This window comes from Massilia timonae CCUG 45783 (assembly GCF_000315425.1).
GTDB lineage: Bacteria > Pseudomonadota > Gammaproteobacteria > Burkholderiales > Burkholderiaceae_D > Telluria > Telluria timonae.
The window spans coordinates 60,695-283,830 of the sequence record NZ_JH992924.1 but is presented as its reverse complement, the minus strand read 5'-3'; the positions used below and the strand labels follow the sequence as shown (position 1 = coordinate 283,830).

At 65.3% G+C, this 223,136-nt stretch carries 212 protein-coding genes, 1 pseudogene and 1 riboswitch (1 of these 214 cut by a window edge); of the genes and pseudogenes, 87 read left to right on the top strand and 126 right to left on the bottom strand.

Features of this window, described 5'->3' with window-relative positions:
• The 6 genes from HMPREF9710_RS16430 to pstS all read right to left on the bottom strand — a co-directional run.
• Window positions 1-91, bottom strand: the 5' portion of a protein-coding gene (locus HMPREF9710_RS16430; RefSeq protein WP_005668167.1) for an endonuclease/exonuclease/phosphatase family protein. Its footprint begins 767 nt before the window's first position; only the first 91 of its 858 coding nucleotides appear in the window; the start codon lies at window positions 89-91; its stop codon lies beyond the left edge, outside the window.
• A 74-nt stretch (window positions 92-165) separates the two neighbouring features.
• Window positions 166-2,886: a bifunctional diguanylate cyclase/phosphodiesterase gene (locus HMPREF9710_RS16425; RefSeq protein ID WP_005668166.1), complete on the bottom strand. Its 2,721-nt coding sequence runs from the start codon at window positions 2,884-2,886 to the stop codon at window positions 166-168.
• Between the two features lie 99 nt (window positions 2,887-2,985).
• Window positions 2,986-4,071, bottom strand: coding sequence for a T6SS immunity protein Tli4 family protein (locus HMPREF9710_RS16420; protein ID WP_005668165.1), 1,086 nt, complete (start codon window positions 4,069-4,071; stop codon window positions 2,986-2,988).
• Window positions 4,068-5,678 carry an esterase/lipase family protein gene (locus HMPREF9710_RS16415; protein WP_229409845.1) on the bottom strand — a complete coding sequence of 537 codons (1,611 nt, stop codon included), beginning with the start codon at window positions 5,676-5,678 and terminating at the stop codon, window positions 4,068-4,070. Before HMPREF9710_RS16415 ends, HMPREF9710_RS16420 begins: the two co-directional genes overlap by 4 nt.
• A 199-nt stretch (window positions 5,679-5,877) precedes the next feature.
• Complete coding sequence (locus tag HMPREF9710_RS16410) at window positions 5,878-6,540, bottom strand: winged helix-turn-helix transcriptional regulator (RefSeq protein WP_005668163.1); 663 nt, start codon at window positions 6,538-6,540, stop codon at window positions 5,878-5,880.
• 105 nt (window positions 6,541-6,645) lie between these two features.
• Window positions 6,646-7,674: a phosphate ABC transporter substrate-binding protein PstS gene (gene pstS, locus HMPREF9710_RS16405; protein WP_005668162.1), complete on the bottom strand. Its 1,029-nt coding sequence runs from the start codon at window positions 7,672-7,674 to the stop codon at window positions 6,646-6,648.
• A 169-nt stretch (window positions 7,675-7,843) separates the two neighbouring features.
• On the opposite strand from pstS, the gene HMPREF9710_RS16400 reads away from it, so the two are divergent.
• Entirely contained in the window at window positions 7,844-8,257 is a 414-nt protein-coding gene (locus HMPREF9710_RS16400; protein ID WP_005668161.1) for a hypothetical protein, read from the top strand.
• Entirely contained in the window at window positions 8,257-10,029 is a 1,773-nt protein-coding gene (ggt, locus tag HMPREF9710_RS16395; protein ID WP_005668160.1) for a gamma-glutamyltransferase, read from the top strand. The genes HMPREF9710_RS16400 and ggt overlap by 1 nt, the downstream gene beginning before the upstream one ends.
• 150 nt (window positions 10,030-10,179) lie before the next feature.
• On the opposite strand, the gene HMPREF9710_RS16390 is transcribed toward ggt, so the two are convergent.
• The 5 genes from HMPREF9710_RS16390 to HMPREF9710_RS16370 all read right to left on the bottom strand — a co-directional run bounded on the left by HMPREF9710_RS16390 (window position 10,180) and on the right by HMPREF9710_RS16370 (window position 17,227).
• Window positions 10,180-12,681: a PAS domain-containing hybrid sensor histidine kinase/response regulator family protein gene (locus HMPREF9710_RS16390; RefSeq protein ID WP_040777243.1), complete on the bottom strand. Its 2,502-nt coding sequence runs from the start codon at window positions 12,679-12,681 to the stop codon at window positions 10,180-10,182.
• Between the two features lie 160 nt (window positions 12,682-12,841).
• Window positions 12,842-14,458: a methyl-accepting chemotaxis protein gene (locus tag HMPREF9710_RS28770; RefSeq protein ID WP_005668156.1), complete on the bottom strand. Its 1,617-nt coding sequence runs from the start codon at window positions 14,456-14,458 to the stop codon at window positions 12,842-12,844.
• A gap of 209 nt (window positions 14,459-14,667) precedes the next feature.
• On the bottom strand, window positions 14,668-16,077 hold the full coding sequence (locus tag HMPREF9710_RS16380; RefSeq protein WP_005668154.1) for a hypothetical protein: 1,410 nt from the start codon (window positions 16,075-16,077) through the stop codon (window positions 14,668-14,670).
• A complete protein-coding gene (locus HMPREF9710_RS16375; RefSeq protein ID WP_005668151.1) occupies window positions 16,074-16,823 on the bottom strand; it encodes an ABC transporter ATP-binding protein in 750 nt (249 codons plus the stop codon). The genes HMPREF9710_RS16380 and HMPREF9710_RS16375 overlap by 4 nt, the downstream gene beginning before the upstream one ends.
• A complete protein-coding gene (locus tag HMPREF9710_RS16370) occupies window positions 16,820-17,227 on the bottom strand; it encodes a GntR family transcriptional regulator (RefSeq protein ID WP_005668149.1) in 408 nt (135 codons plus the stop codon). The genes HMPREF9710_RS16375 and HMPREF9710_RS16370 overlap by 4 nt, the downstream gene beginning before the upstream one ends.
• A 150-nt stretch (window positions 17,228-17,377) precedes the next feature.
• Between HMPREF9710_RS16370 and HMPREF9710_RS16365 the strand changes: the two genes are divergently transcribed.
• Window positions 17,378-19,540, top strand: a complete 2,163-nt coding sequence (locus HMPREF9710_RS16365) for a TonB-dependent receptor plug domain-containing protein (RefSeq protein ID WP_005668147.1) — start codon at window positions 17,378-17,380, stop codon at window positions 19,538-19,540.
• Window positions 19,541-19,555: 15 nt separating this feature from the next.
• The gene (locus HMPREF9710_RS16360; protein ID WP_005668145.1) at window positions 19,556-19,855 is read left to right on the top strand and encodes a hypothetical protein; all 300 of its coding nucleotides are present in this window, start codon (window positions 19,556-19,558) and stop codon (window positions 19,853-19,855) included.
• Window positions 19,856-19,903: 48 nt separating this feature from the next.
• Here HMPREF9710_RS16360 and HMPREF9710_RS16355 read toward each other — a convergent pair whose 3' ends face one another.
• From HMPREF9710_RS16355 to HMPREF9710_RS16340, 4 genes are all read right to left on the bottom strand, one after another.
• Window positions 19,904-20,488, bottom strand: coding sequence for a TerD family protein (locus HMPREF9710_RS16355; RefSeq protein WP_005668143.1), 585 nt, complete (start codon window positions 20,486-20,488; stop codon window positions 19,904-19,906).
• 12 nt (window positions 20,489-20,500) lie between these two features.
• The gene (locus HMPREF9710_RS16350; RefSeq protein WP_005668141.1) at window positions 20,501-21,196 is read right to left on the bottom strand and encodes a TIGR00266 family protein; all 696 of its coding nucleotides are present in this window, start codon (window positions 21,194-21,196) and stop codon (window positions 20,501-20,503) included.
• Between the two features lie 48 nt (window positions 21,197-21,244).
• Window positions 21,245-21,820, bottom strand: coding sequence for a TerD family protein (locus HMPREF9710_RS16345; RefSeq protein ID WP_005668140.1), 576 nt, complete (start codon window positions 21,818-21,820; stop codon window positions 21,245-21,247).
• A gap of 108 nt (window positions 21,821-21,928) precedes the next feature.
• Window positions 21,929-22,978 carry a DUF475 domain-containing protein gene (locus HMPREF9710_RS16340; protein ID WP_005668139.1) on the bottom strand — a complete coding sequence of 350 codons (1,050 nt, stop codon included), beginning with the start codon at window positions 22,976-22,978 and terminating at the stop codon, window positions 21,929-21,931.
• Window positions 22,979-23,097: 119 nt separating this feature from the next.
• Here HMPREF9710_RS16340 and nhaR point away from each other — a divergent pair, with 119 nt between their 5' ends.
• From nhaR to HMPREF9710_RS16315, 5 genes are all read left to right on the top strand, one after another.
• A complete protein-coding gene (nhaR, locus tag HMPREF9710_RS16335; RefSeq protein WP_005668138.1) occupies window positions 23,098-24,006 on the top strand; it encodes a transcriptional activator NhaR in 909 nt (302 codons plus the stop codon).
• Between the two features lie 58 nt (window positions 24,007-24,064).
• Window positions 24,065-25,417, top strand: coding sequence for a hemolysin family protein (locus HMPREF9710_RS16330; RefSeq protein WP_005668137.1), 1,353 nt, complete (start codon window positions 24,065-24,067; stop codon window positions 25,415-25,417).
• 108 nt (window positions 25,418-25,525) lie between these two features.
• Window positions 25,526-26,329 carry an alpha/beta fold hydrolase gene (locus HMPREF9710_RS16325; protein ID WP_005668136.1) on the top strand — a complete coding sequence of 268 codons (804 nt, stop codon included), beginning with the start codon at window positions 25,526-25,528 and terminating at the stop codon, window positions 26,327-26,329.
• A 6-nt stretch (window positions 26,330-26,335) separates the two neighbouring features.
• Complete coding sequence (locus HMPREF9710_RS16320) at window positions 26,336-27,892, top strand: hybrid sensor histidine kinase/response regulator (protein WP_005668134.1); 1,557 nt, start codon at window positions 26,336-26,338, stop codon at window positions 27,890-27,892.
• 26 nt (window positions 27,893-27,918) lie between these two features.
• Window positions 27,919-28,278: a hypothetical protein gene (locus HMPREF9710_RS16315; RefSeq protein WP_005668133.1), complete on the top strand. Its 360-nt coding sequence runs from the start codon at window positions 27,919-27,921 to the stop codon at window positions 28,276-28,278.
• Between the two features lie 52 nt (window positions 28,279-28,330).
• Here HMPREF9710_RS16315 and HMPREF9710_RS16310 read toward each other — a convergent pair whose 3' ends face one another.
• The 7 genes from HMPREF9710_RS16310 to HMPREF9710_RS16280 form a co-directional block, all read right to left on the bottom strand.
• The gene (locus tag HMPREF9710_RS16310) at window positions 28,331-29,014 is read right to left on the bottom strand and encodes a PEP-CTERM sorting domain-containing protein (protein WP_005668132.1); all 684 of its coding nucleotides are present in this window, start codon (window positions 29,012-29,014) and stop codon (window positions 28,331-28,333) included.
• A 127-nt stretch (window positions 29,015-29,141) separates the two neighbouring features.
• Window positions 29,142-30,218, bottom strand: a complete 1,077-nt coding sequence (locus tag HMPREF9710_RS16305) for an AI-2E family transporter (RefSeq protein WP_005668131.1) — start codon at window positions 30,216-30,218, stop codon at window positions 29,142-29,144.
• A gap of 30 nt (window positions 30,219-30,248) precedes the next feature.
• Window positions 30,249-30,839 (bottom strand): SCO family protein, encoded by a 591-nt coding sequence (locus HMPREF9710_RS16300; RefSeq protein WP_005668130.1) that lies wholly within the window; start codon window positions 30,837-30,839, stop codon window positions 30,249-30,251.
• Between the two features lies 1 nt (window position 30,840).
• Window positions 30,841-31,734: a heme o synthase gene (cyoE, locus tag HMPREF9710_RS16295; protein WP_005668129.1), complete on the bottom strand. Its 894-nt coding sequence runs from the start codon at window positions 31,732-31,734 to the stop codon at window positions 30,841-30,843.
• Complete coding sequence (locus HMPREF9710_RS16290; protein WP_005668127.1) at window positions 31,735-32,913, bottom strand: COX15/CtaA family protein; 1,179 nt, start codon at window positions 32,911-32,913, stop codon at window positions 31,735-31,737.
• A 42-nt stretch (window positions 32,914-32,955) separates the two neighbouring features.
• A complete protein-coding gene (locus HMPREF9710_RS16285) occupies window positions 32,956-33,573 on the bottom strand; it encodes a redox-active disulfide-containing membrane protein (protein ID WP_051205127.1) in 618 nt (205 codons plus the stop codon).
• A complete protein-coding gene (locus HMPREF9710_RS16280; protein WP_005668125.1) occupies window positions 33,551-34,294 on the bottom strand; it encodes an SURF1 family protein in 744 nt (247 codons plus the stop codon). Before HMPREF9710_RS16280 ends, HMPREF9710_RS16285 begins: the two co-directional genes overlap by 23 nt.
• Before the next feature lie 33 nt (window positions 34,295-34,327).
• On the opposite strand from HMPREF9710_RS16280, the gene HMPREF9710_RS16275 reads away from it, so the two are divergent.
• Window positions 34,328-34,528 (top strand): twin transmembrane helix small protein, encoded by a 201-nt coding sequence (locus HMPREF9710_RS16275; protein ID WP_005668124.1) that lies wholly within the window; start codon window positions 34,328-34,330, stop codon window positions 34,526-34,528.
• Between the two features lie 42 nt (window positions 34,529-34,570).
• Here HMPREF9710_RS16275 and HMPREF9710_RS16270 read toward each other — a convergent pair whose 3' ends face one another.
• The 6 genes from HMPREF9710_RS16270 to HMPREF9710_RS16245 form a co-directional block, all read right to left on the bottom strand.
• Complete coding sequence (locus tag HMPREF9710_RS16270) at window positions 34,571-35,443, bottom strand: cytochrome c oxidase subunit 3 (protein WP_005668122.1); 873 nt, start codon at window positions 35,441-35,443, stop codon at window positions 34,571-34,573.
• A gap of 34 nt (window positions 35,444-35,477) precedes the next feature.
• A complete protein-coding gene (locus HMPREF9710_RS16265) occupies window positions 35,478-35,687 on the bottom strand; it encodes a DUF2970 domain-containing protein (protein ID WP_005668121.1) in 210 nt (69 codons plus the stop codon).
• Window positions 35,680-36,255, bottom strand: coding sequence for a cytochrome c oxidase assembly protein (locus tag HMPREF9710_RS16260; protein WP_005668119.1), 576 nt, complete (start codon window positions 36,253-36,255; stop codon window positions 35,680-35,682). The genes HMPREF9710_RS16265 and HMPREF9710_RS16260 overlap by 8 nt, the downstream gene beginning before the upstream one ends.
• A 118-nt stretch (window positions 36,256-36,373) precedes the next feature.
• A complete protein-coding gene (gene ctaD / locus HMPREF9710_RS16255; RefSeq protein ID WP_005668117.1) occupies window positions 36,374-37,987 on the bottom strand; it encodes a cytochrome c oxidase subunit I in 1,614 nt (537 codons plus the stop codon).
• A gap of 15 nt (window positions 37,988-38,002) precedes the next feature.
• Window positions 38,003-39,199 (bottom strand): cytochrome c oxidase subunit II, encoded by a 1,197-nt coding sequence (gene coxB, locus HMPREF9710_RS16250; RefSeq protein WP_005668116.1) that lies wholly within the window; start codon window positions 39,197-39,199, stop codon window positions 38,003-38,005.
• Between the two features lie 349 nt (window positions 39,200-39,548).
• Complete coding sequence (locus tag HMPREF9710_RS16245; protein ID WP_005668114.1) at window positions 39,549-40,466, bottom strand: methyltransferase domain-containing protein; 918 nt, start codon at window positions 40,464-40,466, stop codon at window positions 39,549-39,551.
• Window positions 40,467-40,526: 60 nt separating this feature from the next.
• Here HMPREF9710_RS16245 and HMPREF9710_RS16240 point away from each other — a divergent pair, with 60 nt between their 5' ends.
• Window positions 40,527-41,246: a ComF family protein gene (locus HMPREF9710_RS16240; protein WP_005668112.1), complete on the top strand. Its 720-nt coding sequence runs from the start codon at window positions 40,527-40,529 to the stop codon at window positions 41,244-41,246.
• A 22-nt stretch (window positions 41,247-41,268) separates the two neighbouring features.
• Entirely contained in the window at window positions 41,269-41,739 is a 471-nt protein-coding gene (trmL, locus tag HMPREF9710_RS16235; protein ID WP_005668110.1) for a tRNA (uridine(34)/cytosine(34)/5-carboxymethylaminomethyluridine(34)-2'-O)-methyltransferase TrmL, read from the top strand.
• Window position 41,740: 1 nt separating this feature from the next.
• Here trmL and HMPREF9710_RS16230 read toward each other — a convergent pair whose 3' ends face one another.
• From HMPREF9710_RS16230 to HMPREF9710_RS16220, 3 genes are all read right to left on the bottom strand, one after another.
• On the bottom strand, window positions 41,741-42,214 hold the full coding sequence (locus tag HMPREF9710_RS16230) for a GNAT family N-acetyltransferase (protein ID WP_005668107.1): 474 nt from the start codon (window positions 42,212-42,214) through the stop codon (window positions 41,741-41,743).
• A gap of 105 nt (window positions 42,215-42,319) precedes the next feature.
• Window positions 42,320-42,817, bottom strand: a complete 498-nt coding sequence (locus tag HMPREF9710_RS16225) for a cupin domain-containing protein (protein ID WP_005668106.1) — start codon at window positions 42,815-42,817, stop codon at window positions 42,320-42,322.
• A 69-nt stretch (window positions 42,818-42,886) separates the two neighbouring features.
• Complete coding sequence (locus tag HMPREF9710_RS16220; RefSeq protein ID WP_005668104.1) at window positions 42,887-44,059, bottom strand: SGNH/GDSL hydrolase family protein; 1,173 nt, start codon at window positions 44,057-44,059, stop codon at window positions 42,887-42,889.
• Window positions 44,060-44,187: 128 nt separating this feature from the next.
• Here HMPREF9710_RS16220 and HMPREF9710_RS16215 point away from each other — a divergent pair, with 128 nt between their 5' ends.
• From HMPREF9710_RS16215 to HMPREF9710_RS16210, 3 genes are all read left to right on the top strand, one after another.
• The gene (locus tag HMPREF9710_RS16215; RefSeq protein WP_005668102.1) at window positions 44,188-45,114 is read left to right on the top strand and encodes an FAD-binding oxidoreductase; all 927 of its coding nucleotides are present in this window, start codon (window positions 44,188-44,190) and stop codon (window positions 45,112-45,114) included.
• Between the two features lie 72 nt (window positions 45,115-45,186).
• The gene (locus HMPREF9710_RS28410; RefSeq protein ID WP_371855234.1) at window positions 45,187-45,582 is read left to right on the top strand and encodes an FAD-binding oxidoreductase; all 396 of its coding nucleotides are present in this window, start codon (window positions 45,187-45,189) and stop codon (window positions 45,580-45,582) included.
• A gap of 28 nt (window positions 45,583-45,610) precedes the next feature.
• The gene (locus tag HMPREF9710_RS16210; RefSeq protein ID WP_005668099.1) at window positions 45,611-45,976 is read left to right on the top strand and encodes a hypothetical protein; all 366 of its coding nucleotides are present in this window, start codon (window positions 45,611-45,613) and stop codon (window positions 45,974-45,976) included.
• 8 nt (window positions 45,977-45,984) lie between these two features.
• Here HMPREF9710_RS16210 and HMPREF9710_RS16205 read toward each other — a convergent pair whose 3' ends face one another.
• Together HMPREF9710_RS16205 and HMPREF9710_RS16200 are read right to left on the bottom strand one after the other, a co-directional pair.
• Window positions 45,985-46,458 carry an adenylyltransferase/cytidyltransferase family protein gene (locus HMPREF9710_RS16205; protein WP_005668097.1) on the bottom strand — a complete coding sequence of 158 codons (474 nt, stop codon included), beginning with the start codon at window positions 46,456-46,458 and terminating at the stop codon, window positions 45,985-45,987.
• A 21-nt stretch (window positions 46,459-46,479) separates the two neighbouring features.
• Window positions 46,480-47,664, bottom strand: a complete 1,185-nt coding sequence (locus tag HMPREF9710_RS16200; protein WP_005668095.1) for a PilT/PilU family type 4a pilus ATPase — start codon at window positions 47,662-47,664, stop codon at window positions 46,480-46,482.
• Between the two features lie 328 nt (window positions 47,665-47,992).
• On the opposite strand from HMPREF9710_RS16200, the gene HMPREF9710_RS16195 reads away from it, so the two are divergent.
• Window positions 47,993-48,934 carry a LysR substrate-binding domain-containing protein gene (locus HMPREF9710_RS16195; protein WP_005668093.1) on the top strand — a complete coding sequence of 314 codons (942 nt, stop codon included), beginning with the start codon at window positions 47,993-47,995 and terminating at the stop codon, window positions 48,932-48,934.
• Here the strand turns inward: HMPREF9710_RS16195 and HMPREF9710_RS16190 are convergent.
• The 3 genes from HMPREF9710_RS16190 to HMPREF9710_RS16180 all read right to left on the bottom strand — a co-directional run bounded on the left by HMPREF9710_RS16190 (window position 48,912) and on the right by HMPREF9710_RS16180 (window position 52,909).
• Entirely contained in the window at window positions 48,912-50,582 is a 1,671-nt protein-coding gene (locus HMPREF9710_RS16190) for a mechanosensitive ion channel family protein (RefSeq protein ID WP_005668091.1), read from the bottom strand. The genes HMPREF9710_RS16195 and HMPREF9710_RS16190 overlap by 23 nt on opposite strands.
• Before the next feature lie 223 nt (window positions 50,583-50,805).
• Window positions 50,806-51,378: a PEP-CTERM sorting domain-containing protein gene (locus tag HMPREF9710_RS16185; RefSeq protein WP_005668089.1), complete on the bottom strand. Its 573-nt coding sequence runs from the start codon at window positions 51,376-51,378 to the stop codon at window positions 50,806-50,808.
• 28 nt (window positions 51,379-51,406) lie between these two features.
• Window positions 51,407-52,909 (bottom strand): PhoX family protein, encoded by a 1,503-nt coding sequence (locus tag HMPREF9710_RS16180; protein WP_005668086.1) that lies wholly within the window; start codon window positions 52,907-52,909, stop codon window positions 51,407-51,409.
• 309 nt (window positions 52,910-53,218) lie between these two features.
• Here HMPREF9710_RS16180 and ubiA point away from each other — a divergent pair, with 309 nt between their 5' ends.
• The 6 genes and pseudogenes from ubiA (at window position 53,219) to HMPREF9710_RS16150 (ending at window position 58,789) form a co-directional block, all read left to right on the top strand.
• Window positions 53,219-54,073: a 4-hydroxybenzoate octaprenyltransferase gene (gene ubiA / locus HMPREF9710_RS16175; protein WP_005668084.1), complete on the top strand. Its 855-nt coding sequence runs from the start codon at window positions 53,219-53,221 to the stop codon at window positions 54,071-54,073.
• A gap of 44 nt (window positions 54,074-54,117) precedes the next feature.
• Window positions 54,118-54,438, top strand: coding sequence for an ElaB/YgaM/YqjD family protein (locus HMPREF9710_RS16170; RefSeq protein WP_005668083.1), 321 nt, complete (start codon window positions 54,118-54,120; stop codon window positions 54,436-54,438).
• A 1-nt stretch (window position 54,439) separates the two neighbouring features.
• Window positions 54,440-54,820 carry a phage holin family protein gene (locus HMPREF9710_RS16165; protein WP_005668082.1) on the top strand — a complete coding sequence of 127 codons (381 nt, stop codon included), beginning with the start codon at window positions 54,440-54,442 and terminating at the stop codon, window positions 54,818-54,820.
• A complete protein-coding gene (locus HMPREF9710_RS16160; RefSeq protein ID WP_005668080.1) occupies window positions 54,807-55,106 on the top strand; it encodes a hypothetical protein in 300 nt (99 codons plus the stop codon). The genes HMPREF9710_RS16165 and HMPREF9710_RS16160 overlap by 14 nt, the downstream gene beginning before the upstream one ends.
• A 68-nt stretch (window positions 55,107-55,174) precedes the next feature.
• Window positions 55,175-57,427, top strand: coding sequence for an alpha-glucosidase (locus HMPREF9710_RS16155; RefSeq protein WP_005668078.1), 2,253 nt, complete (start codon window positions 55,175-55,177; stop codon window positions 57,425-57,427).
• Between the two features lie 330 nt (window positions 57,428-57,757).
• Window positions 57,758-58,789 (top strand): annotated as a pseudogene (locus tag HMPREF9710_RS16150) (IS5 family transposase).
• Window positions 58,790-59,210: 421 nt separating this feature from the next.
• On the opposite strand, the gene HMPREF9710_RS16145 reads toward HMPREF9710_RS16150, so the two are convergent.
• A protein-coding gene (locus tag HMPREF9710_RS16145) for an IS3 family transposase (RefSeq protein WP_229409843.1) occupies window positions 59,211-60,298 on the bottom strand; the annotation gives its coding sequence in 2 pieces (ribosomal slippage) (window positions 59,211-60,046 and window positions 60,046-60,298; 1,089 coding nt in all).
• Between the two features lie 213 nt (window positions 60,299-60,511).
• Here HMPREF9710_RS16145 and HMPREF9710_RS16135 point away from each other — a divergent pair.
• The 8 genes from HMPREF9710_RS16135 (at window position 60,512) to tnpC (ending at window position 69,075) form a co-directional block, all read left to right on the top strand.
• Window positions 60,512-60,754 carry a hypothetical protein gene (locus HMPREF9710_RS16135; protein ID WP_005668069.1) on the top strand — a complete coding sequence of 81 codons (243 nt, stop codon included), beginning with the start codon at window positions 60,512-60,514 and terminating at the stop codon, window positions 60,752-60,754.
• Window positions 60,755-61,548: 794 nt separating this feature from the next.
• Entirely contained in the window at window positions 61,549-62,883 is a 1,335-nt protein-coding gene (locus HMPREF9710_RS16130) for an IS4 family transposase (RefSeq protein ID WP_040775238.1), read from the top strand.
• 67 nt (window positions 62,884-62,950) lie between these two features.
• Window positions 62,951-64,105, top strand: a complete 1,155-nt coding sequence (locus tag HMPREF9710_RS16125; RefSeq protein WP_051205125.1) for an HlyD family secretion protein — start codon at window positions 62,951-62,953, stop codon at window positions 64,103-64,105.
• Between the two features lie 79 nt (window positions 64,106-64,184).
• Window positions 64,185-66,329, top strand: a complete 2,145-nt coding sequence (locus tag HMPREF9710_RS16120) for a peptidase domain-containing ABC transporter (RefSeq protein ID WP_040776932.1) — start codon at window positions 64,185-64,187, stop codon at window positions 66,327-66,329.
• A gap of 171 nt (window positions 66,330-66,500) precedes the next feature.
• Entirely contained in the window at window positions 66,501-66,722 is a 222-nt protein-coding gene (locus HMPREF9710_RS28925) for an IS5 family transposase (protein ID WP_005668064.1), read from the top strand.
• A 140-nt stretch (window positions 66,723-66,862) separates the two neighbouring features.
• A complete protein-coding gene (tnpA, locus tag HMPREF9710_RS16110) occupies window positions 66,863-67,159 on the top strand; it encodes an IS66 family insertion sequence element accessory protein TnpA (protein WP_005664128.1) in 297 nt (98 codons plus the stop codon).
• On the top strand, window positions 67,156-67,497 hold the full coding sequence (gene tnpB / locus HMPREF9710_RS16105; RefSeq protein WP_005664131.1) for an IS66 family insertion sequence element accessory protein TnpB: 342 nt from the start codon (window positions 67,156-67,158) through the stop codon (window positions 67,495-67,497). The genes tnpA and tnpB overlap by 4 nt, the downstream gene beginning before the upstream one ends.
• Before the next feature lie 57 nt (window positions 67,498-67,554).
• Window positions 67,555-69,075 carry an IS66 family transposase gene (gene tnpC / locus HMPREF9710_RS16100; RefSeq protein WP_005664133.1) on the top strand — a complete coding sequence of 507 codons (1,521 nt, stop codon included), beginning with the start codon at window positions 67,555-67,557 and terminating at the stop codon, window positions 69,073-69,075.
• Between the two features lie 265 nt (window positions 69,076-69,340).
• On the opposite strand, the gene HMPREF9710_RS16095 is transcribed toward tnpC, so the two are convergent.
• Together HMPREF9710_RS16095 and HMPREF9710_RS28835 are read right to left on the bottom strand one after the other, a co-directional pair.
• Window positions 69,341-70,636, bottom strand: coding sequence for an McrC family protein (locus tag HMPREF9710_RS16095; protein ID WP_005668062.1), 1,296 nt, complete (start codon window positions 70,634-70,636; stop codon window positions 69,341-69,343).
• Complete coding sequence (locus HMPREF9710_RS28835) at window positions 70,629-72,563, bottom strand: McrB family protein (protein ID WP_005668061.1); 1,935 nt, start codon at window positions 72,561-72,563, stop codon at window positions 70,629-70,631. The genes HMPREF9710_RS16095 and HMPREF9710_RS28835 overlap by 8 nt, the downstream gene beginning before the upstream one ends.
• Before the next feature lie 170 nt (window positions 72,564-72,733).
• On the opposite strand from HMPREF9710_RS28835, the gene HMPREF9710_RS27215 reads away from it, so the two are divergent.
• Window positions 72,734-72,874: a TRIC cation channel family protein gene (locus HMPREF9710_RS27215; protein ID WP_081589945.1), complete on the top strand. Its 141-nt coding sequence runs from the start codon at window positions 72,734-72,736 to the stop codon at window positions 72,872-72,874.
• A gap of 305 nt (window positions 72,875-73,179) precedes the next feature.
• Here the strand turns inward: HMPREF9710_RS27215 and HMPREF9710_RS16085 are convergent, their stop codons facing one another.
• The 3 genes from HMPREF9710_RS16085 to HMPREF9710_RS16070 form a co-directional block, all read right to left on the bottom strand.
• A complete protein-coding gene (locus HMPREF9710_RS16085; RefSeq protein WP_040776925.1) occupies window positions 73,180-74,139 on the bottom strand; it encodes a hypothetical protein in 960 nt (319 codons plus the stop codon).
• A 104-nt stretch (window positions 74,140-74,243) separates the two neighbouring features.
• Window positions 74,244-75,709 (bottom strand): IS3 family transposase gene (locus HMPREF9710_RS16080; protein ID WP_371855218.1). Its coding sequence is split into 2 segments (ribosomal slippage): window positions 74,244-75,313 and window positions 75,313-75,709, totalling 1,467 coding nucleotides; the frame shifts between segments, so codons are not numbered across the junction.
• Window positions 75,710-75,758: 49 nt separating this feature from the next.
• Entirely contained in the window at window positions 75,759-76,274 is a 516-nt protein-coding gene (locus tag HMPREF9710_RS16070) for a hypothetical protein (protein WP_157225631.1), read from the bottom strand.
• A 141-nt stretch (window positions 76,275-76,415) separates the two neighbouring features.
• Between HMPREF9710_RS16070 and HMPREF9710_RS27975 the strand changes: the two genes are divergently transcribed.
• The 6 genes from HMPREF9710_RS27975 (at window position 76,416) to HMPREF9710_RS16045 (ending at window position 81,735) form a co-directional block, all read left to right on the top strand.
• On the top strand, window positions 76,416-76,772 hold the full coding sequence (locus HMPREF9710_RS27975) for a hypothetical protein (RefSeq protein ID WP_005668056.1): 357 nt from the start codon (window positions 76,416-76,418) through the stop codon (window positions 76,770-76,772).
• Between the two features lie 110 nt (window positions 76,773-76,882).
• On the top strand, window positions 76,883-77,227 hold the full coding sequence (locus HMPREF9710_RS16065; protein ID WP_005668055.1) for a hypothetical protein: 345 nt from the start codon (window positions 76,883-76,885) through the stop codon (window positions 77,225-77,227).
• Between the two features lie 526 nt (window positions 77,228-77,753).
• Window positions 77,754-78,449 carry a DUF4238 domain-containing protein gene (locus HMPREF9710_RS16060; protein WP_157225630.1) on the top strand — a complete coding sequence of 232 codons (696 nt, stop codon included), beginning with the start codon at window positions 77,754-77,756 and terminating at the stop codon, window positions 78,447-78,449.
• A gap of 67 nt (window positions 78,450-78,516) precedes the next feature.
• Entirely contained in the window at window positions 78,517-79,596 is a 1,080-nt protein-coding gene (gene istA / locus HMPREF9710_RS16055; protein ID WP_005663623.1) for an IS21 family transposase, read from the top strand.
• Window positions 79,593-80,378: an IS21-like element helper ATPase IstB gene (istB, locus tag HMPREF9710_RS16050; protein WP_005663619.1), complete on the top strand. Its 786-nt coding sequence runs from the start codon at window positions 79,593-79,595 to the stop codon at window positions 80,376-80,378. Before istA ends, istB begins: the two co-directional genes overlap by 4 nt.
• Window positions 80,379-81,267: 889 nt before the next feature.
• Window positions 81,268-81,735 carry a hypothetical protein gene (locus tag HMPREF9710_RS16045; protein WP_040776918.1) on the top strand — a complete coding sequence of 156 codons (468 nt, stop codon included), beginning with the start codon at window positions 81,268-81,270 and terminating at the stop codon, window positions 81,733-81,735.
• A gap of 499 nt (window positions 81,736-82,234) precedes the next feature.
• Here HMPREF9710_RS16045 and proC read toward each other — a convergent pair whose 3' ends face one another.
• Entirely contained in the window at window positions 82,235-83,047 is an 813-nt protein-coding gene (gene proC / locus HMPREF9710_RS16040) for a pyrroline-5-carboxylate reductase (RefSeq protein ID WP_005668054.1), read from the bottom strand.
• An 11-nt stretch (window positions 83,048-83,058) separates the two neighbouring features.
• The gene (locus HMPREF9710_RS16035; protein ID WP_040776914.1) at window positions 83,059-83,760 is read right to left on the bottom strand and encodes a YggS family pyridoxal phosphate-dependent enzyme; all 702 of its coding nucleotides are present in this window, start codon (window positions 83,758-83,760) and stop codon (window positions 83,059-83,061) included.
• A gap of 74 nt (window positions 83,761-83,834) precedes the next feature.
• On the opposite strand from HMPREF9710_RS16035, the gene HMPREF9710_RS16030 reads away from it, so the two are divergent.
• Together HMPREF9710_RS16030 and HMPREF9710_RS16025 are read left to right on the top strand one after the other, a co-directional pair.
• Complete coding sequence (locus tag HMPREF9710_RS16030; RefSeq protein ID WP_005668052.1) at window positions 83,835-84,878, top strand: type IV pilus twitching motility protein PilT; 1,044 nt, start codon at window positions 83,835-83,837, stop codon at window positions 84,876-84,878.
• Window positions 84,879-84,889: 11 nt separating this feature from the next.
• Window positions 84,890-86,026, top strand: a complete 1,137-nt coding sequence (locus HMPREF9710_RS16025; protein WP_005668051.1) for a PilT/PilU family type 4a pilus ATPase — start codon at window positions 84,890-84,892, stop codon at window positions 86,024-86,026.
• Between the two features lie 194 nt (window positions 86,027-86,220).
• On the opposite strand, the gene HMPREF9710_RS16020 is transcribed toward HMPREF9710_RS16025, so the two are convergent.
• Complete coding sequence (locus HMPREF9710_RS16020; RefSeq protein WP_005668049.1) at window positions 86,221-88,389, bottom strand: TonB-dependent receptor plug domain-containing protein; 2,169 nt, start codon at window positions 88,387-88,389, stop codon at window positions 86,221-86,223.
• 114 nt (window positions 88,390-88,503) lie between these two features.
• On the bottom strand, window positions 88,504-90,759 hold the full coding sequence (locus HMPREF9710_RS16015) for a TonB-dependent receptor domain-containing protein (RefSeq protein WP_005668048.1): 2,256 nt from the start codon (window positions 90,757-90,759) through the stop codon (window positions 88,504-88,506).
• 188 nt (window positions 90,760-90,947) lie between these two features.
• Between HMPREF9710_RS16015 and HMPREF9710_RS16010 the strand changes: the two genes are divergently transcribed.
• Complete coding sequence (locus HMPREF9710_RS16010; protein ID WP_005668047.1) at window positions 90,948-91,430, top strand: glutathione peroxidase; 483 nt, start codon at window positions 90,948-90,950, stop codon at window positions 91,428-91,430.
• 28 nt (window positions 91,431-91,458) lie between these two features.
• On the opposite strand, the gene HMPREF9710_RS16005 is transcribed toward HMPREF9710_RS16010, so the two are convergent.
• From HMPREF9710_RS16005 to HMPREF9710_RS15980, 6 genes are all read right to left on the bottom strand, one after another.
• Window positions 91,459-92,379 (bottom strand): DUF2145 domain-containing protein, encoded by a 921-nt coding sequence (locus HMPREF9710_RS16005; RefSeq protein WP_005668046.1) that lies wholly within the window; start codon window positions 92,377-92,379, stop codon window positions 91,459-91,461.
• The gene (locus tag HMPREF9710_RS16000) at window positions 92,379-92,840 is read right to left on the bottom strand and encodes a hypothetical protein (protein ID WP_051205124.1); all 462 of its coding nucleotides are present in this window, start codon (window positions 92,838-92,840) and stop codon (window positions 92,379-92,381) included. Before HMPREF9710_RS16000 ends, HMPREF9710_RS16005 begins: the two co-directional genes overlap by 1 nt.
• Window positions 92,841-92,944: 104 nt before the next feature.
• The gene (locus HMPREF9710_RS15995; protein ID WP_005668043.1) at window positions 92,945-93,259 is read right to left on the bottom strand and encodes a hypothetical protein; all 315 of its coding nucleotides are present in this window, start codon (window positions 93,257-93,259) and stop codon (window positions 92,945-92,947) included.
• Window positions 93,260-93,355: 96 nt separating this feature from the next.
• Window positions 93,356-94,582: a glycolate oxidase subunit GlcF gene (glcF, locus tag HMPREF9710_RS15990; protein WP_005668041.1), complete on the bottom strand. Its 1,227-nt coding sequence runs from the start codon at window positions 94,580-94,582 to the stop codon at window positions 93,356-93,358.
• Between the two features lie 3 nt (window positions 94,583-94,585).
• Window positions 94,586-95,659 carry a glycolate oxidase subunit GlcE gene (glcE, locus tag HMPREF9710_RS15985; RefSeq protein WP_005668039.1) on the bottom strand — a complete coding sequence of 358 codons (1,074 nt, stop codon included), beginning with the start codon at window positions 95,657-95,659 and terminating at the stop codon, window positions 94,586-94,588.
• A gap of 12 nt (window positions 95,660-95,671) precedes the next feature.
• Entirely contained in the window at window positions 95,672-97,177 is a 1,506-nt protein-coding gene (locus tag HMPREF9710_RS15980; protein ID WP_005668038.1) for an FAD-linked oxidase C-terminal domain-containing protein, read from the bottom strand.
• Window positions 97,178-97,258: 81 nt separating this feature from the next.
• On the opposite strand from HMPREF9710_RS15980, the gene HMPREF9710_RS15975 reads away from it, so the two are divergent.
• Both HMPREF9710_RS15975 and HMPREF9710_RS15970 read left to right on the top strand, forming a co-directional pair.
• Window positions 97,259-97,813, top strand: coding sequence for a cob(I)yrinic acid a,c-diamide adenosyltransferase (locus tag HMPREF9710_RS15975; RefSeq protein ID WP_005668037.1), 555 nt, complete (start codon window positions 97,259-97,261; stop codon window positions 97,811-97,813).
• Between the two features lie 3 nt (window positions 97,814-97,816).
• A complete protein-coding gene (locus HMPREF9710_RS15970; RefSeq protein WP_229409837.1) occupies window positions 97,817-98,533 on the top strand; it encodes a 2OG-Fe(II) oxygenase in 717 nt (238 codons plus the stop codon).
• Here the strand turns inward: HMPREF9710_RS15970 and HMPREF9710_RS15965 are convergent.
• The gene (locus tag HMPREF9710_RS15965; protein ID WP_005668034.1) at window positions 98,478-99,467 is read right to left on the bottom strand and encodes a LysR family transcriptional regulator; all 990 of its coding nucleotides are present in this window, start codon (window positions 99,465-99,467) and stop codon (window positions 98,478-98,480) included. The genes HMPREF9710_RS15970 and HMPREF9710_RS15965 overlap by 56 nt on opposite strands.
• Before the next feature lie 94 nt (window positions 99,468-99,561).
• Here HMPREF9710_RS15965 and HMPREF9710_RS15960 point away from each other — a divergent pair, with 94 nt between their 5' ends.
• Window positions 99,562-100,452, top strand: coding sequence for a DMT family transporter (locus tag HMPREF9710_RS15960; RefSeq protein ID WP_005668032.1), 891 nt, complete (start codon window positions 99,562-99,564; stop codon window positions 100,450-100,452).
• 54 nt (window positions 100,453-100,506) lie between these two features.
• Here HMPREF9710_RS15960 and dxs read toward each other — a convergent pair whose 3' ends face one another.
• Genes dxs through HMPREF9710_RS15945 form a run of 3 tightly spaced genes read right to left on the bottom strand, consistent with a single transcriptional unit; the run spans window position 100,507 to window position 103,532 of the window.
• A complete protein-coding gene (gene dxs / locus HMPREF9710_RS15955; protein WP_005668030.1) occupies window positions 100,507-102,381 on the bottom strand; it encodes a 1-deoxy-D-xylulose-5-phosphate synthase in 1,875 nt (624 codons plus the stop codon).
• A complete protein-coding gene (locus HMPREF9710_RS15950) occupies window positions 102,382-103,281 on the bottom strand; it encodes a polyprenyl synthetase family protein (RefSeq protein ID WP_005668028.1) in 900 nt (299 codons plus the stop codon).
• Window positions 103,278-103,532, bottom strand: coding sequence for an exodeoxyribonuclease VII small subunit (locus HMPREF9710_RS15945; protein ID WP_040777212.1), 255 nt, complete (start codon window positions 103,530-103,532; stop codon window positions 103,278-103,280). The genes HMPREF9710_RS15950 and HMPREF9710_RS15945 overlap by 4 nt, the downstream gene beginning before the upstream one ends.
• A gap of 367 nt (window positions 103,533-103,899) precedes the next feature.
• On the opposite strand from HMPREF9710_RS15945, the gene HMPREF9710_RS15940 reads away from it, so the two are divergent.
• The 3 genes from HMPREF9710_RS15940 to HMPREF9710_RS15930 all read left to right on the top strand — a co-directional run bounded on the left by HMPREF9710_RS15940 (window position 103,900) and on the right by HMPREF9710_RS15930 (window position 106,875).
• The gene (locus HMPREF9710_RS15940; RefSeq protein WP_005668024.1) at window positions 103,900-105,000 is read left to right on the top strand and encodes an aromatic ring-hydroxylating oxygenase subunit alpha; all 1,101 of its coding nucleotides are present in this window, start codon (window positions 103,900-103,902) and stop codon (window positions 104,998-105,000) included.
• An 83-nt stretch (window positions 105,001-105,083) separates the two neighbouring features.
• Window positions 105,084-106,004: a DMT family transporter gene (locus HMPREF9710_RS28995; protein ID WP_005668022.1), complete on the top strand. Its 921-nt coding sequence runs from the start codon at window positions 105,084-105,086 to the stop codon at window positions 106,002-106,004.
• Window positions 106,005-106,020: 16 nt separating this feature from the next.
• A complete protein-coding gene (locus tag HMPREF9710_RS15930) occupies window positions 106,021-106,875 on the top strand; it encodes a sulfurtransferase (RefSeq protein WP_005668020.1) in 855 nt (284 codons plus the stop codon).
• Window positions 106,876-106,909: 34 nt separating this feature from the next.
• Here the strand turns inward: HMPREF9710_RS15930 and HMPREF9710_RS15925 are convergent, their stop codons facing one another.
• Together HMPREF9710_RS15925 and HMPREF9710_RS15920 are read right to left on the bottom strand one after the other, a co-directional pair.
• Complete coding sequence (locus HMPREF9710_RS15925) at window positions 106,910-107,644, bottom strand: ZIP family metal transporter (protein WP_005668018.1); 735 nt, start codon at window positions 107,642-107,644, stop codon at window positions 106,910-106,912.
• A 163-nt stretch (window positions 107,645-107,807) separates the two neighbouring features.
• A complete protein-coding gene (locus HMPREF9710_RS15920; RefSeq protein ID WP_005668017.1) occupies window positions 107,808-108,692 on the bottom strand; it encodes a dienelactone hydrolase family protein in 885 nt (294 codons plus the stop codon).
• 138 nt (window positions 108,693-108,830) lie between these two features.
• Between HMPREF9710_RS15920 and HMPREF9710_RS15915 the strand changes: the two genes are divergently transcribed.
• Window positions 108,831-109,844: a serine hydrolase domain-containing protein gene (locus HMPREF9710_RS15915; RefSeq protein WP_005668015.1), complete on the top strand. Its 1,014-nt coding sequence runs from the start codon at window positions 108,831-108,833 to the stop codon at window positions 109,842-109,844.
• A 12-nt stretch (window positions 109,845-109,856) separates the two neighbouring features.
• Here the strand turns inward: HMPREF9710_RS15915 and HMPREF9710_RS15910 are convergent, their stop codons facing one another.
• Together HMPREF9710_RS15910 and polA are read right to left on the bottom strand one after the other, a co-directional pair.
• The gene (locus tag HMPREF9710_RS15910; RefSeq protein WP_005668013.1) at window positions 109,857-110,147 is read right to left on the bottom strand and encodes a glutathione S-transferase N-terminal domain-containing protein; all 291 of its coding nucleotides are present in this window, start codon (window positions 110,145-110,147) and stop codon (window positions 109,857-109,859) included.
• A gap of 56 nt (window positions 110,148-110,203) precedes the next feature.
• Window positions 110,204-112,975 (bottom strand): DNA polymerase I, encoded by a 2,772-nt coding sequence (gene polA, locus HMPREF9710_RS15905; protein WP_040776911.1) that lies wholly within the window; start codon window positions 112,973-112,975, stop codon window positions 110,204-110,206.
• A 200-nt stretch (window positions 112,976-113,175) separates the two neighbouring features.
• Between polA and HMPREF9710_RS15900 the strand changes: the two genes are divergently transcribed.
• From HMPREF9710_RS15900 to HMPREF9710_RS15890, 3 genes are all read left to right on the top strand, one after another.
• Entirely contained in the window at window positions 113,176-113,679 is a 504-nt protein-coding gene (locus HMPREF9710_RS15900) for a hypothetical protein (RefSeq protein ID WP_005668010.1), read from the top strand.
• 61 nt (window positions 113,680-113,740) lie between these two features.
• Window positions 113,741-114,709, top strand: coding sequence for a homoserine kinase (locus HMPREF9710_RS15895; RefSeq protein ID WP_005668007.1), 969 nt, complete (start codon window positions 113,741-113,743; stop codon window positions 114,707-114,709).
• Window positions 114,710-115,489, top strand: a complete 780-nt coding sequence (locus HMPREF9710_RS15890) for a BPSS1780 family membrane protein (RefSeq protein ID WP_005668006.1) — start codon at window positions 114,710-114,712, stop codon at window positions 115,487-115,489.
• 38 nt (window positions 115,490-115,527) lie between these two features.
• Here the strand turns inward: HMPREF9710_RS15890 and HMPREF9710_RS15885 are convergent, their stop codons facing one another.
• The 8 genes from HMPREF9710_RS15885 to HMPREF9710_RS15850 form a co-directional block, all read right to left on the bottom strand.
• Complete coding sequence (locus HMPREF9710_RS15885) at window positions 115,528-117,843, bottom strand: UvrD-helicase domain-containing protein (protein ID WP_005668004.1); 2,316 nt, start codon at window positions 117,841-117,843, stop codon at window positions 115,528-115,530.
• 83 nt (window positions 117,844-117,926) lie between these two features.
• Window positions 117,927-118,214: an MSMEG_0570 family nitrogen starvation response protein gene (locus HMPREF9710_RS15880; protein ID WP_005668003.1), complete on the bottom strand. Its 288-nt coding sequence runs from the start codon at window positions 118,212-118,214 to the stop codon at window positions 117,927-117,929.
• Window positions 118,207-119,196 (bottom strand): sll0787 family AIR synthase-like protein, encoded by a 990-nt coding sequence (locus HMPREF9710_RS15875; RefSeq protein WP_005668001.1) that lies wholly within the window; start codon window positions 119,194-119,196, stop codon window positions 118,207-118,209. Before HMPREF9710_RS15875 ends, HMPREF9710_RS15880 begins: the two co-directional genes overlap by 8 nt.
• Entirely contained in the window at window positions 119,193-120,296 is a 1,104-nt protein-coding gene (locus HMPREF9710_RS15870) for an MSMEG_0568 family radical SAM protein (RefSeq protein ID WP_005667999.1), read from the bottom strand. Before HMPREF9710_RS15870 ends, HMPREF9710_RS15875 begins: the two co-directional genes overlap by 4 nt.
• Entirely contained in the window at window positions 120,293-121,285 is a 993-nt protein-coding gene (locus HMPREF9710_RS15865; RefSeq protein ID WP_005667997.1) for a Nit6803 family nitrilase, read from the bottom strand. Before HMPREF9710_RS15865 ends, HMPREF9710_RS15870 begins: the two co-directional genes overlap by 4 nt.
• A gap of 22 nt (window positions 121,286-121,307) precedes the next feature.
• Window positions 121,308-121,790: an MSMEG_0572/Sll0783 family nitrogen starvation response protein gene (locus tag HMPREF9710_RS15860; protein WP_005667995.1), complete on the bottom strand. Its 483-nt coding sequence runs from the start codon at window positions 121,788-121,790 to the stop codon at window positions 121,308-121,310.
• 283 nt (window positions 121,791-122,073) lie between these two features.
• Complete coding sequence (locus HMPREF9710_RS15855; RefSeq protein ID WP_005667993.1) at window positions 122,074-123,354, bottom strand: MSMEG_0569 family flavin-dependent oxidoreductase; 1,281 nt, start codon at window positions 123,352-123,354, stop codon at window positions 122,074-122,076.
• Window positions 123,351-123,926: an MSMEG_0567/Sll0786 family nitrogen starvation N-acetyltransferase gene (locus tag HMPREF9710_RS15850; protein ID WP_005667991.1), complete on the bottom strand. Its 576-nt coding sequence runs from the start codon at window positions 123,924-123,926 to the stop codon at window positions 123,351-123,353. Before HMPREF9710_RS15850 ends, HMPREF9710_RS15855 begins: the two co-directional genes overlap by 4 nt.
• A gap of 316 nt (window positions 123,927-124,242) precedes the next feature.
• Between HMPREF9710_RS15850 and HMPREF9710_RS15845 the strand changes: the two genes are divergently transcribed.
• On the top strand, window positions 124,243-125,655 hold the full coding sequence (locus HMPREF9710_RS15845) for an aminotransferase-like domain-containing protein (RefSeq protein ID WP_005667989.1): 1,413 nt from the start codon (window positions 124,243-124,245) through the stop codon (window positions 125,653-125,655).
• Window positions 125,656-125,676: 21 nt separating this feature from the next.
• On the opposite strand, the gene HMPREF9710_RS15840 is transcribed toward HMPREF9710_RS15845, so the two are convergent.
• Both HMPREF9710_RS15840 and HMPREF9710_RS15835 read right to left on the bottom strand, forming a co-directional pair.
• Window positions 125,677-126,036, bottom strand: coding sequence for a hypothetical protein (locus HMPREF9710_RS15840; RefSeq protein WP_157225627.1), 360 nt, complete (start codon window positions 126,034-126,036; stop codon window positions 125,677-125,679).
• A gap of 150 nt (window positions 126,037-126,186) precedes the next feature.
• Window positions 126,187-126,588, bottom strand: a complete 402-nt coding sequence (locus HMPREF9710_RS15835; RefSeq protein ID WP_005667986.1) for a GFA family protein — start codon at window positions 126,586-126,588, stop codon at window positions 126,187-126,189.
• Window positions 126,589-126,803: 215 nt separating this feature from the next.
• Here HMPREF9710_RS15835 and HMPREF9710_RS15830 point away from each other — a divergent pair, with 215 nt between their 5' ends.
• A complete protein-coding gene (locus HMPREF9710_RS15830; protein ID WP_005667984.1) occupies window positions 126,804-127,349 on the top strand; it encodes an SRPBCC family protein in 546 nt (181 codons plus the stop codon).
• Window positions 127,350-127,396: 47 nt separating this feature from the next.
• Here HMPREF9710_RS15830 and hpaR read toward each other — a convergent pair whose 3' ends face one another.
• Window positions 127,397-127,885, bottom strand: a complete 489-nt coding sequence (gene hpaR / locus HMPREF9710_RS15825; RefSeq protein ID WP_005667982.1) for a homoprotocatechuate degradation operon regulator HpaR — start codon at window positions 127,883-127,885, stop codon at window positions 127,397-127,399.
• Between the two features lie 146 nt (window positions 127,886-128,031).
• On the opposite strand from hpaR, the gene HMPREF9710_RS15820 reads away from it, so the two are divergent.
• Together HMPREF9710_RS15820 and scpC are read left to right on the top strand one after the other, a co-directional pair.
• A complete protein-coding gene (locus tag HMPREF9710_RS15820) occupies window positions 128,032-128,973 on the top strand; it encodes a bestrophin family protein (protein WP_005667980.1) in 942 nt (313 codons plus the stop codon).
• 52 nt (window positions 128,974-129,025) lie between these two features.
• Window positions 129,026-130,543, top strand: a complete 1,518-nt coding sequence (scpC, locus tag HMPREF9710_RS15815; protein ID WP_005667977.1) for a succinyl-CoA:acetate CoA-transferase ScpC — start codon at window positions 129,026-129,028, stop codon at window positions 130,541-130,543.
• Here scpC and HMPREF9710_RS15810 read toward each other — a convergent pair.
• From HMPREF9710_RS15810 to HMPREF9710_RS15800, 3 genes are all read right to left on the bottom strand, one after another.
• Window positions 130,540-131,379 (bottom strand): hypothetical protein, encoded by an 840-nt coding sequence (locus HMPREF9710_RS15810; RefSeq protein WP_005667975.1) that lies wholly within the window; start codon window positions 131,377-131,379, stop codon window positions 130,540-130,542. The two genes, scpC and HMPREF9710_RS15810, sit on opposite strands and share 4 nt — an antisense overlap.
• A 211-nt stretch (window positions 131,380-131,590) precedes the next feature.
• Window positions 131,591-132,697 carry an S-(hydroxymethyl)glutathione dehydrogenase/class III alcohol dehydrogenase gene (locus tag HMPREF9710_RS15805; RefSeq protein WP_040777195.1) on the bottom strand — a complete coding sequence of 369 codons (1,107 nt, stop codon included), beginning with the start codon at window positions 132,695-132,697 and terminating at the stop codon, window positions 131,591-131,593.
• Between the two features lie 79 nt (window positions 132,698-132,776).
• Window positions 132,777-133,424 carry an ANTAR domain-containing response regulator gene (locus HMPREF9710_RS15800; protein ID WP_005667971.1) on the bottom strand — a complete coding sequence of 216 codons (648 nt, stop codon included), beginning with the start codon at window positions 133,422-133,424 and terminating at the stop codon, window positions 132,777-132,779.
• A 191-nt stretch (window positions 133,425-133,615) separates the two neighbouring features.
• On the opposite strand from HMPREF9710_RS15800, the gene HMPREF9710_RS26655 reads away from it, so the two are divergent.
• Window positions 133,616-134,230, top strand: coding sequence for a hypothetical protein (locus tag HMPREF9710_RS26655; protein WP_005667970.1), 615 nt, complete (start codon window positions 133,616-133,618; stop codon window positions 134,228-134,230).
• On the opposite strand, the gene HMPREF9710_RS15790 is transcribed toward HMPREF9710_RS26655, so the two are convergent.
• On the bottom strand, window positions 134,193-134,729 hold the full coding sequence (locus tag HMPREF9710_RS15790) for a GNAT family N-acetyltransferase (RefSeq protein ID WP_005667969.1): 537 nt from the start codon (window positions 134,727-134,729) through the stop codon (window positions 134,193-134,195). The genes HMPREF9710_RS26655 and HMPREF9710_RS15790 overlap by 38 nt on opposite strands.
• Window positions 134,730-134,846: 117 nt before the next feature.
• Here HMPREF9710_RS15790 and HMPREF9710_RS15785 point away from each other — a divergent pair, with 117 nt between their 5' ends.
• Complete coding sequence (locus HMPREF9710_RS15785) at window positions 134,847-135,200, top strand: nuclear transport factor 2 family protein (RefSeq protein ID WP_005667968.1); 354 nt, start codon at window positions 134,847-134,849, stop codon at window positions 135,198-135,200.
• Between the two features lie 7 nt (window positions 135,201-135,207).
• On the opposite strand, the gene HMPREF9710_RS15780 is transcribed toward HMPREF9710_RS15785, so the two are convergent.
• From HMPREF9710_RS15780 to HMPREF9710_RS15750, 7 genes are all read right to left on the bottom strand, one after another.
• Entirely contained in the window at window positions 135,208-135,921 is a 714-nt protein-coding gene (locus HMPREF9710_RS15780) for an ion channel (protein WP_005667967.1), read from the bottom strand.
• A gap of 38 nt (window positions 135,922-135,959) precedes the next feature.
• Complete coding sequence (gene thiE / locus HMPREF9710_RS15775) at window positions 135,960-136,574, bottom strand: thiamine phosphate synthase (RefSeq protein ID WP_005667965.1); 615 nt, start codon at window positions 136,572-136,574, stop codon at window positions 135,960-135,962.
• Window positions 136,575-136,586: 12 nt separating this feature from the next.
• Window positions 136,587-137,333 (bottom strand): bifunctional hydroxymethylpyrimidine kinase/phosphomethylpyrimidine kinase, encoded by a 747-nt coding sequence (gene thiD / locus HMPREF9710_RS15770; protein WP_005667964.1) that lies wholly within the window; start codon window positions 137,331-137,333, stop codon window positions 136,587-136,589.
• The gene (locus tag HMPREF9710_RS15765; protein ID WP_005667963.1) at window positions 137,330-138,133 is read right to left on the bottom strand and encodes a thiazole synthase; all 804 of its coding nucleotides are present in this window, start codon (window positions 138,131-138,133) and stop codon (window positions 137,330-137,332) included. Before HMPREF9710_RS15765 ends, thiD begins: the two co-directional genes overlap by 4 nt.
• 13 nt (window positions 138,134-138,146) lie before the next feature.
• The gene (gene thiS / locus HMPREF9710_RS15760) at window positions 138,147-138,350 is read right to left on the bottom strand and encodes a sulfur carrier protein ThiS (protein ID WP_005667962.1); all 204 of its coding nucleotides are present in this window, start codon (window positions 138,348-138,350) and stop codon (window positions 138,147-138,149) included.
• Window positions 138,351-140,276: a phosphomethylpyrimidine synthase ThiC gene (gene thiC / locus HMPREF9710_RS15755; RefSeq protein WP_005667961.1), complete on the bottom strand. Its 1,926-nt coding sequence runs from the start codon at window positions 140,274-140,276 to the stop codon at window positions 138,351-138,353.
• A gap of 74 nt (window positions 140,277-140,350) precedes the next feature.
• Window positions 140,351-140,457: riboswitch (TPP riboswitch) on the bottom strand.
• An 81-nt stretch (window positions 140,458-140,538) separates the two neighbouring features.
• Window positions 140,539-140,832, bottom strand: coding sequence for a hypothetical protein (locus HMPREF9710_RS15750; protein WP_005667960.1), 294 nt, complete (start codon window positions 140,830-140,832; stop codon window positions 140,539-140,541).
• Between the two features lie 704 nt (window positions 140,833-141,536).
• Between HMPREF9710_RS15750 and HMPREF9710_RS15745 the strand changes: the two genes are divergently transcribed.
• Window positions 141,537-144,335, top strand: a complete 2,799-nt coding sequence (locus HMPREF9710_RS15745) for a valine--tRNA ligase (protein WP_005667959.1) — start codon at window positions 141,537-141,539, stop codon at window positions 144,333-144,335.
• Window positions 144,336-144,401: 66 nt separating this feature from the next.
• Here the strand turns inward: HMPREF9710_RS15745 and HMPREF9710_RS15740 are convergent, their stop codons facing one another.
• Entirely contained in the window at window positions 144,402-145,781 is a 1,380-nt protein-coding gene (locus HMPREF9710_RS15740; RefSeq protein ID WP_157225626.1) for a cytochrome P450, read from the bottom strand.
• Between the two features lie 196 nt (window positions 145,782-145,977).
• Entirely contained in the window at window positions 145,978-147,003 is a 1,026-nt protein-coding gene (locus HMPREF9710_RS15735) for an MBL fold metallo-hydrolase (protein WP_005667955.1), read from the bottom strand.
• 129 nt (window positions 147,004-147,132) lie between these two features.
• Here HMPREF9710_RS15735 and HMPREF9710_RS15730 point away from each other — a divergent pair, with 129 nt between their 5' ends.
• Window positions 147,133-147,744, top strand: coding sequence for a TetR/AcrR family transcriptional regulator (locus HMPREF9710_RS15730; RefSeq protein WP_005667954.1), 612 nt, complete (start codon window positions 147,133-147,135; stop codon window positions 147,742-147,744).
• Here the strand turns inward: HMPREF9710_RS15730 and HMPREF9710_RS28605 are convergent.
• Window positions 147,741-148,133: a sensor histidine kinase gene (locus tag HMPREF9710_RS28605; RefSeq protein WP_005667952.1), complete on the bottom strand. Its 393-nt coding sequence runs from the start codon at window positions 148,131-148,133 to the stop codon at window positions 147,741-147,743. The genes HMPREF9710_RS15730 and HMPREF9710_RS28605 overlap by 4 nt on opposite strands.
• A 110-nt stretch (window positions 148,134-148,243) precedes the next feature.
• On the opposite strand from HMPREF9710_RS28605, the gene HMPREF9710_RS28600 reads away from it, so the two are divergent.
• The gene (locus HMPREF9710_RS28600; protein ID WP_229409834.1) at window positions 148,244-148,747 is read left to right on the top strand and encodes a hypothetical protein; all 504 of its coding nucleotides are present in this window, start codon (window positions 148,244-148,246) and stop codon (window positions 148,745-148,747) included.
• Window positions 148,748-148,939: 192 nt separating this feature from the next.
• On the opposite strand, the gene HMPREF9710_RS15720 is transcribed toward HMPREF9710_RS28600, so the two are convergent.
• The gene (locus HMPREF9710_RS15720) at window positions 148,940-150,274 is read right to left on the bottom strand and encodes a sigma-54-dependent transcriptional regulator (RefSeq protein WP_005667951.1); all 1,335 of its coding nucleotides are present in this window, start codon (window positions 150,272-150,274) and stop codon (window positions 148,940-148,942) included.
• Window positions 150,275-150,454: 180 nt separating this feature from the next.
• Here HMPREF9710_RS15720 and HMPREF9710_RS15715 point away from each other — a divergent pair, with 180 nt between their 5' ends.
• From HMPREF9710_RS15715 to HMPREF9710_RS15705, 3 genes are read left to right on the top strand one after another with little or no spacing between them, the layout of a single operon-like run.
• Complete coding sequence (locus HMPREF9710_RS15715) at window positions 150,455-151,738, top strand: efflux RND transporter periplasmic adaptor subunit (RefSeq protein WP_005667950.1); 1,284 nt, start codon at window positions 150,455-150,457, stop codon at window positions 151,736-151,738.
• A 38-nt stretch (window positions 151,739-151,776) separates the two neighbouring features.
• The gene (locus HMPREF9710_RS15710) at window positions 151,777-152,457 is read left to right on the top strand and encodes an ABC transporter ATP-binding protein (protein WP_005667949.1); all 681 of its coding nucleotides are present in this window, start codon (window positions 151,777-151,779) and stop codon (window positions 152,455-152,457) included.
• 10 nt (window positions 152,458-152,467) lie between these two features.
• Window positions 152,468-154,876, top strand: coding sequence for an ABC transporter permease (locus HMPREF9710_RS15705; protein ID WP_005667947.1), 2,409 nt, complete (start codon window positions 152,468-152,470; stop codon window positions 154,874-154,876).
• 4 nt (window positions 154,877-154,880) lie between these two features.
• On the opposite strand, the gene HMPREF9710_RS15700 is transcribed toward HMPREF9710_RS15705, so the two are convergent.
• Window positions 154,881-156,362: an alanine/glycine:cation symporter family protein gene (locus tag HMPREF9710_RS15700; protein WP_005667946.1), complete on the bottom strand. Its 1,482-nt coding sequence runs from the start codon at window positions 156,360-156,362 to the stop codon at window positions 154,881-154,883.
• A 167-nt stretch (window positions 156,363-156,529) separates the two neighbouring features.
• Here HMPREF9710_RS15700 and HMPREF9710_RS15695 point away from each other — a divergent pair, with 167 nt between their 5' ends.
• The 4 genes from HMPREF9710_RS15695 (at window position 156,530) to HMPREF9710_RS15680 (ending at window position 158,291) form a co-directional block, all read left to right on the top strand.
• Window positions 156,530-156,727 (top strand): hypothetical protein, encoded by a 198-nt coding sequence (locus tag HMPREF9710_RS15695; protein WP_005667945.1) that lies wholly within the window; start codon window positions 156,530-156,532, stop codon window positions 156,725-156,727.
• A 91-nt stretch (window positions 156,728-156,818) separates the two neighbouring features.
• Window positions 156,819-157,271, top strand: a complete 453-nt coding sequence (locus tag HMPREF9710_RS15690) for a DUF2147 domain-containing protein (RefSeq protein WP_005667943.1) — start codon at window positions 156,819-156,821, stop codon at window positions 157,269-157,271.
• Between the two features lie 39 nt (window positions 157,272-157,310).
• Entirely contained in the window at window positions 157,311-157,652 is a 342-nt protein-coding gene (locus HMPREF9710_RS15685) for an SMR family transporter (RefSeq protein ID WP_005667942.1), read from the top strand.
• Window positions 157,653-157,823: 171 nt separating this feature from the next.
• A complete protein-coding gene (locus tag HMPREF9710_RS15680; protein ID WP_005667941.1) occupies window positions 157,824-158,291 on the top strand; it encodes a hypothetical protein in 468 nt (155 codons plus the stop codon).
• A 7-nt stretch (window positions 158,292-158,298) separates the two neighbouring features.
• On the opposite strand, the gene HMPREF9710_RS15675 is transcribed toward HMPREF9710_RS15680, so the two are convergent.
• The 3 genes from HMPREF9710_RS15675 to HMPREF9710_RS15665 are packed head-to-tail and all read right to left on the bottom strand — an operon-like array spanning window position 158,299 to window position 161,827.
• Entirely contained in the window at window positions 158,299-158,904 is a 606-nt protein-coding gene (locus tag HMPREF9710_RS15675; RefSeq protein ID WP_005667940.1) for a response regulator transcription factor, read from the bottom strand.
• On the bottom strand, window positions 158,901-159,998 hold the full coding sequence (locus tag HMPREF9710_RS15670; protein WP_005667939.1) for a sensor histidine kinase: 1,098 nt from the start codon (window positions 159,996-159,998) through the stop codon (window positions 158,901-158,903). Before HMPREF9710_RS15670 ends, HMPREF9710_RS15675 begins: the two co-directional genes overlap by 4 nt.
• A 17-nt stretch (window positions 159,999-160,015) precedes the next feature.
• Window positions 160,016-161,827 carry a CIA30 family protein gene (locus HMPREF9710_RS15665; RefSeq protein WP_005667938.1) on the bottom strand — a complete coding sequence of 604 codons (1,812 nt, stop codon included), beginning with the start codon at window positions 161,825-161,827 and terminating at the stop codon, window positions 160,016-160,018.
• A gap of 485 nt (window positions 161,828-162,312) precedes the next feature.
• On the opposite strand from HMPREF9710_RS15665, the gene HMPREF9710_RS15660 reads away from it, so the two are divergent.
• Window positions 162,313-162,711: a hypothetical protein gene (locus HMPREF9710_RS15660; protein ID WP_005667937.1), complete on the top strand. Its 399-nt coding sequence runs from the start codon at window positions 162,313-162,315 to the stop codon at window positions 162,709-162,711.
• Window positions 162,712-162,720: 9 nt separating this feature from the next.
• On the opposite strand, the gene ruvB is transcribed toward HMPREF9710_RS15660, so the two are convergent.
• The 10 genes from ruvB to tyrS all read right to left on the bottom strand — a co-directional run bounded on the left by ruvB (window position 162,721) and on the right by tyrS (window position 171,393).
• The gene (gene ruvB / locus HMPREF9710_RS15655; protein ID WP_005667936.1) at window positions 162,721-163,788 is read right to left on the bottom strand and encodes a Holliday junction branch migration DNA helicase RuvB; all 1,068 of its coding nucleotides are present in this window, start codon (window positions 163,786-163,788) and stop codon (window positions 162,721-162,723) included.
• 15 nt (window positions 163,789-163,803) lie between these two features.
• The gene (gene ruvA, locus HMPREF9710_RS15650; RefSeq protein ID WP_005667935.1) at window positions 163,804-164,382 is read right to left on the bottom strand and encodes a Holliday junction branch migration protein RuvA; all 579 of its coding nucleotides are present in this window, start codon (window positions 164,380-164,382) and stop codon (window positions 163,804-163,806) included.
• Between the two features lie 15 nt (window positions 164,383-164,397).
• On the bottom strand, window positions 164,398-164,937 hold the full coding sequence (gene ruvC / locus HMPREF9710_RS15645) for a crossover junction endodeoxyribonuclease RuvC (protein WP_005667934.1): 540 nt from the start codon (window positions 164,935-164,937) through the stop codon (window positions 164,398-164,400).
• A 118-nt stretch (window positions 164,938-165,055) separates the two neighbouring features.
• A complete protein-coding gene (gene purH / locus HMPREF9710_RS15640; RefSeq protein WP_005667932.1) occupies window positions 165,056-166,642 on the bottom strand; it encodes a bifunctional phosphoribosylaminoimidazolecarboxamide formyltransferase/IMP cyclohydrolase in 1,587 nt (528 codons plus the stop codon).
• A 95-nt stretch (window positions 166,643-166,737) separates the two neighbouring features.
• The gene (locus tag HMPREF9710_RS15635) at window positions 166,738-166,971 is read right to left on the bottom strand and encodes a helix-turn-helix domain-containing protein (RefSeq protein ID WP_005667930.1); all 234 of its coding nucleotides are present in this window, start codon (window positions 166,969-166,971) and stop codon (window positions 166,738-166,740) included.
• A gap of 94 nt (window positions 166,972-167,065) precedes the next feature.
• Window positions 167,066-168,091: a tRNA dihydrouridine synthase DusB gene (gene dusB / locus HMPREF9710_RS15630; RefSeq protein ID WP_081589940.1), complete on the bottom strand. Its 1,026-nt coding sequence runs from the start codon at window positions 168,089-168,091 to the stop codon at window positions 167,066-167,068.
• Between the two features lie 149 nt (window positions 168,092-168,240).
• A complete protein-coding gene (locus HMPREF9710_RS15625) occupies window positions 168,241-168,927 on the bottom strand; it encodes a histidine phosphatase family protein (protein ID WP_005667926.1) in 687 nt (228 codons plus the stop codon).
• A 38-nt stretch (window positions 168,928-168,965) separates the two neighbouring features.
• A complete protein-coding gene (locus HMPREF9710_RS15620; RefSeq protein ID WP_005667924.1) occupies window positions 168,966-169,631 on the bottom strand; it encodes a YbhB/YbcL family Raf kinase inhibitor-like protein in 666 nt (221 codons plus the stop codon).
• A gap of 47 nt (window positions 169,632-169,678) precedes the next feature.
• Window positions 169,679-170,137, bottom strand: a complete 459-nt coding sequence (gene dtd / locus HMPREF9710_RS15615; RefSeq protein ID WP_005667923.1) for a D-aminoacyl-tRNA deacylase — start codon at window positions 170,135-170,137, stop codon at window positions 169,679-169,681.
• Window positions 170,134-171,393, bottom strand: a complete 1,260-nt coding sequence (gene tyrS, locus HMPREF9710_RS15610; RefSeq protein WP_005667921.1) for a tyrosine--tRNA ligase — start codon at window positions 171,391-171,393, stop codon at window positions 170,134-170,136. The genes dtd and tyrS overlap by 4 nt, the downstream gene beginning before the upstream one ends.
• A 148-nt stretch (window positions 171,394-171,541) precedes the next feature.
• Between tyrS and HMPREF9710_RS15605 the strand changes: the two genes are divergently transcribed.
• Both HMPREF9710_RS15605 and HMPREF9710_RS15600 read left to right on the top strand, forming a co-directional pair.
• The gene (locus HMPREF9710_RS15605; protein ID WP_005667918.1) at window positions 171,542-172,906 is read left to right on the top strand and encodes a M23 family metallopeptidase; all 1,365 of its coding nucleotides are present in this window, start codon (window positions 171,542-171,544) and stop codon (window positions 172,904-172,906) included.
• A gap of 106 nt (window positions 172,907-173,012) precedes the next feature.
• On the top strand, window positions 173,013-174,110 hold the full coding sequence (locus tag HMPREF9710_RS15600; RefSeq protein ID WP_005667916.1) for an anhydro-N-acetylmuramic acid kinase: 1,098 nt from the start codon (window positions 173,013-173,015) through the stop codon (window positions 174,108-174,110).
• A gap of 3 nt (window positions 174,111-174,113) precedes the next feature.
• On the opposite strand, the gene HMPREF9710_RS15595 is transcribed toward HMPREF9710_RS15600, so the two are convergent.
• From HMPREF9710_RS15595 to rplM, 7 genes are all read right to left on the bottom strand, one after another.
• Window positions 174,114-174,380, bottom strand: coding sequence for a hypothetical protein (locus HMPREF9710_RS15595; protein ID WP_005667915.1), 267 nt, complete (start codon window positions 174,378-174,380; stop codon window positions 174,114-174,116).
• Window positions 174,381-174,415: 35 nt separating this feature from the next.
• Window positions 174,416-174,643: a hypothetical protein gene (locus tag HMPREF9710_RS15590; RefSeq protein ID WP_005667913.1), complete on the bottom strand. Its 228-nt coding sequence runs from the start codon at window positions 174,641-174,643 to the stop codon at window positions 174,416-174,418.
• Window positions 174,644-174,770: 127 nt separating this feature from the next.
• Window positions 174,771-175,139, bottom strand: coding sequence for an iron-sulfur cluster insertion protein ErpA (gene erpA / locus HMPREF9710_RS15585; protein WP_005667912.1), 369 nt, complete (start codon window positions 175,137-175,139; stop codon window positions 174,771-174,773).
• 53 nt (window positions 175,140-175,192) lie between these two features.
• Window positions 175,193-175,594 carry a bactofilin family protein gene (locus tag HMPREF9710_RS15580; RefSeq protein ID WP_005667909.1) on the bottom strand — a complete coding sequence of 134 codons (402 nt, stop codon included), beginning with the start codon at window positions 175,592-175,594 and terminating at the stop codon, window positions 175,193-175,195.
• A 126-nt stretch (window positions 175,595-175,720) separates the two neighbouring features.
• Window positions 175,721-176,758, bottom strand: a complete 1,038-nt coding sequence (gene argC / locus HMPREF9710_RS15575) for an N-acetyl-gamma-glutamyl-phosphate reductase (protein WP_005667907.1) — start codon at window positions 176,756-176,758, stop codon at window positions 175,721-175,723.
• A gap of 318 nt (window positions 176,759-177,076) precedes the next feature.
• Window positions 177,077-177,469, bottom strand: coding sequence for a 30S ribosomal protein S9 (gene rpsI / locus HMPREF9710_RS15570; protein WP_005667904.1), 393 nt, complete (start codon window positions 177,467-177,469; stop codon window positions 177,077-177,079).
• A 9-nt stretch (window positions 177,470-177,478) separates the two neighbouring features.
• Window positions 177,479-177,907, bottom strand: a complete 429-nt coding sequence (gene rplM / locus HMPREF9710_RS15565; RefSeq protein ID WP_005667902.1) for a 50S ribosomal protein L13 — start codon at window positions 177,905-177,907, stop codon at window positions 177,479-177,481.
• 270 nt (window positions 177,908-178,177) lie between these two features.
• Here rplM and HMPREF9710_RS15560 point away from each other — a divergent pair, with 270 nt between their 5' ends.
• The 4 genes from HMPREF9710_RS15560 to HMPREF9710_RS15545 all read left to right on the top strand — a co-directional run bounded on the left by HMPREF9710_RS15560 (window position 178,178) and on the right by HMPREF9710_RS15545 (window position 182,078).
• Window positions 178,178-179,629: an alpha/beta fold hydrolase gene (locus tag HMPREF9710_RS15560; protein ID WP_005667900.1), complete on the top strand. Its 1,452-nt coding sequence runs from the start codon at window positions 178,178-178,180 to the stop codon at window positions 179,627-179,629.
• Between the two features lie 13 nt (window positions 179,630-179,642).
• Window positions 179,643-180,374, top strand: a complete 732-nt coding sequence (locus HMPREF9710_RS15555) for an ABC transporter ATP-binding protein (RefSeq protein WP_005667898.1) — start codon at window positions 179,643-179,645, stop codon at window positions 180,372-180,374.
• Window positions 180,371-181,555: an ABC transporter permease gene (locus HMPREF9710_RS15550; RefSeq protein ID WP_005667896.1), complete on the top strand. Its 1,185-nt coding sequence runs from the start codon at window positions 180,371-180,373 to the stop codon at window positions 181,553-181,555. The genes HMPREF9710_RS15555 and HMPREF9710_RS15550 overlap by 4 nt, the downstream gene beginning before the upstream one ends.
• Before the next feature lie 100 nt (window positions 181,556-181,655).
• Window positions 181,656-182,078, top strand: coding sequence for an OsmC family protein (locus HMPREF9710_RS15545; RefSeq protein WP_005667895.1), 423 nt, complete (start codon window positions 181,656-181,658; stop codon window positions 182,076-182,078).
• A 51-nt stretch (window positions 182,079-182,129) separates the two neighbouring features.
• Here the strand turns inward: HMPREF9710_RS15545 and coq7 are convergent, their stop codons facing one another.
• Both coq7 and HMPREF9710_RS15535 read right to left on the bottom strand, forming a co-directional pair.
• The gene (coq7, locus tag HMPREF9710_RS15540; protein WP_040777181.1) at window positions 182,130-182,774 is read right to left on the bottom strand and encodes a 2-polyprenyl-3-methyl-6-methoxy-1,4-benzoquinone monooxygenase; all 645 of its coding nucleotides are present in this window, start codon (window positions 182,772-182,774) and stop codon (window positions 182,130-182,132) included.
• A 34-nt stretch (window positions 182,775-182,808) separates the two neighbouring features.
• Window positions 182,809-183,285, bottom strand: a complete 477-nt coding sequence (locus HMPREF9710_RS15535) for a hypothetical protein (RefSeq protein WP_005667891.1) — start codon at window positions 183,283-183,285, stop codon at window positions 182,809-182,811.
• 233 nt (window positions 183,286-183,518) lie between these two features.
• Between HMPREF9710_RS15535 and HMPREF9710_RS15530 the strand changes: the two genes are divergently transcribed.
• Genes HMPREF9710_RS15530 through HMPREF9710_RS15520 form a run of 3 tightly spaced genes read left to right on the top strand, consistent with a single transcriptional unit; the run spans window position 183,519 to window position 188,251 of the window.
• Window positions 183,519-184,412, top strand: a complete 894-nt coding sequence (locus HMPREF9710_RS15530) for an ABC transporter ATP-binding protein (protein ID WP_005667889.1) — start codon at window positions 183,519-183,521, stop codon at window positions 184,410-184,412.
• A gap of 2 nt (window positions 184,413-184,414) precedes the next feature.
• Window positions 184,415-188,002, top strand: a complete 3,588-nt coding sequence (locus HMPREF9710_RS15525; protein ID WP_005667887.1) for an ABC transporter permease/M1 family aminopeptidase — start codon at window positions 184,415-184,417, stop codon at window positions 188,000-188,002.
• Between the two features lie 42 nt (window positions 188,003-188,044).
• Window positions 188,045-188,251 (top strand): addiction module protein, encoded by a 207-nt coding sequence (locus HMPREF9710_RS15520; protein ID WP_005667885.1) that lies wholly within the window; start codon window positions 188,045-188,047, stop codon window positions 188,249-188,251.
• Between the two features lie 94 nt (window positions 188,252-188,345).
• Here HMPREF9710_RS15520 and HMPREF9710_RS15515 read toward each other — a convergent pair whose 3' ends face one another.
• From HMPREF9710_RS15515 to HMPREF9710_RS15500, 4 genes are all read right to left on the bottom strand, one after another.
• Window positions 188,346-191,006: a DNA topoisomerase III gene (locus HMPREF9710_RS15515; RefSeq protein WP_005667883.1), complete on the bottom strand. Its 2,661-nt coding sequence runs from the start codon at window positions 191,004-191,006 to the stop codon at window positions 188,346-188,348.
• 277 nt (window positions 191,007-191,283) lie between these two features.
• Window positions 191,284-191,742 (bottom strand): Smg family protein, encoded by a 459-nt coding sequence (locus HMPREF9710_RS15510; RefSeq protein WP_005667881.1) that lies wholly within the window; start codon window positions 191,740-191,742, stop codon window positions 191,284-191,286.
• Between the two features lie 213 nt (window positions 191,743-191,955).
• On the bottom strand, window positions 191,956-193,101 hold the full coding sequence (gene dprA, locus HMPREF9710_RS15505; protein ID WP_005667879.1) for a DNA-processing protein DprA: 1,146 nt from the start codon (window positions 193,099-193,101) through the stop codon (window positions 191,956-191,958).
• 7 nt (window positions 193,102-193,108) lie between these two features.
• On the bottom strand, window positions 193,109-194,227 hold the full coding sequence (locus tag HMPREF9710_RS15500; protein WP_005667877.1) for a LysM peptidoglycan-binding domain-containing protein: 1,119 nt from the start codon (window positions 194,225-194,227) through the stop codon (window positions 193,109-193,111).
• Window positions 194,228-194,534: 307 nt separating this feature from the next.
• Here HMPREF9710_RS15500 and def point away from each other — a divergent pair, with 307 nt between their 5' ends.
• Window positions 194,535-195,074, top strand: a complete 540-nt coding sequence (gene def, locus HMPREF9710_RS15495) for a peptide deformylase (RefSeq protein WP_005667874.1) — start codon at window positions 194,535-194,537, stop codon at window positions 195,072-195,074.
• Window positions 195,075-195,087: 13 nt separating this feature from the next.
• Window positions 195,088-196,035 carry a methionyl-tRNA formyltransferase gene (fmt, locus tag HMPREF9710_RS15490; RefSeq protein WP_005667872.1) on the top strand — a complete coding sequence of 316 codons (948 nt, stop codon included), beginning with the start codon at window positions 195,088-195,090 and terminating at the stop codon, window positions 196,033-196,035.
• Window positions 196,036-196,159: 124 nt separating this feature from the next.
• Here the strand turns inward: fmt and HMPREF9710_RS15485 are convergent, their stop codons facing one another.
• A complete protein-coding gene (locus HMPREF9710_RS15485) occupies window positions 196,160-196,387 on the bottom strand; it encodes a BrnA antitoxin family protein (RefSeq protein WP_040776893.1) in 228 nt (75 codons plus the stop codon).
• Window positions 196,388-196,624: 237 nt separating this feature from the next.
• On the opposite strand from HMPREF9710_RS15485, the gene metH reads away from it, so the two are divergent.
• Complete coding sequence (gene metH / locus HMPREF9710_RS15480) at window positions 196,625-200,392, top strand: methionine synthase (RefSeq protein ID WP_005667868.1); 3,768 nt, start codon at window positions 196,625-196,627, stop codon at window positions 200,390-200,392.
• Window positions 200,393-200,449: 57 nt separating this feature from the next.
• On the opposite strand, the gene HMPREF9710_RS15475 is transcribed toward metH, so the two are convergent.
• The 8 genes from HMPREF9710_RS15475 to rsmB form a co-directional block, all read right to left on the bottom strand.
• Complete coding sequence (locus tag HMPREF9710_RS15475; protein ID WP_005667866.1) at window positions 200,450-201,727, bottom strand: EAL and HDOD domain-containing protein; 1,278 nt, start codon at window positions 201,725-201,727, stop codon at window positions 200,450-200,452.
• A gap of 129 nt (window positions 201,728-201,856) precedes the next feature.
• On the bottom strand, window positions 201,857-202,621 hold the full coding sequence (locus HMPREF9710_RS15470; RefSeq protein WP_005667864.1) for a class II glutamine amidotransferase: 765 nt from the start codon (window positions 202,619-202,621) through the stop codon (window positions 201,857-201,859).
• Between the two features lie 108 nt (window positions 202,622-202,729).
• Complete coding sequence (locus HMPREF9710_RS15465) at window positions 202,730-202,987, bottom strand: BTH_I0359 family protein (RefSeq protein WP_005667861.1); 258 nt, start codon at window positions 202,985-202,987, stop codon at window positions 202,730-202,732.
• A gap of 117 nt (window positions 202,988-203,104) precedes the next feature.
• Window positions 203,105-203,518 carry a P-loop NTPase family protein gene (locus HMPREF9710_RS15460; RefSeq protein ID WP_005667860.1) on the bottom strand — a complete coding sequence of 138 codons (414 nt, stop codon included), beginning with the start codon at window positions 203,516-203,518 and terminating at the stop codon, window positions 203,105-203,107.
• The gene (locus tag HMPREF9710_RS15455) at window positions 203,515-204,270 is read right to left on the bottom strand and encodes a response regulator (RefSeq protein ID WP_005667858.1); all 756 of its coding nucleotides are present in this window, start codon (window positions 204,268-204,270) and stop codon (window positions 203,515-203,517) included. Before HMPREF9710_RS15455 ends, HMPREF9710_RS15460 begins: the two co-directional genes overlap by 4 nt.
• Window positions 204,271-204,428: 158 nt before the next feature.
• Window positions 204,429-206,708 carry a sensor histidine kinase gene (locus HMPREF9710_RS15450; RefSeq protein WP_005667856.1) on the bottom strand — a complete coding sequence of 760 codons (2,280 nt, stop codon included), beginning with the start codon at window positions 206,706-206,708 and terminating at the stop codon, window positions 204,429-204,431.
• Window positions 206,698-207,273 (bottom strand): DUF4390 domain-containing protein, encoded by a 576-nt coding sequence (locus tag HMPREF9710_RS15445; RefSeq protein WP_005667854.1) that lies wholly within the window; start codon window positions 207,271-207,273, stop codon window positions 206,698-206,700. Before HMPREF9710_RS15445 ends, HMPREF9710_RS15450 begins: the two co-directional genes overlap by 11 nt.
• 43 nt (window positions 207,274-207,316) lie before the next feature.
• The gene (gene rsmB / locus HMPREF9710_RS15440; protein WP_157225625.1) at window positions 207,317-208,945 is read right to left on the bottom strand and encodes a 16S rRNA (cytosine(967)-C(5))-methyltransferase RsmB; all 1,629 of its coding nucleotides are present in this window, start codon (window positions 208,943-208,945) and stop codon (window positions 207,317-207,319) included.
• A gap of 205 nt (window positions 208,946-209,150) precedes the next feature.
• Between rsmB and argS the strand changes: the two genes are divergently transcribed.
• From argS to HMPREF9710_RS15405, 7 genes are all read left to right on the top strand, one after another.
• A complete protein-coding gene (gene argS, locus HMPREF9710_RS15435; protein ID WP_005667850.1) occupies window positions 209,151-210,863 on the top strand; it encodes an arginine--tRNA ligase in 1,713 nt (570 codons plus the stop codon).
• 190 nt (window positions 210,864-211,053) lie between these two features.
• Entirely contained in the window at window positions 211,054-211,719 is a 666-nt protein-coding gene (locus HMPREF9710_RS15430) for an SPOR domain-containing protein (RefSeq protein WP_005667848.1), read from the top strand.
• Window positions 211,720-211,723: 4 nt separating this feature from the next.
• Complete coding sequence (locus HMPREF9710_RS15425; protein ID WP_005667846.1) at window positions 211,724-212,509, top strand: SDR family oxidoreductase; 786 nt, start codon at window positions 211,724-211,726, stop codon at window positions 212,507-212,509.
• Window positions 212,506-213,270: a biotin--[acetyl-CoA-carboxylase] ligase gene (locus HMPREF9710_RS15420; RefSeq protein ID WP_005667842.1), complete on the top strand. Its 765-nt coding sequence runs from the start codon at window positions 212,506-212,508 to the stop codon at window positions 213,268-213,270. Before HMPREF9710_RS15425 ends, HMPREF9710_RS15420 begins: the two co-directional genes overlap by 4 nt.
• Window positions 213,267-214,010, top strand: coding sequence for a type III pantothenate kinase (locus HMPREF9710_RS15415; RefSeq protein ID WP_005667839.1), 744 nt, complete (start codon window positions 213,267-213,269; stop codon window positions 214,008-214,010). Before HMPREF9710_RS15420 ends, HMPREF9710_RS15415 begins: the two co-directional genes overlap by 4 nt.
• On the top strand, window positions 214,004-214,747 hold the full coding sequence (locus tag HMPREF9710_RS15410) for an SPOR domain-containing protein (RefSeq protein ID WP_005667836.1): 744 nt from the start codon (window positions 214,004-214,006) through the stop codon (window positions 214,745-214,747). Before HMPREF9710_RS15415 ends, HMPREF9710_RS15410 begins: the two co-directional genes overlap by 7 nt.
• Window positions 214,748-214,963: 216 nt before the next feature.
• Complete coding sequence (locus HMPREF9710_RS15405) at window positions 214,964-215,758, top strand: PEP-CTERM sorting domain-containing protein (RefSeq protein WP_005667833.1); 795 nt, start codon at window positions 214,964-214,966, stop codon at window positions 215,756-215,758.
• 90 nt (window positions 215,759-215,848) lie between these two features.
• On the opposite strand, the gene HMPREF9710_RS15400 is transcribed toward HMPREF9710_RS15405, so the two are convergent.
• Window positions 215,849-216,862 carry a septal ring lytic transglycosylase RlpA family protein gene (locus tag HMPREF9710_RS15400; RefSeq protein WP_005667831.1) on the bottom strand — a complete coding sequence of 338 codons (1,014 nt, stop codon included), beginning with the start codon at window positions 216,860-216,862 and terminating at the stop codon, window positions 215,849-215,851.
• A gap of 197 nt (window positions 216,863-217,059) precedes the next feature.
• On the opposite strand from HMPREF9710_RS15400, the gene HMPREF9710_RS15395 reads away from it, so the two are divergent.
• Window positions 217,060-219,213, top strand: a complete 2,154-nt coding sequence (locus HMPREF9710_RS15395; protein ID WP_005667829.1) for an ATP-binding protein — start codon at window positions 217,060-217,062, stop codon at window positions 219,211-219,213.
• A gap of 187 nt (window positions 219,214-219,400) precedes the next feature.
• Here the strand turns inward: HMPREF9710_RS15395 and rodA are convergent, their stop codons facing one another.
• From rodA to mreD, 3 genes are read right to left on the bottom strand one after another with little or no spacing between them, the layout of a single operon-like run.
• Window positions 219,401-220,519 (bottom strand): rod shape-determining protein RodA, encoded by a 1,119-nt coding sequence (rodA, locus tag HMPREF9710_RS15390; RefSeq protein WP_005667827.1) that lies wholly within the window; start codon window positions 220,517-220,519, stop codon window positions 219,401-219,403.
• 3 nt (window positions 220,520-220,522) lie between these two features.
• On the bottom strand, window positions 220,523-222,493 hold the full coding sequence (mrdA, locus tag HMPREF9710_RS15385; RefSeq protein WP_005667825.1) for a penicillin-binding protein 2: 1,971 nt from the start codon (window positions 222,491-222,493) through the stop codon (window positions 220,523-220,525).
• A 16-nt stretch (window positions 222,494-222,509) separates the two neighbouring features.
• Entirely contained in the window at window positions 222,510-223,028 is a 519-nt protein-coding gene (mreD, locus tag HMPREF9710_RS15380; RefSeq protein WP_005667823.1) for a rod shape-determining protein MreD, read from the bottom strand.
• Window positions 223,029-223,136: the final 108 nt, after the last annotated feature.

Genomic DNA, 223,136 nt, shown 5'->3' with positions numbered 1-223,136 from the left:
TGGGCTCGCCCCGCTCGAATGCGGCGGCGGGCGCGCAGGCCACGCCGATCAGCATGGCGAATGCAGCGAACAGGGAGCAAACAATCTTCATGGCGTCGAGTTAAGCACAGTCGGCAGGCCATGGCGACCAACAAGACCTCATGACGGCGCAGTTTATGTTCTTTACTAAACAGCGGGGGCGGTTTGCGCGTCCAGCAGATAACGCCGCTCCATCATCGCCGCCATCTCCTCGGCCGGCACCGGACGCGCGATAAAGTAACCCTGCACCTCGTTGCAATCGAGGTGGCGCAGGATCGCCAGCTGTTCCTCGGTTTCGACGCCCTCGGCCACCACCGACATGCCCAGCGCGTGCGCCATCGACACGATGGCCTGGAAGAACACCTTGCCCTCCTTCGAATTGGCCAGCTCGGTGGTGAAGGCGCGGTCGACCTTCAGCACGTCCATCTTGAGACGCTGCAGCTGCGACAGCGACGAGTAGCCGGTGCCGAAATCGTCCACATGCAGTTTCACCCCGAGCGCGCGCAGGGCCGCCAGCTCGGCCAGGATGTCGTCCTGGTCGCCCATCATCGCCGACTCGGTGATCTCGACTTCGATCAGGCTGGCCGGCACCCGGTGCTTGACCAGCGCCGCGCTCAGCTGGCGCTGCACGCCGCCGCGCAGGAACTGCTTGGGCGAGACGTTGATCGAGACCGGCACCAGCGCCACGCCGGCCTCGCGCCAGGCGGCCAGCTGGGCGCAGGCCTTGTCGATCACGGTCTCGCCGATGCGCACGATCAGCCCGGTGGCTTCGGCCAGCGGGATGAATTCGCCCGGCGCCACCATGCCCAGGGACGGATGGCGCCAGCGCACCAGCGCTTCCATGCTCAGCAATTCTCCGCTGCGCGCATCCACGCGCGGCTGGTAGTGCAGCACGAACTGGTCGGCCTCGAGCGCTTCGAGCATGTTCTGCTTCAGGCGCGCGCGCGAGTTGAGGGTCGACGACAGCGAGGGATCGAAGAAGCGGTATTGCCCCTTGCCCTCGTTCTTGCCGACGTACATGGCGATGTCGCTGTGCCTGACCAGGGTCTCGGCATCCAGCCCGTCGCGCGGATACAGGCTGATGCCGATCGAGGAGCCCACGGCGTGCAGCTCGTCGCCGATCAGGAACGGCACGGCGAAAGCCTCGACGATGCGCGAGGCCACCGAGGCGGCCTGGCGCTCGCCGTCGCAGGGCGACAGCAGCACCACGAATTCGTCGCCGCCGAAGCGCGCCACCCCGTCGCCCGGACGCAGCAAGGACAGCAGGCGGCCGGCGGCGGCCTTCAGCAGCTGGTCGCCGGTGGCGTGGCCGTGGGTGTCGTTGACATGCTTGAACTCGTCCAGGTCGATGAACAGCAGCGCGGCGCTGGCGCCGTTGCCGGCGCTGGCTTCCTGCGCCTGGGCCAGCATGGCCGGCATGCGCTCCAGGAAGGCGTGGCGGGTGGCCAGGCCGGTCAGCGAATCTTCGTTGGCCAAGCGCTCGAGCTGGGCCTCGTGCGCCTTGCGCTCGCTGATGTCCTGCAGGGTCACCGCCAGGCCGTTGCCGACCCGTACCAGGCGCCGGCGGCCCCAGCTGATATTGAGCCGGTTATCGCTCGGCATCCTGCGGTCGTCTTCATGAAAGCCGCTGTCCATCGCCTTGCGGTAGGTGCCGAGGAGGTCCTCGCCGAACAGGCCGCTGTCGATCCCGGTCAGGCTCGACCCGACCAGTTCGTCGCGCGTCACGCCATAGAAGAAGGCGCCGCGCTCGTTGCAGTCGACGATGCGGAAATCCGTGATCTGGCCGTCGCGCGCGCGCACCGCCGAGGCCATGTAGAAGCCATCGTTGCCGCTCTCGGTGGCCGCGCGGTAGGCGCGCCGCACCTCGTCCTGTTCCCTGGCGCGCGCCACGGCGCGCCGCGCCAGCGCCGCCCCGACCGCGCCCAGCAGCAACAGGCACAGGGTGGCGACGATGGCGCGGTCGCGGCTCTCGATCCAGTAGCCGTTGTTGGCCTCCAGCGCAGCGTGCTGCGGCAGGCCGACCAGGGCCACCAGCGGATAGGCGGTCGACTGGCGCCAGCCCAGCACGCGCGACTGGCCGTCGGCGAAGCCGCCCTCGCCCTCGACCAGACGCACGCCCTGCTCGCCCGACCAGGCGGCGCCGCGGCGCGGCAGCGCGACCGCGTCCGTGAACGATGCGCCGTTGCTGCGCTGCTCGACCCGCAGACGCCCTTCGCTGCCGGCCAGCGCCACGATGCCGCCGGCGCCGATGGTGGCCGGGCTGACGAAGGACGTGAAGTAGCGGGCGTCGATCGCCATCAGTACCACGCCGTCGAATTCCTCTTCACGCGTTTCGAGGCGGCGCGTGAACAGCACCACGTCGTCGGCGCTGCCGAACTGCGTCGGCGCGGCGCCGACCCGCAGCGCGGTCGAGTTGTTGTCGCGGTGATGGTTGAACCAGGCGCTGGGCGCCAGGTCGGCGCCGATCAGGCCGGCGCGCGTGCTGGAGCGCACGACGCCGCCGCGGTCGAGCACCGCCACCACGTGAAAGGCGCTGTCGGTGAACATGCCGTCGCGCCGCATCTCGTCGAGCAGGCCAGCCTGGCGCGAATTCTCCCAGCTGAACTTCAGCTGCATCGTGATCTGGTCCATCTGCGCCACCGAGCGCGTGATGTACTGCTCGTACGCTTCGGCGTAGGCCGCGACGTCCTTGCGCGCCTGGCCGGCCACGCGCTCCTGCTCGGCCTCGACCCGCAGCAGGGTCGCCGCCCACAGCGCGCTGCATGCCAGCACGGCCAGCAGCGGCCACAGCAGGACCAGGAAGCGGTTGCTGCGCGCGGGGTCCAGATAGGGCGCCAGGTAGGGGGCGAGCCCAGGATGTTTACTCATTGCTGCGGCCAAAGGAAAAGTTGCCGCCAGTCTAGATTGCAAATATGTCAGCGTAGTGACACGTGAAATGTTTGGAGGCTTGCGCTTGCGAGACAGCGATCAAGTGACCTCGGCCTTGGCCGCCCCGGGCGGCTGCGTCGGCCGTATGCGGATGCTGGAGATGATCCTGTCCCACAGCGCGAGGGCTGCCGGCTGCGACAGCGAGGACGGCACTGGCCCGTCGTCGCCACTGCCGGTTTTCATCATCAGGCGCACATCGGGGACGAGTACATTGTCTTCACTGCCGTCCACCTCCCATCGGAACCCGTAGATAATGGAAAAGTTCTCTTCGAGCACCTGCTCGACGAGTTCGTCACCGGTCAGGCCACCGATCGTACGCGGCGCGGCGCGCAGCTTCGTGAAACGCGCGCTGACGATCAGGGGCGCCCGCGCGTGCGAGGCGGCAGCCCGCTCGAGCAGTCCCTTTCCCGGCTTGGTGCCGGCGGTCGTGTCGAACTTGATCTCGATGTCCGGACGGCTCGGCAGGCCGGCCGTCATCACGATCCGCTCCCGATTCTTCGCCGTGAGCGGGTCTCGTACGTAAGCGCGGTCGAGACAGAAACCGGACTCGGTCGGAATACTGTTGGCAGGATTGGCCACCAGCTGGGACACGAGTTTGAAGAGAGTCTCGATGCGCTGCGGACTGGCTTCTTTTGCGATCACGTCGATGCCGACGCCATCTCCATGAACATGCGCTTCGAGGGTGACGTCCTCAATGCGGTATGGCTCCCGCTTCATTCCATTCAATTGCGTGCCTTCAGTTACGGTCCGTTCATGCATGAATATTTTTCCTACAAGACCGCTATCGGTTTTCACATCCCTGGCAATTTCCAGGTTGTTGTCTCCACCTAGCCGGTCCGGCTTGGTCCGGATCGCCGCTTCCCGTTGTGCCAGCCGGGCGGTGAAAGCTTCCGCGCTTTCTTCGGACGCGCCGATGCTGAAGCCGCTGATTTTTTCTCCAAAGAAGCTGTATTGCGCCTCAGCCGGCAGGTCGATCAGCATTCTGCCGACACATACGGTTTGCATCTTTTCTGTCATCTTCGCCACCTCATACCTGTCCAGCACGGCGCCCACCGCCCACGTGCCTGTCAACGCCGCGAGCACCACGGCCCATGCCCGGGTCCATCGCTTTTGCAGATATCTCATTCGGGTAGCCCTTGTACGATCCTGACAATCAGGCGCAGCGTGAGCATCAGCATGTCCTCGCTCTTGTAGCTGCCTTGATGGTCATAGCCGCGGGTCTCGAACAACTGCCGGATACTGCCGGCCGGCCCAGCGCCGGACTGGTGCGGCACGGTGCCGTCGCCCCGGGTATCGGGTGGTTCCGGCCTGAAGAGCATCTCGCAGCCGGCTTCGACGCCCACGAGCCGACCGTCAGGGTAATGGCGGATGAAGCTGCCTTCCTTGACGTTGGATGGCGTGAGGACGGTACGCGACTCGGACGGCTTGCGCCCGACCCAGCGCACCTGACCGAAGGCGCGTCGATCGGGATCGGCCCCATAGAATGCATAGGTATTGGGATGGTAGTAATTTCCCAAGTGTTCTTTGTGGAAACGCTCGGCGGTGGCGATTGCTCTTTTGATGGCGTCTTCCACACCCCCTTCTTGATCAATGAATTTTTCGGCAGGGTCGGCCAGTGCAGGATCAACCAACCGATACCAGGATTTCAAATCGCGGTACAGCTCATAGGGATCGGGGTAGGCTTCATTCGGTATGCGCAAATAATCGAAAACGGGATCCGGCACGCCCTGACTACCAGACGGCTGCCTGACGCTCACATGCAGCCACGGTCCCGGATACAGATGGTTCGGCAGCAATTCGAGCGGACCGGGCGACGTCGCCAGTACGGGCGTGGTGTCGTAGGTCGTCGCGCCAAGGATCATGGCGGCGAAGCGGCCGACGAAGTCGTTGACCTCGGTGCCACAAGCCATGCGGCGGTAGGCGGCGGGAGCGCCCAGGGCCGGCATCGCGCCATGGATCACGCCGGCGATCTTGTCCGGGATGCGCCTGGCGCAGGCACGCGCAACCAGGCCGCCCATCGAGTGCGTCACGAGGATGACCTGCTCGCACTTGCGCTTGTGCGCCTTCCAGTAGTCGATGACGTCGTCGATGCGCTGCTCGAGGCGCTGCGACGCTTCGTGCGCGCTGCGCAACCAGTGATAACCGGCGCCGTACACCGGATAATGGTGGAGCGCATGCCGTTCCAGCTCGGCCTCGGTCAGCGGCGCCATGTGCGGAAAACCCCATTTCGCAGGATCGCAATCCATCACTTCTTGCCAGTGTGGCCGGATGCGCCGCATATCCTCCGCGTAGCGGCGGTAGAAGGTCTGGTTCAGGCGCGTTTCCAGCATACACAGCAGGTCGATGTAGGAACCGGCATGCAGCTCGCCCCACCAGCGCTCGCGCGCCAGTTGGGGGTGGACATGCGGCCCCCACTGGTCGTGACGGATATGCGGTTCGCCGCTGTCGTCCACCTCCAGCGTGTCGGGGTCGAGCAGGCGCTGGCGGTAGGCGGGATCGTATTGGTCCCAGACCAGCGCATCCCACAATCCGCCCGGCGTCGTGTTGGGCGGCCGCCAGGCTGGCTTGCCAGGATTGACCTCCTCGTTCTCTTCTTCCCGCGAGCGTGGCTTGCTCTTTGCCCTGAGGTTGGTCCCCATGATGCCGGGAACGACGATCACGGGCACCGTGCTCCGCGGGGGCACCAATGCCAGGCCGCGGATCTTGAAGTCGACCGGGGTGGCGACGGACATCGCCTGCCAGCCCCCGTCGGGCAAGGGCAGCAGGGGCCGCAAGGGGCGTGTCGGTTCCGGCATGAACGCGGAAGGCTGCTCGTCTCGTCAAAATCGCGATACTGACATGAGAACGCCAGCGCTTTCTTGCGAATGCACAACAGACTAGCCGCCCTATTTCGGCGAAAAAAGATGCCCGAGGATGCCGTCAGACCGCGCTTCAGGTCGGCGACAGCATGTAGCCGGCGCCGCGCACGGTCTTGATCAGCGACTTGGCCCGCCCCAGCGCCTTGCGCAGGCGCAGCACGTGCACGTCCACCGTGCGCTGGTCGAGCGAGGCGTGGGCTTCCCACAGTTGCTCCAGCAGCTGGGTGCGCGTAAACACCTGGCCCGGATGGCACAGCAGGAAGCGCAGCAGCCGGTATTCGGCGTGCCTGACCTCGACCTTGTGGCTGCCGACCCGCACGCTGCAGCTGAGCGGATCGAGCACCAGGCGGCCCGAGCGCAACAGGCGCGACTCGGGCGACAGTTCGCGCGCCTGCTCGAGCGGGGCCTGGGGAATGAATTCGGGATGGGGGACGGGCGCCGGGAGGCTGGCGGGACGCTCGCCTTCCGCGCATTGCGCCGCCAGCAGGATCACCGGCTGCTCGCGCAGGCGGCGGTCGCCGCGCAGGCGCGCCAGCAGGCGCATGCCGCCTTCATTGCGCAGCATCGATTCCTGCAGCAACAGTTCCGGGCGCTCGCGCCCGATGAAGTCCCAGGCTTGCGCCAGGCTCGGCACGTCATGCCAGACCCACTCGTCCTCGTGCAGCGAGAACTTGAGCAGCTCGGCAATGGCCGGCTTGTCGTCGATCACCAGGACGATCGTGTTCGCCGTTGTCATGGGATGCCCAAAAAGAGGTTCTGCGTTGATGCGGCCCACGGTGCCGCGAGCGCACCAACGAAAATCCGGCAGCCAGGCTGCCGGATCGGTCGCCGTGAAGGCGTCTTACATGATGGCCTTGCCCGAAGCGTCCTTCAGGTTGGCTTTCCAGGCGTCCTGCACTTGCTTGACGACGCTGGCCGGCATCGGCACGTAGTCCAGCTCGGCAGCTGCCGGGGCGCCGTTCTTGAACGACCAGTCGAAGAACTTCACGACTTCCTGGCCTTTCTTGGCGTCGGCCTGGCTCTTGTGCATCAGGATGTACGACACGCCGGTGATCGGCCAGCTCTGCTTGCCGGCGCCGTCGGTCAGCACCACGCCGAAGCCTGGGGCCTTGGTCCACTCGGCATTGGCGGCGGCGGCCTTGAACACGTCGTCCGACGGTTGCAGGTCGACGCCTTCCTTGTTGCGCAACTGGGTGTGCGACAGCTTGTTCTTCTTGGCATAAGCCCACTCGACGTAGCCGATTGCGCCCTTGATACGCTGCACGTTGGCGGCGACGCCTTCGTTGCCCTTGCCGCCCACGCCCACGGCCCACTTCACGGTGGTGCCCGAACCGATGCTCTCTTTCCAGGCCGGGCTGGTCTTGGCCAGGAAGTCGGTGAACAGGAACGAGGTGCCCGAGCTGTCGGCGCGGTGCACGACGGTGACATCCAGAGCAGGCAGTTTCACGCCCGGGTTCAAAGCGGCGATTTCCGGCGCGTTCCACTTGGTGATCTTGCCCATGTAGATGTCGGCCAGCAGCGGGCCGGTCATCTTCAGCTGGCCCGGGGTCACGCCGTCGACGTTGACCACGGCGACCACGCCGCCCATGATCGCCGGGAACTGCATCAGGCCTTCCTTGTCCAGCTCTTCCGCCTTCAGCGGCATGTCCGATGCGCCGAAGTCCACGGTCTTCGCCTTGATCTGCTTGATGCCGGCGCCCGAGCCGACCGACTGGTAGTTCAGGCCGGTGCCGGTGGCGGCCTTGTAGCTTTCAGCCCACTTGGCGTAGATCGGGTACGGGAAGGTCGCGCCCGCGCCGGTAATGTCGGCGGCGAACGAGGTCGTCATCACGAGCGTGGCGGCAGCGCCGGCGAGGATCTTCTTGAACATTGTTATTCCTATCTCTGGTTGAGGGATACGTTTTGGACTACAGGAAAAAGAATAGCTGCCGAATATGACCTGTTTATGACTTGACCATGCCCTGTCTTTTCGCTGTCACGCGACCGGCTGATTGCGGTTTTGCTATCATGGGTTTCCCGTCAAACCCTGGATGACACCGATGCGCACCCTGCCCTGCGTCCTCTCCATCGCCGCCGCCGGCCTGCTGTCGGCCTGCGCCGCGCCCGACCGCCTGCCCAACGCCCAGTACACGCTGAGCGAGCGCCAGACCCTGCACCTGCCGCCATTGCCGATCGACCAGCGCCTCTCCCTCACCTACGAGGGCGCCGACGACAGCCGCTGCCCGGACAATGCGCGCTGCATGTGGGCCGGCCAGCTGGCCTACCGCTTCACCCTGCGCATCAACAACATGGCGCAGGGCTTCTGGCTGGTGCAGGGCAAACCCGGCTATACCTCGCCCGGCCTGCGCGGCGCGCGCATCGAACTCGATCCCTCGTTCGTGCCGCAGCCGCGCGGCATGGCGGAAGCGAAACCGGCGTCGTATCCGGTGGTCTTCAATATGTACGGCAGCTGATGGCCCCGCGCCGCCTGCCGCGGGCCGCACTGGCGTGCGTCCTGGTCGTCGCCGTTTCCTTCCAGGGCGTTGCGGCCGCGCCGGTCGCGACCGGCACCGGGGGCGCCGTCGCCACGATCAGCGCGCAAGCCTCTCAAGCAGCGCTCACCATCCTGAATCAAGGCGGCAACGCGGTCGACGCCGCGGTGGCCGCGGCCGCCACGCTGGGCGTCACCGACCCCTTCAGCTGCGGCATTGGCGGCGGCGGGTTCATGGTGATCTACCTGGCCAGGGACAAGCGCGTGATCACCATCGACCACCGCGAAACGGCGCCCGGCGCGGTGGGCCCGCGACTGTTCCAGCAAGATGGCAAGCCGCTCGACTTCGAGACGGCGGTCGCCAGCGGAGCGGCGGTCGGCGTGCCGGGCACCGTGCGCGGCTGGCACGAGGCGCTCGAACGCTACGGCAGCATGCGCTTTTCCCAGGTGCTGGCGCCGGCGATCGCGGTGGCCGACGGCGGCTTTCGCATCAACGCCAATTTCAGCAAGCTGGTCGAACAGAACGACAAGAAATTCCGCCAGTTCGCGCCGACGAGCGAGCTGTACCTGCACAAGGGCAAGGCGCTGCCCGCCGGCACGCTGCTGCGCAATCCCGGCATGGCGCGCGCCTACCGCGAGATCGCGCAAGGCGGCGTGAAGGCATTCTATGAAGGGCCGATCGCACGCGCGATCGTCGACAGCGTCAACCGGCCGCCGGTCGCGAAAGGGTATGCCGTACGGCCCGGCGCCATGACCATGGCGGATCTCGCCAACTACGAGGCGCGCATCCGCCCCGCCCTGCGCAGCACTTATCGCGGCTATGAACTGTATGGCATGCCCCTGCCGAGCAGCGGCGGCCCGACGGTGGCGCATGCGCTCAACATCCTCGAAGGCTACGACCTCGAGTCTTTGCCGCGCGCCCGCGCCGAGCACCTCTATATCGAAGCCAGCCGCCTGGCCTTCGCCGACCGCAATGCCTATCTGGCCGACCCCGAATACGTCGATGCGCCGCTCGCCGGCCTGCTCTCCAAGCAGTATGCGGCCGAGCGCCGTGCGCTGATCGATCCGCGCAAGGCCGCGCCGGGCGCGGTGGCGGCGGGCGACCCCTACCGCTATCAGAACGACCCGAGCATCCCCCTGCGCACCCAGCCGGCCGCCGCCGTCAAGCTGGCGCCCGAGAGCGCCCACACCACCCACCTGACGGTGTCGGACAAGGACGGCAACGTGGTGGCGTACACCTTCACCATCGAATCCTGGGGCGGCAGCGGCATCGTGGTGCCGGGCTACGGCTTCCTGCTCAATAACGAACTCACCGACTTCGACTTCGACGCCAGCGGGCCGCACCCGAACGTGCCGGAAGCCGGCAAGCGGCCGCGCTCGAGCATGGCGCCCACGATCGCGCTCAAGGACGGCAAGCCGGCCTTCAGCATCGGCAGCCCCGGCGGCTCGACCATCATCACCACGGTGCTGCAGACCATCGTGAACCACGTCGACTTCGGCATGCCGATGGACCAGGCGCTCGATGCGCCGCGCATCAGCCAGCGCAATGCGCTCGACACCTCGGTCGAGCCGGGCTTCACGGACACGGCGCAGGCGCGCGCCCTGTCGGGCTTCGGCCAGCGCTGGGAGTCGCCGGCCGAAGAAATCGGCGCGGCCAATGCGCTGGTGTTCAACCCGGACGGCACCGTCACCGCCGTCAGCGAGGGCAAGCGCCACGGCGTCGGCACGGCGCTGGTGCAGCGCCGCGGGCACTAGCTGGCGGGCGGGTAATCAATATAGCCGCGCTCGCCTCCCTGGTAATACGTCTGCTGCACGGCATGGCGATCCAGGCCAGGGCCGGCTTCGAGCGCGAGACGCTCGAGGCGGTGGTCGGGCAGGCGCTGTCGACCTGGCCCGGCGCCTGACCTAGCGCGCGACCAGTTCGCGCACCCGCTGCGCCATCGCGTCGATCGAGAACGGCTTGGTCAGCACCGACATGCCGGGCGCGAGCTGCCCGTGGTCGAGCAAGGCGGTTTCGGCGTAGCCGGTGATGAACAATATCTTCAGCCGGGGACGCTTGACGCGCGCCGCGTCCGCCATCTGGCGTCCATTCATCATGCCCGGCAGGCCGACGTCCGAGATCACGAGGTCGATGCGCGCGTCCGATTGCAGCAGCGCCAGGCCGCCGGCGCCGTCCTCGGCTTCCAGCACCGTGTAGCCGAGCTCCCCGAGCAGGTCGACCACCAGCGTGCGCACGCTCGGCTCGTCGTCCACCACCAGGATCGTCTCGCCGCGGCCGGCCGGCGGCGCCGCGAGGGCGGGCGCCGCCTCGGGGCCCTCGGCCGCGCCGCGATGGCGCGGCAGGAAGATGCTGACCGTGGTGCCCTGCCCCAGCTGCGAGTCGATGGCCACCTGCCCGCCGGACTGCTTGGCGAAGCCGTAGATCATCGACAGTCCCAGCCCCGTGCCCTGGCCCAGCGGCTTGGTGGTGAAGAAGGGTTCGAAGGCCTTGGCCAGCACGTCCGGCGCCATGCCGGCGCCGGTGTCGGCCACCGACAGCGCGAGATAATCGCCCGGTGGCAGCTCGTGGCCGCGTGCGGCCTCAAGGCCGAGCACCCGGTTGGCGGTGGCGATCGCGATGCGTCCGCCGTCCGGCATGGCGTCGCGCGCGTTGATGCACAGGTTCAGCAGCGCGTTCTCGAGCTGCGACTGGTCGACCAGCGCCGTCCACGGCACCTCGCTGTACGCCGGCTCGACCCGCACGCCAGGGCCCACCGTGCGCCGGATCATTTCCAGCATGCCGTCGACCATGGTGTTGACGCAGATGGCCCTGGGCGCCAGCGTCTGGCGCCGCGAAAAGGCCAGCAGCCGGTGGGTCAGCGCCGCCGCCCGCCTGGTCGCGCCCTGGGCCACCGTGAGATAGCGCTCGATCTCGCCGGCGCGGCCCTGCCCCAGGCGCAGCTTGATCAGGTCGAGGCTGCCCGCGACGCCGGCCAGCAGGTTGTTGAAGTCATGCGCCAGCCCGCCGGTGAGCTGGCCGACCGCCTCCATCTTCTGCGAATGGCGCAGCTGTTCCTGCGCCCGTTCCAGCTCGGCCTGGCGTTCGCGCTCGACGCTGATGTCGCGCGCCGAGCAGTACACCTTGCGCTCGTCCGGCACCGCCACCCACGACAGCCAGCGCCAGCCGCCGGTCTTGTGGCGGTAGCGGTTCTCGAAGCGCAGCGCGGGAATGCCGCGCTCCAGCGCATTGCGCCAGACCGTCTCGGTGCGGGCGCGGTCGCCGGGGTGGATGAAGTCGAGGAAGGGCGTACCGGCGACTTCTTCCTCGGTCCAGCCCAGCGTGGCCTGCCAGGCCGGGTTCGAGGTCTCCATGAAACCGTCGGCATTGAGCACGCCCAGGATGTCGGGGCTGAGCTGCCAGGTGCGCCCGCGCGCCAGCGCCTGGGCCAGCACCTTCTGTTCCAGCTGCTCGTTGAGCGCGCGCAGCTTGAGGATCGCGCCGTCGCGCTCGGCCTCCACCGCGCGCCGGCCCTCGACGTCGATCAGCACGCCCGGGAACAGCAGGCCGGTGCCGTCCGGCGCCAGGTCGACCCGGCCATTGGCCTCGATCCAGTAATACCGGCCGTCGGCGCGCCGCACCCGGTACTGGTGGGCGTAATGGCCGCCGCGCGCGATCACCGTATTGATGGCCTGCGCCAGGCCGGCCTGGTCGTCGGGGTGCACGGTGGCCACCACCTGCGCCAGCGAGAGGCCGGTGCGGCCGATGGCCGGGTCGAGGCCGAAGGCGCGCGCGAAGGCTTCGTCGACGGTGAAGCGGTCGGTCGGCAAGTCCCAGAACCAGGTGCCGATGATGGCGCCCGCCTCCAGCGCCAGCCGGACCCGCTCGGCGTCCTCGCGCGACGCCGATTCGTGCTCGCGCAGCACCGCTTCGTCGGCCGCCTGGCGCCGCTGCCGGAGCACGGCCTCGGTGGTTTCGATGCAGTTGCACAGCAGGCCGAGGATGCGGCCGGCATCGTCGCGCACGGGACCATAGGAATAGGTGAACCAGGTGTGCTCGGCATAGCCCTTGCGCTGCATGACGAGCGCGATGTCGTTCATCTTGTGCGATTCGCCGCCCACCAGGGTGCGCTCGACCAGCGGCCCGAGCACGTCCCAGATTTCGTGCCAGACGGCCTGGAACGCCTGCCCCAGCGCGGCCGGGTGCTTGTTGCACAGGATCTCGGCGTAGGCGTCGTTGTAGAGCAGGGTCTGGTCCGGCCCCCAGACGATAAAGCTCGGAAAGGCCGAGTCCAGCACGATATTGATGCTGGTGCGCAGCGTCGCGGGCCAGGATGCGATCGGGCCCAGCGGCGAGGCCGCCCAGTCGTGATCGCGGATCGCCGCCGCCATCGCGGCGCCGGAAGCGGGAAACGCTAGTGGACTACCCATGGAGTCGATCTTTTGCCTGATGGGGTCCGGGGACATGGTTGCGCGCGTTCATGCGGCATTATTGCATGTTTCGCAACGTCATCGCGCCGTAATATGCGGCGCCGCCCGGCGATTTTTTGGCGCGCCCTCGCCGGGCGCCCTGGCGGGACGGCGTGCCGGCTTACGCAGCCAGGGCCATGCGCTCGTGGCCGGCGCGCGCGCGCACCGGCGCCTGCGCTTGAGGCGCCGCCTGCGCATCGATCTTGAACACGCCCACCATCTGTTGCAGCGCATGCGCCTGATCCTGCAACGCGCCGGTGGCGGCTGCCGCTTCCTCGACCAGGGCGGCGTTCTGCTGGGTCGCCTGGTCCATATGGCTGACCGCTTCGTTGATCTGCTGGATGCCGGCGGTCTGCTCTTCGCCGGCGGCCAGGATCTCGGCCATGATGTCGCTGACGCGGGTCACGCTACTGACGATCTCGTCCATGGTAGTGCCGGCGCTGTCGACCAGGGCGGCGCCCGCCTCGACGTTGCGGACCGAGGTGCTGATCAGCTCCTTGATTTCCTTGGCCGCCGCCGCCGAGCGCTGCGCCAGGTTGCGCACTTCGCCGGCCACGACCGCGAAACCGCGGCCCTGCTCGCCTGCGCGGGCCGCTTCGACGGCCGCGTTCAGCGCCAGGATATTGGTCTGGAAGGCGATGCCGTCGATGGTCGAGATGATGTCCACGATGCGCTTGGACGAGGCATCGATGGCGCCCATGGTCTGCACCACTTCCGACACCAGCTGGCCGCCGCGCACCGCGACTTCGGACGCCGAGCGCGCCACGTTATTCGCCTGGCGCACATTGTCCGCATTGTGCTGCACGGTGGTGGTCAATTCCTCGAGCGAAGAAGCGGTTTCTTCCAGGCCGCTGGCCTGCTGCTCGGTACGGCTTGATAAGTTCATGTTACCGGCCGCGATCTCGCTGCTGGCGCTGGCGATCGACATGCTGCTGTCGCGCACGCCGCGCACGGTGGTGGCCAGCTGCTGCTGCATGGTGGCCAGACCCTTGAGCAGTGCGCCCATTTCGTCGTCGCGGTCGATCTGCACCCTGGTCGACAGGTCGCCATGGGCCATCGCGTCGAAGTGGCCGAGCGCGTGGTCGAGCGGCCGCATGATGGCGCGCAGCAGCAGCCACGACGACACCGCCGCCAGCAGCACGCCGAGCACCACGCTGGCGCTGGAGATCCACATCAGCGTGTCGAACAGACGGCCGCTCTCCTCGTAGCCCCGCTTGGCGGCCGTCAGCTGGTAATCGTCCAGGGCGCTCGATGCCTTGTCGAAGACACCGTACAGGGCCGTCATTTCCGTCATCGACAGCGCTTCGATGCGCTCGACGTTCATCTGCTCGATGGCGGTGGCCAGCGCCAGCATGCCGTCGTTGATGTAGCGGTTGCGTTCGACTTCCAGGGTCTTGGCCAATGCCGCTTCCTCGGCGTCGCGCGGCAGGGCGAGGTAACGCTGCCATTCCTTGTTCGCGTCGTCGATGAAGTCCTTGGCGCGGCTCAGGGTCTTGCCGACGTCGGCCGCGTCCGGATGGAACACGGCGCGGTCCAGGCCAAAACGCGCGCGGTTCAGGAAGTTCTTGGAATTATTGATCGCGATGCTGGACGCCAGCTGATTGGAGTACACCTGCTCGAGCGTGGCGTGGTCTTCACGCATGCCGTAGATGCCGAGCAGGCCGACAGCGGTGATGAGGAAGCCAAGCATGGCCATCGTGGCGATCAGCCGGAGTCGCAGTGTCAGTTTGAAAAGCATGGTTGCCCTGAAGATGAAGGTTTTTTTATGAGTAAGTACAACAGCGAAACCTTATCTTCAGTGCGACTTTTTTTCAGCAAAAACCGAAGTTCAGTATCAAAGTGCCAGTGGACCGGTTGTTGCTCAGCGACAAAAAGAACGATCGATCTATCCCCTTCGGCAACTCGGTTAATGAACAGATCACATCGCGGGACATGACCCATCCCCCGTCAATCCAGCCTTCCGGCGGGAAAAGCGAACGGCGCGCGAAGTGTCGAACGGTAGCGGCGCGACACCAGGAAAGCCGTCAGCACGATGGCAAGGCCAGCCGCAGTCGGAAAAACCGGCAATGCCAGAAGTCGTCCGATGGGCAGTGCGACCAGCAGGCAGCCGCCCGCCAGCGCCAACACCGTCAGCCACTGCAGAACCGGATTCCAGCGTGGGCGGCGTGCATGGTCGCGCAGCGGCAAGGCCAGGGCCGGCAGGGCCAGGCCACACAGGCTCGCCACCAGCAGCAGCTCATCCGCGCCGGCGCCGCTCAGGACGCTGCACAGGAGCGCCGTGGCCGCCGCCATGCCCCAGGCCGCCAGACTGCTGCGCAATGCCGTCGAGGCCAGCAAGCGATTGAACCGCGGCGCGGTAGCGGGCATCGCCGGCGCCAGCCTGAGCAGAGGCTGGCCAGCAGGCATGTCCGTCAGGTTCGCCAGCAAGTTCGTGTGCAACTGGAACAGGAGCAATGGCAGCAGACTCCACATCCAGCCCATCTCCAGCGCGAGCTCGGCCGCCTTGGGGTAGCCGCCCAGGCGCATGAAGCCGACCAGCAGCAGCCCGAACAGGCCCATGCCGGCAATGCTCAGCGCGATCACGCCCAATGGCAGGCCGGGGCCGCTGCCGTGCAAAAGCATGGCGCCCAGGTCACGGCGCTTGCCGGCCAGGCGCAGCGAGTATGCTTGCCACGAGAGCAGCAAACCGTTCTCCCCGCGGAGCTTGAACGCGTTCCTGTCACGCCATACCGTGCGCTTTTCCAGCAACTGCCAATGCCGGTCCCCCGCCTGCGCGAGAATCACGCGCATGGCCGCCAGCCCGGGCAGCAAAAGCAGGGCCGCCAGCAGCGGGAGGAAGGCCGGATGCGCCATCATGGCGTACGCCCGGTCCGGTATCACGGACGGCAATCCCATCAACGGCCAGATCGCGAGGAGCACTGCCGATCCGGCGCCGCTGCCGGTGGCCGCCAGCGCCAGGCCAAGCGAAGCCACCATCCACCAGACCACGCGCAGGACGACGTCCGACGCGCTGCCTGCATTGGCAAACGCCAGTCCGGCGATGCACAGCATCCACACTGCCGAGGCCAGTTCCAGCAAGCGCGCCCGCATCCCGGGTGTCAGCTGGGCATTGGCGGGGGAATTGAGCTTGAAAGCGCCAGGCAGAAAGCCCCAGGTCCAGGTGAGAAGGACCAAGCTGCACAGCATGTTTGCGCCCCAGCGCGCCCCAGTGGCCAGGTCGTACACTTTCCAGGCGAGCGCCGCCGCCACCAGCGACAGGACCGGCGTCAGCCAAACGACGAGCCGATGGGCATACGGGTGCACCTGCGCCAGCGCCGAGCGCCACAGCAGTCCGTAGAGCGCCAGGCGCGGGCTCACCGGGTCACCTCGATGAACAGGTCTTCCAGGTTCGACGGCACGCGCGCGCCGGACGGCACGTGGCTGGCGGCGCCATCGAGCAGGTCGTCCAGATCCCCTTCGAGCACGATGCGGCCATCCTTGAGGAAGGCGACGTCCAGCGCCACCCGCTCCAGGTCGGTGAGAATATGGGTCGAGAACACCACCGTGGTGCCGCGCTCGATCACGCCGTCGATCAGCTCGGTGAGAAAATCGCGCCGCCCGGCCGGGTCGAGCGCCGACACCGGTTCGTCCAGCACCAGCAGCTCGGGATCGTGGGCCAGCGCGCGGATGATCGACAGGCGCTGCTGCTCGCCGCCCGACAGGCGCCGGATCGGCTTGTTGCGCATGGCGAGATCGATGCCCCAGCGGCCCAGCAGGCCCTCGACCTTGGCGTCGTTCCAGCGCGGATACAGCGCCTTGAAGTAGCCCAGCATCTGCAGCGGCGTCATCCAGTCGAACAGGTCGGACTTCTGCGGCACGTAGCCGATGCGGGCGCGGGTCGCGTCCGACAGCGCGGCGGGCGATTCGCCGAACAGCGCGATGCTGCCGCCGTCGATCTCGCGCAGGCCCAGCAGGCATTCCATCAGTGTCGACTTGCCGGCGCCGTTGCGCCCCAGCAGGCCGATCACCTGGCCCGGTCCGACCTCCCAATCGAGGCCGTCGAGTACGGTCTTGTTGCCGAAGCGCCTGGCGACGCCGCGCATCTGGATCGGGAGTGCGGTCACGGTGATTCCTTCAGGATGGTTGTAAAGAGAGAGAGGACGGTGTCGGGATCGAGTTCGAGCTCGCGCGCCTCGCGCGCGGCGCGTTCAAGGGTGGGACGCAGCAGCGCCAGGCGCTCGCCGGCAGCGCTCGCCCCGCCCCTGCCGGCCGGCCGGTCGGCGACGATCATGCCGATGCCGCGGCGGCGCTCGAGCAGGCCTTCCAGCTCGAGCAACCCATACGCCTTGGACACGGTCATCGGATTGACGGCGAGCTGCAGCGCGACCTCGCGCACCGACGGCAGCGCATCGCCCGGCGCCAGCTGGCCGCCGGCCACCAGCCGGCGCACCTGGTCGACCAGTTGCCGGTAGATCGGATCGGTCGAACCGGGGACGATCGAGAACAGTTGAGATGGTTGGGGGGGCATGGCGTATTGGTGTATTAGTTGGTTGATACACTAAGGGCATCCGCAGTCCTTGTCAAGCATGAAAACGTGTGAGCGCTACAGTGACATTTGGCGCATTTTCGGCGAACTTTCGTTGATAGGATCGACCGGTTTGGTATTGGATTCAATCGGATGCACCGTCTTCTCGCCTGCCTGTCAGCCCTGTATTGCACCTGCGCGCATGCCCAGACCGAGGCGAGCGCGCCACCCCAGCAAGTCGTCATCAGCGGCGTCCAGACCGACGTCGAGGCGGGCCAGGATTTCGTCGCCGGAAAAATCATCATCGGCCAGAAGAAAATCGCCGACAGCGGCCTGCAGAATACCGGCGAACTGCTCCGGCGCGAGCCCGCGATCAGCGTCGACAAGGGCGGCCGCATCGGCCTGCTCGGCCTGCCCGGCTATACCCAGGTGCTGGTCGATGGCCAGGCGCAGACCGGCGACTACATGAACATCGACCTGATGCGCGTCGAACGCATCGAGATCGCCAAGACCACCACCGCAGCCACCGGGCCGTTCGGCATCGCCGGCACCATCAACATCGTCCTGCGCAAGGCGCAGCGCAAGACGTCGTCCAGATTGCACGGCAATGTGCGCACCGAGGGCGGCAGGAAGGGCATGGACCTGACCTGGTCGACCACCGGCGTGAGCGATGACTTCAGCCATACCTTCATGCTGTCGCGCTGGCGCAGGTTGTCCACCGCAAATGGCAGCTATGTCCAGACCCGCGAACGGCCGGGCTCGGGCGTGGCCCGTGAGTACGAAGGCGAGGCCCATACCCCGGGCCTGTTCGAATCGATCAGTGCGAGCGGTGTGCTGGCCTGGGCCCTGGATGCCGATCACACGCTGACCTTCAGCCCGGAAATCGCGCGCGCCAACTCCGACAATGACAGCCAGGAACAGCGGCGCTGGCTGTCCGGCCCGACCTCGTTCGCGAACCAGACCGGGACGAGCCCCACGAACAATCTGCACCTGCCCTTGCTGTGGAACTGGAAGATCGACCCGGACAGCAGCCTGGCCGTCAAGCTTCTTGCCAGCGGCTCGCGTTCGGACAGCCGCCTGCGCCGGGACGAAATATGGTCGCCGGGCGGCCCGCGCCAGCGTGTCAATGACCAGGACCAAAGCACGCGCAACTACTTCCTCGACCTCGACTACGCCCTGGAGACCGAGGATGGCCACCGGATCAGCGCCGGCGCCAGGTTCGCGCGCAACGACAGCGACAGCAGCCATACCGACCTGATCGACGGCCGTCCAGACCCCAGCCTGGCCGTGCTGGGGCCGGAAACGGCATCCCACCTGACCAGCGTCCGGTTGTTCATCCAGGACGAATGGCGGATCAACCGGCGCTGGGCCGTCAACCTGGGCGCGTCAGGCGAACGACGCCATTACCGCCTGGTCGAGGGTCCGGTCGACAACCGTCCGCGATTCGACCTGTGGTCGCCGTCGGCGCATGTCTCGCACCGCATTGGCGGCAATCGCAAGCGCCAGCTCAGGGCCTCGCTGGCGCGCAGCTACCGCACGCCCTTCTTCGACGAAATGCTGCTGCGGCCCACGATCAATCCATATGCGCCATGCCCGGCCCAGGGCTTGTGCGGCGCCAACGGCATCGACCTGGCCGACAGCAGCGGCAATCCCGCGCTGCGGCCGGAACGCGCGCTCGGCCTGAACCTGTCGTATGCGCACGGGTTCGGCCGCGACAGTGAAGTCAGCCTGGAATTCTACGCGCGCGACATCGGCGACAAGAACGGCCAGGAGGTCGCGCTGGTGGACGTGCCCTGGGCCAGCGTGCCGCGCTACGTGATCCGCCAGGCCAACCTGGGCCAGGCGCGGATACGCGGCCTGGACCTCGAAGCGCGCCTGGCGGGCAAGGATTTCTCGTCAACGCTGGCGAACCTGGAACTCTCCGGCAGCATCGGCCTGGCCGACTCGACCCTCAGCGACCTGCCCGGTCCCGACAACCGCATTGCCGGGCAGTCGCCCTGGCGCGCCAAGCTGGGCGGCAGCTATGCGTTGCAGTCGCTGCCCGTGAAACTGGGCTTCGATGCCAGCTACCTGCCCGAGGACTGGGTGCGCAGCAGCGTCAACCAGCGCGTCTACGAATCGAGCCGGCGCGTGCTGAACCTGAATGCGAGCTGGAACGTCAGCAAGACCACGGTCTTGCGGCTCAACCTCGACAACCTGCTGGCCCAGCGCAAGGCCCGCATCGACGAATACCTGGAGCAGGACAGCATCGTCCGCCTCTCGGCCTGGAACGCAAGCCACGCGCGCATCGTGGTGCGTTTCGAAACCAGCTTATGACCGGAAAGGAAACACATGAAAAAGATTGTCGCGCTGTGTGCATTGGCATGCATGTTGTCGAACACCGCGTTTGCCCAGAAAACCTATAACACCAGGTCGCAGTGCATGCGCAACTGCGCCGAGGTGGGCCCGTCCGATGCAAAGCGGGAAGCCTACCAGCGCAAGATCGCCGAACTTGACCGGAAGAAGAATGCAGAAACCGATCCCAAGAAGCTGGCGCTGCTCAAGGATGAAGAGGAATCGGTCATCGACAAGTACGAAGCCGATTCCGAAAAGCTCTGCCGTTACATTTGCGACGGCATGCCCGAACAATAAAAAAACCGGGGCCTCGGCCCCGGTTCGGTGGTTTGGCGAAAAAGCCGGTTACAGGTGCACCGTAATCTGCGGCATCAGATCGTCGAAGGTCCGGCCAGTGCCGTTCTCGCCGATCGCATGCATCTTCCACTCGCCGTTGTGGCGGTACAGCTTGGCCATGATCTGGGCCGAGTGCGAGCCGGTCACCGACAGGTTGAAGCGCGCCACCTCTTGCTGGTTCGCTGCGTTGATCAGGCGGCAGTAGGCGTTCTCGACGGTCGAGAAGTTCTGGCCGGTGAAGCTGTTCACGGTGAACACCAGCGCCTTGACGTTCGCCGGCACGGCGTTCAGGTCGACGCTGATCTGCTCGTCATCGCCATCGCCGGCGCCGGTGCGGTTGTCGCCCGAGTGCGAGATGCTGCCGTCGCGGCTCTTGAGCTGGCGGAACCAGACCACGTCCATCGGGCGGTTCGACTCGTCGAACATTACCACCGAGGCGTCGAGGTCGACGGCTTCGGACTTGCCGCCGCCGAAGCCGAAGAAGCCCTTCGACTTGATCGCGTCCCAGCCCAGACCCATGGTCACGCGGGAGAGGCCGCCACCGGCTTCCTTGTCCAGGGAGATCTTCTGTCCCTTTTGCAGATTGACTGACATTGTTATAGCTCCTTATTTTGCGGGCGCCTGCATCCAGGCCTTGAATGCGGTGCGGTTGCGCGAACACACATATACCTTGCCACGACCCGAGAAGCGCAGGACCATGCCCTCGCCACTGGTCTGGCTGTTGATCAGGTTGCCCAGGAAGCCGCCGCTGGTGCCGGTCGTGATCGAGATTTCGTAGCGCAGGGTGCTGTCCCAGCACACCACGTGCGAGTTGTCGATGATCGCATCCTTGCCCGGCTCGACCTCCAGGACCGACATCGAACCGAAGCCCGACACCACCACCTGGCCCTGGCCGCCCGTCTCGGTGACGAAGAAGCCGCCGCTCTGCGCGAACAGCGCGTTGCCCAGGCTTTGCGTGCGCACCCGCAGGTCCACGCCGGACGTGGCCGCGACGAAGGCGCCATCGCTGATGATGTAGTTGTTCGGACCGACGTCGACGATCTGCATCGCGCCCGGCAGGGTTGGCGACAGCAGGCAGTCGCCCTCGCCGCGGGTCGCTTCGATGTGCTGCTGGAAGAACGACTCGCCGTTGGCGAAGGTGCGCATCAGCGCGCTACCGAGGCCACCCTTCATCTTGCCCTTGAGATCGAGGGTCGATTCCATCATCACCATCGCGTCGGATTCGCAATAGATGGTCTCGCCCTGCTTCATCGACACATGCAGGAAGGGATCGACGTCCCCGGTCACGGTAAAAACTGGCATTTGGCTTCCTTTCATGAGGCGGTTCCCTTGAACCGCCCCTACATTACCTTAAACGTTCACGCCGTAGTTGCGGGCCAGTGGGCCCAGGCCGCCGTTGAAGCCCTGGCCGATCGCGCGGAACTTCCAGTCGGCGCCGTTGCGGTACACCTCGCCGAAGATCATCGCCGCTTCGGTCGAGCTGTCTTCCGACAGGTCGTAGCGCGCGACTTCCTGGTTGGTGGCGTTGTTGACGCAGCGGATGAAGGCCTTGCCGACCATGCCGAAATTCTGGCGACGGGCTTCGGCGTCGTGGATGGTCACGCCCAGCACGACCTTGTCGACGTCGGCCGGCACCTTGGTCAGGTCGATGGTGACGAACTCGTCGTCGCCTTCGCCGGCGCCGGTGGTGTTGTCGCCCGAGTGGACGATCGAGCCGTCGGCCGACTTCAGGTTGTTGTAGAAGATGAAGTCGCTGTCCGAACGTACCTTGCCCGACGAATTGAGCAGGAACACCGCGCCGTCGAGGTCGAAGGCTGCGCCATCGGTTGCGCGAACGTCCCAGCCGAGGGCGACTTTCAGCGAAGTCAGGCCCGGGGCTTCTTTCGACAGGTTGACGTTGCCGCCTTTTTGCAGACTGATTGCCATGATGAGACTCTCCTAGTTAATGAACACCGGGTTGCAAACGCAGCGAGCTGGTGTTCAGCCACTCGCCGCGGATTCTGGACCGCTCCGGCAGGAGCGGTCATTTGTCATTTACGCACCGCTTTCCAGCGCCGCGTGCTTTTTCTTGTACTGCAGCGAACTCCACAGCGAAGCCAGGATGAAGGCCACGCCGACGCCGCCGGTGATCAGCTCGGGCACGTGCCACTTCATGCTCGCCAGCATGATCACGGCCAGGATGCCGATCGCGTAGTGCGCGCCATGCTCCAGGTAAACATATTCGTCCAGCGTGCCCTTGCGCACCAGGAACACGGTCATCGAACGCACGAACATCGCGCCGATCGCCAGGCCCAGCATGATGATCACGACGTCGCTGGTGATCGCGAAGGCGCCGATCACGCCGTCGAACGAGAACGAGGCATCCAGCACTTCGAGGTACAGGAAGCCGCCGATGCCGCCCTTCTTGACCGCGTCGCCGACGGCGCCGGCTTCGGACTCGCTCTTTTCCAGCATGCTGCTGAGCATGTCGACACCGACATAGACCAGGATGCCCCACATACCTGCGATCAGGACGACCATCTTCTGCGCTTCTTCAACATAGGTCATGCTGAACAGCAGCGCGGCGATCGCGATCATGACGGCGATCGAGGACACCTTGCCCAGCGCGCCGATCTTGGCTTCGAAGTTGCCCAGCCAGTGGGTTTCCTTCTCGTCGTCCAGCATGAAGTTCAGGAACACCAGCAGCAGGAACATGCCGCCGAAGGCCGCCACTTCGGCGTGGTGGTTGGTCAGGTGGGTCGAGAACGCCTTCGGATCGGTCAGCGCCAGGTTCCACACTTCGACGGTGCCCAGGTCCGCGGCCACGGCCACGATCACCAGCGGGAACACCAGCCGCATGCCGAACACGGCGATGATGATGCCGACGCCCAGGAACAGCTTGATCCAGAACTCGTCCCAGCCCTTGAGCACCGAGGCGTTGACCACGGCGTTGTCGAAGGACAGCGAGACTTCCATCACCGCCAGGATGGCCGCCACGCCCAGCGCGGTGAACGCGGCGCTCATGCCGCCATGCTCGAAGCCCCACCATGCGGAGAGCGCGAGACAGACTGCGGTCACGATGAATGACCAGGTAAAGTACTTCATAAGTTTTTCCCTCTTATAAAAGTTATACGCCAACAGTGTCGGCGAGCTATATTGTAAAAGCTTGGCGCTTATTGAAAAAGCGAAGATAATCGAAATATTACTTCCGAAAAACAGAAGCCATGAACCACGCGCCACCCAATTTCCGTCACCTTTATTACTTCTGGGTGGTTGCCAAGGAAGGCAGCATCACGCGCGCCGCCGAGCGCCTTGGCCTGGCGATCCAGACTGTCAGCACACAGCTTACCCTGCTTGAACAGGCGTTTGGCAAAGCACTGTTCAATCAGCAAGGCCGGCGCCTGAACCTGACCGAGGCCGGTCGCCTGGCGCTGTCCTATGCCGACCAGATCTTTCTTCTGGGAGAGCAGATGCAGGAAGCGCTGGACGCCTCGGACAGCGCCCGCATCCGGCTCGCGGTGGGCATTTCGGATTCGCTGCCCAAGTTCACGGCCTACCGCATGCTCGAGGTGACGACCCAGCTCGCCATTCCGGTGCGCCTGGTGTGCCATGAAGACGAGTACGAAGCCCTGCTGGGCGACCTGGCCCTGCACAAGCTGGACGTGGTGCTGACCGACCGCGCGGTGCCGACCGGGACCACGCTGCGCGTGTTCAGCCACCTGCTGTCCGAGAACGAGATGTATGTGGTCGGCGCCCCGGCCCTGGCCAAGAACTACCGCAAGGATTTCCCGGCCTCGCTGCACGGCGCCCCGATCCTGCTCCCGACCCGGAACAATGCCCTGCGCGGCAAGATCGACGACTGGTTCGAGCGCCATGCGATCCGGCCCGACGTGGTCGGCGAGTTCGAGGACAACGCCCTGCTCAATACCTTCGGGCGGCGCGGACTCGGCCTGTTCTTCACCCCGGCGGCGCCGGTGGCCGACATCAAGGTCCAGCTCGGGGCCGAGCTGGTGGGCCGGGTGCCCGAGGTGCGCGAGCACTTCTATGCGATCTCGAACGAACGCAAGATCAAGCATCCGGCGGTCGAGGCCATCCTGGCCGCCGTGCACAAGGAAGCGCTTGACAGGGAATAAAGACAAGTCAGGTTGTACAATGACCCCTGGCTTTGCCTTTTGTTAATACAAAACCAGTATGGAAAACATTTTATTTGTCGTTCTCGCCTTCTTCCTGGTGGCGCTGAACGGCTTCTTCGTGGCGGCCGAGTTCAGTATCGTCACGCTGCGCAAGACCCGCGTGCGCGCGATCGCCAAGACCACCGGCCTGCGCGGACGCATCCTGGCCAAGGTCCACGGCCAGCTCGACGCCTACCTGTCGGCCTGCCAGCTCGGCATCACCCTGGCCTCGCTGGGCCTGGGCTGGGTCGGCGAACCGGCCTTCGCCAGCCTGCTCGAGCCGGTGTTCGCCTTCCTTGGCGTCACCTCCGAGGAACTGATCCACGGCGTCTCCTTCGTGGTCGCCTTCTCGGTGATCTCCTTCCTGCACATCGTGGTCGGCGAACTGGCCCCCAAGTCGCTCGCGATCCGGCTGCCGGAATCGGTGGCCCTGTGGTGCGCGATGCCGCTGTACGGCTTCTACTGGGCGATGTACCCGGCGATCGCCGTGCTCAATGCCAGCGCCAACGCCGTGCTGCGCATGGCCGGCCTGGCCGGCGCCGGCGGTCACGACACCCACTACTCGCTCGACGAGCTCAAGCTCATCCTGCGCACCAATACCAACACCACCACGCCGGGCGAGCAGATCACCCAGGACGACCGCAACATCCTGGCCCAGTCGCTCGACTTCAGCACGCTGCAGGTATCCGAGCTGATGCGGCCGATCAACGAGGTCAGCGCCCTGTACGCCAGCCGCTCGCTGGAAGAGAACCTGGAAACCGTGCGCCGCAACCGCTTTTCGCGCTACCCGTATTTCGACGAGGAAGGCGAGGAGGTGCTGGGCATCATCCACCTGAAGGACCTGTATTTCGCGCTGCAGGCGGGCCGCCCGGTCACCGACCTGACGCAGTTCCTGCGCCCGGTCGAGTCGATCTCGGCGCGCACCCCGGCCCAGGACATCTTCCGGCGCTTCCGCGGCGGCGCGCCGCACTTCGCCCTGATCGGCGAAAAGGGCAAGCGCCCGGTCGGCTTCGTCACCCTGGACAACCTGCTGGGGGCGATGGTCGGCGAGATCCGCGACGAGTTCCGGATGAACGAAAACGACTGGCTCAAGCAGACCGACGGCACCTATATCGGCAAGGCCAGCCTGCCGATCTTCTCGCTCGAACGCCTGCTCGGGATCGACATCGACAACGAGCAGATGGGACTGGAAGACGTGGAATCGGTCGGCGGCCTGCTGATGGAAAAGCTGGGCGATATCCCGAAGCAGGGCCAGCGCATCGCGTTCCCGCATTTCGACGTCGTGGTCAAGAAAATGAACGGGCCACGTATTTTGCTGGTCAAAGTCATACCGCAATTGACCCGCGCAAATGAAAACGACGAGCGCGATTGAAACGTTTACGCCCCTTTCCACCCTGATTGCATGCTGCCTTTGCTGACTTTGCAGACAAAAAATGTTATTTTCAGTGCATGGCTGCGTGAAAATATTAGAAGGCATTAAATGTCCGTCAAGACTCGCAACAACGTCCACGTGACCGGCCAGGGAGCGGCCACGATGGTGTTTGCCCACGGTTTCGGCTGCGACCAGACCATGTGGCGCTTCCTCGCGCCCTGCTACCAGGACCGGTTCCGCGTCATCACCTATGACCTGACCGGCTCCGGCGGCTCTGACCTGGCGGCCTACGACCGCGCCAGGTACGCGTCGCTGCACGGCCATGCCGACGACCTGCTCGAGGTCGTGGAAGAGTTCGCCACCGGACCGGTCGTGGTGGTGGGCCACTCGGTCAGCGCCATGATCGGCATGCTGGCCACCATCGCGGCGCCCGGGCGCTTCGCCGCCCAGGCCATGATCGGCCCCTCCCCCTGCTACATCAACGATGGCGACTATGTCGGCGGCTTCAGCCGCGAAGACATCGGCGAGCTGCTCGACACCATGGAAGCGAACTACCTGGGCTGGTCGCGGAGCCTGGCCCCGGCCATCATGGGCGCGCCGAACCGGCCCGAGCTGCGCCAGGAACTGACCGACAGTTTCTGCCGCAACGATCCCGAGATCGCGCGCCACTTCGCCTGCGTCACCTTCCTGTCCGACCACCGGCCGGATGTGCCGAAGTCGACCGTGCCGGCCCTGGTCCTGCAGTGCAGCGACGACCTGATCGCGCCGCGCACGGTCGGCGAGTGGCTGCACCGGCACCTGCCCAGCAGCAGCCTGGCCGTGATCGACAACGTCGGCCACTGCCCGCACATGAGCGCGCCGACCGCCAGTTCGCGCGCGATCGACGTCTTCCTGGCGCAGACGCTGCGCTAGCCTTCGATGAACGCCGCCCTGCCCGCCGTCGATGCCTTTTACGAGCAGGCGGCGTGCGGGCTGCTGGCGACCGATGCCGGCGGCATGATCGTGCGCGCCAATGCCACCATCCATGCCTGGCTCGGCGCGCCATCCGACGCCCTGGCCGGCAAGCTGCGTTTCTGCGACCTGCTGTCGGTCGGCGCCCGCCTGTTCCACCACACCCGCTGCGTGCCGCTGCTGCAGCGCGAAGGCGCGGTGAACGAAGTCCAGGTCGACCTGCTCACCCTGGACGGCCGGCACCTGCCGGTGCTGCTCAACATCGTGCGCCACCCCGGCGCCGACGGCGCCTGGGTCGACCACTGGGCCGTGTTCAGGTCGAGCGGACGACACGCCTACGAACATGCCCTGCTCGGCGCGCGCAAGGTGGCCGAGGAAGCGCTCGAGGCCCAGCGCGCGGCCGACCTGCAGTTGCAGGCGCTGAACCTGCAACTGACGGCGGCCGACCGCCGCAAGGACGAATTCCTGGCCACCCTGTCGCACGAGCTGCGCAATCCGCTGGCGCCGATGCGCAGCGCGGTCGACGTCTTCAAGCTCAAGTACGGCAGCGGCGCCGACGAGCGCCTGCTGCAGGCCTTCGACCGCCAACTGCGCCACCTGACACGGCTGGTGGACGACCTGATGGACGTCTCGCGCATCACCCAGAACCGGATGCGGCTGCGGCGCACGGCGGTCGACCTGGCGCCGCTGGTGCGCGGCGCGGCGCAGGACATGGCCCCGGCCATGGCGGCGGCGCGCCATACGCTGCGCCTGTCCGTTGGCGACACGCCGCTGGTGGTCGACGGCGACGCCACGCGACTGGCGCAAGTGGTCATCAACCTGCTGGCCAATGCCGCCAAGTACACGCCGGACGGCGGCCAGATCGACGTCGAACTCACCTGCGCGGACGGGCACGCCGAACTGCGCGTGCGCGACAACGGCATCGGCATTCCGCCGGACGCGCTGGGCGCGGTCTTCAATATGTTCGCCCAGCTCGAACCGGCCCTCGACCGGGCCAGGGGCGGGCTCGGCATCGGGCTGGCGCTGGCGCGCGGCATCGTCGACCTGCATGGCGGCGCGATCCTGGTCGAGAGCGCCGGGCCCGGCCTGGGCAGCGAATTCACGCTGCGCCTGCCGCTGGTCGCCGGCTGCGCCGCGCCGGAAGCCGCCGCGGAACCGGCCGCGCCGGTCTCGCCCAGGCGGGTGCTGGTGGTGGACGACAACTTCGACACCGCCGAGACCATGGCGCTGGCGCTGGAACTGTTCGGCTGCGAGACGCGTATGGCGCACACCGCGGCCGCCGCGCTGGACGTCGCGGCCGAATTCGCGCCCGACGTCGCCCTGCTCGACATCGGGCTGCCCGACTACAACGGTTACGAACTCGCGCGGCGCCTGCGCGCCCTGCCGTCCGGCCTGGACATCACGCTCGTTGCCGCCACCGGCTGGGGCCAGGACAAGGACCGCACGCTGGCGCTGGACGCGGGCTTCGATCACCATTTGACCAAGCCGATCGATTTCGAGCAGCTGCGCCTGCTGTTACGATGAGCGCTTGTGAACTTCGAGCACGATCCATGACCATCCGGTTTTCCATGCTTCCCGGGCTGGCTGCAGGCCTGTTGTGCCTGGCTTCGCTGATGCATGCGGGCGTCGCCGCCGCCTGCGAGCGGCGCTATCCCGACGCCAACGGCGACGACCGCACCCGCCACGTCGCCCTGTCGGCGCGCTGGCCGGACGCCCAGATCCTGCAGAACCTGCGGCTGCAGATCGACCGCGCCGAGGTCAGGCAGAGCGAGAGCAGGGACGCGCTCAAGACCGAGTATGGCTACTTTGGGCGTTCGGTGACGATCACGCGCTCGGTGAAGAACGGCGTCGAGGTGCTGTTGCTGGAAAAAGGCAGGGACAAGCTGGTGTGGAAGCTGGGAACCTGTTGATTCTGGACGAAGCCGCTTCCGGCACCGGATACAACCGACCGGAAGCAGGACATCAAGACCGCGGACGGCGGATGAACAAGCCCAGCATGCCCACACCCAACAAAGCCATCGATGCCGGCTCGGGAATCACGCGATCCAGCGGCTCCACGCCGATGATTGGTGGCGGAAGGATGAACTCGCCGCCTGTGTAGGCGTGGAACTGGAGGTTATCGAGGCGATCAGTATTGAAGCTGATATGTGTGGCCATCGCGTCGCCATATGCCGAATAGACACGATAGCTACCCATGGTCCCAAGATGCGGAAAGCCGCAGAAACTCGGGTTGGTCGGGCAGTAAGGGTTACCGTTGCCGGAGACCCAAGTGTATGGTTCGTAAAACCCATCTTCGAACAACACATTCACTCCGCCGCCATCGACGTCATAGCGCGCTGCGTTAAACGAGATGTAGTACTTGTCGCTGCCCAGAGCTGCGCGCAGCTTGGCTGGGTCAATCGTCAGCTCCACTGGCCCTCCAAGGAAGGCGCCGCGCGGCGTATGCATGACATACTCGTTGCGAAAGCTCAGACCGTAGTCATGGTAGCCTTGGCGATTGTGGCTATCGCGCCCACCGCTATAGAAATCCCCGATCTGGCTGTGCGAAATGAATGCCTCGAAATCCAGAACGATGCTTCCGGCCTTGGCGGGAAGCGCGCTTGCCAGCAGCAGCGCGCCCAAAGCGCCGGTCAGTCGTTTATTCATGATCATCCCTATATTTGTTATGGAACAATCAACATAGCAAAATTCGCGCCAACTAAATTAGCTCAATGAAATTAACCATTTATCCCGACACAGGGATCGCACTGTAAAAATCTCCGACAATTGCCAGCTATTCGTGAGCATGATCCCCCTCGTGCTTAACGATCGGATCCTCGGTCCCGGTCCATTCGCTCATCAGCGAATAGCCAACCGCCAGCAGCACCGGCCCGATGAACATGCCGACGAAGCCGAAGGCGATCACGCCGCCCAGCACCCCGAGCAGGGTCAAGAGGAACGGCAGGCTGCTGCCGCGGCTGATCAGCATCGGCCGCACGACGTTGTCGACGCCGCTGATCAAGACCGTGCCCCAGATCGCCATGAAGATCGCCCAGCCCGTCTCGCCGTGGGCGAACAGCCACAGCGTCGCACCGCCCCACACCAGCGGCGGGCCGAGCGGAATCAGGGACGTCAGGAACACCAGCACCGACAGCAGCGGCACCGCCGGCACCCCGGCAATCGCGAAGCCGACCGCCGCCACCAGCGCCTGGGCCAGCGCCGTGCCGAGCAGGCCGTACATCACGCCGCGCACGGTCTGGCTGACCGTGTGCTGGATCGATTCGGCGCCCTCGCCCATCACCTTGCGCATCGTCACCGCGATCACGGCCAAGAGCGCATTGCCGTCGCGGTACAGGAAGAAGCTGACGAAGGCCGCCAGGCTCATCTGCACTACGCCGGTCCCGAGCATGATGCCGCCCTTGACCAGCCAGATACGGGCCGGCTCGATCATGCGCTGGGCCAGCGCCAGCATCTGCTCGCGGCTGGCGATCAGGTCGTGCAGGTAGGTGTCGATCGTTTCGCCGAGCAGGGGAATGTCGCGGATCCAGGCCGGCGGCGCCAGTTCGCGGTGCTCGACCAGGACGCGCAATTCGTTGAAGCCGCGCGCCACGTCGTCGCCCAGGTTGTAGGCCACCATCGACAGCGGGATGATGAACAGCAGGGTCAGGGTGAGCGTCATCGTCAGCGCCGCGATCGTGCGCTGGCCGCGCAGTTCGCGCAGCAGGCGCAGGTACAGGGGCCAGGTGGAGATGGCGACCGCGGCGGCGAACAGGATGGCCGGCAGGAAGGGACGCAAGACATAGAGACAGCCCAGCGTCAGCAGGACGACGATGGCGATGCGGGTATAGTTTCTTCCGGGTCGCGCTTCCATGCCGTCCTGTCATGAATGATGTTTACATCATCATAGCAGTTGGCGCAGGTCGTGGGCGATGAGCGCCGGGCCCTGGCCGTGGCGCACGAACAGGCGCAGGCGGCCCTGCTTGTCGAACACGAAGCTGCCGGCCGTGTGGTCCACGGTGTAGCTGCCGGGATCGGCGCCCGGCACCTTGGCGTAGAACACCTTGAACTCCTTGGCCACCTTGGCGGTCGCGGCGGCGTCGCCATACAGGCCGATGAAGCGCTTGTCGAAGGCCGGGACATAGTGCGACAGCAGCTCCTGCGTATCGCGCTCGGGGTCGACGGTAATGAACAGCACCTGCACGTCGTCGCTCGACGGGCCCAGTTCCTTCATCACGGTGGCCATCTCGGCCATCGTGGTCGGGCAGACGTCGGGGCACTGGGTGTAGCCGAAGAAGACCACCACCACCTTGCCCTTGAAGTCTTCGAGGGTGCGCGGCTTGCCGGTGTGGTCGGTGAGCGCGAAACCCTTGGCGTAGTCGACGCCGGTGACGTCGGTGTTGTGGAAGGCTGGCGGCTTGTCGCTCAATTTTTCGCAACCGCTTGACAGCAGCGCGACGGCCGTGAACCCCACTACGCTCAAGAATTTTTTCATGTCAGAACCTGAAGTAATGGTCGACCAACAAGGCCGCGAACAGCAGCGACAGGTAGACGATCGACCAGGTGAAGGTCTTGCGCGCCGCCATATCGCTGTAGTTGCGATGCACCCGCCAAGCGTGGCGCAGGAAGATGGCGTTGAGCGGCACCGCCGCCGCCAGGTAGATCAGGCCGCTCATGCCGACCGCGAACGGCAGCAAGGTGGTCGCGGCCAGGCCGATCGTGTACAGCCACACCTGCAGGCCGGTGAATTTCATGCCGTGGGTGATCGGCAGCATCGGCAGGCCCGAGCGGGCGTAATCTTCGCGCCGGTACATGGCCAGCACCCAGAAATGCGGCGGGGTCCACATGAAGATGATCAGGACCAGCAGCCAGGCTTCCATCGGCACCTCATTGGCCACCGCGGCCCAGCCCAGCGCCGGCGGCATGGCGCCCGACAGGCCGCCGATCACGATGTTCTGCGACGTGTTCGGCTTGAGCAGCAAGGTATAGATGAAGGCATAACCGACGAAGGTGACGAAGGTCAGCCACATGGTCAGCGGATTGACCAGCGTGTACAGGATATACATGCCCAGGCCGCCCAGCGCGACCGAAAAAGTGATCGTCTGCGACTGGCTCAGCTCGCCCGAGGCGGTGGCGCGGCGCGCGGTGCGCGCCATGCGCGCGTCGACCTCGGCCTCGACCAGGCAGTTTACCGCGAAGGCGGCGGCGGCCAGCAGCCAGATGCCGACCGTGCCGGCGACCAGCGTCTGCCAGCCGGGGAAGCCGTCGGTGGCGAGGAACATCCCGATCACGGCGCAGAACACCGCCAGCTGCGTCACGCGCGGCTTGGTCAGGGTCCAGTATTGCGAGAACCGGCTCGGAGGCTTGTGGATGGCGGTCTGGGTCGTCATTTAGGGTGCTTGCTGGCGCAACAAGGCATTGCCAAATTCGGGCGCCGGAGCGGCGCGGGCCGCGTCGAGTTGGAACTTCACCCGGTAGTTTAACATGGTCACCAGAATGACAAGCAGGGCGGCCCCGGCGTTATGCATGACGGCGATCGCCAGCGGGAAGTCGAAATACACGGTGGCGATGCCGGTGAACAGCTGCACGACCATCACCAGCAACAGCCGGCGCGCGGTCGTGCCTACCTCAGGCAGATGCCAGGCGCGCCAGGCCGCCAGGCCCAGCACCAGCACCACCGCCAGCGCGAACGCCCGGTGCACCCAGTGGATCGCCACCAGGGCCGAGAACGGCAGGTAATGGCCTTCCTTGGTCATGCCCAGCTCGCGCCACAGGTGGAAACCATGCTCGAAGTCGAGTTCCGGCACCAGCGCGCCCTGGCACAGCGGGAAGGTGTCGCAAGCCATGGTGGCGTAGTTGGTGCTCACCCACCCGCCGAGCGCGATCTGCGTGACCAGCACGACCGCCGCCAGCAGCGACAGGATGCGCAGGCCGCGCAGGCGGCGCACGAGATCGCGCATTTGCTCCATACCGCGCGCCAGCGGCGGCGGCTTCAACAGATAGTCTTCGCGGCAGCCCATCCATACCAGCATCGCCAGCAGCATCATGCCCAGCAACAGGTGGATGGTGACGATCACCGGCTGCAGCTTGAGGGTGACGGTCCAGGCGCCGAAGGCGCCCTGCACCAGCACCGAGACCAGCAGCGCCAGCGGCATGGCCGGCTTGAAGACCTCGTTATGGGTGCGGCGCCATTGCTTGACCGAGGTGAACAGCAGCGCCAGGATCAGCGCGCCGATGCCCATCGCCAGGTAGCGGTGGATCATCTCGATCCATGCCTTGGCGACGGTCACCGGGCCGGTCGGCATCGCCGCTTCGGCGGCGGCGATGTGCTCATGGGCCAGGAAGGGATTGGCTTCGCCATAGCAGCCCGGCCAGTCCGGGCAACCGAGGCCCGAATCGGTCAGGCGGGTGAAGCCGCCGAACACGATCAGGTCGAAGGTAAGGAACACCATCACCCAGACCAGCTTGCGGTATTTATTGGGGTCGGCCGACATCCAGACGATCGCCAGCGGCAGGCTGGCGACAAGCAGCCCCATCAGGAGCAGGTGAAGCAGTGAAGACAGATCCATGTGTTTCTTTTAACTGTGACTGTGAAGCGCTAGCTGTAAGGCTCAACCGATGGACGAGGCCTTGAGCAGCTTGACGATGTCCTTGTAGACGCGGCCCGGTTCCGGCTGGTAGGGGAAGCGCATCATGAGGTTGCCGAGCGGGTCGATCAGGTAGATGTGGTCGCCCATCTTCTGGCCCGGCGCGACCGGCAGCCATTGCGCCACCGTCGCGGCGGGCGCGCGCAGCAGTTCCATGCCATCGTATTCGCGCATCAGGACGGTATCGAGCGGCTCCTTGTCGGTGATCAGCCAGACGCGCTCCATGCGGTCCATGTTCTTGCCCTGCATGGTGCGCCACTGGCGCATCGCGTACAGCTGGCGCTGGCACTCGTCGTCGCAGGCGCCGCCGCCGACGCGCAGCATGACCCACTTGCCCTTCAGGTCGGCAAGGGTGCGCGGCTTGCCGTCGAGCGTGGTGGTGGCCATCTCGGGAATCGGCAAGGTGCGCGCGTCGAGGATGGTGCCGTAGTTCGTGCGGCCATCCGGCTTGACGATATAGAACGTGATGTAGGACACGATGATCGGCAGCGCGCAGATCAGCAGCACGAACAGCAGTTTCATGCGCCCACGGCGGCGCGCAGCCTCAGGGGCCTTGGGGTCAGCGATTTGTTCTTGAGCCACGTCGAAATCCCGTCATTACATAAAAAATCAGGGCCAGCGCCGCCAGTGCATACCACTGGAAGGCGTAGCCGCGGTGTTTGTCGATGCCCGCGGAAGGCACGGGCCAGTCGCGGCCGAGCGCATCGCGCCGGCCGGCGGCCTGGGTCTGCTGCACCAGGAAGGGCTGCAGCTTCAGGCCACTGGCCGCGGCGAGCGCCTCGGGCGTCAGGTTCTGGACCAGGGCGCCGGGCGCCAGCGGCGGCTCCTCGCCCAATTCCATCACCTTGCCGGCGCTCGCGACGATCCTGCCCTTGAGCAGGAGCGGGCCGGCGGGCGTGGCGAACGCGGGCAGCTTGCCGTATTCGGCCCCGGCGGGTCGCGGCAGCCAGCCACGCAGCACCAGCACGTGCGTGTCCGAACCCGCTATTTTAAACGGCATTGCGAGATAGAACCCGGACTGCGCTCCGGACCGGGTCGTCATCGGGCGATTGGCGAGGAAGACCGGCCAGCCGGCGACGAACTCACCCTGCAGGCGCACGGTCCGGAATTCGTCATCCGGGCCGATCCTGGTGGAAGGCGTGAGTTCGAGCGGCGGCTCGGCGGCGCGCGCCAGCTGGCGCGCCTGCAGTCCGGTCTTATAGGCGGCCCGGCCCTGTTGCCAGTTGCCGAGCAGGATGCCGATGATGGCCACGACCACGGCCGCGGCGAAGGCGACGGGGCGAAAACGGAAGCCGAACCGCATTACAATGAAGCCTCAACCTTTCGCGGGTCCACCATGAAAATCTTCGTCGCCATCGCCTTCGTCCTGATCCTGGCCAGCCTTGGCTCGGCCCTGTTCTTCCTGATGCGCGACAAGGGACGCAGCAACCGCACCGTCAATGCGCTGGCGCTGCGGGTGGGCCTGTCGATCGTGTTGTTCCTGTGCCTGCTGGCGGCGCACCAGCTGGGGTGGATCGCGCCGACCGGCTTGCGGTAAGGTGGGCGGGTTCCCCGCCCACGCGTTCAACCTACGCTTGCGTCACAACCAATATACAACAACGTACAGCCCCAGCCACACCACGTCGACGAAGTGCCAGTACCACGCGGCGCCTTCGAAACCGAAGTGGTTATCCGCCGTAAAGTGCCCTTTCATGACGCGGTACAGGATCACCGCCAGCATGATCGCTCCCATCGTCACGTGGAAGCCGTGGAAGCCGGTCAGCATGAAGAAGGTCGAGCCGTAGATGCCCGAGGTCAGCTTCAGGTTCAGGTCCCGGTAGGCGTGCATGTATTCGTAGACCTGGAAGCCCATGAAGACCGCTCCCAGCAGGATGGTGGCGGCCAGCCAGAACGCGGTCTTGCCGCGATGCCCGGCGCGCAGGGCGTGGTGGGCGATGGTCAGCGTCACGCCCGAGGTCAGCAGCAGCGCGGTGTTGATGGTCGGGATCGGGAATGGTCCCATGGTGCGGAAGCCGTCGACGATGTGCGCCGGGCCGGTGTTGCCCCATTGCGCCGAGAAGTCGGGCCACAGGATCTGGTGGTCGAGGTCGGCCAGCCAGGGCATGCTGATCGCGCGCGCGTAGAACAGCGCGCCGAAGAAGGCGCCGAAGAACATCACCTCCGAAAAAATGAACCAGCTCATCGACCAGCGGTAGGACAGGTCGATGCGCTTGCCGTACAGGCCCGATTCGGATTCGCGGATCGCGTCGCCGAACCAGAAGTACAGCACCACCAGCATGGCGACGATGCCGGCCAGGCACACGGGCGGCGCCCATGACATGCTGTTGACCCAGCCGGACGCACCGGCCATCGTCACCAGCATCGACAGGCCGGCCAGCAGCGGCCAGCGCGACGGGCCGGGGACATAATAGTAAGGCGCGGCGCCTGGGGAACTCACTGGTGACGAACTCATGTTTATCTCCTCTGTGATGCTATTGTTGTTGCGTCTACGTTGCCGACACTGCGAACCGCACCGCCAGCATGATCAGTCCGATGAAGATCGCGACCCCGATCAACCCGGCGACGATCACGTGGATCGGGTTCAGGTTGGCGGCATCGCTCTCGTAATCCTTGCGCTTGCGTACGCCGAAGAAGGACCAGAACACGGCCTTCATGGTGGCGAGAAAATTCGCCTTGCGCTCGTGTGGCTTATCCATTCTTCGCCGATTTCGCCGGCGCCGCCGCCGCCTTGAACGCGCCGCCGATCTCGAAGAAGGTGTACGACAGCGTGATGTTCTTCACTTCGCGCGGCAGCTTGGGATCGATGAAGAACACCACCGGCATCTGGCGCGCCTCGTTCGCCGCAAGCGTCTGCTCCTGGAAGCAGAAGCAATCGACCTTCATGAAGTGCGGCGTGGCCGACTGCGGCGCATAGCTCGGGATCGCCTGGGCCTTGACCGCCCTGCCCTGGGTGTTGACCACCTCGTACATGACGGTGGCCAGCTCGCCCGGGTGCACGTCGATGCTGCGCGTGGTCGGGCGGAAGCGCCACGGCCCCTGCGAATTGCCGTCCAGCTCGATCGTGATGGTGCGCGATGTATCGACCTGGGTATTGGTCGGCGCCGCCACGAACTCGCCCTTCTGGGTCAGCACGTTAATGCCGAGCACCTCGCAGATCTGGCGATACACCGGCACCAGCGCATAGCCGAAGCCGAACATCGCGATCGCCACCACCACCAGCTTGCCGAGCGTGGTGCGGTTCAGGCGCAGGAGCTTGCTGTTCATGCGCGCCTCCCGGATCAGCTCAGCAGCGTGAACTTGACGAACACGCTGGCGAAGAAGAACAGCGCCAGGCCGCCCACCCACAGGGCGGTGCGCAGATTGTTCGGTTTACGCGGGCTCATCACTTCACCAGCGGCGGGTGTTCGAAGGTGTGGAACGGCGCCGGGCTCGGCACCGTCCACTCCAGGCCTTCCGCGCCTTCCCACGGCTTGGCCGGCGCCTTGGCGCCGCCGCGGATGGTCGGCAGCACCACCGCGAACAGGAAGTACACCTGGCTGAAACCGAAGCCGAAGGCGCCGATCGACACGATCATGTTGAAGTCGGTGAACTGCACCGCGTAGTCGGCGTAGCGGCGCGGCATGCCGGCCAGCCCCAGGAAGTGCATCGGGAAGAAAGTGATGTTGAAGGTGATGAGCGAGAGCCAGAAGTGGATCTTGCCGCGGCCTTCGGGATACATATGGCCGGTCCATTTCGGCGCCCAGTAATAGAAGCCGGCGAACAGCGCGAACAGCGAGCCGGCCACCAGCACGTAGTGGAAGTGGGCCACCACGTAATAGGTGTCGTGCACCTGGATGTCGATCGGGGTCACAGCCAGGATCAGGCCGGTGAAGCCGCCCATGGTGAACACGAAGATGAAGCCGACCGCGAACAGCATCGGGGTCTCGAAGGTCATCGAGCCCTTCCACATGGTGGCGACCCAGTTGAACACCTTCACGCCGGTCGGCACCGCGATCAGCATGGTGGCGTACATGAAGAACAGTTGCGAGGTCACCGGCATGCCGGTGGTGAACATGTGGTGGGCCCAGACCACGAACGACAGGATGGCGATCGAGGCGGTGGCGTACACCATCGAGGCATAGCCGAACAGGGGCTTCCTGGCGAAGGCCGGGATGATCTGCGAGACGATGCCGAAGGCCGGCAGGATCATGATGTAGACCTCGGGGTGGCCGAAGAACCAGAAGATGTGCTGGTACATGACCGGGTCGCCGCCGCCGGCTGCGTTGAAGAACGAGGTGCCGAAGTGGCGGTCGGTCAGGGTCATGGTGATGGCGCCGGCGAGCACCGGCATCACGGCGATGAGCAGGTAGGCGGTGATCAGCCAGGTCCAGCAGAACATCGGCATCTTCATGAGGGTCATGCCCGGCGCGCGCATGTTCAGGATGGTGACGATGATGTTAATCGAGCCCATGATCGACGAGGCGCCCATGATGTGCATGGCAAAGATCGCCATGTCCATGCCGATGCCCATCTGGGTCGACAGCGGCGCATATAAAGTCCAACCCGCCGCAGTCGCCCCGCCCGGCACCAGGAAGGAACCGGCCAGCAGCAGCGCGGCCGGCGGCAGCAGCCAGAACGAGAAGTTGTTCATGCGCGCGAACGCCATGTCCGAGGCGCCCACCTGCAGCGGCAGCATCCAGTTGGCGAAGCCGACGAAGGCCGGCATGATCGCGCCGAACACCATCACCAGGCCGTGCATGGTGGTGAGCTGGTTGAAGAATTCGGGACGCACGAATTGCAGGCCGGGCTGGAACAGCTCGGCGCGGATCATCAGCGCCAGCACGCCGCCCGAGAGCAGCATGACGAACGAGAACCAGAGATAGAGGGTGCCGATGTCCTTGTGGTTGGTGGCGAACAGCCAGCGGCGCCAGCCGTGTGGATGCTCGTGGTGTTCGTCGTGGGCGTGGTCGTGGCCGTGTGAGTGATCGTGGCCGTGGTCGATCGTCGTGGTGCTCATGTCGTTACCCCTGCATTATTTGCGTGCGGCCAGGACTTCGGCCGGTTGAACGATATTTTCCGCAGCCTTGTTCGACCAGGTATTGCGGGTATAGGTGATCACGGCGGCGATCTCGGTATCGGACAACTGTTTCCAGGCCGGCATCTCGGTCGGGAACTTGCCGCTCTTCTGGCCATTGAGCAGGATGTCGATCTGGTGCTTCTTGTCGCCCAGCACGTTCGGCGAACCGTCCAGCGCCGCGAAGGCGGCGGGCACGCCCTTGCCGTTGGCCTGGTGGCAGGCCACGCAGTTGGCGGCATAGACCTGCTCGCCGCGGGTCTTGAGCTCGTCGATGGTCCAGGTCTTGGTCGGATCGTCGGCCAGCGCCGCCATTTCCTTCTTCTTGCCCTCGACCCAAGCGGTGTACTCGGCGTCGGTCACCACGCGCACCACGATCGGCATGAAGGCGTGGTCCTTGCCGCACAGCTCGACGCAATTGCCGCGGTAGACGCCGGTCTTCTCGGCGCGGAACCAGCCGTCGCGCACGAAACCGGGGATGGCGTCCTGCTTGATCGCGAACGCCGGAATCGTCCAGGCGTGAATCACGTCGTTGGCGGTGAACACCATGCGGATTTTCTTGTTCACCGGGACCACCATCTCGTTGTCGACCTCGAGCAGGTAGTTTTCGGTGCGCGCTTCGGTGGGCTTGACGCCCGGCTCGCCGATCTGCGAGCGCGGCGTGGCCAGGTTCGACAGGAAGGAGATGCCTTCGCCCTCGCCTTTCAGGTAGTCGTACCCCCACTTCCACTGCATGCCGGTGGCCTTGATGGTGAGGTCGGCATTCGAGGTGTCCTTCAGGGCGACCACGGTCTTGGTCGCGGGCAGCGCCATGCCGATGACGATCAGGAACGGGACGATCGTCCAAGCGATCTCGACGGCGGTGGATTCGTGGAAGGTGGCGGGCTTGTGGCCGAGGGATTTGCGGTGCTTGAACACCGAATAGAACATGACGCCGAACACGCCGAGGAAGATCACCAGGCAGACGATCATCATCCAGTTGTGCAGGGAATAGATGTCGGCGCCGACGGCGGTGACGGGGGCCTGCATATTGAGCTGGTGCTCGAGAGGCCGGCCCGTGAGCGGCTGTTGCTGCGCCAGGGCTGGCGTGGCGCCGGCTGCTGCGAGTACGGCAAGGCCGTACAGCACGGCCTGAAGTCGCGTTGCATATGTCATGTATGTCCCCAACCACCCTAAAAATAAGAATATTTTTAAACGGGCCCAGCAATTTCGTGAACGAACCGTGCCCGCTCCTACTGATCGCAGAGGGCTTGCCGGGTCGTCCCGCGAAATTGCGCTGCGGAATGGTGGGAAACCATCTCGCCCACCTGGCAATACGTTGCTGCCAGGACCGGGCGACTCTGCGACTGCTGCAATTCTTTTTCTACTTTTCGTCCAAATCTGCCGCTTTTTTAAGCGATTCTATTGGCCGGACGGAAAAAATAGCAATTGATTATATCTAAAGCACTAATTTTTATTCAAGGAAAATCGGCCGTCTTATCAGATATGCCATGCGAGGCGGATATCAGGGCTTGCGGGGCTGGAAGCGCACGATGGATTCACCCGAGGCGGTGGTGCGCGGCGCAGGGCGGAAGGCGTGGCCGTAGATGACTTCGAAGGTCAGGCCCAGCTTGCCGTCCGGGCGGCGTTGCGCCTCGAGGGCGTCGAGCAGGCGCTGCCAGGCCGCGCGGCCGATCAGGCCGCGGCGGCGCGATTCCAGCGGGTTACCGCCCAGCGCCCGCACGTCGGCCAGCAGCGCCTGCGGCGTGTCGTAGGTGACCGTGATGCGTTCCATGTCCATCACGGGCGTCGAGAAACCGGCCGCGACCAGCTGGTCGCCGAAATCGTGCATGTCGACGAAGGGCAAGGTGTGCGGATAGGCGTCGAGCGCGGCGAAAGCGGCGCGCAGCTCGGTGAAGGTATCCGGGCCGAAGCAGGAAAACATCAGCAGCCCTTCGACCCGCAGCACGCGGCGCCACTCGGCGAACACGCGATCGGGCAGCGGGTGCCAATGCAGCGCCAGGTTCGACCACAGCAGGTCGAGCGAGTTCGGTCCGAACGGCAGGTTGCCATAGTCGCCGCACAGCACGTCGACGCCGGCCTTGGCCGGCATCAGGCGGGTCAGCAGCTGGTTCAGCGCGCCGCCCTGCGCTACCGGCCCCCTGGCCGCGCGCGCCATGGCCCCCGCCCCGTCGAGGCCCAGGATCTGCGCGGCCGGATAGGTTTTCTGCAACAAGCCCAGGTCGGCGCCGGCGCCGCACCCGGCATCCAGCACCTGCCTGGGAACGATTTTCACCAGGCTCAGGCGCTCGTGCATGCGTTCGGCGATCTCGCGGCGCAGGAAATCCGATGGCGCGATGCGTGCGGGACGCGCGAACAGCTCGCGCACGCGGGGCAGGTCGATCGGGGCGCTCAGCCTGGACGGGGATTGAGGAGAAGCCATGGGATGCAAGTCGAGATGAGATAATGTTGGCAGTTTAACCGGTTGTGGGAAGTCGAGCCGATGCTGGACCTTCGCGCACTGCCCGGCCGCCTGCTGGGCGCCATGCTGCCGTCCGCCTGCGCCTTGTGCGGAGCTTACTCGGACCGGGCCGTGTGCCCGGCTTGCGAGCAGGCCTACGTCCTGCCCGTGACGCGCTGCCCGTGCTGCGCCAATCCGGCAGGCAGCGCCGACCTGGGCCGGCATTGCGGCGCCTGCCTGGCGGACAGCCCGGCTTTCGACGCCACCGTGGCCGCCTGCGACTACGCGGCGCCGCTCGACAGCCTGGTGCTGCAGCTGAAATTCGGGGCCCAGCTGGCGCTGGCGCCGTGGATGGCGCGCATGCTGCACGGCGCCGTCGCACGTGCGGCGCCAGCGTTGCCCGACGTGCTGTGCCCGGTGCCGCTGGGCCCGGCCCGCCTGGTCGAGCGCGGCTACAACCAGGCGCTCGAGGTGGCGCGGCCGCTGGCCGGCGCGCTGCGCGTAGCCATAGCGCCGCGGCTCTTGCAGCGGGTGCGCGAAACCCCGGCGCAGTCGAATGCCGCGCCGGGCGAGCGCAAGAAGAATGTGCGCGGGGCGTTCGGGGTGAACGCCGCGGGCGACGTGCGCGGACGCCATGTGGGCGTGGTCGACGACGTCATGTCGAGCGGGCATACGCTCGATGAAGTCGCGACCGTCCTGAAGCGGGCCGGCGCCGCGCGCGTCACGAACTTCGTGTTCGCGCGCACACCGCCGCATGCATGAATTATCACTGAGGAGAAGTACCTTGTTTCACGTCGTCCTGGTCGAACCAGAAATCCCGCCGAATACCGGCAATGTGATCCGCCTGTGCGCCAACGCCGGCGCCCAGCTGCACCTGATCGAACCGCTCGGCTTTCCGCTGGACGACGCCAAGATGCGCCGCGCCGGGCTGGATTACCACGAATACGCCAATATGCAGGTGCACAAGGACTGGGACGCCTTCCTGGAGACGGTCAAGCCCGATCAGGCGCGCATGTTCGCGCTCACTACACATGGCTCGTCGCCGTTCGCCGAGGCGCACTTCCAGCCGGGCGACGTGTTCGTGTTCGGGCCGGAGTCGCGCGGCCTGGCGCCGGCGTTTCGTGAGACCTTCCCGCCTGAGCAGCGCATCCGGCTGCCGATGCGGCCCGATAATCGCAGCCTGAATTTGTCGAATACGGTGGCGATCGTGGTGTACGAGGCCTGGCGCCAGAACGGTTACCAGGGCGGGGCTTAGGTCAGGACGCAGGCTTGGCACGCGTATACATCCCGACCGCCTTGCCGTATATCTCGGTGTCCGCTTCATACGTCAGGCCAAGGCGCTTGGCAACGCGCAGCGACGATGCATTGGCTGAAGCGATGAGCGCCCGCACTGTTGGTTCGCGTCGGATCTCGAGCGCGTGGCTCAAGGCTGCCGCCGCCGCTTCGTTCGCGAATCCCTGGCCCCAAAAGGCACGATAGGTATTCCAGCCAAGCTCCATCACGGTGGATTCCTCGCGGAAGAACGCGCCGACACTTCCGACGAGTCGACCGGTCTTCTTTTCCTCGACAGCCCACCATCCTGCGCCATGGATGAGCCATAGTCCCGCTTGTGAACAGAAGATGCGCCAAGCGGCGTGGCGGTCAGCCGGGACCAGGTGGGCCGAGCTGACGGGGTCGGCGAGATGCGCTGCGAACGCATCAAAATCCTCGCGCCGATATTCACGCAGCATGAGTCGCTCCGTGTGAAGGCATGGCACAGAAGTGATGAACTCGCTATTCATGCGCTGGATTCCATGTAATGGTGCCGGATTATTCATGCGTCGTCGGCCACAAGATTACCTCAAGCGTGCGATCAACTCCGCATGCTCGGGCCAATCCTGCTTGAGTAAGCTTTCATCCCCGATCTCGAATTCTTCGAACTCGAAGCCCGGGGCTACCGTACAACCCACCAGGCTGTAGCCCTCGGGCTCCTCGCATTCCGCCGCGAACCAGCGCCCGGCCGGAACCAGCGCCTGGAACTGCGCGCCCTTATGCCGCAAAGGATTGCCGAGCCTGAGAACGCTGAGCCCTCCACCTGGCTCCAGGACATAGATCCGAATCGGCACACCGTCATAAAAATGCCACATCTCGTCCGACCGGATCCGATGCCAGGTTGACCTTTCCCTTCCGCGAAGAAGGTAGTAGATCGCCGTCGAGGCAGAACGGCTGACCGCGTCCCCTTCCCTGTTCACGCGGTGTTGACTTCGGTATGTCTCCTTGAAATGGCCTCCTTCCGGATGCGGCATGAGCGACAGCAGAGAGATCAGATTGTCTGAACTGGTTTCAAGCGTCATGGGCGTCTCGCAGGTCAAGAGATAAGCGTTTCTCGAAAGGGTATATGCCAACGCAGGGAAAAATCAAACTCAGGCCACGCCCCCGCAAAAAGCCCCGGCACGAAACGCCAGCGCGCAAAAGCGTTCGCCGATCAGGCGATGCGCTTCCGCCTCGGGATGCAGCTCGTCGGGCAGAGGATAACGTACATTGTCCTCCAGGCCGTAAAGCTCCCTGCCGTCGAGGTAATGGATATTCGCATCGGCCGGCGCCCGCTGCTGGACAATCTTCTGCAACTGCTCGCGAATCACGCCCAGGGTCAGCTTGCCCTGCCGGCGCTCGGCGTCGTTGCCCATCGCCCGGAACAGCAACGTGCCTTTTTCCAGCGCCTTGCCATCGAACATGGTCGGCCCTGGCGTCGTCTCATGGATCGGGCACCAGGTCGGCGAGACCACCAGCAGCGGCGTCGTTGGATGCCCTTCCCTGATCGTATCGAGAAAGCCGTGCACGGCCGGCCCGAAGGCGCGCAGCCGCATCGCGTCCGTGTTGACGAGGTTGATCCCCAGCTTGAGGCTGATCACGTCGGCCGGCAAGTCGCGGATCGTGCGCGCCGTGAACGGGTCCAGCAATGCGCTGCCGCCCAGGCCAAGATTGAGCAGGTCGACACCGGCCAGCCGCGCGGCCACGGCCGGCCAGATGCCGGTCGGGTTGGTCGCGTTCGAGCCCTGGCTGATGGAGCTGCCATGGTGCAGCCAGCGGCGCTTGCCGGACGCCGCCAGCGGCGCGACCGGCGCATCCGCATCCAGCGCCACCAGCTCGGTCGTCTCGTCATGCGGCAGCCAGATTTCGATCGTTTTGTCGCCTGGCGGCAGGCCGGCAAAGCGCAGCCGCTGCGGTTCGCCCGGCAGCATCTTCGCCGCACCGGACAGCACGTCGATGTCCATGATCTTGCCGCCCGGCGCGCTGGCCTGCTGCGCCAGGTGGCCGTCGACGAGCAAGTCATAGATGCCGTCCGGACGCGGCGCCATGGCGCCGTAGCGGCGCTTGGTCGGCAAGACAATCAGTTCCACGATCGTCGCCGCGGTGCGCAGCGCGACGCGCACGCCGGAAGGCTGCGCTTCCACCATCGCCAGTTGCGGATCCTGGCACTGGGCGCGTGCCCATGCGGGCAGGCGGTGCGGCAGCAGGCCCGCTTCCGTGCGCTCGAGTTCGACGGCGCCATGGACCAGGTCGGACGTGATCGGTGAATGGAAAGGCAGCGTCATCGCGGTATTCCTTGGAGTATTTATGCAGCGCTCATTATAAGGACCCCAGCCGTTGACACCGGCGTCGCCGATGCGTAGTTTGCTCATCCATTGCCTGCCCTGGAGATCGCCGCGTGCCGAGATCGCCGATGCCCTCCCGCCGCCGCCTGGCGCTCGCCCTCGCCTCGCTCGGCCTGCCCGCGCTTGCCCGCCAGCCGGTCGTCAACGACGCGACGCAGCTGAACCCGGTGGAGGTCGAGCGCATCCTCGTTCCGCGCACGGTGGACGAGATCGTGGCCGCGCTGCGCGCGTACGCCGGTCCGGTCTCGATCGGCGGCGCCCGCTACAGCATGGGCGGCCAGATCGCCGCCGACCGTTCGCTGCACCTCGACATGCGCGGCTTCGACCAGGTAGTCCGCTTCGTGCCCGCCGAGCGCAGCATCACGGTCCAGCCGGGCATCACCTGGCGCCGCATCCAGGCCATCATCGACCCGCACGACCTGGCGCTGCAGGTGATGCAGTCGTATGCCGATTTCACCGTGGGCGGCTCGCTCGGCGTCAATGCCCACGGCCGCTACGTCGGGCAAGGCCCGCTGGTGTCGAGCGTGGAAGCGATCCGGCTGGTGCTGGCCGACGGCGCGGTCATTGCCGCCAGCCCCACCCGCAACAGCGAGCTCTTTTACGGCGCGATCGGCGGCTACGGCGGCATCGGCGTGATCGTCGAAGCGGCGCTGCGCCTGGCCGACAATGCAGCTCTCGAGCGACGCTCGCGCGTGATGCCGCTCTCGGACTACCGGCAATTCTTCACGGCCCGTATCGGCACCAATCCAGATGCCGTGATGCACAACGCCACCCTGTACCCCGACGATTACACGCTGGTGCGCGCGGTGACCTTCGAGCGCACCCGCCGCACGGTGACGCTACCGAACCGCCTCACCGCCATCGGCGGCGACTACCGCATCGAGCGCCGGCTGCAGGAAGTGATCTCGGCTTCGCACTGGGGCAAGGAGCTGCGCCGGCGCGTCCTCGAGCCGCTGCTCTATTCCACGGATTCGGTCGAGTGGCGCAACCACTAGGCCGGCCTCGACATCCATTCGCTCGCGCCGCTGGCCGGCGCCGGGACCGCGTACGCGCTGCAAGAGTATTTCGTGCCGGTAGCGGCGATGGAACGCTTCGCCGAGCGGCTGCGCGCCATCCTGCGCCAGCACCAGGTGAACGTCATCAACGTTTCGATCCGCCATGCGCGCAAGGACCCCGGCACCCTGCTGGCCTGGGCTCGCAGCGACGTGTTCGCCTTCGTGCTGTACTACCGCCAGCAGACCGCGCCGCGCGACCGCGACGCGGTGCGCGCCTGGACCCGCGAACTGGTCGACGCCGCGACTGCGCTGGGTGGTTCTTACTACCTCCCCTACCAGATCCATGCGACCGTGGCGCAATTCCACGCCGCCTATCCGGATGCCGAACGCTTCTTCGCGCTCAAGCGCAGGGTCGACCCGGCGTACAGGTTCCGCAACAAGCTGTGGGACGCGTACCATACGGGTTGATCCAACCAATGAAACGAAAGCCCACACCATGCTGATACGTGTCTTCACGACCGATGACCAATCCGAACCTTCCCTGGCCATGGAAACGCAGGTCGACGCCGCCGCGCTGATGGCGATGGCGCAGCCGCGCGCAGCCGAGGCGCGCGAACGTGGGGCCGAATGGACCGCGGGCGCCATCCCCTTCTTCGTCCAGGAACTGGTCGATGCGCTGCAGGCGGGCAAGCCCGCCCGGGAAATCGAGATGCAGGCGACGAACGCCGCGATGGCCGCATGGCTCTACGACTCGGTCCACGATGGCGTGAGCGCGGAAGTCTTCGCCGGATGCGACCTGGTGTTCACGCAGTCGGCGGGCGGCGTGGTGCAATACGACCGCCTGCCTAGCGCGGCAGGCTGAAGCGACGGTCAGCCGCGTATCCGCGCCACCAGCTTGGTGGTCGAGCGGTCGTGCTCGAAGTCGATCGCCACCGCCCGGCCGCCATAGGCCAGCACGGCCTTGCCTTCCGGGATCTGGTCCATCACGTAATCGCCGCCCTTGGCGTAGATGTCGGGCCGACCCTCCTGCACCACCTCCAGGGCCGTGTCCTCGTCGAACTCGACCACCAGGCTCACCGATTCCAGCGCCGCCAGCACCGCCATGCGGTCGGCCAGGGTGTTGTGCGGACGGTCGTCGCCCTTGCCCAGGCGCTTGACCGAGGCGTCGGTGTTCGCCGCTACCACCAGCGAGCCTCCCAGCTCGCGCGCCTGCGCCAGATAGGTCACGTGGCCGCGGTGCAGGATGTCGAACACGCCGTTGGTCAGCACGACCGGTTTCGGCAATGCGGCGATACGCGCGGCCAGCTCGGCGCGCGTGCAGATCTTGTTTTCGAATGCAGGCATAAAGTAGAAATAAAACGGATATCAGGGTTTGGGCGGTTCGTCGTCTGGTTCTTCCTCGATCGCCATCGACAGCTCGGCCGGCCGCGCGGCGGCGGCGCCCGGCTCGCGCCGTTCGCCCGACAGCTTGATCTGCAGGCGCAGTCCGTTGGCCGAGTCGGCATTGCGGATCGCCTCGTCGTAGCCGATCAGGCCCTTGTTATACAGCTCGAACAAGGCCTGGTCGAAGGTACACATGCCCAGTTCGCGCGACTTGTGCATGATCTCCTTGATGTTCTGGAAGTTTCCCTTGAGGATCATCTCGCCGATGGTCGGCGTGTTCAGCAGGATCTCGATGGCCGCCTTCCGGCCTTTTCCATCCTCGGTACGCACCAGGCGCTGCGAGACGATGGCGCGCAGGTTCGACGACAAATCCATCAACAGCTGGTTGCGCCGCTCCTCCGGGAAGAAGTTGATGATCCGGTCCATCGTCTGGTTGGCGTTATTGGCGTGCAGGGTGCCCAGGCACAGGTGGCCGGTCTCGGCGAAGGCGATCGCGTGCTCCATGGTCTCGGTGTCGCGGATCTCGCCGATCAGGATCACGTCCGGCGCCTGGCGCAGCGTGTTCTTCAGCGCGTGGTGCCACGACAGCGTGTCGACGCCCACTTCGCGGTGCGTCACCAGGCACCCCTTGTTCTTATGGACGTACTCCACCGGGTCTTCCACCGTGATGATGTGGCCGGCCGAGTTGCTGTTGCGGTAGTCGATCATCGCCGCCAGCGTGGTCGACTTGCCGGAACCGGTGCCGCCGACGACCAGCACCAGGCCGCGCTTGGTCATCACCACGTCCTTGAGCACCTCGGGCAGGTCGAGCTTGTCGAAGTTGGGGATCTCGGAGGCGATGGTGCGCACCACCATGCCCACGCTCTGCTGCTGCACGTAGACGTTGACGCGGAAGCGGCAGACGCCCGGCAGCGAGATCGCGAAATTGCACTCCATCTCGGCCTCGAACTCGGCGCGCTGGCGCTCGTTCATGATCGACAGCGCCAGCGCGCGCGTGACTTCGCCGGTCAGGCGCTGCTGGCTGAGCGCCTTCATCGCCCCCTGGTGTTTAATGCTTGGAGGAAAGTCAGCCGAGATGAAGAGGTCGGAGCCGCCCTGGTGATGCATCACCGTCAAGAGCTTGTGGATATAGGCCTGGGCTTCCGCCGGGCCGAACGTCGAAGACATGCGGGCCTTTCAAAAATTGCAGTGACTAGGGAAGCACGGATTTATTCTTGGCGGCGGTCTTGGCACGGAAAAAACGCCCTGCTGCGTTGCAAATCCTCGCCATACCACCGGTATGGCTGTGGTTTGCGCGCGGCCGGCGAGGCCTTGCCGGCCGCTTTTTCCGTTGCCAATCCCATCCGCCAGAACAAATCCGTGCTTCCCTCGCCTGCCGGGCAATTATATCGACTATGATTCTCGTTAAACTATTATTTCATGGCTAAAACGGGTGTGCCGCCCCGGCCCGCCGTCCCGGCGCCGGCCGGGGTGCGCTACCCGGAACACATAAAACATGACACTGACCGAGCTGAAATACATTGTCGCCGTTGCGCGCGCCAAACACTTCGGCCATGCCGCCGAAGCCTGTTTCGTGGCCCAACCCACCCTGTCCGTCGCCATCAAGAAACTCGAGGACGAGCTGGGCGTGACCCTGTTCGAGCGCGGCGGCTCCGAAGTTTCCGTGACGCCGCTGGGCGCCCAGATCGTGGCCCAGGCCGAGCGGGTGCTGGAGCAGACCGCCGCCATCAAGGAGCTGGCCAAGCAGAACAAGGATCCGCTGGCCGGCCCGCTGCGCCTGGGCGTGATCTACACCATCGGGCCCTACCTGCTGCCGCCGCTGGTGAAGAACCTGATCGACACCGTGCCGCAGATGCCGCTGGTGCTGCAAGAGAACTACACGCATAAACTGCTGGAGCTGCTGCGCCAGGGCGAGCTGGACGCCGCCATCATGGCGCTGCCGCTGCCCGACCACGGCATGTCGGTGCAGCCGCTGTACGACGAGCCGTTCATCGTGGCCATGCCGAAGAGCCACCCATGGGCCGGCCGCAAGGAAATCTCGGCCGAAGACCTCAAGAGCGAAACCATGCTGCTGCTGGGCGCCGGCCACTGCTTCCGCGACCAGGTGCTCGAAGCGTGCCCGGAAATGGCGCGCTTCTCGGCGCCCGGCAACGGCATGCAGCGCACCTTCGAAGGCTCGTCGCTCGAGACGATCCGCCACATGGTCGCCAGCGGCATCGGCCTGACCGTGCTGCCGCGCGCCTCGGTGATCGACCTGCAGGACCCGAACGGCCTGCTGACCTACGTGCCCTTCCTGCCGCCGGCGCCGTCGCGCCGCGTGGTGATCGCCTGGCGCAAGAGCTTCACCCGCCGCGCCGCGATCGATGCCGTCGTGCGCGCGGTGGGCGAATGCCACCTGCCGGGCGTGGACATGGTCACGCTCGAGGCTGCGGCATAGTCTTATCCAGCGTCACCAGGCCTGCATCCTCTCCCCCCTCGCCAGGACCACCCGGCTGTTCCCGGGCGCCGGCCTGCTCCCGCGAAAACACGATCTTCTGGGTCGGGAAGGCGAAGGGGATGCCGGCCGCTTCCAGCCGCTCGTGGATCTTCAGTAGCAGCGTCTCGCGGATGATGACCTGGGTGTCGAACTCGCTCACGTTGATGTACGACCAGACATCGATGTTGAAGGCCCGGTCGTTGATGCTGCCCAGCCGCGCGCGATGGCCCTCGGCCATGTTCTTCTCTTCCGTCAGCACCTGCTGGACGATGGTGATCGCCTCCTTCAGCTTGGCCGACGGAGTGCCGAGCGGCACCGCGATGGTCGGGTTGAACAGGAAGCGGTCGCGCGCCGCGAAGTTCTCGATCTGGCGCGCCGACAGGTCGCCGTTGGGAATCGTGACGACGGTGCGCTCGCCGGTGCGGATGCGGGTCGAGCGGATGCCCACGTCTTCCACGGTGCCGACCACGTCGCCCACCTTGACGAAGTCGCCCACCTGCAGCGGCTTGTCGGCGATCACGGTGACGCTGCCGACCAGGTTTTCCACCGTCTTCTGGGCGCCCAGCGCCAGCGCGATACCGCCGATACCCAGCGCCGCGATACCGGTCGTGACGTCGATGCCGAAGGTGCCGAGGATGGCGACGGCCGAGAATGCCAGCAGCAGGATCTTGGCGGCGCGGCGCGCCAGCGTGATGACCGCCACCACCTGGCGCCGCTGGCTGCGCTGCATGCGCGCGGTGGCCAGCTCGGCGACCGCATCGATCAGCCGCAGGCCGAACCACACCAGGGCGATGACCGAGACGATGTCGGTATAACGCAGCAGCGTCGTGCGCGCGACGATCGACACCGGCAGTTCTTCGGCCCAGTTGTAGAACAGGGCAACCGCGATCAGCAGGCTGGCCGGCGGCAGCGCCGCCTCCATGAAGCGCACCAGGCCGTTGGCGCCCGCGTCGGGTACCAACCTGCGTATGGCGGCGACGATCAGGGCCGCCACCATCCACAGTCCGCCAAAGAGCAGCACCCCGAGTCCGACCAGCATCGCCCAGTCCTTCAGCGGCGCGCCGGCGACGACGAGTTCATTCTTGTCGGGCGCCTGCACCACCGGCTCCTGGCGCGCCGCCTGCGTGACCTGGTCGATCGTCTCGCGCGACACGCGCCAGACCTGGTGGTCGCCGTCCTGGCCGCGAGTCAGCAGGATCGGCACCTTCCTGTCCTGGATGGTCAGGACGCCGACGTTTTCCTGCTCGGCCGGCAAATCGTCGTCGATCTTGCCGATCGCCTCGTTCGACAGCGCGACGAACGGCGACAGCGAACCGCCGTTGTCCAGAAGCGCATGGAAGTTGCGCGCCTGGGTAATGGCGTTGGTGCGCTGGCGGTTACTGCCGGCCGGCATGTCGAGGTACTGGGCGGCGCGATCGTAATCGGGCTCGGCCAGGGCAGAAATCAGGCCCGAGACCATCGAGCGCGGCGTCTCGCGCTTGAGCGGATCGGGAATGACTTCCTCGGCGGGCGGCGCTTCTTCGGCCTGGCCGGCGGCGAAGGCGGTCGATGACAGTGGCGCCGCCAGGGCGATCAACAACAGGAACAGGAAACTGAACGAAGCACGCATAAGCAAGTCGACTCCTCTGACTGGGCATCTGGCTGATGCGGAACAAAAACAAGGCTGAAAATGAAAGCGGACACCCTATGTCCGCTTTCAAGCAAGTCTAGCATCCGGTCGAGTCTGTCCCTCGCACTATTGCCCTGCTTCTACGTTCATTTCACTGCCAATCCCGTCCAATGGGCGGCAAATACCCGTTCTTCGCACACTTGCGCGTCTACGCTATCGGTTTTCAATCGCGCTTGCGGCGGCGCGCCAGCAGCAGGCCGGCCAGCAGCGGCAGCACCATGGCCACCGTCGACGGTTCCGGCACCTGCGCCACGATCGAGAAGGTGTCGCCGGCCGACAGGCCGCTGGTGTCGAGCAGCCAGTCGCTGCGGCCGTCCAACAGGGTCGGATTGCCGAACAGGACGTCGGCCGTCTCGCCGTTGGCGAACTTGATGACGGCGTTATTGCCCGAGTAGCTGGCCGCGGCGCCGGAGAACGAGGACACGCTGCCCGCGCTTGCGTAGCCGATGCCCTGCAGGCCGAAGTTGAACTGGTACATCGACAGACCCACCAGGTTGCGGACGATGGCGCTGAAGCTCAGCGGCCCGGCCAGGTCGGCTTCTTCCAGCACGAAGTTCAGGGTAGTCGTGCTGAAGTCGCGCAGGTCGAGGTCGAACGACACGACGCCGGCTTCGCTGTAGTCGGTCACGAGATTGGCGCCGCTGCTGCCGGTCAGGACGACGGCGCTGGCGGAGTGCGAAAAGGCCAGCGCGCCCAGGGCGATGGCGGAGGCGGCGACGAATTTGTGCATGCTCATGTTCGTTTTCCTTTATAAAAAGTGACGGTTACAGCGGGCCCTTGGCCCACGGGCCCGAGATCGCGAAGGTCACGCCCGGGGTCTGGATGTTCACGAACAGGTAGCGGCCGGTCGGGTCGAAGCAGGCGCCGGCGAATTCGTTGCCGCGCCCGTCGCCGGCGAGCGAAGTCAGCTTGCCGGCGCCCTGCAACTGGGCCGCCGTCAGGTTGATGTTGTTCTTGGCGAAGATGTAGGCATCGCCCGCGCCCGTCAGGCCCATCAGGCGCTGGCCGTAGCCGAAATGGTCGGTGATGGCGCTCGACGCGTCTTCGCAGATCAGGATCGCGTTGCGCGGGCTGACCGTCAGGTTGTCGCCCATATTGCCCACCAGCTGGCTCGGGCTCGAATAGATGCACTTCAGGGTCTGGCGCGCCAGGTCGAGTTCCCAGATCGCGCCGCGGTTGATGTGGCCACCCGAGGTGTCCATCACGTACATCTTGCCCTGGGCGTACCAGATGCCTTCGCCGCGGTTCATGCGCAGCGCGCCTTTCATCCAGCCCTGCACGAAGGGGCCGGCGGCGTTGTTGATGGTCTCGCCGCCCGGGCCGACGCCGCTGCCGCGGTTGGCGTCCGGATTGGCGATCGGCACCCACTCCAGCTCATACGTGTCGTCGACCGAGGCCACCGCCAGGTTGACGTTGTTGCGGCCCTTTACCTTGGCCATCTCGAGCACGCCGCCCATGGCCAGCGAGCCGGGCGCGCCGGTCTTCACATCCGGGATGTAGCGGTAGAAGCCCGACTTGCCCGAGGAATCCTCGGTCAGGTAGACATTGCAGTTGCTCGGGTCGACGGCGGCGGCTTCATGCGCGAAGCGGCCCATGTTGACGATCGGCTGGCCGCTGACCTGTTGCGGATCGGCCGTCACCTCGAACACGTAGCCGTGTTTCTTGCCGCCGGCGCTGACCGTGTCCGAACCGACCTCTTCGCAGGTCAGCCAGGTGCCCCAGGGAGTGATGCCGCCGGCGCAGTTCTGCTGGGTGCCGCCCAGGCTCGGGGTCATGCTGATCCAGTCGCCGTCGCGGAACACCAGGTTGGTGGTGCCGCCGCAGGAACGGTTGCCCGAACTGCCGCTGACGTTACCGGTGTCATACAGGCCATAGGCGTTGATGAAATTGACAGCGGCACTGCCGCTGATTTCATGATTGCGCACCAACACTTGTTCCGTATTGCGACCGACCTTGCGCGTGACGATCACGCCCATGCCGTCGTGGCCGCCCGGGCATGGACGGCCGTCGCTCATGGTGTCGCCGCGCCAGCCATAACTCTTGTAGCTGAAGCCCGGCGGCAGTTGCAGCAGCGGTAGGCCGGTGGAGAGGTCGTTGACCGGGGCGATCGGGCCATAGGGGCTGTCGACCAGGGCGGTCGCGCCATTGGCGGCCAGGGCTTCGCGCGCGTGCAGCGCGGCGAAGGCGCCGACGAAAGGCAGCGCGGAGGCGCCGGCCATGCCCTTGAGCAAGTTGCGCCGCGAAGGCGACATATCGTGTTCGTTCATCGAGATGCTCCAAAGAGTAGGAATCGAGCCGGTGGTCCGGCGTCTGGTGTCGTTGGCCGCGCCCACGCATCGGGCCCGTCCTGTCCCGCCACCCCCGGCAGGACCGATGCATTAAAACAAACAAAAATGTCACATTCATGACGACAAAAAGACAACAATCATGTATTCGCCACGCATTGAATACATCGCGTTGTCATGCACGAGGGATGGCGCCCGTATGGACGGGGACAGAATGGGCGCGCACGGATAAACAGGCTAGAATCGCTGTCTTCTGCTCAACAATTCTTGCCTGTCAAGACGCGATTCACCATGAACAAGCTGGCGCTCTACTTCCGCCTGGTCCGGGCCGACAAGCCGATCGGCATCCTCCTGCTGCTGTGGCCTACCCTGTGGGCGCTGTGGATGGCGTCCGGCGGCGTGCCGGACCTGCAGGTGCTGGCGATCTTCGTCGTCGGCACGGCGCTGATGCGCTCCGCCGGCTGCGCCATTAACGACTATGCCGACCGCGACTTCGACCGCCACGTCAAGCGCACGGTCGACCGCCCGCTCACCAGCGGCAAGATCAGCGGCAAGGAAGCGGTGATGGTGGCGGCGGTGCTGGCCATCGTGTCCTTCCTCTTGATCCTGCCGCTCAATGCGCTGACCAAGCAGCTGTCGGTGGTGGCGGTGGTGGTGGCCGGCACCTATCCCTATTTCAAGCGCTTCTTCGCGATTCCCCAGGCCTATCTCGGCATCGCCTTCGGCTTCGGCATCCCGATGGCCTTCGCCGCCGTGCAGGACCAGGTGCCGGCCGTGGCCTGGTGGCTGCTGGTAGCCAATGTGTTCTGGGCCGTGGCCTACGACACTGCCTACGCCATGGTCGACCGCGACGACGACCTCAAGCTCGGCATGCGCACCTCGGCCATCACTTTCGGACGCTTCGACGTGGCTGCGATCATGCTGTGCTACGGCGCCTCGCTGGCGATCCTGCTGCTGTGCGGCTGGTCGCTGGGCCTGCGCTGGTGGTTCGTGGGCGGGGTGGCGGTGGCGGGCTGCATCGCGCTTTACCACTACACCCTGATCCGCGATCGCGACCGCATGAAGTGCTTCAAGGCGTTCCGCCACAACAACTGGCTGGGCGCCGCACTGTTCATTGGTGTCGCGCTCGACTATGCATTAGGTTAATATTGTCCAAAAGGCATTCACCCACCACACACAAGAGGCCCAAGATGATCGAAAAAATCCCGACCCAGACCGGCACCCGCGACCAACTGGTCAGCGACCTGAAGACCGTGATCCACGATGCCGAATCGTGGCTGCGCAATGGCGGCCAGCTGACCGGCGAAGAGCTGAAGGCCGCCAAGGTCAAGTTCGAGCAGACCCTGGCCTCCGCCAAGACCAGCCTGATCCACGCCGAAGAAACCGTGGTCGAGCGCACCAAGGTCGCCGCCAAGGCCACCGACGAGTACGTCAAGGACAATCCGTGGAAGTCGGTCGGCCTGGGCGCCGCCGTCGGCGTCGTGATCGGCATGCTGATCGCGCGTAAATAACATGACGATCTCCGCGACCGTCGGAAGGATAGGATCCAACCTGCTCGCCATGGTGCGGACCAGGTTGGAACTGGCAGCCATCGAGCTGCAGGAAGAGACGCACCGGCTGATCGGCTATCTGGCCTGGGGCGTCGCGGCCGCCTTTTTCGCGGTGGTCGCGGTGTTGCTGGCGATCCTGTTCGTGCTGGTCCTGTTCTGGGACACCCATCGCCTGCTGGCGATCGGCGTCATGACGGGGCTGTTCGCTCTGGGCAGCCTGCTCGCCTTCTTCAAGGTGCGCGGCGACCTGGTGACGCGTCCGCCGCTCATGGCCGCCACGCTGGCCGAACTGCGCAAGGATGCGCAAGCCGTCAAAGGAGAGCCGATCGATGAGCAGCAATGAAACCCTGGCGGCGCGCCGCCGCTTGCTCGCCGCCCAGTGCGCCGAACAGCGCGCGCTGATGGCGCACGACGTGGCGCTGCTGCGCCATCCGGCCGAACTGGGCGGCGCCCCCGGCTACGTGGCGCAGCACAAGACCGCCGTCCTGGCCGCCGCCGGCCTGGGACTGGGCTTCCTGATCACCAAGCCGAAGTGGGTGGTCGGCGCGGTGACCGGCGCCCTGTCCGCCTACAAGCTGGCGCAGAAGATATTGCCGGTGCTGGGCTGGAGAAAGTTCGAGATCCACTGATCCGGTGCGCGTGAACGCGCCAACCGGGCCGCTGTCCAACCGGACGAGCGACCACGGTTGGAGGCATCATGCGCACACGAATCCTGCGGCCAGTCCGGGCGCTGGCCTTCCTGCTGGCACTGAACTTCCTGTTGCCGCTCTCGGCGGCGGCCATGCAGGCGCAGTCACCCGACGCGCTCGCTTCGCGCGTCGACGGCGCCTATCGCGTCGGCGCCTTTTCCCTGTCCTTCGCCAATAACGGCTTGCGCATCGGCCATGCGGCCGAGCCGGCGCGCATCCTGTGGGCCAGCGTGCCCGGCCGCGCCTTCCTCGGCGCCGCGCAGGGCCAGGCCGACATCCGCCAGTTCGGCACGCCCGACGGCTCCTACCGCATCGACGACAAGCTGCTGGCGCAGTGCCTTGCCCAGAGCATCGATGCGATCGACAACGCGACCGACACGCTGGTCGTGCGTGGTCGCTTGCGCGGTCCGGGCTGCGACGTGGCCTACCGCCTGGCGTTCGACGTGGCCGGCGGCAACCAGCTGCGCTTTCGCCTGCAACTTGAAGGCCCCCAGGCCGCGCAGCTGAACCGCAGCTACTTGCGCCACGCCTCGAGCGCTGATGAACGTTACTTCGGCCTGGGCCAGCAACTGACGTGGTTCGACCAGAAGGGCAAGACCATCCCGGTGCTGGTGCAGGAACACGGCGTCGGCCGTGGCCTGCCCGGCTTCACCCAGCTGTTCGACCTGCTCGAAGGCGGCGGTGGCGGCAGCGAGGTGTCTACCGGCGCCCCAGCGCCGCATTACCTCAGCAGCAAGCTCAATTCGCTATTCCTCGAAAATACCGAGTACAGCATCTTCGATTTCCAGCATCCCGAGCGGGTGGAAATCAAGCTGTTCACAAGCGCGCTGACGGGCCGCATCCTGTATGGCCGCACGCCGCTCGAGCTGATCCGCGAGTACACGGCCTATACCGGCCGCATGCCGCCGCTGCCGGACTGGGTCGGGCGCGGCGCCATCGTCTCGGTGCAGGGCGGCACCGATGAGGCCAATAAAAAGCTCGATACCTTCGAACGCGCCGGCATTCCGCTCGCGGGACTGTGGATCCAGGATTGGTCGGGCGTGCGCATTACGAACGCCGGCAAGCAGCTGTGGTGGAACTGGGAGCTGGATGAAAGCTACTACCCGCGCTGGGATGCGCTGGTCGACCGGCTCGCGCGCCTCGGCGCCCGCATGCTGGTCTACATCAATCCTTTTCTCAGCACCGAGGCCGGCCACGACAGCCTGTACCAGCAGGCACGCCAGGCCGGCTATCTCGTGAAACGCCAGGACGGCACGCCCTACCTGATCCGCAACACTAACTTTGATGCCGCGCTGGTCGACCTCAGCAACCCTGAGGCGCGCACCTGGATCAAGAACGTCATCAAGAACGAGCTCCTCGGCCACACCCGCGCTTCCGGCTGGATGGCCGATTTCGGCGAGGCGCTGCCGTTCGATGCGGTGCTGGCGGACGGTAACGATCCCGCCGCCTGGCATAACCGCTATCCCGAGGAATGGGCGGCTGTGAACCGCGAGGCGATGATGGAGGCTGGACGCGAAGGCGACGTCATCGCCTTTCACCGTTCCGGTTTCACCCGCAGTCCCGGTCAGGGCACCCTGTTCTGGCTCGGCGACCAGCTGCAGACATGGGACGGCTACGACGGCATCCGCACCGCGATCGTCGGCATGCTGTCGGGCGGCGTCTCGGGATACAGCCTGCTGCACAGCGATACTGGCGGCTACAACGCCTTCGGCTTGACGGTGCTCGGCCGGCAAGTGCCCGTCATCGCGAGGAACAAGGAATTATGGATGCGTTGGGTCGAGCTCAATGCGTTCACGGGCGTGCTGCGCACCCACGAGGGCCTGAACCCGGCCATTAGCTGGCAGGTGGATAGCGATGCCGAGACGCTGGCTCACTTTGCGCGCATGAGCAAGATTTTTCGGGCGCTGGGGTTTTATCGGCAGGGGTTGATGCAGCAGGCGGCGGACAGCGGTGCGCCGCTGGTGCGGCATCCTTTTCTGGAGTTTCCATCTGACCAGAATACCTACGCGCTGCGCTACCAGTACATGCTCGGGTCGGATTTCATGGTGGCGCCGGTGGTGACGCGTGGCGCGCAAGCGGTGCGGCTTTATCTGCCGGCCGGGACCTGGATTGACCTCTGGACCGGCAGGCCTTTTGACGCCGGCTCGGGTGCCTGGACCGAGGTGGCGGCGCCCTTTGGCAAGCCGGCGGTGTTCTACAAGGCCGGTTCTGCTGCGGGCGCGCGCCTGGTTACGGCGTTGAGATTAGAAGGATTCTATTAAGCGTCCTTAACTACTCGAGACACCCGTCAGTTTCCTGAGGTTGCCATAAGAGCGACCTCCGAATACACTCAGCCATATCGAAGGTCTGCTATCGGCCAAATGCGGACATTTTATAGATTGATAAGACAGGCGAAAACTTAGCTCAGCTCTGTAGGCTATTACTGCAATGGGTCTGGCGGACAAATAGTTCGCTGGGCGAGCAAATTGGTAGCACCGTTTTAGGCGTAGGTTACAGCCAACACTAGCCTTAAGGCCACCTCGAAAAACCTCGGCCGAGATACGCGCGGCTGAGTAAAATCCTGACATCGAACCAAGCCAGCGAGTGCCGTCATGATGAAATCCCAGATCAGTCTGTTTGCCGAGCAGGAGCGTGAGGACCGGCGTGGAAAGCTGGGGGATCCGTTGGTGAGCTTGGCCGAGCACGTGGATTTCGAGGCGCTGGCGGAGCGCATCGATGTCGCTGCACCGCGTCCTTCGCGCGCCAATGGGGGCCGTCCGCCATACCCGGCGGTCTTGATGATCAAGATCCTGGTGCTGCAACAGCTCTACAACCTGGCCGACGATGCGCTGGAGTACCAGTTGCTGGATCGCTGCAGCTTCCTGCGTTTCCTGGATTTGACCGAGAGCAGCAGCATTCCCGACGCCAAGACAATCTGGCTGTTCCGTGATCGTCTGGCCCAGGCTGGCGTAGGAAATCAGGTATTCGAGCAGGTCCAGCAACAGCTGCTGTCGCAGGGCTACCTGGCGCGTTGCGGACAGATCGTCGACGCATCGCTCGTGCAAGCCCCGGTCCAGCGCAACAAGCGGGAAGAAGCCGAGACGGTCAAGGAGGGCATGATGCCGCTGAGCTGGAAACCGCATAAGCGCGCTCAGAAGGATGTCGATGCGAAGTGGACCAAAAAGCATGGCAAGAACCACTTCGGCTACAAACTGCATGCCAGCGTCGACAAGCGTTGCAAGCTGATCCGCAAGATCGCCATCACACATGCTGCCGTGGCCGACACCACCGTCTTCGAGGAGTTGCTCGACCTGAGCAACACGAGCCGGGATGTCTATGCCGATCGGGGATGTCCCAGCATTGAACTCTAAGCCAGCTTGAAGCAAGCCAGCTGGCGGGTGCATATTCAGCGGTGCGGTCATGCGACCAAGGGCATTTCCGAGACACAGAAACGGAGCAACCGCGCGATCGCCACGCCGCGCGCCCGTGTCGAGCATGTGTTTGGCGCCCTGGCCCAGATGGGCGGCAAACTGGTGCGCTGTCTGGGAATCGTGCGCACCACGTTCGTTTTGCAACTGAAGGCCGCCAGTTACAACCTCAAGCGTCTCGTCTTTTTGAAAGAACGCGGCCTGGCGCCGTTCTAAACAGCAGTTCGGCAGCCTTCGGCTGCCAAACCTGCCCGGACCCAAGGTGCTGGACACTTCGCAAATAACGCTGTTGGGCTTTGCTGAAAGGCAGAATCACGCCTCGCGTTGCGTCGCTCACATCGAAAGCGGGTTATTCGAGGTGGCCTTAATTAATGGGCACTCCGCGATTACGAAGTCTCGCGCATCAATATAACGCGGAACTTGAAACCAACACTTACATAATAAAGGGAGAAATAGATAGCGCACTAATGAAGTTCTTCTCGGTTGAATACTCTGGGCTGTGGTTGGGATTGAGCATTGCTCGATGATGGGGTGGGGGGCGGGTGGCGAATTCGGTTTCACTGAAGACGACGCGCATTTCGGGCTGGCGGGGTGGAATGGTAATCCCCCCATTTTTAGAGCGCGCTAAAAGTAGAGGTTAAGCGGCAAGGGAAAGTTTCTGTTTTGGTGTGATGCCGCCGAGCGCCATATTGGGCCGGTCGTGATTGTAGGTCCACAGCCAGCGGGTGGCAAATTCCTGGATTTGGTCGAGCGTTTCAAAGAGGTTGTGCGCTAGCCAATCGTAGCGCACGGTCCTGTTGTATCGCTCGACGTAGGCGTTTTGCTGAGGCTGGCCTGGCTGGATGAAATCGATGCGGATGCCGTGCCTGGCGGCCCAAGCCAACGTCATGGCGCTGATATATTCGGGGCCGTTGTCGCAGCGGATCGCCTCCGGTTTGCCGCGCCATTCGATGATCCGGTCCAATGATCTGATAACGCGTTCGGATGGCAGCGAGAAGTCGACCTCGATTCCCAAGCCTTCACGATTGAAGTCATCGATGACGTTGAATAGGCGGATGCTGCGGCCGTCGGCAAGCTGGTCATGCATGAAGTCCATCGACCAGCTTTGGTTGATTGCGGTCGGCACGGCCAATGGCAGTGGCTTCTCGCGCACCAGACGATGGCGCGGCTTGATCCGCAGGTTCAGCTCGAGTTCGCGGTAGATCCTGTAGACCCTCTTATGGTTCCACTTGAATCCCTTAACGTTGCGCAGGTACAGGAAGCACAGCCCGAAGCCCCAGTTGCGCTGGTTGTTCGTCAGCCGCACCAGCCAGTCGGCGATGACGTTGTTCTCTTCGTCCAGCTTCGCCTTGTAGCGGTAGCAGGTCTGGCTGATGCCAAACGCTCGGCAAGCCAGGTTAATCGTGGCTGACCGCTGTGCCACGGCCCACTGCGCCATCTCTCGCCGCTGAGATGGCGCTACCACTTTTTTGTCAGCGCCTCGGCCACAATCTCGGCCTTCAGACGTTCCTCGGCATACATTTTCTTCAAGCGCCGATTCTCGTCTTCGAGCTCCTTCATGCGTGCCATCAGCGACGCATCCATGCCGCCGTACTTGGCGCGCCATTTGTAGAACGTGGCGTTGCTGATGCCGTGCTCGCGGCATAGTTCCGGGACAGGGCTGCCAGCTTCGGCTTGCTTGAGGATGGCGATGATCTGGCTGTCGGTAAAGCGGGACGTCTTCATGTAGAGCTTTCTGTTAAGTAGAAAATTCTACTTCTAAACACGCTCTTTTTGCGGGGGGATTACCGAATGTAATGACGAGCGGCGCGCGCGTATTGACGCACGGTAGCCCGTAAAATATCGTTTAGAATATATTTGGAGAGATTTGTATGAATTCACCCGTGCTAGAATTTCTTACCGATAGCAAGTGCTGCGGCTTAACCTAAGGAGAATTCAATGCATGAACTTACGATGAATGAAATCAATGAAGTCAATGGTGGTCTGAGCATCTCATGGGACTTCGATGGTATGTCTGCTGGAGCTATCGGTGGCGCCATTGCGGGCACCATGGGCGGCGCACTTGCCGGTCCCCAAGGTATGGCAGCAGGCTTCTTTGGCGGCTTGGTGGGCGGAGCCATTGCCGGAGGCCTCAAAATTGAAAATGACATGGAGGCAATTCTCAGAAAGAATAAGCCCTAACGGCGATTGGTTAAATACAATTAATTCGCGTTACAAGAATGGAGTCCATATGACTAAGAAAATACTGATGGCTCTAGGTGCAACTGTGATCTTCGCACTCCTGTTCCCGTGGATCTATTCATTAGTAAACACAGCCGGTGGGGAGCCAGCCTCGGTAGTCGTTTCATCTGTAATATTTTTCATTGCGATGATGGCTGTATTCACTGTTAGTTCGCGCAAGAAGAGGTAAAATAAGAGCGCCCGGAACTTGTTTCGAGCGCTCTATTCTTTGAATCTAGTTGAACATCTATTTGAAGTTAGATCACTAATTCTTAATTTTAGTCTTAATCTAGATATAAAAATATCTTCCATCTGTGCTGCAGGAGCTTTTGAGAATCAGTTGCAGGGAAGGCCATTAAGTTTTCCCAGTTATTTCTTTAAATGAAGTTTTCCTGAATAATAGTATTTTTATTTGGCTTTTTATCCAATAGCTGCCGGTTCAAAGAGATTACCTTGCGCGAAACTGTTGCCAATTCGGACGAACACAAAGCAAATTTGCTCACTGAGCAGTCCTCAACCGCTGCGCCTGCACCGACAACGTACCAGGGGCCGGGCTCTACAAACCTGTTCCGAAAGCAAGCTATTGAACATATGACAGTGCGCCAATATGGCACGGTCGTCCTAACCACCTCGTTATACACAAGTCCGCCAGCCTCACCACGCCGGCTGAAAATCCCGTTTACTTTCAATGACTTGCCAGCGCCCTTGTAAACCTTTGCAAAATCGCGTTTACTCTCGTCTTTTGCGTGGCGCAATTGGCGAGCAAATCGAAGGGATGGACCGATTCGGAGTTTGAGCAACTCGACCTGGGCGACGCGCGCCTGAACCGGCGAGCGAGGACACTGATGGAAACAATGGCGGGGGCACCGACGGCGAGCGTGCCAAAGGCCTGTAACGGCTGGGGTGAGACGATGGCCGCGTATCGCTTCTTCGACAATGACGGCGTCGACTGGCGGGCAATCCTGGAGCCGCACTGGCAGCAAACGGAACGGCGAATGGCCGAGCAGTCGGTGGTGCTGTGTCTGCAGGACACGACCGAACTGGACTTTAACGGACAGCAGGCGCGCGGCCTCGGACCGCTCAGCTATGAAGCGCAGCGCGGCATGTACGTCCACCCCACCTACGCGGTGACGACGGCGCGCGAGCCGCTGGGGATCCTGGACGTGTGGATGTGGGCGCGCGCGCTGCGCGACACCAACGGCCAGCGCGGCGGCCCCAAGGAAAGCCTGCGCTGGATCGAAGGCTACGAAAGACTGGCGGAACTGGCACCGCGCCTGCCCGCCACGCGCTTGGTGTATGTGGCCGACCGCGAGGCGGACATGCTGCCCTTGATGGCGCGGGCGCAGCAGCTCGACTGCCCGGTGGACTGGCTGGTGCGCGCCGCGCACAACCGCTGCTTGCCCAACAGCGAGAAGCTGTGGCCGCATGCCACGGAAGGCGCGCCGCTGGGGGAAATCGAGTTCGCGCTGGCCGCGCGGCCGGGCGCCAAGGCGCGCATCGTGCGCCAGCAGCTGTGGGCACGCCGGGTCGAACTGAACGCGGGCAAGGGCAAGGTGGTGACCGCCACATGCATCGTGGCGCGTGAACACGGCGCTCCGGCCGGCGTCAAGCCGATCGAATGGCGCCTGCTGACGAACCGGGTCGCCACCAGCGCGGCCGAGGTGGCCGAATTGATCGACTGGTATCGCGCCCGCTGGGAAATTGAAATGCTGTTCAATGTGCTCAAGAACGGCTGCAAGGTCGAGGAACTTCAGCTGGGCACGATCGAGCGCATCGAGCGCGCACTGGCGCTGTACTTGGTCGTAGCCTGGCGCATTGCCTATCTGGTACGCATGGGCCGTACCTGCCCGAACCTGGATGCCCACTTGTTCTTTGATCCCGATGAGATACGCGGCGCCTACTTGCTCAACAAATTACGCCCCCAGCCCAACCCGGCGTTAAACGAAGTAATACGCTTGATCGCCCGCGCGGGCGGCTTCTTGGGCCGAAAAGGTGATGGCGAACCTGGTGCCAAGACCCTCTGGGAAGGGCTGCGCGACGTGCGCGCCTCAGCTCTCACCCTTCAAGCACTACGCGAACTTGGAGACTGACGAGTTGTGTATAACGAGGTGCGTCCTAACCCGTCCGGTCACACATCTAGTTCTAACAGGCGTGTTCGTGACACTTGCATTGCTTTTAATCGCCTTCTTTGCCTTTTTCGAGACTACGCGCAAGTCGCACGTCCAAGGCATGCTGGTGCCTACTGCCGGTGTGATCAGGATATTTGCAAGCCAGGTCGGTGTGATTAGCGAAATTCACGTTAAAGAAGGCCAATTCGTGCGCACAGGTGATATCTTATTCGTCCTTTCAAGCGAGCGCAGCAATTCTGACGCGCGTTCCACGGAGGCATTGATCTCCGATTTGCTGGTGCGGCGCCGGGATAGCTTTCAAATCGAACTGCAGCAAGCTAAAGTTCAGGCCGGGTATCGCCGCGCAGCGATGCTACAGCGCGCCCGGGATCTCGAAGGAGAGATCAAACGGCTCGAGAGTCAGGCACTTATGCAAAAGCAGCGAATTGCCCTGTCTGAACAAACTGTCATGCGATATGCGCAGTTGAAGGAAACCAACTACATCTCTGCAGCACAACTTCAGGAGCGCGAAGCGGAACTGCTCGACCAACGTCAGCGCCTGCTCGAGATCGAGCGAATCTGCTCTGCTACTCGGCGCGATTTGGCAGGTACTCAAGCGGAAGCTCAGGATATCGAGGTACAGGCGCTGCGTGACGAAAGCGCCTTGCGCCGCAGTGCCTCCACGCTCGAGCAGGACCTCACCGAAAATGAGGCACGGCGCGGGATTCCTGTGCGGGCACGCCAAAGTGGCACGATCACGGCGATTACTGCCAATCTTGGCCAGACGGTGGGGACTGCAGTCTCACTAGCATCAATCCTGCCTGAAGGAAATAAGCTGGAGGCGGAAATGTTTGTACCGTCACGGGCGGTAGGCTTCGTCAAACCCGGCATGTCGGCCATGCTGCGCTACCAAGCTTTCCCCTACCAGAAATTCGGACAGCACCAGGCCCGCGTGCGCGAGGTGGCCACTACCTCTGTACGCCCCGAGGAGCTGCCGACCTCAGCGGCGGCGATGCCAGGTGCGGCCCAGTCGGAGCCAGTCTACCGTATTCGTATTGAGCTTGACCAGCAAACCGTCCGTGCCTATGGTACGGCGATGCCACTGCGGTCGGGCATGTTGGTTGACGCTAGCGTCTTGCTCGAGCGCCGCAAACTCTACGAATGGGTGTTGGAACCGCTGTTCAGTATCTCAGGCCGCCTGTAATCGGAAGGTCTGTATCTCACCGTCCTGCCGATCCCTCGCGCGTTGTCGCGGTCGGCTTATCCCTGATCGTAGCTGAAACATGCAATTTCCCATTCTTTCCCGGTTAGCTTTTTGGAGTAGTCGTCGGCTACCCATTCTGATGCAGACCGAAGCGGCCGAATGCGGTCTGGCATGCCTCGCGATGATTTCAAGTTATTGGGGCCACCAGATCGACATCCCGAGCATGCGCCGCCGCTTTTCGGTGTCGATGAAAGGCGTGAACCTGAAGGGCTTAATGGCGATGGCGAGCGGTTTGTCTCTGCAGACCCGACCGCTCAAATTGGACTTACAGCATCTGCCCGAGCTGAAACTGCCTTGCATCCTGCACTGGGATCTAAATCACTTTGTCGTGCTCAAGTCCGTCACGGCCAAACATGCGGTCATGCACGATCCGGCCGTCGGTGAACGTCGCATGGCCATGGGCGAATTCATCAAACACTTCACCGGCGTTGCTCTCGAACTAACGCCCACTGCGCAGTTCGAGGTCAGGGAAGAACGTCAGAATTTCTCCCTGTTCGCCCTCATGGGACGCGTGGTCGGCCTGCGCCGTAGCCTGTTTCAGTTGCTGGCACTTGGTTTGGCTCTGCAGGTCTGTGCTTTAGTTGCGCCCTTCTACATGCAGTGGATTGTGGACGAAGCGCTGCTGGCCGCAGACCGCGACCTGATCACGGTGCTAGGCTGCGGCTTCTTACTACTCGTGTTACTCCAGACCGCCATTGGGGCTGTACGCTCTTGGGTCACCACCGTAATGTCCACCAGCCTAAACCTGCAATGGCTGGGCAATGTGTTTTCGCACCTGCTGAAGCTGCCGCTGACGTACTTTGAAAAACGCCATACCGGCGACATCGTATCGCGCTTTGGGTCAATACAGCGAATGCAGGCTAGCCTGACCACTCAGTTCGTCGAAGGCGTCATCGACGGAATATTGGTGGTGGGTACCTTGATCATGATGCTCTTGTACAGCACAACACTGGCCGCCGTTGCCTGCGTTGCCGTGATGCTGTATGCCTTTCTACGTTGGGCTATGTTTAGCGCCCTGCGTGCCGCGAACTCCGAGCAGATTATCCACGCCGCAAAACAGCAGAGCCATTTCATGGAAACGGTGCGCGGTATGCAAAGCATTCGGCTGTTCGGACGCAGCGATGAACGCCGTTCAGGTTGGATGAACTCTCTAACCGAAGAATTCAACGCCAACTTGCGCATAGCCAAATTATCAGTTTCGTACCAAACCGCCAACACCTTTCTTTTTAATAGCGAGCGTGTGATAGTAATATGGCTTGCAGCTTTGGCGGTCCTAAACAACGCATTCTCAGTTGGTATGATGTTTGCGTTCATCAGCTATAAGGACCAGTTCAGTCAGCGCATGGCCAGTCTTATCGATAAGCTCTTCGAACTGCGCATGATTCGTCTACACGGCGAACGTCTAGCTGACATCGTGCTAACCGAAGCAGAAGTGGAAAACGCTATGGCCGAAGTCGACCCAAGCCTCCTCAGTCCCTCGATAGAGATCAAGAACCTAAGTTTTCGCTATTCCGATAGCGAACCTGAGGTTATTAAGGAACTGAATCTAAGCATTTCAGCCGGACAATGCGTTGCAATCACCGGCCCTTCAGGCTGCGGCAAGACGACTTTGATGAAACTGCTGCTCGGCCTACTGAGCCCAACTGACGGCGAAATCCGCGTTGGCAACGTAGCGCTTGGACACATCGGTATGGCGAATTACCGTAACATGCTGGGAACAGTAATGCAAGACGACACCCTTTTTGCTGGCTCGATTGCGGATAACATCGCTTTTTTCGATCCAATGATCGATATGCAGCGTGTTCACCAATGCGCTCAACTAGCGGCCATCGCAACCGAGATTGCCGCTATGCCAATGGCTTTTAATACCTTGATAGGCGACATTGGCACCGGATTATCTGGCGGGCAGAAACAGCGAATTCTATTGGCAAGGTCATTGTATAAACAGCCGAAGATCCTGGTTTTGGACGAAGCAACTAGCCATCTTGATGTATGGAACGAGCAAGCCGTCAACCAGGCTATACAGAAGATTCCGCTTACTCGAATCATCGTTGCGCATCGTCCGGAAACGATCCAAATGGCAGAGCGTATAATTGTCCTGCATAACGGTAAAGTAGCTCAGGATGTTACCAAGACGATTTCAGACGACAAACAGGCAGCTTAAGGTCACCTCGAAAAACCTCGACCGAGATACCCGCGGCTGAGTAAAATCCTGACATCGAACCAAGCCAGCGAGTGCCGTCATGATGAAACCCCGGATCAGTCTGTTTGCCGAGCAGGAGCGTGAGGACCGGCGCGCAAAGCTGGGTGATCCTTTGGTGGCTTGGTCGAGCACGTGGATTTCGAGGCGCTGGCGGAGCGCATCGATGTCGCTGCACCGCGTCCTTCGCGCGCCAATGGCGCCCGTCCGCGTTACCCGACGGTCTTGATGATCAAGATCCTGATGCTGCAACAGCTCTACAACCTAGCCGACGACGCGCTGGAGTACCAGTTGCTGGATCGCCGCAGCTTCCTGCGTTTCCTGGATTTGACCGAGATAAGTTTGCTTGTGAAGTAAATTTATCAGGGCTTCCCTGATGTTATGTGGAGATTATTATCAATTCTATGTTCAGGACTAGAAAGTAAGCGTGCAGCCCAACCACCTGTAATGTCGCCGCGATGACATGCAGACTCGAGGTTTTCTACTTCGAGGATCCCATGACCCGTCAACGCATTTCCGCATCGACCTGGCATGAGCATGTCGCGCATTGGCGCAGCAGCGGACTGCCTGTCCAAGCCTATGCCCACGAGCATAATATCGGCGTGGAGCGCCTCAGATACTGGGTGCGCCGCATCGAGCGCATGGCCAGTGGCACCCAGCTGCTGCCGGTGCGCATTGGCTCTCCAGGCTCTTCGACTCCCCTGGAACTGCGCAGCGCCTCGGGCTGGAGCCTGCGCATGGATGGCGGCGTCGATGCCGCCTGGCTGGCCAGACTACTGCAGGAGTTGCGGTGAAACTGCTGCCCGAATCGATCTGGCTGGCTGTCGAGCCAGTCGACATGCGCACCGGCATCGACGGACTGTCGCTGCACGTGCAGCAGGCCTTGGGCCGCGCGCCCTGCGATGGGACAGCCTACGTGTTCAGCAACCGGCGCCGCACGCGGATCAAGGTGGTGAGCTGGGATGGCACTGGCGTGTGGATGTGCCTGCGCCGTCTGCATCGGGGCCAGTTCGTCTGGCCGCAGCCGGGCGAGAGTTGCTGGCAGCTCAGTGCCGAGCAGTGGCAGTGGCTGGTGATGGGCGTGGACTGGCAGCGCCTGTCGGCCCAGGCGCCGGCACAGTGGCGGCTATAGATGCCGACGTAAACTGTTTCGCTTGTAAACGTCGGACCGGTTCGCTACACTTTCACCATGAACCTGCTCGATCAACTTGCCCAGACCGATATCGCCCCAGCCATGCTGGCGCAGGTTCGGGCGCTGTTCGAGCAACAGCAGGCGCAGCTGGCCGAGAAGGACTTCAAGATCACGGCATTGACACACGAACTGGCCTACCTGAAGCGCATCCGCTATGGCAAGGCCAGCGAAGTGCTCACCGGCGAGCAGCGTTCGCTGTTCGAGGAAGCGGTCGACATGGACCTGGCCGCCATCGAGCAGGAGCTGGAGAATCAAGCCAGCGTCAAACCTGCGCGCAAGCGCGCCGGTCGTCAGGCACTGCCACCGGAACTGCCACGCATCGAGCACCGCCACGAGCCCGAGTCGTGCGCTTGCGGTCAGTGCGGCGCCAACCTGGTCAAGATTGGCGAGGACGTCAGTGAGCAGCTCGACGTGGAACCGGCGCGCTTCTTCGTGCACCGCCACATTCGCCCGCAATATGCTTGTCGCGCCTGCGAGACCGTGACGGCGGCGCCGGTGCCGCCAGCGGTGATCGACGGTGGCCTGGCCGCACCCGGCCTGCTGGCATGGGTTGCCGCCAGCAAGTACCTCGATCACCTGCCGCTGTACCGGATCGAGCAGATCGCCGCGCGCCAGGGCGTGCCGCTGGCGCGCTCGACACTGGCGCAGTGGATCGGGCGGATTGGCGTGGCCCTGCAGCCACTGGCCGAACGCCTGAGCGAGCTTCTGCGCCAGCGCAGCTGCCTGCATGCCGACGAAACGCCGGTGCGCCAGCTCGATCCTGGCAGCGGCAAGACCCGCCAAGCCTATTTATGGGCCTACCGCTCCGGCACTTGGGAGGATGGGCCACCGATCGTCGTCTTCGATTACCAGGAAAGCCGGGCCGGCAAGCACGCCCGCGATTTCCTTCAGGACTGGCGCGGCCACCTGATGGTGGACGACTACGCCGGCTACAAAGCCCTGTTTGCCAATGGGCCGACCGAACTGGCGTGCCTGGCGCACATCCGTCGCAAATTCTTCGACCTGCACGCTGCCAGCAGCAGTCCTGTCGCCGACGAGGCGCTGCGCCGCATTGCGCAGTTGTACGCCATCGAGCAGGACGGCGCAGACACAACGCCGTCCGAACGGCTGGATCTGCGCCAGGCGCGCGCCGTGCCGGCGCTGGCCGATCTGCACGCCTGGCTGCTGTCGATGCAGCGCACCGTCGCCATCGGAAGTGGTACGGGCAAGGCCATCGAACACTCCCTCAAGCGCTGGAATGCCCTAGTGCGCTATGCCGATTCCGGCATCCTTCCGATCGACAACAACCCGGTCGAGAACGCGATCCGTCCCATCGCCATCGGTAAAAAGAACTGGCTGTTTGCCGGCTCTGAACGCGCCGGCCGCCGCGCCGCCGTCATCCAGAGCCTGTTTGCCACTGCCAAACTCAACGGCCTGGACCCGGCACGCTGGCTCGCTGAGACACTTGAGAAACTGCCTACCTGCCCGAACAGCCGAATCGACTCGCTGCTGCCATTTTCGGACTCTACGCTGGCTTGATTCCGCTGTGAAGGTGGAGCGGTTGGACGCTTACACTAGAAAGGCGATGGCGTCCTTTCCGACGCGTGGATATTCGGTGACGATCTATATAGTTTACGTGCTCTAACATGCTCTCGAACGACCGTCCGCTTTGGGTTGATTCCTGCCGGTCGTGACAGTCTGCGACTGTTTCGCCTTTGCAACCTGCTATGCTGAACTCAACGGCTGTATGGGGGCCCGTTACTGTGAGCTCGAATTGAGCAAAGAAGCTTGGCGCGCGCTGCCGCTAGAGCGCTATCCCTAGCAGTTCCTTGCCCAGCACGCAGGCGTCGCTACCAAGGTCGAACGGAATCACCTCAAGCCACAGTTTGTCGCCAAGCCGGAATGGAGGCAGTGGCTCCGCAAAACCGGTCCACTTTGGAAAGATCAGCGCCAGCCTGCCCTCTCCACCCAGGTATTTGTGGCCGTATGCGAACAGCTGGTACATATCGGACTGCGCGATGCCGGCCTTGGGATCCTCACTACCGTCGGCATAAGCGTTGCGGCGGTCGATCAGCTTCCACTTGGTGTCCAGCACGGCCAGCCATTCTCCGGCCCTGGACAGAATAAGGTCGGGTTTGAGCTGGAAGGCTTGGGGCGCCTCCGCCAGGTAGCGGGTACGGACGTGGGTGTGCACGGCGATCCGCAGCGAGGCCAGGCGCCGCTCAAGCACCTTCGCGACGTATTTTTCGAACAGCTTCTCCATCGGGAACAGGAAGGAGACGCCGGCATGCTGGTCGCGCAGAGAGAAGGGACATTGCCGGTTGAGGATGAGCCGGATCCAAGGCAGCACTGGCTGATAATGGACCATATCGCGTCCCGTGCGCCAAGCAGCGAAATCGGCCTGGTGGCTTACCGACGCGGGCACTGCGCCGAAACTGTGGCGCAGCTCGCGCGCAAGACGCTGGTTTTTCGGGGTCTTGCTGGTGCGTGCGACCTTGAGCAGGGCGGCGTGGAGCAGGCGGTTTTCGGCGCGATTCTCGGAAAACAAATCGTATTCGATCGGGAACAGGTGCTGGCGGCCAGGCGGCGTCTGCATCTGACGGGCCACGCGCAGGCGCCCGCGCAGGAAGCGCTCCTCTTCCTCAACGCGCTCGTAGTCGCGCCGGATTCCGCGCCGCCCCAAGGCGGCCACATGATCAAGGAAGACCGACATCAACGCTTCGGTCATGGGAGCGTCACGTAGCCGCAGCTGCGCCTGCGTCGTTTCGAGGTGATGCAGGTTCTCAACGGCGCCGAGCATTTTCCAGAGCATGTCGCGAGTGCTGCCCAGGTCCTGCGCGCCCTCCGACGTCTTGGGCAAGATTTCGACTTGGGTCCCGTCCGGCGCGCCGATCACGCCGACGAAATTCTTCACGCGCAGTGCCTTGCCCCCTGCGTGGCGCGCGATTTCGATGAAACGGTCTTCCTTCGCGCCGGAAAAGGCCAAACTCTCGAAGAACTTCCAGGCTGCAGGGCTGGCAATGCCACACACGTCCATCGAATCGTCTTCGCGAACACCCTGCACCATCAAGCCGAATTCACGCAGACAGTATTCAGCCATCGGCGTCGTCCGCTGCGGCCGGCGCTGTCTCCGGCTCCGGGTCTGCAGCAGCTTGTTCGTAGATTGCCTGGTAGGTTGCTGCCTTGTCGAGCCGCTCGAGCCTTCTCCTCCAGGTCTTGCCAGTAGGCGCGAACCCCAGCGTCGTGGTGGACTGGGATTCGTAGATGCGCGACTTGCCGAGAATCTTGTCGATCTTTTCCCAATCCTCGAAGAAATACTCTTCCAGCAAGGGAAGAACGTTGTTCTTGAAGATGAGCGCCAGATCGCCCAGCGTGGAACGCGCAGTGAGGCCCATGAAAAAGGAATGGCCGATGGTGTGTTCGCGGTCGTACAGGTGCTCGATGCGCAAGTTGATGGCGCGAAGCATGAGCTTGATCTTCACACCTTGCACATCGTCCTGCTTCAGCGCGTCTGGATCGGGCATCATCTCGATGAAGTCGAAGCGCCGCCGCAGCGCCGTGTCGACGACGGCCAGCGACCGGTCGGCAGTGTTCATCGTGCCGATGAGGTAGAGGTTGGACGGCACGCTGAAGCGCTCACCGGAATACGGCAGCTGGACCTCTGCGGTCTCGAACCGGCCGGCGCGCTTGGCCGGTTCGATTAGCGTGATCAGTTCACCGAACACGCGCGACATATTGCCGCGGTTGATTTCGTCGATGATCAGCACGTAGCGCTTGCCGTTCGGTGCCAGAGTATCGTCGCCGAGCACCCGGCGCTTGATCTGCTCGTATTCCGTCAACTCGACCGGCGACAGGTTTTCCTCCGGTGCCGGTGTCAGCTCCTGGCGGGAGTCGTCCCTGAACTGCAGCAGGCGCTTGAGTGCGCCCCAGTATACCGTCGAGTTGGCGCCGCCGATAACCTCGGTGATGGCATTCACCGTAGACTTAAGGGCGAGCGCGGCCTGAGTTGGATATGCCTCATACAGGGCTTTCAGTCGATTCCTAGTCACGCCATACACTGCTGTGCGCCCTGCATGCGTCACCCGCAACGTGTCTGCATCGTTGATCGACTGAACTAGCAGTTCTCCACCCGATGCACTCTGGAGCCGGTACGGCAGCTCGCTTCCGACTTTTTCCAAGAAGGCCTCAAAGACATCATCGAAGTCTGGCTCGGCCTGCCGCTCTAGCGGCACCGGCGTACGGTACATGGCAGAGATGGCCATCTGCTTGAAGACGCCGTCACGCACGCTGTAGCACAGTTGGCCCTTGAGGGTATCGGCACGGATGCCCTCGATGAAGTCCTCGTAGCTGAAGCTTTGGTGAAATGTGACGAAGGCGATCCGGCCTTCCCGGCGCAAGGCGTCGAAACGCTTCTTCTGGGCCGCATAGTCGCCGTCCGGCTCGGCCGTATCCTCAATGATGCGCAGCGCTTCGCTCACCGTGCGGTAGGTCTTGCCAGTGCCGGGAGGACCGTAGAGAATGCGGTTCAGGGCTTGGGCGGGCGCTTCGTCGTCCTGCGACACAGGCGCATCGCCCTCGTCGTCCGGACTGGCGTCTTCATCCTCGCCGGCTGACTCCGGATAGTCCGCCGGCCGCAATCCATCGCCTTCCAGCTTAGTGTATCCCCGGTCGGTGAGTTCGTAGCCGTCCAGCCATTCCTTCACTTCTTGCAGGATCGGCGCTTGGTCAAAAAGCAGCCTCGCCTCGGCATCGCTTCGCCGCGCGCTCGGGTTGACGAACAGCGATACGGGGCCCCTGCCACGATGTAGCTGTATATAGAACACCGGCTTACCTTTGGTAAGCTTTTTTGGTTTTCCGCCGATACGGATATCGGTGTACTTGGAACCTTCTCCACCGGTAGTCCAGTGATCAGCGGCCGGATAGCGCTTTCGCAACTCAGCGATGACGAGGCCGACCCACTCACGTTGCGCCTCAGGCATCCGCTCGAGGAAAAGCCGTGCATCCCTGTTCAGATAATCGTTCAGCATAGTCCGCCCCGATCGAATTAATTACTCTTTTGCAAGTATGACAAGGGCCTGGCTATTTGTCCATGTACGCTCATCGATATGAGCGCAAGGTGGGCACCTTTACGTTTCACTGGCCCATTCGATTCGATGCGACCGCCCGATGCTCGCTATCCTTGCCTTGATGGGTTTCCCTGAAGCCCCTCGTCCTGACGCTCGACCTGCTCGGAACCTTCGTGTTCACGCTGAGCGGCGCGGTAACCGGCATGCGGCGTAGGCTCGAGCTGTTCGGTGTGCTACTGCTGTCCTTTGTTGCGGCTAATCGGGCGTTGTAGCCTCGTTTCGGCCATAACCGGTCATTAAGGAATTGTCCCCCTAGCGGGCATCCCAGCCCTCCCCTGCAGAAGGTAAGTAGACAAGCCTGTTGAGCAGCAGACGTGCCCCGGCCGGTCGTACCCCTGCGGCGGAGATAGCAATGTCGTGCAACACTGCGATATGCTCAGGCGTCAACGCCGACGGCCTACCACCAGCCCTGCTTGATGACTCAGCGTCATCCAGCGGATGTTTCGGCGCCATGGCATGCTCCTTCCATACCCCAACAGCATGCCACACCTACGTCATTCATTTCGTCTACGCCCTGTTAATCTCTAGCGTGTTCTTTTAGAAGTTCCGACCGAAGTGCGTTGCACTGAGCTGGGATTTTCGCGATAGCTTTCTGGATTGTCTGGGGGTCAAGGTCGAAGCCCGTGTGATCGAGCATCTTGAACATTAAGTCTACTTGGTTCTTTTTGAGCATTTCGGCGTACGGTGTCTTTTTCGGCAACTCATCGCGTAGCGTTTCGCGCATTTTCTCGATGTATATCATCGCGCACATGTGGCCGGTTATCGCGCTGACGTCTTGCACCAGCCTTCTGTTGGTCTTGTTGATCGGGATAATTTCCCGGCGTGGTCGGTTAGACAACTTGGTCTCATCCGACGTTAGACCTACCCCTGCGTTGGCGCAATACCTGTTGCGCTGGGCAAGTAGCACATTGCGAAATCCACGCATAGCCCGCTCGACATCAGGTAGCCGCTGGTCGTAACGGATCGCCAAGACTGCATGATGTTGAAGGAAATTCCCGTCAATAAGAATGTCTGTATCGTTAGTGTGGAAACATGTCTTCGGGATTGGATCCGAGGATGGAATTCGCGGTTCCGGAAGGGCATTGACGGCCCAATAGTCGAACGCTTCGAACAAGTCGTCCGGCGGTGCCTCGCCGGTCTTGTCCTTCGGACTGTGTTTCGAGTTTTTAATGATGCCGGAAGTGATCAGGTCCGAATAGATCACCAAAAGTGAATGTGCGTAGTATGGCGCCTCCCACAGCGCTCCCCACGGATAAATCCTGTCCAGGCTAATCTTCAGACGCCGTGCACGAGAGAATAGATCCTTCACCATCTCGTACACAAATCCAGACGTTACCAAGTGCTGAAAGCTCTGGTTAGCCTGTTTCACGTATGTGTCGACCATCTGGTCAACACGCATGGGACTGCCCAATAGAGCCTGGCTTGTAGTCAGGCCGGCAACGAAAGCCTGGTGCGCGATAGCGCTGAGGACGTTCACTGGAACCGGTCCAGCGTAGCGGATCTGCCCTTCGCGACGAAGCTCCGGAACGTGTCAATGAATTTGAAACACCTGGTGGAATGATGAGAGTCTAACTCTCTTGTTCAGGCTGCTTTTTTCTCCGTGACTGGTGGATTGATCCATGCCGCTGTCGGCAATTTGGTCTGTCGTGGTACGCAGTGCTTGAAGCGGCCCGGCGTGCGTTGGTAGGCGCTTTCAAGCGTTGCCTGGCGCAGCTTGCGGATCTCGGCGGCACGGCCGGCATGGACGCTTTCCGGGGTCATCATGCCGATGCCGGAATGGCGGTGCTGCTGGTTGTACCAGGTGAAGAAGGCTGCGCAGTGGGCGCGTGCGTCAGCGAGCGAGCCAAAGCGCGCCGGGAAGCCGGGCCGGTACTTCAAGGTCTTGAATTGCGCCTCGGAATACGGGTTGTCATCCGAAACGTAAGGGCGGCTATGCGATTTGGCGATGCCCAGATCGCTCAGCAGCGTAGCGACCGGCTTGGAGCGCATGCTGCTGCCGCGATCGGCATGCAGGGTCAAGGTACCAGGCGCGATATTTTCCTTTGCGGCGCTGTCGGCGATCAGCTGTTCGGCCAGTTCGGCGGTCTCCCGTTCGGCCACCATCCAGCCGACGACGTAGCGGCTGAAGATGTCGAGGATGACGTACAGGTGGAAACAGGTGCCCCGGACCGGTCCCTTGAGTTTGGTGATGTCCCAGCTCCACACCTGGTTTGGTGCGACGGCCAGCAGTTCCGGCTTGGTGTACTCCGGATGGCGCAACTGGTTACGGCGTTCGCGCACGGCAGCGCAGCCTTGTAGCAGGCGGTACATCGTGCGTACCGACGCCACATAGCGCCCTTCGTCGAGCAGTTGAGCGTGGATGGCGGCCGGCGCACAATTGGCAAAGCGTGGGCTGTTGAGCACCTCCAGCACGACACGCCGCTCATGCTCGGACAACGCGAGCGGTGGCCGTCGGGCTGGCGCAGCCGGCGTCACGGGCGCTAACGAACCAGGTCGTTGCGCGGTGCGATGGCGATATAGTGCGCTGCGCGGCAATTGCAATGCGCGGCAGGCTGCGGCCACGCCAACTTCGCCGGCGAGGTGATTGGCGGCGCTGATCACTTCGGCTCGCTCGGCGTGTCGGCCGTACTCAGCCCCAGCAGGGTGGAAAGTTTTTTTTGGACGTCAATGATCAGGTCGGCCTTGGCCAACTTGTCTCGCAGGCGCGCCACCTCTGCCTCCAGGTCGCGCACCTTGCGGTCCTGAGCAGCAGCTAGGTCGACCTTTGGGCCACGCTTGCGCGCGAGGACTTGAGAGGCCGCAGCGGCCTGGCGTTGCTTGCGCCAAGTGGCCAGATGGGACGAATAAATGCCTTCGCGGCGGAGCAAGGCACCGATGTCGCCAGGCGCCTGGCAGGAGTCGGCAGCGGCAAGAATGCGCAGCTTCTCGGCGTTGGAAAACGTGCGTCGCTTGGCGACCGGGACGACCTCGGGATCGGGACGGTCCACTGGCGTGGCTGGGCTGCTGGGTTCGACAGAATTGCTGATTTGATGCTTTCGGCTGTGCATGTTGGGGACCTACCGCTGTACTCTAAATTAATCGGGTAGGTGTCTCAAGTTATATTGGCACAGGGGGCTCGCGGAATGTCGCAGCCACAAGCTCAGGCGTGACGTATGGTCGGAGATCTTCAGAAAAAGTAAAGCTCAGCCGTGAAAGAACGGTCTCGAACATGTGAATGAGTTCATTGCGATGTTCGCTGTGTAAACGCCACAGATCCTCGCTCGCAAATTTATCGAGTAGTCCATCCCACGAAGCATCGACTGGCCCGTCAATTTCGGGGTTGTTCGCCTTGCAAGCTCGCTGCAGGACATTCATAACACGGCAAATCAGTCCTCGGAGGCGCTCCGGATCTGTAAGGGTTGCGGCATTGAGCGACTGATCGGCCTTGGCAGCGATTTCCGCAGCAAAACCTCGCAGGGTTTCCAGGTCCGGGTTACGTTGCCGCTCGCTTTCGTACAGGTAGCCGAAGACAAAAAAGTTGTCAAAGTGGCTCAGCACAATGTGGTGTTCGTCGCGGGTACGGGGCATCGTTGCTCCATGCACAGGTAAAAATGGTACGGCATCATAAGCCATTTCTCGTCCTCTGAAAGTGCACGGCATTAGTAGAATCGGTACACCCCGATTTCACCTCAAAAATCCCTTGTCGTGCCCTGCCAGGTGACGCATCCTAGTTGCTCACCGGACGCCCCGGTCAACGCACTTAGGAGAAAATTCATGTGCATTTCTAACAAGGAAATGGATCGAGCTGTCGAGCTCGCTGAGGAGGAAAATGACTACGCCGTGGCCCATAGCTCGGACAACAGCCCGAACTATGTAGCAAACCGTTACGCGCAATTACACCTCACCTATCGTGTCCGCGTTCCTGTTCGCGCCGGCGCCGCGCTGCCGGCTGACGCGCGCCTGTTCCCGGCAGGTCCAGATCACCAGCGCAAAGGCGTACCCATTGCGCGTAGCGGCCCGGCGCGAGCAGGCATTGTCGTGGCGCTGTTCGATGCTGCCAGCGGCGAGACCTCAGATTACCAGGTCGAGTCAAATGGCCTGAACGGCGTGGAGGTGACGCGCCGCGCCTAGATCTCAAATTGTTACGTGCCGCAGCATTCTGCAGCCCTAAACCCTGCGCCATCGCGGCTTAGGCCCCGAGTCGCCAATCGAAACTTATTCACTGTACAACGGAGAACGAAATGAAACTTACGGGAATTACTGAGGACGCGACTTACCTAGCGATCGGACGTGCGATTGTACGCATGGGCGAGCGCGGAAATCTTGTCATCAGCGACGACGAGGCGGTGGGCCACGCACACGTCCTCCAAGCGCGCTACAAATTCGTCGATGAGAAGGACACCGCGAAATTCGACCAAAAAGTGCTGAGCGCATATCACTACGTCAGCGAGGGCAGCATGCCCGTGTCGGCGACAGCCGCCGCAAGATTCGCGCTGGAAAACAAGCTTGGCACGACACCGCTCCATCGCGACATAGCTGACAAGCGATTCAAGGACGACCTTGGTGGCAAAGGTTCCTTTGCCTGATCAACGCAGGGCGAAAATCACCCCGAAACGGGATTCATGATCGACTCGCTCATCATCGTAGGGAGGCAGCTTCCAAGAATAGTCGGGGTACCCTGGCGCGACCGGTTCGGCCGTCAGGCGCCCCACCAACGCGTTGTGGATGCCGCGGTGATTTCATTACCGGCACAAATCCGACGGCCTCGATGTCGAACGCGATCGAGTCTGGATGGAACGCGGTAATGCAGAGCATGCCGCGCGCGCAGCTAGCCGCGTTCCTGATGGCCTGCGTCCGCTGTTCGAGCTAGACGGTTGTCCATATAATCCTGTTGATAGGAATGGAACCGGAGCATGCCATCAAAATTGCCGACTCAAAAGCCGAGTTCGCCGAAACGTTCGAACTGAACGCTGAGTGACCGCAACGGGTCGACAGTCGCTATACACTACACGGCCGAACTGGCCAGAAGCGGACGTTCGCTTGTGCCCACGAATACTCTTGACTGAGTCTGAGATTCTTTTCTTGTCAAACTAGTCCGATTACGGGATTTCATTGATTAAACGAGATAATCATTACGTTCCCCACAGCTACCTGAAGCGTTGGGCAGACGCTCACGGCAACGTCTGGTCGTACCGGATCCTAGTACCTCACGCGAGATCAAGCCTGTGGAAAGCACGCTCGCCCAAAAGCCTTGGATTTCACCAGCACCTCTACACGCAAATGGCAGCGAGTGGCGAAAGTGACGACATCGAGAGATGGTTCGATTCAATGTTCGAGTCTCCAGCGGGCAGCGCTCTTCAGCACGCGGTAACCGATCAAAGACTTAGTCCCGACGAATGGGCTCGCCTAATCAGGTTTTTAGCCGCGCAGGATGCTCGGACGCCTGCCAGACTGCTGGAGCGAATGAAGGACTGGCAGGAGAACCTGCCATCCCTTATCAACAAGGTCATGAGTGACGCCGTCCATGAGCTGGAGGAGGCGAAACGAACTGGAACTCCAATTGCATTCGAGGGGCGGAAAGCAGGTGACGAGCTGTTTCCAGTTCGTACTATGGTTGAGATTCAACCGGGCGAAGAGTCTGGCTTACTCCGTGTTGAAGCATCGATAGGCCGCAGCCTTTGGCTCTGGAGCCTGAAGCATGTGCTAACGAAGTCCCTCGACGTCCTTCACCAACATCGCTGGACGATTCTTCGCAGCCCTCCAGAGGTCGAGTGGCTCACCAGCGACAGCTGTCAGCAGCGGTTGTAAACTGATACAGGCAGCGATTGAAAACTGATACACCATTTTGAGAAGATGGCCGCTTTGCGGAGCGGCCTTGAAACCCAAAGAGGTGTACGTGGAAATCCAACTACTGAAGAAGCATGGGTTAAGCCTTCGGCAGATCGCCGCCGAGGTAGGCTGTGCAGTGAACACGGTGCGCCGGCACCTGGCCCTGGAGGCCGTGCCGAAGTACGAACGCAAAGTCAAACGCCAGACGAAGCTGGCGCAGTTCGAGCAGTACCTGAGGGATCGGCAGCAAGCTGCTCAGCCCGACGTGATTCCAGCCACCGTGCTGTACCGCGAGATTGCCGCGCGCGGCTACGAGGGCGGCATGAGCCAGTTGAGGGCCTTCGTGCGCACCTTGCGCCCGGCGCCTCCCGCCGATCCGGTGGTGCGTTTCGAGACGGCGATGGGTGAGCAGCTGCAGGTGGACTGGGTCGAATTTCGTAAAGGCAGCGCGCCATTGCACGCGTTCTGCGCGACGCTCGGCTTTAGCCGGGCCAGCTACGTGGAGTTCGTCAACAACATGAAGGTGGATACCCTGATCGCCTGCCACGAGCGCGCCTTTGCAGCGTTCGGCGGCGTGACGCGGCGGGTCCTGTACGACAATATGAAGACGGTGGTACTGGAGCGCGATGCGTACGGTGAGGGCGAGCACCGCTTCCACGCCGGCTTCCTGGACTATGCCAGGCATAGCGGCTTCGTGATCAAGCTGTGCCAGCCGTACCGGGCCAAGACCAAGGGTAAGGTCGAGCGGTTCAACGGCTACCTGCGCCGATCGTTCTATGTGCCGCTGGCGAGCCGGCTGGCACAGAGCGGCCAGAAGCTCGACGTCGTGACGGCCAACGTCGAGGTGGCCCACTGGCTGCGCGAAGTGGCCAATGCGCGCATCCACGGCACGACCGGAGAACCGCCAGCCGAAGCCTTGAAGCGGGAAGTGGAGCACCTGCAAGCGCTGCCGGCACCGTGGCGGGCGGACATCGCGGCAGCCAGGCCGCAGCCGGCTGCTGCAGCACCTGCGGCGCCGCGGCCGGCAGCAGTGGTGGAGCGGATCGCGCAACCTTCTCCGGTACAGCATCCGTTGCAGGTGTATGACGCGCTGCTGGTGCGGGTATCGGAAGGGGTGGCGGCATGAACCTGCAGCATGAGCGTATCGCGGCGTTGTGCGAGAGCCTGAACCTGCCGTTCGTGGCACAGGGCTACGGCGCCGCAACCCAGAAAGCAGCGAAACAGGAGATGGCCTACAGCGACTTCCTGGAGGGGCTGCTGAGGGAGGAAGCAGCTGGGCGCAACGTGCGCAAGCAAAACACGATGACCCGTCTGGCAGGATTCCCCGTGGTGAAGACGCTGGACGAATTTAACTATGACTTCGCCAAAGGCGTAAAGCGCAGCCAAGTCGAGGAGCTGGCCGGCCTGGGATTCGTCGAGCGGCATGAGAACGTGGTACTGGTCGGGCCGAGCGGTGTAGGCAAAACGCACCTGGCGATGGCACTGGGTTACAAGGCCACGCAGGCCGGCATCAAGACGCGCTTCACGACGGCGGCCGACCTCATGCTGGCACTGACGACGGCGCATACGCAGAACAATTTGAAAGCGGTGATGCACCGCGCGATCAAGGCATATCGGCTCTTGATCATCGACGAGATAGGTTACTTGCCGATGAACCGGGAACAGGCCAACCTGTTCTTCCAGGTGATCGCGGCCTTGTATGAGCGCAGCAGCCTGATCGTGACCAGTAACCTGCCGTTCGGACAATGGGACACGACCTTTGCGCAGGATACGACGCTCACCGCGGCCCTGCTCGACCGGCTGCTGCACCATGCGCATATCGTGCCGATTGCAGGTGAGAGCTACCGGCTGAAGCACCAGCGACAGGCCGGGATGATGAGGGGGAGCGATGTTGCAGAAATGGGCTGAACACGGACGGTGTTCGGCGACGGCGGTGTATCAGTTTTAAATCGCTGGGACGACGAAATCTGTATCAGTTTTCAATCGCCGTTGACAACAGCCCTGTTGTGCGGCTAAACTATCATGATGCGCAGAACTACGACTTCGGTGGCGGATGGAACAGTCACGGCACAGATATCTTTATGCCATTGAGTCCCACTCACCTCTTATTTACGCAAGTCGGGGCTCGACAGCGGCTGCCACGAGGGACAACTGTGTCGCTCGATTTTGCTATGCAAATACAGAGGTTTACGGTGGAGCATGCGCATCGATATGTCTTCGGCCGCTCTGCTGACGTACAAGCAGCCCTGTGGCGCCCGCGCACCGTCAATCGGGAAGCGTTCCACGCCGAGGCGGAGCAATGGAGGTTATGGAACACTGTTCAGTCCGAAGCGGAACGCGAAATATTTCAGAGATAAACATGCTAGACGAAAGCGGACCGTGCTGCCACCGATGCCGGCCGCCCACGTGGGGAGACCTGCCGCAGGTCTGCGTCTAGATCACGCCTATATTATCGTTGACGCTTGCTGCGCGGCTTAGAGCGCCTAACAAAACCCTCTAGTGGCTAAATAGGAAACATCCGACTACACTGAACCGTGAAAACCGTCTGCTATCCTGCATAAACTTCTTCTAAGGGCTGCCGGAGATTCCGAGGAGCAGTGGAATTTCTTGCAGCGTGCACTTCGGGTAGACTTGCAAAATTAGCAAACCGGGAGGGGCAGTGATGGCAGCCTATTGCGCAGGACACGCGCGGCCATTCTAAAACACTGGCTGGCTATAAGCCTTGTCCTCAGCATCTTCATTGTAATCGGATTGGCGCAGGCAGCTGCTTCAAATCGCTGCAATTCTGGCTTCGCTCATGATCATCAGAATCGATCATCAGGAGCAGCGTAGGGAAGCAGAAACTGCTGAAAACATGGAGCAGGCGAACCTTGTCCTCGCTACTCACATTTTTGCGTTGAATGTGAACGCGATCGTTGAGTACAGCCGTTTCGGCGGCAAGAACAGCTTTATGAAGCGGTCACTCCTAGAACACGCAGCCAACCGGATGCGGCGAGCAATGGAGCACGCCGTCACCGTTCCGCATTGGAAAATCGATTTGAAGGAGGCGCTGACGTGGACGCTGGTCTTCCGAACTGCGTCGAAGTTTGAGGCTGCCCTTCTGCTGACGCGCGCGGAGAATGAAGGGCTCGACTCGCCCCACATAATTGTTGACGGTATCTATGAAGTAATGCACGGTTGTCTTCGAGGAATGGTAATCGCGCAAATTGCCTGCGAAGCACGATACAAAGATCTGACCGGAGAGGAGATTCCTCAAGACATTTGAAGTCGAGTTCAGTGCTTCAACCAATTATGGGTGCCACTACCAAACTTATATTACAGTCCAGCGTGCAGATGCAATGACTGCTTAGGGTCGATAGCGGACGTACCCATGCTCAGTCCGAGCATTAAAATTGCGGCGCTTTGCAGAAGAACTGATGCCGTGGCTTAAGTACTTCTTCCCGAAGACCTTTTGGCCACGCATGGTAGATCATCTCTTTGCCTCCAGCTGATCGTCCAAAGGGAGGCGCCACGTATCAATGTTCGCGCAACCTGAGCGTGGTCATGCTTGTCTCATTACCGGAGTCTCTGTGACTACCTGCCGTGTGAAGCCGGATGCGGCAGTCGCATAATATATTTGGCGTCAACATTCACGAATGGATGCAGGTTGGTGTTTGGCAGCGTATCCACGAGGCGCTTCTGCAACTGCTCCGCGTGCACCGTCGAATCATATGGGGCACTCGCTCATCCGTTTGCGATATGCTGAACAGTTTTGCCAGCCGCGCTCAGTTGCTACCCAATTCCTCACCCAGCTCACGCCCACGCGCCGCCGCCGCCTTCATCGCCGCGACAATGGCTTCCTTGACGCCAGCCGCCTCCATGCTACTGATCGCCGCATGCGTAGTCCCACCCTTCGAGGTCACCCGCTGCCGCAGCACCTCGACCGGCTCATCCGACTGCGCCGCCAGCTGCGCCGCGCCGGTGAAAGTGGCCAGCGCCAGCTCCCTGCCCTGCTCCGCGTTCAAGCCCATTTGCAGTGCCGCCTCCTGCATCGCTTCCAGGAAGAAGAACACATAGGCCGGACCGCTGCCCGACACCGCCGTCACCGGATCGATCTGCGCCTCGTCATCCAGCCACACGGTCTTGCCGACCGCGCGCATCACCGTGTCGGCCTGCGCGCGCTGGGCCTCGCTCACGCCCGTCTGCGCAACAAGGCCAGTCACGCCCATGCCGATCAGCGCCGGCGTGTTCGGCATCGTGCGCACGATCGCGTCGTAGCCGCCGAGCCAGCGCGACAGATCGCTGCTGCGGATGCCGGCGGCGATCGACAGCACCAGCTGGCGGTTCAACAGCGGCGCCAGCTCGGCCGCGACTTCGCGCATCTGCTGCGGCTTGATCGCGAGCACCACGACTTCGCTTTCCCCGACCTGTTCGTCGATCGCCGTCGCGGTGCGCACACCGTACTGTTGCGACAGGCGCTCCAGCGCTTCGGGGTTACGGTCGACGACGTGGATGTTCGCGCCCGAACCCGCCTGGCGGACGATGCCCGAGATGAGCGCGGCTGCCATATTGCCGCCACCAATGAACGTGATCTTCATGTGTTTTCCTGTTAGTCGTAATTGCGTGCGCCAAAGATGGCGCTGCCGATGCGCACGATGGTCGCGCCTTCCGCGATCGCCGCCGCCATGTCGCCCGACATGCCCATCGACAGCGTATCGAGCGCCAGGCCGTCGGCGCGCAGCGCGTCGTGCAGCTTGCGCAGGCGGGCAAAGGCGGCGCGCTGCTGCTCGGGTTCGGTCGCGCGTTCGGGGATCGCCATCAAGCCGCGCAGGCGCAGGTTCGGCAACTGCGCCACGGCGCGCGCCAGTTCCGGCAATTCAGCCTCGGATGCGCCGCTCTTGCTGGCCTCGCCGCTGATGTTCACTTGCAGGCAGATATTCAAAGGCCCGAGTTCGGGCGGGCGCTGTTCGGACAGGCGCTGGGCGATCTTAAGGCGCTCGACCGTGTGCACCCAGTGGAAGCTGGCCGCGATCGGGCGCGTCTTGTTGCTCTGGATGGGGCCGATGAAATGCCATTCGACCAGCGCATCGGGTTGCGTCTGCGCGACGTTCGCGATCTTGTCGAGCGCTTCTTGCAGATAATTTTCGCCGAACGCACGTTGTCCGGACGCCATCGCATCCAGCACCGCTTGAGCAGGAAATGTCTTGGAAACAGCGAGCAATTGCACCTCGTCCCGGGCGCGTCCAGCGGCTTGCACAGCCTCCCCGATTGTCGCTTCGACAGCTTGCAAGTTGGCGGCGATTGTGGACATAATGATTTTCTATAGGAAATATTTTTCGAGCCGCGATGATGACAAAGGCGCACCTCGAGCCACAGGGATTATAAATGGACATTTCGGAATTACTCGCCTTCTCGGTCAAGAACAAGGCTTCAGACTTGCACCTGTCGGCCGGCCTGCCGCCGATGATCCGCGTGCATGGCGACGTGCGCCGCATTAACCTGCCGCCGCTCGAGCACAAGGACGTGCACGGCATGATCTATGACATCATGAACGACGGCCAGCGCAAGCAGTACGAAGAAGTGCTCGAGTGCGACTTCTCGTTCGCGATCCCTGGTCTTGCGCGCTTCCGCGTCAACGCCTTCAACCAGGAGCGCGGCGCGTCGGCCGTGCTGCGCACGATTCCGTCCAAGATCCTGACCCTCGAAGAGCTGAACGCCCCGAAGATCTTCGCCGACCTGGCCATGAAGCCGCGCGGCCTGGTGCTGGTGACCGGCCCGACCGGCTCTGGTAAATCGACCACGCTGGCGGCGATGGTGAACCACCTGAACGAGAACGAGTACGGCCACATCCTCACCATCGAAGACCCGATCGAGTTCGTGCACGAGTCCAAGAAGTGCCTGATCAACCAGCGCGAAGTCGGCCCGCACACGCTGTCGTTCAACAACGCGCTGCGTTCGGCGCTGCGCGAAGACCCGGACGCGATCCTGGTCGGCGAATTGCGCGACCTGGAAACCATCCGCCTGGCGCTGTCGGCGGCCGAGACGGGTCACTTGGTGTTCGGCACCCTGCACACCTCGTCGGCCGCCAAGACCATCGACCGTATCGTCGACGTGTTCCCGGCCGAAGAGAAGGAGATGGTGCGCGCGATGCTGTCCGAATCGCTGCAGGCCGTGATCTCGCAGACGCTGCTCAAGACCAAGGACGGCTCGGGCCGCGTGGCGGCGCACGAAATCATGATCGGCACCCCGGCGATCCGCAACCTGATCCGCGAAGCCAAGATCGCCCAGATGTACTCTGCCATCCAGACCGGCAGCAATGCCGGCATGCAGACGCTGGACCAGAACCTGACGGAGCTGGTGCGCCGTAACGTGATCTCGACCGGCGCCGCGCGCGCCGCGGCCAAGATCCCGGAAAACTTCCTCGGCTAAGGATCATCCAGATGGAACGCGACCAGGCATCCAAGTTCATGTTCGACCTGCTGCGCCTGATGGTCAGCAAGGGCGGTTCCGACCTGTTCATCACGGCGGGCTTCCCGCCGGCGATCAAGATCGACGGCCGCATGACGCCGGTGTCGAGCCAGGCGCTCACCGCCAGCCACACGGCCGACCTGGCGCGCGCGATCATGAACGACAAGCAGGCGGCCGGCTTCGAGCTCACGCGCGAAGCGAACTTCGCGATCACGCCGGGCGACCTGGGGCGCTTCCGCGTATCAAGCTTCATGCAGATGGGTTGCGTGGGCATGGTGCTGCGCGTGATCACCACCGCGATCCCGAAGTTCGAAGACCTCGCCCTGCCCGACACGCTCAAGGACGTCGTGATGACCAAGCGCGGCCTGGTGATCATGGTCGGCGCCACGGGCTCGGGCAAATCGACCACGCTGGCGGCGATGGTCGGCTACCGCAACGAGAACAGCTACGGCCACATCATCACGGTCGAGGACCCGGTGGAATTCGTCCACCCGCACCGCAACTGCGTGATCACGCAGCGCGAAGTGGGCGTCGATACCGACAGCTTCGAAGCGGCGCTGAAGAATTCGCTGCGCCAGGCGCCGGACGTGATCCAGATCGGCGAAATCCGCGACCGCGAGACGATGGAACACGCGATCGCCTTCGCCGAAACCGGCCACCTGTGCCTGGCCACCCTGCACGCCAACAGCGCCAACCAGGCGCTTGACCGCATCATCAACTTCTTCCCTGAAGAGCGCAGACAGCAGCTGCTGATGGACCTGTCGCTGAACCTCAAGGGCCTGATCTCGCAGCGGCTGATTCCTAAGAAGGAAGCCAAGGGGCGCGTGGTGGCGATCGAGATCCTGCTGAACTCTCCCTTGATCTCTGACCTGATCTTCAAGGGCGAGGTGCACGAGATCAAGGAGATCATGAAGAAGTCGCGCGAGCTGGGGATGCAGACTTTCGATCAGGCGCTGTTCGACCTGTATGAGGCGGACAAGATCACTTATGAGGATGCGCTGCGCAATGCGGATTCGGTGAATGACCTGCGCTTGAACATCAAGCTCAATAGCAAGCACGCGAAGAACCGCGATTTTTCGAGTGGGACGGAGAAGCTGGGGTTGATCTGACGACCGGCATACTGCGACCCTCGGCAATCACCACCACCTCCCACACGTCGTTCCCGCGCAGGCGGGAACCCAAGTGTACATGCATCCCCACCGATATTTGCTCGAGCGGATGCGCTGAAGGCTTAGGTTCCCGCCTTCGCGGGAACGACGTTTTGAGGCCAGCGAACGAATAATGCCGCCGTCGGCCAGCCAGCTTAGAACCGCGACTCCAGCGTCACCCGCGCCATCGTGTGTCCTTCACTGAAACTGGTCCTGCGCAGCGTCCCGAATTCATCGGTATAGCGTGAATCCGACACCCCATCCTGGCGCAGCAGGTTCGACGCGGCCAGCCGCAGCTGGTACTTCGGATTGAACTTCCACAACGCATATACGTCCAGATCGCGCCGCACGCTCTGGTAGCGCGACTGCTCCACATTGACCCGCACCGGGCCGCCGTCCTTGAACGCGAAGCTGGCGCCGGTACTGAGCTTGCCGTCGCGGGTCTTGTAGTCGATCCCCAGCGTCGCCGACAACGGCACCTGCTGGTCCAGGCGGTTATCAGGGCCCGGCACCGCGTCCACCTCGGACCAGTTGCGCGACACGCTCGCACGCAGGTCGATCTCCGGCACGTCTTCCATGACTGCCGACAGCGGGAACTTCGCCTCCAGTTCCAGGCTGCGCGTGAGCGCGTCGCCGTCGTTGACCGGGGTCTGGATCCAGCGGCCGTCTTCCAGGATCAGGCCCTGGCGCGTGTAGTCCTCGATGCGGCGCACCGACACGCTGGCGCTCAGCAGCGCCTTCTCGGCCCACCAGTGCTCGTAGGCGGCGTCGATGCCGGTCGCCAGTTCCGGCTGCAGGTCCGGATTGCCGCGGTAGTCGGGTTCGGTCTGGCTGTTGTTCGGCGTCGTGAAGCGGCGCGGGATCAGGTTGCTCGCGGACGGCGCCTTGAAGGTGCGGGTCAGCGCCAGGCGCACCTGGTCGCGGCTGTCCGGAATCTTGTACAGGGTCTGGGCCAGCGGCGAGAACACGCTGGCGCGGTTGGTGCTGGTCTCGAACGTATTGCCCTCGCTGGTCGTCTCCAGTCCTTCCCAGCGCAGGCCCGCATACATCGACCACTGCTTGCTCACGTTCCACTCGTCCTGGATGTACAGCGCCAGGCGCTTGATGGTGGCGTCATACTCTTCGTTCGATATCAGCTCGCGCCCGGCCAGCGGCAACACCTCGATTTCGCCGCGCTCGTCCTCGCGCTGCGTGTAGCCGGCATCCCAGCCCATCGACAAGGCATGGTCCTTCTTCCACGGCGTCGTGTACTTGCCGACCAGCGTCAGCCCGCGTTCGTCGGTCGCGCTCAGGACGGTGGAGTCGCGCGCCAAGCGATCCAGGTTGTAGTCAAATTCGCGCCAGTCGCCGCGATTGCGCATGCCGTTGGCGCCGAGCTTGAGGTCGAGCTTCGCCCCCTCTTCCAGGTTGTGCACCCAGTTCACGTCCGTGCGCAGCATCGTGTGGTTGCCCTCGTTGTTCATGTCGCGCACGTCGTACGGCGGCGGCGCGCCAAGCTCGGTCGTGGTCACCGCATTGCCCTGGTAGTCGTTGCGATTGTACGAGACCATCGTCTGCCAGCTGACCGTGTCGCCGTTCTCGAGCGTCCAGTTCAGGCGTGGCGTGAGGTTGAAGCCCTTCGGGCTGCCGCTGTCGTTCTGCTCGGTGCGGCGCAGCTGCGTCAGGCGGCCTTGCGGATCGATCTGCGTTTCCTCGTACGGTTGCGGACGGTCGAAGTTGAAGCGCCAGACGCTGGCGCCGAGCGAGTACGACAGCGCGTCGAGACGGTCCGACATGTTCAGGCTCGCGCTCGGGTTGCTGGCGTCCTCGCTCTTGCCGTAGCCGACCCGCAGTTCGCGCTGCGCCTTTCGCACCACCCGCTTGAGCACGATGTTGATGGTGCCGGCGATCGACTGGGTCGAAAACTCGGCGCTGGCCGCGCGCAGGATCTCGATCCGTTCGATGACGTCGGGCGACAGCTGGTCGATGTCGAAGCCGGCCGGGGCCCGCTCGCCATTGATCAGGATCTGCGTATAGCCGCTGCCCAGGCCGCGCATGCGGATTTCGCCCGCCCCGCGGCCGCCGCCACCGCCGACGGTGATGCCGGGCAGGCGCTTGAAGACGTCGAGCACGGAGGTGTCGCCGTAGCGCTTGATCTCTTCGTTCGAGACCACGATGCGGCTGGCGGTGTCGTCACGCCGCGGGTCGTAGCTGTTGGCGTCCGCCTTGACCTCGACCTTCTGCATGGCATCCGGGCTGACCGGCGGCGGGTCGGATGGCGGGCTGACTTGGGCGGCGGCCGGCAGCGCAGCGAGGGTCAGCGCGATGAGCGTTGGTCGGAGCATGGGATCGGGAACGCAGTGGACAAAAGTCCCCGTATTCTGTCACAGCTTGTTGCGCCGAAAGCCGCTTTGCCGGAATTATTCATCCGGCATATCGCCTGTACTGACGGGCTGTATTTACCGCGGCCCCATGCCGCCGCCCGGTGGACCGAAGCCCGGCCCGCCCGGGCCACGCGGGCCGCGTCCGCCGCCAAAGGTGCCGAAGCGGTACGACAGGCCGACGTAGACCAGGCGCCCGTCCTGGCGGCGCAGGCTGTATTCGCGCAGGCTGTCGGTTTCGGTGATCGACTCCGACTTCTGCGAATCGAAGACGTCGTTGACGTTGACGACCAGGCTCAGGGCCTGGCTCAGGTTGTGCCGGTAGTTCAGGTCCGCGGTGCGGGTCGGCTGGCGATAACCCTCGCCGAACAGCGTCTTGCCCTGGGCATTGAGCACCAGCTGCAGGCTGTTGGCCGGATTGAACTGGTAATTAAAGCGCGCGCGGCCGGCGATCGAGGTCGCGCTGCGCTTGTCGTCGTTCACGCTGCCCAGCACCGATTGCTCCGAATAGCCGATATTGCCGCTGGCATTGATCGTCAGCTTGGACGTGGCGCGACCGCTGAAGGTGAATTCCAGTCCGCCCGAGCGGCTGGTGCCCGCGTTCTCGCGCGTGGTCAGCAGCACGGTGTCCGAAATGAAGTAGCGGCGCTCCGAGATCAGGTCGGTGTCGCGGCGCGCATACAGGCGCACATTGGTCTCGACGTTGCCAAGCTTGGTCTCGACGCCCAGCTCGAGCGAGTCGGACTCGGTCGGCATCAGCTCGGGATTGCCCGACGAGACGTTCGTTTCGTCGCGGTAGATCACGAAGGGATTCAGGTCCGAGGCGCCCGGACGGCGGATGCGGTGCGCATAGCTCAGGCGCAGCGCCGTGCTATCGGACAGGTCATAGGTAAGGAAGGCGCTGGGGATCGCTTCCAGGTAGTGGTTGCCGGCCTTGATCCCGGTCGTGACCTGGTCCATGTCCAGATCGGTGTATTCGGTGCGCAGGCCGCCCAGCACGCCCCACTTCTCGCCCAGGCGCATCTGGTAGGTGCCGTACAGCGCCAGCGTGGTGTCGACCAGCTCGAAGCGGTTGGTGCGCGCCGGGTTCACGGTTTCGAACAGCGTGCCCGGATCGACGTCGAGGAAGCGGGTGTCGATCACGCTGCTGTTGCGGATGACCTTGTAGCCCAGCTTGAGCACGCCGGCCTCACCCGGACGCTCGTAATCGCCGGTGAGGTCGATGATGCGGGTCTCGTTCAGGTTGTCCTGGCGGGTCAGCGGATCGGACGAATTGATCGGACGCACCGTGTAGTCGCTGGCGTAACGGGTGTCGCCCTCGCCCCGGGTGCCGGACAGGCGCAGGTCGGTCTTGAAGATCTCTCCCGGCAGCTCGCCCTTGTGGTCGAGGCTCGCGCCCAGGCTGTAGCTGCGGTTGTCGGTGTCGCGCACGGTCGAGCGCAGGTAGTCGCTCTCGACCGCCCCGGATGCGTCGGTGCCACGGTAGCGCTCGGACGACAGGCCATCCTGGCGGTTGGCGTTGAAGCTGGCCTTGAGCGACACCACGTCCTTCTCGCCCAGGTTGTAGTTGAGGGAGCCGTTGAAGCCGGCCGACTCGGTGTCGTTCTCGCTGGTCGAGGTCTGCACGCTGCTGGCCACGGCGCCGGTGGCCGGATCGATGCGGTCGCGCGTCGTCTCGCCGGTCGAGCCGCGGCTGTCGCGGCGGCCGAACAGCGCGCCCTGCACGCTCAGGCGTCCGCCCGTGTAGCTGCCGAAGGTCGAGGCATTGAAGCGGCCCTCGGCGCCGGCGTTGGCGTTGACCACGCCGAAGCTGCCCGGCGTGCGCTCGCGCCGCATCACCAGGTTGATGATCGGCCCGCCGCCGCCCTCGTTGCCGAACTGCGCGCCGGGATTGTTGATCACCTCCACCGACTCGAGGTCGGCGGCCGGCAGCGCGCCCAGGGCGGCGGCGCGGTTCTCGCCCTGCATCATGGCGGACGGCTTGCCGTCGATGAGGATCTGCACATTGCTGCGGCCACGCAGGGTCACGTTGCCGTCCGGGTCGACCGCGACCGACGGCACCTTGTTCAGGGTATCGGCGATGGTGTCGTTGGTGGCGGCAGAATCGCTCTTGACGTCATAGGCCTGGCGGTCGATGCGGTTCGACGAGCGTACCGCGCTGACCGAGACCGTCGACTGGACCGGAACCTCGGCTTCCGGTACGGGGGTAGCTGGCGCAGGCGCGGCAGGTGCGGGGACCGCGGGAGGCTGCTGGACGCTGGCGCTGGCAGGGGCGAGCAGCGTGCCCGCCACGATCGGCGCGAGCAGCAAGACGGAAGAACGGTGACGTGGCATGACAACCCGGGATGCTGGACAATTGGACGAGCGTAATTGTCGCACGCGCTGTGCCCAAAATACGTTAAGAAATGCTAAGACGCAATAAAAGTCACCGCCATGATTCGTGCCGGAAGGTCGCGTCGGGATGCCGTGCACGTCGCGCCGCCTTCGCGTAAACTTGGCGATTCAACCACAAGGAGAACGCCATGACCGCCTACGATTTCAACGCCACCGCTCTCGACGGCCAGCCGGTCGACCTGGCACGCTATCGCGGCAAGGCGCTCCTGATCGTCAATACCGCCAGCGCCTGCGGCTTCACCCCGCAATACCAGGGCCTGGAGGAACTGCAGCAACGCTATGCGGACCAGGGCCTGGTGGTGCTCGGCTTCCCGTGCAACCAGTTCGGCCGCCAGGAGCCGGGCAGCGAGGCCGAGATCGGCGCCTTCTGCGAAAAGAACTACGGCGTCACCTTCCCGATGTTCGCCAAGATCGACGTCAATGGCGACGACGCCCACCCGCTGTTCCGTTTCCTGAAGGGCGAGGCGCCGGGCGTGCTGGGCACCGAGGGAATCAAGTGGAACTTCACCAAGTTCCTGGTGAACAAGGAAGGCGCCGTGGTCAAGCGCTACGCGCCGGCCACCAAGCCGGAAGAACTGAAGGGCGATATCGAGAAGCTGCTGGCGGCCTGACGCCGCCCAAGGGCGTATCGCGAAACGCTCAGTTGGCGAGGACGGTCACTTCGTCGTCCGGCCCCGGCTCGCACGCCGCGCCAAGCGGCTCCCAGCCGCGCCGCACGACGATGCGGCCCTCGTCGTGGCAGATCTCCACGCGTTGCGTCTGCGGCGCGCGCTGGCGCACGAAGGCTTCGATCGAGGCCGGCACGCTCACCTGCAGCGCGAGGGCGTGCAGGTCGTCCACCGGATGGTCGTTGACGTGCACCAGCGGCACGAACTGCCCGGCGAACATCAGCAAGTGTCCCGGCACCCTGACCGGCCCGGCGACGTAGCCCTGCGCGCGCAGCCAGTCCTGCGCCCGCTCGCGCACCTGTCCTGCCTGCCCTGCGCCGTGTCCCGATACGCCGCCCCAGGCGCCCGCCAGCAGTTCGGCCACCCACTGGTTGCAGTTCTGGTAATCGGTGCCGAAAGCATAGGCGTTGGCGCTGTACTTCCCTGCCAGCAGCGCCAGCGCCAGCCGCTTGTCGCGCGCGGCGCGTTCGAGCTGCGCGCTGTCCTGCTCGGGCAGGAGCAGCAGCGACACATGGCCGCTGGATGGCGCATCGGCGCCGAGCGCGAAGCCCGAGATGCCCTGGTCGAACAGGTGCGGACGGGCGTCGTCGCAGGCGTAGTACAGCTGGCGCACCGCCCAGGCGCCGTCGGCATCGTCGCGCAGGGCGACGCCGGCATGCGAATACAGCAGGCCGAAGCGGCTCAGGTCCACACCGGCGCGGGAAATCAGGGCGACCTTGCCGCCCGAGCGTTCGAGTTCTTGCCGGACCACGCCGGCAAAGCGCAGCACGCGGTCCTGTTCGAGCGCGGTGATGTCGCTCTCGCGCTCGCAGAAGGTCGGCAGCCCACCCCACGCGGCGCTGCTGGCGCAGAGGCCGAGCGCCAGCGCGGCGGTCGCCCTGCGCAGCCGCATCAGATGACGACTTTGCGCGACGCCAGGTCGCGCTGCCAGTCGTCCTGCAGCGCCAGGAAGAACGGACGCTGGGTGTCGGCATGGGCGAATTCGTAGCCATAGACGCGCTCGTTCACGCGCACCACGTCGCCGGCATTGACCTGGCGCTGGGCCATGGCGCGGTTCGGCACGTCAAGGAAGAAGGTGCGGGCCTGGCCGGCTTCGGCGCGCAGGGTCAGGCGGGTGGTGTCGGGCTTGTTCGGGGCTTGCGCGATATCGATCACGCGGTAGTCGCCGGCCGCCACCTTGTCGTCGCCGCTCGAGCTGTTGCTCGAATCGCTGATCGAATCCGAAATGCTGGCCGACGACGCAGAGCCGGCGCTGGAGGCCGACGAGGCGAAACTCTCGGCATGGACCGGGATGGCGCAGGCGATGGCGAACAGGCCCAGGCACATGGAACGTGAAAAGATTGGCAAGGTCATAAGAGGCTTTCGTTGTCGAGCAAAACGCTCACATGGTACAAGCCCTTGCACTTGAACACCATAGCGCCGTCGTAACCTCTTGTGACAAGCGCACGGATTCGTCGTCAGCGCGTCTGGATGCGCGCCACGCCGTGGATGGTGCAGCCACGGCTGACGTTGTCGAGGAAGCGGATCGCCTCGGTCATCGAGACGCCCGGCGGCAGCAGGCTGCCCAGCGCGGCGTTCTCGTTCAGCTGGTCGAGGCCGTAGGCGATGGCGCGCGAGACGTCGCGCGCCATGCGGCCGTCGCTGTTGTACAGCGCGTCGTAGACGCCGGCGGCTTCCCAGACCGGGACCAGGCCGGGGCTGCTGCTGTCTTCGAAGACCACGGCGGCCGGGCCGCCCTCGTCGTCGCGCACGAGTTGGAAGGTGAAGCTCAAGATCGTTCCTGTAGATTGCCACTGGTTCCCGCCGATTGACGGGTTCGGCGCGATCCTAACACGGCCAGGAAATCGGCGTTGCGCCCGCGCGCGCAATCAGCGCAATGCCCGCTCGAGCAATTCGATCCAGTGCGCCACCGGCTTGTCCGTGCCCGACTGCAGGTGGGTCAGGCAGCCGATGTTCGCCGACACGATCTCCTCGGCGCCGGTCGCCGCCAGGCTGGCCAGCTTGCGGTCGCGCAGCGCGTGCGCGATCTCCGGCTGCAGCACCGAATAGGCGCCGGCCGAGCCGCAGCACAGGTGGTTGTCGGCGCACAGCACCACGTCCACGCCGGCCGCGTGCAGCATACTTTCGACCTTGCCGCGAATCTGCTGGCCGTGCTGCAGGGTGCAGGGCGGGTGGTAGGCCACGCGCGGCGCGCTTCTCCCCTGCGCCCGCGTCCTGATCTGCTCCTCGAATTGCGGCAGGATCTCGGACAGGTCGCGCGTCAACTCGCTGATGCGGCGCGCCTTGTCGGCGTAATCCGGATCATGCGCGAGCAGGTGGCCGTACTCCTTGACGGTGACGCCGCAACCGGAGGCGGTCATCACGATCGCCTCGACCGCGCCCTGTTCCACGTAGGGCCACCAGGCATCGACGTTGCGCCGCATGTCGCCCAGGCCGCCGTCCTGGTCGTTCATGTGGTAGCGCAGCGCGCCGCAGCAGCCGGCCTTGGGCGCCACGAGCAGCTGCACGCCGAGAGAATCGAGCACGCGCGCGGTGGCAGCGTTGATGTTCGGCGCCATCGCCGGCTGCACGCAGCCGTCCAGCAGCAGCATCTTGCGCGCGTGGACCCGCGCCGGCCAGTGGCCGGCGGCGCGCCCCGGCTGCAGCTTGTCCTGCAGAGCGGCCGGTAACAGCGGCCGCAGCGCCTGGCCTGCCCGGAAGGCCGGCCTGAACACGCCGGCGCGCGGCAGGCATTCCTTGAGCGTGGTGCGCTTGATCCTTTCATTCAAGGGACGCGGCACGCGCTCGTCGACCAGCTTGCGGCCGATGTCGACCAGGCGGCCATACTTGACGCCGGACGGACAGGTGGTCTCGCAGTTGCGGCAGGTGAGGCAGCGGTCCAGATGGAGCTGGGTCTTGCGGGTCGGCTGCGCGCCTTCGAGCACCTGCTTGATCAGGTAGATGCGTCCGCGCGGGCCATCGAGTTCGTCGCCCAGCAGTTGATAGGTCGGACAGGTGGCGGTGCAGAAGCCGCAGTGCACGCAGGCGCGCAGGATCGCTTCAGCTTCCGCGCCTTCGCGCGTGCCCTTGATGAAGTCGGCTAATGTCGTTTGCATGGGTCAGGCGCTTTCGGGATACAGGCGGCCCGGGTTGAAGATGTGGGCGGGATCGAAGGCATCCTTCATGCGCGCATGGATGCGCGCCAGCACCGGCGCCAGCGGCTGGAACACGCCGCTGCCCTTGTCGCCGCCACGGAACAGGGTCGCATGGCCGCCGCAGGCTTGTGCCGTGCGCCGGACCGTGTCGGCCGTGGCGGCATCGCCACCGGTGCGCAGCCAGCGCTGGGCGCCGCCCCACTCGATCAGCTGGTCGCCGCCGAGCACCAGCGCGCCGGTGGTCGACGGCACCGACAGGCGCCACAGGGGTTCGCTCCCTGTGAAGAAGGCATGACGCTGTTCGCGCAGGTCGGTCCAGAACGCCGCCGCATCCGGATGCGGCACCGCTTCGCCGCCCAGCAGCCGCATCGCGGCGTCGACCGCCGCCTCGGCGCCGGACAGGCGCAGCGCCAGCTGGCCGCCGCACCAGGCGCTGCCCGACAGCGGCAAGGGCTGGCCGCCCCATTCGTTCAGGCGGCGGATGGCGTCGATCTCGCTCATCTCGAAGCGCAGCGTGGCCTCGGCGAAGGGCCGCGGCAGCACCTTCAAGGACACTTCCAGCAGCAGGCCGAGCGTGCCCATCGAACCGGCCAGCATGCGCGAGACGTCGTAGCCGGCCACGTTCTTCATCACCTTGCCGCCGAACGCCAGCACGTCGCCCTTCCCGTCCAGCAGCCTGGCGCCGAGCACGAAGTCGCGCGTGGCGCCGCTGCTGCCGCGCCGCGGACCGGACAAGCCCGCCGCGACCGTGCCGCCCACGGTGGCGGTAGCCGAAAAATGCGGCGGCTCGAAGGCCAGCATCTGGTTGTGGCGTGCGAGCAGCGCCTCGATCTCGGCCAGCGGCGTGCCGCAGCGCGCCGTGACCACGAGTTCGGTCGGCTCGTAGTCGACGATGCCGGCGTGGTCGCGGGTGTCGAGAACCGCGCCCTGTGGCGCGCCGCCATACCAGTCCTTGCTGCCGCCGCCGCGGATGCACAGCGGCTGGCGATCACTCGCCGCGGCCCGCACCCGTTCCTGGAATCGTTCGATCGTTCCCATATCGGCTCTCGTTCAAAAACGCGGCAGGTCCGGGAACGGAACCTCGCCGTGGTGCACGTGCAGCTTGCCGAATTCGGCGCAGCGGTGCGGGGTCGGGATCGCCTTGTCCGGATTGAGCAGCGCGACCGGGTCGAAGGCATGCTTGACCGCGAAGAAGGCGTCGAGTTCCTTGCGGCCGAATTGCACGCACATGGAGTCGATCTTTTCCATGCCCACGCCATGCTCGCCGGTGATGGTGCCGCCCACTTCGACGCACAGCGCCAGGATCGCCGCCCCGAAGGCTTCGGCGCGCTCGAATTCGCCGGGCGCGCTGGCGTCGAACAGGATCAGCGGATGCATATTGCCGTCGCCGGCGTGGAACACGTTCGAGCAGCGCAGGCCATAGGTCTGTTCCATCGCGGCGATGCCGGCCAGCACCCGCGCCAGCTGCTTGCGCGGGATGGTGCCGTCCATGCAGTAGTAATCTGGCGAGATGCGGCCCGCCGCCGGGAAGGCGTTCTTGCGGCCGGACCAGAAGCGCACCCGCTCGGCTTCGCTCTGCGACACCGTGATCGCCGTGGCGCCGGCGCGCTCGAGCACCGCGCTCATGCGCGCGATTTCTTCGGCCACCTCGAGCGCCGTGCCATCGGCCTCGCACAACAGGATGGCGGCGGCGTCGAGGTCGTAGCCGGCCTGCACGAAGGGCTCGACCATGCGCACCGAGGTGCGGTCCATCATTTCGAGGCCGGCCGGGATGATGCCGGCCGCGATCACGTCGGCCACCGCATTGCCGGCCGTGACCACATCGCTGAACGACGCCATGATGACCTGGGCCAGCGCCGGCTTCGGCACCAGCTTCACGGTCACCTCGGTGACGATGCCCAGCATGCCTTCGGAACCGATGAACACCGCCAGCAAATCCAGGCCCGGCGCATCGAGCGCTGCGCCGCCCAGTTCGATGATATCGCCCTCGATGGTGGCGACCCGCACCCGCAGCACATTGTGCACCGTCAGGCCATATTTGAGGCAGTGCACGCCGCCCGAGTTCTCGGCCACGTTGCCGCCGATGGTGCAGGCGATCTGCGACGACGGGTCGGGCGCGTAGTACAGGCCGAACTGGGCGGCGGCTTCGGAGATCGCCAGGTTGCGCACACCAGGCTGGACGACGGCGGTGCGCGCCAGCGGGTCGACGCGCTTGATCTGGCTCATGCGCGCAGTGGACAGCACGACGCCGTCGCGGATCGGCAGCGCGCCGCCCGACAGCCCGGTGCCGGCGCCGCGCGGCACGATCGGCGCCTGCAATTCGCGGCAGACGTCGAGGATGGCCAGCACCTGCGCCTCGTCGGTCGGCAGGGTCACGACCAGCGGCAGCTGGCGGTAGGCGGCCAGGCCGTCGCATTCATAGGGCCGGGTGTCTTCGGGGTCGGACAGGACAGCGCCCGCCGGCAGGCGCGCGCGCAGGGCCGCCGCCACCTGATTGCGCCGCTCGGTGGGGTCATGCGTGGCGACTGGGCCTGGATTGGAGACGAGGTCGTGCATGCTTCGATTGTAAGCACAATTACCACGTTTTGTCGTATGCTCGTCCCATCGTTTTTTCTCACCAACGCATAAGGCAACATCATGGGCAACCGCCTCTCGAAAATCGCGACCCGCACCGGCGACGATGGCAGCACCGGCCTGGGCGACGGCAGCCGCACCGGCAAGGACAGCGCGCGCATCCACGCGCTGGGCGAAGTCGACGAACTCAACTCCTTCGTCGGCCTGCTGCTGTGCGAAGACATGCCGGCTGCATTGCGCGAAGAGCTGGTGTCGATCCAGCACGACCTGTTCGACCTGGGCGGCGAGCTGTGCATCCCCGGCTACCAGATGATCAAGGAAGAACACGTGGCGCGCCTGGACGGCCTGCTCGAGAAATACAACGCCGACCTGCCGGTCCTGAAGGAATTCATCCTCCCGGCCGGCTCGCGCGCAGCGTCCACCGCCCACGTCTGCCGCACCGTATGCCGGCGCGCCGAGCGCGCCATCGTGGCGCTGTCGAAGGCGGAGCAGATCCACGCCCACCCGCGCCAGTACGTCAACCGCCTGTCCGACCTGATGTTCGTGCTGGCGCGCGTGCTGAACCGCCATGCCGGCGGCAGCGACGTGCTGTGGCAGCACGAACGCAAGCGGGGCTGATCCATGGACGACAAGGTGATGGATGACTTCATCGGCGTCTATGACGACGCGCTCAGCGCGCAGCAGTGCGACGCCCTGCTGGCGCGCTTCGAGGCCAGCGACAAGGTCGTGCGCGGGCGCACCGGCAACGGCGTCGACGTCGACAAGAAGGACAGCTACGACATCACCATCAACCTGCACCGCGAGTGGGACGACGTCACCCAGCTGCTGCTCGAGACGATGTCGCGCCACCTGGTGCAGTACGTCGATCGCTACCGCATGCTGCTGATGGGGTCCCTGTCGCCGACCCTGGAGCACCCGCAGACCGGCGCGCCGACGGTGCTATCGATGGACAACTTCGAGGAAGTGGGCCGCCCGTATATCGAAGACCTGGTGCGCGTGCTGTACCGCCCCGGCACCATCAACCTGCAGAAGTACCGGCAGAATAGCGGCGGCTACCACCACTGGCATTCCGAGATCTATCCGCAGAACGCCAGCTGCGATTCGCTGCACCGCGTGCTGCTGTGGATGTTCTATCTCAACGACGTGGACGATGGCGGCGAGACCGAGTTCCTGTACCAGGGCCGCAAGATCGCGCCAAAAAAAGGGCGGCTGGTGATCGCGCCGGCGGGCTTCACCCATACCCACCGCGGCAATGTGGCCAGGAGCGGCGACAAGTACATCGCTACTTCCTGGATCCTGTACCAGCGCGCCGAGGCGCTGTTCGGCCAGCCGGGCTAGTGGGAAAATCGTCCCAGGCCGGCCGCTCGCCCCACTGTTCGAGCAGGTAATCGATGAAGACCCTGACCTTCTGCGGCAGGAAGCGGTTCTCGAGATAGACGGCCAGCACCTGGCTGCCGAACATGCCCACCGGCCGCGCCGCCGGCAACACATGCAGCGCGCGGCCGGCGCGGATGTCCTCGCCGACCACGAAGGTCGGGAGCAAGGCGATGCCGGCGCCGCCCAGCATCGCTTCGCGCAGCGCCTGGCTGCTGTTGATCGTCAACGCGCTGGCGGGCTTGAGCGTGACCGGCGCGCCATCCACCTCGAATTCCCAGACCGCGCCCGGCCCCGACTCGCCAAAGGTCAGGCAGCGCGCCGCCGCCAAGCCGGCGACGTCGGGCGGCATGCCGCAGCGCCGTACGTAATCGGGCGAGGCCGCCAGCACGTAGCGCAGCGGCGCCACCGGACGCGCGACGACGCTCATCAGGTCGATCTTCGGCGACAGGCGCAGCGCGACGTCGATCCCCTCTTCCACCAGGTCGACGTGGCGGTCAAGCAGGTTCAGGACCACGCGCACCTCGGGGTAGCGCGCCATGAAGCCGGGCAGCAGCGCGGCCAGTTGCGCATTGCCGAACGCCATCGAGGTCGACACGCGCAATGTGCCGCCCGGCCCGGACTGCTGCCCGGCCGCCGCGGCCTCGATGGCCCTGCCTTCCTCGATCATGCGCACGGCGTGCTGGTAGATCTCGCGCCCCGCTTCGCTCAGGCCGATGCGGCGCGTCGAGCGGTTCAGCAGCTTGAGCTGCAGCGCCTTTTCGAGCCGCGCCACCGCCTTGCTGACGCTGGCCTTGGTCGTGCCCATCCTGCGCGCGGCTTCCGAAAAACTGCCGGCCTCGACTACCTGGACAAACGGCCATAAATCCGAAAAATCGCGTGGCGCCAGCTCGCTCATGGTATCCCCGTTGGAAACAATGTGTTATCGCTTGAACGTATTGTATCCATATTTACACGGTCGTAATCTGGTCTCCCGACAACCGGAGACGATCATGACGACATTCAGCATCCAAAAAACGGCGCTCGCCGCGCCCTCGTCCACCCTGCCCTTCCTGTTCATCCTGATGTGGAGTTCGGGCTACGTGGTCGGCAAGCTCGCCCTGCCTTACGCGGGACCGTTCACCCTGCTGTTCCTGCGTTTCGCGGTGGCGGCGCTGGTGCTGCTGGCGATCGCGCTCGCCACCCGGGCGCCGTGGCCGACGGGCTGGAAGCCGGCGGCGCACCTGGTGGTGGTCGGCCTGCTGGTGCAGGCGCTGCAGTTCTCCAGCCTGTACACCGGCCTGAAGCTGGGCGTGAGCGCCGGCGTGTCGGCCCTGATCGTCGGCACCATGCCGCTGTTCACCGCGCTTGGAGCCAGCGTGTTCCTGCATGAACGGGTCAGCGGTCGGCAGTGGCTCGGCCTGGCGGCAGGCCTGGGCGGCGTGGCGCTGGTGGTCGCCGATCGCATCGGAGGCGCCAGCATCGCCGGCCTGGGCGCCGTGAGCCTGGCGCTGGCGGGCATCACGCTCGGCACCCTGTACCAGAAAAAGTACTGCGCCAATGCCGATCTGCGCACCGGCGGTTTCATCCAGCTGGCGGTCGCCAGCATCGTCGCTCTGCCGCTGGCCCTGGTCGTGGAAGGGTTCGAAGCGCGCTGGACGCCGGCGCTGGTACTGGCATCCGGCTGGCTGTCGATCGTCAATTCGATCGGCGCCGTCAGCCTGTTGTTCCTCATGATGCGCAAGGGCGAGGCCAGCAAGGTCGCCAGCCTGTTCTATCTGATTCCCGGTACGACGGCCTTGATGGGATTCGCCGTGCTTGGGGAAACGCTCGGCGCGATGATGTTGGCAGGTTTCGCCGTCACGGCCGGCGCGGTCCACCTCTGCACCGGCAAGCCCGACTGACGCGCAAAAAAAACCGCTTTCACGAGAAAGCGGTTTTTTGTTCGAGACGCGGTCTCAGCCGTTGCTCACCACCAGCCGCGGCTCGCCCTGCGCCACCAGGCGCGCGCGAATGGAGGCTGCGATGCCCTTGGCATCCAGGCCCACCGACGCCAGCAGCGCTTGCGGATCGCCCTGGTCGATGAAGTTGTCGGGCAGGCCCAGGTTCAGCACCGGCTTGGCGATGCCGGCGGCGGCCAGCGCTTCCATCACGGCGGCGCCGGCGCCGCCCATGATGCAGCCCTCTTCCACCGTCACCAGGAAGTCGTGCTCCTGCGCCAGGCGCTTGACCAGTTCGACGTCGAGCGGCTTCACGAAGCGCATATTGGCCACCGTCGCATCGAGTTCGTCGCCCGCCTTCAGGCTCGGCGCCACCATCGAGCCGAAGGCCAGGAGCGCGACACCCTTGCCGGTGCGGCGCACCTCGCCCTTGCCGATCTCGATCGAGCTCAAGGCCTCGGCGATCTGGGCGCCGACGCCGGCGCCGCGCGGATAGCGCACCGCGGCCGGGCCGGGATAGTGGTAGGCGGTGGTCAGCATCTGGCGGCACTCGTTCTCGTCCGACGCGGCCATCACGACCATGTTCGGGATGCAGCGCAGGTAGGCCAGGTCGTAGTTGCCGGCGTGGGTCGCGCCGTCGGCGCCCACCAGCCCCGCGCGGTCCAGCGCGAAGGTCACGTCCAGGTTCTGCAGCGCCACGTCGTGGATCAGCTGGTCGTAGGCGCGTTGCAGGAAGGTCGAATAGATCGCGACCACGGGCTTGAGGCCCTCGGTGGCGATGCCGGCGCCGAAGGTCACCGAGTGCTGCTCGGCGATGCCGACGTCGAAGTAGCGCTGCGGGTACTCCTGGTGGAAGCGCACCATGCCCGAGCCTTCGCGCATGGCCGGCGTGATGCCGACCAGGCGTTTATCGGCGGCGGCCATGTCGCACAACCAGTTGCCGAATACCTCGGTATACGTGATCTTGCCCGGCGCGGTGGACGGCTTGATGCCCTCGAGGTGGTTGAACTTGCCGGTCCCGTGGTACAGGATCGGCTCGGCCTCGGCCAGCTTGTAGCCCTGGCCCTTCTTGGTCACCACATGCAGGAATTGCGGGCCCTTGAGCTTCTTGATGTTTTCCAGCGTCGGGATCAGCGAATCGAGGTCGTGGCCGTCGATCGGGCCGATGTAATTGAAGCCGAACTCCTCGAACATCGTGGCCGGGACCACCATGCCCTTGGCGTGTTCTTCGAGCTTGCGCGCGAGATCCAGCACCGGCGCCGGCAGCACGCTCTTGCCCACGTTCTTGGCGGCGGCGTAGAACTGACCCGACAGCAGGCGCGCCAGGTAGCGGTTCAGGGCGCCCACCGGCGGCGAGATCGACATGTCGTTGTCGTTCAGGATGACCAGCAGGTTGACGTCGTCCTCGACGCCGGCGTTATTCAGCGCCTCGAACGCCATGCCGGCGGTCATGGAGCCGTCGCCGATGACGGCGATCGCATGGCGGTCCTCGCCCTTGATCCTGGCTGCGGTGGCCATGCCCAGCGCCGCCGAGATCGAGGTCGACGAGTGGGCGGTGCCGAAGGTGTCGTATTCGCTCTCGTCGCGCTTCGGGAAGCCCGACAGGCCGTTCAGCTGGCGCAAGGTGGGCATGCGGCCGCGGCGACCGGTGAGGATCTTGTGCGAATAGGTCTGGTGGCCGACATCCCACACGATGCGGTCGCGCGGCGTGTCGTACACGTAGTGCAGCGCGATCGTCAGCTCCACCGTGCCCAGGTTGGACGACAGGTGGCCGCCGGTCTTGGACACCGACTCGAGCAGGAACTGGCGCAGCTCGTGCGCCAGCGGGGTGAGCTGGGTGCGCGGCAGCTTGCGCAGGTCGGATGGGTCGTTGATTTTTTCTAGCAGGTTCATTTAGGCCTTCCGCTGCACGATCAGGTCTGCCAGTTCGCGCAGACGCTGTGCTTTGTCTCCAAATGGCGCCAGCGCTTCGTGCGCGTCACGCCGCAGTTGTTCGGCCAGCGCGCGCGATGGCTCCAGGCCGAGGATCGACACATAGGTCGGTTTGTTGTCGGCCGCGTCCTTGCCGGCGGTCTTGCCCAGCGTGGCCGAATCGGCGGTGGCGTCGAGCACATCGTCGACCACCTGGAACGCCAGGCCTACAGCGGCGGAATACGCGTCCAGCGCTTCGAGTTCGTGCGTTGCCAGGTCGCGCCCGGCGAGCGCGCCGAGCAGCACCGACACGCGCAGCATGGCGCCGGTCTTCAATTGGTGCATGCGCTCGAGCTGTTCGCGGGTGAGCGACAGGCCGACGCTATCGAGGTCGATCGCCTGGCCGCCGCACATCCCGTTCGAGCCGGCGGCCTGCGCCAGCAGGCGCACCATCGTCAACTGGCGCGCCGGCGGCACCGCCGCGGCATCAAGGCTGGCCACCACCTCGAAGGCTTGCGCCTGCAGGGTGTCGCCGACCAGCAGCGCGGTCGCTTCGTCATAGGCCACGTGCACCGTCGGCTTGCCGCGGCGCAGGGCGTCGTCGTCCATGCACGGCATGTCGTCGTGCACCAGCGAATACACGTGGATCATCTCGACCGCGCTCGCGACCCGGGCCAGCGCCGCGGGGTCGGCGTCAAACAGCGCGCCGGCGGCATACGCCAGCAGCGGGCGCACGCGCTTGCCGCCGCCGAGCGTGGTGTAGCGCATCGCCTCGTGCAGCTTGTGCGGCACCCGGTCGGCGGGCGGCAGGAAGGCGTCAAGCGCTTCCTCGACCCTGGCCTGGACCTCGCGGGTCCAGGCGCTGAAATCCTGCACCGTCATTGCGTGACCTCGTCGTCGCTGAATGGCTTGAGCATGTCGCCCTCGAGCACCTTGACCTGGGACTCGACTTTTTCGAGCTGGGCGGCGCAATACTTGACCAGTTCGGAGCCGCGCGCATAGGCCGCGACCGAGGCTTCCAGCGGCAAGGCGCCGGATTCCATCTGTGTCACGAGCTGGGCCAGTTCGGCCATCGCCTGCTCGAAGGATTGCGGAGGCGCCGCGGCTGCTGCCGGCGCGCTGTCCGCTGTCATATTCTTTGCCATAAGTCGGTTTCGTGAAGGCGCCCAGTTGTGCGCCGTGGGTCAGTCCAATCGCGTATTTTAGATCAATCCCACCCCACGGGGGGCGCACATTGCAGCATTCACAACTGGCAGGTGCGTCAGGAATCCGGCCGACGCCCTTTATTTGTCCCCTCCCTGCCCCTGTTCCAATATGAAAACCATGCCTCATCGGCAACACATCAAGCGCCGCGCACCACAATCTCGCGCCGGCCCAAGACGGTAGAGCCTGTTACGCAGTATAATCTCCGGTTCTGTCCGAAATACCGTATTCCTCTACTTAAATACTGGTCTTTGGATTCTTTCTCTTCTTTGGAAGCTACCTTAAAGGGGGGTTGGGATGTCCGATCTGGCTACCCACGCCAAGCTGGCGCGCTCGAACGCACAGCTTCCGGTAAATGTTTATTTTGACGACGCGCTCCTCAAGCGCGAGATGCAGCAACTGTTCCACAATGGCCCGCGCTACATCGGCCATGAATTGATGGTGCCGGAAACCGGAGACTTCGCGACGCTCGCCTCCGAACACGAAGGCCGCATGCTGGTGCGTAACGCGGGCGGCATCGAAGTGCTTTCCAACGTCTGCCGCCACCGCCAGGCGCTGATGTTCAATGGCCGCGGCAACGCGAAGAACATCGTGTGCCCGCTGCACCGCTGGACCTATGACCTGAAAGGCGAATTGATCGGCGCACCGCATTTCGCGGACACGCCGTGCCTGAACCTGTCGAAAACCCCGCTGCAGAACTGGAACGGCCTGCTGTTCGAACAGAACGGCTACAACGTGATGGAAAAGCTCGGCAAGCTGTCGGTGACGAAAGACCTCGACTTCTCGGGCTATATGTTCGACCACGTCGAGATCCACGAGTGCGACTACAACTGGAAGACCTTCATCGAGGTCTACCTGGAGGATTACCACGTCGAGCCGTTCCACCCGGGCCTGGGCAACTTCGTCTCGTGCGACGACCTGAAATGGGAATTCGGCAGCGACTACAGCGTGCAGACCGTGGGCGTGAACCGCGCGCTGCAGAAGGCCGGCTCGCCGGCCTATAAACGCTGGCAGGAGCAGGTCCTGAAGTTCAACAACGGCCAGCCACCGAAGTACGGCGCGATCTGGCTGACGCTGTACCCGAACATCATGGTCGAGTGGTATCCGAACGTGCTGGTGGTGTCGACCCTGTGGCCGGACGGCCCGCAGAAGACCCGCAACGTGGTCGAGTTCTACTACCCCGAAGAGATCGTGCTGTTCGAGCGCGAATTCGTCGAGGCCGAGCGCGCCGCCTATATGGAAACGGCGGTCGAGGACGACGAGATCGGCCTGCGCATGGATGCCGGCCGCAAGATCCTGCTGGCGCGCGGCGTCAACGAGGTCGGTCCGTACCAGTCGCCCATGGAAGACGGCATGCAGCACTTCCATGAGTGGTATCGCAGCAGGATCGCGTTGTAACCTTCAAGTCGTAAAACCGGCGCCGCACCCCGGCGCCCGGACCGCGCGGCGGCGATGCCGCATGGTCCTTCACTGGAAATCCGATGGCTTCCCTCTGGATGTTGTACGCCAGCTTCGCGTTCGCCGCCATGGGCGCGGGCGTGAAGCTGGCTTCCGAGTTCTATTCCACCTCCGAACTCCTGATGTACCGGGGCCTGATCGGCACCCTCATCCTGCTGTTCATGGTGCGCCGCCAGGGCGGCACCTTCAAGACGGATTTCGGCAAGGCCCACCTGTGGCGCAGCCTGGTCGGCGTGACCTCGCTGTGGCTGTGGTTCTTCGCGATCGGCCGCCTGCCGCTGGCCACGGCGATGACGCTCAACTACATGGCGCCGATCTGGATCGCGGCCGGGATGTTCGTCATGGGCTGGTGGACCAAGACCAAGCATGCCGAGTGGCCGCTGGTGGTGGCGATCGCCTCCAGCTTCTTCGGCGTGACCATGGTGCTGCAGCCGGCGGTCGAGAGCAACCAGTGGCTGGGCGGCCTGGCCGGCGTGTGCTCGTCGATGATCTCGGCCATGGCCTATATGCAGGTGCGCAAGCTCGGCCAACTGGGCGAACCCGAATACCGCGTGGTGTTCTACTTCTCGCTGACCACGACCCTGGTCGGCCTCGCCGCCACACTGGCCGGCGACGGCCCGCAAGGCGCCCTGTTCCATGGGCACACGGCCTACGGCTTCCTGCTGCTGCTGGGAATCGGCGGCGCCGCCCTGATCGCCCAGATGTGCATGACCCGCGCCTACCGCGTGGGCAAGGTGCTGGTGGTGGCCAACCTGCAGTACACCGGCATCGTGTTTTCCACCCTGTGGGGCCTGATCCTGTGGGGCGACGCCTTCGACTGGCACGTGTGGCTGGGCATCGGCGTGATCCTGCTCTCGGGACTGGCCGCGACGTTCTACAATACCCGCAAGACGGCGCGCGGCGCCGTCGTCAAGGACCAGGACCCCGTGGTCAGCGAATCGTAGAAGGAGACTTAACGCCATGTTCAAGACCCTGATTTCGGCCAGCCAGCTGGCCGCCCATATCGACGACCCGAAATGGGTGGTGGTGGACTGCCGCCACGACCTGGTGAACCTCGCCGCCGGCCGTGACGGCTATGCCGCCGGCCACCTGCCGAACGCGGTGTTCGCCGACATCGAGACCGTGCTGTCGGGCGCCAAGCGCGGGCCTGACGGCGTGTTCCTCGGCCGCCATCCGCTGCCCGAGAAGGAAGCGCTGGCGCAGGCCCTGCAGGCTTTCGGCATTGATGACGACACGCAGGTGGTCGCCTACGACGCCCACGGCGGCATGTTCGCGGCGCGCCTGTGGTGGCTGCTGCGCTGGCTGGGCCACGAGGCGGTGGCGGTGCTCGACGGCGGCATGGCGGCCTGGCAGGCGCTGGGCCAGCCCTTGTCGACCGAGACGCCCGCCAGGCCGCGCGGCAGCTTGAGCGTGCGTGCGCCCTTCGTGCCGACCGTGACGGTGCGCGAAGTGATGGACAACCTGGAAAGCGGCCAGCGCATCGTGATCGACGCCCGCGCGGCCGACCGCTTCCGCGGCGAGAACGAAACGATCGACCCGGTGGGCGGCCACATCCCGGGCGCGAAGAACCGCTTCTTCAAGGACAACCTGCAGGCGGACGGCCGCTTCAAGGCCCCGGAAGACCTGCGCGCGGAGTTCGGCGCCCTGGTCGACGATCCGCAGCGCGCCATCATGCAGTGCGGATCGGGCGTGACCGCCTGCCACAACCTGCTGGCGCTGGAAGTGGCGGGCCTGCCGGGCGCCAGCCTGTATCCGGGATCGTGGAGCGAGTGGGTGGGCGACGCCTCGCGGCCGGTCGCGAAAGGCGCGGATTGAACGACAAAGGGCTTCTTCGCGAAGCCCTTTTTCTTTAGAAGGCGTGCAGCGCCACCACGATCGCCACCCCGAGGGCGATCAGGAACACCTGCGGCACCGACTCCTTCAGGGTCGCGCGGCGCTGCATCTGCGGCATCAGGTCGCTCACCGCGATATAGATGAAGCCCGACGAGGCGAACACCAGCACATAGGGAATCAGGCCGCTTGCCTGGTCCAGCGTGAAGTAGCCCAGCAGGCCGCCCGCCACTGCCAGCAGGCTGCACAGCAGGTTGAACACATAGGCGCGCAGGCGCGAGAAGCCAGCGTTGAGCAGCACGATGAAGTCGCCGATCTCTTGCGGGATTTCGTGGGCGACGATGGCCAGCGCGGTCACGATGCCCACCTCCGGGTCGGCCAGGAAGGCCGCCGCGATCAGGATGCCGTCGGTGAAGTTGTGCATGCCGTCGCCGAGCAGGATCATCCAGCCCGACTTGCCGGCCTCGCGCGCGTCATGGCCGTGGGCGTGGTGGTGTCCGTCGCCCTCGTGGTGGTGCGAATGGCGCAGCAGCGCCACCTTTTCCAGCAAGAAGAACGCCAGCAGGCCCGCCAGCAGGGTGGCGAACAGGCTCTTGATGTCGGCGCCCGATTCGAACGCTTCCGGCAGCGCGTGCAGCAGCGACGTCGCCAGCATGATGCCGACCGACAGGCTGACCATCTTTTCGACCACTTTCGACAGCAGGGCGAACGAGAAAAGCGCAGCCCCGGAAATGCTGACGACGCCGGCGATCACGGTCGCCAGCAGGATGGAACTCAGGGTCGGGTCGATAAGCGGGTCGATTTGAAAGCCTCTTGTTCTGTTCTTGCGACGATCCGCAAACCGGGCATTGTACCGCTCCCGGCCCGCGCTCGTCCAAGAGCCCGCCCGAAGCGGCAGGCTCGCAGGCTGTCACCCGTCAGGCGACGCCGTGCTTGCGGAACCACGCCAGCGCGCGGTTCCAGCCATCCTTGGCGTCAAGCTCGTTGTAGGTCGGGCGGTAGTCGGCGTGGAAAGCGTGGTCGGCGTCCGGATACACGTGGATCGTCGAGCGGCTGTTGCCCTTGTCGAGGGCGGCCTGCATGCGCTTGACCGTGTCCAGCGGGATGCCGCCGTCCTTGCCGCCGTACAGGCCCAGCACCGGCACCTTGAGGTTCTGGGCGACGTCGATCGGGTGTTTCGGCGTGTTCGGGGTCGCCTCGCCCACCAGGCGGCCGTACCAGGCCACGCCGGCCTTGACGTCCAGGTTGTGCGCGGCGTACAGCCAGGTGATGCGTCCGCCCCAGCAGAAACCGGTGATCCCCAGTTTGGTGGTGTCGCCGCCACGCTGCTTGGCCCAGGCCACGACGGTGTCGAGGTCGGACATGACTTGCGCGTCCGGCGTTTTGGAGACGATGTTCTTGATCAGGTCCGGAATGGCCTCGACCTTGGTCGCGTCGCCCTGGCGCACGAACAGGTCGGGCGCGATCGCCATATAGCCCTGCTTGGCGAAGCGGCGCGCCACGTCCTTGATGTGCTCATGCACGCCGAAGATCTCGGACACCACCAGGATGACCGGGACGTTGGTCTTGCCGCGCGGCTGGGCGCGGTAGACGGGCACGTCCTGGCCTTCGATGACCAGGATGCTGTCAGCGGCGTCGAGGCCCTCGGCATCGGTCTGGATCCGGGTCTGCGCGACCACCGGCAGCGCGGCCGCGGCGAAACCGGTGCCGACCGCCGCCTTCAGGAAGTCGCGCCGCTTCACGCCGTCGTCGTAGGCGCTGGCGCCCAGCAGGCTGTGGGCATCGTTGACGAGATCTTTCATGGACATCCCCTTTCTGGTCAGAGTTGGACAGGCTTGCCAGTTTAGCATCGCTTGCGGCGACTGCACGCGCGGCACGGACGAGCGTCAGGCGGCTGAGCTTATACTTGTCGGCTCATAGTGGACAAGACAGGGATTTTCGTGCACCGGCTGGAAGACCATTTCACGCAACTGCAATCGACCTTACCGCCGGACGGCCCGGGCTTCAGCGCCGCCGTCCTGTGCGACGGCAAGGCCGTATTCGAGCTTCACCACGGCATGGCCTCGCTCGAACTGAAGGTGCCCTTGGGCTCCGACTCGGCGTATTACCTCGCCTCCGAATCCAAGCAGTTCACCGCCGCCTGCGTGCTGTCGCTGGTGCGCGCGGGCGCCATCGGGCTCGATGACGACGTTTGCATCCACCTGCCGGAACTGGCGAAGTTCGAACAACCCTTCCCGCTGCGCAGCCTGCTCAATCACAGCAGCGGCATCCCGGACTATTTCCAGTTCATCGAATCCCAGTTGTCGCGCCACGAGGCCGACTATTTCGACAACCGGATGATCCTGCAGGTGATCGCTCGTCTCGACACCGTCACCTTCCCCACGTCGACCGGATACCGCTACAGCAATAGCAACTACATCCTGCTTGCCACCCTGGTGGAGCGCCTGAGCGGCAGGTCGCTCGGCCGCTATGCGCGAGAAAAGCTGTTCGATCCGCTGGGAATGCGGCGCATCGTGTTCGACGAGGACCGCTTCAGTATCATCGAACACCGGGTCTTCAGCTATGAAGCCGATCGCGCGCGTCCCTTCGGCTACAAGCAGCACCTGGGCAATGCCAACACGGTTGGAGATGGCGGCGTCTACGCGAGCGTCAATGAACTGCTGCGCTGGGAAAAAGAATGGCATCGCCAATGGGCCGATCCAGCGAGTCTGTTGCGCGCGATGCTGCAGGCTTCGCCCTTGCTGGACGGTTCGGTGCCGGCTTACCGCTTCGGGCTGGAGGTGATCCAGCGCGCAGGCCATGACGTCGTATTCCACAGCGGCGGCCTGTGGGGATTCGACACGCTGATCCTCAGGATACCGGCCCACCGCATGTCGGTCATCCAGCTGGCGAACTGCGAGGCGGCGCAATCCGATATGGAAAAGATCGTGGCTGCCGCCCTTGATCAACAATGATCGGAACGGCGCCTACCTGGCCTGGTCGAACAGCAGCGGCATCTCGCCGTCGACTGCGAGCCGTTCCATATCGCTGCGCACCGCCGGCGGGAACTGTAGCCCGTCGACGATGCTCAGCGAACGCAGAATCGGCCACAGCTTGGCGTCGCCGATGATCGGCACGGCCTTCTTGCCGACCAGGCGCGTGGGCGTCTCGGCATCGTCTTCCATGACGACGATGATCTCGAAGGGCAGATTCTTCAGGCCCAGGGCCAGCCGCGCGCGGCTGCAGAAAGGGCAATGCTCGTCTATATAGAGTTTCAAGAGTCCTCCATGGACGATGTGCAGGCGCCTGGCCGCGTCCCTACATCAGTACGCTATCAGTGCGCCTCTTCCCAGTTCTTGCCGACACCGGTCTCGGCCAGCAGCGGCACGTCGAGCTTGGCCACACCCGCCATCAGCTCCGGCAGCTTGACCCGCACCAGTTCCAGCTCGGCTTCCGGCACCTCGAGCACCAGTTCGTCGTGCACCTGCATGATCATGCGCGTGCCCAGCTTCTCGTTCTCGATCCAGCCCTGCACCGCGATCATCGCCAGCTTGATGAGGTCGGCCGCCGTGCCCTGCATCGGCGCATTGATCGCCGCGCGTTCGGCGCCGGCGCGGCGCGGACCGTTCGGCGAATTGATCTCGGGCAGCCACAGGCGGCGGCCGAACACGGTTTCGACGTAGCCGCGCGCCTTCGCTTCCAGGCGCGTGTTGTCCATGTACTGCTTCACGCCCGAGAAGCGCGCGAAGTAACGCTCGATATAGTTGGCGGCCGCGGCGCGTTCGATGCCGAGGTTGCCGGCCAGGCCGAAGGCGCTCATGCCATAGATCAGGCCGAAGTTGATCACCTTGGCGTAGCGGCGCTGCTCGCTCTGCACGTCGGCGGGCGGGATACCGAAGATCTCGGCGGCGGTGGCGCGGTGGATGTCCTCGCCGTCGGCGAAGGCTTTCAGCATCGCCGCGTCGCCCGAGATGTGCGCCATGATGCGCAGCTCGATCTGCGAATAGTCGGCCGAGACGATCACGTGGCCCGGGGCGGCGATGAAGGCCTCCCTGATGCGGCGGCCTTCGGCGTTGCGCACCGGGATGTTCTGCAGGTTCGGCTCGTTCGACGACAGGCGGCCGGTGATCGCCACCGCCTGGGCGTAGTTCGTGTGCACGCGGCCGGTGTTCGGGTTGACCATCTTCGGCAGCTTGTCGGTATAGGTCGACTTCAGCTTCGACATGCCGCGGTGCTCGAGCAGGATCTTCGGCAGCGGATAATCCTCGGCCAGCTTCTGCAGCACCTCTTCGTCGGTCGACGGCGCGCCGGTGGCGGTCTTCTTGATCACCGGCAGGCCGAGCTTGCCGAAGAAGATCTCGCCGATCTGTTTCGGCGAACCCAGGTTGAACGGGCCGCCGGCCGCTTCATAGGCCTGCTGTTCCAGTTCCATCATGCGCTTGCCCAGCTCGCCCGATTGCACGTCGAGCAGCGCGCTGTCGATCAACACGCCGTTGCGCTCGATCTTGTGCAGCACTTCCATGGTCGGCATCTCGATCTCGCGGTAGATGTAGGCGAGACCCTTGTCCTTCTCGACTTCCGGCAGCATGCTCTGGTGCAGGCGCAGGGTGATGTCCGAATCCTCGCCGGCATACTCGGTGGCGCGCGCCAGCTCGACCTGGTCGAAGCAGATCTGCTTGGCGCCCTTGCCGCACACGTCCACGTAGGGAATCGTGGTGTAGCCGAGGTGGCGCATCGCCATCGTGTCCATATCGTGCGGCTTGTGCGACTCGAACACATACGATTGCAGCAGCGTGTCGTGCACGATGCCCTTCAAGGTCACGCCATGGTTGGCGAAGATGTGCATATCGTACTTGAGGTTCTGGCCCACCTTCGGCTTGGCTGGATTCTCGAGCCAGCCGCGCATCTTTTCCAGCACGTGCTCGCGCGACAGCTGGTCCGGCGCGCCGGCGTAGCGGTGCGCCACCGGGATGTAGGCGCCCTTGCCCACTTCGACCGACAGCGAGATGCCGACCATCTCGGCCGCCATCGGGTCGAGCGAGGTGGTTTCGGTGTCCACCGAGGTCAGCTCGGCCGCATCGACCAGCGCCAGCCATTTGTCGAGCTGCTCGTCGGTCAGGATCGTTTCGTATTCACCCTTGATGACCGGCATGCCGGCCAGGGTCGCCGCGCCTTCCGGCGAGTTCAGCGGCCCGCCGCCCGGCGCGCTGCCGGCGGCCGGACGCACGCTGCCGTCGCCCGGCTTGGCGCCGCCCAGGTCGCGCAGCATGGTCTTGAAACCATAGCGCTGGAAAAAGTCGCGCAGCGCCTCGGCATCTTCCGGACGGCCGACCAGCGACTCTTCGAACGAGATCACGTGCTTGACCAGGTCGCAGTCGGTCTTGACGGTGATCAGTTCGCGCCCCTTCGGCAGCCATTCCAGGGCCGCCTGCAGGTTGGCGCCGACGGCGCCGCCGATGCTGGCCGCGTTCTCGATCACGCCATCCAGCGAGCCGTGCAGGGTGAGCCACTTGACGGCCGTCTTGGGGCCGCACTTGGCCACGCCCGGCACGTTGTCGACGGTGTCGCCGACCAGGGTCAGGTAGTCGATGATGCGGTTCGGCGGCACGCCGAACTTGGCCAGCACGCCGGCCTCGTCCATGCGCTCGTTGGTCATGGTATTGATCAGCATGACCTTGTCGTTGACCAGCTGGGCCAGGTCCTTGTCGCCGGTCGAGACCACGGTCTTCATGCCGCGCGCCGTGGCCTGCACCGCCAGGGTGCCGATCACGTCGTCCGCTTCGACACCATCCACCATCAGGATCGGCCAGCCCATGTAGCGCACCACTTCGTGGATCGGTTCGATCTGCTTGCCCAGGTCTTCCGGCATCGAGGCGCGCGTCGCCTTGTATTCGGGATACAGGTCGTCGCGGAACGTCTTGCCCTTGGCATCGAAGACGCAGGCGATGTAGGCGGCCGGAAAGTCGGCGCGCAGGCGGCGCAGCATATTGACCATGCCGTGCATGGCGCCGGTCGGGAAGCCGTCCGGGCTGCGCAGGTCGGGCAGCGCGTGGTAGGCGCGATAAAGATAACTGGAACCGTCAACGAGCAGCAGGGTATTGTCCATAAGGGGGGCGACATTCAGGAGTTCGGCAGGCGGCGCCATCGGTGGCGCCAGGGTAAGCGCCATTATCGCAGAATCCGCATCAGCAGCCGCGCCTGAGCTTCAAGGCACTTGCCCCTCTGTAAACATAAGGTTTTGGCACACTTTTCACTGGGCAGGGACGCTGTTTGCTACAATGGACTAAACGACATTAGGTGACCATCATGCTGCGCTCGACATCCCGCTTCGCCCTCCTGACGCTTTGCCTGCTCGCCGGCTCGGCCGCGGCCCAGCAGTCGGCGTTGCCTCCGACGCAACCGACGCCAACCCCGCCGCAGAACCAGCAGCGGCCCAGCGATGCGCCGCCCGAACTCGAACGCATCGAGCCGGGCAGCGACACGCCGGCGACCACGATTCCGCCGCGCCAGCGCACCAAGATCACGGAGCGCCGCAGCAATGACGGCACGGTCACCCAGGTCGAGGTAGAAAGCGGCCCGAGCCGCTACACCATGAAGCCCAACGTTGCACCAGGTAACGCCCAACCCGGCGATGCCACCAGCAACAACATCCGTGCCCCACAATGGACGGTGATGGAATTCGACTTTGGCAATCCCAAGAAGCAGGACACAGCCGATCAGCCGGTCGCGCCGGCCCCCGCGCGTCCGGGCGTGCCCGCCCGCGCCGACGTGCCGCCGCCGCCCGCGCTGGAGCCGACCACCAAACAATGATCCCACCAGCCGCGGCGCTTGTGTCGCGGCGGCGGGTTCTCACCTTCTCTTTTGTTAGCACATGGCAGTATTTACCGCGGTCTCGCTGGATGACCTTCACCAGTGGATCAAGCAGTACCCGCTCGGCCAGGCCGTCGGGCTCGAAGGCATTTCATCCGGCATCGACAACAGCAATTTTTTCTTGAGCACTGCGCATGGTCCACGGTCTGGCGAGTATGTGCTCACGATCTTCGAGAACCTGCGCTTCGACCAGCTCCCCTTCTACGTCAAGCTGATGGCCCACCTGGCCGAACGCGGCATTCCGGTGCCGGCGCCGGTGCCGAACACGGACGATGAACTGGTGGTCGCGCTGCACGGCAAGCCGGCGATCATCGTCAGCCGCCTGCAAGGCAGCTCGCAGCTCGACCCGCAGCCGGTGCACTGCGCCGAAGTGGGTCGCATGCTGGCGCGCATGCACCTGGCGGCCCAGGATTTCACCCTGCATCAACCCAATTTGCGTGGCCTGGACTGGTGGGTGGAGACCGCGCCGGCCGTCCTGCCGTTCTTGAATGAAGCCGAAGCCGCGCTGCTGCGCAGCGAAGTGGCCTACCAGAGCGAGTTCGCCGCCGGCGCCACCTATGCGCAACTGGCGCGCGGGCCCGTACACGCCGACCTGTTCCGCAACAACGTGATGTTCGAGGGCGAGCGCCTGAGCGGCTGCTTCGACTTTTATTTTGCCGGCGTCGACACCTGGCTGTACGACGTCGCCGTGACCGTCAACGACTGGTGCGTCGACCTGGCCACCGGCGTTCTTGACGCAGCCCGGGTGCGTGCGTTGCTGGACGCCTACCATGAGGTGCGGCCATTCACCGCAGACGAACAAGCCGCCTGGCAGCCGATGCTGCGCGCCGGCGCGCTTCGCTTCTGGCTGTCGCGCCTGTATGATCTGCATCTTCCCCGTGCGGCCGAGCTGTTGACGCCGCACGATCCGACCCATTTCGAACGCATCCTGCGCGAGCGCATCGCTTGCCCGGCGCCGAATTTGCCCTAAATGAACAATTTGCCTGCTATCACCGGCTGGATCTGGCTCAAACGCGGCGCCAGCCTGTTCCGTCAACAACCCGCGGCCCTCACCACGCTGCTGTTCGCCAACATCCTCATCAGCATCCTGATCAGCTCCGTGCCGCTGCTGGGACCGATGGTGGCGGTGGTCCTGATTCCGTCGTTCTCGATGGCTTTCATGATGGGTTGCTCGATGATCGAGAGCGGGCAGCGCGTCTCGCCCGCGGTGCTGCTGACGGGATTCCGCAAGCCGGTATTCCGCGAATTGTGCAAGGTCGGGGTGGTCTACCTGGCCGTGTCGCTGGTGCTGGCGCTGATCACCCGCCTCGCCGTCGATGAAACGTTCTGGGAGCAGGTCCGGGCCCAGGGCACGACCGGCACCCCGGCCGTGCTGGCGGGATCGGACGTGCTGGCGATGTTCCTGATCTTTGCGGTCGACGTCGCGGCGCTGATCTCGCTGTGCTTCGCCGCCCCGCTCACCTACTGGCAAAAGATGCCGCCGTTCAAGGCCGTGTTCTACAGCTTCTTTGCGGTGAAACGCAGTGCCGGCGTGTTCCTGGTCTTGCTGCTGGCCTGGTTCGCGATCTTCTTCGCGGTGTGCATGGTGATCGCCATGCTGCTGGGCGGGAATAATATCGCGCGGGTGGTGATCATGTGGGTGATCTTCCTGTTCATCCTGCTGCTGCAGTGCGCGATGTATGCGGGGTATCGGGAGATTTTCGGCAAGCCGGACACGGCGCCGGCTGACAAGGTCAGCCTCGAGAAATGATGTCGGCGGGTGGATGGCGCCGCCATCCACCATGAAGCTCAGCGCCCGATCTTCTCCAGCTTCGCGATCGACAAGTCCAGCACCTTCATCCCGGCCGAACCGAAATTGATCTGGGCCCGCGCCGCGCCGGCGCCGCCTTCGATATTGACGATCACGCCTTCCCCGAACTTGGCGTGCGACACGGATTCACCCACGCGCCAGCCGGTGCCATTGCCCGACTTCTGCGTGATCTGCTGCGCGATCTTGTTGTCGCTGCCGCCTTCGCGGAACTTGGCGTCGTCCCAGGCCGTCGTCTGCTTGCGGCCAGCGAACCAGGCGGTCTGCACGCGCGGCGACAGCCACTTGAGCGCTTCTTCGGGCAACTCGTCGAAGAAGCGCGACTTCATGTTAAAGCGGGTCTGGCCGTGCAGCATGCGCTGCTGGGTAAAGCTCATGTACAGGCGCCGGCGCGCGCGCGTGATCGCCACGTACATCAGGCGCCGTTCTTCGTCCACGCCCTCGGCTTCGCGCGCGCTGCTCTCGTGCGGGAACAGGCCTTCTTCGAGGCCGGTGATGAACACCGCATCGAATTCCAGGCCCTTGGCCGAGTGCACCGTCATCAGCTGCAATGCCTCTTGCCCGGCCTGGGCCTGGGCGTCGCCCGCCTCGAGCGAAGCATGCGACAGGAAGGCGGACAAGGGCGACATCACGGTCGGCAGCGGCGCGCCGCCGTCGATGACCTCGATGCCGTCCTGGTACACCACCGCCTCGCCGGCCTGGGCCTGAGATGGCGGGCCCAGATGGGCCGGCGCCTGGACGCCGAAGCCTTCTTCTTGCACGAACTGGGTCGCGGCGTTGACCATCTGCTCCAGGTTCTCGATGCGGTCGGCTCCTTCCTTCTCGTTGGCGTAATGCGTGAGCAGGGTGCTGCGCTCGAGCACCACGCGCACCAGCTCGGGCAGCGGCAATTGCTGGGTCTCGAAACGCGCGCCTTCGATCAATTTGACGAAGGCGCCCAGCGACGTGCCGGCCTTGCCGGACATATAGGGCACGGCCGCATACAGCGAGATGCCGTAGCTGTCGGCCGCCATCTGCAGCTGCTCGATCGAGCGCGCGCCGATGCCGCGGGTGGGGAAGTTCACCACGCGCAGGAAGGCCGAATCGTTGTGCGGATTATCCATCAGCTGCAGGTAGGCGATGGCGTGCTTGACCTCGGCGCGCTGGAAGTAGCGCAGGCCGCCGTACACGGTGTACGGCAGGCCGGCGGCGAACAGCGCGTGCTCGATCACCCGGCTCTGGGCATTGCTGCGGTACAGGATCGCGATCTCGTTGCGCGGCATGCCCTCGTTCATGAGGCTTTTCGCTTCTTCGATGATCCACTGCGCTTCTTCGAGGTCGGACGACGCCTCGTACACGCGCACCGGCTCGCCCTGGCCCGCATCCGTGCGCAGGTTCTTGCCCAGACGCTTGGTGTTATTGGCGATCAGGTAGTTGGCGCTGTCGAGGATGTGGCCGTGCGAGCGGTAGTTCTGCTCCAGCTTGATCAGGTTCTTGACCTGGTAGTCGCGCTCGAAGGCCGACATATTGCCGACGTTGGCGCCGCGGAAGGCATAGATGCTCTGGTCGTCGTCGCCGACGGCGAAGATGGCGCCGCCGCCGGTCTCGCCCTGCCCCGCCAGCAATTTCAGCAGGTTGTATTGCAAGTCATTGGTATCCTGGAACTCGTCGACCAGGATGTGGCGGAAACGCATCTGGTAGTGATGGCGCAGCGGGCCATTGCGCGCCAGCAGTTCATAGGAACGCAGCAGCAGCTCGGCGAAATCGACCACGCCTTCGCGCTGGCATTGCTGATCGTACAACTCATACAACTCGACCATGCGGCGCTCGATCGGGTCATACGCTTCGACCTGCGAGGCGCGCAGGCCCTGGTCCTTGGCGTTGTTGATGAAGTACATCAGGTTCTTGGCCGGATACTTCTCGTCGTCGACATTGTGCGCCTTGAGCATGCGCTTGATCAGCGACAGCTGGTCTTGCGAGTCGAGGATCTGGAACGTCTGCGGCAACGCGGCGTCGCGGTAGTGCGTGCGCAGCAGCCGGTTGCACAGGCCGTGGAAGGTGCCGATCCACATGCCGCGCGTATTAATCGGCAGCATGGCCGACAAACGCGTGAGCATCTCCTTCGCCGCCTTGTTCGTGAACGTCACCGCCATGATGCCGGCCGGCGACACCTGGTTGGTCTGGATCAGCCAGGCGATGCGCGTGGTCAGCACGCGCGTCTTGCCGGAACCGGCGCCGGCAAGGATCAGCGCGCTCTGCGAAGGCAGTGTAACTGCGGCAAGTTGTTCGGGATTGAGGTTGTGAAGAAGGGTCTGCATCCGGCCATTATACCGCCGCGATTTACTGTATGCCCATCCAGTTCGCGCCGCCGCAACGTTTGCCGGCTACGCTCAGGGCGAGCTCAAGGTGAAAACCGCTCGACCCGCACGACCGCGTCACCATCGCCCTGGAAGGCAGCGGCCTTCGTCTCGATGCGCGCCAGCTGGTCCATGGCCGACGAGCAGGCGAAACCATATTTGGCGCGCACCCGCTCGCTGGCGGCGCCCAGCCCGCGGCGGCTGCGCGCCAGGAAGTCGGCCAGCGCATACGGCGTGCCGGCGTCCAGGTGCTCCTTGATGGCCGTCGACGGAGAATAGCAGTCGTCGGTGCTGGCATCCGGCCAGCGGACCAGAAAACGTACTTCAGGCATGGTTTGCTCCCCTATCGCGTTCTTCACCGCAGCCGATGAAGGCTTCCCGTTCGAAATCCCACAGCGTGACCCGTTCGGCGCCGCGCCGCAGCGTGACGGCGCTGCCCGCTTCCGTGCGGCCGATCGCGGCGCAGGCGATGCCGCGCGCCGCGAAGCGCGCCAGCACGGCGTCCAGGTGCTCGTCGGCGACGCTGAGCAAGAAGCCGTAGCTGGGGAAGACGCCCAGCCAGCGCGCCAGGTCGACGCCGTCCGGACGCGGCACCAGGTCGACGTCGATGACGGCGCCGATGCCCGAGCATTCGAGCAGCATCAGCGCCGTCCCGACCACGCCCGCCATGCTGATGTCCTTGGCCGCCGCCGCCAGGCCGTCCTCGGCCAGCGCCGGCAGGATCTCGAGGTCGGCGCGCAGGCGCTCCGGCGGCGCGCCGAGGCTCGTGTTCCAGTAGGCATACGGCTCCTGGAAGCGTCCGCGCAGGTCGATCGCGGCGACCAGGTGCTGGCCAGGTCGCGCATCGAAGCTGGTCAGCAGGCGGTGCGCGCGGCCGACGATGGCGACCGACAGCTGTTCGCGGTCGGTGCGCCGGTTGCTGTGGCCGCCGACGATGGGAACGCCATACGCGAGGGAGGCCGCCGCCATCCCCTCCAGCACCGGGGTGGCGGCGTCGCCGCCGCGGCTCCACAGCGCATCCACGACGGCGGTGGGCCGTCCGCCCATGGCATGGATGTCGCTCACGTTGACCATCACGCCGCAATAGCCGGCGAACCAGGGTTCGCGCTCGACGAATTCGTTCAGGAAGCCTTCGATCGCGAACAGCAGGTAGCCGTCGCCGTCGGGGATCGCCGCGCAATCGTCGCCGATGGCGACGCCGCTGGGCGCGGCCCCGCGCAGGGCCGGCAGCACGCCCTCGATGTCGCGCTTGTGCGCGAAGCCGGGACTCGCGCGCAGGGATGCGGCCAACGCTTCCAGTGTGGAGTCGCTCATGCCGCCGGCCGCTTTTCGTAGGTGGACAGTGTCGAGCAGGCGCCGCAGCGTCCGCAACCCGCCTTGATGTCGGCCGCGCGCAGATTGCCGCGCTCAAGGATCCCGGCCAGCGGCGCCAGGACGGCGCGCATGAAGGCGGCGTCGGGCGCCGGATGGTCTTCGAGCGGGGTGCCGGTGACGGGCACGAACGGCACCACGAAGGGATACACGCCCATGTCCACCAGACGCTCGCTCATGGCGAGGATCGCCTCCGGCGTGTCGCCCAGCCCGGCCAGGATGTAGGTGCTGACCTGGCCCGGGCCGAACACCGCGACCGCCGCCTCGAAGGCGCTGAAATAGCGCTTGAGCGGCACGCTCGCCTTGCCCGGCATGATGCGCGCGCGCACCGCCGGCGTCACGGCTTCCAGGTGCATGCCCAATGAATCGACGCCGGCATCGCGCATGCGCCGGAACCACGCGTCGTCGTCGGGCGGCTCGCACTGGCCCTGGATCGGCAGGTCCACCGCCGCCTTGACCGCGAACGCGCTCTCGCACAGGATCTGCGCGCCACGATCGGTCGCGTTCGGCGTGCCGGTGGTCATGACCATGTGCTTCACGCCGTCGAGCAGCACCGCGGCGCGCGCCACCTCGGCCAGCTGTTCCGGCGTCTTGCGCAGGATCGTGCGGCCGGCCGCCAGCGACTGGCCGATCGCGCAGAACTGGCAGGACTTGCGCCGGCTTTCGTAGCGGATGCAGCTTTGCAGGACCGTGGTCGCCAGCACGTCGGCGCCGTGCAGGGTGGCGATCTTGGAGTACGGCACGCCGTCGTAGGTCTGCAGCTTGTAAAAGCGCGGCTGGCGCGGGAAGGACACCACGGCCAGCTCGATCCCGTCGCGCACGATGCGCGTCGAGCCGTCGGCGCGCGGCGCGGCGACATAGGGCGAGCTCCAGGCGCCCGCCGTGTGCACCGGGATCATCACCGTGTGGCCATCGATCGTGACCGCCTTGTGGTCGGTCGGGCCGGCGCCGCCGCGCCGGCTCGGCGCGCCGATGCTGGTGTCGCCCAGCCGCAGTCCGACCGACTGCAACTCCGCAATCAACTGCTGGTTCATGGGGTTCATGGCTGCTCCAGTGGTTGGGAAGAAGGTTCCGCGCCGCGTGTCTCCATCGCCTGGACCTGCGATTGCATGGGAGACGTCTGGCGCGGATCGATCATGAGGCTCAGGAGTTCGGGCCGCGCGTAGTGGCCCACCGAATCCATCATGCGCTTGCGTTTCGTGATCAGGGCCAGGTCCAGGTCGGCCACGACCATGCCTTCGCCGCTGCGCAGCGGCTCGGCCAGCAGCTTGCCTTCGGGCGAGACGATGGCTGTGAAGCAGCCGCCGCGCAGCGCCTTGCGGCGCTCCGGGTCCGGCGTGATCGCCTCGACCTGGGCGTCGGTGAGCCAGCCGGTGGCGTTCACGACGAAGCAGCCCGATTCCAGCGCATGGTGGCGGATGGTCACTTCCATCTGGTCGGCGAAGACCTGCCCCACCATCGAGCCGGGGAACTGGGCGGCATGGATTTCCTCGTGCTGCGCCATCAGCGCGTAGCGCGCCAGCGGGTTGTAGTGTTCCCAGCAGGCCAGCGCGCCGAGGCGGCCGACCGCACTGTCCACCACCTTCAGGCCGCTGGCGTCGCCCTGGCCCCAGACCATGCGCTCGTGGTAGGTCGGCGTGATCTTGCGCCGCTTGAGGATCAACTCGCCGTCGGCGTCGAACACCAGCTGGGTGTTGTACAGCGAGCCGTGGTCACGCTCGTTCACGCCGAGCACCACCACGACGCCATGGCGCCGCGCCGCGGCGCCGACGGCGTGGGTCACCGGACCCGGCACCGCCACCGCGCGCTCGTACAACAGCAAGTGCTCGGGACCTTGCTCGAAGGGCGGCCGGATGAAGGAGAAATAAGGATAGTAGGGCACGAAGGTCTCCGGGAACACCGCCAGTTGCGCGCCCCGCGACGCGGCCTCGGCGATGGCGTCGCAGACCTTCGCGACGGTGCCGTCGGCGCTGTCCAGGCTTGGTGCGATCTGCACCGCCGCCGCCCTGACCACCCTGTTCGCTTGGTTCATGGTGCCGCCCTCCTGTCGCCGCTTACAGGGTCCAGGTATCGATGACGACCGCGTTGTCGCGCAGGTGCAGCAGCTTCAGGTCGAGCACGTCGAGCGGGCTGATGGGGCGGATGCCTTCGATCAGCGCCGGCTCGCCATGGCCGTACAGCGCCTGCAGCGCGAAGCGGCAGGCATAGACCTTGCCGCCCTCTTCCATGAACTTGGTGAGCTGCTTGCTGTAGTTCTGGTGGCCGGGGAAGGCTTCGTCGCCGATGGTCGGGAAGCCGCGCTGGATGCCCAGGGTGACGCCCGGCCCGTACATCAGGATCGAGGTTTCGTATCCCTTGCGCTGCAGGCGGGTGGCCTGCAGCATGTTGACGAAACCGATCGAGCCTTCATAGGCCACCGTGTGGAAGGTTACCAGCGCTTTCTCGCCCGGCTTCGCCTTGACGTCCTCGAACACCTTCTCCTCGTAGTCCACGAAGAAGTCGCCTTTCTGGTGCTTGGCTTGGGTAACTGCTGGCATGGTAGTGCTCCTGTCTAGTGGTTGAATTGGTGCGGAAAAACGCGGTCCGCACAGGGGGATTGATTGCATGCTCCGTGCCAGTCAATGCCCTGGCGCGCGGACATTGAATGGAACGTTTTCCATTCAAGCCGCCGTCCAAGAGGCATGCCGGCGCGGTGCGGGGCAGCGATCCGGTCAAACCGTCCAGTCAATGACGGCGGCAGGATCGAAGCACAGCGTGCCGGGGTTGCGTCGCGGCGGTGCGGCGCATGCCACATCACGGCGCGCGCTGCACCGGGGCATGTCAGGCATACCGCAACGCCGGGGCGCCAGCCAGCGCGCCGATGTGCGCCGCCAGGTACTCGGCATCGCGCGCCACGCCCGAGAAGCGGCCCGAACCCCAGGTGTGCAGCCAGGGCAGGCCCAGGAAATACAGGCCCGGCTGGCCGCTGACGCCGCGCGCGTGGACCGGATGACCGCGCCCGTTGAAGACCGGCGCATTGACCCATTTGAAATCCGGCGCGAAGCCGATGCACCAGACCACGGCTGCGATGCCCTCGGCGCGCAGATCGAGCGTGTCGGCCAGCGCGCCGTCCGGCTCCCATGGCGCCACGTAGGCGGCGCCGGGCGGGGCGGCGATGCCCTGGGACACGATCCAGTTGTCGATCGAGGCGTTGATGCGGTTGTAGACCGCGTCGGCCTGGTCCAGGTTGGCCTTCAGGTTGGGGGCGAAGTCGAGCCGCGTGCCCTCCAGGCCGGTCAGCGTGCCGTGCAGCCGCATGCCCTGCAGCGCGAAGGCGCGCAGGTCGATGTCGCGCCCGCCGTCGCGCCCCGTGACATAGTGGTTGGTGTTGTCGCGCACGCCTTCGCGCAAGGGGTGTTCGCTCACCGGCTTGTCGTAGTAGCCCATGTCGGCCAGCCAGTCGACCACGTCGCGGCCGCGATAGAAGCGCGCGCAGCGCGGCGCGTCGCCGGTGGCCAGGTGGACGCGGCGGCCGGCCAGGTGCAGGTCTTCCGCGATCTGCGCGCCGGACTGGCCGGAGCCGACGACCAGCACCGCGCCTTCGGGCAGGCTGTGCGGATTGCGGTAGTCGGCCGAGTGCAGCTGCACGACGTCGGCCGGCAGGCGCTCGGCCAGGCGCGGCACGATCGGCTCCTGGTAGCAGCCCGAAGCCACTACGACCTGGCCCGCGGTGGTGTCGCCGATGCTGGTGCGCAGCGCGAAGCCGCCGCTCGCCAAAGGCGCCACCTCGCGCACCTCGACGCCTTCGCGCACCGGCGCATTCACCTTGGCGATGAAGCCGTCCAGGTACTCGACGATCTGTTCGCGCCGCATGAAGCCGTGCGGATCGTCGCCGGCATACGGATGACCGGGCAGCCGGCATTGCCAGTTCGGGGTCACCAGCGAGAACGCGTCCCAGCGCTGGGTGCGCCAGGCGTGCGCCTGCACGTGTTTTTCGAACACGATGTGCCCGATGCCGGCCTGCTGCAGGTAGTAGCTCATGGACAGGCCGGCCTGGCCACCGCCGACGATGGCGACGTCGTAGTGCGCATCGAGCGCAGGCAGGATGGTGGGGGTGGTCATGCGGTTTCTCCGGTGGGAAGGTTGGAAGACGGCGCCGGCCTGGCCGCCAGGCCGGCATAGCCGGCTTGCGGGGTGTGGCAGGGCGGATAGCTGGCCAGGTCGGCCTGCATCAGGTGATGCGGCCGTCCCAGCAGGGTTTCCTCGTGCAGCACATGCCAGTCGAGGCGCTGGAACAGGGGCACGTTCTGGCTTTGCACGTGGGCGCGAAACACGCGGCAGCCCAGCGCGCCGGCGCTGGCGACCGCCAGGCGAATGAGGGTGATGCCGAGCCGGGCGTGCTTGCGCCATGCGGGATCGACGGCCAGCCGCGAACCGAACCACAGGCCGTCGCCTTCGTGATGGATGCGCACGGTGCCGATCACCTGGTCGGGCAGACCGGCCAGGCACGACAGCGCGACCAGCAGCTGCGCGCGTTCGTCGACCGCGTCGCGGTCGTCGTGCGCGAAGATGCCCTGCTCTTCGCAGAACACGGCGCGGCGCAGGCGGTAGGCTTGTTCCGCCTCCCACGGCAGGGTGACCCATTTGACGCGGAACTCGCTGGGCAGATAGGCGAGGGGCAGCTCGTTCATCATGATCGTTCTCCTGGCGGGCGATGCCTGGATTGAATGCATGGGGCGTGCCAATCAATCGCCTTGGCGCCCCGATTTGACTGCAGGCGCCTGCGGTCATTCCGGGCCACGGCGCGCCCGCCCCTTCTGGCACGCGCCTTGCATCGGGCCAGACGAGGGAGGCGGCTTTTTGCGTCGTCCGCCGGCTCCATACATTCGCTCCATACAATCGGCGCCAGGGGCCGCCACACGAAGTCGCGGATATCGCATCATGCGGGTGCGCGTTGAGCCTTTTCGGTGCCTGCGCGCGCCCGCAACAACGTCATGGAGGCCGGCAGCAATGAGCAAGAAATTCGATGGCTGGATGCCCAGGCTGAAGAAGGCGAACACGCCCGGCGCCCTGCCCTTCTACCAGCAGATCGCGAATGCGATCGCCGACGACATCACGACCGGCCGCCTGATGCCGGAGCAGCGCTTGCCGGCACAGCGCCGGCTGGCCGCCGGCCTCGGGATCGACTTCACCACGGTGGCGCGCGCCTATGTCGAGGCGCAGCGGCGCGGGCTGGTCGATTCCACGGTGGGCCGCGGCACCTTCGTGTGCGGCAAGCGCCGTCCCGCCATCCCGCGTGCGGTCGAAGGGCGGCCGAACATCGACCTGTCGATGAACATGCCGCCCGAGCCGGCGTCGCCCGAACTGGCGCAGCTGATGCAGGCCGGCTATGCGGAAGTCGGCGCCCACCTGCGCGACCTGCTGCGCTACCAGGACTTCTGCGGCTCGCGCGCCGATCGCGAGGCCGGCGCGCTGTGGCTGCGCCGGCGCGGCCTGGTGGTTCCCCAGGAACGGGTGCTGGTCACGCCGGGCGCCCAGTGCGCGCTGCTGGCGGTGCTGGGCGCGATCGCGCCCGCGGGCTCGGTCGTGTGCTGCGAAGAGCTGACCTATCCGGGGTTGCGCGCGCTGGCCGGCCAGCTGGGCCTGAAACTGGTGGGGTTGCCGATGGACGGCGAAGGCATCGATGCGGTCGCCTTCGCCGCCGCCTGCGCCCAGTACGCGCCGAAGGCGCTGTATTGCAATCCGACCCTGCTCAATCCAACGACGGCGGTGATGTCGGCGCAGCGGCGCCAGGCGCTGGTGGAGGTGGCGCGCTTTCATGGCGTGGCGATCATCGAGGACGACGCCTACGGCTTCCTGCCGCGCTCGGGCCCGCCGCCGCTGGCCAGCATGGGGCCGGACATCACCTTTTATATCGCCGGCCTCGCCAAATGCGTGGGCGCGGGCCTGCGCGTCGGCTTCCTGGTCGCCCCGGACGCCCACTACACGGCGCGCCTGACGGCCGCCATCCGCGCCACCACGACCATGGTCTCACCGATCACGGCGGCGCTGGCGACACGCTGGATCCGCGACGGCACGGCCGACCTGATGCTGGCCGCCATCCGCAAGGAATGCGCGGTGCGCCACAAGATCGCGCTGCGCGCCCTGCCCGACGCGAGCGTCGACGCCACGCCGGACAGTTTTCATCTATGGCTGCGGCTACCCGCGCCGTGGGGGCGCCGGCAATTCGCCGAGACGATGGCCGCGGCCGGGGTGGCGGTGGTCGCCAGCGATGCGTTCGCCGTCGGGGCGCCGGGCATGGCGCCGGAGGCGGTGCGGGTGTGCGTGGGCGGCATGGCCGACCGCTACCAGATCCAGCATGCGCTGGAGCTCATGGGGCAGGCGCTGCGCCATCCGCCCCCGTGCGTCGCGCATGGCGTATGAACGCCGGCGCGCTTGCCGCCGCTAGACGCGCCTGACGAGCAGCGCGACGTCGATCTGGTCGTCGGCGCGCACGACCACCCGCTGGCCGATCACGGCGGTGCGGATCGGCGCCGCCAGGACTTCGTCGTTGCTGGTCAGCCTGGCCTGCACACGCAGATTGCCCTCGTAGTCCATGCGGGCGATCGTGAACTCCAGGGCCCACGGCGTATCGCCATGGACGCCACGCAAGGTGATGCGCTCGGCATTCTGCGCGACCACGACCGGCTTGCTGACTTCGCCGAACATGTCCAGCTTCAGCGCCACCTCGAATCCCGTATGGTGGTTGGTGTGCCCGATCCCGGCCGGAGGCAAGGGACGGGCTTGCGCGGCGGAGCCCGCCACTCCTGCGAGTGCTGCAACAGGCAGGGCGAGGCAAAGCTGGCGACGCTTGCGGTTGGACGATGGTGCGCTCATGGCGGTAGCTTTCCGAGAAGTTACGGTGATTCCATGCTCGCATCTTCCTGCACGGATGACAATGCGGGCCGCATGAAATCAGCCTTCCGACCGTGTCTTCTGATATTGCGGCAAGCCGTCCTGCAGCTTTAGCCAGCCCAGCCGGCTACGCACGAAGGTGTGGTCGGCCGGCGGCACCTGTTCCGGGTCGTCCAGGCTGGCGGTGGCAAGGTCGATCTCGTCGGGCCAGCGCTCGTCGTGCCAGGTGAGCGTGGCGCCGCAGGACGGGCAGAAACTACGCAGCGCATGTTCGCTGGAGCGGAAGCGCTGCGGTGCGCTGGCGGTCCAGTGCAGGCTCGTTGTCTTGACGCTGAACCAGGCGAAGGCCGGGGCGCCCGAGGCCTTGCGGCAATCGGTGCAATGGCACAGCGTGCTGTTGAAAGGTTCGCCGCGCGCCTCGTAGCGCACTGCCCCGCAGAAGCATCCACCTTGCAAGCTCATCTGATTCCTCCACGCTGGCATATTCGTCGATTTCGCACAGGAAACCATATTAACATCGCGCAACTTCTCGGAAATGGCATCCCAGCCGCGCGCCCCTTCCTTGTCTTTTCGCTTATTTTAATGACAGATTCGCGACAAGGTCGCGAACCCCGTTCGCAAGTGCATTCATTCGAGCCCAGGCGCAACGCGCCCGGGCGAAACCTAAGGAGAACACTATGTTGGGTCGTGTAGTTACCGTGGCCGCCCTGGCCGTCGGCGGCGCAATGCTGTCGAAGAAACTCAAGCAAAACCGTGGCTTTGGCGCCAGCTCGTCGATCGTCGAGACGATCGAAGTCAACGTGCCTGTGCGCACTGCCTATAACCAGTTCACCCAGTTCGAAGACTTCCCGCAATTCATGAAGAGCGTGAAAGAAATTCGCCAGCTGGACGACAAGCACCTGCACTGGAAGGCCAATGTGGCCGGCGAAGACAAGGAATGGGATGCCGAGATCACCGAGCAGATCCCGGACAACCGCATCGCCTGGCGCAGCGTCACCGGCGTCAAGAACGGCGGCGTGGTCACCTTCCACAAGATCTCGGACACCGTCACGCGCATCGCGCTGCAGATGGACTACGAGCCGGAAGGCCCATTGGAAACCCTGGGCGACGCCCTGGGCGCCGTGCGCATGGAAGCGCGTTCGAACCTGGCCAACTTCAAGGAGCTGCTCGAGAAGCGCGGCACCGAGACCGGCGGCTGGCGCGGCAAGATCGACCAGCATTGATTGCTGGCTGACGCGGGATCGGCGGCGCGGCCGCCGATCCCGCACGTTCACGGCCGACGGCTATTCACCGCCTTCGTCGTCGCCGGCAACTCCACCCTCTCCACCGGCGTCGCCTGCGCCTCGATGAAACCCTCCAGCGCCCGCGACAGGTCGTCGACGACCTGGCTGCCATACGCTCCCTCGATCAATGTGTACTGCTGCTCGATCAGCGGCGCGATCTCGTCGATCAACTTGTCGCCCTTCGGCGCCAGCCGCACCCAGATGCGGCGCTGGTCGGCCGCCACGCGCTGGCGCTCGATCAGGCCCAGTTCTTCCATCCGCGACAGCACGCCGGTCATGCTCGGACTCAGGATCTGGCACAGGTCGCACATCTCGCGTGGCTCCAGCTGCCCGTGCTCGTCCAGCACGCGCAGGATGCGCCATTGCTGCTCGGTCACGCCAAAGTGGTTGAGGATGGGGCGAAAATGCGACATCAGCGATTCGCGCGCTTTCAGGAAAAGTTGGGGCAGGTTGCGGTGAGTGATACGGCGGGCCAATGCGTGCTCCGTGTTAAGTGTGTCTACGTCAAGAATGATCGCACAAGCACAAGCGCTTGACTGACTAAGATATTAGTGATTTACTGCGAATATATTAGTGAGTTTTCCTTGACTCCGTCTATTTTTTTGCGAATGCGGTCGGTACCGTGATTATCCGAGAGCGCCCTTCCGGGCTCAAGCTGTTCCTCCTGTTGCGCGGCTCGGTCCTGCCCCGCATCCTGCCTGTCCTGCTGGTCAATATCGCGGTGGCGACCCTGGTCACCTGGTCGCACGGCGACCTGTGGGACCTCAAGATCACCCTCACCACGATCCCCTTCACGCTGATCGGGCTGCCGATCGCGATCTTCCTCGGCTTTCGCAACAACTCGGCCTATGACCGCTTCTGGGAAGGCCGCAAGCTGTGGGGCGAGCTGGTGCTGCGCTGCCGGAACCTGGCGCGCCAGACCATGAGCCTGATCGACGACCCACGGCCTGCCCTCGCAAGCAATGGCTTGCAGGATACACGGGTTCGCATCATCTACCGCGCGATCGCCTTTGTCCACGCGCTGCGCGACCATCTGCGCGACCAGCCCGGCTCGCCCTACGTCGCCACCTTCCTGCTGCCGGATGAATACGAAGACATGGCGCGCGCCCGCAACAAACCAGACAGCCTGATGCGCCACATGGGCGACGACCTGCAACGCTGCATCAAGGAGGGTCGCATCGAGGCCTGCCTGGCGGCCAACATCGACAACACCCTCTCAAGCCTGACCGCCGCCGCCGCGTCGTGCGAGCGCATCAAGAACACGCCCATCCCCTTTTCGTACACGCTGCTGCTGCACCGCACCGCCTATATCTACTGCTTCCTGCTGCCCTTCGGCCTGGTCGATTCGATCGGCTTCATGACGCCATTCGTGGTCGCCATCGTGGCCTACACCTTCTTCGGCCTGGATGCGCTGGGCGACGAGCTGGAAGAGCCGTTCGGCATCGAACACAACGACCTGCCGCTGGACGCCATGTGCCGCGCCATCGAGATCGACCTGCGCAACGCGTTGCGCGACGAACACGTGCCGCCGCCTCTGCAGCCGGTCGCCTACTGCCTGACCTGATCCCCCTTCAAGAAAAACAAGACCACACCAAGCCTGAACCTGAGGAGAAACCATGCATCACGATTACCACCTTGCCCACGACCGCGTCCGCCTGCCGCAACTGCGCGAGCGCATCACCAGCGCCGCCCATGCCGCCGAATGGATCCAGGACGGCATGACCGTCGGCACCAGCGGCTTCACCCGCGCCGGCGACGCCAAGGCGGTGCCGCTGGCGCTGGCCGAACGCGCACGCAGCGCGCCGCTGGCGATCACCCTGATCACCGGCGCCTCGCTCGGCGGCGAGACCGACGCGGCGCTGACCCAGGCCGGTGCGCTGGCGCGCCGCATGCCGTTCCAGACCGACCCCACCCTGCGCGCCGCGATCAACCGCGGCGAGGTGATGTTCACCGACCAGCACCTGTCCGAGACCGTCGAGCTGCTGCGCACGCGCCAGCTCGCGCCGGTGGACGTCGCCATCATCGAGGCGATCGCGATTACCGAGAGCGGCGCCATCATCCCGACCACCTCGGTCGGCAACAGCGCCAGCTTCGCGATCCTGGCCGACAAGGTGATCGTCGAGATCAACCTCTCGCAGTCGCCGGCGCTCGAAGGCCTGCACGACGTCTTCATCCCCAAGCACCGCCCGCAGCGCGAGCCGATGCCGCTGATGAACGTCAGCGACCGCATCGGCGCCACGGCGATCGCCATCCCGCCCGAGAAGATCGTGGCCATCGTCATGACCGAGAAGCACGACAGCGCTTCCACCATCCAGCCGCCGGACGACGACACCGCCGCCATCGCCGGCCACCTGACCGATTTCTTCAACGCCGAGATCGCCGCCGGCCGCCTGACCGAGCGCTTGATGCCGATCCAGGCCGGCATCGGCACCATCGCCAACGCCGTGCTGGCCGGCCTGATCGACGGTCCGTTCAAGGGCCTGACCATGTATTCCGAGGTGCTGCAGGATTCGACCTTCGACCTGTTCGACGCCGGCAAGCTCGATTTCGCCTCGGGTTCGTCGATCACGCTGTCCGAGGAAAAGGGACGGCAGGTGTTCGCCGAGCTGGAAAAGTACAAGGACCGCCTGGTGCTGCGTCCGCAGGAAGTGAGCAACCATCCGGAAGTCATCCGCCGCCTGGGACTCATCGCCATCAACACGGCGCTCGAGTTCGACATCTACGGCAACATCAACTCGACCCACGTGGGCGGCACCCACATGATGAACGGCATCGGCGGCTCGGGCGACTTCGCGCGCAACGCCTATCTGTCGGTGTTCGCGACCAAGTCGGTGGCCAAGGGCGGCAAGATCTCGAGCATCGTGCCGATGGTCTCGCACGTCGACCACACCGAGCACGACGTCGATATCGTGGTGACCGAAGTCGGCCTGGCCGACCTGCGCGGCCTGGCCCCGCGCGAACGCGCCCAGCGCATCATCGACCACTGCGTGGCCGAGCCGTACAAGCAGATGCTGCGCGACTACGTCGAAGAAGCGAACACGCGCGGCGGCCACACGCCGCACGTGCTGGAGAAGGCGTATTCGTGGCACGTGCGGTATCGCGAAACCGGTTCGATGCTGCCGGTTGCGGATTAACTTGCCGTCGGCACGGGCCTGGCGAGTCCTTTCGCGCGCGCGTCCCTGATCAGGGCGCGCACCGTCTTGTCGGCGGCCTTGCTCTCGCGTTCCATCTCCTTGCCCAGCTCGCCCATGCGCTTGCCCAGCCTTTCCATCGGCTGGTTGGCGATTTCCATCTGGCGGCTGATGTCTTCCATCGAGGCGCGCTGCTGGCGCGCCTGCGGGCCGTTGTAGGCTTCGCCGATGCGCTCGCCGGCGTCGGACATGCGCTTGCCGGTCTCGGCCATCTTTTGCTGGATGATGCGGCGCTCCGCATCGTCGCGCGCCGCCGCCATTTGCCGGCTCAGCAGGTCCATGTGCTTGCTCAGCGCCTGCATGCCGTCGTCGACTTCGCGCATGTCGCGCTCGCTCGGCAGGTTCGCCGGCTTGGCTGCGGCGCGCTCCATGTCGCGGCCCAGCGCTTCCATCTTCTTGCCGTGCTTTTCCATTTCCTTGCCGTGGACCTTCATCATCTCGCCGAGACGGTCGAGCGGCGCCCAGGCGGCGCGCGCCCGCTTGACCGTGTCCGGATCCTGGATCACGTAGCCACGCCCGTCGGCGCGGAACCAGATGAATTCGCCCTGGATGGCGCGCTGGGCCGCGCGCACCTCGTCCCAGTCGTCGCTGCTGCCGCTGATGTCGAAGCTGCCCGACGTCTCGCGTACCAGGGCGTAGGGCTCGTCCGCCGCCGCCACGCGCACCACGCGCGGCTTGCCGTCGGCCGCCGCCTGGGTCGGCATGGCGAACGCCGCCAGGGTAGCGAGGCCGAGGAGCGGAAGCGCCAGCTTCCAGTGGGGCGATGCGGTGCGTGACATGGGCTAGTCTCCAGTGGTGGGCCGGGCGCGGCCGGCGATGAAAGCACTGTAGACAAGACGGCATGCGCCGCCCAGCGCGCTGCGACAGACGGTCGAAATCGCGGAACAGGCGGTGGAACAGGCGCCGAAGCCGCCGCCAGAACGACGACGCGGCCCGAAGGCCGCGCTGGAACGGTGCATATGCGGCAGGCCGGGCGGCCCGCCGGGATAATTAATACACCACGACCGAACGGATCGACTCGCCCGACTTCATCAGGTCGAAGCCTTCGTTGATGCGGTCGAGCGGCAGGTGGTGGGTGATCAGGTCGTCGATATTGATCTTGTTTTCCATATACCAGTCGACGATCTTCGGCACGTCGGTACGGCCGCGTGCGCCGCCGAAGGCCGACCCTTTCCATTCGCGGCCGGTCACCAGCTGGAACGGACGGGTGGAAATCTCCTGGCCGGCCGCCGCCACGCCGATGATGATCGACTGGCCCCAACCCTTGTGGCAGCACTCGAGCGCCTGGCGCATGGTGTTGACGTTGCCCACGCACTCGAAGCTGTAGTCGGCGCCGCCGTCGGTCAGCTGGATGATGCTGTCGACGACGTTCTCGACCTTGGTCGGGTTGATGAAATGGGTCATGCCGAACTTGCGCGCCATGGCTTCGCGTTCCGGGTTCAGGTCGACGCCGATGATCTTGTCGGCGCCCACCATCCTGGCCGCCTGGATCACGTTCAGGCCGATGCCGCCCAGGCCGAACACGACCACGTTGGCGCCCGCTTCGACCTTGGCGGTGAAGATCACGGCGCCGATGCCTGTGGTGACGCCGCAACCGATGTAGCAGATCTTGTCGAATGGCGCGTCATTGCGCACCTTGGCCAGCGCGATCTCGGGAACCACGATGTAGTTCGAGAAGGTCGAGGTGCCCATGTAGTGATAGATCGGCTGGCCGTCCAGCGAAAAACGCGAGGTCGCATCCGGCATCAGGCCGCGGCCCTGCGTCGAGCGGATCGCCTGGCACAGGTTGGTCTTCTGCGACAGGCAGAATTTGCACTGGCGGCATTCCGGCGTGTACAGCGGAATCACGTGATCGTCGCGGCGCAAACTCGTCACGCCGGGACCGACGTCGACCACCACGCCGGCGCCTTCATGGCCCAGGATGGCCGGGAAGATGCCTTCGGGATCGGCGCCCGACAGCGTGTAGTAGTCGGTGTGGCAGATACCGGTGGCCTTGACCTCGACCAGCACCTCGCCGGCCTTCGGACCTTCGAGTTCGACCTCTTCGATCGTGAGCGGGTGGCCCGCCTTCCATGCAATTGCTGCCTTCGTTTTCATGTCGTATTCCCGTTGCTTGAAGAAAAACCGCGCGTCCATGAGCGCGCCGCAAAGGTGACATGATAACAAGCTTGTGAAATCACGTCCGGCCGCGGCCCCGCAATCGTTCGCCGATGGCGCCATGTAACCCGTTGAGGGTTTCCTCGGCGGCCAGGATCTGCTCGGCCACCTCGCCCATCTTGCGCCGCTGCGAGCGCGCCTCGTCGCGCAGCACGTCGAAGGCCAGGTGGCGGTCGATGTGAAAGCGCGCCATCAGCACGCCGACCGCGATGCTGGTCTCGCGTCCCGCCGCCAGCGCCAGGCTCAAGCTTTCTTCGCTGCGGCGCAGGCGCCGGATGTCGTCGCCGCGCGCCAGCGCCGCGGCGAACGCCGGCAGCAACTGCGCGCCGTCGACCGGCTTGACCAGGTAACCGACCGCGCCGGCATCGGCGGCGGCGCGCGCCGTCGCCGCATCGTCGCTGGCGGACAGGAACATGAAGGGGATGGTCGTTTCTTCGCGCAGCAGGCGCGCCAGCGCCAGGCCCGACATGCCGGGCATCTCGATGTCGAGCAGGACCAGGGCGATCCCGTCCGCGTGCTGCTCGATCGTGCGCAGGGCCTCGGCCGCCGTGCCGGCGTCGAGGGTATCGTGGCCCGCATGCTGCAGCACCTCGGCCAGGTATTCGCGCAGCAGCGCATCGTCGTCGACGATCAGTACCAGGCGGCGCGCTGGTGGTTGTGGGTTCATGCTTCCTCCTGTCTATACATGGGACGTCAGCGCCGCTGACGTGCTGGAGCATGAAAAAAATATAGCACGCAAGATTGTGAACGCGCCAGTTGGAAACGACACAATGTCAGATTCATGGAATGGCTGGCGCCGATGAATTTCTTGGGATACCATCGTTCCCTGCACCTTTGCAGGGCCAAATGGAGAACACCATGCCCGATTCCGCGAAGGTGCGCGCCGCGCATCTCGACGCCACGCCCGCGATCCCGCGACCGGCACTTCTTGCGCTCGACCTGTCACTCGCCTTCCCCGCCGCCTTGCGGCCAGCGGTCGCCGCGCTGACCGACAGCGCGGGCTGGCGCCCCGAAATACGCCACTATACCTATCACGTCATGCTCGGCGGCGACACACTGACGATTCCTTTGCGACTCTACGTTGACCGCGGCCTGCTGTGGGACGATGCCGGCCGCGACGCCACCGGACGCGGCATAGCATGGTGCCTCGGCACTCGCCACCACGACGGCCATGTGCGCGAAGCATGCCTGACGCGGCTGCTGGCGGCGCCGCAAGGCTGGATGGCGCCCTTCATCGTGCATCTGGTGGGCGAATACGTAGACGAGATCGTGCAGCGGATCGAGGCGGCGCTGCCGGACCTCGCGCCCGACATGCGGGCCGCCCTCGCCGCCTTCGTGCGCGAAAATCCGCGCTATCTGGACACGATCGAGCGCCGCACCGTCAGCTACCGGCCCTACCTTTGCCCTGCGTCGGAGAGCTATCCGGGCAAGCGCGTCATGGCCTGCCTGCGCGCGCTGGGCCGGGAAGCGTGAGCCGCATGCGCTGCTCCATCAGGTCCGAGCCCGGCCGCAAGGGCTCGCGCACGCCGGCCTCGACGAAACCGGCGCGCTCGTAGAGGCGCAGGGCGTCGGCATTGGTGCAGGTGACGCCCAGTTGCATCGCCTGCGCGCCGCGCTCCGTGGCCCAGCGCACCGCGTCATCCAGCAAGGCGCCGGCCACGCCCCGTCCGCGCGCCTCGGGAGCAACCCACATCTGGAACAGGTTGACGATGGTTGCGTCGTCGCCGTCCTCCTTGGCCCAGGCCAGGCCGACCAGGGCGCCATCCATCTCGGCGGCCAGCGCGCGGTCGATGCCGGACGTGGTCGAGCGCGCCAGGCGCGCGGCCCAGGTCTCGGGCGCCAGCGCTTCCTCGGCGGCCAGGGTGCTGCCGAAGGCGTCCGGCGCGTCGGCGAGCGCGCGCAGGCGGATCGCGCGGTAGGCCTGCCATTCGTCGGCCACGAATGGCCTGATGGAGAATGCAGAGCGGGTCATGACGAACTCTCGTTTATTCCAGGAAACCGATTTTAGCAGGCCGCATCCGGCTCATTGCCGAGCGCCCCTAACGAACGACAATTGGTACATTGAAGCTTCTAACCAGGGAGAGACTTCATGTCCGAACTGAACAAGAGCATCCTGCAACAGGCGAATGCGGCGGTGACCCGCGGCGACAACGAAGGATTCCTGGCGTTCTGCACCGACGACCTCGTCTGGTCGACGGTCGGCGGCGAAACCCTGCGCGGCAAGGAAGCAGTGCGCGCCTGGATGGTGGATGGCTATGCCGAGCCGCCCAAGTTCACCGTGCGCGAACTGGTCGCGGAAGGCGACCTCGTGGTCGCTTTGGGCGACATCGAATCGAAGGACGAGCAAGGCAACACGGTGCAAAATGCCTATAGCGACGTCTGGCGCTTCCGGGATGGGAAGATGGCCGAACTGCGCGCCTTCGTGGTGCCGGTCAAGGAGTGAGACGGGCCTAATCCCTTTCCCAATCCTCCATGCGGCGCTTGCGCGCCCTCCCCACCGCAATCCGGTTACGCGTGGTAAACGCAATCAACCGCGCCACCACCACCGCCAGGTACATCAGCCCGACCAGCATCTCGACGCTGGCCAGCGCCCGCGCATGCACGGTCAGCGGGATCACGTCGCCGATGCCGGTGCTCGACAGCAGCGCGAAGCTCAGGTAGTTCAGTTCGGTCCAGGTGCGCGGCGCCCCCGGGTTGACGGCAGCCGCGAAGCTGCCGGGATGGAGTTCCTGCACCAGGATGTACATGTGGGTGAAGCCCCATGCGAGCAGGGTGAAGGTGGCGCCGGCCGCGAACAGCTCGTCGGTGGTGGCCAGCTCGTCGTCCATCATGTAGGCGATCAGGCTGCCCGCCGCATAGAAATAGAACAGCGCCTCAAGACCGGACGACCAGGCCAGCAGTTCGCGCAGCCCGAACAGGATCTGCGCCAGCAGCAGCGCGATGATCGGCACCGCCAGCGCCCAGCTGACCCGCACCTCGCCCGGCGTGCGCCGCACCATGCGGATGGTGAAGGCCAGCACCACGATGCCGAAGGCATTGAAGGCCACCTGACCGGCCGGCGTGCCCTCGATGAAGGGATAGGCCAGCATGCCGATCAGCTGGACCAGCAACAGGATGGCGGACGGGTGGCGGCGGGTGTGGACGAACAGGAGCAATGGGCGCATGGATGGACGACGGTGATCGCGATGCGCCCATTGTAGGTTCAGGCGGGCGGAAACAGCGCGCCGAATGCGCGCGCAGCCGCGCCGGGGTCGCGCGATCCATAGACGCTCGTGATCGCCGCCACCAGGTCGATCCCGCGCGTCACCAGCGGCGCCGCATTGCTCGGTGTCATGCCGCCGATGACGACGATCGGCAGGCTGAACTCGGCGCGCGCCTGGTCCAGCAGCTCGGGTGGCGTGACAAAAGTGTACTTCTTGACCGGCGACGGATAGAAGCCGCCGAAGGCGACGTAGCTGGCGCCGGCTTCGACTGCCGCGCGCCCCAGGGCCAGCTCGCCGTAGCACGAGGCGCCGACGATCTTGTCCTTCCCCAGCAGCGCGCGCGCCTCCTGAACGCCGTCATCGGTATGGCCCAGGTGCACGCCGTCGGCGTCGATCGCCTGGCACAGGTCGAGGTGGTCGTTGATGACGAGCGGCCGGCCGTGACGGCGGCACAGCGCGAGCAGCGCCGCTGCCTGCTCCTTGCGCAGGTCGGGACCGGCTTCCTTGTGGCGGTACTGAACCAGCGCGGCGCCGGCGCCAAGGGCGGCGTCGGTCGCGGCGATCAGTTTTTCCGTATCGTCCCAGTTCGGGGTAACGAGGTACAAGCCGCGCATGGCGGACTCCTTTCAGCTTGTCGATTGCAACAGGCGGCGCGGGATGCGCTGCCCTGGCGCCAGCGCATACGACTGCGCCAGCGCATGGTGGGTATAGGTCTGGGCCGTGTCGAGCGCCGCCTCCATGCGCTCGCCCAGCGCCAGCCGCGCCGCCAGCGCCGCGGCCAGCGTGCAGCCGCTGCCGTGGTAGCCGTGCGGCAGGCGCGGCCAGTGCCAGGCGCGTCGCTCGACGCCGTCGACCAGCCAGCGGTTGACGACGGTGTCGCCCGCCGCGTGGCCGCCGGTCACCAGCACCTGTGCGCCGTGGATCTCGCCCAGTGCTTCGTGTTCGGGCAGGTTGGGCAGCACGATCGTCGCCAGCGCCAGCAGTTCGCGCAGCGCTTTGATAGCGTCGCCCTGCCCCAGCGCATCGCCATGGCCGCTGGCCAGCACCGGATCGAGCACCACCGGCAAGGTGGGCCGGCGCGCGCGCAAAGTCCGGATGACGTCCGCGATCGCCGCCGCATTGGCGGCGTTGCCGGGGATGCCGAGCTTGACCGCCCCGATCTCGAAGGCGGCCAGAAGCGGCGCCGCCTGGCGCGCGATCCATTCGGCATCCACCGGGCTCGCCGCATGGACCCGGTTATTGTCCTGCGCCGTGATGGCGGTGGCCACGGGCAGCGGGTGCGCACCCTGCGCCGAAATCGCCAGGATGTCGGCGGCCAGGCCGGCGCCGCCGCCGGGATCGAGCCCGGCGAACACCAGCACGCAGGCCGTCATCCGGTGATCTTTCCTTCGACGGGCGACGAGGGCGAGGCGGCGAAACGCTTCGGCATGCGGCCGGCAAGATAGGCATCGCGCCCCGCCATCACCGCATGCTTCATGGCGCGCGCCATGCGCACCGGGTCGCCCGCGGCGGCGATCGCGGTGTTCATCAACACGCCGTCGCAACCCAGTTCCATCGCGATCGCGGCGTCCGACGCCGTGCCGACGCCGGCGTCGACCAGCACCGGCACCGTGGCCTGCTCGATGATCAGGGACAGGTTCCAGGGGTTGAGGATGCCCATGCCCGAGCCGATCAGGGAGGCCAGCGGCATCACCGCCACGCAGCCGATCTCCTGCAGGATGCGCGCCTGGATCGGGTCGTCGCTGCAGTAGACCATGACGTCGAATCCATCCTTCACCAGGGCCTCGGCCGCGACCAGGGTCTCGGGCATATGCGGGAACAGCGTCTTCTGGTCGCCCAGCACCTCGAGCTTGACCAGCTTGTGCCCGCCCAGCAACTCGCGCGCCATCTGCAAGGTATAGATCGCGTCCCTGGCGGTGTAGCAGCCGGCCGTATTCGGCAGGATGGTGAACTCGTTTGGCGGCAGCACGTCCAGCAGGCTCGGCGCGTTCGGGTCCTGGCCGATGTTCACGCGGCGGATCGCCACCGTGATGATCTCGGCGCCAGCGGCCAGCGTGGCTTCGCGGGTCTGCTCCAGGTCGCGGTACTTGCCGCTGCCGACCAGCAGGCGCGATTGGTAGGCGCGGCCGGCAATCGTCAGCACGTCCTGTTTGATGTCGTTCATTGCATTCATGTCTCGTCTCCTGTCAGCCGCCACCGATGGCGCGCACGATATCGACCCGGTCCTGCTCATGCAGGCGCCGGTGCAACCACTGCTGGCGCGGCACCACTTCGCGGTTGACCGCCAGCGCCATCCCCTGTCCGCTCAAGCCCAGCTGTTCCAGCAGGCCGAACAAGGTTTGCCCCGGCGGCACCTGGCACGGCGCGCCGTTGACTTCGATCGGCGTCATTCACACCTCCCGGTACAGCTGGGCGCCGTTCTTCACGAACTCGATCGCCTTTTCCTGCATGCCCTGGGCCAGCGCGGTCTCCCCTTGCACGCCCTTGGCGGCGGCATATTCGCGCACTTCCTGGGTGATCTTCATCGAGCAGAAATGCGGGCCGCACATCGAACAGAAGTGGGCCACCTTGGCCGAATCCTTCGGCAAGGTCTCGTCGTGGAATTCGCGCGCCTTGTCCGGGTCGAGCCCCAGGTTGAACTGGTCTTCCCAGCGAAACTCGAAGCGCGCTTTCGACAGGGCGTTGTCGCGCAGCTGGGCGCCCGGATGGCCTTTCGCCAGGTCGGCCGCGTGCGCAGCGATTTTATAAGTGATGATGCCGTCCTTGACGTCGTTCTTGTCGGGCAGGCCCAGGTGCTCCTTGGGCGTCACGTAGCACAGCATGGCGGTGCCATACCAGCCGATATTGGCGGCGCCGATGCCCGAGGTGATGTGGTCGTAGCCCGGCGCGATGTCGGTGGTGAGCGGTCCCAGCGTGTAGAACGGCGCCTCGTGGCACTGCTCCAGTTGCAGGTCCATGTTTTCCTTGATCAGGTGCAGCGGCACGTGGCCGGGGCCCTCGATGATGGTCTGCACGTCGTGCTTCCAGGCGATCTGGGTCAGCTCGCCCAGCGTCTTGAGTTCGGCCAGCTGGGCTTCGTCGTTGGCGTCGTAGATCGAGCCGGGACGCAGGCCGTCGCCCAGGCTGAACGAGACGTCATACGCCTTCATGATGTCGCAGATGTCCTCGAAGTGCGTGTACAGGAAGGATTCGCGGTGGTGGGCCAGGCACCACTTGGCCATGATCGAGCCGCCGCGCGAGACGATCCCCGTCAGGCGGTTGGCCGTCATTGGCACGTAGCGCAGCAGCACGCCGGCGTGGATGGTGAAGTAATCGACGCCCTGCTCGGCCTGTTCGATCAGGGTGTCGCGGAAGATTTCCCAGCTCAGCTCCTCGGCCTTGCCATTGACCTTTTCCAGCGCCTGGTAGATCGGCACCGTGCCGATCGGCACCGGGCTGTTACGCAGGATCCATTCGCGCGTCTCGTGGATGTGCTTGCCGGTCGACAGGTCCATCACCGTGTCGGCGCCCCAGCGGATGGCCCAGGTCATCTTTTCCACTTCCTCGCCGATCGACGAGGTGACGGCCGAGTTGCCGATATTGGCGTTGACCTTCACCAGGAAGTTGCGGCCGATGATCATCGGCTCCAGTTCCGGGTGGTTGATGTTGGCGGGGATGACGGCGCGGCCGCGCGCCACTTCCGAGCGCACGAATTCCGGCGTGATCTCATGCGGGATGCTGGCGCCGAAGGACTGGCCCGGATGCTGGCGGCCAAGCAGCGCCGCCACCCGCTGGCCCATCGGCCCCGAGGATTCCAGCGAGGCGATGTATTCCTTGCGCTGCATGTTTTCGCGCAGGGCGATGAATTCCATCTCCGGGGTGATGATTCCCTGGCGCGCGTAGTGCATCTGGCTGACGTTGGAACCGCTCTTCGCGCGGCGCGGCGCGCGCTGCAGGTTGAAGCGCAGCGCGGCAAGCTGCGGATCGTTCAGCCGCGCCTGGCCGTAGTGCGAGGTGGGGCCGTCCAGCTGCTCGGTGTCGCCCCGTTCGGCGATCCATGCCTGGCGCATGGGCGCCAGGCCGCTGCGGATGTCGATCGCCGCGCCCGGCTCGGTGTACGGGCCGGAGGTGTCATAGACGAACAGGGGCGGATTCGGCTCGCCGCCGAAGCTGTCGGGCGTGGGCGACTGGCTGATTTCGCGCATCGGCACGCGGATGTCGGGCCGGCTGCCTTCGATATAGACCTTGCGCGAATTGGGTAGCGGATTGATTGCGGCGTGGTCCACCGTGGCGGTGGCGGCGTCGAATATCCGGGATGACTTCAGAGGTGCGTTCATGTGGCTCCCTTGCTTGCGGAGCCAGCAAAGGAGGTGCCGGGTGAGGCAAGGCGGACGCGGGTGTGCGCATGCTTGCATCGATTCGGCTGCTTCCCTTCGCTGGCATTATCCAGATCAGGTTCGGAGGGTATTTCTCACCCACGCGCCGTTGTGGCGACGCATAGGACCCCTAGCGTTTGCCGTCAGGGCGCGTGAGCGCCCGGACAGCCAGCCGATTATAGCCCAATCATTTTTCGATGGGCAGAAAATGCATGTGGTTTTATCACAGCATCGGCGGCTCCTGTTCCAGCGCATGCAGCTGCAGCTCGCCGTTCACGGAACGCACCTCGACGAACGGCGTGCGCGCCGGCGCAATGGCTTGCGCGACCGGCGGCCCGCCGTCGACCGACACTTCGAGCTGCACGCTGTCGGCCGCGGTGTGGACGTCGACCGCGTCCGCACGCGAGATCGTCCAGTCGGTGCTGACGCCGGACCGCTGGTACACCTGCTTGCCGTCGACCCGCACGCTCACGGTATTGTTCTGGAAGCCTTCGCCCAGCCTCACGCGTAATGTCATGACCTTCTTCTGCTATTGAAGATGTGAACAAATTTGCCCAACGTCCTCTTCCTGCCCCGAGCCGTCTTGCTAACCGTTCTCGTATCTGACAGGCGTTACTTTCCCGCCTCCCGCCAGACATGAGCTGGCGGCAGTGTCTGACATTGCCGCCAGACTCGCCACGGGTAGCGCCGTTCTCGCCATGAGGCACGGTGGCGAACCGTTGCAATTCCACGACTTGCAACCGACGTGATGCGTTGTTTGCTCATGACCGTCACCAGCAATCATCGAGAAGCAGAACTGGACAGTAAACTACCTATCTGCGGCACTTGGTTTTCGTGACGCGGACGAGTTGTCTCGATAGTGCACCGTCCAACCAGCGTACGTCGTTCAGACAGCGCAGGCAGGACGAGAGTTCCGCTCCCCGGTGGTGTGCATTGACGGCATTCCGGTGAAACGCTGATGCCTTTCCCTGGGCTTTCAGGCTTATCCTTCCTTCATGCCAAGTCGCTGCCGGGAATGTCGCGTGCGATTCGCCCAGGCCGCCAGAGTTCGTTGCGATCAGATATCCGCTCGGAGGACATCAGACAATCTTCGTAATCGAGCAGCACCAGCAGCGATGTGGCCGCGCATGCCCCCCGTTGCACGATGCCGCCGGGATAGGCTGGGGATGCAAGGTGACCTATAATGGTTCTTTCGCAAAAAATTTCACCTACCACCACATCATGGAATTAGCCAAGTCTTTCGAGCCAGCCGATATTGAACAGTTCTGGCGCGCCGAGTGGGAAAAGCGCGGTTACTTCGCCGCCACCATGGACGAGGGCAAGCCGTCCTTCAGCATCCAGCTGCCGCCGCCGAACGTGACCGGCACCCTGCACATGGGCCACGCGTTCAACCAGACCGTCATGGACGGCCTGACCCGCTACTACCGCATGCGCGGCTATAACACCGCCTGGGTGCCGGGCACCGACCACGCCGGCATCGCGACCCAGATCGTGGTCGAGCGCCAGCTCGACGCCCAGAAGATCTCGCGCCACGACCTCGGCCGCGACGCGTTCCTGGAAAAAGTCTGGGAGTGGAAGGAAAAGTCGGGCAACACCATCACCGGCCAGATGCGCCGCCTGGGCGCCTCGGCCGACTGGCAGCGCGAATACTTCACGATGGACGACGTGCGCTCGAAGTCGGTGGTCGAGGTCTTCGTGCGCCTGTACGAGCAGGGCCTGATCTACCGCGGCAAGCGCCTGGTCAACTGGGACCCGGTGCTGGGCACGGCTGTGTCCGACCTCGAAGTCGATTCGCAGGAAGAAGACGGCTCGATGTGGTACATCCAGTACCCGCTGGCCGATGGCAGCGGCCACCTGACGGTCGCCACCACCCGTCCCGAGACGATGCTGGGCGACGTCGCGGTCGCGGTCGACCCGACCGATGAACGGTATACGAGCCTCGTGGGCAAACTGATCAAGCTGCCGCTCACCGGCCGCGAGATCCCGATCATCGCCGACAGCTACGTCGACAAGGAATTCGGCACCGGCTGCGTCAAGATCACCCCGGCCCACGACTTCAACGACTACGCGGTCGGCCAGCGCGCGAACCTAGCGCCGATCAACATCTTCACGCTCGACGCGAAGATCAACGAGAACGCGCCGGAACAGTATCGCGGCCTGGACCGCTTCGCCGCGCGCAAGCAGATCGTCGCCGACCTGGAAGCGCTCGGCCTGATGGAACAGATCAAGCCGCACAAGCTGATGGTCCCGCGCGGCGACCGCACCAACGTCGTGATCGAGCCGATGCTGACCGACCAGTGGTTCGTCGCCATGACCAAGCCGGCGCCGGAAGGCACCTTCAATCCGGGCAAGTCGATCACCGAAGTGGCGCTGGAAAAAGTCGCCAGCGGCGAGATCAAGTTCGTGCCCGAGAACTGGAGCACCACCTACAACCAGTGGCTGGGCAATATCCAGGACTGGTGCATCTCGCGCCAGCTGTGGTGGGGCCACCGCATCCCGGCCTGGTTCGCCGAAGACGGCTCCATCATCGTCGCGCGCAATGAAGAAGAAGCCCAGGCCAAGGCCGCCGCGCAAGGCATCACCGGCGCATTGCGCCGTGACGACGACGTGCTCGACACCTGGTTCTCGTCGGCGCTGGTGCCCTTCTCGACCATGGGCTGGCCGGAGGAAACGCCGGACATGAAGATGTTCCTGCCGTCGTCGGTGCTGGTCACCGGCTTCGACATCATCTTCTTCTGGGTGGCGCGCATGGTCATGATGACCGCCCACTTCACCGGCAAGGTGCCGTTCGAGACCGTGTACGTGCACGGCCTCGTGCGCGACTCGCAGGGCCAGAAGATGTCGAAGTCGAAGGGCAATACGCTCGACCCGATCGACCTGATTGATGGGATAGATCTCGATAGCCTGGTCGCCAAGCGCACCACCGGCCTGATGGACCCGCGCGCGGCCGAGAAGATTGCCAAGGCGACCCGCAAGGAGTTCCCGGAAGGGATCCCGGCCTTCGGCACCGACGCCGTGCGCTTCACCATGGCGAGCTACGCTTCGCTGGGCCGCAACATCAACTTCGACCTGGGCCGCGCCGAGGGTTATCGCAACTTCTGCAACAAGCTGTGGAACGCGACCCGCTTCGTGATGATGAACACCGAAGGCAAGGACTGCGGCGCCCCATCGCCGGAAGATTTGTCGCCGGCGGATCGCTGGATCATCTCGCTGATGACCCGCGTCGAGCTCGACGTGGCGAAAGGCTTTGCCGACTACCGCTTCGACAATATCGCCAGCAGCATCTACAAGTTCGTGTGGGACGAGTACTGCGACTGGTACCTGGAAGTCGCCAAGGTGCGCGTCCAGCAGGGCACCGAAGCGCAGCAGCGCGCCACCCGCCACACCCTGCTGCGCGTGCTGGAAGTGATCCTGCGCCTGGCGCATCCGATCATCCCGTTCGTGACCGAAGCCCTGTGGCAGAGCATCGCGCCGCTGGCCGGCAAATCCGGCGAGACCATCATGCTGCAGCCGTATCCGCTGGCCGACACCTCGCTGATCGACGAGGACGCCGAAGCGTGGATGGAGCAGTTCAAGGCGCTGACCGACGCCACCCGCAACCTGCGCGGCGAGATGTCGCTGTCGCCGTCGGTGCGCGTGCCGCTGATCGTCGAGCCGGGCAACGAGGAAGACCGCGCCAGGATGGCGGTGTTCGCGCCGTACATCCAGCTGCTGGGCAAGCTCGCCGAAGTGCAGATCGTGGACGCGCTGCCGGAATCGCCGGCCGCGGTGTCGATCGTCGGCACCACCAAGCTGATGCTGAAGGTCGAGATCGACGTCGCCGCCGAACGCGAGCGCCTGTCGAAGGAGATCGCGCGCGTCTCCGGCGAGATCGCCAAGGCCGAGGGCAAGCTGTCGAACGAGAGCTTCGTGGCGCGCGCGCCGGCCGCCGTGGTGGCGCAAGAGAAGGAACGCGTGGCGAACTTCTCGGCCACCTTGGCCAAGATGCAGGAGCAGCTGGCGAAGCTGCCGGCGGCTTGACCGGACTTGCACCCGGTTCAAACGCGGCTTCGGCCGCGTTTTTTGTTGGGGGACGGCGTGGCGGCGTTATCGTAACGCGAAGCGCAAGCCGTAATTGTCCAGCGTCCCCGGCAGCTGCGCCGGGTCCAGTCGACCTTGCGGCAGCAGCCGCAAGGTTTTCCCGTCCGCGCCCGCATCGATCAAGGCCCCCAGCATCACGCTGGTCAGCATCAGCACCAGATTGCGCGCCGGGCACGTCACCGGTCCGCTGCTGAACGGAATCAAGGGCCAATCGCGATCCTGCGCATCCCTCACCTTATCGTCCTTCAACCACAACTCGGGCGCAAACCGGTTGGCGCATGCCATGCGCCGGTCATCCCGATGGAAGAACGGCGTGAACACCAGCACCCCGGTCCCTGCCGGCATCGTGTCTCCGCTCCAGTCGGTATCGCGCGTCGTCTGGCGCAGGATCGCCGGCGTCGTCGGCCACAGGCGCAGCGATTCCAGCACGGTGGCGCGCAGGAACGGCAGATATTGCCGCGCCATGCCGGGATGGCTGCGCAGTTCTTCGCGCGCGCGCTCCGCCTGCTCAGGATGTGCCGCCAGCAGCGCCAGCGCGCGGAAGGTGGCCATGCCGGCGGCGTCGAAGGCAAACAGCCATTGCGGCACCTGCTGGTTCGGCGCCGCATCGGGCGTCCTGGGAACGCTCGCCGCGACCGCTGCCAGGCTGCCGGGTTCGGCGCGCTCGAGGTAGGCCTGGATGCGCGCGAGGAAGCGTTGGCGCGTAACGGTCTTCCTGGGACGCATGAATGCCCAGTTGGCCGCCTGGCGCAGCGCGATGATCATGTCGCTGATTTCCTGGTCGCCGGCTGCGGCGTCGCCGAAGACGATGCGCCGCACCAGGCGGGTCCAGCCGGCGTTGAAGCCATCCCAGTCGAGTTTTCCCTGGCGACGCGCGCGGTCCAGGATGCGCCCGGCCTCATCGTCGACGGCCGGCAGGAACTGGCCCACCATGTGATGGACGGCGCGTTCGTGCTCGAGCACTTCCTCGTTGAAGCGGCGCCGCTCGGCGCGCTCGCGGCCGCACGAAATCAATGCTCCTTCGGGCTCGAAATGCGACAGCGCGGCGCGCTTTTCGCTGCTGGCGGCGCTGAACGGTTCCGGCGATTCGTCCAGCACCCGGCGCACGTGTTCCGGCGCCAGCAGGACGGCCTGCTTGCGGATCGGCAGCGGCAGCATCAGCGGCCCGTCTCCATACTTGTCGCGCAGCTTCTGCATGCGGCGCACCGCGCGCGCGTCCAGCCCAAGGCGCTCGGCCAGCGCCACCATCTTGGGGCGGCGCACGATCACGCCCTTGGCAAAGGTCGGGGCCAGCACCTCCACGGCCAGGGCCGCCGTGTCGATCGCGCCGGCGGTGGCCAGGCCACCGTGTCTTGTCGCGCCTGTCCTGCGGGAAGACTGGGACATCCATTTAGCTGCTGCGACACCCCCGACCAAACCGAGCGCGCCGGCAAGCAGCAAGTTCCGATTCCGTTTGTTCATGTCAGCCACTCTCCAGATTCGTCACGAACGGGCACGGCCCGGCATGTGCCGGACAGTCCAGTTCGTCATGTGGACTTTACGACAAGAACGTCAATGGCGACGCACGGCGCCCATTTCGCGCCTACTTCATGGCGCGCCACCATGCGCGCCCGGAATGCGGCTGGCGCAGGTCGACTGCCTCGCCCATCTCCGGCGTGGTCAGCCTGACGCCCTTGTCGTCGGCCAGCTGCGCGATGCGGTCGAACGGATCCTGCCAGCGATGCATCCCCAGGTCGAAGGTGCCGTTATGCACGGGGAACAGCCAGCCGGCGTCCAGGTCGAGGAAGGCCTGCATGGTTTCCTCGGGCTGCATGTGGACGTCGGGCCAGCGCTTGTCGTAGGCGCCGGTTTCCAGCAGCGCCACGTCGAACGGGCCGAACCTGGCGCCGATCTCCTTGAAGCCCTTGAAGTAGCCGGTGTCGCCGCTGAAGAACAGGCGCAGGTCGTCGTGCTGGATCACCCACGAGGCCCACAGGGTCGTGTTCGCATCGGCCAGGGTGCGGCCCGAGAAATGCTGGGCCGGCGTCGCGGTAACGCGCACGCCGCCCACTTCCGTTCCCTGCCACCAGTCGAACTGGCGCACCTTGGCCTGGTCCACGCCCCAGCCGACCAGCCGGTCGCCCACGCCCAGCGGCGTCAGGAACAGGTCCGTCTTCGCGGCCAGCGCCTTCACGGCGGCGTAATCGAGGTGGTCGTAGTGGTCGTGCGACAGGATCACGGCCTTGATGGGCGGCAGTTCGTCGATCGAGATCGGCGGCGCATGGAAGCGCGCCGGGCCGGCCCATTGCACGGGCGAGGCGCGTTCGGAGAAGACCGGATCGGTGAGATAGAACTCGCCGCCGAGCTTGATCAGCATGGTCGAGTGGCCGAGGCGGTACAGCGTGTTGTCGGGCGCGGCCAGCAATGCCGCCTGGCTCAGGCTGCGCACCGGCACCGCCTGCTCGGGAATCGTGCCCTTTGGTTTGTCGAACAGGAAGATCCACCACAGCTTGGCCATCTCGCCAAAACTCATCTTGTGCATCTCGACCGGGTTACGGTATTTCCCGTCGTGGAATTGCGGCGAGGCCGGCGCGGTGGCGGTGCTGGCGATGGAGGTGCAGGAAGCCATGATAGCGAGTGCTCCAAGTAAGAGAGTGCCGAGAAGTAGGCGCATGGTGTCGATGGATAGTCATAAAGTACACTACACAGTGTAGTATCGAAATTTGAGAAAGTAAACTACTGAGTGTAGAATTCGCGTATGCACACGCCGACCCGCCTGACCGACCGAAAACGCAGCGCCATCCTGGCTGCCGCTGCCGAGCAGTTTCGCGTCCACGGTTACGAAGCCGCGAGCATGGATGCCATCGCGGCGCTTGCGGAAGTCTCGAAGCGCACCGTCTACAACCACTTCGCCAGCAAGGAAGAGCTGTTCGCCGAAACGGTGATGCAGATGTTCGAAAGCAGCGCCGGCGAGCTCGAACTGGGCTACCGTCCCGAGCGCAGCCTGCGCGCGCAGCTGGTCGAATTGATGGCGCTGAAGATGCGCACCCTGGCCGATCCGGAATTCATCGCGCTGGCGCGGGTGGCGATCGGCGAGGCGATCCACGCGCCCGAGCGCACGCTGCCCATCCTGGCGCGCCTGGGCGAGCGCGAAGAAGGCGTCACGGCCTGGATCCGCGCGGCCCAGGCCGACGGCAAGCTCAAGGCGGGCGACCCGTCGTTCGCCGCCACGCTGCTGCAGGGCCAGATCAAGACTTTCGCCTTCTGGCCGCAGATCGCGATGGGCGCCGCGCCGCTCGCGCCGCAAGAACAGGAGCGCGTCATCGACGCCGCGGTGTCGATGTTCCTGTCGTATTTCGCGGCCGGCTAGAAACCGATCACGAAGCGGGCGCCCTGGCCCACCGATTTCGCATAGCGCACCGTGCCGCCGTTGGCATGGACCAGGTGGCGCACCATCGCCAGCCCGATCCCCCCGCCCTGCTTCTTCGTCGTATAGAACGGCGTGAAGATGTGGGGGACCGAGGCCTCGGGAATGCCCGCGCCATCGTCCACGACCTCGATGCGCAGGCGGCTGCCGCGCACCAGGCGCGCCTCGACCCGGGCCTGCCCGCCGGCCCGGGTGGCTTCGAAGGCGTTCTTGAGCAGGTTGATCAGCGCCTGCTCCAGCTGGCCCGGATCCACCATCAACTCCAGCGAGGCCGGTTGGACCGCGAACGTCACGTCCCCGCCGCGCGCGCCAGCCTGGTCCCACCAGCGCATCGACCCGATCGAACAAAGCGGCCAGCGCCACCCGCTCGGGCCGCGCTGCCGGCAGGTTCGACAGGCTGCGGTAGCTGGCGACGAAATCGACCAGGCTGTCGGCGCGGCGGTTGATCGCATCCAGCGCCGTCTTCAGGTCGGCGCCGACGTCCGGCGGCAGGCCGGCCGCGGATCCGTCCAATGCGTCGTCCAGCAGGTCGCGCGCGGTGCGCGACAGCGAAGCGATCGGCGTCAGCGAATTCATGATCTCGTGGGTCAGCACGTGCACCAGCTGGCGCCACGACTTGAGGGCTTCGGCCTCCAGCTCGCTCTCGACCGGCATCAGCGCGGCGAGGCGCTGCGGCGCGCCGTGCAGGGTCAGCATCGAGACCGCCGCCAGCGCCCGCTCGACGCCGCGCTCGGACTCGAATTCGACCAGCCGCCGCTGTCCCGCCTGCGTGGCCAGCTGGCGATACAGCGCGCCGGCGTCGAGCGCGCGACCCGGCGCGACCAGCTTGCGCGCGCTGGCGTTGAGCGGGGCCACGCTGTCGGCGGCGTCGATGGAGAACAAGGCGATCGGCGCATGCTCGAGCCGCGCCTCGAAGGCCAGCGCGCTGTCGAGCAGCGCGCGCTGATCGATGCCGGCCTCCGGCACGACGGGCGGCGCCGGGCGCGCCCGGGCCAGATGCTCCACGCACCACCACAGCAACGCCAGCAGCGGCAAGGCCGCCAGCGCGCACGTCACCTGCAGGCGCGGCGAATCGCGCAGCACGCCCGCGCCGAACGCCAGCGCCAGCATGCCGGCCAGGGCAATCCAGATGCCGGCCCTAGATCCCATGCTTGCCCAGCTTGCGGTACAGCGCGGCGCGGCTCAGGCCCAGCAGGCGCGCTGCCAGGCTGATGTTGCCCCTGGCCTGCTCCATGGCGGCCGCGATGGTCTCGCGCTCCAGCGCGCCGAGCTTGAATTCTTCCCCTGCCGGCGCGCACGCCGCTACCGGCGGCGGCGGCGACGCCAGGCCGAAATCGTCGACATGGTAGTCGGGACGGTTGCCGAGGATGACCGCGCGTTCGCAGGCGTGGCGCAGCGCCCGCACATTGCCCGGCCAGTCCCAGGCGCACAAGCGCTCGAGCGCGCCCGGCGCCAGCTCGCGCACCGGCCGGCCATACTGGCTTTCGTACAGCGACAGGTAGTGGTGCAGCAGCGCCGGGATATCGCCCCGCCGTTCGCGCAGCGGCGGCACGCGGATCACGATCGTGTTCAACCGGAACAGCAGGTCGGTGCGGAACACCGCCGCATCGAACAGGCTCGCCTCGTCGAGATTGGTGGCGCTGACGATGCGCACGTCGACCGGCTCGGCGCGGTCGGCGCCGACCGGCGTCACCTGGCGCCGCTCCAGCGCCGTCAGCAGCTTGGCCTGGGCGCCCAGCGGCATGTTGCCGACCTCGTCGAGAAACAGCGTGCCGCCGTGGGCGGCCTGGAAACGGCCCGCGCGGTCGGACCTGGCGTCGGTGAAGGCGCCGCGCCGGTGGCCGAACATCTCGCTCTCGAAGGTCGCCTCCGGCAAGGCGCCCATGTCGACCGCCAGGAAGGCGCCGTGCGCGCGGCTGGACGCCGCGTGGATGGCGCGCGCCACCAGTTCCTTGCCGACGCCGTTCTCGCCCAGCACCATCACGTTGGCCATGGTCGGCGCCACGCTGGCGATCATCGCCTTGACGCCCTGCATGGCCGGCGAATCGCCCATCAGGGCGGCGTCGACGCCGGCGCCCCTGGCGCCGCGGCGCGCCAGCGCGGCGTCGACCGCCGCCAGCAGGCGCGCATTGTCCCAGGGCTTGGTGATGAAGTCGCCGGCGCCGCGCTTGAGCGCTTCCACCGCCAGCGGCACGTCGGCATAGGCGGTCAGGACGATCACGGCCGGCGCGGCGGCCATGGCGCGCAGGCGGTCAAGCACCGCCAGGCCCTCGGCGCCGTCGATGCGGCCCGGCGTGAAGTTCAGGTCGAGCAGGACCACGTCCGGCACGCCGGCCTCCAGCACGGACGCGAGCCGCGCCGGATCGCCGAGCGTCGCCACCGCGCCGTGGCGCCGCCGCAGCAGCATCTGCGCGGCGCAGGCGACGTCGGGGTCGTCGTCGAGGATCAGGATGCGCGCGGCGGATTGGCTCATGGAGGTGCGGGAAAACAGGTCAGCAGGCATTCTAGCAGCGCGCAATGGCGCCGTGCGGCCGTCCCCGCGCACCTGTCCGCAAGCGCACACCCCACCTGTCCGGAACCGGACAGGTGGGCGCGAAAAAATCTCCAGCGGCCCGCAAAAGCGCCTGGCACGGCGCTTGCAAACGATGCCGGCATGGACCAGATACCCCCACCCGCCGTCACCGGCGCCGCCATGGACATGCAGTTGCCGCCACGGCGCGGCCGCCGCGCCATGCGCCTCGCGCTGTCGTTCGCCGTTCTCGCCGCCGGCGCCCTGCTGCTGTGGCAGTGGCTGCCGCGCGGCCTCGCGGTCGAGACGCGCGACCTGCGCATCGCCACGGTCGAAGCCGGCACCTTCCGCGACGAGATCGTCGTGCGTGCGCTGGCCGAGCCGCTCAATTCGGTCATGCTCGACGCGGTCGAATCGGGCCGCGTCGAGGAAGTGTTCGCCCGCGACGGGCAGATGGTGAAGAAAGGCGAGCTGCTGTTTCGCCTGTCGAACCCGCAGCGCAACCTGGAACTGCTGGCGCGCCAGGCGGAACACGCGCAGCAGATCTCGAACCTGGCCAACCTGCAGGTGGCGCAGGAAGCGGTGCGCACCGACCACCAGCGGCGCCTGAACGACCTCGCCTTCGCGCTCGACCAGGCCGACAAGCAGCATGCCCGCAACCTGCGGCTGGCGCGCGCCGGCTTCATCTCGGCGGTGGCGCTGGAGGAATCGGGCGACAGGCTGGCGCGGGCGCGCCGCGCGCTGGACGAGGAAGGACGCGGCATGGCGCGCGAACAGGACGTGCGCGGGCGCGCGCTGGCGCAGATGGACCAGGCGATCCGCGGCCTGGCCTCGGGCCTCGACCTGGTGGCGGCCACGGTCGATGCGCTGGCGGTGCGCGCGCCGAGCGACGGCGTGCTGACCGACTTCCGGCTGCTGGTCGGCCAGGCCGTGCGCCAGGACCAGGCCATCGGCCGCATCGACGATCCGGACCGCTTCAGGCTCAGCGCCCAGGTCGACGAGTTCTACCTGAACCGGGTCACGCCCGGCCGCGAAGGGCGCGTCATCCAGGACGGCAAGACCCATGCGCTGCGGGTCAGCACCGTCTACCCCCAGATCAAGGAAGGCCGCTTCAGCGTCGAACTGGTGTTTACCGGGCGCCAGCCGGAGGTGATCAGCCCCGGGCAAGGCATGGACGTGCAACTCACGCTCGGCCAGTCGGCCCGGGCCCTGCTGCTGCCGAACGGCGCCTTCGCCAACGACGGCGGCGGCGCCTGGGTCTTCGCGCTGGCCGCCGGCGCCAGCCACGCCGAGCGGCGCGCGGTGAAGCTGGGACGGCGCAACAACACCCAGGTCGAGGTGCTGCATGGCCTGGCCGCGGGCGACCGGATCATCGTGTCCGGTTATGCGGGCTTCGGCGAGGCCAGGCTGCTGCGGCTCACCGATTGAACCAGGTTTATCATCGATATCTCAACAGGAAACTCCTTATGCTCAAACTTTCAGGCGTCAGCAAGATCCACGTGGCCGGCGAAGTCCGGACCACGGCCCTCGACCGCATCGACCTCGAGATCGGCGCCGGCGAATACGTCGCCATCACCGGCCCTTCCGGCTGCGGCAAGTCGACCCTGCTCGGGGTGCTCGGCCTGCTCGACGTGCCGACCTCGGGCGCCTTCCTGTTCGACGGCCATGACGTCAGCGGCTGGAGCGAGGCGCGCCTGAACGGGCTGCGGCGCGGCATGGTCGGCTTCATCTTCCAGAGCTTCAACCTGATCGAGGAATTGAGCGTGTTCGAGAACGTCGAACTGGCGCTCGAATACACCGGCGTGCCGGGCGCCGAGCGCCGGCGCCGCGTGCAGGCCATGCTGGAACGCCTGGGCGTGGCCCACCGCAGCAAGCACCGGCCGTCGCAGCTCTCGGGCGGCCAGCAGCAGCGGGTGGCGATCGCGCGCGCGCTGGTGGCCGGGCCGGCCGTGCTGCTGGCCGACGAACCGACCGGCAATCTCGACACCGCCCACGGCGACGAGGTGATGCGCCTGCTGCGCACCATCAATGCCGAGGGCACGACGGTGGTGATGGTCACCCACTCGCCCGCGCATGCGGCCCAGGCCTCGCGCACGGTGCGCCTGCTCGACGGGCGCATCGTGGTCGACGCGCTGCAGGCGGCGTGAGGAGACCGATATGCTGCTGCGCGACTTTCGTATCGGCTGGCGACTGCTGGCCAAGGACCGCTCGTATTCGGCGGTCGTGATCCTCGGGCTGGCGACCGGCATCGCCGCCTGCTTCCTGCTGCTTGGCCTGGTGCGCCACGCGTTCTCGTACGACCGCCACGTGCCGCAGCATGAACAGGTATTCCGGCTGCTGCAACGCTGGAACCTGGAGCTGCTCGGGACCAAATGGGATCCCATGGCGAGCCTGCCCGCGCGCGACGCCGCGCTGGCCAGCGGCCAGCCGGTGCTCGCCACGGCCTTCGTGTCGCGCCCCCTGGATGCGCGGGTCGGCAACCAGGTCAAGGCTTTCAGGCTGACCCTGGTCGATCCGGCCTTCCAGCAGATCTTCTCGCCAAGGGTGCTAGCCGGCGACCTGCAGGCCGCGCTCGCCAGGCCCGGGGCGCTGGCGCTGAGCCGCGCCACGGCGCTCAAGCTGTTCGGCCGCATCGACGCGATCGGCGCCACGCTGCAGGGAGACGGCGCCACCTATACCGTGGCGGCGGTGCTGGAAGACCAGCCCGCGGCCACGACGACGCCGTACGAGGCGCTGGCCGGCTTCGACGGGCCCTTCCTTCCCGCCGAAGTGCGCCGCGAACTGGAGACTTCATGGGGCTTCAGCGGCGGCGCCGTCTATGTGAAACTGCTGGACGGCGCCGATCCGGAGCGCGTGCTCGACAACATCCGGCGCCAGCTGCGCGAGTCGTCCCTGGTGCGGCGCAATTTCGCCGAACAGGTGGCGGCCCTGGGCGGGCGCGACCTGATCGACTACCGGCTCGACCCGCTCGCGGATGCCTACCTGGCGCCCGACGTGGATGGCGCGATGATCGAGCACGGCAACCGCCAGGGCATGCTGGGCCTGGCCGTGGTGGCCGGCCTGATCCTGCTGCTGGCGGCGACCAATTACGTCAACCTGGCCACCGTGCGCACGCTCGCGCGCCAGCGCGAGATCGCGATGCGCAAGGTGCTGGGCGCATCGGCGCCGGCGGTGGCGCGCCAGTTCCTGGCCGAGTCGGTGTTGATCTGCCTGCTCGCCACCCTGCTCGGGCTGTTGCTGGCCTGGCTGCTGCTGCCGGCGTTTTCCGACCTGGTGCAGCGCGAGTTCGATGCCATGTTCAGCCCTGTCGCGCTGGCCGCCACGCTGGCGCTCGGGCTGCTGCTCGGCCTGGCCGCGGGCGCGTACCCGACCTGGTCGGCGCTGCGCGTGCGCCCCGGCGCCGCGCTGGCCGGACGCGGCGCCAGCGAGACCGCGCGCGGCCTGTGGCTGCGGCGCGTGCTGACCGTCGTGCAGCTGGCGACCGCCATGGGTTTGACGGCCACGACGCTGGCGGTGAGCTGGCAGACGCGGCATGCCAGCGCGCTCGATCCCGGTTTCGACATGGCGCCGCTACTGATGTTCCCGGCCATTAACGACGCGCGCGACGCGCGCATCCGGGCCCTGCGCGACGAAATCGCGCGCCTGCCCGACGTGGCCGGCGTGGCCCTGTCGCATATGCCGTTCAGCGTCGGGCACAACATCACCAGCCTGCGGCGCGAGGGCGGCGCGGTGATCGACCTGCAAAACTATGCGGTCAGCCCGGAATTCTTCGACGTGTTCGGCGTCAAGCCGCTGGCGGGACGCCTGTTCGATGCGGCGCTCGACCAGCCGAAGCAGCCCGACCGGGTCGTGATCAATGCCAGCGCCGCGCGCCGGCTGGGCTTCGCCAGCCCGCACGACGCGATCGGCAAGACGCTTCTCAGGCCCGGAGCAGGCCGGGACGCGGTGCGCATCGTCGGCGTCGCCCCCGACATCCGCCACCGCTCGGCGCGCGACGAGCAAGCGCCGGCCGCCTACGTCCTGAACGACCGGGTCGGCATGTTCACGGTGCGCACCCGCGCCAACCCCGATGCGACCGCGCGCGCCATCGAGGCGCTGTGGCCGCGCCACTTCCCGAACGAGACCCTGGGCGTCATGCGCATGCAGAAGGTGGCCACGGACCTGTTCTACGCCGACGACCTGCGCCTGTCGCAATTGCTGGCCGCGTCGAGCGCCATCGCCAGCGCCATCGCGGCCTTCGGCATCTATGTGCTGGCCGCCTACACCGTGCAACGGCGGGAAAAGGAGATCGTGCTGCGCAAGCTGTATGGCGCCAGCCGCGGCGCGATTGGCCGGCTGGTGGCGCGCGACATCGGCCTGCTCGTGGCGGGCGGGGCCGCCCTCGGCCTGCCGCTGGCCTGGATCGCGATCGAGCACTACCTGACAGGTTTCGCCACCCGGGCGCCGATCGGCGGCTGGACGCTGGCGCTGGGACTGCTGCTGGCCTGCGCGGTGACGCTGGCGGCCACCCTGCGCCACGCGCTGGCGGCGATGCGCCTGCGGCCGGCGCAGGCGCTGCGCGAATAGCGTCTTACTTTACCGGCGTGTCGAGGCGCACGCTATCTTGCTGCGTGGGCGACGCGGCGTTACGCTGCACCCAATAGTCGGCGTTCTTGATGCCGAGCGCGACCGGATCGAAGACCGGATCCTTGCCGGCTTTCTTCTGCGCTTCGTAGTCGCGCAGGCACTTGAAAGCGACGTTGCGCAGCAGGACGATCGCCACGATGTTCAACCAGGCCATCAGGCCTACGCCCATGTCGCCCAGCGCCCAGGCGACATCGGCGGTCTTGACAGCGCCGTAGACGGTAGCGGCCACGATCGCGATCTTGAGCGCGAAATTCAGCCACGGATGGCGCGCATGGCGGTCCATGTAGGCGATATTGGTCTCGGCGATATAGTAATAGGCGACGATCGTGGTGAAGGCGAAGAACAGTAGCGCGATCGCCACGAACAGCGCGCCGAAGCCCGGCATCACGTTCTCGAGCGCGGTCTGCACGTAGCCGGGGCCGGCCGCCACGCCCTGCACGCCGACGAACATCTGGGTGCCGTCCGGCGCCTCGACGTTGTACTGGCCGGTAATCAGGAGCATGAAGGCGGTGGCCGAGCACACGAACAGGGTGTCGATGTAGACCGAGAAGCCCTGCACCAGGCCCTGCTTGGCCGGATGGCTGACTTCGGCGGCGGATGAGGCGTGCGGGCCGGTGCCCTGGCCTGCCTCGTTCGAGTACACGCCGCGCTTGACGCCCCACATGATGGCCATGCCGATGATGGCGCCAAAGCCGGCGTCAAGGCCGAAGGCGGAGCTGACGATCAGCGAGATTACCGCCGGCAACTGTTCAATGTGCAGGAACACGATGACGCAGGCAACCACGATATAGCCCAGCGCCATGAAAGGCACCACCAGCTCGGCGAAGGTCGCGATGCGCTTGACGCCGCCGAAAATGATGAAGGCCAGCGCAATGGCCAGGACGGCGGCGGTGACGTTCGGATCGATGCCGACGGCCGTCTTCAGCCCCTCGGCGATCGAGTTGGCCTGCACGCCGGGCAGCAGCAGGCCGGTGGCGAACACCGTCGCGATCGCGAAGGTCCAGGCATACCATTTGATGCCCAGGCCCTTTTCGATATAGAAGGCGGGACCGCCGCGGTACTGCTTGCCGATCTGCTCCTTGTAGACCTGGCCCAGCGTCGACTCGACGAAGGCCGAGCTGGCGCCCAGGAAGGCTACCACCCACATCCAGAACACCGCGCCAGGACCGCCGAAGGTGATGGCGGTGGCCACGCCGGCGATGTTGCCGGTGCCGACCCGGCCGGCGAGCGTCATCGTCAGTGCCTGGAAGGAGGACACGCCCTGCTCCGAGCTTTTTCCTTCAAGCATCAGGCGGGTCATCTCCCGCACATGGCGCACCTGCAGGAATCGTGACCGGAGCGAAAAATACAGCCCCACGCCCAGGCACAGCGCGATCAGCGCGGGGCTCCAGATGATGCCATTGATGGCGGTTACCAGATCGTTCATGCAAAGTCCTTGTCGCGTGGGAGAGGTTGAAGATTTACCTTTGGTAAAGATGCCACAAGATACATTAATTAGAGGGAAATTTGCATCGAAAAAAAATAGATTGGCCTCGCAATCGAGCACCGTTTCATGAGAAATGGCATCTAATAAATACATGATACGATCTGCCCATGGACCGACGAAGCGACTACAAGACCTCCCTGCGCATCGACGCCGTGATTCACGAGGCGTCCATCGACCAGCGCACCAGCGCCGCGCGCCAGCTCGCCGAGCTCGGCGTGCCGCTGGAAGTGACGATGCGGGTGCTGACCCGCCCGGCCGAGCGGCGCCACCAGGTCACGCCGGAAGACGTGCGCAACGCGCCGTAGTTTTGGAGGGAATCCTCTGATTTCAGGCCGTCCTGTCTCCAGGCGACTTTGCTACACTCTGCCGTACCAACAACAATACTGGAGACCTACCATGCGCCACCTGATGCACGTCGGCCTGATCGCCGCCGCCATGCTCGCCCTGCCCACCGCCGCCCTCGCGCAGAGCGCCTCGCCGGTCGGCACCTGGAAAACCATCGATGACGAAACCGGCAAGCCGAAGGCGCTGGTGCGCATCACCGAAGAAGGCGGCGTCCTGACCGGCAAGATCGAGAAACTGTTCCGCCCGGTGGACCAGGACCAGAATCCCAAGTGCGTCAAGTGCAGCGACGCGCGCAAGGACCAGCCGATCATCGGCATGACGATCCTCTCCGGCCTCAAGAAAGAAGGCAACGAATACACCGGCGGCCAGATCCTCGATCCGTCCAACGGCAAGACCTACAAGAGCAAGGCCAGCCTGGCCGACAACGGCAGCAAGCTCGAAGTGCGCGGCTATGTCGGCGCCCCGATGTTCGGCCGCACCCAGACCTGGCAGCGCGAACAATAAACCCCAACGCGGCCCGGCGACGGGCCGTTTTTCTTCCTGATGACCCTGAATCAAGCCTATATCTTCCTTGGCTTTGCCATCGTCGCCGAAGTGATCGGCACCACCGCCCTCAAGGCCTCCGACAGTTTTACCCGCCCGCTGCCGAGCCTGATCACGGTCGGCTGCTACGCCCTGTCGTTCTACCTGCTCACCTTCAGCCTGCGCGTGCTGCCTACCGGCATCGCCTATGCGATCTGGTCCGGTGTCGGCATCGTGCTCATCTCCCTGGTCAGCTGGTTGTATTTCCGGCAAAGCCTGGACCTGGCGGCGATCGCCGGCCTGGCCCTGATCATCGCCGGCGTGCTGGTCATCAACCTGTTTTCGAAGAGCGTGGGTCACTAGAACACGCCTGGTTCACGCGCCAGGCAATGTCGGCTATGCTGACGTCAAGATCGTGTCAACCTCGCGTCAACCGCGACGTGTTGCCGGACGTTACTTCCTGCCCACCTTCGAGGCGCCATGAAACCAACTTCCGTAGCACGTGCCGCACGACCCGTCTTCCGCGGACGGGCCATGCGCGTGATTCGCCTGCTCAGCCTGGCTGGCGGCGTGTTCGGCATCCTGTTGCCGGCCGCCTTGCTGGCCTCGACCGCGCACGGCATCCCGGACTGGATCGAGCCGTATATCGTGCTGGCCGGCGTGGCGCTCGGCTCGGGCGGCTTCTTCCTGGTCGCGATGGCCGGCCACCGCATGAACCGCGACGCCATGCTGCGCTCGTTCGCCGCCCTGCTCCTGATGATGCCCTTCGGCGCCAGCGGCATCGTGATCTGGCATGCCAGCAATATGCTGATGGTCTGGCTGTGCACCTTCCTCTTGACGCTGACGATCCTGCTGTACCTCAGCTTCATCTATCCGCTGACCCATGTGCCGCAGCAGCCGATCGTGCCCAGGACGCCTTCCCGGCGTGCACCCAAGCCTATGCAATGGGTCCCGCTACGGCGCAACGGCCAGCGCGAACGCCGCTTCACGCAGCCATCATAGCCAGCCGTCATAGCCAACCCGCATCGCGCGCCATCCGGTACGCTTCCACGCGATTCCCGGCGCCCAGCTTGCTGATCGCCTCCGACAGATAGTTGCGCACCGTCCCCTCCGACAGGTGGACCTGGCGCGCGATCTCGACGCTCGAGCGCCCTTCTCCCGCCAGGCGCAGCACTTGCCGTTCGCGCTCGGTCAGCGGGTCGCTGCCGCCGTTCCAGCTTTCCAAGGCCAGCTCGGGCGCGATCGCGCGCCCGCCGCCATGCACGACGCGGATGGCGGCGGCCAGCGCCTCGACCGGCGCATCCTTGAGCAGGTAGCCGCGCACGCCCGCCTCCATCGCGCGCCGCAGGTAGCCGCTGCGGGCGAAGGTCGTCACCACCACCACGCGGCACGCCAGCTTTCTCGACGACAGCGCCTGCGCCAGTTCGATGCCGGTCATGTGCGGCATCTCGATATCGGTCAGCACGATGTCGGGAACGAGGCGCTCGCACAGGGCCAGCGCCTCGCGGCCATCGAGCGCGCCGGCCACCACCTCGATGTCCGGCTCCAGCCGCAGCAGCGCGCTCAGGGCCCCCAGCACCAGCTTCTGGTCTTCGGCGATCAGGACGCGGATCATGCCGGCACCTGCAGCTCGAGCGCCAGGCCGTCGCCGGCCGCCAGTTTCAAGCGCCCGCCGAGCGCCGCCACCCGCTCCTGCATGCCGGCCAGCCCGTTGCCATGCCTTAACTCATCGGTATCGCGCAGGCGGCCGTCGTCGTGCACGCGCAGCACGGCGTGGCCGGCTTCGCGGCTCAGCGACAGCGTGCAGCGCGACGCCCGGGCGTGGCGCACGATGTTCGTCACCGCTTCGCGCACCGCCAGCGCCAGCACGTGCTCGGCGGCCGGGGCCAGCTCGATGCGCTCGACCCGTTCGTCGAGCGCCACGTCGGCCGCCTGCAGGCTGGCGCGGGCGCTGGCCAGGGCCTGGGCCAGGCCGCTCTCGCGGTAGCCGGTGACGGCCGTGCGCACCTCGGCCAGGGCGGTGCGCGCGCTGGCTTCGATGTCGGCGATTTCGCGCGCGCAGGCGGCGTCGTCGCGGCCGGCCAGCTTGCGCGCCAGTTCGGCCTTGAGGGCGATCAGCGACAGCGAATGGCCGAGCAGGTCGTGCAGGTCGCGCGAGATGCGTTCGCGCTCGGCGATGCGCGCCATGTGCTCCACTTCTTCCTGCTTGCGCATGAGCTGCTCCCGCGCGCTGCGCTGGCGCGCATCCATGATGCAGGACAGCCCGACCGGCAGGCCGGCCATCAGGATCGGCATCAGGAGGATCAGTTGCATCGGTCCGGCCAGGAACGACGCCGCGGCGCCGCAGGCGATCACGCCCAGCATGGCGCCGACGGCGCGGCCCAGGCCCGGGATGCGGGCGCACATGGCGCAGGCGAAGATGAAGAACGATGCGGCGCCCGGGTTCCAGCGCGCCCATGCCGTGCCGAGCACGCAGCCGGCCACCACGCAGGCGGCGACCTGCCAGCCGCGCGCCCAGAAGCTGGCGCAATACAGCGGAATGAAGATCGCCAGGGTCAGCACCAGCAGCGCCAGTTCGGGCGCCGTCGGCGTCACGTAGGCGAACTTCCAGAACAGATAGCCCAGCGACAGGAGCCAGACGTATTGCAGCCTGCCGTATGCGGGCGGAATCCAGGGCCGTGCCAGCGCTTTCCTGAGGGTCGTCATCATGGTGGGCTCCGTCGTTCTCATTGTTCCAGCAGGCGCACGTCGGCGAGTTCGAAGCGGTAGTCGCCCGGTTGCGGTCCGGCACTGAATGCTAGCATGGCGACGGCGGCCGGATCGATGCCGGCGAAGGCCGACAAGGGCACGCTCACTTCTTCCCATTCCCCCTTGGCCACGAAGGGCACCATGCTCGGCCGCTGGCTGCCGGCGCCCATCAGCATCACCTGATAGGTCTTGCCGTCGCCGCGCACCTTGAAGCGCAGGATCTTCGCCGCGCTCAGGTCGGCCGGCTGCATCGGCTGGGCGCCGGGCATGAAGGCCACGCTGGACCAGGCGAACGGCAGGCCCGGCGCGACCGTGGCGCGCACCGCCAACGGCACCTGCCCGTCGGGCAGCGGCGCCAGCACGTCGAGCTTGACGGTCGACTTGCCGCCCGCGAACTGGTCGGTCGACGGCAGCCAGCCGCTGCCGAACGGGCTGCCCAGGCGGCTGGCGCTGAAGTCGCTGATGCGGCCATCCGGCGGCAGCGCCTGGCGGGTGGCGCCGCCGCTTTCCTGCGCCACCCGCTGGCGCCGCGCATCGCGCAGGGGATTGGCGCTCTGGCCATCCTTCCACACCTCGACGATGTGGCGCGTGGCCCGGACGTCGGCCGCGGGATTGCCCTCGACCAGCAGCAGGTCGGCCTTGCAGCCCCTGGCGATGCAGCCGCGCCGGCCCAGCCTGAAGGCCGCGGCCGGGGCGCTGGTGGCGGCGGCCAGCGCCTCGGCCGGACTCAGGCCGGCCTCGACCAGCGCCGCCAGTTCGCGGTGCATGCTGATGCCGTACAGGGTGCCGGCGTTGCCCGCATCGGTCCCAGCCAGGATCGGCACGCCGGCCTTGCGCAATGCGGCGGTGACGGCTTTCGGCGCCGCCAGCGCCTGCGGCCGCGCCTGCGCGCCGTAGCGCGCCTTGAGCGTGGCGGCGCCTTCGCGGTCGACCAGCGCCGCCAGCCGGGCGTCGGCGAGCAGGTCGTCGCCGCGCACGCCGGCCATGCTTTCCAGGACCGCGAAGGTCGGGATCACGAAGGCGCCCCTGGTCCTGGCCAGCCGGGCCAGGCCGTCGACAGCCTGCCGATCGGGCGTGGCGCCCAGGAACAGGTGCACCAGGCCGTCGGCGCCGGCCTCCAGCGCGGCGCGCGCATCGCGCTCGTTGCTGACGTGGACCACGGCCAGCTTGCCGCGCAGGTGGGCGGCCTCGATCAGCGCCCTGGCGGTCGCCAGGTCGAGCGAATTCATCCTGCTCGTGCCCTGCCCGCCGGCTTCGAGCACGATCTTGATGAAGTCGGAGCCTTCGGCGATGCGCGCGTCGACGAAGTCGCGCGCCTGCTCCGGCCGGCTCAGGGTCGGGATGGGCAGGCCGTACTGGGTGCCGTGCCCGTTCGGGGCGGTGGCCAGGGTGCCGGCCGAGAACATGTCGGCCCGCCCCGCATTGCGGCCGGCCGCCATGCTGCCCTTCACCTCCTGCATCAGCGGCACGGCGGTGAACATGTCGACCTGCGTGGTGACGCCGAACAGCAGCGGCAGGTCGAGCTGCCTGAACGCGTGGGTATGGGCGTCGATCAGGCCCGGCAGCAGGGTGCGGCCGGCGCCGCCGACGATGCGGCTGCCCGCGGGCGGCGCGCCGCGGAAGTCGGCGTCGACGATGACGCCGCCGTCGAACAGCACCGAACGGCGTTCGTGCACGGCCTTGCCGTCGAAGACGCGCACGTCCTGGACCAGGGTGGCGGCGGCCAGGGTCGTGCCGGACAGGGCGACGCAGGTGGCGACGAATAAGGTTTTCAGGACGGGGATGGGCATGGTTTCCTCACGAGTTGGTGTGAAACCAGTATGTCGGTGCCGCCGCCGGCCCGACAGAATCGCTTGCCATCAATCCTGGCTGACAAATGTCATCCGCCCAGTTCCGGATGCTGCCATCCGGATCGCATCGCGCTTCCTTCCACTCAGACTTGGTAGCCGCCGCCGACCTCGATCGACTCGGCATTGACCCAGGCCAGTTCCGGACCCGGCAGGCTGGCGATCACGCGCCCCACTTCATCCGCCTCGCCCACCCGTCCGAGCGCTGTCTGCGATGCGCGACGCGGCGCGGATCGCCGCGCATGCGCGCGGAAATACCGTGCGATCGGCGACCGGGATGTGACAAGGCGTCGCGCACGAAGAAACAATTACGACAAGTATTTTTTCTTGTGTGCCATCTTGGTTCCACTGCCGGACAGGCAGCATGTTTTTCGTATGGCTATCCATGAACCGACGTTTGTCGTCTCTTCACCCTGCAAGGATGTGCCATGATCTTTCTTCGACTCGCCAGCCTGGTGGCCGGCGTGCTGGTGCTCATCGCACCCGCCATACTGATCCGCGTCGGCGGCATGCCCCCGGATACGGGCCGGGCCGGCGCGGCGCTGGCCTGCGTGGTGCTGGCCTCGAGCGGTTTCATCATGATCGGCATGGCGGGCCAGCGCCTGCGCTCGGCCTTGCTGCGCACGGCGGCCGCGATCCTGCTGGGCGTGCCGACGGTCGCCAGTGCCGCACTGCTGTGGCGCGGCAGCTCGCCCGCGGTATTGTGGCTGGCCGGCGCCGTCATCGGCTTGAGCGTGCTGCTGTACCTGAAGCTCGTCTACCGGCCGGCGCCCCTCCTCGCCGCGCTGTTGCAGCGGCGGCGCCGTCATCCCGCGCCGGGACCCTGAGCGCGCGATTCAGCCGGGAGGCAAGTTATCCCACAAATCGCCCGTCGGGCTGATGCGCGGCGCGGTGACGCCGAAGTGCTGGTAGGCCAGCGGCGTGGCGATGCGTCCGCGCGGGGTGCGCTGCAGATAGCCCTGCTGGATCAGATACGGTTCGAGCACGTCCTCGATGGTGTCGGCGGCCTCGCCGATTGCCGCCGCCAGGTTGCCGATGCCCACCGGGCCGCCGGCGAACTTGAACAGCACCGCCTCCAGCAGCTTGCGGTCCATGACGTCGAAGCCGACGGTGTCGACGTCGAGCATCTTGAGCGCGCGGTCGGCCATCTCGCGCGTGATCTCGCCATTGCCCTTCACTTCGGCGTAGTCGCGCACGCGGCGCAGCAGGCGGTTGGCGATACGCGGCGTGCCGCGCGCGCGCTTGGCGACTTCGCGCGCGCCGTCCTCGTCGATCGGGGCTTCCAGCAATGCGGCGCTGCGCGCCACGATCTTGGTCAGCTCGTCGACGTTGTAGAACTCGAGGCGCGCCACGATGCCGAAGCGGTCGCGCAGCGGATTGGTCAGCATGCCGGCGCGGGTGGTGGCGCCGACCAGGGTGAACGGCTGCAGGTCGAGCTTGACCGAGCGCGCGGCCGGACCCTCGCCGATCATGATGTCGATCTGGTAGTCCTCGAGCGCCGGATACAAAATCTCCTCGACCACCGGCGACAACCGGTGGATCTCGTCGATGAACAGCACGTCGTTCGGCTCGAGATTCGTGAGCAGCGCCGCCAGGTCGCCGGGACGCTCGAGCACCGGGCCCGAGGTCTGGCGCAGGTTGACGCCCATCTCGCGCGCGATGATGTGGGCCAGCGTCGTTTTACCCAGGCCCGGCGGACCGAACAGCAGGGTGTGGTCGAGCGCCTCGCGCCGCTTGCGCGCCGCGTGGATGAAGATCTCGAGCTGATCGCGGATCTTTTCCTGGCCGACGTATTCGTCCAGCTGCTTCGGACGCAAGGCGCGTTCGATCGCCTCTTCGTTGGGCGAGGCCGGCGCGGCGTCGATCACGCGGTGTTCGGTGAAGTTGTCGGTCTGGATGCTCATTGCTCAGATTCTTCCTCAGCCTTTGGACAGCGCCTTCAGCGCGAACTTGATGCCGTCCGAGACGCTCGAGCCGGCCGGCATGTTCTTGATCGCGAGGAGCGCTTCCTTGTCAGAATACCCCAGCGCGGCCAGCGCATTGAGCACGTCCACCTGCGCGTCGTCACGCGCCGCGCCGGCGACCATGCCGATGTCGGCGCCCAGCTTGCCTTTCAGTTCGAGCAGCAGGCGTTCGGCCGTCTTCTTGCCGATGCCCGGCACCTTCACCAGGCGGCCGGTTTCCTGCAGCGTGACGGCCTGCGACAATTCGGCCACCGACATGCCGGACAGGATCGCCAGCGCCATGCGCGCGCCGATGCCGGTGATCTTGATCAGCTGGCGAAACAACGCGCGTTCGGAAGCGGAGCCGAAGCCGAACAGCAGGTGCGCATCCTCGCGCACCACCAGGTGGGTGAACAGCACGACTTTTTCGCCGGTATGCGGCAAGTTATAAAAGGTGCTCATCGGCACGTCGACTTCATAGCCGACGCCATTGCAATCGACCAGCACGTGCGGCGGCGCTTTTTCGAGCAGGATTCCAGAGAGGCGACCGATCATCGGTAAGGTTCCTAATTAAGAGACGAGACGGCTGTTCTTCATGCGCAGCGCCTGCATATCGGGCGACAGCGTGCCCAGTAGCGACAAGGTGTCGATGCTGTGAGCATGGCAGATGGCGACGCCCAGGGCGTCGGCGGCGTCGGTGCCCGGCAGGCCCGGCAGCTTGAGCAGGCGCGCGACCATGTCCTGCACCTGCGGCTTGGCCGCCTTCCCGGTGCCGACCACGGCCTGCTTCACCTGCACCGCCGTGTATTCGGCCACGTCGAGGTCGGCGCTGACCAGGGCCGTGATCGCCGCGCCGCGCGCCTGGCCCAGCAGCAGGGTCGATTGCGGGTTCACGTTGACGAAGACTTTTTCGATGGCCGAACAGGCCGGGCGGTAGGTGGCGATGATTTCGCTGACGCCGTGCAGGATGACCTTGAGCCGCGGCGGCAAAGCGCCCTCCAGCCCGGTCTTGATGGTGCCCGAGGCGACGTAGCGCAGCTTGGCGCCGTGTTTTTCAATAACGCCGAACCCCGTCGTGCGCAGGCCCGGGTCGATGCCGAGAATAATCATTATGGAATGTTACCCCGGCTGGGGGTGTTCGTGGGAAAAATACTGTGCAAAAACACAGGTTCACCACGGTTTGATCGCATCGGGCCGGCAAGTTCCGCCGGCCCGACGTGTCACCGGATCAGTGACGGAAGTGACGGGTGCCGGTGTACAGCATCACCACGCCGCGCTCGTCGGCCGCATCGATCACTTCCTGGTCGCGCATCGAGCCGCCCGGGTGGATCACGCAGGTCGCGCCGGCGTCAACGACCACGTCCAGGCCGTCGCGGAACGGGAAGAAGGCATCCGACGCCACCGCCGAACCGGTGAGCGACAGGCCGGCGTTCTGGGCCTTGATCGAGGCGATGCGGGCCGAGTCGATGCGGCTCATCTGGCCGGCGCCGACGCCCAGGGTCATGCCGTTGGCGCAGAACACGATCGCGTTCGATTTCACGAACTTGGCCACGCGCCAGGCGAACATCATGTCCTGCAGCTGCTGCTGGGTCGGGTGCTTCTTGGTGACCACGCGCAGTTCGCCCAGGCCTACGTTCTTGGCATCCGGCGACTGCACCAGCAGGCCGCCGCCGACGCGCTTGACGTCATACGCGTTCTGGCCGGCGCCCAGCGCGATCTCGAGCAGGCGCACATTCTGCTTGGCCGCCATGATCTGGCGCGCTTCCGCGGTGAACGATGGCGCGATCAGCACTTCGACGAACAGTTTTGACAGGGCTTCGGCCGCCGTGCCGTCGACTTCGACGTTGAAGGCGATGATGCCGCCGAAGGCCGAGGTCGGGTCGGTCTGCAGCGCGCGCGAGTAAGCGTCCAGCGCATCAGTGCCGATCGCCACGCCGCACGGGTTGGCGTGCTTGACGATCACGCAGCCGGCCGGCTGGCCGAGACCGCCCAGCGACTTGACGCATTCCCAGGCCGCATCGGCATCGGCGATATTGTTGTACGACAGTTCCTTGCCCTGCAGCTGGGTGTAGTTGGCCAGTGCGCCGTCGACGCTGACCAGGTCACGGTAGAAGGCGGCGCCCTGGTGCGGGTTCTCGCCGTAGCGCATGTCCTGGACTTTCTCGAAGCCCATGTTCAGGGTCTGCGGGAAGCTCGAACGGGTCGCGTGCGCGCGGTCTTCGCCCAGGCTGGTCAGGTAGTTGGTGATCGCGCCGTCGTACTGCGCGGTGTGCGCGAACACTTTCTTGGCCAGGCGGAACCTGGTTTCATAGCTGACCGGGCCGGTGGCTTCGCCCTGGCCCTTCATCTCGGCCAGCACCACACCATAGTCAAGCGGGTCGACGATCACGACCACGTCGCGGTGGTTCTTGGCCGCCGAACGCAGCATGGTCGGGCCGCCGATGTCGATGTTCTCGATCGCATCTTCCAGCGAGCACTCTTCCTTGGCGACGGTCTGCTGGAACGGGTACAGGTTGACCACGACCATGTCGATCTGCGGAATGCCGTGCTCTTCCAGCTTGGCGACGTGCTCAGGAAAATCGCGGCGCGCCAGGATGCCGCCGTGCACTTTCGGGTGCAGGGTCTTGACGCGGCCATCCAGCATTTCCGGGAAACCGGTGTAGTCGGCGACTTCGGTCACCGGCACGCCGTTATCCTGCAGCAGCTTGGCGGTGCCGCCGGTGGACAGGATGTTGACGCCGAGCGAAGAGAGCGCGCGCGCGAAATCGAGCACGCCGGTCTTGTCGGATACGGAAATGAGAGCTTGTTTGATCATGGTGTGGCCTATGGTTGAGAATTCCTGGCGGCGGGCAGGCGGATCGGGGATCCGGTCATGGCCGCGCGCCCGGTGCGCGGCCACGTGGGTCACGCTTAGAGCAGCCCGTGCTCCTGCAGTTTCTTGCGCAAAGTGTTCCGGTTAATGCCCAGCATCTGTGCGGCGTGCGACTGGTTGCCGTCGGCGCGCGACATGACGACTTCGAGGACGGGCTTTTCGACGGTCAACACCATCATGTCGTAGATGTTGGTCGGCTTTTGTTCGCCCAGATCGTTGAAATAATCTTCGAGACTCTTCTGGACGACTTCCTGGATACTTTCTTTGCTCATGTCTTCTGCTGCTTCATCCTGGTTTAATGATTGCTGCGCTCACGCACAGCGCGTCCCCGTGTTCTTCTTGTGGTGTGGTGCTTATTCCTGGTGCTTATGCCGCGATCGCGTCGACATCCGAATGCGAGGGGCGGTATTGTAACCGCTCGCCATGCCTGTGCTGCGATTTGAAAAACTCATCGACCGCCGCCAGTTGCTCGGCCGTCGATTCCAGCAAGTTCATGCGCTGCCGGAATTCCTCGCCGCCCGGAAGGTCTTGTACATACCAGCCGATGTGCTTGCGCGCGGTGCGCACGCCGACGTATTCGCCATAGAAGGCGTAATGGGCCGGCAAGTGCTCGTTCATCAATTCGCGCACTTCGTCCACCAGCGGCGCCGGCAGGTGTTCGCCGGTGCGCAGGTAGTGGTCGATCTCGCGGCAGATCCAGGGACGGCCCTGGGCCGCGCGGCCGATCATGACCGCATCGGCGCCGGTATGGTCGAGCACGAACTTCGCCTTCTCGGGCGTCGTGATGTCGCCATTGGCCACCAGCGGGATGCTCACCGCCTGCTTCACGGCGCGGATGGTGTCGTATTCGGCCTCGCCCTTGTAGCCGTCGGCGCGGGTGCGGCCGTGCAGGGTCAGCATCTGGATGCCGGCCTGCTCGGCCAGGCGCGCAATGCGCAGCGCGTTCTTGTTTTGGCGATCCCAGCCGGTGCGGAACTTCAGGGTGACCGGCACGTCGACCGCCTCGACCACGGCGTGCAGGATGCGCTCGACCAGGTCTTCGTGCTGCAACAGGGCCGAACCGCACCAGCTATTGCACACCTTCTTGACCGGGCAACCCATATTGATGTCGATGATCTGAGCGCCGCGCTCGACGTTGAACTTCGCGCAATCGGCGAGGTCTTTAGGATCGGCGCCGGCGATCTGCACCGCCTTCGGCTCCATCTCGCCCGCATGGTCGATGCGGCGCGAGGTCTTTTCGCTGGCCCACAGGCGCGGGTTCGACGCCGCCATTTCGGACACCGCATAGCCCGCGCCGAGCTGCTTGCACAGCTGCCGGAACGGACGGTCCGTCACTCCGGCCATGGGGGCGACAAAGACGTTATTACGCAGGTGATATGGACCGATTTGCACAGCAGAAAAACTCAGAAGTTTCTTGGGAACCTGCTATTTTACCCCAAGCGCTGCTCAAATTATCAGCAAAATTAATGTGATTGTTGCGTGTGCGATATTGGCAGGCCGAAGAAACAGGCGTTGTCGCGCCTGTTTTACGCGCTTGGCTGTCAGGGCAAGTCGTCCAGCGCCGTCTGGCGCAAGTGACCAATTTCACCCCAGCTGACCAGTGTCAAGCAGCCCTGCTCGACCACGAAACGGTTGATGCTGGCGTTGTGCACCTTGAAGTCGCGCGGCGTTTCCAGCGGCAGGCCGAGAGCCGCCCGGTAGGCGCACTCGAGCACGCCGCCGTGCGCCACCAGCGCCAGGGTCTGGCCGGGGTGGCGCGCCGCATGGCCCAGGATCGCCTTCGTGGCGCGCTCGTAGAAGCTGCGGAAAGTTTCACCCTGATTCTTACCTGGCGGCAGGACCGCATCGACGTTGCGCGCCTGCCATGCGGCGAACTCGAGCGGAAAGCGGGCCGCGATTTCGCTGTAGAGCAAGCCTTCGAAGCCGCCGTAGCAGCGTTCGCGCAGCTGGGGGTCGCGCTGCGGACCCGGGCGATCGATCCCGTGCGGGCCGCGGGCGCGCACGATCGCCTCGGCCGTCTGCCGCGCACGCGCCAGGTCGCTCGACACGACCAGGTCGATGCGTTCGCCGGCCAGCGCCGCGCCGAGCGCCGCGGCCTGGCGCTCGCCTTCGGCATTGAGTGCGATATCGAGATGGCCCTGCAGCCGGCGCTCGGCATTCCAGGCGGTTTCGCCGTGGCGGATCAGGAGGATGGTGGTGGCGCCCGCGGGCGTTGCGTTCTGGGTCATGAGGTTCTTGCACCCGAACCTCGGGGCAGCGAAATGATTTATTTGGACAGGTCGGCCACGATGCGCGGATTGAGCGAGTACGTGCCGAAGATACGCGCTTCGTCCAGGATATGCCCCTGGATCGCCATGCGCGCCTCGTGGCCTGTGAACCGCCCCTCCAGCGGCAGGCGCGGGATGTCGAGCGCATACAGCGTAAACACATAATGGTGCACGCGCTCGTCGTTCCATGGCGGGCACGGGCCGTCATAGCCGTAGAACTCGCCCGCCATGTCGGGGTCGCCCGCGAACCAGCCGGTATAGTCGTTGACGCCGTGGCGCAGCTGGTGTTCGGTGCCGTTCTTGACGGTGAAGGCGACTTCGGGACCGGGCTTTCCATGCGGCGTGACCATGTCGGAAAACATGCCTTCGGCCAGCGACTTGAGGCAGACCGGGATGTCGGCCAGCGTCCAGTGGAAAAAATCGACGCGCGGCAAGGCGGCCGGTACGGTACGGCCTTCCTTGTTGACGTCGCCGCCTTCGGACGGCACGTCGGGATCGTGGCAGATCAGTACCAGCGACTGCGTGCCGGCCGGCACGTCGTCCCAGGCGATATGGGGATTGCGGTTGCTCGACAGCTTGACGTGGGCATCAGGATCGCTGACCGCGAACGCGTAAGCGGCGGGGATGTCGGCCCCATCGGTGAATGAATCGCTCCAGATTCGCATATGACCTCCCTGGCTACTAAATTTGACCTTGGCGCCAGGCGCGGGTTTCAGCGCGCCGCCCCGACGGGATCAATACGCAGCCAGAATGTGACCGGGCCATCGTTGATGAGTGACACTTTCATGTCGGCACCAAATACGCCGGTCTCGACAATGCCATGGCGCTCGCGCGCCTGGCGCACGACATGCTCGAACAGGCGCCGTCCGTCTTCCGGCGCGGCGGCCGGCGAGAACGAAGGACGCGTGCCCGATTTCGTATCGGCCGCCAGGGTGAACTGCGGCACCAGCAGCAGGCCGCCGCCAGTGTCCGTCACGCTGCGATTCATCTTGCCGGCCTCGTCGGAAAACACGCGGTACCCCAGCAGCTTGGTCAGCAGCAGGTCGGCCTCGCGTTCGGTATCGCCCTTTTCGGCGCACACCAACACCATCAGGCCGGGCCCGATGGCGCCGACGGTCTGGCCGTCGACGCGCACCGCCGCTTCGCTCACGCGTTGCAGCAGGCCAATCATGCGAGCGTGACGCGGGCGAACTTGCGCTTGCCGACTTGCACCACGACGGCGCCGGCAGCCACTTGCAGGCCCTTGTCGCTGACCACGGCGCCGTCGATGCGCACGCCGCCCTGGTCGACCATGCGCATGGCTTCCGAGGTCGAGGCGCACAGGCCGGCGGCCTTCAGCAGTTGCGGCAGGCCCAGCGGAGCGCCGGACAGCGACACTTCCGGCACGTCGTCCGGAATGCCGCCCTTGGAGCGGTTGACGAAGTCGGCCAGCGCGTCGTCGGCCGCAGCGGCCGAGTGGAAGCGCGTGACGATTTCCTTGCCCAGCGCCACTTTCGCATCGCGCGGATTGGCGCCGCCGTCGATCGTCGCCTTCAATTGCGCGATGTCGTCGAGCGAGCGGAACGACAGCAGATTGAAGTACTTCCACATCATCTCGTCCGAGATGCTCATCAGTTTGCCGAACATGCTGTTCGGCGCTTCGGTGATGCCAATATAGTTGTTCTTGGACTTGGACATCTTGTCGACGCCGTCCAGGCCTTCCAGCAGCGGCATGGTCAGGATGCACTGCGGCTCCTGGCCGTAGTCCTTCTGCAGCTCGCGGCCAACCAGCAAGTTGAATTTCTGGTCCGTTCCACCCAGCTCAAGGTCTGACTGCAAAGCGACCGAATCATAGCCCTGCATCAGCGGATAAAGGAACTCATGCACGGCGATCGGAGTCCCACTCTTGTAGCGCTTGGTAAAGTCGTCGCGCTCCATCATGCGGGCCACGGTGTAGCGCGAGGCGAGCTGGATCATGCCGCGCGCGCCCAAAGGATCGCACCATTCGGAGTTGTAGCGGATTTCCGTGCGGCTGGCGTCCAGTACCAGCGAGGCCTGGCGGAAATACGTCATCGCGTTTTCCTCGACCTGCTCGCGGGTCAGCGGCGGACGGGTGGCGTTGCGGCCCGACGGGTCGCCAATCATGGAAGTGAAGTCGCCGATCAAAAAGATCACCTGGTGACCCAGGTCTTGCAATTGACGCAATTTATTCAGCACGACGGTGTGGCCGAGATGCAAGTCCGGGGCCGTCGGATCCAGGCCCAGCTTGATGCGCAGCGGCTTGCCGGTCTGCTCCGAGCGCGCCAGTTTTTGCGCAAAATCGCTTTCGATCAACAGTTCGTCGACGCCGCGCTTGGCGATCGCGAGGGACTCAAGGACCTTGTCAGTCAGTGGCAAAGCATTAATGGAAGTTGCCGGAGTGCTAGCACCAGCTGCATTTGAGGTCATAAAATTCGTGTAGGAAATTGGCTAAAACGGTTGTAGGACCACTTCTTTTGGTATAATTCACGATCCTGTTTTCGTTTCCTAGAGAAAACTTTTTCGGAAACGCAATACATGGCCCTTGAAAGTTCAGCCGCAAATTTTAACTGATTGCATGAACCCTATACAGAAAATCACTGGTAAAAGCCTGCTAGCGCTGCTGCCGAAGACCCGCAAAGCCCGCGTCCTGAGCGCCGGCGCCGTCTTCCTGAGCGTGTGCGCCTTTGGCGCCGTGGGCGTTGCACCGATCGCTCCCGATCCCTCCGACCTGCCCGTCACCTCTGTTGCGCAAGACCTGGAACTGCCGAACCTGGCCGACCAGATCGCCGCGCTCCAGCAAGACGAGCAGCAGTTCATCCACGAAGAACGCATCCGCCGCGGCGATTCGCTCGGCTCGCTCTTCACCCGCCTCGGCATCGAAGACGCGCAAGCGCAAAAGTTCGTTCGCTCCGACAAGCTCGCAAAGCGCCTGCTGTCGCTCCAGACCGGCAAGCGCATCCAGGCCGAGACCGACGAGAACGGCCTGCTGCTGTCGATGCGCGCCACCGTCAGCGACGGCAAGAGCGGCGAAGCACGCACGATCACCGTGCAGCGCAAGGGCGAGGAATTCGTCGCCCTCGAGGCGCCGGCCAAGCTCGAGCGCCGCATCGAGATGCGTTCGCGCGAAATCACCAGCTCGCTGTACGCGGCCACCGACGCCAACGTCGACGGCGGCAGCATCCCGGATTCGATCGTTGGCCAGATCATCGAGATGTTCTCGACCAATATCGACTTCCGCAGCGACGTCAAGCGCGGCGACCGTTTCAATGTCGTGTACGAAACCTTCTGGCTCGACGGCGAACTGATCAAGACCGGTCGCATCCTGGCCGGCGAATTCGTCAACCGCGGCACCAGCTATCAGTCGGTGTGGTACGAAGATCCGGTCTCCAAGCAGGGTGGTTACTACTCGCTGGACGGCAAGTCGCTCAAGAAAGCCTTCCTCAAATCGCCACTGCAATACTCGCGCGTCTCGTCGGGCTTCTCGATGCGCGTGCACCCGATCTCGGGCAAGTTCAAGGCGCATAAAGGCGTCGACTTCGCCGCCGCCACCGGCACCCCGATCCGCGCCGTGGCCGATGCCACCGTCGACTTCGCAGGCAACGGCAATGGCTACGGCAATATGGTCGTCCTGAAGCACTGGTCGAACTACAGCACCGCCTACGCCCACATGAGCCGCATCGCGCCAGGCATGCGCAAGGGCGCCAAGATCAGCCAGGGCCAGGTGATCGGCTACGTCGGCTCGACCGGCTGGTCGACCGGCCCGCACCTGCACTATGAATTCCGCGTCGCAGGCGTGGCCAAGGACCCGAACAAGTTCAAGTCGCTGGCCCAGCAACCGCTGAACCAGGCCGAACTGGCACGCTTCCGCATGGCAGCCGCCGAGATGAACCACCGCTTCTCGCTGATGGCGCCAAGCGGCTCGTCGATGGCAGCCCGCTAAGCCGCACCGTCCTGTATAAAAAACGCCCTCCTCGCATTTCGATGCCGGAGGGCGTTTTCTTTTGTATGCTTGCTGGCCTCTATAGGCACCTGAACCCGATACAACAATGACCGAGACACCTTCCCTCTACATCGGCCTGATGTCCGGCACCAGCCTCGACGGCGTCGACGGCGTGCTGGCCGACTTCAGCAATGGCGCCATCCAGACCGTGGCCGCCGCCTTCACGCCCTTCCCCGACGCATTGCGCAGCGAACTGATGGCCCTGCAGGCCGCCAGCGACAACGAACTGGAGCGCGAGGCGCTGGCCGCCAACGGCCTGGCCCTGGCCTACGCCGACTGCGTGCGCGCACTGCTGCCATCCAGCGCCGGCCCGGTGGCCGCCGTCGCCGTCCACGGCCAGACCATCCGCCACCGCCCCGAACTGGGTTTTACGCGCCAGACCAATAATCCGGCCCTGCTGGCCGAGCTGACCGGCATCGACGTGATCGCCGACTTCCGCAGCCGCGACGTCGCCGCCGGCGGCCAGGGCGCGCCGCTGGTGCCGGCCTTCCACGAGGCCGCCTTCGGCAAGCCGGGCACGGCGCGCGTGGTGGTCAACATCGGCGGCATCGGCAATATCAGCGTGCTGCATGGCGACGGCCGCGTGACCGGTTTCGATACCGGTCCGGGCAATGTCTTGCTCGACCTGTGGATCGCGCGCCACCTGGGGCGCGCCTATGACGAGGATGGCGCCTGGGGTGCGACCGGCACTGTCCACCAGCCGCTGCTGGACGCCCTGCTCGACGAACCGTATTTCCGCCAGCCGGCGCCCAAGAGCACCGGACGCGACCTGTTCCATGCGCCATGGCTCGATGCCAATCTCTCGCCCTTCGGCAATCTCGCGCCGGCCGACGTGCAGGCAACCCTGGTGCAATTGACGGCGGTGACGATCGCGCGCGCGATCATCGAGGAAGGCGTGACGCCGGATGCGGTGTACGTCTGCGGCGGCGGCGCCTACAACGGCGCCCTGCTGCGCGCCATTGGCGCCGGGCTGGGCGGCGTGAAAGTGGCCTCGACGGCGGAACTGGGCGTGGCGCCGAACCGGGTCGAGGCGCTGGCCTTCGCCTGGCTGGGCTGGCGTTTCGCCAACCGCGAACCGGGCAACCTGGCGGCGGTCACCGGCGCGCGCGGTCCGCGCATCCTGGGCGCCTTGTATCCAGCCTGAAACTCAGGCGGCCAGGCCTTTTTGCAGCAACTGCGCCACCAGCTCGTTCAGGTCGACGCCCTGCTCCTTGCTCTGCGCCTGCAGCTGCTTGACCAGGTCGCCATTGAGCTTGACGGCGAACGGCACCAGCCCCAGCGCACGGTCGCGCTCGCGTTGTTCGCGGCGGTCCGCTGCCGGCGCATCCCCGGGCTTGCCGACGACGGCGCCCTTGGGGCCCATCTTGTTCATCAGCTTCTTCGCATCGAATTTCGCGAGCTCGTTCTTGTTCATTGCTTACCTTGCTATTGGATTGATAGGTTGCGGCGTCAGTCGAAACGCTTGAGCCGCTGGCCGAGGATGCCCCACTGGCACGGCGCGCCATCGACCACGCCGCACAACGCCCAGCCGGTGCCGATTTTTTCCACCGTGACCTCGCTCTCGATTTCCCGGGCCAGCTTCTCGGCCCAGCCTTTGGCGGCGCCCTGCCCCTTGAACAATTCCTTGCCCTCATAGATGACGGTGGCGTCGAACACGGGCATCGCGAATACGGTCATGGCTATCTCTGTCTCAAAAAAGCGTCATGCTACCACTGCAGGTCGGCTGCATAGATAGCAAATACAAACGGCCCGCAGGAGCGGGCCGTCGATGATCCAGACCGCGGTCTGGATGGGCAGGCAACGATTACGCCGAGAACGACGAACCGCAGCCGCAGGTCGAGGTGGCGTTCGGATTCTTGATCACGAACTGGGCGCCTTCGAGGTCGTCCTTGTAGTCGATCTCGGCGCCGACCAGGTACTGGTAGCTCATCGAGTCGATCAGCAGCTGGACGCCGTTCTTTTCCATCGTCGTGTCGTCTTCATTGACGATCTCGTCGAAGGTGAAACCATATTGGAAGCCCGAGCAGCCACCGCCCTGCACGAAGACGCGCAGCTTGAGGTCGGGGTTGCCTTCTTCTTCGATCAGCTGAGCAACTTTCTGAGCGGCGCTGTCGGTGAAGTTGATTGGTACGGGAATCGTGTCGAAATCTTGCACTTCGGCGACTGCGGTCATGGGAAAGCTCCTGAATAAATCAAACACCGTCCATTATAGACGGTTGGCGGAAGTCATGCTGCCGAGCCTTCGACGGCGTCGGCTAGATGAAACACCGGCTCGCTGGCGGGTTGGTGCGTCAATTTACCTGTTACCAACGCCCCACCGTGCATCTCGAGCAAACGGTAGTGTACATCCCCATTAATGCGGCCTTTCGGCTGTAATTCAAGGAGTTCCGACGAGTAAACCGCGCCGGCGATATAACCATTGACCACCAGGCTGGCGCAGCGCACCTCGCCTTCGATCCGCGCGTGCTCCGACACGATCAGCATGCTGTCGGCGCCATCCACCGCCACCACATTGCCATGGACTTCGCCGTCGATGCGCAGTCCGCCGGTGAAACACAGGTCCCCTTCGATGCGGGCCGAAATTCCGACCAGGCTGTCTATTTCGCTTTTTACTTGTCGACCGAACATGACGCACCTCTGAGGAAAATTGACCGTTGGAGTGGGTGTATCCAACAGTCAATTTACCCGGCTCAAAGGTCGTCGCTTTGATCTGCGTCGGGTCGCAGATCAAGGGTGACGATTATGGCAACAGCGTTATGGCAACAGCGCGATCTGCTGCAGGCCCTTCGACTCTTGCAGGCCGAACATCAGGTTCATGCACTGCACGGCCTGGCCCGACGCGCCCTTGACCAGGTTGTCCTGCACCACCAGGATCACGACGGTATCCGTGCCTTCCGGACGGTGCAGCGCCAGGCGCAGCATGTTCGAGCCGCGGGTCGAGCGCGTTTCCGGGTGCGAGCCGAACGGCATGACGTCGACGAATTCGCTGTCCTTGTATTGTTCTTCGAACAGCGCCTGCAGGGCGGCGTTGTCGATTTCCTTCGTCAGGCGCGCGTACAGGGTCGCGTGCATGCCGCGGATCATCGGCACCAGGTGCGGGGTGAAGATCAGGCCGACCTTCTGGTCGGTATAGCGCGCCAGCTGGGCCGAGGTTTCCGGGGTGTGGCGGTGGCCATGCACGCCGTAGGCCTTGAAGTTGTCGCTCGACTCCGAGAACAGCGTGCCGATCTCGGCCTTGCGGCCGGCGCCGGAGACGCCCGACTTGCAGTCGGCGATCAGGCTGCCGGCGCCGATCAGGCCGGCCTTGAGCAGCGGATAGAAGCCCAGCTGCATCGTGGTCGGATAGCAACCCGGATTGGCGATCAGGCGTGCGCCCTTGATATCGTCGCGGTTCAGTTCCGGCAAGCCATAGACGGCTTCATCCAGCAGCTCGGGCGCGGTGTGCTCGATCTTGTACCATTTTTCGAAGACGGCGCGGTCCTTGATGCGGAAGTCCGCCGCCAGGTCGATCACCTTGACGCCGGCCGCCAGCAGCTCGGGCGCCTGGGCCATCGCCACGCCGTGCGGGGTGGCGAAAAACACCACGTCGCACTGCTTCAGATCGGCCTTGTCCGGGCTCGAGAAGGCGATATCGACGCGACCGCGCAGCGAAGGAAACATATCGGCCACCGGCAGGCCGTCTTCCTTGCGCGAGGTGATCGCGGTCAGTTGCACATCCGGATGAACGGCCAACAGCCGCAGCAATTCCACGCCCGTGTATCCGGTTCCGCCGACGATGCCAACTTTAATCATATCTGTTCCTTCAATAATGGTAAAAAGGCCCTTTCCCAGGACGAGGCTGCATTTTAACAGCCTGTGTATGCGGGCGTTGTACCTGTCCCGAGCCTGTCTCAGTAGGCGGGGGGAAGCTGATGGCGATGCATGGCAAGCGTGGACAAGGCGCGAGGAGGCCGCATGGCGCGCCATGCAACGACGAGCAACGCAGCCCACGCTTGTCAGGCGCGCCAGCAGCGACTCCCGCCTACTGAGACAGGCTCATGCAAAAAAGCCGCCCAACCTTGCGGCGGACGGCTTTTCTGAACCAGTGCCCGAAGGCACTGAGGAAGACAATTAACGCTTCGAGAATTGCTTTGCGCGACGTGCTTTGCGCAGACCAACTTTCTTACGCTCGACTTCACGGGCGTCACGGGTGACGAAACCGGCACGTGCCAGGTCGCCCTTGAGGCCTGCGTCGTAGTCGATCAGTGCGCGGGTGATGCCGTGACGGACGGCGCCAGCCTGGCCCGATTCGCCACCGCCGTGCACGTTGACCTTGATGTCGAAACGCTCGACGTTGCCGGTCAGTTCCAGCGGCTGACGGATCACCATCAGGCCGGTTTCACGCGAGAAGTATTCCGATGCCGGCTTACCATTCACGATGATCTGGCCGGTGCCAGCTTTGATGAACACGCGAGCGACTGCACTCTTGCGACGGCCGGTGCCGTAGTTGTAGTTACCGATCATGTCAGTTCCTTAGAGGGTCAGTGCTTGTGGTTGCTGAGCAGCGTGCGGGTGGGTACCTTCCGCGTACACTTTCAGCTTCTTGATCATGGCGTAGCCGAGTGGGCCCTTAGGCAGCATGCCCTTGACAGCCTTCTCGAGTGCGCGGCCTGGGAAACGCTGTTGCATTTTCAGGAAGTTGGTTTCGTAGATACCGCCCGGGTAGCCCGAGTGACGGTAGTACGTTTTTGCGGTGGCCTTGGTGCCGGTCACGCGCAGTTTGCCGGCGTTGATCACGACGATGAAATCGCCGGTGTCGACGTGCGGGGTGAACTCTGGCTTGTGCTTGCCGCGCAGTCGGAGTGCCACTTCGCTGGCAACACGTCCGAGGACCAGGTCCGTCGCGTCGATGACAAACCAGTCGCGCTGGACTTCGTGGCCCTTAGCGGAAAAAGTTTTCATGTTTAATCCAAAAGAAAAAATTGCTCAAATGGTGGTTCCGCACAAGACTTCAGCGGACTCGTCCTTATTGTCTTTCCTGAGCAAACGGAAAGCCGGCAATCATACCCCGCCACCGCCTTGCCGTCAATCCTCATCCGCGTCGAGCGCAACGTCTCCACGCGCTTGCCTGCGGGCTGCTACCCGATACGCATGCCTTGATGCGTTGTTGAAACAATCGGTTGACCGGAGAAACAGCGCGAACTTATCATCGTTGCAACCTGAGGAGATGCTGTGAAGAGATCTAAGATTCTGCCCGCCATACTGTTCCTGCCACTCCTGGCGACGAGCCTTGCCAGCGCCCAGCCCGCTGCCAGCACGCCGGCGCCGGCGACGACCGAACGCAGCTGCCACCTGCCCGGCGTGGTCGAAGCGCTGCGCTGCGTGACCGTCGACGTGCCGCTCGATCATGCCAAGCCGCAATCCGGCACCCTCAAGCTGCACGTCACCGTCGCCCCGGCCTATCGCCAGGGCACGCGCGGCGACCCGCTGTTCGTGCTGGCGGGCGGCCCCGGCCAGGCCGGCAGCGACGTGCTGCCCCTGCTCAAGCTCGCCTTCGACCGGGTGCGCGCCACCCGCGACATCGTCTTCATCGACCAGCGCGGCACCGGCCGTTCGGGCAAGCTCGATTGCGAAAGCAAGCCGGAACACGAGCGCATGACGGACGACCAGCTGATGGCCGAGCTGCGCGCCTGCATCGCCAATAACAAGCAGCCGCTGGCCGCCTACACCACGGCGGCCGCCGCGCGCGACCTGGAGCAGGTGCGGCGCGCGCTGGGCTACCGCCAGGTGAACCTGTGGGGCGGCTCCTACGGCACCCGCCTGGGCCAGGCCTATGCGCGCGCTTATCCGGACAGCGTACGCAGCCTGGTGCTGGACGGCGTGGCCGCGCCCGACCAGGTGATCCCGGCCGGCGGGCGTGACGGCCAGGCGGCGCTGGACGGCCTGTTCGCCGCCTGCGCCAAAGATGCTGCTTGCAACAAAGCCTACCCGAACCTGCGCGCCGAGTTCGATGCGCTGGTTCAGAAGGTCGAGTCGGGCAATGTGCGCCTGTCGCTGCCGAATCCACGCACCGCCGAGCCGACCGAATTCACCATGAGTTCGCAGCGCTTCCTGGGCACCGTGCACAACATCCTGTATGCGCCGGCCGATGCGCGCCGCCTGCCCTTCCTGATCCACAGCGCCAGCCGTGGACGCTGGGAGCCTTTCGTCGCGCGCCAGAACCTGGCCGGCGACTTCGGCAACGACGCCAGCATGTCGATGCTGCTGCACTTCGCCGTGGTGTGCGCCGAAGACGTGCCGCGCTTCACGCCCGAACTGATGAAATCCGACGCCGCCGTGCTGGCGCGCCCGCTGGCCGAGATGATCCCCAGGCTGTGCCAGGACATCAAGGTGCCGGCGGTGCCGTATGTGCGGCCGGCGCGCATCGAGGCGCCGGCCCTGCTGCTCTCGGGCGCCCTCGATCCGGTCACGCCGCCGCACCGCGCGGAGGCGGCCGCGACATCGATGGCCCGGGCCCAGCACGTCGTGGTGGCCAATGCCGGCCACGGCGTGTCGCAGCTCGGCTGCGCGCCGCGCCTGCTGCGCGCCTTCCTCGACCGGCCGCAAGACAAACTCGACGCCGCCTGCATGGCCGAGGTGCCGGCCCCCACCTTCCAGCTCGGCAGCGCCGGGCCGCAACCTTGAATCCGGGAACCCCATGATCGAAGTCCACGATGTACGCAAGCAGTTCGGCGCCGTCCAGGCGCTGGGCGGCGTTTCCTTCACCGCGCGCGACGGCCAGATCACCGCGCTGCTGGGCCCCAACGGCGCCGGCAAGACCACCCTGCTGCGCACCCTGGTCGGCCTCCTCCGGCGCGACCACGGCACCATCTCGATCGGCGGCGTCGACCCCGAGCGGGATCCGATGGCGGTGCGCCGCAATATCGGCTTCCTGACCGACCAGTTCGGGCTGTACGAGCGCCTCACCACGCGCGAATACCTGAACTACTTCGGCGAATTGAACGGCATGGACGGCGCCGCGCTGCGCGCCCGCATCGTCGAGGTGTCGGAACTGCTCGGGATGGACGACATCCTCGAGCGCCAGACCAAGGGCTTCTCGCAGGGCCAGCGCATCAAGGTGGCGCTGGCGCGCACCCTGCTGCACCGCCCGCGCCACCTGCTGCTGGATGAACCGAGCCGCGGCCTGGACGTGATGAGCACGCGCGCGCTGCGCACCGCGCTGAACGCCCTGCGCGAGGATGGCTGCTGCGTGATTATGGCCACCCACGTGATGCAGGAAGTGGTCCACCTGTGCGAGGACGTGATCGTCATCGCCAAGGGCCATACCGTGGCCCAGGGCTCGCCACAAGAACTGTGCCGGCGCACCGGCATCGCCGACCTGGAAGACGCGTTCGTCAGCCTGGTGGGCACCGAGGAAGGCATCGCATGAAATCCAAACTCAAGGTCGTATTCCTCAAGGAGCTGCGCGAGACGCTGCGCGACCGCCGCACCTTCGGCTTCCTGGTGCTGGCGGTGCTGTTCTATCCGGCGATCCTCGGCGTCACGCTGCACCAGCTGATCGACAAGAGCACCAAGACCGAGCGCGAAGGCATCCACCTGACCGTGATCGGCGGGGCCAAGGCCCCGACCCTGATCTCCCAGCTGCGCGAACGCAGCGTGACGATCAACGAATCCGGGCCCATGACCGAGGAAGCGATCGGCGAACTTTTGCATGGCAAGAAGATCTCGGCCGTGCTGCGCCTGTCGGACGACTTCATCGACAACTACCACTCGATGCGGCCCGCGCGCATCGAGTTATGGTTCGATTCGTCGACCGAAAGCGGCCCGCAGCGGCGCGAGCTCGAAGAGATCCTGCAGGCCTACGGCAGCAATATCGCCAGCGCGCGCCTGCTGGCGCACGGCGTGTCCCCGGCCACGCTGGCGCCGATCCAGCTGCAGCGCTACGACACCGGCACCAATGCCTCGCGCTCGGCCATGGTCATCGGCGGCCTGATCGGCTTCCTGTTCTTCCCGGCCTTCCTGCTGAACATGTCGTCGGCAGTCGACAGCACCGCCGGCGAACGCGAACGGCGCTCGCTGGAAGTGCTGATGGCGCAGCCGGCGCACAGCTGGGAGCTGGTGGGCGGCAAGTGGCTCGCTTCCAGCGTGCTGGCCCTGCTGGGCGTCACCGTGGTGCTGATGCTGGGCCACGCGATCCTGCGCTGGCTGCCGCTGGAAGAAATCGGCATGTCGTGGAACCTGGGCTGGGGCGAGCTGCTGCTGGTGTGCGTGGCGACGATGCCGCTGGCGCTATTGTCCTCGGCCCTGTACGTCGCCATGGCGATGAACGCCAAGACCTTCAAGGAAGCCCAGACCACGGTCAGCCTGGTGATGATCCTGCCGCTGCTGCCTGGCTTCGTGGTCTCGTTCATGGAACTCAAGACCGCGCAATGGATGTACCTGATGCCGATGCTGTCGAACCAGACCCTGATCAAGGAGCTGGCCAAGAGCGGCGACATCGGCTTCGCGCCGTTCGTGCTGACCTTCCTTTGTTCGCTGGTCCCGGCGCTGTTGATCGTCGCCTTTGCCAGCTGGCGCATGAAGAGCGAGAAGTACGTGCTGGGTGTTTGATGCGGGGCGTGTGAGCCTGAGGCAGCAGCCGCCTGCGCGCGGCCGGCGGCTGCCGTACAATCGACGTCCTTATCGACGCATCAGCAACACGGAGAATCGCATGGAAGTGAAAGTCAGCTGGAACGGCCCGTCGGGCATGAGTTTCCGGGCCGAGACCGGCAGCGGCCACATGGTGGCCATGGATGGCGCGCCGGAGGGCGGCGGCCATAACCTGGCGCCGCGCCCGATGGAAATGGTGTTGGTGGGCACCGGCGGCTGCACCGCCTATGACGTGGTCCTGATCCTCAAGCGCAGCCGCGAGGACGTGCGCGGCTGCGACGTGACCCTGCAGGCCGAACGCGCCGACGTTGATCCCAAGGTGTTCACGAAGATTAACTTCCACTTCACGGTCAGCGGCCGCAACCTGAAGCAGGCGACGGTGGAACGCGCGGTCAAGCTGTCGCACGAGAAGTACTGCTCGGCGTCGATCATGCTGGCCAGGACGGCCGAGATCACGCACTCGTTCGAGATCGTGGAAGTGTAAGAACCACGCATACCACCCACATTGGCGGCGCCCGCCGCCAACGCCGTCACCTCAGATGCGGTAAGCGGTGGTGGTCATCACCTTCGCCATCGCCCGCATCGCCACCTTGACCGGCAACGGCAGCGACGCCGCGCCCGCGGATTGCGCCGCGTCGGCGTGCGCGATCTCGTCGATGCGCATCTGGTCGACGATGGCGCGCGACTTGGCGTCCTGCGCGGGCAGCAGTTCCAGATGGCTGTTCAGGTGCGCCTCGACCTGGCGCTCGGTCTCGACCACGAAGCCCAGGCTGACCGGGTCGCCGATCCGCGCCGCCACGCTGCCCATCACGTAGGCGCCCGCATACCACAGGGGATTCAGCACGCTCGGCTGCGATCCAAGCTCGGTCAGGCGCTGCGCGCACCAGGCCAGGTGGTCTTCTTCCTCGCGCGCGGCGTGCTCGAACTGGGTGCGCACCTCTTGCGTATGGGCGAAGTTGGCCTGCGAATCGTAGAGCGCCTGCGCGCATACCTCGCCCACGTGGTTCACCCGCATCAGGCCCGCGCTGTGACGGCGCTCGGCGTCGCTCAGTTCGCCGTCGATGGCGTGCGCGCCCGGGTTCGGGCGCGACATCGCCGCCACGCCGCCGACGACGCGCAAGGCCTTGTCGACGCCGACGATCAGTTGGTCCAGGGGGCTGATGAAACGGTTCGCAATCATGGTGTGCTCGATGTTCTGGTCGCTGAAGCGTTCATTATATGCCTTCGGCATGCGGCCCAGCGTGCGCCTGCTCTCCGGCGCCATCCTGCTGCGTTCCCTGCTCCTGTTTCTTGCGCGCGATCCAGTCGGCCAGCGGTCCCTCGGGCTCCAGCCCCGAGATGTTCTTGGCCACGCCCAGGTTCAACTCCAGCAGGAAGGGCAACGACACCAGCGGCACGCCCGGGCAATGCCGCCTGAAGGCGTCCAGGAAGCGCGCCGACTCCACCGTCGGCATCACCTTCGCGCCGCTCATGAACTGCAGCACGCTGGTGATGGTGTGGCCCTTGCCCAGCGTGTGATAGATGAAGCGGTTGTACTCGCGATCGACCGTCTTGAAGTCGATCGCCTCCTTGGTCATCAGGCCGGCCAGGTAGACCAGTCCCAGCGCGACGCGGAACCAGTCGGTGGATTCGGCCCGGCTGCGCCCCTCGCGCATCAGGATCAAGAGCTTTTCTTGGGTGATGGAGTCCATGCAGCCATTATCCATGCTTTGCCCCGGCTTGCGCCGCACGCGGTCTTCTATTGCAAGAAATTTATCGAAAGAAAACCATCGTGCGTCCTGTCACCGGATAATGCGGTCTGGGTCCCTGTTTGGACCGTATGTCGCACCGCGCCCGCCGTGGCCGTGCCGATTGAATACAATGCCAGTGTGAAAAAGTGTTTGGCCTGGCGTAAATACGCGCGAGGCAGCAGCCAGGAGTCGTCATGCAATTGAAAATCCGCAATTTGTCCAAGACCTACGCCAACGGCGTGGTCGCGCTGGACCGTGTCACGCTCAACATCCCGGCCGGGATGTTCGGGCTGCTCGGCCCGAATGGCGCGGGCAAATCGACCTTGATGCGGATCCTGGCGACCTTGCAAGAGTGCGACTCCGGTTCGGTGTTCCTGGACGATATCGACGTGCTCGACGAAAAGGACGCGGTGCGCCGCATGCTCGGTTACCTGCCGCAGGATTTCGGCGTCTACCCGAAGGTGAGCGCTTACGAACTGCTGGACCATTTCGCCCAACTGAAAGGCCTGTCGCACAAGGCGCGCCGGCGCGAAGTGGTCGACGGCCTGTTGCAGCAAACGAATCTGTGGGAAGTGCGCGACCAGCGCCTGGGCACCTTCTCGGGCGGCATGCGCCAGCGCTTCGGCATCGCCCAGGCCCTGCTGGGCGACCCGCGCCTGATCATCGTCGACGAACCCACCGCCGGCCTCGATCCGCAGGAGCGGGTGCGCTTCCACAACCTGCTGTCGGACATCGGCGAAGAACGCACGGTGCTGCTGTCGACCCACATCGTGTCCGACGTGGCCGACCTGTGCGCCAATATGGCGATCATCAACAAGGGCCAGGTGCTGCTGTGCGGCGAGCCGCAAGAGCTGATCTACGGGATCGAGGACTTCATCTGGGCCCGTTTCGTCACCAAGGCCGAGCTGCCCGCTTACCAAGCGCGCTACAGCGTGATCTCGACCCGCCTGCTCAGCGGACGCACCCTGATCCATGTGTATTCCGAGGACGATCCGGGCGACGGCTTCGAGCCGGCGCGCGCCAGCCTGGAAGACGTGTATTTCGCCACCATCGCCGGCCGCCACAACCCGGCCGCCGGGAACTGCTGACCGTGCGCGCCCTGTTCGTCATCGCCCGCTTCGAAGCGGGCCAGCGCCTGCGGCGGCTCTCGACCTGGGTCTATTTCGCCGTCTTCCTGGCGCTCGCCATGACCTGGATGGCCGCCTCGGGCGGGGCGTTTCGCGATTTGCTCGTCACCTTCGGCAGCCGGGTCCTGGTCGACGCGCCGCGCCAGATCGCGATCGCGACGGCGCTGCTCGGCAGCCTGGGCACGGTGGTGACGGCGGCGGTGATGGGACGCGCGGTGCAGCAGGACTTCGAACACGAGATGCACCACTTCTTCTTCAGCGCGCCGTTAAGCAAGGCCGACTACGTGTTCGGCCGCTTCCTCGGCGCGTTCGCGACCCTGGCGGTGATCTTTTCCGGCATCGTGATCGGGCTGTGGCTCGGCACCTTCATTCCCGGCATCGCGTCCGACCGCCTGGGCGGATCTCTGGCGTCGGCCTGGATCAAGCCCTACCTGTTCACGCTGCTGCCCAACCTGTTCATCTTCGGCGCGATCTTCTTCGTGCTCGCCGCGCTGACCCGGCGCATGCTGCCGGTCTACGTGGCCGCCGTGGTCATGACCATCGGCTATACCGTCGCGCCCTCGCTGGCGCGCGACCTCGACTTCAAGACCCTGGCCGCCCTGATCGACCCGTTCGGCACCACCTCCCTGTTCCTGCTGACCGAGTACTGGCCGCTGGCCGAGCGCAACCTCAATCCGATCGACCTGCAGGACGTCTACCTGATCAACCGCCTGCTGTGGTGCGGCTTCGCGCTGCTGGCGCTGCTGCTCGGCTACTGGCGCTTCCACTTCATCGGCGAGGCCGACGTGCAGGCGCGCACGCGTGGCCGCGGCCAGGCCCAGCCCGACCTGCCGGTCGAACTGTCGCAGGCCGCGCGCGACACCACCGCGCAACCCGATTTCGCGGCGCGCAGCCTGGCGCTGCTGCTGTTCAAGTCGGCGCGCAGCGAACTGCGCGAAATGACCCGCAACGTCTATTTCGCGGCGCTGGCCACCGGCGGCGTGCTGGCGCTGGTCGCCGGCGGAATCGACCTCGACGCCATCTACGGCGCCGCCACCTATCCGGTGACCTATATGGTGCTGGAGCTGATCCGCGCGGTGTTCGGCCTGTTCATGCTGGCCATCACGATCTTCTATGCCGGTGAACTGGTCTGGCGCGAACGCGAGACGCGCGTGGCCCAGATGCTGGACGCGCTGCCGGTGCCGAGCTGGCTGCCGCTGGCCGGCAAGACCCTGGCCCTGATCGGCCTGCAGGCGCTGCTGGTGCTGCTGGCGATGGTCACCGGCATGCTGATCCAGCTGTTCAAGGGCTACTTCCAGCTCGAGCCAGGGCTGTACCTGCATGCGCTGTTTACCATCCTGCTGCCGAACTACGCGCTGATCGCGGTGCTGGCGATCGCGGTGCAGGTCGTCGTCAATCACAAATACCTGGCCAACTTTTTAATGATCGCCTGGCTCGTGGCGGCGCTGCTGTTGAACAGCGCCGGCCAGAACCATCCGCTGCTGCTGTACGGGGTCTGGCCCGACCTGACGTATTCGCCGATGAACGGCTTCGGCCACCAGCTGCTGCGCGAGCGCTTCTATCTGCTGTACTGGAGCGGCGCGGCGCTGATGCTGCTGGCGCTGGCGCGCGCGCTGTGGCCGCGCGGGGTCGACGACGCCTGGCGCGAGCGCCTGCGCCTGGCGCGCCGCAACCTGACGCCAAAGGTGTTGACCTGCTTCGGCCTGGGGCTGGCCGTGTTCGCGGGCGCCGGCGGTTTTTTGGCCTGGGAACTGTCGGGCGGCGGCTACCTGACCACCTGGCGCAGCGAACTGCTGCGCGCCGAATACGAGAAGCGCTACCACGGCTTCGCCCGGCTGCCGCAGCCGCGCATCGTCGACGTCAGGCTCGACGCCGCCATCCATCCCGAACGGCGCGCCCTGCACGTCAAGGGCAGCTACCGGCTCGAGAACCGCAGCGGCGCGCCGATCCGCGACCTGGTGCTGTACCAGCAGCGCGGCGCGCGCCTGACGCCGAACTTCGGCCAGCCGGCGACGACGGTCACGCGCGATCCCGACCGCGGTTTCTACCACTACCGCCTGGCCGCCCCGCTGGCGCCTGGCGCGCGCCTGGACCTCGATTTCGAACTCGACTACGCGCCGCGCGGCCTGCTGGGCCTGGGCAGCGACACGCCGGTGGTCGCCAACGGCACCTTCTTCACCAACGAGGTCATGCCGCGCATCGGCTATCAACCTTCGGTCGAACTGAGCGACGTGCGTGACCGGCGCCGCCACGGACTGGCCGCGCGCGCGCCCATGCCGGCGCGCGACGACCCGGCCGGCCGCGCCACCCACCGCATCGGCGTCGACGCCGACTGGATCGGTTTCGAGGCCACCGTCAGCACCAGCGCGGACCAGGTCGCGATCGCGCCCGGCACCCTGGTGCGCGAATGGAACGAGGGCGGGCGGCGCCACTTCCGCTACAAGATGGACCGTCCCATGCTGAACGCCTATGCCTTCCAGTCGGCGCGCTACGAAGTCCGCCACGACCGCTGGCAGGATGTGACGATCGACGTCTACTACCAGCCGGGGCACGACGTCAACGTCGAGCGCCTGGTGCGCGGCGCCCAGGCCGGGCTGGACTACGGCGCGCGCCATGTCGGCCGCTATCCGCTGCGCGAGCTGCGCATCGCCGAATTCCCGCGCACCGTCCGCACCGCGCAAGCCTTCCCGGGCCTGATCCCCCTGTCCGAAGGCGCCGCCTTCATCGCGCGCGTCGATCCCGGTTCGCCCAAGGACCTCGACTACCCGTTCTACGTCAGCGCCCGCGAGACCGCGCGCCAGTGGTGGGGCCAGCAGCTGGTCGGCGCCGACACGCGCGGCGCCACCCTGCTGTCCGAGAGCCTGGCCGAGTACACGGCGCTGATGGTGATGAAGCGCTCGCTTGGCGCGGACAAGATGCGGCGCTTCCTGCGCCATGACCTGGAGGCCTACCTGATCGGCCGCGCCCAGGAACAGGAGAAGGAACTGCCGCTGGCCCATAACGAGAACCAGCGCTACATCCACCAGTACAAGGGCGGCCTGGCGCTGTACCTGCTGCAGGACATGCTCGGCGAGGACGTCGTGAGCGGCGTGCTGCGCGGCCTGCTGCAGCAATACGCCTACCGCGGCGCGCCCTACCCGACCGCCTCCAGCCTGGTCGGGGCCTTGCGCGCGGTGACGCCGCAGGACAAGGCCTACCTGATCGACGACCTGTTCGAATCGATCGTGTTCTACGAAAACCGCGCCGCCAGCGCCGTCGCGCGCCGCCGTCCGGACGGCAAGCATGAGGTCACGATCGATGCCCACGCCGCCAAGCTGCGGATGACGGAACAGGGCGAGGAGCGGCCGGTGCCAATGAACGACTACGTCGAATTCGGCGTGGATGACCGCAATGGCAACCCCTTGGCGCGCGAACGGCGGCTGGTGACCCAGGCCGCGCAGCAGCTGACCCTGGTGGTCGATGGCGTGCCGGGCCGCGCCGGCATCGATCCCGACAACAAATTGATCGATCGCAAACCGAATGACAATATGCTGCCAGTCGACAATCAATAGTTCTCGCGCTATGATCGAAACAAAATTATAGGAGAGAGCATCATGTCCAACGCCGTCGCGGAAATCGCCGAACGACTCAAGCTGCTGAGTCCGTCCGAGAAACAGGAAATCATGCAGCTGCTGCTACAGGACATCGACGGCCCCGACCAGGACGCCGATGAAGCGTGGCGCAATGAAGTCGTGCGGCGTGTGAAAGCGATCCGCAATGGCGAGGCGGCAATCCTCGCACTGAAGGAATGGCAGGAGTGAGCATCGCACATCCCTGATGCTGGAATGAAAAAACCGCGGCAAGCCGCGGTTTTTTTACGTCCGGACCAGGCGGGATGCACCCGCCCTCGACCTGTTACTTCTTCGCAGCGGCCGCGGTCGCCTTCTTGGCCGGCGCCTTCCTGGCCACTGCCTTCTTCGCCGCCGGCTTGGCGGCCGGCTTGGCGGCTGCCTTGCGCGCTGCCTTCACTGGCGCTGCCGCACCATCGGCGCCGTCCGCGCCGGCAGCGGCCTCATCGCCCGCCTTGCCCTTGGCGGCGGCGCCCGGCTTGGCCTTGCGCTCCTCGAACTCGAAGCTGATCTTGTTGTCCTTGCCGCGCACCAGGAAGGCCTTGAATGCACGACGGGTACGCTGGGACACGAAGCCCGGCAGCAGGTCGGTCTTGCCGTCGTTCAACAGCTTGGCCATCTGTTCCGGCACGATTTCCTGCTGCAGGATGATGCGTCCGCTGCGGAAGTCGCAGGTCTTCGGCTTGGCCACGCTGTGCTCGCAAACATAGGCGAGCGGCATTTCGTACACCCCGCCGTTGCACTTCGGGCAAGGGCCGACCGGGGTCTGGCCGCTGAAGTCGACGCCTTCGCCCTCTTCGCCTTCCTCGTCCTGGCCGAAGTCGAACTCGAGCTTGAAGTTCTTGATCTCTTCATCGCGCACGATGCGCAGGATGGCGGCGAACGGGCGCCCCATCTTCGAGCGGAAACCCTGCAGCGGACCGATGGTGCGGTTCTTCAGCAGTTCTTCGACTTCCGCGATTTCGAACTGGCGGCTGCCCGGCGTCTTGCTCATCGAGAAGTCGCACTTGGTGCAGGCGAAGCGGCGGTAGTTTTCCTTGACCATGCCGCCGCAGTTCGGGCACGGGTTGACCAGGGTCGCGTACTCGCCGGGAATCGTGTCGTTGTCGTATTCCTTGGCGCGCTTGACGATGATCTGGGTCATCTGCTGGATCTCGCGCATGAATTCTTCGCGCGAAATCTTGCCCTTCTCCATTTGCGACAGCTTGAATTCCCATTCGCCGGTCAGCTCGGGCGCCGTGAGTTCGTTCACGCCCAGGCCACGCAGCAAGGTCATCAGCTGGAAGGCCTTCGCGGTCGGCATCAGCTCACGCCCCTCGCGCAGCAGGTATTTCTCGGTCAGCAAGCCCTCGATGATGGCCGCGCGCGTGGCCGGCGTGCCCAGGCCCTTGCCGGCCATCGCATCGCGCAACTCGTCGGAATCGACCAGCTTGCCCGCGCCTTCCATCGCCGACAGCAGGGTCGCTTCGTTGTAGCGCGCCGGCGGCTTGGTGACCAGGCCGTTGGCCGTGACCTTGTCGGTGAGCACCTTCTCGCCCTTGGCCACCGGCACCAGGTTGGCGCCGTCCTTGTCGTCGCCCGTGTCCTTACCGTACACGGCCATCCAGCCGGGGTTGGTCATGACCTTGCCCTCGGTCTTGAACTGGTGGCCCGAGACTTCGGTATAGCGGGTCGTGACCAGGAACTCGGCGGCCGGGAAGAACACGGCCAGGAAGCGGCGCGTCACCAGGTCGTACAGTTTTTGTTCCGGCTCGGACAGGTTCTTGGGCACGACGCCGGTCGGGATGATGGCGAAGTGGTCCGAGATCTTGGTGTTATCGAAGATGCGCTTGTTCGGCTTGACCCAGCCATTTTTGCTGATCTGCTTGGCGAACTGATTGTAGTTATTGGTCTCGGCCAGCGCTTCCAGGGTCGACTTCACGGTGCCGATGTAATCCTCGGGCAGGTGGCGCGAATCGGTACGCGGGTAGGTCAGCACCTTGTGCTTCTCGTACAGCGCCTGGGCCAGGCCCAGCGTGTTCTTGGCCGAGAAGCCGAAGCGGCCGTTGGCCTCGCGCTGCAGCGACGTCAGGTCGAACAGGCCGGGCGCCATCGATGTGGTCGGCTTGCTTTCTTCGGTGACGTTGCCCTGCTTGCCGCGGCAGGCGGCCGCGATCGAATCGGCGGCAGCCTTGCTCCACAGGCGCTCGGCGCGCTTCTCGGGATCGTTCTCGTCCTTCTTGAATTTCTGGTCGAGCCAGCGCCCTTCGTAGACGCCGGCGGCGCACACGAACTCGGCGCGCACTTCCCAGTAGTCGCGCGGCACGAACTTCTTGATCTTTTCTTCGCGCTCGACCACGATCGACAGGGTCGGGGTCTGCACCCGGCCCACCGTCGTCAGGTAGAAGCCGCCCTCTTTCGAATTGAAGGCGGTCATGGCGCGGGTGCCGTTGATGCCGATCAGCCAGTCGGCTTCGGAGCGGCAGCGCGCGGCGTCGGCCAGCGGCAGCATTTCTTCGTCGCTGCGCAGGTTATTGAAGCCTTCGCGGATCGCGTTGGCCGTCATCGACTGCAGCCACAGGCGCTTGACCGGTTGCTTGGCTTTCGCGTTCTGGGCGATCAGGCGGAAGATGAGTTCTCCTTCGCGGCCCGCGTCACATGCGTTGATCAGGGTGGTGACATCCTTGCGCTTGATCAACTTATTCAGCACCTTGAGACGCGACTCGGTCTTGGCGATCGGGTTCAGCGCGAAGTAAGGCGGGATCATCGGCAGGTGGGTAAAGCTCCACTTGCCGCGCTTGACGTCGTGTTCTTCGGGCACCGCGATCTCGAGCAAGTGGCCGACGGCGGACGAGAGGACGTAGTCGTCCGATTCGAAGTACTCATCGTGCTTGGTGAAGCCGCCCAGCGTCTTCGCGATATCGTTCGCGACCGACGGTTTCTCGGCGATGATGAGGGATTTGGTCATAGTGATTCTCGTCGTGCTATCTATATAGTGTGGGCTTGCGCATCATACATGCTGGCAGCCGGGCCGGTGAAATTCCGGCCATAGTGTCTGATTGGTAACTGTCAAGATGAAGCGGCCAATGATAAGCGCGTTATCGCGCTCCCTGCAAGTACACCTTGCGCTTCGTGATGGTGCGATGCGGGCCACATATGGTCTATGTGCCGCCCAGAAATGGTGAGCCAGAAATGCAAAACGGGGCACTAGCCCCGTCGAATGTCTTACAAAAGCGACGCCGCGGTCAGTGCAGCAGACGCGGTTCCTGCTCGTCGTCGTCGCTGAACAAGTCGTCGAACATCAGCGCGTCCGGTTCCTTGCCCTGGCTCCAGAGCACCATCAACACGATGATCTTGAGCTTGCTCAAGGCGATGGGGGACTCGTCGCAGGCCAGTGCGCGCTCGATGACGATTTCGCGCTGGATGGGGCCGAGCACCTTGGCGCTTTCGAGGAAGGCGATGAAGCCGATCGCGGCGCTGCCCAGCTCGATATATTCTTCGTCCACGTAGTAGCGCATGCCGGTGGAGGCATCGATCGTGTCGGGCAGCGGCGCATCGGTCAGCCCGGTCAGCCAGTCCAGCGCTTCCGAGATTTCGATGTCGTCAAAGCCGACAGCGGACAGTTTGCGAGCCAGGGCTGCCGGCTCGGGGCAGGCGTCGGGACGGTAGTACGTCTCGTAGAGATAGACCAGGATGTCGAACATAGTGACGCTACTGTAGCAGCTAAACTTCGTGCGGCACAAGTAGAGCGCGCCTGTCGCGCTGCCTCGTGGAAAAAACGTTGTATGCAAGCCTTGTTCGATCAGCTAGCTTACCAAAAACGATTAAAAACAAGAACATACAATTCGCAAACTTCGTGAGATGAAGCACAGGCAATCTATTAAATGTGCATCCACGCGGCCTGATTCGAAGTAGGCCTAAGGCCAGATGCGCTGCACCCTTCCGCCCGGCAACTGCACCACCAGACCGGCCAGTTCCAGGCCCAGCAGTCGCCCGCCGAGCTCGCCAGCATCGGTCCCCAGCCGCGCCAGCAAATCGTTGAGCGCCACCGGTTCGTGGCCCAGCGCGAGCAACAGCTCGGCGTCTTCTTCCGCCGTTTCGTCCGGCCCGGCGTCGCGCTTCTGGCGACATGCTTGCCCGAGGGCCGCCAGCGGTGACACCCGCATCGCCAGCAGCACCTCGTCCACCGTCTCGACCAGTTGCGCGCCGTCGCGGATCAGGCGGTGGCATCCCTTGGCCAGCGCGGAATGGATCGAGCCGGGCAAGGCGAACACCTCCCTGCCCTGCTCGGCCGCCATCTGGGCCGTGATCAGCGAGCCCGACTGGGCCGCCGCCTCGATCACCAGCACGCCGGCCGCCAGGCCGCTGATCACACGGTTGCGGCGCGGGAAATTGGCGGCCAGCGGCGGCGTGCCCAGCGCGTATTCGCTGAGCAGGCAGCCGTGTTCGGCGATGCGGTGGGCGAGCATCCGGTTGCGCGCCGGGTAGACGCGGTCGAGTCCGGTGCCGACCACGGCGATGGTGGCGCCTAGCCCGCGCAGCGCGCCTTCATGGGCGGCGGTGTCGATGCCCAGCGCCAGCCCCGACACCACGCACAGGCCGGCGCCGGACAGGGCCGCGGCAAAGGATTCGGCGTCGAGCTTGCCCTGCACGCTGGCGTTGCGGCTGCCGACCACGGCGACCAGGGGCCGCGCCAGCAGCTCGATGCGGCCGGCGGCGTACAGCAGCAGCGGCGGATCGGGGATCTCGGCCAGCGCCGGCGGGTACAGGGGATCGTGGAAGGTGATCAGGTGGTGGCCGGGTTGCTCCAGCCAGGCCAGGGTGGCCGCGACCAGGGCCGTCAAGGCGGGCGTGACCGGCGCGCTCACCGCTTGCGCCTGGCCCGCCGACACATGGGCCGCCAGCGCCGTTGCCCCGGCCCTGAAGATGGCGCCGGGCGAGCCGAAGGCGGACAACAGCGCATGCGCGCTGCGGCACCCCACCCCATGCGCCTGTTCCAGGCGCAGCCAATCGGCGATCAGGGTGGCGCGCTCGGCAATGGGATGGGGTTCCGTGTCTTGCACGGCGGGGTTACTCCGGTGATCTGGCGACGTCGCCCACCTGCACCGGCGCCGTCACCTGCATGACCAAGCCGTACGAGACGTTCTTGAACACGCGGAAGATGAACAGGCTGCCGTATTGCTCGTCGGGCAGTTTCAACTGCTGCCGGCCCAGGCCCAGGAAACCCCGGCTTTGCGGATCGGCCACAGTCTTCCCGAGATGATAGAGCTGCAGCACGGCGCCGACATCGAGCCCGTCAACCGTGCCCCGGTTGACAGTGACGACCTGGCTCTGTCCGGCGTAGGTCACGCCCGAATAGATCGACATGACGCGGCCGTCGACGGGTTGCAGCGGCGCGTGCGGCACGTAGTTGCGCACCGGCGTCGGCGGCGCCGGCAGCAGCAGGTCGCCCACGCCCATCTCCTGCACGGTATCGACCACCTGGAAGGTGTGCACGTCGACGCCGGGCGCGGCCGGCTTGAGCAGCTTGACGGTGCCCAGGAAGGCGGCTTCGTGCGCCACCACCAGGCCGGTCTGCGGGTCCGTCAGCGCCGCGCCGGGGCGGAACACCTGGAACACGCTCTCGTGCTTGACGTCGCCGTGCACGTAGACGCGGTCGCCTTCTCCCAGGTAGACGCGGCCTTCCTGCGAGGCGGCGATGCGCGGCGCGCCCGCCAGCTCGTCGGCCTCGACCACCAGCGGCTGGGTCAGATAGGGTTCGATGGCGCCGGCGGGAATCGCCGGCACGGCGTCGCGCGCCAGGCCTTCGCTGCGCACCTGCGGCGACAGGCGGGTCAGCGGAGGCGCATCGCGGTCGTCGCCGCCATCGAGGCTAGTGCCGGGCTGTTGCAGGCTCAGGCGGCCACGCGCGCGGTCGAACCAGATGGTCTGGCCCGGATAGATCCAGTGCGGGTTGCGGATTTCGTCACGGTTCATGCCCCAGACCTGGGGCCAGCACCATGGGTTGCGCAAGAAGGCGCCAGAAATATCCCATAGGGTATCGCCCTTGACCACGACGTGCTTGTCGGGTGCGTCCGGGCGGAAGCTGCAGGCGGCAGCGGGCACTGGGGTCTGGGCCGAGGCGCCGGCGGCGCATGCGAGCAACGCCGCCGCAGCAGCACGGGCCACGACTGTGCTAAAATTTTTCATTGAAGACGTCCGTTTAATGCGGCGTAAGATTAAATGATGCCGCCAGATTGCAGCTGCATCCAATGCAGGTCATGATGCTGAACAGGCCGCTCCGTCATCCGGCCCGGCCGCAGCGAGAGACAGCACGACGTACCGCTCCCCGCTCACGGAAGGGTTGCTGTATAGAATCAAATTCTGCACACAAATCCCTGAACTAGCAAGCAAACCGAGGTCTGCGCGCCAGGGCGTGTGGCGGGTTTGCGTCCTGTCTTGCCTGCCAGCCAAGTACCCGTTCAACCTAGACAACTCCACCGACATCCGATCCGATATGGCACTTCTCGACATCCTCCGCTACCCCGACCCGCGCCTGCACAAGGTCGCCAAGCCGGTCACCGAATTCGGCACCGAGCGCCTGCGCAAGCTGGTGGCCGACATGGCGGAAACCATGTACGACGCGCCTGGCGTCGGCCTGGCCGCCACCCAGGTGGACGTGCACGAACGCGTGGTTACCATCGACGTGACCGAAGCGCAAGAAAAGCTGATGGTCTTCATCAACCCCGAGATCACCTGGGCCAGCGAAGAAAAGCAGGTCTACGACGAAGGCTGCCTGTCGGTGCCCGGCATCTACGACGGCGTCGAGCGCCCGGCCCGGGTCAAGGTGCGCGCATTCGACGTCGACGGCAAGCCGTTCGAGGTCGAGGCCGACGGCCTGCTGGCCGTGTGCATCCAGCACGAGATGGACCACCTGATGGGCAAGGTTTTCGTCGAATACCTGTCGCCGCTCAAGCGCAACCGCATCAAGGCCAAGCTGCAGAAGGAAGAACGCGGCATGCAGCGCGACGCCGCCCAGCGCGCCGCCCGCCGTTGATTGCGGCGGTGACATGAAAGTCGTTTTCGCCGGCACCCCCGAATTTGCCGCCGTCGCCCTGCGTGCCCTGCACGAGGCCGGCTTCGAGATCCCGCTGGTCCTGACCCAGCCCGACCGCCCCGCCGGGCGCGGCATGCAACTGCAGGCATCCAGCGTCAAGCAGTACGCGCTGGCGCACGGCATGCCGGTGGCGCAGCCGCTGTCGCTGCGCATGGACGCCAGGGATCCGGAGCGCGCCGCGCAGGCGCGCGCCGCGCACGAGCAATTGCAGTCGATCGACTACGACGTGATGGTGGTCGCGGCCTATGGCCTGATCCTGCCGCGCAGCACGCTCGACATCCGTCCCTGCATCAATATCCACGGTTCGCTGCTGCCGCGCTGGCGCGGCGCCGCGCCGATCCACCGCGCGATCGAATCGGGCGACCTGGAAACCGGCGTGACCATCATGGAGATGGAAGAAGGCCTGGATACCGGGCCGATGCTGACCATGGAGCGCCTGCCGATCGACCCGCTTGATACCACCGGCAGCCTGCACGACAAGCTGGCCGCGCTGGGCGGACGCATGATCGTCGACGCGCTGCGCAAGATGCAAGCCGGCGAGCTGACCGCCGTGCCGCAGCCGGACGAAGGCGTGACCTACGCCGCCAAGATCGGCAAGGAAGAAGCGAGGCTCGATTTCAGCCTGCCGGCCGCGGTATTGGCGCGCAAGGTGCGCGCCTTCAACCCCTTCCCCGGCGCGAACGGGGTGGTCGATGGCGTGGCGGTGAAGTTCTGGTCGGCCGAAGCGGTTGAAGGCAGCGGCGCACCGGGCGCGGTGTTGCAGGCCGACGCCGGCGGCATCGTGGTCGCTTGCGGAGAAGGTGCGCTGCGCCTGAACGAGCTGCAGAAGCCTGGCGGCAAGCGCCTGAAGGCGGCGGAATTCCTGAAAGGGTTTTCGCTGGCGGGGTTGACGTTCAATTGAAGCGCTCGCGGCGCTCCTGAAGTCGATTTCATAACACGTCGTCCCCGCGGGCGGGGATGACGTGCAAAACGGTTGCGGCGATCAACCGATAACGATCACCGCGTCGGCGGCAAAGCCGCCACCCCTACGCCTGCGACGTACGCTGGGCGTCCATGTGTTCACGCAGAACCTGGTTGATGCGGGTCTGGTAGCCGGGACCTGCGGCCTTGAACCATTCAAGCATATCCACATCCAGGCGGATCGTGACGATCTGTTTCACACCATTGCTGGCGACTTGTGGCTTCGACGACATTGCTGGCTCCGGGTTGCGGTCCATAGGCTGATCCCAATCCGGTTGGTATTCTTTGTTCATGCGGTTATCCCATCTATACGTTCGCCACTCGTGGAGGCGGACCTTGATTGTCGTCTCGCCATGTATCGTAAAGATTGCAGCCACCCCAACAAATGTAACGCTATGTAACGCATGCGGCGTTGAATACATAACGATACATACACACCCCCACTGCCGGGCCTATCGCGCCGCTTGACGTATAATCGTAGACCGCCCTTTCTCAACCGGCCTGTCAAGCCGCACCTTCGGAAAAACACGATGAACGCCCGTACCAATCCCGTCTCCCCGATCGAAACCCAGCTGCGCGAGATCCTCGCGCGCCGCATCATGATCCTGGATGGCGCGATGGGCACCATCATCCAGCAGTACAAGCTCGATGAAGCGGCCTACCGCGGTGAGCGTTTCGCGAACTTCGCGGCGCCCGAGGGAGCAGGCCAGCGCGAGCTGTTCGTGAAAGGGAATAACGAGCTGCTCACGCTCACCCAGCCGCAGGTGATCCAGGAAATCCACGAGCGCTATCTCGCCGCCGGCGCCGACCTGCTCGAGACCAATACCTTCGGCGCCACCGGCGTGGCGCAGGAGGATTACCACATGGCGCACCTGGCCTACGAGATGAACGTCGAAGCGGCCAGGCTCGCGCGCGCCGCCTGCGACAAATATTCAACCCCTGACAAGCCGCGCTTCGTCGCCGGCGCCCTGGGACCGACCCCGAAGACCGCCTCGATCTCGCCCGACGTCAACGACCCGGCGGCGCGCAACATCACCTTCGACCAGCTGGTCGCGTCCTACCACGAACAGGTCCGCGGCCTGGTCGACGGCGGCGCCGACCTGCTGCTGGTCGAGACCATCTTCGACACCCTGAACTGCAAGGCGGCGCTGTTCGCGATCGACCAGTATTTCGACGAGCATCCCGAGACGCCGCGCCTGCCCCTGATGATCTCGGGCACCGTGACCGACGCCTCGGGCCGCATCCTGTCGGGCCAGACCGTGCCGGCCTTCTGGAATTCGGTGCGCCATGCCAAGCCGCTGACGATCGGCCTGAATTGCGCGCTCGGCGCGGCGCTGATGCGCCCCTATGCGCAGGAGCTGTCGCAAATCGCCGACACCTTCGTGTGCATCTACCCGAACGCCGGCCTGCCCAACCCGATGAGCGACACCGGCTTCGACGAGCTGCCGGCTGACACCTCCGCCCTGCTGCGCGAATTCGCCGACGCCGGCTTCATCAACATCGCCGGCGGCTGCTGCGGCACCACGCCCGAGCACATCGCGGCGATCGCGAAGATCCTGGAAACCCAGGCTCCACGCCAGGTGCCGGAAGTGCCGGTCGCGATGCGCCTGTCGGGCCTGGAGCCTTTCACCATCGACGAATCGTCGCTGTTCGTGAACGTCGGCGAGCGCACCAACGTCACCGGGTCGAAGGCCTTCGCCCGCATGATCCTGAACGAGCAGTTCGACGAGGCGCTGTCGGTGGCACGCCAGCAGGTCGAGAACGGCGCCCAGGTCATCGACATCAATATGGACGAGGCGATGCTCGATTCGCAGGCGGCCATGACGCGCTTCCTGAACCTGATCGCGTCCGAGCCCGACATCTCGCGCGTGCCGGTGATGATCGACTCGTCCAAGTGGTCGGTGATCGAGGCGGGCCTGAAGTGCGTGCAGGGCAAGGCCATCGTCAATTCGATCTCGATGAAGGAAGGCCTGGAGGAATTCATCCGCCAGGCGCGGCTGTGCCGCCGCTACGGCGCCGCCGTGATCGTGATGGCCTTCGACGAACAGGGCCAGGCCGACACCTTCGCGCGCAAGATCGAGATCTGCGAACGCGCCTACAAGGTGCTGACCGAACAGGTGGGCTTCCCACCCGAAGACATCATCTTCGACCCGAACATCTTCGCCATCGCCACCGGCATCGAAGAGCACGACAACTACGCCAACGACTTCATCGAAGCCTGCGCCTGGATCCGCGACAACCTGCCGCACGCGAAGATCTCGGGCGGCGTGTCGAACGTCTCGTTCAGCTTCCGCGGCAACGACCCGGCGCGCGAAGCGATCCACACCGTGTTCCTGTACCACGCGATCAAGGCCGGCCTGACCATGGGCATCGTCAACGCCGGCATGGTCGGCGTCTACGACGACCTCGATCCCGAGCTGCGCGAACGCGTGGAAGACGTGGTGCTCAACCGCCGCAAGGACGCCACCGAACGCATGATCGAATTCGCCGGCACGCTCAAGGCCGGCGGCGCCAAACAGGAACAGAACCTCGAGTGGCGCAACGCGCCGGTCGAGAAGCGCCTGGCGCATGCGCTGGTGCACGGCATCACGCAATGGATCGTCGAAGACACCGAAGAGATGCGCCAGCAGGTCGCAGCAGCCAACGGCCGCCCGATCCACGTGATCGAAGGTCCGCTGATGGACGGCATGAACATCGTCGGCGACCTGTTCGGCCAGGGCAAGATGTTCCTGCCGCAGGTGGTCAAGTCGGCGCGCGTGATGAAGCAGGCCGTGGCGCACCTGGTGCCGTTCATCGAAGAAGAGAAGGCGGCGGAAGAAGCGCGCACCGGCATCGTCGCCAAGCCGAAGGGCAAGATGGTGATCGCCACCGTCAAGGGCGACGTGCACGACATCGGCAAGAACATCGTCTCGGTGGTCCTGCAGTGCAATAACTTCGAGATCGTGAACATGGGCGTGATGGTGCCTTGCGCCGACATCCTTGCCAAGGCCAAGGAAGAAAACGCCGACATGGTCGGCCTGTCGGGCCTGATCACGCCGTCGCTCGAAGAGATGGCGCATGTGGCGCGCGAAATGCAGCGCGACCCGTGGTTCCGCGAGCGCCAGGTGCCGCTGCTGATCGGCGGCGCCACCACCAGCCGCGCCCACACCGCGGTCAAGATCGCGCCGCACTACGACGGCCCGGTGGTCTACGTGCCGGACGCGTCGCGCTCGGTCTCGGTCGGCCAGGCGCTGGTCACTGACGACACGCGCGACGCCTACATCATCGAACTGGCCCAGGACTACGAGCGCATCCGCATCCAGCACGCCGGCAAGAAGGCGCTGCCGATGCTGCCTCTCGACCAGGCGCGCGCCAACAAGGCCAAGCTGGCGTTCGCGCCGGTCAAGCCGAAGTTCATCGGGCGCCGCGTGTTCAAGAACGTCGACCTGGGCCTGATTGCGCGCTACATCGACTGGGGCCCGTTCTTCCAGACCTGGGACCTGGCCGGCCCCTTCCCCGCCATCCTCACCGACGAGGTGGTGGGCGAGGCCGCCACCAGGGTGTATGCCGAAGGCCAGGCCATGCTCAAGAAGATCATCGAAGGCCGCTGGCTCACCGCCAACGGCGCGATCGCCCTGCTGCCGGCCAACACGGTGAACGACGACGACATCGAGGTGTATACCGACGAATCGCGCGAGCAGGTGGCCTTTACGTATTACGGCCTGCGCCAGCAGGGCGTCAGGCCGGTCGTCGACGGCGTGCAGCGCCCCAACCAGTGCCTGGCCGACTTCATCGCGCCGAAAGAGAGCGGCATCCCGGATTACATCGGCATGTTCGCCGTGACCGCCGGCCTTGGCATCGAGAAGCACGAGCAGCGCTTCGAGGCGGCGCATGACGACTACTCGTCGATCATGCTCAAGTCGCTGGCCGACCGCCTGGCCGAAGCCTTCGCCGAATACATGCACGAGCGCGTGCGCACCGACCTGTGGGGCTACGTGGCGGACGAATCCCTGTCGAACGAGGCGCTGATCGCCGAAGAGTACCAGGGCATCCGTCCGGCGCCGGGCTATCCGGCCTGCCCCGAGCACACGGTCAAGGCCGATATGTTCCGTACGCTGCAGGCCGGGGAGATCGGCATGGAGCTGACCGAATCGTTCGCGATGTATCCGGGCGCGGCGGTGTCGGGCTTCTACTTCGCGCACCCGGACTCGAAGTACTTCGTGGTCGGGAAGATAGGCGACGACCAGGTCGAGGACATGGCGCGGCGGCGCGGGATGGACAAGGCCGAGGTGGAGCGCCACCTGGCGCCGAACCTGTAAAACACAACGCCGCGAGATCCGCGGCGTTTTTTTCGTGACGCGCCAAGTGTGCGGCGCTCAGATCGCGTAGCGCACCACCTTGTCGCTCCACTCGAACGCCGACACCTCGAGTTCGGCCAGGTCGTCGCCATCCATCGACAGGCTCTTGAGGCCCGCCAGCAGGTCGTCGCCCTCGTCGTCCATGCGCTCGATCGATTCGGCCAGCTTCAACAGCTCGCCGAAGAAGCCGCTGCGCTGCAGGAGCGCGGCGCGCACTTCGTCGATCACGGGGATCTGCTCCACGATGTCCATCATCGGGATGCAGAACAGCGTGTCCATCAGGGACATCATGCCGACCGTGAAGGCGACGTCGGCGACGTTCTTCTGGCCGGGGCGCAGGCGCTGGGCCAGCAGCTCCATCAGGCGCGCGCGCGTGGTGGCCAGCAGCAGGAGCGGGCTCTGGCTGTGGCCGCGCACGTCGGGCTCGGCATACAGCAGGATCTGCAGCCAGCGCTGCAGCTGGCGCCGGCCCAGCAGGGTCAGGGCCTGGCTGATCGATTCGATGCGTCGCCCCGCCCCCACCGCCGGCGTGTTCACCAGGCGCAGCAGGTTCAGGCCGATCGTCACCTCGCGCTTGACCACGCTTTCGATCTCGGCGTTGTCGGCGTCGGACGCCACCAGGTTCACCAGGTCGAGCACCGTCGTCTGCGACGGCGACAGCTTGCGGCTGGCCAGCACCGACGGCTTGGCGAAATAATAGCCCTGGAAGTAGTCGAAGCCGATGTCCAGGCAGGTGCGGTATTCGCTGTGGCTCTCGACTTTTTCGGCCACCAGGCGCTTGCCCGTGGTGCGCAGGCGCGGCGCCAGCGACAGCAGGGTCACGGCCGGCAGCGCGCGCAAATCCATCTTGACGAAGTCGATCACGGGCAGCAGGCGCGACAGCGCCGGGCCGTGGGCCGCCGCCTCGGCCGCGAAGCGAAAGCCATGCTTGCCCAGGGCCCGCATGCGTTCGATGACGGCGTCGTCCGGCTCGACCGAAGCGACGATCTCCAGCACCGTGCGCTCGCGTGGCAGGAAGGCGAACATATCGCTCATCAGGACGTCCTTGTCGACGTTGATGAAGGCGTTGGCGTCGCCGATCGCACGCGGCAGGCCGAGCTGGGATGCATGGTGGATGACGCTGGCGCTGGCCGACAGGCCCGAATCGAAATGGGCCGGGCCCTGGGCGCTGCCGCGAAACAGCAGTTCATAGCCGAACAGCGCCTGGTTGCGGTCCAGCACGGGCTGGCGCGCGAGGTAGAAATGGCGCATGCGTAGCGGCTGGGAGGCCTCGTCGAGGCTGGCGGTATCGGTCATCTCGTTCTCGTTCTCGCATCAATCGGACTACTTTACCGCATCCATCCCGGCGTGTGTCTTCTTGGCACTAATTTATTAGAAGAACGTTATTCGCGAAACATCGGTGTTGTCACAATCGATACACAGTGTTTACTGCGGCAATCCGTCGACGAACACCTTCAGCTCACCCGGCGCGAAATGGGTCCACTCCTCGTTCGTCGTGAGCGGCTCGGTGACGATGATCGCGACCCGGTCGTCGGGCGTGGTCACCTGCGAAAAGTCGACCGACAGGTCTTCGTCGGACAGGCAGGCCGTCACGAAGGGATACTTGCGCACCACGTAGCACAGCTTGGTCGAGCAATGGGTGAACAGCGCGGCGCCGTCGGACAGCATCATATTGAAGGTGCCGTGGGCGGCGATGCCGGGAATGATGCGCTCGAGCAGTGCGCGCAACTCCTCGCGGCCCGGCGCGGTGTCGCCGAATTCACGGCGCATGCTTTGCAGCAGGTAGCAGAAGGCCAGTTCGCTGTCGGTGGTGCCTACCGGACGAAAGGCGCCGTCGAGCACGGGCGCGAAATCCTTCAGGTCGCCGTTATGGGCGAACACCCAGTAGCGGCCCCACAGCTCGCGCACGAAGGGATGGCAGTTTTCCAGCGCCACGTGGCCGACGGTGGCCTTGCGGATGTGGGCGATGACGTTGGTCGACTTGATCGGATAACGCTTGATCAGTTCGGCGATCGGCGAGGCGATGGCGGCCTGGTGATCGACGAAGTGGCGCACGCCACTGCCCTCGAAGAAGGCGATTCCCCAGCCGTCGTGGTGGGTGTCGGTACGGCCGCCGCGGTGGGCGAAGCCGGTAAAAGAGAAGACAATGTCGGTAGGGACATTGCAGTTCATTCCGAGGAGCTGGCACATGGCCCGCAGCTTACCATGACCGATGAAAAAAGCGCCATCGCCCGCTGGTGGCAATGGCGCTCGGGGGCGTCAGCGCAGCGAAATGCTGTCCTGGCTCAATGCACGTGCTCAATGAAGAACCACGGGCTGGCTCATCAGGGTGTCATACGAGCCCAGGAAGTCGTCGATCTCTTCCATGGTGGGTTCGCTGGCAATCAGGTTGTTGACGTCGCGCCGGAACGATTGCGCGAGGCGGCCGCCAATGAAGGCCTCGCGACGGCCGGCCTTGTCGACGATCTCGAAGCCGCCAAATCGCAGCGCTTCGAGTTCACGGTCGACGCCGAACTCGACGACGCTGTACTGTTCGCTGTTATAGATCATGTTCATGATGACTCCTTCGATCAGAAATTAGTGCAACCCTGCCGCATGGCGGCGTACGGCAGGCTGTTCACTTCGCTTCAGAGGTGGGGCTGTCCGAACCGATTTCAAGACCGTCAAGTGCCTTCAGGCGTGGACGGTCGGGTTCAGTGCCAACAGCTGATCGTATGGCGGCGCTGCAAGCCACGATCGCAACTGATCAAGGTGTTCGCTGCTCGCCAGGCCGAGAAACAGGCGTCCCGGGCGTTGGCGCAGCAGTCGATTCAATGTTACACGCAAAACGAGATTGCCGTCGCAGCACAAACACCCGGGAGCGATGCGCACGACCTGCATGCCGGGGCCGGTCTCGAGCGGCGTGGCGGCCACGCCCAGGCCTTCGAGGATGACCGCGCTGAAGTCGCGCGACGTGGCTGCGCCGGCGCCAGGCGCGCCAGGATCGGAAACGGCAGCGGGAGGAACGGCCAGCAGCGCCGCGATCGCCTGTTCGCGTGCGGCGGCGCTGGACCCTGTGACGAGGACGGTGGCCGCGCGGGCCATCATCCCCCTTTCTTGGCGAGCTTGCCCGGTTCGACGCCCAGCTGCTTGAGCTTGCGGTACAGGTGGGTGCGCTCGAGGCCGGTCTTCTCGGCCACGCGCGTCATGCTGCCGCCTTCGCGGCCCAGGTGATGCTCGAAGTACATGCGCTCGAAGGCGTCGCGCGCCTCGCGCAGCGGCAGGTCGAACGACAGCGTATAGCCGGTGCCCTCGCCCTGCGACACCGCATGCACCATGCGCGTACCGTTGCCCATGCCGACGCCTGGGCCGGGCTGCACGCCGGGGGACGCAAACATCGGCGCGCTGGGGGCGGCGATGGCGGCGTCGCTCGCCACCGGCGGCGCGCTCGGCGCGATCGGGCGCGGCGGCGCCATCGGTGCGCGCGCCACCTCTTGCGCGCGGGTCAGGCCCTGCTGGACCGCCTTGAGCAGCTTTTGCAGGGCAATCGGCTTTTCGAGGAAATTCAGGGCGCCGATGCGGGTCGCCTCGACCGCCGTGTCGATGGTCGCATGGCCCGACATCATGATGACCGGCATGGTCAACATGCCGTCGCGCTGCCACTCCTTGAGCAGGGTCACGCCATCGGTATCCGGCATCCAGATGTCGAGCAGCACCAGGTCTGGCGTCGCGGCCGCACGCGCCTCGCGCGCCTGTTGCGCGTTCTCGGCCAGGGTGATGGCATGGCCTTCGTCGCCGAGAATCTCCGACAGGAGTTCCCGGATGCCCATTTCATCGTCAACTACGAGTATGTTCGCCATCGTTTCTACCTTCCTGATCTTCTACCCGTCACGTGTGCAATTTTATAAGTTTTTTTGCACTTAAGCCAAGTTTGCTGATGGGGCTGAGTTCTCATGCCCTGAAATGGAGGTTCGTTGAACAATCAGGTTTGATTCAATGAATCTTCATTTCAGGACACTCAAGCTAACTTTAGCAGCAAAATCGATACCGCTGCGCCAGTTCCATCGCTGCGGTTGCCGACGTCGATCCGGCCCCCGTGCTCGTCCACGATTTTCTTGACCATGGGCAGGCCCAGGCCGGTGCCGCGGGCCTTGGTGGTGACATACGGTTCGAAGGCGCGCGCCAGGATGCGCGGCGCGAAGCCGGGGCCGTTGTCGACGATCGCCAGGCGCACCGCGGTGCCCGCGAGCCCGTCGGCGCCGGTGTAGTGGATCGCCTCGGTGCTCACGTCCACGCGCGGGGGCGGCGCGTCCGGGCCGCGGTCGACCAGCGCATCCTGGGCGTTCTGCACCAGGTTGTGGATCACCTGGCGCAGCTGGGTGGCGTCGCCCATCACGCGCGGCAGGTTCGGCGCCAGGCTGGCGTGGATGACGTCATTGCCATCCTCGGCCAGGTAAAGGTTCAGGATTTCTCCGATCAGGCCATTCAGGTCGAGCTGCTCGAGCATGGCCGGCGGCGTGCGCGCGTAGTCGCGGAAGTCGTCCACCATGCGCTTCATGGCGTCGACCTGGTTGACGATGGTGGTGGTGCCGCGCTTGAGCAGCTCGGCCTCCTTCGGCGGCAGGCTGTCCTCGAGCTTCATCTGCATGCGCTCGGCCGCCAGCTGGATCGGCGTGAGCGGGTTCTTGATCTCGTGCGCCAGGCGCCGCGCGACCTCGCCCCAGGCCACCGAGCGCTGGGCCGTGATCACGTCCGAGATGTCGTCGAACACGACGATGAAGCCGCTGTCGGCGCCCACCGGCAGGCGCGAGCCGCGCGCCAGCAGCACCAGGTCGTGGTCGTGGTCGTCGCCGCTGCCGCGGCGCGGGATCTCGATCTGCTGCTGCCAGTGCGCGCGCTTGCGCCGCTCGGCCGCCGAGTGCGCGCTCTGGGCCGAGAAGGCGCGCGTGATGCAGTTCGAGAAGTGTTCCAGTCCCGGGATCCGCGCCAGCGGCCCGGCCATCGCGCCGGGTTCCACCTGCAGGATGCGGTAGGCGGCGTCGTTCGAGTTCACCACCAGGCCCTCGGCGTCGAGCACGATCACGCCGGCCGACATATTGGCCAGCACCGATTCGAGGTGGGCCTTGGCGCTTTGCAGCGCGGCGCGGTTGCGCTCGACCGCGCTCCTGGCCTCGAACAACTGGCCGGTCATGGCGTTAAACGATTGCGTCAGCGTGCCCAGTTCGTCCTTCGTCTGGACGATCGGCCTGGGCGACAGGTCGCCCTCGGCCACCGCCTGCGTGCCCTCGGCCAGCACCAGCAGCGGCTGCGCCAGGTTGCCGGCGATGAGGAAGGCGCTGCCGACGGCGCCGAAGATCGCCAGCAGCAGCGTCAGGGTCAGCATCCCGATGTACATCTTGCGCAGGCCGGTGCGCGCTTCCAGGCGCAGGCGGTATTCGCTGTAGGCCGAGCGCAGCACCTCGGCGTTCGAGGCCAGGTTGACCGGCACCGACTGCAGCAGCTGCAGGTAGCGCTGCGGCGCGCCGGGCGGCTCGGGCACGGCCAGCACCACGCGCAGGCGCAGGCCCGTGACGGCGTCGAGCGCGCTCGAGACGCCATCGAGCCCCTCTTCGCTCAGGTCGCGGTCGACGCCGCCTTCGGCCAGCGCATACCCGCCCGGCATGGCGGCGCTCTTCAGCATGCGTTCGTTGGGCGCGTCGGCCGCCAGGTTGGCGCCGCGGTCTTCCAGCGCCGCGGCCAGCACCGCGCCCTTCTCGTCGACCAGCATCGCGCTCTGCAGGCCGCTGGTGTCGGCCAGCAGGCGCGCCAGCACCGGCTGCGCGCTCATGTCGCCCTGGCCCGCCAGGGTCGCGGCGGCGGTCTGCGCGGTCGCGCCCAGTTCGGCCAGCGATTCGTCGAGCGCGGCGCGGCCCAGGTTCAGGCCCGACTCGATCGCCGACTCGATCTTGACGTCGAACCACGAGTCGATCGAATGCGAGACGAAATTCACCGACACCATGAAGATGACGACGCCGGGCAGGATGCCGATGCCGGCGAACAGCAGCACCAGTCTCGCCATCAGGCGCGAGCCGAACTTGCCGGCCTTGTGGCGCGAATACAGGCGGCCGAGGGCGACCGCGACGAAGGCCAGCAGCACGAAGGCCACCGCGCCGATCAGTCCGATCAGCCAGCCGTAGTAGCGGCCAAGGAATTCGGAATTGGCCGAGGCCGACGCGAGCAGGAACAGCAGGATGCACACTACCGCGCAGCCCACGACGAGGGCGTAGCGCAAGACCTGGTTGACCGGTCTACTCTGCACGATAGGTAAAGGTCTTCCGGCTGGACGTCAGGCGCCAGTCGGAATCGTTGAGGGCGTTGACCTGGAGCGGCTTCTGCAGGTATTCGCGGTCCATGTACATGCGCAGCGAGACTTCGTAGACTTCGCCCGGCTTGAGCTTGCCCTTGGGCGCGATCAGCCAGCGGGTCGGCCGGCGCACCATGAACATCGCATCCTCGAAGGTCTGGAAGCGCTCCTGGAAGGAGCCGACCACCGTCACGTAATACTGGCGCGTCAGCACGTCATACGAAATGCGGATGGTGCGCTTGGCGGACACCGCCCGCTCGTCGCGCCACCACCAGCGCGGCCGCACCAGCTCGATCTCGGTGGTGAAATGCAGTTGCACGCCGTGCTGGAGCGCATCCCGCAGGCCGCTATTGAGCTCGAAATCGTAGACCGTGTTGAGCCGGTAGCCGTCGTCGCTCGCTTCGATCGCGGCGCGGCTGATCTCGATCCCGTCGGCCGCCTGCGCCGGTACCCACGCAGCAACGCACGCAAGCGCCAGCAGCAGCTGGCAGGCGAGGAGGCGTAAAAGTCGTAACGTCACGGGTGAGCCGGGGCCTTAAAAAATGCGCGTAGTGTAAAAGAACTTACGCCGCTTTCTTCTGGAACAGGGCGTAGAACAAACCGTCATGATCCTGTCCGGCGCCGCCGAGCGGCAGGAGTTGGCCCGGCGCATCAAGGCGGACTGCGTCGTGGCGAGCCGCGAAAGCGGCTGCCTGCGCCTCCGATTCCTGGGGCCAGAGCGAACATGTCACGAACAGCAATTTACCATCGGGCAGCAACATCTGCCAAAGATTGTCGAGTATTTTGGAAGAAAGTGTTGCAAGTTGGGATGTATCCGACTTGCGGCGCAGCCAGCGGATATCCGGGTGGCGGCGCACGATGCCCGAGGCGGTGCACGGCACGTCGGCCAGGATACGATCGTATTGACGGCCATCCCACCAGTCCCGGCTGCCGGCATCGGCGGCCAGCAGCGTCGCGTCCAGGCCGAGGCGGCCCAGGTTGTCGCCCACGCGCGCCAGGCGCGCCGGGTCGGCGTCGACCGAGGTCAGCTGCACGTCGGCGGTCTCGAGGATGTGACCGCTCTTGCCGCCGGGAGCGGCGCAGGCGTCCAGCACGCGCATGCCGTCCTTCAGGTCGAGCAGCGGCGCGGCCAGCTGGGCGCCGGCGTCCTGCACCGACACCACGCCGTCGGCGAAGCCCGGGATCTGGGCCACGTTGATGGCCTGGGCCAGGCGCACCGCGGTCAAGCCCACCTGCTCGGCCTGCAGGCCGGCTTCGTTCAGGGCGTGCAGATAGGCAGAGACATCGGTCTTGCGGCGGTTGACGCGCAGGGTCAGCGGCGGATGGACGTTGCCGGCCTCGAGCACGGCTTCCCAGTCGCGCGGATAGGCCGCGCGCATGGTGTCGATCCACCACTGCGGATAATTGAAGCGCGCCAGCGGCTCGCGCAGGGCTTCTGCGACCAGCGCCTCGCGCTCGCGCAGGAAGCGCCGCAACACGGCGTTGACCATGGCCTTGGCATGGGCGAAATCGGGATGGGCCGCGGCCGCGTTGACGGCCTGGTCGACCACGGTGAAGGCCTCATACGGGGCCGCCTGGCCCTCGGGCGGATCGAGCAGGGAGAGCGCCGCGCACAACAGGCCGCCCAGCATCGGCGGCTCGGGCGCCTTGCTGGTCATCAGGCCCAGCAGGGTCTCGCTGCGGCCCAGCTGGCGCATGGTGCGGTAGGCGATGTCCTGGATCGCGCCGCGCGCCTGCGGCGTGGCGTCGTAGGCGCCGAAGACGGCAGCCAGGGCCTGCGGCAGCGCGCTGCCCCCGCGCACGCGCGCCACGGCGCTGGCGGCGCCGAGCAGCGCCAGCGCCAGCGAATCGGACTTGAGGTCGGGGCGGTAGTCGCGCTGCGGCGCGACTTTCACTTCGTGGCTCTGGCGCAGACGCGGCGTTTCTTCACGCTGCGCACGCGGCTGCTGGCCGGGGAAGTCGCCACCCTGCGCCCGAGGCGGCTTGCCGACCGGGCGGCGGTCGGGATCTGCCGGCCGGGGCTGGCCTGATGCGCTCGGACCGGGCTTGCCATGACCGCCCTGCCCCCGCGCAGGACCCTTTGCCGCAGCGCCGGCCGGAACCGGGTTGCGGCCGACCGCGCCTGGCGCGCGCCGGTCGGCGGCGGGCCTGGCCTTGGGTTTCAGGGTGAGCGTTGGACGCTTGTCAGTCATGGCGAATAAAATGTTGCGAAAATGGGCTCCCATTGTAACGGTTATGCCTTTGGCGACGCTTAATATGGTTGTTGAACCGCCAATCGCGAACGCCGTGGCCAGCCAAAGCGTGGCATCAAACTAGTATAATGTTCACTGTTTGCCTGCTCGTCTTCCCGATAATAGGCGCCGTCCATCCGTAGTACCTAATTTTTCGACCATTCCCATGCTCGCCCAACAAAAACAACAAATCGTTGCCCTGTTCCAGGCAGCCCTCGCCCCGATCGTCGCCGGCACCGACCTGGCCCCCAATGTGGTGCTGGAGCGTCCGCGCGATCCTTCGCACGGCGACATCGCCTGCAATATCGCCATGCAGCTGGCCAAGCCGCTCAAGACCAATCCGCGCGAACTGGCCACCCGCCTGGTCGCCGCGCTGCAGGCCGAGCCGGGCGCGCAGGGCCTGATCGAATCGGCGGAGATTGCCGGCCCCGGCTTCATCAACCTGCGCGTGGCCGCCGCCGCCAAGCAGTCGGTGGTGCGCAGCGTGCTCGAGCAGGGTGAAGCCTTCGGCCGCGCCGGCGCCGCCAGCGGCCACCATGCGATCATCGAATTCGTCTCGGCCAACCCGACCGGTCCGCTGCACGTCGGCCACGGCCGCCAGGCCGCGCTGGGCGATGCGCTGTCGTCGCTGTTCGAATCGCAGGGCATCGAAGTGACGCGCGAGTTCTACTACAACGACGCCGGCGTCCAGATCGCCACCCTCGCCACCTCGGTGCAGGCGCGCGCGCGCGGCTTCAAGCCGGGCGACGCCGAATGGCCGGAGTCGGCCTATAACGGCGACTACATCGCCGACATCGCGGCCGACTTCCTGGCCAAAAAGACCGTGTCGGCCAGCGACGGCGAACCCGCCACCGCCAGCGGCGACGTGAATGACATCGAATCGATCCGCCGCTTCGCCGTGACCTACCTGCGCAACGAGCAGGACCAGGACCTGCAGGCGTTCGGCGTCAAGTTCGACAACTACTACCTCGAGTCGTCGCTGTACGCCGACGGCAAGGTGGAAGCCGCGGTGCAGGCCCTGGTGGATGCCGGCAAGACCTATGAAGACGGCGGCGCCCTGTGGCTCAAGACCACCGACTACGGCGACGACAAGGACCGCGTGATGCGCAAGTCCGACGGCACCTATACCTATTTCGTGCCCGACGTCGCCTACCACATCCAGAAATTCCGCCGCGGCTTCGACCAGGCGATCAACATCCAGGGCAGCGACCACCACGGCACCATCGCGCGCGTGCGCGCCGGCCTGCAGGCGGTGAATATCGGCATCCCGCAGGGCTATCCCGACTACGTGCTGCACAAGATGGTCACCGTGATGAAGAACGGCGAAGAGGTCAAGATCTCCAAGCGCGCCGGCTCCTACGTCACCGTGCGCGACCTGATCGAATGGTCGGGCAATGGCGACGTCACGCGCGGCCGCGACGCGGTGCGTTTCTTCCTGATTTCGCGCAAGGCCGACACCGAGTTCGTGTTCGACGTTGACGTCGCCCTCGCGACCAATGACGAGAATCCGGTCTACTACGTGCAGTATGCCCACGCGCGCATCTGCTCGGCGCTGGCCAACTGGGGCGGCGACGTCGCCAGCCTGGCCAAGGCGGATCTGTCGCCGCTGACCGAACCGCACGAGTCGCAGCTGCTGGCCAAGCTGGCGGCCTATCCCGAGATGCTGCAGCGCGCGCAGGCAGAACTCGGCCCGCACCAGGTCGCGTTCTACCTGCGCGAACTGGCCGGCGAGCTGCACAGCTACTACTTCGCGCACAAGTGGCTGCTCGACGACGACGAGTCGCTCAAGCTGGCCCGCCTGGCGCTGGCCGCCGCCACCCGCCAGGTGCTGCGCAACGGCCTGGCCCTGATCGGCGTCTCGGCGCCGGACAAGATGTGAAGGGCGCCTCGAAAAACCGTCGCGAGCGGCAGCAGTTTCGGTCGAGAAGCGCAACCGTACGGCCGTACGGTGAGCATCGCAGACCTACGCGGCCCGACCGAAACTGCAACGCGCAGCAGGTTTTTCGAAGTGCCCTAAAGTGCAGGCAGCACTGGAACCGAAGCCCAACGTCTCATCACCAGAAAGCGTCATGACCGTCATCCGTACCTTCTCGAAGCGTAGCCAACGCTACCAACGCGGCAGCACCCTGACCGGCATCATCGTCGGCCTGATCATCGGGCTGGGGATCGCGGTGGCGGTCGCGCTCGTGATCACCAAGGGCGCCTCGCCGTTCACCGACCGTTCCAACAAGATGGGCCGCCCGGCCGACCTCGAGCCGAGCCAGGCGTCCGATCCCAACAAGCCGATGTACGGCAACCGGGCGCCGGTGCCGCAAACGCCGGCCCAGCCGAGCGCGCCGGCGAGCGTGCCGGCGCCGTCGCCACAGCAGCAGCCCGACTCCGACCCGCTGGGCGCCGCCATCGCCGGCATGCAGGAGCCGCGCCCGAGCGCGCCGCCACCGCCGCCGGGCCCGGTCAACACCGCCGCCCCCGCCTCCGGCGCGGCGGCCGTGACCGACGGCTACATCTATTACCTGCAGGCCGGCGCCTTCCGCGAGATGTCGGACGCCGAGAACACCCGCGCCAAGCTGGCCCTGCTCGGCTTCGAGGCCGCCATCACCGACCGCAGCACCGACAGCGGCGTGCTGCACCGGGTGCGGGTCGGCCCCTACTCGCAAGTCGAAGCCGTCAACAAGGCGCGCGCCAAGCTGCTCGACAGCGGCATCGACGTCGCCATCGTGCGCAACCAGCGCTAAGCCCATGTCGACGCGGACGGAGCGCGTCTTCATCACCGGCGCCTCGAGCGGCATCGGCGCCGCCCTGGCGCGCGAATACGCCGCGCGCGGCGCCACGCTCGGCCTGCTGGCGCGGCGGCGCGACCACCTGGTTGCGCTGGCCGCTTCGCTGCCCCACCCGGAACGGCATCACATCTACGCGGTCGACGTGCTCGATCGCGACGGCCTGGCCGCGGCCGCGCTTGACTTCATCGCCGCCAACGGCGGCGCCGACGTCGTCATCGCCAGCGCCGGCATCTCGCACGGCACGCTCACCGACCGCGCGGCCGACCTGGCCGTGTTCGACGCGGTGTTCGCCACCAACGTGGGCGCCACGGTCGCCACCTTCACCCCCTTTATTCCCGTCATGCGGCAGCAGGCGACGCCCTGCCGCCTGGTCGGCATCGGCAGCGTGGCGGGCGTGCGCGGCATGCGCGGCGCCGGCGCCTACTGCGCCAGCAAGGCCGCCGTGCACAGCTACTGCGAAGCGCTGCGGGTCGAGCTGCGCGCGACCAACATCCGGGTGGTGACGATCGCCCCCGGTTATATCGACACCCCCATGACCAGCAAGAACCGTTTTCCCATGCCCTTCCTGATGCCCGCCGACCGCTTCGCGGCGCAAGCCGCCACCGTGATCGCGCGCGGCGACAGCTACCGCGTCCTGCCCTGGCAGATGGGCGTCGTCGCCAAGCTGCTGCGCCTGTTGCCCAATTTCCTGTTCGACCGCCTGTTCGCGCGCGCGCCGACCAAACAGCGCCAGGGGGAAGCATGAACGCCGATGCCATCCGCGCGCTGTCGAAGGCCGGCGTGGCGGTCGACGTCGTGGCGCAGACCGGCTCCACCAATGCCGACCTGCTGGCGCGCGCCGCGACGCTCGAAGCGCCATTGCTGCTGGTGGCCGAACACCAGACCGCCGGCCGTGGGCGCGCCGGCCGCAGCTGGCTGTCTTCGCCCGAAGGTTCGCTGACCTTTTCGCTGGCGTGGAAATTCGACGGCGGCCCGCAGCTTCTTAGCGGCCTGCCGCTGGCCATCGGCGTGGCGCTGGCCGAGACGCTCGGCGCGCTGGGCCAGCAAGTCCAGCTGAAATGGCCGAACGACCTGCTCAAGGACGGCGACAAGCTGGCCGGCATCCTGGTCGAGACCCAGTCCGCGCCCGGTGGCGGCACCTGGACCGTGATCGGCATCGGCCTCAATCTCCTGATGCCGGACGAGATGGAAGCGCAGCTGGGACGCAGCGCGGCCGGCGTGCCCTGGCTGGCGCGCATGGAGCGCGACGTCCTGATGGCGGCCCTGCTCGACGGCCTGGCCGCGGCGCTGGCGGAGTTTTCCGCGCGCGGCTTCGCCGCCTTCGCCGCGCGCTGGAACCTGCGCCACGCCTGGCAGGGCGAGACCGTGGTCCTGCTCGACCACGGCGCGGTGCGGCACGAGGGCCGCGCCGCCGGCGTCGACGACAGCGGCCGCCTGCTGCTCGACACGTCGGAGGGCCGCATCACCGTGATGGCCGGCGACGTCTCGCTGCGGGTGAAGACATGATGCTGCTGGTCGACGCGGGCAATACCCGCGTCAAGTGGGCGCTGGCCGACGCCGGCAGCGCCCTCGGCGCGTGGCGCCTGCACGGCGCCGTGCTGCATGCGCAGCTGGACGAAGCAGCTGCCCGATGGGCGAGCGCCGGCGTGACCCGCGCGCTGGTGTCGAACGTCGCCGGCCCACAGCTGGCCGGGCGCATCGCGGCCCTGCTGCCGGCCGGGATCGAGGTCGAATGGTTCGCCTCCAGCGTGGAGCGCGCCGGCCTGCGCAACGGCTACCGCGACCCCGGCCGCCTGGGCTGCGACCGCTTCGCCGCCGCCATCGGCGCGCGCGCCCTGGCGCCCAGGCAGAACCTGATCGTCGCCACCTGCGGCACCGCGACCACGGTCGACGCGGTGAGCGCCGACGGCCTGTTCGTGGGCGGCATGATCCTGCCCGGCCTGGCGCTGATGGCGTCCAGCCTGGCCAGCAACACGGCGCAGCTGCCGCAGGTAGTCCCTGGCGCCGTGCCGGCGCTGTTTGGCGACAATACCAACGACGCGATTCTCTCCGGCGTGCTGTCGGCCCAGGCCGGCGCCATCGAGCGCGCCGTGGCCGGACATGGCGCCTCTTCCTGCATCGTCTCGGGCGGCGCGGCGCCGACCATCGCGCCCGCGCTCAAGGTCGCGCACAGGGTGGTCGATAATATCGTGCTGGTCGGCCTGCAGGCGGCGACCGCCTGGAGAGAGGGGGAAGCACGGTGTTGAAATTCGTATTCTGGGCGCTGCTGGCCGCGAACGCGGCCTTGCTGGCGTATGGCCAGGGCATGCTGGGCCAGCCCGGCGCCGGTGAGCGCGAGCCAGGCCGGCTGAACAACCAGCTGGCGCCCGAACGCATCACGCAACTGACGGCGGTCGAGGCCAAGCGCGCGCTGGACGAGGCCGAGGCCATGGAAGCCGGCGACGCCGAAGCCCGCGCCGAGCCATCCGCCGCCGCGCCCTCGCCGGAGCCGGCGCCGCCGGCCGCCGTGGCGCCGGACCTGATCGCCTGCGTCCAGGCCGGTCCCTTCAGCGCCGCCGACGCCCGCCGTTTCGAAACCCGGGTGGCCAGCCTGGACCTCGCTGCGCGCCAGTCGCGGGTCGACGTCCCCTTCCAGGAAGTGACCAGCCGCCTGGTCTACCTGCCTCCCAACGGCGGCCGCGAAGGCGCCCAGCGCCGCGCCGCCGAGCTCAAGGAACGCGGTGTCGAGAATTTTTACATCATGCAGGGCGACTCGCCGCTGCGCTGGGCGATCTCGCTGGGCGTGTTCAAGACCGACAGCGCGGCCCAGAAGCTGGTGGCGCAACTGCAGCGCCAGGGTGTGCGCGGTGTGCGGGTGCTGCCGCGTGGCCCGCAAGTCATGCGCCCCGCCTACCAGTACCAGGCGATCGATGCCGGTGCGCGCAACCGGCTTTCCACGCTCATCGGCAACTTCTCCGGCGCCGACTTGCGCAACTGCGAATAACGTCGCGGTCGTGTATCGCATCCATCCAGCGCGCCACATGGCGCGCTTTTTTATGCGGTGTGCAGTTGACCACCCGCAAGCTGTCGAATATCTTTACACTTAATTTTCCTCAAGAAATTTTAATTAACCAAAACAAACACTTATATCCTTGGCACACTATTTGCTCTATATCAAATTAAGTTGTTCCAATATAATTTGACGTTCCGAGGGGAAACCATGAAACAGATCATCACCGCCTTGCTGCTCGCCGCTGCCACGCTGTCGACCACCGCTGCCGCTGCACCCATTTCGCTGAACGGCTCGCTGGCCAACGGGATGCTGGATCAGGGCAGCTACAAAGTCGCTTTCATCAACGATACGCCGCTGCCAGAAAAATATACCTTCAATAGCCTGTCGTATTCGTTCTCCTTCAAGGACGATGGCGAACTGATGAAACTGACCTCGACCAGCGACCGCGACGAAGGCGAATACGGCAAGGTCAAGAATGGCAAGAGCACCCGTGATGTGACGGTCACCAATACCCATACCTATACCGGTGAACAAGAGAGCGCCGCCCTGTGGTTCGGCGACTTCCTGCTCGGAAGCGGAAGCACCCAGCTCTTCGAGTCGAGCTATACCTCCCCGTCGAGCTTCCAGGAAATTTACGACGGCCAAAAATGCACGAAATGGTTCTTCTTCATCTGCAAACAATCGCACTCGCAATATTCGGATACCACGACCACGACGACGACCGTGAAGAAGGCGTACACCGGTGAGTTCACCATCAGCGGCACCGTGACGAACCAGTCCATCATCGACGCGCTGCTGAACGATGGCCAACTGACGTTCAAGCTGAAAGTGCTCGGCGACCTGATGCTCACCAACTCCGAGCTCCTGCTCGACTACACCAAGGTGGAAGAGCCGACTGAAGAGCCGGGCGAAGTGCCTGAGCCGTCGAGCGTCCTGCTGGCCGGCGCCGGCCTGGCCGCCATCGGCTTCCTGCGCCGCCGCCGCACCGCCGCACAGGCATAAGCGCTTCTTTTCCGCTCGAAGAAATGGCCGGTTCGCCGGCCATTTTTCATGGCGCGGAGGTTCAGCGCGCCGCGTTCGACGAGGGGGCGATCAGCGCTGGACCACGATCGGCTTGAAGCCGAGGCTGGACGGCAGCGCACGCATGGCTTCCATCGCTTCGGCGCGGCTGGCGTAGGGGCCGCCGTACAGGCGATTCAGGGAACCCACCTTCACCACTTCGAGCTTGCCCAGCTCGACGCCGGCATCGGCGATCTTTTCTCCCATCGCCTCGGCGGTGCCGGCGCGGCCATAGGCGCCGAGCTGGATGAAGAAGCGACCGGCCGGCGCGGGCGCGGACACCGGCTCTGCCTGGCTCACCAGCGCCGCGCTGTCGGAATGAATCCGGTCTTCCAGCATCAGCGCCTCGATCTCGGGCGGCGCCGATTGCGCGATCGACGCGACTTCGCGGCGCGCGGCCGCGATCTGCGCCGGCGGGACGATCGGATCGCCCGGGAACAGGCGCTCGATCTCGACTTCATGGCTGCCCTTGCCCAGCAGCCCGAGCTTGAGCGCCGCCGTGTACGAGACGTCGATGATGCGGCTGGAATGGAAGGGGCCGCGGTCGTTGATGCGCACCACCACCGAATTGCCGGTGTCGAGGCTGGTCACGCGCACATAGGACGGGATCGGCAGCGTCGGATGCGCGGCCGTCATCTTGTACATATCGTACAGTTCTCCGGACGCCGTGCGCTGGCCGTGGAACTTGACGCCATACCAGGTGCTGACGCCGCGCGCGCTGTACCGCTCGTCATTTCCCAGCGGCGTATAGGTCTTGCCCAGCACCGTGTAGGGACGGCTGGTCCATTTGTTGAAGGGCTCGGCCTTGACCACGGCGTCCGGCACGTCGAGCAGGCCGTCGGGGATGTCGTCGCCCGGGCCGTCGTCCTTGTAGTAGCCGCCGCGGCCCGACTTGGCGGCCGGCAGCTGGGGCGCCTTGCCATGCTTGGCGGTCGGCTTGTGCGGCCAGGGGAAAGGATTGAGCTTTTTATGCTCTCCCGTGCTGCTGCAGGCCGATACTAGAATGGCAACCGGTATGACCGCCAGGAAGCTTGTACGAACGCCCATTGGCCGTCCTCCATCGTGTTAGGTCGACCCCCAGTTTACGTTGTCTTGCCAGACTCATCAATATGCAGGCATCAAGCCGGAATGCGATAATGGCCGTTTTGGCAAGACGTCCGCGTGCCCTGATCGTTCCGAAAGTGTGGTTCCGGCGCAAAAAAACAGGGCATACTGCGGCATCGCCGGTCTGTCCGCTTTCAACCATGTTGCACGCTTCGCATATTTTCGATCACCTGCCGGGTAACGGCGACACCGTGACCCTGCTGCGGCAGACCGACTGGTCGCGCACCTGCCTGGGCGACCCATCCACCTGGCCCGACGCCTTGCGGCTGCAGGTGAACGTCTGCTTCGAATCGCAGTTCCCGATCGCGATATGGTGGGGCCCGGACCTGATCCAGCTGTACAACGATTTCTACCGGCCGATCCTCGGTTCGAGCAAGCACCCGGCGTCGTTCGGCGGCCCGGCCCGGGAAACCTGGCCCGAAATCTGGCCGACGATCGGCGCCATGGTCGACCAGGTGATGAACGACGGCATCGCGGTCAGGGGCGAGGACATGCCGCTCGAACTGCTGCGCAACGGCTACCCCGAACTGTGCCACTTCACGTTTTCGTACAGCCCGATCCGCGATATTTCGGGCGCCGTCGTCGGCATGTTCACCGCGGCGGTCGAGACGAGCGCGCGCGTCATGGCGGAACGCCGGCGCGCTTTCCAGCTCAACCTGGCCGACGAATTGAGGGGGCTGGCGACGACCGACGACATCATCGGCACGGCGACCCGGCTGATCCGCCAGCACCTGGGCGTCACGCGCGCCTATTACGCCGAAATCGACGACCAGGCCGGCTGCTTCCACATTCCCGCGCAATGGACGCACGGCGGCGAGCTGCCCGCCCTGCCCGGCCTGCCGATGCACGGATCGGTGGCCTCGTTCAGTCCCTACCTGCTGCAAAGCCTGCGCGCCGCGCGGGCGGTGGTGGCCGAGGACATCGCGGCCGACCCGCACCTGGCCGGGCATGCGCAGGCCTACCAGGATCTCGGGATGCAGTCGGTCGTCGTCATGCCGCTGAACCGGGGTGGCCAGCTGCGCGCCAACTTCAATGTCGGCCATTCGGTGCCGCGCCGCTGGACGCCGGGTGAACTCGAGATCATCGCCGACGTGGCCGAGCGCACCTGGGACGCGATCGAGCGGGCCCGGGCCGAAGAAGCGCTGCGCCTGTCAAGCCGCCTGAAGGACGAATTCCTCGCGATGCTGGCGCATGAACTGCGCAACCCGCTGGCGCCGATCAGCGCCGCGGCCGACCTGCTCGCCGCCGCCCGCCTCGACGAGGACAAGATACGCCGGACCAGCGCCGTCATCCAGCGCCAGGTCGCGCACATGACCGCGCTGGTCGACGACCTGCTCGATATCTCGCGCGTGACCCGCGGCCTGATCACGCTGGAACAGAGAGAGATCGATGTGCACGACGTCATCGCCGACGCCGAGGAGCAGGCGCGCCCGCTGATGGAAAAGCGCCAGCATGCGCTGCGCTGCATCTGCCGCGCGGGGAAGGCCTACGTTCGCGGCGACCGCAAGCGGCTGGTGCAGGTGCTCGCCAATCTCCTCAACAATGCGGCCAAGTACACGCCGCCGGGCGGCGCGATCGACATGCGGGTCGAGGTGCGGGAGCGCGACGTCGCCATCTCGGTGAGCGACAACGGCATCGGCATGGCCCACGAGCTGGTCGGCCGCGTGTTCGATCTGTTCGCCCAGGGCGAGCGCGATGCCGACCGGACCCAGGGCGGGCTGGGCATCGGCCTGGCCCTGGTGCGCAACCTGGTCGAGCTGCACGGAGGCAGCGTCGGCGCGCATAGCGCGGGCGCCGGACAGGGCAGCCGGTTCACCGTGACCCTGCCGCGGATCGAACCCGATGCCGCGCCGGCCGGCAGCGCCGGTTCCGCCACGGGGCTCGCGCCGGCGGCGGGCGGGCTGAAAGTGCTGGTGGTGGACGACAATGCCGACGCCGCCGCCATGCTGTCGATGCTGGTCGAATCGGCCGGCCATGACGTCGTGGTCGAACTGAGCTCGGTGAGGGCGCTCGACAACGTCGAGACGATCAGGCCGGATATCTGCCTGCTCGACATCGGCCTTCCCGAGCTCGATGGGAACGCGCTGGCGCGCCGGCTGCGCGCGATGCCGCGGCTGCCGCCTCCGGTGCTGGTTGCCGTCACCGGATATGGCCAGCAGTCCGACCGCGACAAGGCCTTCGCGGCAGGCTTCGACCATTTCTTCACCAAGCCGGTCGATATTTCCCGCTTGATGGCCTTGCTGACCGAGGTGCACACGGCAGGCCCCGGGGCGCGCGGCGGCCGGGTGCGCTAGACGCGTGGACGGCTTGGCCGTCCTAGGGAAGCGCTGTTTTATTCTGACGGATGGGATTGGCGACGGAAAAAGGCGCCCGGCAAGGCGTAAACCGCAGCCATACCGCGTGGTATGGCGAGGATTTACAACGCAGCAGGGCGCCTTTTTTCCGTGCCAAGACCGCCGCCATGAATAAATCAGCGCTTCCCTAGGTCTGCACCAGCTTGCGATGCCGCTGGATGCTCATCAGGATGCCGGCGCCGAGGCCCAGCGTGATGAAGGCCGTGCCGCCATAGCTCATGAAGGGCAGCGGCACCCCCACGACAGGCAATATTCCTGAAACCATGCCCATATTGACGAAGGCATAGGTGAAGAAAATCATCGCGATCGAACCGGCCAGCAAGCGGCCGAAGGTGTTCGGCGCATTGGCCGCGATCATCAGGCCGCGTCCGATCAAGAGCAGGTAGACCAACAGCAGGAACAGGTTGCCGACCAGGCCGAACTCCTCGGAATACACCGAGAACACGAAGTCGGTGGTGCGTTCCGGCACGAATTCCAGGTAACCCTGGGTGCCCTGCATATAGCCTTTGCCGGTCACGCCGCCGGAACCGATCGCGATGATCGACTGGATGATGTGGAAGCCCTTGCCCAGCGGGTCGGAGGTCGGATCGATCAGGGTCATCACCCGCTGGCGCTGGTAGTCGTGCATCATCGACCAGCCGATCGGCAGGAAGGCCACGACGCTCGCCGTCACCGCCGCGATCGCCTTCCACGACAGGCCGGCCAGGAAGATCACGTACAGTCCCGACGACGCGACCAGCAGCGAGGTGCCGAGGTCGGGCTGCTCCATGATGAGGGCGACCGGGATCATCAGGATCACGGCGGCCACGATGTAATGCTTCCAGCCGGCGACCTGGGCCCGGGTCTGGAAGTACCAGGCCAGCATCAGCGGCAGGCCGATCTTCATGATCTCGGACGGCTGGATGTCGATGACGCCGATGTGCAGCCAGCGCTGCGCGCCCTTCTTGATCAGGCCGAACAGCGCGACCGCGACCAGCAGGGCCACGCCGACCGCATAGACCGGCACCGCGAGCCGCATCAGGGTTTGCGGCGCGATGTTCGCGGCCACCCACATCACGGCGAAGGACAGCAGGAAGTTGCGGATCTGGTGCTCGACCCGGTCCGGGAAATCGGCGCCGGCCGACATCATGGTGACCATGCTGATCGTCACCAGCATGGCCAGGATCAGGGTCAGCGGCAGGTCGAACACCGTGAAGTACGGGCGCAGGCGGCGGCGCAGCGAGCGCCGTTCTGGAATATGGGCCATGGCTTATTCGGTTCGGGTGGCGGTGGCGGGGGCCGAAGGTTGGGGCGCAGCGGCTGCAGCGGCCGGCGCGGCCGCCTTGACGGTGGCGGGACGGGCGCTATCCTTCGGCTCCGGCGGCGGCGCAGGACGCTTGCCGAGGATCGCATAGTCGAGCACCTTGCGCGCGATCGGCGCCGCCACGACGCCGCCGAAACCGGCGTTCTCGACGATCATCGCCAGCGCGATGCGCGGCTGCTCGACCGGCGCGAAGGCGGTGAACAGCGCATTGTCGCGATGGCGTTCGTCGATCGCGTTGGCGTCGTACTTCTTGCCGCGCAGGCCGATCACCTGCGCGGTGCCGGTCTTGCCGGCCGACGTGTACGTGGCGGTCGAAAACGCGCGTTGCCCGGTGCCTTCGCGCATCACGCCGGCCATCGCATCCTTGATGAAATCGAGGTGCTCCTGCTTCATCGACAGGCGCCGGGTCTCCTTGGGCACGGTCAGGGTGCGCTCGCGGGTCACGCCATCCTCGACCATCTTGACCAGGTGCGGCTTCATCACCACGCCGTCATTGGCCAGGATCGCGGTCGCATGCGCCAGTTGCAGCATGGTGTAGTTGTTGAAGCCCTGGCCGATCGAGATCGAGATGGTGTCGCCGCCCACCCATTTCTGGGCCGCGCGGTTGCGCTTGAAGCGCTCGGCCTTCCATTCCTTCGACGGCAGCACGCCGGTCTTTTCGTGATCGAGGTCGATCCCGGTCGGATGGCCGAAGCCGAATTCGCTCATGAATTTCGAGATGTTGTCGATCCCCATCTCGTTGCCCAGCTGGTAGTAATAGGTGTCGCACGAATGGGCGATCGAGTGGTACATGTTGACGATGCCGTGGCCGCCCGGCTTGTCGTCGTTGAAGCGGTGTCCGCCCAGGATGAAGAAGCCGGGATCGCGGATCGCGTCCTGCGGACGGCGGTAACCCAGCTCGAGCGCCGCCAGCGACATGAAGGGCTTGAAGGTCGAACCCGGCGGATAGGTGCCCGACAGCGGACGGTTCATCAGCGGCCGGTCGAGCGAGGTGTTCAGCTCGTTCCAGCTCTGGTAGTCGATGCCGTCGACGAACAGGTTCGGATCGAAGCCGGGCCGCGAGACGTAGGCCAGCACGTCGCCGGTCGAGGGCTCGATCGCCACCAGCGCGCCGCGGTGGTCGCCGAAGGCCTCCTCGGCGATCTTTTGCAGCTCGATGTCGATCGACAGGATCAGGTTGCTGCCCGGTACCGGCGGCGTGCGCTTGAGCGTGCGGATCGCGCGCCCGCCGGCCGAGCGCTCGACCTGCTCGTAGCCGGTGATGCCGTGCAGCTGGCGCTCGTAGCGCTTCTCGACGCCTTCCTTGCCGATATGGTCGGTGCCGTTGTAGTTGGCGGCGTCGTCGCCCTCCTCGATCGCGGCGGCTTCCTTGGCGTTGATGCGGCCGATGTAGCCGATCACGTGCGAGGCCACCTCGCCCATCGGGTACTGGCGGAACAGGCGCGCCTGGACTTCGACGCCGGGAAAGCGGAAGCGCTGGGCGGTGAAGCGCGCCACCTCGTCGTCGGTCAGGCGGGTGCGCAGCGGGATGCTGGCGAAGCTGCGCGACTCTTCACGCAGGCGCTTGAAGCGGCGCCGGTCGCGCGCGTCGATCTCGACCAGCTTGGCCAGCTCGTCGATCACCGACTCCATGTCGGCCTGCAGCTTGGACGGCGTGATCTCGAGCGTGTAGGCCGAATAGTTGCGCGCCAGGACCACGCCGTTGCGGTCCACGATCAGGCCGCGGTTGGGCACGATCGGCACCAGCGCAATGCGGTTGTCCTCGGCCTGCGCCGCGTACTGGTCGTGGTGCAGCACCTGCAGCCAGACCACGCGCGCGACCAGCAGGCCGAAACAGATGAAGACGAGCGCCACCAGCGCCGTGAGGCGCATCCGGAACTGGTGGATCTCGCGGTCGCTATCCTTGAACTCGGTCATTCCTGGGCAAACCTGGTCAGATGGGGCGGGTATGGTCGCGGTCGACGGCGCGCCGCTGGGGCGCCAGCAGCAGCCAGGTGATCAGCGGCCACAGCGCCACCGCCACCACGCTCTCGACGAACGGCAGCAGGCCGGGGAAGCGGCCGGAGACCACCAGGTGCACGACCAGCTGGATGGCCTGCGCCAGCAGCAGCAGCGGGAACACGTGCAAGGCCTGGGTCAGCAGCGGGAACCACAGCACGCGGCGGTGGATCATGATGGCCAGGTAGGACAGCACGGTGTAGGCGAGCGCGTTCTCGCCCAGCAGGCTGGCGTCGTGCACGTCCATCAACAGGCCCATGCAGAAGGCGACGCCGATGCCGACCTTGCGCGGCTGGTGGATGCCCCAGAACACCAGCACCAGCGCGACGAAGTCGGGCGCCCCGACCCAGCGCCCCCAGGGCATCAGGTTGAGCATGAAGGCGCACACCAGGCTGAAGGCGATGAACAGCGGGCTGACGGGCAGCAGGATGTAATGCGGACGGCGACCGGGCATGGCGGCTTACTCCGTTCGGGCGGCCGGCGCGGGCGCGGTCGCGGTCGTTGCAGGTGGCGTGGCGGCGGGCGCCGCCGGACGTGGCGTGGGCTGGGCCGCGGGCGGCGT

Excerpts from the sequence above, each read along its gene's own strand:
- HMPREF9710_RS16425 (WP_005668166.1), bottom strand. The coding sequence starts at position 2,886 with ATGAGTAAACATCCTGGGCTCGCCCCCTACCTGGCGCCCTATCTGGAC.
- HMPREF9710_RS16420 (WP_005668165.1), bottom strand. The coding sequence starts at position 4,071 with ATGAGATATCTGCAAAAGCGATGGACCCGGGCATGGGCCGTGGTGCTC.
- HMPREF9710_RS16415 (WP_229409845.1), bottom strand. The coding sequence starts at position 5,678 with ATGTCCGTCGCCACCCCGGTCGACTTCAAGATCCGCGGCCTGGCATTG.
- HMPREF9710_RS16410 (WP_005668163.1), bottom strand. The coding sequence starts at position 6,540 with ATGACAACGGCGAACACGATCGTCCTGGTGATCGACGACAAGCCGGCC.
- pstS (WP_005668162.1), bottom strand. The coding sequence starts at position 7,674 with ATGTTCAAGAAGATCCTCGCCGGCGCTGCCGCCACGCTCGTGATGACG.
- HMPREF9710_RS16400 (WP_005668161.1), top strand. The coding sequence starts at position 7,844 with ATGCGCACCCTGCCCTGCGTCCTCTCCATCGCCGCCGCCGGCCTGCTG.
- ggt (WP_005668160.1), top strand. The coding sequence starts at position 8,257 with ATGGCCCCGCGCCGCCTGCCGCGGGCCGCACTGGCGTGCGTCCTGGTC.
- HMPREF9710_RS16390 (WP_040777243.1), bottom strand. The coding sequence starts at position 12,681 with ATGGGTAGTCCACTAGCGTTTCCCGCTTCCGGCGCCGCGATGGCGGCG.
- HMPREF9710_RS28770 (WP_005668156.1), bottom strand. The coding sequence starts at position 14,458 with ATGCTTTTCAAACTGACACTGCGACTCCGGCTGATCGCCACGATGGCC.
- HMPREF9710_RS16370 (WP_005668149.1), bottom strand. The coding sequence starts at position 17,227 with ATGCCCCCCCAACCATCTCAACTGTTCTCGATCGTCCCCGGTTCGACC.
- HMPREF9710_RS16365 (WP_005668147.1), top strand. The coding sequence starts at position 17,378 with ATGCACCGTCTTCTCGCCTGCCTGTCAGCCCTGTATTGCACCTGCGCG.
- HMPREF9710_RS16360 (WP_005668145.1), top strand. The coding sequence starts at position 19,556 with ATGAAAAAGATTGTCGCGCTGTGTGCATTGGCATGCATGTTGTCGAAC.
- HMPREF9710_RS16355 (WP_005668143.1), bottom strand. The coding sequence starts at position 20,488 with ATGTCAGTCAATCTGCAAAAGGGACAGAAGATCTCCCTGGACAAGGAA.
- HMPREF9710_RS16350 (WP_005668141.1), bottom strand. The coding sequence starts at position 21,196 with ATGCCAGTTTTTACCGTGACCGGGGACGTCGATCCCTTCCTGCATGTG.
- HMPREF9710_RS16345 (WP_005668140.1), bottom strand. The coding sequence starts at position 21,820 with ATGGCAATCAGTCTGCAAAAAGGCGGCAACGTCAACCTGTCGAAAGAA.
- HMPREF9710_RS16340 (WP_005668139.1), bottom strand. The coding sequence starts at position 22,978 with ATGAAGTACTTTACCTGGTCATTCATCGTGACCGCAGTCTGTCTCGCG.
- nhaR (WP_005668138.1), top strand. The coding sequence starts at position 23,098 with ATGAACCACGCGCCACCCAATTTCCGTCACCTTTATTACTTCTGGGTG.
- HMPREF9710_RS16330 (WP_005668137.1), top strand. The coding sequence starts at position 24,065 with ATGGAAAACATTTTATTTGTCGTTCTCGCCTTCTTCCTGGTGGCGCTG.
- HMPREF9710_RS16325 (WP_005668136.1), top strand. The coding sequence starts at position 25,526 with ATGTCCGTCAAGACTCGCAACAACGTCCACGTGACCGGCCAGGGAGCG.
- HMPREF9710_RS16320 (WP_005668134.1), top strand. The coding sequence starts at position 26,336 with ATGAACGCCGCCCTGCCCGCCGTCGATGCCTTTTACGAGCAGGCGGCG.
- HMPREF9710_RS16315 (WP_005668133.1), top strand. The coding sequence starts at position 27,919 with ATGACCATCCGGTTTTCCATGCTTCCCGGGCTGGCTGCAGGCCTGTTG.
- HMPREF9710_RS16310 (WP_005668132.1), bottom strand. The coding sequence starts at position 29,014 with ATGAATAAACGACTGACCGGCGCTTTGGGCGCGCTGCTGCTGGCAAGC.
- HMPREF9710_RS16305 (WP_005668131.1), bottom strand. The coding sequence starts at position 30,218 with ATGGAAGCGCGACCCGGAAGAAACTATACCCGCATCGCCATCGTCGTC.
- HMPREF9710_RS16300 (WP_005668130.1), bottom strand. The coding sequence starts at position 30,839 with ATGAAAAAATTCTTGAGCGTAGTGGGGTTCACGGCCGTCGCGCTGCTG.
- cyoE (WP_005668129.1), bottom strand. The coding sequence starts at position 31,734 with ATGACGACCCAGACCGCCATCCACAAGCCTCCGAGCCGGTTCTCGCAA.
- HMPREF9710_RS16290 (WP_005668127.1), bottom strand. The coding sequence starts at position 32,913 with ATGGATCTGTCTTCACTGCTTCACCTGCTCCTGATGGGGCTGCTTGTC.
- HMPREF9710_RS16280 (WP_005668125.1), bottom strand. The coding sequence starts at position 34,294 with ATGCGGTTCGGCTTCCGTTTTCGCCCCGTCGCCTTCGCCGCGGCCGTG.
- HMPREF9710_RS16275 (WP_005668124.1), top strand. The coding sequence starts at position 34,328 with ATGAAAATCTTCGTCGCCATCGCCTTCGTCCTGATCCTGGCCAGCCTT.
- HMPREF9710_RS16270 (WP_005668122.1), bottom strand. The coding sequence starts at position 35,443 with ATGAGTTCGTCACCAGTGAGTTCCCCAGGCGCCGCGCCTTACTATTAT.
- HMPREF9710_RS16265 (WP_005668121.1), bottom strand. The coding sequence starts at position 35,687 with ATGGATAAGCCACACGAGCGCAAGGCGAATTTTCTCGCCACCATGAAG.
- HMPREF9710_RS16260 (WP_005668119.1), bottom strand. The coding sequence starts at position 36,255 with ATGAACAGCAAGCTCCTGCGCCTGAACCGCACCACGCTCGGCAAGCTG.
- ctaD (WP_005668117.1), bottom strand. The coding sequence starts at position 37,987 with ATGAGCACCACGACGATCGACCACGGCCACGATCACTCACACGGCCAC.
- coxB (WP_005668116.1), bottom strand. The coding sequence starts at position 39,199 with ATGACATATGCAACGCGACTTCAGGCCGTGCTGTACGGCCTTGCCGTA.
- HMPREF9710_RS16245 (WP_005668114.1), bottom strand. The coding sequence starts at position 40,466 with ATGGCTTCTCCTCAATCCCCGTCCAGGCTGAGCGCCCCGATCGACCTG.
- HMPREF9710_RS16240 (WP_005668112.1), top strand. The coding sequence starts at position 40,527 with ATGCTGGACCTTCGCGCACTGCCCGGCCGCCTGCTGGGCGCCATGCTG.
- HMPREF9710_RS16230 (WP_005668107.1), bottom strand. The coding sequence starts at position 42,214 with ATGCTGCGTGAATATCGGCGCGAGGATTTTGATGCGTTCGCAGCGCAT.
- HMPREF9710_RS16225 (WP_005668106.1), bottom strand. The coding sequence starts at position 42,817 with ATGACGCTTGAAACCAGTTCAGACAATCTGATCTCTCTGCTGTCGCTC.
- HMPREF9710_RS16220 (WP_005668104.1), bottom strand. The coding sequence starts at position 44,059 with ATGACGCTGCCTTTCCATTCACCGATCACGTCCGACCTGGTCCATGGC.
- HMPREF9710_RS16215 (WP_005668102.1), top strand. The coding sequence starts at position 44,188 with ATGCCCTCCCGCCGCCGCCTGGCGCTCGCCCTCGCCTCGCTCGGCCTG.
- HMPREF9710_RS16210 (WP_005668099.1), top strand. The coding sequence starts at position 45,611 with ATGCTGATACGTGTCTTCACGACCGATGACCAATCCGAACCTTCCCTG.
- HMPREF9710_RS16205 (WP_005668097.1), bottom strand. The coding sequence starts at position 46,458 with ATGCCTGCATTCGAAAACAAGATCTGCACGCGCGCCGAGCTGGCCGCG.
- HMPREF9710_RS16200 (WP_005668095.1), bottom strand. The coding sequence starts at position 47,664 with ATGTCTTCGACGTTCGGCCCGGCGGAAGCCCAGGCCTATATCCACAAG.
- HMPREF9710_RS16195 (WP_005668093.1), top strand. The coding sequence starts at position 47,993 with ATGACACTGACCGAGCTGAAATACATTGTCGCCGTTGCGCGCGCCAAA.
- HMPREF9710_RS16190 (WP_005668091.1), bottom strand. The coding sequence starts at position 50,582 with ATGCGTGCTTCGTTCAGTTTCCTGTTCCTGTTGTTGATCGCCCTGGCG.
- HMPREF9710_RS16185 (WP_005668089.1), bottom strand. The coding sequence starts at position 51,378 with ATGAGCATGCACAAATTCGTCGCCGCCTCCGCCATCGCCCTGGGCGCG.
- HMPREF9710_RS16180 (WP_005668086.1), bottom strand. The coding sequence starts at position 52,909 with ATGAACGAACACGATATGTCGCCTTCGCGGCGCAACTTGCTCAAGGGC.
- ubiA (WP_005668084.1), top strand. The coding sequence starts at position 53,219 with ATGAACAAGCTGGCGCTCTACTTCCGCCTGGTCCGGGCCGACAAGCCG.
- HMPREF9710_RS16170 (WP_005668083.1), top strand. The coding sequence starts at position 54,118 with ATGATCGAAAAAATCCCGACCCAGACCGGCACCCGCGACCAACTGGTC.
- HMPREF9710_RS16165 (WP_005668082.1), top strand. The coding sequence starts at position 54,440 with ATGACGATCTCCGCGACCGTCGGAAGGATAGGATCCAACCTGCTCGCC.
- HMPREF9710_RS16160 (WP_005668080.1), top strand. The coding sequence starts at position 54,807 with ATGAGCAGCAATGAAACCCTGGCGGCGCGCCGCCGCTTGCTCGCCGCC.
- HMPREF9710_RS16155 (WP_005668078.1), top strand. The coding sequence starts at position 55,175 with ATGCGCACACGAATCCTGCGGCCAGTCCGGGCGCTGGCCTTCCTGCTG.
- HMPREF9710_RS16135 (WP_005668069.1), top strand. The coding sequence starts at position 60,512 with ATGCATGAACTTACGATGAATGAAATCAATGAAGTCAATGGTGGTCTG.
- HMPREF9710_RS16120 (WP_040776932.1), top strand. The coding sequence starts at position 64,185 with ATGCAATTTCCCATTCTTTCCCGGTTAGCTTTTTGGAGTAGTCGTCGG.
- tnpA (WP_005664128.1), top strand. The coding sequence starts at position 66,863 with ATGACCCGTCAACGCATTTCCGCATCGACCTGGCATGAGCATGTCGCG.
- tnpC (WP_005664133.1), top strand. The coding sequence starts at position 67,555 with ATGAACCTGCTCGATCAACTTGCCCAGACCGATATCGCCCCAGCCATG.
- HMPREF9710_RS16095 (WP_005668062.1), bottom strand. The coding sequence starts at position 70,636 with ATGGCTGAATACTGTCTGCGTGAATTCGGCTTGATGGTGCAGGGTGTT.
- HMPREF9710_RS28835 (WP_005668061.1), bottom strand. The coding sequence starts at position 72,563 with ATGCTGAACGATTATCTGAACAGGGATGCACGGCTTTTCCTCGAGCGG.
- HMPREF9710_RS16070 (WP_157225631.1), bottom strand. The coding sequence starts at position 76,274 with ATGGCTTATGATGCCGTACCATTTTTACCTGTGCATGGAGCAACGATG.
- HMPREF9710_RS27975 (WP_005668056.1), top strand. The coding sequence starts at position 76,416 with ATGTGCATTTCTAACAAGGAAATGGATCGAGCTGTCGAGCTCGCTGAG.
- HMPREF9710_RS16065 (WP_005668055.1), top strand. The coding sequence starts at position 76,883 with ATGAAACTTACGGGAATTACTGAGGACGCGACTTACCTAGCGATCGGA.
- istB (WP_005663619.1), top strand. The coding sequence starts at position 79,593 with ATGAACCTGCAGCATGAGCGTATCGCGGCGTTGTGCGAGAGCCTGAAC.
- HMPREF9710_RS16045 (WP_040776918.1), top strand. The coding sequence starts at position 81,268 with ATGATCATCAGAATCGATCATCAGGAGCAGCGTAGGGAAGCAGAAACT.
- proC (WP_005668054.1), bottom strand. The coding sequence starts at position 83,047 with ATGAAGATCACGTTCATTGGTGGCGGCAATATGGCAGCCGCGCTCATC.
- HMPREF9710_RS16035 (WP_040776914.1), bottom strand. The coding sequence starts at position 83,760 with ATGTCCACAATCGCCGCCAACTTGCAAGCTGTCGAAGCGACAATCGGG.
- HMPREF9710_RS16030 (WP_005668052.1), top strand. The coding sequence starts at position 83,835 with ATGGACATTTCGGAATTACTCGCCTTCTCGGTCAAGAACAAGGCTTCA.
- HMPREF9710_RS16025 (WP_005668051.1), top strand. The coding sequence starts at position 84,890 with ATGGAACGCGACCAGGCATCCAAGTTCATGTTCGACCTGCTGCGCCTG.
- HMPREF9710_RS16020 (WP_005668049.1), bottom strand. The coding sequence starts at position 88,389 with ATGCTCCGACCAACGCTCATCGCGCTGACCCTCGCTGCGCTGCCGGCC.
- HMPREF9710_RS16015 (WP_005668048.1), bottom strand. The coding sequence starts at position 90,759 with ATGCCACGTCACCGTTCTTCCGTCTTGCTGCTCGCGCCGATCGTGGCG.
- HMPREF9710_RS16010 (WP_005668047.1), top strand. The coding sequence starts at position 90,948 with ATGACCGCCTACGATTTCAACGCCACCGCTCTCGACGGCCAGCCGGTC.
- HMPREF9710_RS16005 (WP_005668046.1), bottom strand. The coding sequence starts at position 92,379 with ATGCGGCTGCGCAGGGCGACCGCCGCGCTGGCGCTCGGCCTCTGCGCC.
- HMPREF9710_RS16000 (WP_051205124.1), bottom strand. The coding sequence starts at position 92,840 with ATGACCTTGCCAATCTTTTCACGTTCCATGTGCCTGGGCCTGTTCGCC.
- glcF (WP_005668041.1), bottom strand. The coding sequence starts at position 94,582 with ATGCAAACGACATTAGCCGACTTCATCAAGGGCACGCGCGAAGGCGCG.
- glcE (WP_005668039.1), bottom strand. The coding sequence starts at position 95,659 with ATGGGAACGATCGAACGATTCCAGGAACGGGTGCGGGCCGCGGCGAGT.
- HMPREF9710_RS15980 (WP_005668038.1), bottom strand. The coding sequence starts at position 97,177 with ATGCACGACCTCGTCTCCAATCCAGGCCCAGTCGCCACGCATGACCCC.
- HMPREF9710_RS15975 (WP_005668037.1), top strand. The coding sequence starts at position 97,259 with ATGGGCAACCGCCTCTCGAAAATCGCGACCCGCACCGGCGACGATGGC.
- HMPREF9710_RS15970 (WP_229409837.1), top strand. The coding sequence starts at position 97,817 with ATGGACGACAAGGTGATGGATGACTTCATCGGCGTCTATGACGACGCG.
- HMPREF9710_RS15965 (WP_005668034.1), bottom strand. The coding sequence starts at position 99,467 with ATGAGCGAGCTGGCGCCACGCGATTTTTCGGATTTATGGCCGTTTGTC.
- HMPREF9710_RS15960 (WP_005668032.1), top strand. The coding sequence starts at position 99,562 with ATGACGACATTCAGCATCCAAAAAACGGCGCTCGCCGCGCCCTCGTCC.
- dxs (WP_005668030.1), bottom strand. The coding sequence starts at position 102,381 with ATGAACCTGCTAGAAAAAATCAACGACCCATCCGACCTGCGCAAGCTG.
- HMPREF9710_RS15950 (WP_005668028.1), bottom strand. The coding sequence starts at position 103,281 with ATGACGGTGCAGGATTTCAGCGCCTGGACCCGCGAGGTCCAGGCCAGG.
- HMPREF9710_RS15945 (WP_040777212.1), bottom strand. The coding sequence starts at position 103,532 with ATGACAGCGGACAGCGCGCCGGCAGCAGCCGCGGCGCCTCCGCAATCC.
- HMPREF9710_RS15940 (WP_005668024.1), top strand. The coding sequence starts at position 103,900 with ATGTCCGATCTGGCTACCCACGCCAAGCTGGCGCGCTCGAACGCACAG.
- HMPREF9710_RS28995 (WP_005668022.1), top strand. The coding sequence starts at position 105,084 with ATGGCTTCCCTCTGGATGTTGTACGCCAGCTTCGCGTTCGCCGCCATG.
- HMPREF9710_RS15930 (WP_005668020.1), top strand. The coding sequence starts at position 106,021 with ATGTTCAAGACCCTGATTTCGGCCAGCCAGCTGGCCGCCCATATCGAC.
- HMPREF9710_RS15920 (WP_005668017.1), bottom strand. The coding sequence starts at position 108,692 with ATGAAAGATCTCGTCAACGATGCCCACAGCCTGCTGGGCGCCAGCGCC.
- polA (WP_040776911.1), bottom strand. The coding sequence starts at position 112,975 with ATGGACAATACCCTGCTGCTCGTTGACGGTTCCAGTTATCTTTATCGC.
- HMPREF9710_RS15900 (WP_005668010.1), top strand. The coding sequence starts at position 113,176 with ATGCTGCGCTCGACATCCCGCTTCGCCCTCCTGACGCTTTGCCTGCTC.
- HMPREF9710_RS15895 (WP_005668007.1), top strand. The coding sequence starts at position 113,741 with ATGGCAGTATTTACCGCGGTCTCGCTGGATGACCTTCACCAGTGGATC.
- HMPREF9710_RS15890 (WP_005668006.1), top strand. The coding sequence starts at position 114,710 with ATGAACAATTTGCCTGCTATCACCGGCTGGATCTGGCTCAAACGCGGC.
- HMPREF9710_RS15885 (WP_005668004.1), bottom strand. The coding sequence starts at position 117,843 with ATGCAGACCCTTCTTCACAACCTCAATCCCGAACAACTTGCCGCAGTT.
- HMPREF9710_RS15880 (WP_005668003.1), bottom strand. The coding sequence starts at position 118,214 with ATGCCTGAAGTACGTTTTCTGGTCCGCTGGCCGGATGCCAGCACCGAC.
- HMPREF9710_RS15875 (WP_005668001.1), bottom strand. The coding sequence starts at position 119,196 with ATGAGCGACTCCACACTGGAAGCGTTGGCCGCATCCCTGCGCGCGAGT.
- HMPREF9710_RS15870 (WP_005667999.1), bottom strand. The coding sequence starts at position 120,296 with ATGAACCCCATGAACCAGCAGTTGATTGCGGAGTTGCAGTCGGTCGGA.
- HMPREF9710_RS15865 (WP_005667997.1), bottom strand. The coding sequence starts at position 121,285 with ATGAACCAAGCGAACAGGGTGGTCAGGGCGGCGGCGGTGCAGATCGCA.
- HMPREF9710_RS15860 (WP_005667995.1), bottom strand. The coding sequence starts at position 121,790 with ATGCCAGCAGTTACCCAAGCCAAGCACCAGAAAGGCGACTTCTTCGTG.
- HMPREF9710_RS15855 (WP_005667993.1), bottom strand. The coding sequence starts at position 123,354 with ATGACCACCCCCACCATCCTGCCTGCGCTCGATGCGCACTACGACGTC.
- HMPREF9710_RS15850 (WP_005667991.1), bottom strand. The coding sequence starts at position 123,926 with ATGATGAACGAGCTGCCCCTCGCCTATCTGCCCAGCGAGTTCCGCGTC.
- HMPREF9710_RS15845 (WP_005667989.1), top strand. The coding sequence starts at position 124,243 with ATGAGCAAGAAATTCGATGGCTGGATGCCCAGGCTGAAGAAGGCGAAC.
- HMPREF9710_RS15835 (WP_005667986.1), bottom strand. The coding sequence starts at position 126,588 with ATGAGCTTGCAAGGTGGATGCTTCTGCGGGGCAGTGCGCTACGAGGCG.
- HMPREF9710_RS15830 (WP_005667984.1), top strand. The coding sequence starts at position 126,804 with ATGTTGGGTCGTGTAGTTACCGTGGCCGCCCTGGCCGTCGGCGGCGCA.
- scpC (WP_005667977.1), top strand. The coding sequence starts at position 129,026 with ATGCATCACGATTACCACCTTGCCCACGACCGCGTCCGCCTGCCGCAA.
- HMPREF9710_RS15810 (WP_005667975.1), bottom strand. The coding sequence starts at position 131,379 with ATGTCACGCACCGCATCGCCCCACTGGAAGCTGGCGCTTCCGCTCCTC.
- HMPREF9710_RS15805 (WP_040777195.1), bottom strand. The coding sequence starts at position 132,697 with ATGAAAACGAAGGCAGCAATTGCATGGAAGGCGGGCCACCCGCTCACG.
- HMPREF9710_RS15800 (WP_005667971.1), bottom strand. The coding sequence starts at position 133,424 with ATGAACCCACAACCACCAGCGCGCCGCCTGGTACTGATCGTCGACGAC.
- HMPREF9710_RS26655 (WP_005667970.1), top strand. The coding sequence starts at position 133,616 with ATGCCCGATTCCGCGAAGGTGCGCGCCGCGCATCTCGACGCCACGCCC.
- HMPREF9710_RS15790 (WP_005667969.1), bottom strand. The coding sequence starts at position 134,729 with ATGACCCGCTCTGCATTCTCCATCAGGCCATTCGTGGCCGACGAATGG.
- HMPREF9710_RS15785 (WP_005667968.1), top strand. The coding sequence starts at position 134,847 with ATGTCCGAACTGAACAAGAGCATCCTGCAACAGGCGAATGCGGCGGTG.
- HMPREF9710_RS15780 (WP_005667967.1), bottom strand. The coding sequence starts at position 135,921 with ATGCGCCCATTGCTCCTGTTCGTCCACACCCGCCGCCACCCGTCCGCC.
- thiE (WP_005667965.1), bottom strand. The coding sequence starts at position 136,574 with ATGCGCGGCTTGTACCTCGTTACCCCGAACTGGGACGATACGGAAAAA.
- thiD (WP_005667964.1), bottom strand. The coding sequence starts at position 137,333 with ATGACGGCCTGCGTGCTGGTGTTCGCCGGGCTCGATCCCGGCGGCGGC.
- HMPREF9710_RS15765 (WP_005667963.1), bottom strand. The coding sequence starts at position 138,133 with ATGAATGCAATGAACGACATCAAACAGGACGTGCTGACGATTGCCGGC.
- thiS (WP_005667962.1), bottom strand. The coding sequence starts at position 138,350 with ATGACGCCGATCGAAGTCAACGGCGCGCCGTGCCAGGTGCCGCCGGGG.
- thiC (WP_005667961.1), bottom strand. The coding sequence starts at position 140,276 with ATGAACGCACCTCTGAAGTCATCCCGGATATTCGACGCCGCCACCGCC.
- HMPREF9710_RS15750 (WP_005667960.1), bottom strand. The coding sequence starts at position 140,832 with ATGACATTACGCGTGAGGCTGGGCGAAGGCTTCCAGAACAATACCGTG.
- HMPREF9710_RS15745 (WP_005667959.1), top strand. The coding sequence starts at position 141,537 with ATGGAATTAGCCAAGTCTTTCGAGCCAGCCGATATTGAACAGTTCTGG.
- HMPREF9710_RS15740 (WP_157225626.1), bottom strand. The coding sequence starts at position 145,781 with ATGTCCCAGTCTTCCCGCAGGACAGGCGCGACAAGACACGGTGGCCTG.
- HMPREF9710_RS15735 (WP_005667955.1), bottom strand. The coding sequence starts at position 147,003 with ATGGCTTCCTGCACCTCCATCGCCAGCACCGCCACCGCGCCGGCCTCG.
- HMPREF9710_RS15730 (WP_005667954.1), top strand. The coding sequence starts at position 147,133 with ATGCACACGCCGACCCGCCTGACCGACCGAAAACGCAGCGCCATCCTG.
- HMPREF9710_RS28605 (WP_005667952.1), bottom strand. The coding sequence starts at position 148,133 with ATGCGCTGGTGGGACCAGGCTGGCGCGCGCGGCGGGGACGTGACGTTC.
- HMPREF9710_RS15720 (WP_005667951.1), bottom strand. The coding sequence starts at position 150,274 with ATGAGCCAATCCGCCGCGCGCATCCTGATCCTCGACGACGACCCCGAC.
- HMPREF9710_RS15715 (WP_005667950.1), top strand. The coding sequence starts at position 150,455 with ATGGACCAGATACCCCCACCCGCCGTCACCGGCGCCGCCATGGACATG.
- HMPREF9710_RS15710 (WP_005667949.1), top strand. The coding sequence starts at position 151,777 with ATGCTCAAACTTTCAGGCGTCAGCAAGATCCACGTGGCCGGCGAAGTC.
- HMPREF9710_RS15705 (WP_005667947.1), top strand. The coding sequence starts at position 152,468 with ATGCTGCTGCGCGACTTTCGTATCGGCTGGCGACTGCTGGCCAAGGAC.
- HMPREF9710_RS15700 (WP_005667946.1), bottom strand. The coding sequence starts at position 156,362 with ATGAACGATCTGGTAACCGCCATCAATGGCATCATCTGGAGCCCCGCG.
- HMPREF9710_RS15695 (WP_005667945.1), top strand. The coding sequence starts at position 156,530 with ATGGACCGACGAAGCGACTACAAGACCTCCCTGCGCATCGACGCCGTG.
- HMPREF9710_RS15690 (WP_005667943.1), top strand. The coding sequence starts at position 156,819 with ATGCGCCACCTGATGCACGTCGGCCTGATCGCCGCCGCCATGCTCGCC.
- HMPREF9710_RS15685 (WP_005667942.1), top strand. The coding sequence starts at position 157,311 with ATGACCCTGAATCAAGCCTATATCTTCCTTGGCTTTGCCATCGTCGCC.
- HMPREF9710_RS15680 (WP_005667941.1), top strand. The coding sequence starts at position 157,824 with ATGCGCGTGATTCGCCTGCTCAGCCTGGCTGGCGGCGTGTTCGGCATC.
- HMPREF9710_RS15675 (WP_005667940.1), bottom strand. The coding sequence starts at position 158,904 with ATGATCCGCGTCCTGATCGCCGAAGACCAGAAGCTGGTGCTGGGGGCC.
- HMPREF9710_RS15670 (WP_005667939.1), bottom strand. The coding sequence starts at position 159,998 with ATGATGACGACCCTCAGGAAAGCGCTGGCACGGCCCTGGATTCCGCCC.
- HMPREF9710_RS15665 (WP_005667938.1), bottom strand. The coding sequence starts at position 161,827 with ATGCCCATCCCCGTCCTGAAAACCTTATTCGTCGCCACCTGCGTCGCC.
- HMPREF9710_RS15660 (WP_005667937.1), top strand. The coding sequence starts at position 162,313 with ATGATCTTTCTTCGACTCGCCAGCCTGGTGGCCGGCGTGCTGGTGCTC.
- ruvB (WP_005667936.1), bottom strand. The coding sequence starts at position 163,788 with ATGAGCATCCAGACCGACAACTTCACCGAACACCGCGTGATCGACGCC.
- ruvA (WP_005667935.1), bottom strand. The coding sequence starts at position 164,382 with ATGATCGGTCGCCTCTCTGGAATCCTGCTCGAAAAAGCGCCGCCGCAC.
- ruvC (WP_005667934.1), bottom strand. The coding sequence starts at position 164,937 with ATGATTATTCTCGGCATCGACCCGGGCCTGCGCACGACGGGGTTCGGC.
- purH (WP_005667932.1), bottom strand. The coding sequence starts at position 166,642 with ATGATCAAACAAGCTCTCATTTCCGTATCCGACAAGACCGGCGTGCTC.
- HMPREF9710_RS15635 (WP_005667930.1), bottom strand. The coding sequence starts at position 166,971 with ATGAGCAAAGAAAGTATCCAGGAAGTCGTCCAGAAGAGTCTCGAAGAT.
- HMPREF9710_RS15625 (WP_005667926.1), bottom strand. The coding sequence starts at position 168,927 with ATGACCCAGAACGCAACGCCCGCGGGCGCCACCACCATCCTCCTGATC.
- HMPREF9710_RS15620 (WP_005667924.1), bottom strand. The coding sequence starts at position 169,631 with ATGCGAATCTGGAGCGATTCATTCACCGATGGGGCCGACATCCCCGCC.
- dtd (WP_005667923.1), bottom strand. The coding sequence starts at position 170,137 with ATGATTGGCCTGCTGCAACGCGTGAGCGAAGCGGCGGTGCGCGTCGAC.
- tyrS (WP_005667921.1), bottom strand. The coding sequence starts at position 171,393 with ATGACCTCAAATGCAGCTGGTGCTAGCACTCCGGCAACTTCCATTAAT.
- HMPREF9710_RS15605 (WP_005667918.1), top strand. The coding sequence starts at position 171,542 with ATGAACCCTATACAGAAAATCACTGGTAAAAGCCTGCTAGCGCTGCTG.
- HMPREF9710_RS15600 (WP_005667916.1), top strand. The coding sequence starts at position 173,013 with ATGACCGAGACACCTTCCCTCTACATCGGCCTGATGTCCGGCACCAGC.
- HMPREF9710_RS15595 (WP_005667915.1), bottom strand. The coding sequence starts at position 174,380 with ATGAACAAGAACGAGCTCGCGAAATTCGATGCGAAGAAGCTGATGAAC.
- HMPREF9710_RS15590 (WP_005667913.1), bottom strand. The coding sequence starts at position 174,643 with ATGACCGTATTCGCGATGCCCGTGTTCGACGCCACCGTCATCTATGAG.
- erpA (WP_005667912.1), bottom strand. The coding sequence starts at position 175,139 with ATGACCGCAGTCGCCGAAGTGCAAGATTTCGACACGATTCCCGTACCA.
- HMPREF9710_RS15580 (WP_005667909.1), bottom strand. The coding sequence starts at position 175,594 with ATGTTCGGTCGACAAGTAAAAAGCGAAATAGACAGCCTGGTCGGAATT.
- argC (WP_005667907.1), bottom strand. The coding sequence starts at position 176,758 with ATGATTAAAGTTGGCATCGTCGGCGGAACCGGATACACGGGCGTGGAA.
- rpsI (WP_005667904.1), bottom strand. The coding sequence starts at position 177,469 with ATGATCGGTAACTACAACTACGGCACCGGCCGTCGCAAGAGTGCAGTC.
- rplM (WP_005667902.1), bottom strand. The coding sequence starts at position 177,907 with ATGAAAACTTTTTCCGCTAAGGGCCACGAAGTCCAGCGCGACTGGTTT.
- HMPREF9710_RS15555 (WP_005667898.1), top strand. The coding sequence starts at position 179,643 with ATGATCGAAGTCCACGATGTACGCAAGCAGTTCGGCGCCGTCCAGGCG.
- HMPREF9710_RS15550 (WP_005667896.1), top strand. The coding sequence starts at position 180,371 with ATGAAATCCAAACTCAAGGTCGTATTCCTCAAGGAGCTGCGCGAGACG.
- HMPREF9710_RS15545 (WP_005667895.1), top strand. The coding sequence starts at position 181,656 with ATGGAAGTGAAAGTCAGCTGGAACGGCCCGTCGGGCATGAGTTTCCGG.
- coq7 (WP_040777181.1), bottom strand. The coding sequence starts at position 182,774 with ATGATTGCGAACCGTTTCATCAGCCCCCTGGACCAACTGATCGTCGGC.
- HMPREF9710_RS15535 (WP_005667891.1), bottom strand. The coding sequence starts at position 183,285 with ATGGACTCCATCACCCAAGAAAAGCTCTTGATCCTGATGCGCGAGGGG.
- HMPREF9710_RS15530 (WP_005667889.1), top strand. The coding sequence starts at position 183,519 with ATGCAATTGAAAATCCGCAATTTGTCCAAGACCTACGCCAACGGCGTG.
- HMPREF9710_RS15520 (WP_005667885.1), top strand. The coding sequence starts at position 188,045 with ATGTCCAACGCCGTCGCGGAAATCGCCGAACGACTCAAGCTGCTGAGT.
- HMPREF9710_RS15515 (WP_005667883.1), bottom strand. The coding sequence starts at position 191,006 with ATGACCAAATCCCTCATCATCGCCGAGAAACCGTCGGTCGCGAACGAT.
- HMPREF9710_RS15510 (WP_005667881.1), bottom strand. The coding sequence starts at position 191,742 with ATGTTCGACATCCTGGTCTATCTCTACGAGACGTACTACCGTCCCGAC.
- HMPREF9710_RS15500 (WP_005667877.1), bottom strand. The coding sequence starts at position 194,227 with ATGAAAAATTTTAGCACAGTCGTGGCCCGTGCTGCTGCGGCGGCGTTG.
- def (WP_005667874.1), top strand. The coding sequence starts at position 194,535 with ATGGCACTTCTCGACATCCTCCGCTACCCCGACCCGCGCCTGCACAAG.
- fmt (WP_005667872.1), top strand. The coding sequence starts at position 195,088 with ATGAAAGTCGTTTTCGCCGGCACCCCCGAATTTGCCGCCGTCGCCCTG.
- HMPREF9710_RS15485 (WP_040776893.1), bottom strand. The coding sequence starts at position 196,387 with ATGAACAAAGAATACCAACCGGATTGGGATCAGCCTATGGACCGCAAC.
- metH (WP_005667868.1), top strand. The coding sequence starts at position 196,625 with ATGAACGCCCGTACCAATCCCGTCTCCCCGATCGAAACCCAGCTGCGC.
- HMPREF9710_RS15475 (WP_005667866.1), bottom strand. The coding sequence starts at position 201,727 with ATGACCGATACCGCCAGCCTCGACGAGGCCTCCCAGCCGCTACGCATG.
- HMPREF9710_RS15470 (WP_005667864.1), bottom strand. The coding sequence starts at position 202,621 with ATGTGCCAGCTCCTCGGAATGAACTGCAATGTCCCTACCGACATTGTC.
- HMPREF9710_RS15465 (WP_005667861.1), bottom strand. The coding sequence starts at position 202,987 with ATGAACATGATCTATAACAGCGAACAGTACAGCGTCGTCGAGTTCGGC.
- HMPREF9710_RS15460 (WP_005667860.1), bottom strand. The coding sequence starts at position 203,518 with ATGATGGCCCGCGCGGCCACCGTCCTCGTCACAGGGTCCAGCGCCGCC.
- HMPREF9710_RS15455 (WP_005667858.1), bottom strand. The coding sequence starts at position 204,270 with ATGGCGAACATACTCGTAGTTGACGATGAAATGGGCATCCGGGAACTC.
- rsmB (WP_157225625.1), bottom strand. The coding sequence starts at position 208,945 with ATGACTGACAAGCGTCCAACGCTCACCCTGAAACCCAAGGCCAGGCCC.
- argS (WP_005667850.1), top strand. The coding sequence starts at position 209,151 with ATGCTCGCCCAACAAAAACAACAAATCGTTGCCCTGTTCCAGGCAGCC.
- HMPREF9710_RS15430 (WP_005667848.1), top strand. The coding sequence starts at position 211,054 with ATGACCGTCATCCGTACCTTCTCGAAGCGTAGCCAACGCTACCAACGC.
- HMPREF9710_RS15425 (WP_005667846.1), top strand. The coding sequence starts at position 211,724 with ATGTCGACGCGGACGGAGCGCGTCTTCATCACCGGCGCCTCGAGCGGC.
- HMPREF9710_RS15420 (WP_005667842.1), top strand. The coding sequence starts at position 212,506 with ATGAACGCCGATGCCATCCGCGCGCTGTCGAAGGCCGGCGTGGCGGTC.
- HMPREF9710_RS15415 (WP_005667839.1), top strand. The coding sequence starts at position 213,267 with ATGATGCTGCTGGTCGACGCGGGCAATACCCGCGTCAAGTGGGCGCTG.
- HMPREF9710_RS15405 (WP_005667833.1), top strand. The coding sequence starts at position 214,964 with ATGAAACAGATCATCACCGCCTTGCTGCTCGCCGCTGCCACGCTGTCG.
- HMPREF9710_RS15400 (WP_005667831.1), bottom strand. The coding sequence starts at position 216,862 with ATGGGCGTTCGTACAAGCTTCCTGGCGGTCATACCGGTTGCCATTCTA.
- HMPREF9710_RS15395 (WP_005667829.1), top strand. The coding sequence starts at position 217,060 with ATGTTGCACGCTTCGCATATTTTCGATCACCTGCCGGGTAACGGCGAC.
- rodA (WP_005667827.1), bottom strand. The coding sequence starts at position 220,519 with ATGGCCCATATTCCAGAACGGCGCTCGCTGCGCCGCCGCCTGCGCCCG.
- mrdA (WP_005667825.1), bottom strand. The coding sequence starts at position 222,493 with ATGACCGAGTTCAAGGATAGCGACCGCGAGATCCACCAGTTCCGGATG.
- mreD (WP_005667823.1), bottom strand. The coding sequence starts at position 223,028 with ATGCCCGGTCGCCGTCCGCATTACATCCTGCTGCCCGTCAGCCCGCTG.